We start from the raw sequence: 230686 nt of genomic DNA, 5'->3' as shown, positions 1-230686 counted from the left end.
TCGGTCTGAGCCTTTCGAGAGTCCCTGGCAGCGCAGAGGGCAAAGGCTTTGAGCAAAAATTTCAAGATTTTCAAGAAACGCTTGAAGTGCTAACCCAATATTTTTGATTGAAATTTGGTCTAAAATTAAAGAAATAGCCGATAGATGAATGCAAATGACTCAAACGCCTTTGGAATTGGAAATATTAAAAACTGAAAAACTAAGAACAACCATTTTATCCATGGTTTTTATTCTATTATCTCTTATGTGGATAGTTTTTTTTGTCTATGCTCCTAAAGAGTATCATCATTATATGGGTAAAGTATCTAGCTTTACTTTACCGGGATATTTAGCGGTTGTAGCGCTATATTTTGTCTTGATGCGTCAAATTATTTGCCAATATATTTTTCATAAGAAAAATATGCCGACGCTGTTGCGTTATGTGAATAGTTTTATTGAAATCAGTATCCCAACGGTTGCCATTATTATCATCTCGCTCGATAAAACACCGGTCTATGTTATGGTCATGCCCCTTGTTTTCATTTATTTCATTTTTATTATTCTGACTTCATTGACATTAAATGAATGGATAAGTCGATTTTCAGGATTGATAGCTGCCGTTGAATATTGGGGGTTATCTTATTATTTTTTGTATAATAGCGATACTTCAGGTATTGATTACACGATTATGGGATGGTTTGCCTTTGCTGCTCGTGGCGTATTATTGTTAATGGGGGGCGTAGCTACAGGGTTTGTTACTGCTCAAATTAAAAAACAACTTGATGCCGCGTTTGAGGCGCAAAAAGAACGAGACAGAATCGAAAGCCTTTTTGGCCGTCACGTTTCTCCGGAAGTGGTTTCCAAATTATTGTCAAAAGATGCTAATGCAAGTGAATATATCCCGGTGTGCATTATGTTTTTAGATGTAAGAAATTTTACTCATTTCACCGAACAAAACGAGCCAGCGGCTGTTGTTCATTATCTCAACGCTATTTTTAAATATATGGTAGAAATCATTCACGATAATAAGGGTATTATTAATAAGTTTCTAGGCGACGGTTTTATGGCGGTGTTCGGTGCCCCCATTTCTAGCGGTAATGATGTGGCGCATGCCGTGAAGGCCTCCTTAGCGATTATGAAACGCACGGACGAGGAAATAAAGAAAGGTCATATCCCTGATTTGCAACTGGGAATTGGATTGCATTTTGGTTATGCGGTAACGGGCACTATTGGTACCCAAAGACGTCTTGAATATACTGTTGTGGGAGATGTAGTAAATTCTGCGGCTCATATAGAGCAGCTTAATAAAACCTATAATTCACGAGTTCTTATCTCTGAAGATGCAATTAAGAAATTGCCTAAATTTGAAGGTCAATTTGTTGGTGATGCGATTCTAAAACATAGAAACCATCCTATTAAACTGTATCGATTAGTGTGAGCCAGGTAGATCTAAATAACTGGTATCGTTTTTCTCAACGCCTTGAGTTCACTTTGCCTGGATTTTTCATCCAAAACCTTTTGTTTGCTTCGTCTTGAGCGTCGTTGCTTCTGACGTTTTACTTTTTCAATTTTTTGTTGTTCTTTTGTTTTTTCATCGCTCACCAGAGAATGTAATTTTTCACAAAGACGCATTCTTGCAAAATATCGATTATCCTCACGACTTCTGGATTCCTGGCATTTTATTTCCAAACCAGAAGACAAATGCTTCAAATAAACAGTTGAGGATGTTTTTTGTAGTTTCTGACCACCTTTTCCGCTTCCTAAGATAAATTTTTCAATGAGCTCCGCTTCATTAATATGAAGTTTAGCCATTAAATCAGTTAATTTATCCCATTTTTCTTTACTAATCATATAATCTGGCGTAAAAATAAATCGATTGAAAATCAATCAAAATGTTGTCTGTTTGATTATTGTAATATGAATAATTTCTCGTGCAAGAACGAGTGAACAATCAGCGCATAAAAAACCTGATAATAACCCATCTGCTGAGAGCTGGATAGGAGAATGTATCCCTTTTATAGAACAACCAGAACAACAAGAGTTATCCATTTAATTTGATTGGTATTAACACAGATATTGTAATTATAATACATCTATTGTAACGAATTAGAAATGCTCATGAGAATCGAAAGCAAATTACTTAGTAAAAGAGCTGAAATATATAACTATATTTTGACCGAACAATCTAATCAAACGACTTCGCCTGTGACATTTGAAAATCGCCCTGAAAATGATGTGTCCGAGCGGGTAACTTTAGCTAAAGCTAAAGCGATGCTAAAAATATTAAAGCCATTTTTAGGTAATGCAATTTTTATAGCGGAAAGCACCCAGGAATATCGTTTGGTCATTCCTCATAGTTGTCTGAATAAAGAAAATTTATCTTCGTTAGCGTTGAGTAAAATGATAGTTACGGCTTCATTAAGCCCCGCGGCTAGTGTAGATCATATAGATAAAGAAGCTGAATGTCATAAAAGAGCGTTATCATTAACAGAGCTGCTCCCCAATTACGATGAGCCGCCTAGCCCTCAATTTAAGCCTTAGCAAGCATAGCCGCAATAGACAATCGTTTATGTAGGTTGGCTCTTTAGGCGTCAAGTTAATAGGCACATGAGATAGCCTTCCTCCTTATTGTTATCCTGCCAACAAGAATTATTGGCTAAACAATAATTCTTGTTGCTAAAGGTGGTCTATTCATTAACTCTATTAGTAATTGTAATGATTTTTTTAGTTCTAATTGAGTTGATGCCGATCCTAAAGCAATACGTACTGCGTTAGGCGAATGCCCTCCTACTGAAAATACATGGCTTGGAATCACACCGATACCCAAATTGCTTGCATAGCTAGAAAATTCCGCTGCATTCCAGGGATGGGGGAGGAAAAGCCATAGGTGGTGTCCTTGCGGATGGGCTGCAAAAGAAAAATCAGCCAAGAGCGTTTTGGCAAGGCTCTGGCGTGCACTGCTTTCTTTTTTAATTTCTGTAATAAGTTGCTCGGCTGAACCATCTCTAATCCAGCGAGAGGCAGTTGCTGCCATAAGAGGGGAGCTCATCAGCGAGGAGGCTCGTAGTACACTCGATAAATGCAGCGTTTGCTTTAATTCTGGGGCGACAATATAGGCTATTCTCAATGCGGGAGTTAGGCATTTTGATAAGGAAGCGATATGCCAAGTTCGTTCCGGGGCTCTAACTACAAAAGGATTAGGAGATTGATCATCTAATGGACTATAGGGATCATCTTCAATAATCGTTACATCATAGGTGCACGCAATGGAAACCAGTGCGTCTCGGCGCACATCCGGTATTGTAGCCGTAGTGGGGTTATCCATTGTAGGAATAACATATAGGGCTTGAGGTTTGTACATGCGGCAACAATCTTCAAATGCTTCTGGTACAATACCATACTCATCCATTTTTAAAGCAGTGAGTTTAAGTTCTTGGTGAAAGGCAATGGCTTTGAACCCAGGATAAGTCACTTCTCCAGTACAAATAAGAGCACCTGGCTTGAAAAGAAGATCACAAAGACTCGCTAAAGCGGTTTGAGCACCAGAGGTGACTAAAATTCTATCTCCTTCGATAGTTCCCAATCGCTGTTTTAACCATAGTGAGGCCGTATTTCGATCATACTCATTTCCTCTACTGTCCTGATAATTAAGGTTCAATGTGCTTTGTGGATTTTGCAGTAAATCATGCAGCGTAGATGACAAATAATCATTAAGGGAAGGGATATGAGGTGGAATGTTCATGCTCATGTCCACCATTTGAAAGGCAGCAGATTTTTGGTGAAAGCGATTAAAGTCTGATGCTATTTCAATCAAAGTGCCCTGGCCTTTTTTGGCATTAATCAATCCTCGTCGTTTTACCTCATTTAAAGCGCGCGTTACTGTAGTTAGGTCAACTGCTAAAGCTTTAGCTATGTCGCGTTGTGACGGTAATTTATCGCCATTATATAACAGCCCTGTTTTTATATCTTCTTCAATAGCTTCTGCAATTTGTAGGTATTTTGCTTTAACTTTACTACTGAAATGAGGGATCCACGTTGCCATATAGTTCTCTTTGTATGGATTTAATGTATTATATATATTTATATTATATGCATAATTGTATGCATTAAAAAATAAAAGTGTATGTTTTTCGTGTTATAATATATATATTATTGAGAGGACTACTGCAATGTCTATTTTTAAACGCTTTAAAAAATTTTATCGAGCATCTGCAGAAAATAGGATTCAGATCTATGTATTTCTGGGTTTTGTCGTTATTCCCATAGTTGGTATGTCTTTGTTGTATATTTGGGTTCGATTATTTTGGTTATGAGTATCTATACTTAAGGAGATTCCACCGCATAACAGGGAGTGATTATGTCTATGAAAATTAATGGAATTTATATACCAGATAGCCCATTGGCAAAAGAGGCAACGGAGCTGGTAAGAGATACTGAGAGTGAACTTTTATTTAATCATTCCAGTCGCGTTTATTATTGGGGTGCCTTAGCTGGTGGACAACGAGGATTAAAATATGATGCAGAGTTGCTTTATATTGGGTGCATGTTTCATGATATGGGCTTGACGCATAAGCATTCAAGTAAAGACAAGCGTTTTGAAGTAGATGGAGCAAATGCGGCCCGAGAGTTTTTGAAACGTCATCCTATTGGCGAGCACGAAATTAACCTGGTATGGACAGCAATTGCCTTGCATACAACACCAGGTATTCCTGAGTTTATGGATCCCATTATTGCTTTAGTCACCGCTGGTGTAGAAATGGATGTTTTAGGCATCAATTACCATGATTATGATAAGGCAACACGAGACAAAGTAGTGGCGGAGTATCCACGTAGTGAACATTTTAAAGAGGATATTATTCAGGCTTTCTATGATGGCATTAAAGGAAAACCGCTAACGACTTTTGGTAATGTTAAAGGTGATGTCATTGCTGATAAAGATCATTCATTTAAACCTTACAATTTTTGTAGCATTATCCGTCAGTCGTCATGGAAGGGATAATCCCTGATGTACTAGGCCTCTTTCCCCACTCGCTGAGATAGGAAAGAGGCCTATTGGATATTAATACTATATGGTTAGGGATTCTGATTGCTCATCAGCATCATAATCATAAATACCCGTTGCTTGTAACCCAGTAGAGATTCCTCTTGTTGCCATGGCTAAAGCAGAGACAGGTAATAATGTTAAGTCTATTAATGCTTGACAGAAATCCTGGATCAAATAAGCCCCTGTTTCAAAGGCAAATGAAAATAAAGTATCAGAGCCAATTGCCTCGCTAATACCCATTAATGCGAACAATGTTAAAGTGATACCTCCTACTACCAGTGGTAGACCCACGATTGTTCCCACGGGGTTTAGGATGATTAACCCGATAAGTACTGTAGGAATGAACGTGTGACGAGCACAAAAAACATATTCTGTAGTCGATTCATAAGGTTTGAAAAACATTTGCCCCCATGTAAAGGGTCGTCGGGGGATGATTTCATCTGAGTTCAGGTGATTTTTTAGCGCTTTATGTTCACCAGTTAAGTACCCTATAGTAATGTTATCGAGCATATTTTTACTCCATTTTGGTCAAATATTGCAATGTGCGAATTATGATCTATTTTTAACCATTTTGCAAGTATTAACAATATTGGGATAATTTTGATACTAAAAGATAAACGGAAATAGGAAGACAGAAGAGGAGGATAATAATGCAGATTAAAACGTCTATTTTGATTGGATGTATTTTTTTATACCAATAACATTATCAATATTTAATAAACGCCGTTGTTTTAGGTAATTCCAACATGCATGGTTTGCATTAATTTTTTGCATCACAGATAAACGGAGGTGATGTTTGGGGCGAGAAGGGTATCCCACATACATTAGTAGCACATTGCCAAAACGCGCATTTTGCCATTCATGATGATTCTTTGGAAAAAAATGACGAAATAATATAATAACTTCTCTAGAACGTTGATGTTCGTCTTCTATAAAAGTATGAAAAAAATAACTTGGCATATATGCAGAGAAATTAGCTTAAGGCGCTCATTTTACAGCAATTTAATAAGATGGTTCAATGCGTGTAGCCGTACTAATTTCATTATGTAATCCTTCCTTGCTTATTAGTGATTCTATTGATAGTTATCCCTTGTATTTTGCGACATCATCGATTGATTTTGCACTATTTATGGTCTGAGCATTAGAACTCTACTCCTCATGCCCAGCTTACTCTAACGTAAATCTTTTTGAGTCTTTCTCTTTTAATTCTGGTGGAACTATAATATTGGGCGTTTTCTTACTATGCTCATCTACTTTAGTAGTTAGCATAAGTAAGACATGTTTTCCTGATTGATCATTATGCTCTTCTGCAACAACGCCATAATAACGACAATTTCTTGAGGGGTCGTCCCACTTTATTGTATTGCCGTTAATAATCCCTCTAACACCCTGACCTTTTCCTAATGAGCCTTCTCTTAATTGATTATGCAATCTATTTAACTCGAGTATTTTATGTTCGCGGGTCATCTGGTGCACCAGACACGGATGAATACAAACCCAATACCTACAAGGGCTATCTGGTTTACGAAGCCTATGAAGGCGTGTTCCGTCAGGTAGATTGTTAAAATGAGGAGGGAAATCCGATTTGGTTTTTCTCGGGTTAAAAAAAGAACCTTTTGAGGAGCCCCTTCCTTTCTCTTTCTCTTTCTCTTTCTCTTTATAGTTTGCTATAGATTTTTTTCCGTGTTGAAGGGCTTTTGTAGTTTTTTTCTTTTCTTTTTTCTCATTTACCTGTTCAGGTTCTTCCTTACTTAATACATCAACTTTCTCTAATTCTTTTTGCTTTAACTCCTTTACTTCCGTTTGCAATTTCTCTTCTTTTTTCAGTTGTTCAGCGAAGAATGCTTTCTCTCTTTCTTCCCTTAGTAATCGATCGAGAAGTTTTCTTTCGGATTCGCTACAACGGCGCTCAGCCTTTAAAAACGCTTGTTTAAGTGATTTGGAATGAATATCAAAGAGAGAGGCCTCTATTGAAATAGTAAGGTTGTCATTAAGACGACAAGGAACATTAATTTTTTCTAATTGGTCTATAATAATGTGTGCGAATCGTTCATCTTTAACTACTAAATCTAATTCGGCATATACATCATGAGCATCGAATTGTTCTGAATTCGCGTGCACTCTAGCATTAATATCCTCAAAAAAGGGATCGAGTTTGGTCTCTTTTGTAAGCTGTTCTAATAAAGTTGCTTGTTCTTCAGCAATCGCTAATACAGTCTTTACATAACGAGAATAGTATTCTTGTCTTATCCGAGATAAATTGAACTCTTCTAGATCAAAATGTTCTCTACTCTGATAGATCCAATCCATGTAAGATTTTATATCTAGCCGTTTTTCTGCGTCCAAACTTTGATAATAGGTTAAATAATTATCAATTACTTTAAGTCCTAACGAGAGTAAAACAAGATGACGTTTCAAATCAGGTTCAGACTTTAATGAGTCATTTATCATTGCAAACATCAAGCTATCTGCTGAGACGATATTAAAGTCCTCTTTTGCATCCATCATTTTGGTTAGATAATGGAAATACCTATCTGGGTCTTTCTGATAAAAATTTACAAGTACATTATAATAATTAAATAAGCTAAAACGTTGACTTTTGAAATCGGGGTTAGGAACGAATTGTTCACCTGGTACTGCTTTTACATACTCTTTTTGCTTTCTTTTAAATTCTTTTGCATACTTTAGGAACTGCTCTTCGGAGGGGACAGCGCATCCTGATTCTTTTAATGTTAGATAAACATTTAAATAGGTGTGATAAAGAACGCACGCGGTGGTAAAAGAATAATCTGGTCTATATAGATAAGTCATTTCTCCTCTATTTTCGTCAAATTTTACGCTAAATGTAGTTTGCCCATAATGTTCATAAAAGCTAATTGCTTCTTCAATAATCGGCAAATAGGCTGGATTTACTTTACTCGTAGTAAGGCAGCCATCAAACAATCGAAACATTGCAATAATAACTAAGCTCATTGATGTTGTCAGGTAAACTCTATTACCAGGTTTATTGGCTTTATTTTTTAACTCTTCTAAGGCGGAGTTAATTTCAGCAAGAATTTTAGGTACCATTAGTATCAACTGATGTTTCTCTTCCTCTGATAGACTATCGCTACTTTTAGAATTGGAAGCCCTACGGTTGAGGGTGGTTAAGTGCTTATTATAAAGATCCAGGATATGACTTATAAAAATCAGCTTACGTTCTGAAGCAGACTTGCTTTTATCTAGTTGAGGCAATCCGGTTAACGGAACGTCAAAGTAGTTACCAATAATTGTTCGCAGTTTTTCATTGGTGTTAAGACACGCCTCAAGCATTTCCGAACTGCTCGGTGCAGATATCCTTGGTCTTGACGATGTTGATACAGTACGAGATTTTTTGGTTTTTTTGTCTCTATTAGCTTTCACGATGGTTTCCGTTTTTTAACTGGACTTAGTAATATTAATTATAGATTCAAGCATTAATTAGATCAAAAAGAGAGATTAGAGTAGCGTCGTTCGGGCTACAAATAGCCCGACGAAACCATCTCATCAAAACTCCCATCGGAACCTTTCCTGCATAGATCCAATCACACGCAGAATGTCCAATGAATACTTGAAATATGCTATTCACGCAGATACAACTATGTCAGACAATTTCCAAGGCTATTTTAATTCTACTATTTTTATAGTAGGATCTACTAAAAATATAGTAGATTATGTTTTAATTATTTTTCGGAGAAAAAATGTCTGCAAAAAAAGGGGTACAAGCTATGGCCCACGATCGCCTTCTTACAGAGGTTGAGCTTGAATTAATGAATATCATTTGGGGCCTTAATAAAGTAACAATCAAAGATGTTGTTTCTCATTTGTCTCAAGAAAGACCTTTGGCTTACACCACTGTCGCGACGGTAGTTAAAGTGCTTGAGCAAAAAGGATTTCTTGAGTGCCAAAAAAACTCTTATGCCCATGTTTTTGTGCCTATTGTTACAAAGGCTGAGTATGAAAGTACGTGTATTGAGCATATGGTGGCTAATGTTTTTGATGGTGAGCCCGCGGCACTAGTGCAAAGACTGTTGGTCGCTAAAAAATTACAACATGAGGACATTCAAGCAATTGAGGGAGCACTGAAACAATTAATCGCTGTCGAAAAACAAACAGAGGTTCTGTAATGTTATTCATAGAAATTTTATTGAGCATTCATTGCTTACTTTGGGGGAGCTCATGGTTTATTGGAGGGCGTTGGCTTACGCAGCAACCGTCTTTTAAGCTTAAATTGATGCGTCTTTTATTAGTTAGTTGTGTGTTTTCTCCATTAATCGTTCATTGTATAAATCCTACTTACAAACCTGAACGACTTAACTATGTATCCTTTGATACTTTGCAAGAGTATGTTAATCAACCGATTATAAAAGCTGAGCCTGATCAATTTATTCGCGAATCAAAAAGTACTTTGACAATGGACAATGTGAGTTATTACCAGCTTTTTTGTGTGCTGTTTTGTTTGTTCATCTTGTTTCAGGGGTATAAGCTGTTGTCGAGTTTAGGTGGCTTAAGAGCGATGTTAGCTGAGGCAGTACCTTATCGCAGTTCCGGCAAATTAATTATTAAAGTCTCTCACCGCTGCAATATTCCTTTCTCAGTTTATTTATTGGGTAAAGCTTATATCTTATTGCCAGTATCCTTATTGTCTTCCGCCAAGAATGTGCAGATTGCGATTGCTCATGAAGGGCAACACCATCGCAATGGCGATTGTTTATGGGCCTATTTTATTGAAGCCTTGCGTATCATCTTCTTTGGCAATCCAGGTGTCACTCGCTGGCGTCGTATTTTAAACGAATTACAAGAGTTTTCATGTGATGAAGTATTGGTTGGCCGTCCAAAAATTTCGGCGCATGACTATGGCCACTGCCTGTTTCAAGTAGTACAGGCAGTATCTCAATGCTCTCTGCCACCTAACCGAAAAATTGCGTGCACGGTGGGTATGGCTTTGGGCAAAGAAAATGAAGACCGTACTTTTATCATCAGGAGAATTTCAATGTTATCAACTTATCCGTCTAATGCATCTAAGCCCTTATTGTTAGGGGCTGCATTTGCGGGATTTTCTATTTTAGCACCCATCTGCGTCGCCTATTCAGCAACCGGAACCTTAAGCAGCCCTAAGGCAAAAGGAGTTGATACGGCTCATTTAGATCCTAAAATGCAGAACATTGCCGAGAAAGAAATTATTGCAGCTGTCAAACAATACCACGCAAAATCAGGAGTTATTGCAATAGCTGATCCAATCACCGGCAATATCATTGCCTTTGCCGAATCAGGTAAGAATAAGGAGCAGAACAGCTGGCAGTCACGTATTTTTTCACCTGGTTCTACGATAAAACCGTTTATTGCTGCAGCAGCAATCGACTCTGGGAATAGCTCTGCCACAAAGCGCTATGATTGCCATTCACCTTATTATATAGACGGCAAAATATTTACTAACTATAACCCCAATGGCAACTCTGCTTCTTTAACAGAAGCTATGGCAAAATCAATTAATGTGTGCCTTATCAAGGTTTCGCAAGAGACAGGGGCGCCAGTAATCCGTAAAAAACTCACTGAGTTTGGTTTTGACATGAATACTGGGTGGCAAGCAAAGCAAAGTGACAACTTGCAACTTGCAAAGGCTGCACTTGGTGAGAATATCCCCGTCACCATTGAATCGTTAACAAATGCCTATGTCATTCTTGCTAATAAGGGACGTCCGTTTGATAGAGGAGATAAGCCTGTTATTTCACAAGAAACGACAAACTCAATAACTCATATGCTTGAGAACGCTGTTAACAACGGCACCGGCAAGCTCGCAGTCATTCCTGGCGTTGCTGTGGCAGGAAAGACCGGAACTGTTGTCGAAAATAAGGATAAACATCTTGCCTTGTTTGCAGGGTATGTACCTGCTGATGCACCACGTTATGTCATGTTAGTTGTGATTGAAGAGGGGCATCTCAGCAAAAATGGTGCGACGTTGACTTCGGGCGGGGAATTGGCAGCTCCGGTATTCCGTAACGTCGCGCTGAATAGTCTGGATAGCGCAAATCGCTAAGTATCTTATGGGGGCGATACCGTTAATTGCCCCTTATCGCTACGAATAAAATGATAGTGAGGTTGTTATGAAGAAAATAATAGCATTGTTATGCATGGGATTATTGCCTTGTGCTACTACCTGGGCTGGAGACTCCTGCTTTTTGGTAAAAGAAAATCAAACTGTGTTAAAACAGGAGGGCGAGAATTGTAATCAGCGTTATACGCCACAATCTACCTTTAAAATTGCTTTGAGCCTTATGGGATTTGATTCAGGAATATTAAAAGATGCGCTTCATCCGGAATGGCCTTATAAGAAAGAATATGAACTTTATCTCAACGTATGGAAAGATCCCCACAATCCGCGCACTTGGATAAGGGATTCCTGTGTTTGGTATTCGCAAGTATTAACGCAACAATTAGGGATGAAGCGATTTAAAAATTATGTTGATGTATTTCACTACGGTAACCAGGATGTTTCGGGTGACAAGGGTAAGAATAATGGATTAACTCATGCTTGGCTTTCAAGCTCTCTTGCTATTTCGCCAATAGAGCAAATCGAATTTTTGCAGAAAATAATCGATAAAAAATTACCCGTAAGTCCTAAAGCGTTCGCTATGACTAAAGACATTTTATATATCCAAGAGTTAGCTGGTGGTTGGAAACTGTATGGAAAAACAGGTAGTGGTCGACAGCCAACAAAGGATAAAAGCAAACAATCACCGTTGCAACACGGCTGGTTCGTCGGCTGGATTGAAAAGGATGGCCGTGTGATTACCTTTGCAAGCCATCTTACCGATAGTAAAGAGGAAGCAACTGCCGCTAGTTTTAGAGTAAGAAATGATATGCTAATTAAATTGTTTTACCTCATCAATGATTTGGAAAAATAATTGCCTAGAAAATGCCTATTAGAAAAATCATTAGCATAGGCTCAATCATGCGATATTTTTCTTGAGTGGAGTTGTTATGAATATTTGAAATAAGCTCTTTACGCAGGGACAACAACGTCGGGCAATATGTTGCCCAATGGCGCTACCTTAAGTTTTTGTAGCCTGGATGAGCGCAGCGTAATCCGGGATTTCAGTGCACTGAGCTAGGGTATTCCCGTATTATGCTGCACTAATACGGGCTACGATTTTTTCTTCCTTTTATTAAGGTAGCACCATTGGGCAATTTGTTGCCCGGCCTACAATACGGTCATCCAGAGCATAGCGAAGGATCTCCTTCGTTGTCAGCGCCTCCTTGTTTTCCATACATAATTAACGTTGGCCAGGTATTTTAAATAATGCGCACTATGCTCAATGATTAATCGCTGACGTATAATTAATATTTGCCCACCATGTTAATTTATTGATTGGTCGGGGTTGTTTTTGTTCTTACTTGGGTAATTGAGATCTCGTTACTCATCTATAATTAAATTATAACAGTCCTCAGGAGGTTTTTATGGTTGCGCCAACAAAAGAAGAAACCAACGATTTTATTAATAAAAATAAGAGCTTTTTTACAACTCCTCTCACTGAAAAAGGACAAAAGGAGTTTCAACAGTTTTATACGAATGCAAATGCTATAGCTAAGATTGCGGATTATTCTCAGCAATTGATGGCGATATTATATAAACATGGACAACAACTCAATGAAGATAGCGTAACACCGGTCGTTTACGCGTGGCGTAAAGGTGACTTTGCTCCTGCATTAGAACATGAAGAAGTGCGCCAATTTATAATGGATAATAAAGATCATCCTGCACTTGTTATGTGGGCGAATAAAAAATCAGTAATAGAAGCGAATAAATCAGAAATACAAAAGCAAGAGACACCTTTACCAATCCCAAAAGAACCTAAAACATTGGCAGATTTGAGGGAAAAATTTTTGCAGATGAACAAGGAGGATTTTGATTATGTGTTCAGTAGCGCAGATACCATAGCACATTCTGAAGGTATAACGATGAATCGTCGGCTCGCAGGACAGGGAGTCACTGGAGATTTATTTAAGACGCAAGATGATTTCAACAGTTGGAAGCAAGATATCATTACAGCCAAAAATCAACAAACACAAACAAAAACAAAAACGCAAACAAAAATTGAAAGGCAAGAGACGTCTTTATCTGCCACAGAAAAATCTAAAATATTGGCAGGGTTTAGGGAAAAGTTTTTGCAGATGAGCAAAGAAGGTTTTGATCAGGTGTTCGATATCAGCGATACCGTAGTACGTGATGGAGGTATAACGATGAATCGTCGGCTCGCAGGACAGGGAGTTACTGGAGATTTATTTAAGACGCAAGACGATTTTAACGATTGGATGCAAGAGATCATTACAGCCAAAAATCAACAAACTCAAGCTCAAGAAGATGTTCATGGTGAACTACAACGCTTAAGACAAGGGCAGCAACCTAAGCCCCAACCTGTTGTTCTTAATAAACATCATCAAGAATTTAATAAAGCAATTGATGTTCTAAAACAAAAAATGGAAGAGTTCAAAAAAAATCCTGATTTCGAAGAAGATCCGAAATTACAAAAAGCCTTCAACGCTGCAAATAAACTTCATAATAAATTAGAACGAGCAGGAAATGACTATTTCAGGAAAGAGCCAAGTGAAGCTGCATACGATAAATTTGCGCGTAGCTGTAAATCTCACATCAATGAAGCGAGAGCGGTGTTGGATGAGCATAGGGGGTGGAAAAAAATATTGATCAATGTTGTCGCTATAATAGCAACAGCAGGAATAGGATATGCGATTGCCGCTGGCATTAACATGGCAATGAATAAAGGTAAATTTACCTTTTTCTCTACCGATAGCTCTTTAAAACTTGATAGCATTGAAGAGCATTTAGAAAATAAAGGAAATAAATCATCTCCTGCCGCCTAAACTGCATACTGTCCATCGGGCAACCAATTGCCCGACAAAACATACTCGCAAAAACTTATCTCTATTATTTAAAAAGAACGCCTTTTCCATTTTTTTCGATCGGTAATATCGACTGAAACGCTAAGGTAGAAGTTATTCAGATATTAATATCAAATAAATTATCAAGTAAGAATGTTGCAAATCAATGGATTACATGAGTTTATATCATCATCATTTTATATGAGGTAAACAGCTTAGAGGAACTAATAAATAGATCCTCTAAGCAACACATGCATTTAATTTAATTATGCAGCTGGGTTTACTGGATTAGAATCGAGAGTAACTGCTCCATTGAGTGCCCAAGCCCTGCCATTTAATCTTGCACCAGTATTTAAAGAGATACTTGCAGATGCATCAATGATACCAACAAGTGTACTGTTAGTACCTAACGTGGCTGAGCTGCCTATAGCCCAACTGATGTTATCATTGGATATCCCTCCAGCGGTCGTCATTACTGCTCCGTTAGACACAGTGAGTGTAGAGGCTATTTTAAATGTACACGAGTCACCTGCTACGCCATTAAGCACTACTGGGCCAGTCATTAAGGCAGATGAGGTGAAGCAAAGTACAGGAGTAACACCACAGTTGATAGGCGATAGAGTTGATATATCCGTCCCCGCGCCGAATGTAACACTACAAGGCAATGCGTTGAGCTGATTAAAATAAGTTGTAGCGGCTGTTCGAACATTTGTTGCGGTAGTATTATCTATATTCTGTACCCCATTAATAATTATGCCAGGAGGAAAGCCAGTGACTGCCGATCCTGGGGTGAGATCTAAATCGCCGTTCACTACCGTTGGTCCTGTATTAGTCACCGTTGAGTACGCGAGAATAGAGGAGCTGTAAAGAAAAGAGGGCGTTGCAGGGATAGTAGGTGTAAAACCTGGAGGAGGCGTTGGGCCTGGTCCTACGCAGCTGCCTACTACTGTTGTGATAGCAGGTGCATCTACCTCGACCTGGCGAGTATTAATTCCTACCTGAAGGATCCGGTTGAACGTCCCCGCAGCAAGCGGTAGGAGTTCCACGCTAATGTTACACGTAGCGCCTGATGCTAAAGAGCTACCGACGACGCAATTATTAGTTGGTCCTTGAACAATAGTCGTAGCTGCTTGGGGTAAGGCATCATTATCTTGAATTCGAATATAATTTATTTTAAAGGGCGCCGGGGTGTTATTTCTAACTGTAAATGTCCCAGTCGAGCTTCCGTCTATACAAACCGCTCCAAAAATGGGTGGATTAATAAATGAAGCATCACATTTGGCAAAGGGATTACCATTTGCATCAACACCACGACAGGGTTGAGCTTGTGTTGCTAAAGGCAGAAGTAATAAACCTAAAATTATGGCTCCATGTTGCGTTTTTTTAAACATCATGTGTCTCCTTGTAATTCCTGTATATTTATATTGCTACATGCAATCCAACTAATGCTGCTTGTGAGGTTAGTTTAAAATTGGCTGGAATCAAGACGGGTGTGCTGATAGTTCCAGTAAAACCGGTACCGGATGTTTGTACATTGCCTAAATCCGCATATAAATATTCTAAAGAAAGAGAAAAACGGTTATTAAAGGCATAAGACAATCCTGCGCCTACTTCCCAAGCAAAGCTCGAATGTGTAGCCGTATTAAGGTTTAAAGATTGATCAGCACAAGGGATACCATTTAGGCTCGCATCACTGTAACCCGCGCGATTCCAAGCATTTCCTATACCACCTATAGCGTAGAGCGAATATTGTCTCTTGGATACAACCGTTAAGGCTCCATCAACCATCAGGCGATAACTATTTATTGGCATGTCATAGGTCATATCATTAAAATCAGGACTACCAAAACGCCAAACATCTCCCTTAATGTTGCTTTGACCCAGGTAATATCCGTTTAGTTCAGGTTCTATAGCGGTAAACCATTGAATTTGGTCAGAGTAAGGATCGTAATTACGCAAATAATAAACATAGCCAACGCCTAACTGGGCAGCCAATGCATTCCAATTATTACCATTAGTTTGTACCAGCGTGTCTGTTTCACTGCTTGTTACCCCTAAGTAACCATTATCTGCAGCTAAATTAGCAACACCAATAGCTCCTATAAAATCTATATGGTTGGGAGCGGTGGGCTTTATACCATCCTTATCGCCAATAACAATCTTAGGATTAACGGTAGGTTCTTGTTTTAATACAGGTGACGTTTCATTATGCTCATATCTACTTGCTTTTATTAGCATTCTTTCGGAGCCACTCAATGCCCTGGCCTCTGCGACTGAATGCAGCGGACCGATGATTACAACATAGTATTTGCCGCGTTCTTTAACAGTTACTGGCTGATGAAATTTTTTTCTTAATTGTTGCTTATAGTTATTTGCATATTTTATATTTTTAAATGTAGCAGCTTGAACGTAAAATTGACTATTCGAACCCTCTTCAACATGCTGTGCATTAGAAATAATCTTTGCATTGGAACCAGAAGAGCCATTTGGAAGGTTACTCGAGGCAAATGAACTAAAAGCTACAAACATTGAAGTCGATAAAATACTAGTATATGAAAAGGCTGCTCTCATAGATAATATCCCTATAATATTTATAATATACGTCATCGTACAGAAATTCTAAACAATTAGATACCCAGTTCAGGAAGCGAAATAAAATATTCGTTTATTGCTCAAAATAAAAAGACCTGATCTGTTGGCATGATGTGCCAACTAATGGGCGTTACACGTCAAGGGTATTACAGTTATCAAAAATGGTATAAAAATAGACCATGTCAAACAACCTGTTATCGGTTGCACTCTTTATTTGTGGTATCAATGTCCAAATCAATTTGAACAACGGGTAGCGGTTTTAATTAAAGTTGCTTAACTGGCTTGTAAACTTTTGCTTGACCTTGTCAGTTCTTCGAGTAGCTATGTAAATTACTATAATATTCCAGGGATTGATGAAAATTCGACAACTCCGTGCCAAGGAAATTCAGATGGAAGGCGTACCAGTCCGACAACGACTTACCCCTTGTCTTATTATGCAGCAGGACGGTGTAGTCAAGAGATTGACGGTTATTCTGATTGGTATTTTCCGGCGGTTTGTGAGATGGGTTATGACACTTATAGCTATGGATCCGGCTACCACGCCTAAGCTGCAAAACATTCAATCCAGCTTGGTTTCTGCTAGAGTCTCTGGCGCGCCTTCTGGCATCTATTGGAGTTCTACCGAGGACTCAGTCAATCCCACGCAACTCGCGTATTTTCAATCCTTTGTTTTCGGGGCGGGCAACAGCCAGGGCTCCAACGGAAAGAACCTCCAGGGTGGTGTCCGTTGTGTCAGAGGATTTAATTAAAATCGAAAAAACACACAACTGGCCGCTGCAATTACAGCGACCAGTTTTTAAAATTGCTGTTGAGGTGGCGCTTTAATTTATCCTGATTATTCTGAAATCACCCAGGCAGGGCGATGTATGGAGTTTGCTGATTTATTTCAGGCTTACCTTGATTGCCGTAAAGACAATACTATGTGGTACACACATAAACCGCACCACCGTTCAACTGTACGCAGAATATTTGCTTTTAATCTATACTCATTAATAACTGAATACATAGTTAATTTTGTTACCTTAATTAAAATTAAGCAGCAATAACATTGACTATGATTAAAAAGTGAATCTGAATGGGGATAGACAATGACTGAAGGGAATACAAACGCACCACTAGATCTTTCATTAGTTGATGGATTATCAGAGTCTCCAGAAAAAAGTAATGCTTTATTAGTACAAACCCCAAGCAGTTCATCGCCTTTAGTAACCTCTGAGCCAGGTTTAAATGCTGAACCGTTACCAAAAAAGCTGGTAGAAATTGCTAATCTTAGTCCCGAAGATCTTACTGCGGCAGAAAAATCAGCAAATAAAATTGATTTTAGAAAGACTACTACTCTGCTTTCCCATGGTGATAACGTTCTAGCTGAAATTGCTCAAGCTTCTCGCCAATTACTGACCGGTGTTCGGCTAGGTGATACAGGACAAGTTGGGCAAATTGCCGCTGCAGTGATCGATGGGGTGAAAATTCTACGGATTGAGGATTTACAGGCGGAATCTTCGGGTGCTAAGCCCTCAACTTCTTCTAAAGGCTTAATAGGGAAATTGATGGGTGTCTTTAGTGATGCTCATACTGCATTTAAAGGATTTCAGGAGAATCGCAAACAGTTTTTGACTTTAATGGATGAAGAGCAGGCAAAAGCTCGAAAAACTAAAGCAGATCTTGCAGTTAGCATAGAACTATTAGATCAACAAGCTCTCGCTATCCGTAAAAGTCTTTATAATTTAAAAATTGAAATTGCTGCAGGTCAAATTGCTCTTGATAGAGGTCACGAAGAATTAGAAGCTTTGCGCCTTAATGCAATAAAAACTGGCGATCCTGCTGACGCAGCAGATGTTATGGAATTTCGTAGTACTGTGGCTAATTTTAGGGGAAAAATTGCTGAAATGAGGGAAAGTTTAGTGGGTTCCGCTTTATTAATTCCTATTATTGGCCAAAATAGAAAAGCGGCTGAAATACGACTAATGAAAATTTCAAACGGCATGTTAGTCGTTATTCCAAGGCTAATGGCTGTTGCCTCTCAAGCCGTTGTTCAGGTAGATATACGTCGTGCAGCCGATGAATCGGAAAAATTGGATGAGGCGGCAAGGCAAATAACGTTACTTGCGTCAAAAGGAGCACATGATGCCGCCACTAGCGCAGCGCGAAGCCTAGGGGGTGATGAACGTAACATTGACGTCTTGGCAAAAGTCGCCGATGAAGCCATTAAGACTATGAACGAAGTAATTGATATTGAACGAGAAGTCGCCGCCGGAGATCAAGAGCGTGAAGCAAAGCTGGCAATGATTCGTGACCGTCTGGCACAGGGTATGAGGGGTATTAATCAGCGTGCAGTGGAAGGATAATAAAAATGAATGATGCGAATCAAAATATGGATTTTGATATGCAAACTGCATGGCTCAGGCGTTTTAAATCAGATAGTGAAAGCAATATAAAAGCATTTTCCCTACGTCTAAAAGAAGCCTTGCCTGAACAAGTGACAATTTATGAAAAGAAACCTTTATTATTCGGTACTCCTAAGATCACCGGGGTAAGGGTATCCTTAGGTGATTATGATTATACGCTAGAGATTGTAAAAGGACAGCTGAAGGCTACTATTGCTATGGTAGTCCGTGGCATAACACTGAATACAAAAAGCATTGATCCAGCGGAATGGTTCACGAAGCTATTAGCAGAGACACAAAAGGCAACGGAGCATGCAAAAAATCTTAGTGAATCTCTTTCCATATTTATGTCTTCATAGGATTGATTTCTATGAGCCTATTAGATTTTATGAAAAGCCCCAATTCTGAAACAATGGCACTGCGAGCGCTCAATAGTGAACGACAAGCTGAAATCAGCGAGGCAATTAAGAAGGATAGAGTACCAAAAAATGTTTGTGAACGTTTGACTGCTAGTCGTGAGGGGGGGGCACCTTGGATTGCAACCCTGAGTTCAGCAGAATTATCGATAATACGCTCACACGGCATTCGTCCTATCGCCGCAGTATCAGCTACCTGTTGGATGCATTATGGTTGGTCGTGGTCTAAAGGTCATTCACAAGGATGGAATATCGCTCTGAAACGGTTATGCGATGAAGCAAAAGCTGCAGGCGCGAATGCAGTTATTGATGTAAAAATGCGTACTATTCCTCTTCAAATTGAAAATAGCATGGATTTTAGCCTCATTGGTACTGCGGTAAAGATAGATGGTTTGCCTCCTAGCAGTGAACCGGTTATTGCAACTGTATCAGCACTGGAATTTGTGAAGCTGCTGGAAGCGGATATTGTCCCTACAGGCATTGCCGTTGGCGCTGCATTTGAATGGATGGAGGATTGGCGCGGCAGTACAAATCTTTTTTGGATGGGGAATATAGAATGCTCAGCCCTTACCGCTTTATGGGAAAGAGTAAGACGCATGGCTTATGATAACTTACGCAAAAATGCTAAATTGCAAGGTAATGGAGCACTTGCACATATCAATTTCAGTCAGATGTCCGAACGTGAGGTTGAAAATAGGCCCAAACAATATCTTGCCAGGACTATTGCCATCGCCACGACCGTTGATACGTCACATGTAAAAAAAATAATACCCCATGATTTTCAGATGGTTGTTGACTTGCATGCTGGAAAGACTCCATTAGTTTGTGAACCCCTGGAGCATCAATCATATATATCTACATCAACATCAATTGATCAGGAAGGCCCTATCTTATACATGAGATGGGTAGGAAGGCTCCGTTTAATCATGCATGCTATTTGGGAGCTACTAATTAAGAAATAAGGAACTTTAATCATGACAAACGAATTACCAGAACATGCTCTCGAACGTTTGAAAGGATTACGAACTACAATGCATCCTTCCGGTGTATTCACTTCCGATTTTAGCGTTAATGAATTTTTGTTAGTTCGAAAAGCCGGTTTTGAACCGATTGGACTATGCGTAGGTAGTTGTGTCTATCATGTAGGTATTCAATATCGTTCCTGGACTAAAAATCAGGAATTAGATGTTTTATCAAAAGCGATGTACGATGCCCGTGAATTGGCAATGTCCAGAATGCGGGCCGAAGCTGATGCTATGGGAGCCGATGGTATCGTAGGGGTAAAGCTCACTATTAAACGGATGGAATGGGCCCAGGATATGTTGGAGTTTATAGCTATTGGGACTGGGGTCACTCATGGTGCAGGACATCCTGGATTTCGTGCACATGATGGCGGGCCGTTTACTTCTGATCTATCAGGTCAAGATTTTTGGTCATTAATTCATGCTGGTTATCGACCGGTAGAAATGGTGATGGGATCGTGTGTCTATAATGTGGCTCGTCGCGGTATGTTCGCTACATTAGGCTCTTTTGGAAGTAATGTTGAACTCGAAAACTATACAGCAGCAATGTATGATGCACGCGAAATTGCAATTGAGCGTATGCAGGCTGAAGCAGCAGCAGCAAACGCCGAAGGCGTAGTTGGAGTCGATATTCATGAAGGCAGTCATGGCTGGCAAACCCATGTCATAGAGTTTTTTGCAATTGGCACAGCAGTTTTACCATTAGAGCAGGAAATCATGCCAGAAAAAATTGCTGATCCAATTATGGTTCTTTCCATTAATGATTAAACAAAAACAGTAACAAATTGTTCATTTTTTAATGGGGGACTGTCCCCTCTCTGCTATTAAGTTAAGATATTTCGAATCCCCGCGGCATCGACCGCGGGGTCTATGATGTGGCTCCAGTTATGGATACCGCGTTAATTCGACATTTAACTTAATGGCAGGGGACCGTCCCCTCACAAAGGTTTTGAAGTGCGGAAGAACCTTCATCGTGGAACGAAGTAAAGTTTCCCTGATTTGTGACAACAAACATAAAAGCGTTTAATATGCACCATCAATTTTAAAAAGGATGTTACTATTATGCTGACTTTTATTACTGGACTATTAAAAAGCGCTGTTGCAGGATTTGATGAAACACTCCAAGACACGCCGGCGCATCAGATCGTTCTTGCAACGGCCGCAGTTTTATTACTATGGCAGCAATACCCTGCAATCGCTCAAGCTTATCGTGCGAGAAATAATACAACCTATAAACAACGTGTCATTGATGTGGCCTATAGTCTGGGTAAAAACTTACCTCAAGTACAAGCTTACCTGAAAAAGGAACTGAATAAAGATCTGCAAAGTACCCAAGATAAATTGCGAAAACAACGTTCGGAAATGGCACTACAAGACAAAATCCCCGATGAAGGCACTTCGCCCGAATTGATTTTAAAAGAGTTTGGCATTGATCCAGAAACATGTCTTTTTAATTTTGCAGCAGTAAAAAATGGGGATGAAGCAAGAGAATTTACCGTACAACAAGGAGATGGCCAGGATTCAGGGGCACTGTATGCAGTCCATCCTCAAGAACTCACTGAATTGCTCAAGGAAGTTTATGCCAAAACTTCTTTAACCAATCCTTTGCATGATAAATGGTCGCGTGTTATTGCCATGCAAGCAGAGGTGATTCGTTGGTGCCAAGAGTTATTTAATGGCTCTAAAGACGGTTATGGTTTAATCACCCATGGCGGCTCTACGAGTATTATTGAGGCAATGGCTGCCTATGTCATTCATGCCCGCGCCAAAGGCATTGCAAATCCCGAGATTGTAGTTCCAGAAACGGCACATGCAGCATTTAAAAAAGCAGCAGATCTAACAGGGGCAAAACTGATCACCGTTCCCGTCGATCCGAAAACTGGTGCTGTTACAGCAGCAGAAATGCGAAAATATATTTCGCGCAACACCGCTGTGATAGTGGGCTCTGCTCCATCCTATATGAATGGCATCAATGATCCCATTGATGATCTTGGGCAATTAGCACAAGAAAAAGGAGTTCCATTTCACGTCGATGCCTGTTTGGGGGGATTTCTAACTGCTTTCTTGGATACTTCTAAAAAACCTATGGACTTTCGTGTTAAAGGGGTTACTTCTATTTCGGCGGATTTACATAAATACGGCTGTTGTCCTAAAGGAACCTCTGCCTGTCTTTTTAGCAAAGATTCTCCGGCCTTATCAGTCTATGCTGCTTTAAACTGGTCTGGTGGACTTTATACTACCCCAGGCATTCTAGATGGTTCAACCAGTGGTGCGCGAGTAGCAGAGATCTATGCCACCCTCTCGTATTATGGACGTAACAAATACCAAGAAATTTCTGCAAATATTGTGACACTACGCCAACGCTTGCAAGACCGAGTTGATCAATTATGTAAATCGGATGATGCAGGTAAGCGTGAGATCTATGTTTATGGAAACCCACAGTGGTCCATATTAGGCTTTCGTAGCGATACATTAAATCCGCACTTCATTGCTGATGAATTAGACAAGCGAGGTTGGAAACTCAATTTGCTGCAAAAGCCCGATGGATTTCATTTGTGTATAACCCATGTCCACACTTTGGTAGAAGGTTTTGAGGATAAATTTATTAACGATCTTAAGGATTCTATCGCTGCTGTCAAACAATATCCTGCGGATAAAAAACCAACAGGCAATGTAAAGGTCTATGGTACCATAGGAATACTGCCCACCGCAGTGCAAGAAATAGTATGCACCCAATATCAAAAAGCTCGTCTGTTTTATGAAGCAACTTGCAGTAGATTAGGATTGTTTTCGCCTCCTAAGAGGGAAGAAGAAAAAACTAAAGAGGATCGATCCGATAACGAGCTGGTTATGTGATCTGTAAATCTCTTCTTCCGCAATCGGGCGAGGGTTGAGGTATTCCCCCAAATTATAACATCTCTCGAATTACCGTGGCTTGACCACGGTATCCACACGTTGCATTATTAAATCACCTCTATTTCTTGGGCTTAAACTAACCATTACCCCTCTTGTAGATACCGTGATCAAGCCACGGTAATTCGGTCTTTAATCAATATTTGGGGGGATAATACTTCAATGGAGAGGGGATATGAGGGAGCGGATTGGTCACACCGGGTACACTGTCGCATTGGGGTCGGTTCGGGATGGTCCCCAATTCAAATTCCAAGAGGTTACTAATTAGTGGTGCTTCCTTTATGTAATGCATACTCATTGACAAGAGACTCAATCAATTGCAAAGTGGCTGGTTTTGAAAATATTTGGTTCATTCCTGCGTTACTGCATTCGTCTTCAGCTTCATCTTGAGCGTGTCCTGTTAGTCCTATTATAGGTATCGGATTTTTTGAGAGTGATTTTTCCCATTCACGGATTTTACGCGTCAGTTCAATTCCTGATATTCCTGGAAGTCCAATATCTGTAATCATCAGATCAAATTGATTCGACTGGACTAACTCCAATGCATCTTCTCCTGACATGGCCGATTTAAAGCGACATCCTACTCTTGATGCAAGAAGCTCCAATATTTTTAATGCGACATTATTGTCTTCTACTAATAATATGCAGGGAGAATTTTGATTCGCATTTAGTGATACTACAGGAAGAGGTTGTTCTTTTATTACCGGGGCTTGGGGAATAGATGTATTGTGTACCGTCAATGTCTGAGTTTTCTTTGTCTTTTTAGCTCTGCTTCGTTTATAAGGGATATCAAAATAAATGGTAGTCCCTTTTCCTTCCTCACTTATCAGAGCAATGTGCCCACCTAATAAATTGACGTATGATTGTGCAATATGAAGTCCAAGGCCATGCCCTTTATAAAGTCCTTGATAAGAAGGAGTGGCGCGAAAAAAACGGTCAAATACTTTATCTTGCTCCTCTTTTGGAATTCCAATTCCTGTATCAGTTACTTTGAACCGTAAACGAAGCTCCTGTCCAGACGACTCAAGACGTGCTATATGAATGATGATGGAGCCTTTTTCAGTAAACTTAATGGCATTACCTAATAAATTTAAAAGAATTCTTTGAATTTTTTTACGATCACTTCGGATATATGGAGGTACTGATTTCTCGATATCTACCTTGAGTTCAAGATGCTTCATAACCGTCGTTGGACGCTCGAGTTTTACTAAATCGTCAATGCATTGATGCAAATCAAATGTTTTTATCTGAACGTCATCTTGATTCATGTAGCCTGCACGAACATCGTCAAGAATACCGTTTAACATGCTTAATAATTCTTTACCACTATCATGAAGCATATGTGCTTCTTCCTTTTGGATCGGATTTTCCACAGTTTCTTCCAGCTCTTTCGACATGCCGATAACACCGGTGAGTGGTGTTCGAATATCATGACTCATGTTGGCAATAAATTCTGTTTTAGCATGATTTGCCGCTTCTGCTGCTTCTTTGGCTTGGGTTAGCTCGGTTACATCAACAGTAATTCCTACGAGTCCAATGATGATGCCTGACAGATCGGTAATCGGTACTTTGCTGACTAATGTATTGGCAATATTGCCCTCGTGATCTTTAAGATCCGATCTAATGTTTAACATGGGATTGCCGGTTAAAAATACTTGAGTGTCTTGTTCCTGATATCTTTTTGCAAAATCTGGATCTTGGAATAGATCAAAGTCACTTTTTCCAATAATATCTGTAGTTGATTTAAATCCAAAGAATTGTGCTGCTAACTTATTGCACCCTAAATATTCTGACCGGAGATTTTTCCAATAGATATAACAAGGAATTTTATCAATCACCGAAGTATAATAGTTAGAAATTTCTTTTACATATTCATTGGCAGTAGACTTATTTTGAGGTTCATATCCTAACTCTGCATAGATGGCCTTTCCAATTTTTTTGAGAAAAGAAAGTGCTGTATTGGCATTCTTACCCATTAGGAAGATATGGTTCTTTTGATCGACTAATACGTTTTTCTTTTCCCAGTAAAGAGAGTGTGCTCCTACGTGCATCACGGTGTTAGGAATGATATTGCCTTGTTGATTTAAAATGGGAGCAAAATTTAATTGTTCCCATAATTGAAAAAAATTCTGTTTCTTGTCTGTTGTGCACAGTTGGATATTCAGTGTTTTTTGTGCCACTTCATTAATGAATTCTAACTCCATGTTCTGATTAAGAACAAGTAATGAGACATCCTCTAATGAGAGTGCTTGTCCAAACAAGGGAAAATCATTATGTGTCAAACAAAGTGTTAGTGTGTTCACCAATATCTCTATATTTAATTAATTTTTGAACTATAAAGGTACATCCTTCACGAATAATTGTATCGTGATTTGCTTTTATAGTATGACAGATAATTGTGCCTGAATTATATTGTTCCCATCCATTTAAAGAATCATTAATCTCCAAATAGTCTTTGTTTAACTCCGAAGCTTTAAATAAGACCATATCTTGTTGGATGTTGCTTGGTTTATGATGCATTAGTAAGTTCATTCTATCCCAGGCTAGATCAGCTAAATCTTTATTTGCTTTGAGTTCTTTGGATAGATAGGCCTCAATAAAATGATCCTTGGACTGCTGTTGGGCTGAAAAAGTGCACCAACTGTCGATCATGGCTAGTAATCCAATGGGTTCGTTGTGCTTTTTAAGTAAATGAGCTACCTCGTGCATCAAGGTTCCTCCTAAAGAATAGCCTACTAAGAAATAGGGGCCATGGGGCTGAATTTTTTTTATAGCATTCATGTATGCATAAGCCATCGATGAAATACTGTCAAAAAGCAATGCTCCTGAAGCGATACTTGGATCTTGAAGGCCATATACCGATATGGGGTAGTCCCACTGTGCGAGAAAATCATTAAAACAATAAATCATGCCACTAGCAGGATGACAAAAAAAGAAGGGATATTGTTTGGAATTTAGTTTTTTTAATGGCACAACGATGTCAATTTCACTTTGGGCACGGTCTGCACCAATTACTTCCGCTAGCTGTGCAATAGTTGGTGCTTGGTATAAATGTTGAATGGATAAATGAGTTCCAAGAGTCGTATTAATGTGCTCAATAAGAGTCAGTGCTTTTAGTGAATGGCCACCTAAAGCAAAAAAATCATCCTCTCTACCTATTGCAACAATATGAAGATTTTCTTGCCATAATGTTGCAAGTTGCTTTTCAATAGGTCCTTTAGGTGCTTTAAATTCCTGATTCATATGAAATGTATCGCGAGATACTTTATGTTCTTCATCAATAATGGGTTTATTGTCACGAATTAATTGATCATATTCTTCCACACTATAGTTAGATGTAACGAGGTTAGAACAACGGCTAGCGAGCGCTTTTAGAAACAGTTCTTGTCCTTGTGTCGGGCTTATGGTATTTCCCCGAGAAAATAAACTCATATCTTCTGGTCTATTGGTTTCAACACTCATTCCAACCTCACGCCAAGTATTCCAGTTTATATTCAGAAGACATGAGGTATGGAACAAGTGGCTTTGAGCAAAAGAATCCAGGCATGCATTCGCCGCACAATAATCCATTTGCCCTTGTTCACCGGTTATTGAAGCAATAGATGACATGAGTACAACAAAATCAAGATTAAATTCTTGAAGTGCTTTAGCCAAGTGATAGGTTCCATGAATTTTAGACACCAGAACTTGATGAACAGCTTCTTTGGTCTTAAGTTGGATTAAGCCACCACCAGCAATACCCGCAGCATGAATTACTCCGTTGATGCGTCCAAAGTTGTTTTTACAAAACGTCACTACATCGACCACTTCTTCATAGTTCCCGATGTCTGCTTGAAAGCACTCTATATTGGCTCCAAGCTCTTTTAATTGGTGTAATTGCTCTATTTTTGTGTGATAGGGATGAGCGGGATCTGCTGCTATGTCACTCCAATCAGATTGAGGGGGAATTGCCTTTCTTGAGCAGAGTATCAATGTTGGCGACACGGCATGGCGTGCGATGGCATTACTTAATGCAAGGCCGATACCCCCTAATCCTCCGGTGATGAGATAGATGCCATGATCGGAAAATCGATTAGATGGCGTTTTACTTTGAAAGGGAGCATAGGACAACTCCCAGCGATAACCGTTCCTATAAGCGGTTACTTTATGAGATTTCTCTTTCTGTTTTTGCCCAGAAGAATTAAGTAAATCGTTAAGAATAAGAGCAACATTGTCTTTTGTATTGATGTCAATGAATTCGCAGGAAATATTGTGATGTTCTAGTGGTATTACCCGAGAGGAACCTAATAGACTTGCATTAATTGGGCATATATTTTCCGTACCAACAATACGTTGTGTACCTGAGGTGATCAGTGCTACATGAATAGGTATCGTTGTTCCTAACTCGCTTAACAAGGATTGAGTCATATATAAAAGACTGTAGAAGCCAAGATGTAATCGATGTTCGATTTGAGCAGTATCAAGAAACTCTTCTTGGACATCATCATAACTAAAACAATGAAGGATAATGGGGTGATGAAGTGTGTCTTTTAATGAGGACATGAGTTGCGTGTAATGAGATGGCTCACTCACATTTATTGTGAAATGTGTCGGAGAAAGTTGCTTAAATTCTTGGCCTTGCTCAATAACAATGGGTTTAATCCCTTGTTTTATTAATATTTCAGCGATTTGTTCACCAATGCCAGTCTTATCTTTAAAAAGAATATAGTTAAACTCATTTAGGTGAGAAGGGGGATGATGCTCTATTGCTTCATAAGACCATACGGGCTTATAAAGAGCGCCTGCATCATTTGTAACAATAGAACGTTGATCGGGCTCCACCCAATACCGTTGTTTTTGGAAAGGATACGTCGGTAAGGGAATACATTGACGCTTCTTCGTTTCTCCAAGAGCGTTTAAATTAATGGGCACACCTTTTGTCCATAATTCGCCTAATGTTGAAAGTAACTGAAACCTATCTGTGGTCAGTTGCTGATGATTGGGAAGTGTGAACAAAGTGTTGGCTTTATTTGCGGAGAGTTCTTTAACGAATCCACATAAACTGTGTCCTGGCCCCACTTCGACAAATAATGGATGCTTATCTTGAAGGATACGATGGATGCTGTCGCTAAATTGAACCGTGTGACGAAGATGTTGATACCAATAATCAGGGCTGGTTGCCTCAGTAGCAGAGAGCCAATCGGAAGTCACATTGGAAATAATAGGTATCTTGGGGGCTTGACACTTGATGTTGGTGAACATCTCTTTGAATGGTTTTTCAATCGACTCCATAAAACGACTATGGAATGCATGACTGACCTTCAATCGTTGAGAGGGCTTTTTATCGTTTATCAGATATTCTTCTAATTTGGAAATCTCTGTATCACTGCCTGCTAAAACGAACTGATTCGTTGCATTATGTAAGGCAATATCGACATCAGCTATGTTAAGGTAGTTGTTTATCAGTGTTTCTTTAGTTGTTTCAAGAGACAGCATGGCACCTGTTGGGGCTTTTGACATTAACAGCCCGCGTTCACAGACCAACGCTATAGCATCTTCAAAAGAAAATACCTCGGCAATACAGGCGGCAACATATTCTCCAATACTATGACCAATAAGGACTTCAGGTATCACACCACATTCCATTAGTACTTTTGCTAAAGCATATTCCACGATAAACAATGCAGGTTGCGCATATTGCGTCTCTTTCAGCTTATTGGAATTTTTGTCACGAATCATTGACAGTAAATCGCAATGCAAATAGGCTTGTGCAAACTGTGCGCCAAGGGTTAGGTATTGAGCAAATAGAGGAATTGTTTCAAATAATTCCATAGCCATCTGCGCGTACTGCATGCCTTGGCCGCTAAACATGAAGACCACACTATGATGGATTTCTTCATCAAAAAACAGATGCTTTTTCCTTTTTAATTCGCTGCATGCTTCTTCAATTGTTTTACCAACGACAAATTGGCGCCACTGAAAATCTTCTCTGCCTGTATGCAGTGTAAACGCTATATCGCCAAGGCTCGAATTCATGCTACTTTTTAGGTAATGTTTGAGGTTAGACCTGCTTTGCTCTAACGCTTTTTCTGTTTTTGCTGAAAGTAGGATTAATTCTTCGTTTAATGGCGCAACAGAACATTCTTCCTCTTGGGGTTGATATTCACTTAAAATGATATGAGAGTTGGTGCCGCCTATTCCAAATGCACTGACACCCGCATAGCGTTTTGAAGAGCTATTCCAATCTAAAAGTTTCGTATTAACAAAAAAGGGGCTTTCGGAGAGTGATAAATCTGGATTTGGTTTTTTATAATGAATTAAGGGTGGAATTTTCTTATGATAAAGACTAAGCGCTGTTTTAATAATGCCTGCAATTCCTGCTGTAGCATCCGTATGTCCGATGTTGGCTTTAACGGAACCTAACGCACAAAATTGAGTTTGATCTGTCTGTTCGCGATACACTGAGGTCAACGCTTTTATTTCAATAACATCCCCTAATGCGGTTGCAGTCCCATGGGCCTCAAGAAAACCTATTTCTTCTGCCTTAATCTGCGCTTGAACCAGTGCTTCTCTAATGCACGATATTTGCCCACTGATACTCGGTGCCGTAAATCCTAATTTATCTATTCCATCATTATTAATGCCACGTCCTTTGATAACCGCATAAATGGTATTTTTATCCTTTATTGCATCTTCCAACCGTTTTAACACAACAACACCAACACCATTAGAAAACACTGTGCCATTGGCTTGCGATGAAAACGGTCTGCAATAACCATCAGGCGAAACAATACTTCCATTTTGATAAAAATATCCTTGTACCTCTGGAACGGCTATAGAGCTTGCACCAGCAAGGGCAATATCGCTTTGCCCAAGTATTAAATCCTGACACGCATGATCTACTGTCACAAGCCCTGTGGAACACGCCGTATTGACATTCACACTTCGTCCCTTGAAATTGAGGCGATAGGAAACTTGTGTACTGAGCATTCCCATACTGGTTGCGATTCGTTGATGAACGCTGTCGAACTCATTACAAAACCATTGGCTCTTTAATAAATTTTCCTTTAAATAAGTGCTATCGGTCATTCCCGAAAAAAGACTGATGACTTTGGATTTCATTTTACTTGGGGCAATGGCGGCATGCTCAAGCGCTTCCCAAGCGCATTCAAGAAAGATACGGTGTTGTGGATCTGTAATTTTGGCATCCACTGGATTAAAGCCAAAAAAGTGCGCGTCAAATTGAGCGCTATCTTCTAAGATTCCTTTAACGGGAACGAACTCTTTGTTTGCTAAAAGAGAATAGGGGAGCGCATCCTCATCAAAACGAGTAAGGCAATGTGTCCCTTGACATAAGTTATGCCAAAATTCATCAACATTTCGTGCTTTAGGGAATCGGCAGCTCATCCCGATGATTGCTATATCTTGAGAGGTATATTTTTTTACCTTTCGTATGAGTTGTGTATCTAAATCGCCCTCCAGAAAGCGACTTAGTTTATGAATGGTGGGGTGGGTTAAAATGTCCACTATTTGTAAGTCACACTGCAGTGCTTTATTAATTTGTGAGCACGCGTCTGTAATGAGTAATGAATTAGCTCCCAAATCAAATAGATTTTTATTGGGTTCAATACTTGAACGGTTTAATAAATGTTTCCAGATGTTTTTAATGGTTTCTTCAATGGGATTTGCTGATGAGGTATCCATATGAAATGATAAATCAGTATGGGCTATCTTATCTAATTTTGTTCTATCAATTTTACCAATAGCGGTTAATGGTAATTTGTCTACCATAACGTACTTAGCAGGAAGCATATAAGGTGGTAGTTTTTGAGCAAGAAAATGGCGAATTTCATCTGCATGTATGGGAGTATCTTTTGAATTAAAGACAATATAGGCTGTAAGAAATTTGTGGGCTCCTCCACCAATTTCTACGGTAACAGAAGCCAAGCTTACCGCATCATGGTTCATGAGTTCTTGTTCTACTTCACTTAAATGGATTCTAAAGCCACCGATTTTTACTTGATCATCCACACGACCCAAATACAATAATTCTCCAGTGGGTAACTGACGCACTCGGTCACCGGTTTTATACATTCTTGAAAAAAGGACATCACGAGAGAAAGGATTTTTGATAAATTTTTCTTCTGTTTGCTCCGGGCTATTATGGTAATTTATAGCCAAATGCACACCACTTACCCAAAGCTCCCCTTCGTTGGTGCGGTGATGGTGTTCATCTAAAATATAAGTCTTTGTATTGGCTGTTTTAAAACCGATGCTTGCGAGCTGTTCCTCTGTATAGTCCTTGTCACGATGGATAGTATTACAGCAAGAAAAGACCGTCGCTTCGGTGGGACCATAAACATTCACTAATGTTGTCGGGATGTCCGATTTTTTCCTGTACTCAATAAAGTTTTTTAGAAGGTGAGCATTAACCTGTTCTCCGCCGAATGAAATGGTATGCAAATAATCCAATGTCTCGGGATATGATTTTATTAATTGATGAAAATATCCTGTTGGAATCAGTAAGTAACGGATCTGAAATTCTTTAATTACTTTTTTGAGTTGATTATGATTTTTTCTGGCTTCATTAGGAATAATGTGAAGACTTGCTCCGTTTAAAAGAGCTACCCATGTTTCAAATACACTGCCATCAAAGGCTAAATTACAAAATTGCCCTGTTTTTTCACCTTCTTTTATTTGGATAATGTTATCAATTAGCGCCAGATTCACTAACGATCGATGGGCGATGGCGACCCCTTTGGGTTTTCCAGTAGAGCCGGAAGTATAAATCATGTACACAGGAGATGTTGGGCTCACCGTCGTTTTACTGTTTTTGCTGGATTGACTGAGTGATTCTAAATGAAGATGTCTTATAAGATAGCTATTTGCCTCGACTCCCAAAAGATTGCGTTGGTATTCTTCATGGGTAATCACCACTTTGGGTTTGGCATCTTGAATAATTTCGTGCAGCCTTTGTTGTGGTGCAAGTGTATCCAGTGGTACATAAACGGCACCTAATTTTATAATTGCCAGGATGCAAATAAAGAATTCAACGCTGGGCTCTAATAAAATAGCGACAAAATCACCTTCCTTGACTGACTTTAATTTTAAGATTCTGGCGAATTGATTTGCTTTTGCATTTAAAGCCGCATAGGTATATTCAATGTTTTTGTCTTTAAGAGCGATGCTCTCTGCATGTTTTTTTACTTGAGCCTCAAATAACTCGATTACTGTACAATTGAAATTCTGTTTCTCCGGTGTCATACCCCTGGTACCTTAGTTAATTACTTCATTGATAAAAGCATTCTTTACAAAAAACCTGGTTAAAAAGAAAGCAAAAATATGTGTTTCTATTGCTAAACAGCACTAAAACCTAGCTATTTTGCTTATTATTTCTCCATTTTTCAATGAGTATTATGCTTTCTTCAATAGTATCAAGCACTTGTTGATACAGCTTTTCTAATAAGTCGGTATGCCCCGCTTTCCAGTAGCGCTCGAAATACTGACAGGCCATTTTCATACGAATTGTTCCAACATAGACACATCCGCCTTTGATTTTATGAGCCATAGCTTGAGTTTTTTCCCAATCCCCTTGTGCATGAAATTGTTTCATTTTAGTGACCTCATCTGACAAAGAGTCAAGCATCAACGTGAGTGTTTCCGCTAGCATATCCTCTGTTAACGTGAATTTAATGGCTTCAGAGGTATCAAGAATAAGGAATGATGACAGTTTGAATAAATCTTCTTCATTAGCAGGTAAGTCCTCTTCAGGAACGAAAATTTGCGCATTTTTTGAGGGATTAGGAGTCGATGAGTTGGTCATGTGCGTTGTTGTCCCTATCCATAACGTGATATTTTTAAAGCAGGCTATTTTAAATGTAGTCTAAGTTAATCTAAATTTCCTTTTTAACGTCAGTTTCGGATAAGGAACTCAGATGTTATCTTGCCATCCTCAGGATGAGCGGATCGAGAAGAGACTGGATCTAATAACCTTCTTATCCCAAACTGACGTTTTTTAAGATTGCTATAAATTAAATAATGATGGCTGTGTCAATGCTTTTAGCCTCGATTAAAAAAAAAGGGTATTACCGGTGGTGTGAAAGCCGATTCTGAGAGACTGGATTCGGCTATCCGAGCACATAGGTTACCGATTACTATTTTTTAAATTACTATTTTCGTTTTCTGGCTCACATATAATCGTTATATCCTTAAAACCTGATTGATTAAATAATCCATATTTTTTGATGGTTTTTTCTAACGGTTTGTAGCTAAAAAGATTGTTTAGGATATTTTGCTCATTCTCCTCAAATAGACTGTTATTAACATCAATTGGGCAATAGCGTTGTTTTGAATCTAATTGTAATTCAAAACTTTTAATCAAATCATCTTTGATTTTTTCAAAATCATTTTTCGTTATTTTTTCTTCTGCATACATAAATGTAAGTAGTGATGCTATTATCAGCTGATAAGATGGATTACAAGTGAATATCATGTCAGGAAATGAAATATTCATTTTTTTAAGAAAATCTGAATATCCGTTAATATTAGAAGTCAGGCCTGATAGGGGAAAACTCACAAAACCATCTTCTGCTTTTGAAAGCTTAACCAATCTATCAAAAAATAATTTGATTACATCATCATTTGTTTTTCTAAATAAGTTGCTATTGTTAACAAAAACTGTAGTTAAGGTTATGAGATAATTTCTTATGGTGAATTCAGGAAGACCATTATTTGGATCGAAAAAGAGACGTAATGATTCTATTTTTATCTCATCAGGAATATGCTGAAGTGCGCATATTTGTATTTTTAACTGGAAGTACACATCATCTCCTAGTGACGGAGAAATATGGTTTGAAACATGAGTTATAAGCTTTTTCTTTACCGAAAACTCAACTTGTTCAGAGCACGCTTTATCAAGATTTAAAAGCAATTTTTCCTGCCACTTGTATTCTTTATTTATAATCTCTGGATATACATTACGAAGAGATAATAAATATAAAACATTATTAACTGCTTCACTATCAGAAGTAAGATTTATTGTTTTTCTTAAACTATTAAATTGTTCATCGCATTTATGAAGAGCATCTGGTGACAAATTCGTATAGAAAATTTCGTTTGATATTACATAATGATTGTCTCGAGTATTTTCTGATAAATTATCAGTTCGGTTTTCGTCTTTTGGGATAGTAGTTTTCTTATGGTCATTGCCCATGCTGTTCTCCTAAATTAAATGGTACTTCTTATCTGAGCTTTCATTGAGTGGTATATTTTTCCTTTATGATTGTTTTTGTGTCCATTATGAATAATGGTAGTACATATTGTTGAATTATTGTAATATAAGTTTCTCGAAAAATAACTGATGCGAAAAGTAGAATTTTCTCGTAACCTAAGCGGAGGAGATTCTTCATGAAAAAATCGAAATTTACAGACAGCCAAATACTGTCGATACTGAAACAAGCTGAAGGCGGCACCTCTGTTTCAGTGATATGCTGGGAACACGTGATTGGCGCAGCAACATTTTGTAAACGAGTTTATCGAATCTATCGGGAGTTAGAACTCAATATGTGGATAAAAACCCAAAAGCGGTTAATAAGGGAAAAACCAGAAGTATTAGCTGTGCCAACCACAATCAACGAATGCGGGTCAATGGACTTTATGCATGATCAATTAGACGATGGTCGTAGTTATCGCGCTTGATGATTTCAACCGCGAAGCTCTTGCTATCGAGGTAGACTTATCTTTGCGCTGTAGAGCGCGTCATCCGATCATTTTTTAGCTTGGGTTAAAAATAGGGGATTGCCATTCCTCATGATATTAGTTTTTTTATAAGATAAATTATATCGTTTCTGATTTTTTTAGTTAGAAATTTTTTCTGTCATGCGCAGTCTCGTAAAAATTTAGTTTGTATCTTAGGCCTCAATTGGATTATATTTATTTTGCGTATGAGCCGAATTTAAATTCGAATAAACTTCGACAAACTCACCTTGCTGCTCTTCGTCTAAAGATTTTAAATACGCACAAACCCCATCATATACGGTTGGAATTTTAACATCCCGTTCGTTTACAAGATCATAACGAGTACAGGCGGTTACAAATTGGAGCATGGGATTAAAATATCCTTCTATATTGACTAGTCCAAGGGGCTTTTTAAGTACTCCTATTTTGATGGAGCACCAAGTTTCAAATAACTCATCGAATGTGCCAATCCCGCCAGGCATTGCTAAAAAACGCGATGACTTCTCATGAATTAAGCGCTTTCGTTCATACATGGAATGTACTACATGCAATTCATCTAAAAAATCGTAAGGTTTTTCTATTTCAGCGAGGTGCTCGGTCGTTATTCCGATAACTGTTCCACCATGAGATTTAACTGTTTCCGCAAGAAGCCCCATTAAACCAGTTCCTCCTCCGCCATACACTACAGTATACCCGCGTTCGGCTGCTCCTTTTCCTAAAGCAATAATGGCATTTTTAAAAGACAGATTGTTTCCCATGTGCGAGCCTAAATAGATACCAATTGTTGGAGAAACCATTATTTCTGTATTATTCATAAATTAAATAACCTTTACACGAAGTATGCAGTAATATAATTTAAATGAGAGTATCAATTCAACCTAGAGATCCTTGTTCTCTTTTTTATTTGTTTGTTGGGATGTTTTAAGCAGATTATTACTTCTATATAATATCCGCACAATTTTTTGAAATGAAAAAGAAAATGATGGCTCAAGAAAGGCTTAATAAAATAGACAAGTATTGGCGCGCAGCTAATTATTTATCAGTAGGTCAAATTTATTTGCGTGACAATCCGCTACTTAAGCGAGAGTTAGTTTTTTCAGATATTAAGCCTAGACTACTAGGGCATTGGGGGACAACTCCTGGCCAAAATTTTATTTATGCTCACCTAAACCATGTTATCAACAAATATGATTTGAATATGATGTATATTTCGGGTCCTGGACATGGTGGACCAGCAGTTGTTGCCAATGCTTACCTTGAGGGAACTTATAGCGAAATATACCCTGAAATTAGCCAAGACGAAGATGGATTACGTAAATTATTTGCCCAGTTTTCCTTTCCAGGCGGAATTCCAAGCCATGCGTCACCGGAGTGCCCAGGTTCTATTCATGAAGGGGGGGAATTAGGATATTCACTTAGTCATGCTTTTGGAGCGGTATTTGATAACCCTGATTTAATCGCAGCTTGTGTTGTTGGTGATGGGGAAGCAGAAACAGGACCACTTGCAACGGCATGGCATTCAAATAAATTTTTATGTCCAATAAGTGATGGAGCTGTGCTGCCTATTCTTCATTTAAATGGGTACAAAATAGCGAATCCAACGATTTTAGCACGCATTACAAAAGAGGAGTTGGAACATTTACTTTATGGCTATGGTTGGACACCTTATTGGGTTGAGGGAGATGAACCCCTCCTGATGCATGAGAAGATGGTTTCTGTGTTAGAACGTGTTATAGAGCAGATTAAACTGATTCAGCACGATGCACGTTCCACGAAGAATAGCCAACGTCCACGTTGGCCCATGATTATTTTAAAAACTCCTAAGGGTTGGACCGCCCCTAAAGTGGTTGATGGAATACCGGTTGAGGGGACATTTCGTTCTCATCAAGTGCCTGTTTCTGACTGCTCTAGCAATATGGGGCATCTAAAAATTTTGGAGCATTGGCTTAGAAGTTATCAGCCTGAAACTCTGTTTGATGAACAAGGTAGGTTGCTCGATGACTTAAGAGTTATGGCACCGCAGAATGAAAAACGTATGAGTGCAAATCCCCATACAAATGGTGGGGTGTTATTAAAGACACTTAAATTACCTGAGCCAGATAATTATTCCGTTATGCTATCGAAACGTGGCATGCAAGGAATAGGAGATACCCATGTCTTGGGTGCCTATGTAAGAGATGTAATCCAATTAAACGCAAATAACTTTCGAGTATTTGGGCCAGACGAAACGATATCTAATGGCTTAGAGGCTGTATTTGAAGCAACGAATCGTCAATGGGATACTGAAATTCTTGCTAACGATAGTTTTTTATCTTCGCAAGGAAGGGTACTTGAGGTATTGAGCGAGCATCAATGTGAAGGTTGGTTAGAAGGGTACTTATTGACAGGGCGTCATGGTCTTTTTAATTGTTATGAAGCATTTATTCATATCGTTAGTTCCATGTTCAACCAACATGCCAAATGGCTAAAGGTAACATCAACTATTCCCTGGCGTGAAAAAATTGCCTCCTTAAATTATCTACTTACTTCTCATGTTTGGCGACAAGACCACAACGGATTTTCACACCAAGATCCTGGATTTATCGATCATGTGATAAACAAAAAGGCAGAAATAATACGTGTTTACCTTCCTCCTGATGCAAATTGTTTGTTGTCTATCATGCATCATAATTTACAGAGTAAACATTATGTCAATGTCGTCATTGCAGGCAAACATCCTGCACCACAGTGGCTTTCAATGGCGGAAGCAAAACAACACTGTGCCAATGGGATAGGGATTTGGGAGTGGGCGAGTCATAATAAAGGGAAATCTCCGGATGTTATTATGGCATGCGCAGGAGATGTTCCTACTCTTGAAACATTGGCTGCGGTTTCTATTTTACGTACTGAACTGCCATATATAAAAATTCGCGTTATTAATGTGGTTAATTTGATGAAATTGCAACCTGACTACGAACATCCCCATGGATTAAGTGATGAAGATTTTGATCTCCTTTTTTCTCAGGATAAACCAGTTATTTTTGCATACCATGGATACCCGTGGCTTATTCATCGTCTGACAAGTAACCGATCCAATCATAAAAATATACATGTTAGAGGATACAAAGAGGAAGGGACGATCACTACTCCTTTTGATATGACAGTATTAAATGAAATGGATCGTTTTCACCTGGTTCTTGATGTTCTTCATCATTTGCCGCATTTAGATATCAAAGAACAAGAGCTTATTGAGAACATCAAAATGAAATTGTTAGAGCATCAACGTTACATCAGACAACATGGGCAAGATTTACCAGAAATTAGAAACTGGAAATGGGATTCTGATACGCTACAAAATAAAGTAGCTCAAACCTCAAGCTTAGTAGAGTAAATTAAGTAAGGCCATCATCTTGATACCTTACATTAAAATTTGCTCTTAACTGAGCATCCTCCTGGATGCCTCGGACAAGCCGAGGCACGTAGGCGGTGGAGAGCGATTGTCAACACACCCTAATTAAGTGAGAATAAATGTTATTTTTTCAAGTCAGTAAGAGATATAAATTTTAATTTGTCATCCAAAAAAAGGCCGTAATCGTTTTGCTGCTGCCCGTTGTTCTAATTGTTCTGAAGCCATTTTATGATCAAACTGTTTGATAGGGTAATTAGGATGCAAGTTATCGGTACTTGGCATTAAATGAAGGAGGCGCTCTGTTTCTTTTAGTAAAGAATTAAGTTGATAATCTATCAAAGGTTCTTTATTCACTTGATGGTAGAGTTGCTCCGCCTGTTCAAGACCAAGCATGATGGCTTGGTAAAACTGAGAAATTGGTCCTCTTAGCGCCGCAATGTAATCAAAAATGGGGCCTATGGCTTGCAGTTTCAAAAGCTGTTTAATATCTAGATCTAGCTTATGTAGGATATTTAAAAATTGATTTTGTTTGGCAAGTAGTAAGGACAATTCTTTAGTCATAATGTGTTGCTTTTGAGGCTTTTTGTTTTTTAATGTAAATGAAGCATGACTGTTTTTATAACGCGCGATAATTTTAGATAGGGAACCTGCTAATATTGCTAATACATTTAAGATTTGCTTTAAATCTTCATTGCCTACGGCATAGGCTAAGCGATCCAAATTTATTTTAGCAGAATGCTGCGGTTGAATTCCAAGAAAATAAAGCAAGTTATGATCCATCTGTAACAAAAAACTCAAAGCATCTTCACCGCTTAAACGGTATTGCAAGACCAGTTGGATGGTGAGAATTTTATTTTCATCAGAAGAGTCTTCACCGTCAGTCGAAACTTGAATTAGTTTACTTAAGATAGACTTTGTCTCGTTAAGACATAAAGTAGCTTCATTAATTAAAAGGTCAATATTGTTAGGCATATTACTCATAGACTTTCAAATTTGATCGTGTAATTGTGACCCAAGAAATCGCGCCTGGTTGTTTTTCAAAATTACTTATATTTTCTAATGTCATTATAGCAATGCTCCGTGCCGCCTCGTGTGTGAAAAAGTCTTGATGCCTTGTCATGTACAAAAAAAGAAACTTTTATAATATCTTTTCGATAAGCAAAAGGTTTTTTATATTGAAAGACAGGTACAATTAACACGTAACGATATTAGTCATTATAGTGTAGGTTATCTAAAATCCAATAAGATTTTTCAATGGTAAACTGTTAAAATTGAAAAATAATTAAGATTTTTTATAAGTCAGTATTACTTTTACAGGAGTGTCCCATGAAAGCTATAGTATTTATTTTGTTCTTTGCAATTAATGGTCCCCTTCTCGCTAGTGATTTGGGTAAAGAGGCATATGAAATAACATGTAAAACGTGTCATTCCCCTCAGTTTGCTACCGGTATGCATGCCCCAGCTGCCTTTAATAAAAAGGCATGGGCTATACGATTTAAGAACGCGGAGATTGAAGCAGAAAAAAATCCAACTGAATTTAAAACAGCTATGGACTATTTATTATATAAAGCGAGTATTGGTAAAGGATTAATGCCTCATGGTGGCTTATGTAAAGAAGCAGATGTGCCTCGTAAAGACTGTTCTGATAAGGCTATAGCAGACGCCATTTATTATATGGCGGGTATTACAGCAGGCCATTAAATTGTCGAGTTAATGGGCTGTCATCCACAATATAACCGCCAAGTAAATTATTATTGACCACAAAACCCTTTTGCACTGCGTCCCCCGATCCCCGCTGGGATTTATACGGCTTCTCAACGCAGCGATAAGGCTGTTGTATGGTTTCAAAAACGATTTAACTGTCGATTAGGATAAATCGATTTCATAGACTTTTTGCTGTTGTATTATTTTTGAATTTATAATAACTAATCGAAACAAACGGGCAATAAATTTAGGATCTATAGAGTATTCTTTGGAGAATGATTCATAAAACTCAAAATTCTTTTTTTCTTGAACTATATCAATAATTTGTTTCCCGGCTTCCTTTTTTAGCAACGCAAGTCGTCTACATACGTCCTGACGAAGAGCTAAGTTCTTAATAATATTGCGATCTATGTCTCGAATTTGTTCTCTTAATTCTTCAATGGTTGACATAGGCTACTCCTAAGGTCGGGTATCGCGCCAATGGCGGATTAAATAGCCATGTTCCAACTGATTAATTTCTGGAAGATTAGCAGCAATACGAACAACATGGCCGCTACCTGGAGCATGGGTGATAGCAAATCCTTCGGTATGCTCAATAGCTTCAAGTGGAAAAATGTGATTACCCTGTGGGAGCATGATTTCAAGAGTATCGCCAATAGAGAATTGATTTTTTACATGTACTTCGAGCAGTTGTCTGTCGCTGTCATAATCTAGTAGCTCACCTACAACCTGCTGTCTTACACCGATTTCACTGCGATCTTTATAACTTTGATATTCCTCAGGAACATGACGACGATAAAAACCTTCTGTGTACCCTCTAAGCGATAATCCTTCAAGGGCATCCATAAGACTCCAGTCAAAGGGTTTGCCTGCGGCCGCGTCATCAATCGCTTTGCGATACAATTGGGTTACCCGAGCGACATAAAAATCTGATTTAGTACGACCTTCTATTTTTAAACAATCAATACCCATTTGGGCAAGTGCTTCAACATGTTGAATTGCTCTTAAATCTTTTGAGTTAAAAAGATAAGTCCCTTGTTCATCCTCTTCTATAAGATTCATTTCTCCCTCGCGTTGAGGTGACTGTTCAAATAGAAAAGTTTTAGTTTCTACATGTGCATTACCCCATTCATCTTCGGTGCCTTCTTTAACACTGTATTTCCACCGGCATGAATTGGTACATGCTCCTTGATTCGGATCGCGGTGATTAAAATAACCGGATAAAAGACAGCGTCCCGAGTGAGCCATGCATAATGCACCATGTACAAATACTTCTAACTCAATATCCGGGCAATTGTCGCGAATTGCTTGAATTTCTTTTAAAGACAACTCTCGCGATAAAATAACTCGCTCCAGACCCATTGTTTTCCAGAATTTTACAGCAGCGAAATTCATTACATTAGACTGGACTGATAAATGAATAGCCTGATCAGGCCATTTATCTCTGACCATCATAATGAGTCCGGGATCGGCCATAATTAATGCGTCTGGTTTGGCTTCAATTACCGGAGCAAGATCATCAATATAAGTATTTATCTTGTTATTTTGAGCAATAATATTACTTGCAACAAAAAATAATTTACCTTGGGCATGGGCTTCATTAATGCCCAAAACTAATTTTTCATGAGAAAACTCGTTATTTCTAGCTCGAAGACTATAACGAGGCTGGCCTGCATACACCGCATCTGCTCCATACGCAAATGCCCTTCTCATACGTTTTAAAGAGCCTGCTGGAGATAATAATTCTGGAGATTTCATGTTAATACTTTAACCCATATAAAATAAATTAATGATTCGATTGGTGTCGTAGTGGCCAAGAAAATGTATTAAGGCGACTATTCCCACTAAGTTAAAATTTCTGGCCAGAAAATAGTTGCTGAATTTTAGGGGATTGGAGCGATTTCATAAGATGCTACCTTTATAGAATTGTGGTCAATAATTTGGTCTTTTAACGTTTTAAACTGGTTAACTTACTTTGCTTATATTGTTAAGTATTTTTTACTCGATAACATTGATCTACATCATGGAAAGTTACATTTGTTTAACAATTAGATTAGGGGATAGCTCAGGGATTACTATGTTAATGCGCAATAGTCTGATTCATACGTCAAAAATTTTTGATTGGGAGGTCATTAATTCCAGCCATAAATTTTAATTTTTCGGGTTGGAGAAATTGAATTCTCTTATGATCGATGGCGATAATTTTATTTTTTTTAAATTGGGACAGGAGGCGACTAATAGTTTCAGCTGTCAGTCTTAAGTAGTTTCCTATATCTTGACGAGACATAGGCAGAAGAAATTCTAATTGTATTTCAAATGGATGTAATCGGTTAGATAAATCGATAAGAAAAGCAGCTAGACGTTGCTCTGCAGTGATTGAAAATAAGTAAGATCCTATATTGAGTTGCTGGCTTATTAAATACAAAATATGTTTTTGAAGGGCAGGATTAGAATTCAGTAACTCAAGAAAGTTATCGTAGGGAATTTCACAAACGACAGTTTCAGATAAAGCAACGGCTGAAAAAAGATAATTCCCCGCGTAAATTGCTTCAAAACCCAGGACTTCACCAGAAAAATAAAATCCACGGATTAATTCATTTCCTTCTGCATCTATCTGATATGTTTTTAAATTGCCGCACTGAATAACATAGAGGTTTCGAAACATATTCTGAGGAAGATATAAAACTTCCTGCTTTTGTAGATGGTGGTGTTGCTTTACGACAAGATTAATTTGATTCATCCAGCGCGAATTTTTTCCTTCTGTCATGCAAAAAGGAGAAAATGTGCAGTTGGGGCACGTTGAATTATCATTGCTGTCGTTTTTCATGTTTTAATCATTACGATAGAGTGCTAATCTTTAAATTGCTTATTATAAATCCTTTAAGATTATTGTTATATAAATTTTTTCTATGATGTAGATCAAGGTGATGTAATAAAACAGATTATAGAATAGGCTTAGATTAATACTAGGATACTAAGCCTATCATGAATAACATTACGCAAGTCAAAACATATTTACATGAATTACAAAAATCAATTTGTCATGAGCTTGCTGCAATAGACGGCAAGGCTGGTTTTATCTCAGACAATTGGGAGCGTCTCGGTTTCGGATATGGAACCAGTTGTGTGATATCAGATGGTGATGTCTTTGAAAAAGGGGGGGTTAATTTTTCTCACGTTAAAGGCACGAGTTTACCTGCTTCAGCCACAGAAAAACGGCCCGAACTGAGTGGCTATCAATTTGAAGTTGTGGGGGTTTCAATTGTTATCCACCCAAGTAACCCTTATGTTCCAACGTCACATGCAAATTTTCGATTTTTTATGGCTACTAAGGAAAATGCGGAGTCTATTTGGTGGTTTGGTGGAGGTTTTGACTTAACCCCTTATTATGGCTTTGTTGATGATTGTGTTTATTGGCACACTATGGCGAAAGAGGCTTGTGACAATTTTGGTGAAGAGGTCTATCCTCACTATAAAAAATGGTGTGACGACTATTTTTATCTCACGCACCGCCAAGAACCTCGGGGTATTGGAGGGTTATTTTTTGATGATCTAAACAAGTGGGAATTTGAAACGTGCTTTAATTTTTTAAAAGCGGTTGGAAATCAATATGCCAAAGCTTATTGCCCGATTGTTCTTCGTCGCAAAGACACACCTTATTCAGAAAGACAGAAGAGTTTTCAGTTATATCGAAGAGGTCGTTATGCGGAATTTAACTTAATTTACGATCGAGGAACGGCATTTGGCTTACAAACTGGGGGAAGAGTTGAATCAATTCTGATGTCATTACCACCGCAAGCAGCTTGGGTTTACGATTGGCATCCACAGCCAGGAGCGGAAGAAGAAAAGTTATATACTGATTTTTTAATCAATAAAAATTGGCTTGATTTCAATAGGTAAGAATAATATCGAAGTATTCTATGCTCTGATGTTTATTACCTTAAGATTAACAAACAAGGACACAATATAAATGAAAAAACTAACCGGGCTTTTTATAGCGAGCATTTGTCTCTCCAATTCATTTTCAGCATGTGCTGATTCGCCTTGGCTTACCAGGGTGCGGGCAATTGATGTAATTCCCGAAGCATCCAGTAACACTATTTCTTTAATTGGCGGTAAGGTTACTCATATCAGTAGCCAAGTGACTCCTGAACTTGATTTTAGCTATTTTTTTACTAGAAAAATCGCAGCAGAGCTCATTCTTGCTACAACGCAACATTCGGCTAGAGCAACAAATACGGCCTTAGGCACTGTAAATCTAGGGAAGGTTTATGTTCTTCCTCCAACATTGACGCTGCAATATCATTTTTTACCTGCGCGGTCATTTAATCCCTATGTTGGGGCTGGAATCAATTACACTCATTTTTATCATGTTACTAATGGCCCTGTCTCTTTGTCGACTAGTTATGGTGACAGCGTCGGTCCTGCGCTGCAAATAGGAGCGGATTTAGCTTTAAATAATAATTGGTCTCTAAACGTCGACGTTAAGCAAATCTTTATGTGGTCAAATGTTAAAGTAAACACCGCCTTAGGTCAGCTTAATACTCATGTTACCATTAATCCTGTTGTAGTAGGGGTGGGTTTGGGCTACAGGTTTAGTTAGGAGAGAGGAAGAGCCCGTTTGTGAGTCGATTTCGGAGAGTTTTACATTAATCTCCGAAATTGACCTGCTGGAATGAGGCTTCATTTTGGAATTGACTTTCGCAGAATCTTCTGTAGAAATTAGGATCACCTTCTGAAAGCAGTTTTAAATGACGTGATCTAAGTGTTTGTGTCAGATTCGGTGTTTGGGGCCAATTTTTTTGCTCTAAGTCGCAGTAGATATTTTCAATGAGGAGTGCGCCGCAGCTTGTGGCATCATGTTGTTCCAGACTGCGTTCAAATGGATGTATGCTTGTAGCGCTTGCCCATAAGTTTAGATTGCTAAGTGCTTGATTTACTTCGTTAAGTAGAGCATCCATTAAGTCTGCATCCGGATCATAACCTTTAATGCTGTTATAATAGGTGAGTTTGGGCGGTTGCCCTTGTATTAATTGAATACGTATACCAACCCAATGATGATGATAGTTTATGGGAATAATGATGTTCTGCATCACATTGGGGTGCGGCTGAGGTGCAAAAGGTCCAGTCAGGTATTGCTTTAATACATCGATGACTCTATTACCTGTATGATTATCTGACATATGAGCTGGGCTTAAAACAATTAATCCGGGAACTTGGCTATTTTGGAGTCTTAGTCTGAGAATAGTATAAATATCTTCATCGTTGTATTCATACGATGGGTTGATTCTTCCTGGGTTGGTGTTGCCGGGGTTGGCGAAGAGACTGTGGCTTGAAGAGCCTATGTTGTAAGTAGTAGAATGAGCCTCATCATGTTGTGATACAGTCTTGTTTTGTGGAGGTACGTTTTTTAATTTTTGCTTGTATCTAGCTAAAATATTCAAATAATGCGGCATATAACATTGCTCGCTTATTTTTTCCATCCAGTAATGACATGATTTTTTTTCAGTCTTGCTTATCCAAGATTGCAATTCTTGTGGTTTGAACTGAATTAACACTTCTAGAAAAGCCTCAAATTTCATAGCTGTGTAAAGCTCTTTATTGTCCGTATTTTGAGGATCATACAAAGATCCATACGCCGCATACGCAAAACAAGCAAGCAAATCGTTTTTAATCAAGTATTGGTCGTATTGAAAAAGGCCATTTAACCAATCCTGATTGGTGGCACGGAGCACTAATTCCAAATGTTTTTTTAATGAATGGTCTGCTAATCGATTGTTTTCAAATAGTGGTTGATATGATGCAAACTCTTCATTCTTTTGTATCGCATGTAATATATCAAGATAAATAATTTCACGATTGACTTTGAAATAATTCTTATTGGCCATAACGATAGCTTCTTTGTCTTTTAATGGGCCAAAGTCTCTCAAATTTAGATGCTGATCTGTCAAAATATAGGCAATTTTTTGTGGGTCTTCGGGATTACCTCTTAGCACACGTCCTATAATTTGGCGGACAGTAGTACTGTTTTCATTATTATTTCGGGCAATAATACACCACGATAAATTCTTATCGTCATAACCGGTTTGTAACATGCCAACGACGATTAAAATGCCTGGTTGATTGAGTTTTTTCTTTTGAAATTGGGCAATTAATTGGGCGTAATTACTAAGGCCACTATGGATGGAAATTGCTAATCGTTCGGGATGAGATTGATTAATGGCATCTGCTAATTGGTCTGCTTCGGCAATCGAGCTGACAAAGATAATGCCTTTGGTCTTATCTAAGAGCCTGCCATCGCGCGGATGACTATGACAGCGAATGAGCCTACTGATTTTGTCCTCTCTTTTTTCATTGGCATTACTTAAGCGATAGGGTAATCGGTCAATGATCATTGGTGCTGTAATCTTTGCCTGTAATGAATCGAGACGAGAAAATTGATATATTGGGGTATATCTTTTAGGGAGTGTTGCTGAAAAACCGAGTACCGTAGCTTGAGAACGCAAGAGTTTTTTAGCCATTTTGGCATATAAGTGGAACTCATCCAATAAAATCAAGGAGGGCTCAGAATCGACTGAGTCCGTAGTTTGATATAATTCTTTCTGAAGCAACTGATAACTGTGTTCACAAAAGATTACTATTTTAGCTTGTTGTTTTAGAGTGTTGTTTGCATGATAGTTTCTCCAAGGTACATACCCAGATCCACTCTTTACCGAGATCACTTCATCCATGGTTAAATGAGCTTGATTCTCTAATAATTCAAGTGTTTCTTGAAATGCTTGGTAAAATTGCTCCACCAATTGTTGCGTTGCGGTTACTATGTGAATGGGGCGGTCACTGACTTGATTTGCCACCAGATAATTGATTAGTAAAATTTGCAAGCGGGTCTTGCCTGAACCGGTTGCTATTTCTAATACTCCCTGGTGCTTCTGTGTTTGAGCAATAACATTTAATGCGTCTTGTTGGTAAGCGAAAGACAAGTGACTGATAGACGTCAGGTAGGTTTCGAGTGATAGAGTAGTACCTTCCATCAATTGGTTTAAATGTATCCCGGAAAAAAATGGAGTCCAGTCTTGTGTGCTCTGCTTCTTTGTTAATTTGTCTTTTTTCTTAGAGGTCGATTTTTTTTTGCGTTTTGGTTGAAGTTCACTGTCGCATTTATTCTCTGCTTTTCTTTTTTTGGTTTCTGCATTGTATTGCAGTACTTGCGGCAAATCGTTCCGTGTTTTTTCAAAATGTTGACGCATTTCAAGGTGCTCTCTGCTTTTTTGTGCTTGTTCTTTCAGTTGAGTGAGGGTAAGTGTTATCCAGTGTTGGTGTGTTTTATTGAGGACGCTTAATTTAAAGGCTTCGATATTTATTTGTTCAATATTTGCATAATCTTTGATGTAACTTTGAGCCAAGTTTTGTTGGTGCGCACTTCGTTTAATTGCTGCTTGTTGTTCCAAGGGACGGGCAATAAGATTCATGGAGCTCTGTTCATCAGAAAAATTAGCGAAATCAATTAAGACTTGGAAAAAATAGTCTTCGCCACACTGATTATCATAGACAGCAGGGTAGCCTAAAATAAAAACATCATCGTCATTTTGCAACTTCAATAGGGTACTTATTTGTTGAAAGTCCATCGAAAAAAGTTTACTGCAATAATAAAGTGCTATGTAGTCAGTATCAAAGGTTCGATTGGCCACTGTAGGAAGTCCAGCAATCAACGCATGGTTATCTTCTCTTTGTTGTCGCAAGTAATGAGTGACTTCTGACCAATTTAATTGATGTGAAGGCAAGGGCAGATTGATGCCAACCCATTCAATATTATCATCCAAGTAAATACACTCTTTAAGTTCCCAATGGAACGAGACAAAAAAAGCGGCTAGCCTTCTTGCCTGAATACTTCCCGTATTAGTATAAACATCATGTGATTCAGTGCCCAGCTGGTCAATTACTAAAAATCCCAGGGAATCTGGACATTTATTAATGTTGAGATCGTTAAATTCTTCTCTGGTAAGTACCAAAATGCATTGTTGCTCATTTCCCAGAAATTGCATATTGGGGATGTATGCATTTTTTTTTCTGCCAGCAAAAATAAAGGTTACGGCTTCTTCAGCTAAATTTTTAGTAGTGGGAGCATAGTAATCAAGTGAGGAGATATAGAGAAAATCGCTATTATGAAGTCTCTCCTGCAATGTGAGTGCTTTTGTTTCACTCATATCTAATGTATCAGCCAAACTTATCAGTTGGTGTTTGCAAGAAAAAGAGGGCGGTTCTTGATTTACTTCCTGATGGTAATGAACTTCTTGCAAACGATATTCTACTGTATGATGATATTTCCTACTAAAAAAGATACGCTTGTCACTAGGATTCTGGGGATGCGCTGTAGGGGCTGTATCCATCGGGTCATCGTTCAATAGCGGGGACCAAACGTCCACCTGAGGGGATGTTAGCCCTGATTCTTGCACTGCTAGCGGATTTACTTCATGGAGGGGAGCCATTCGTTGCTCCAGCTTTGTTAATAAAGCAAGGGCATTTACTTTTTGTAGCAGCTGTTTCAAGGTGGGCTGCTCATTGGTTGGTTTTGCATCTAGATCCACAATATCGGGATGGTGATGTTCTACCAAATACTCCAATGTGGCGATCTCACCCCTTTCAGCCAACATCCACGCGAGTGATGTTTGATTGGGGCAAGCCGATGGGGCATTTAAATCAATTATCGTTTGGCTACATTCTGATAGGAGTATTTTGAATAGTTCCATCTGATTGAAATAAACCAAGAGCCCTGCCAATGTACAGCCAAAAAATTGAGAATTAATTGCGCGTACTTGTGTATTTAGATCGACATTGGTTTTATTTTCATTGCGAATGAATTGTTCTAATAAGTGCCATTGATTCTTTAAGATAAAGTGCAAGATTGTATAAGTATTAACGCTTCGTTCATCTATAAATTGATAGTGGGCGTCATCCAACGGCAATCCTACTTCAATGATAATATTATAAAGCAGTTGCGGTAAGGGGGCTGTTTTATCGATTAAATCTAAGCTTTCATTTTCCATCAACGGATCTATCGAGCAATGCGGCCCAGATGATGCGGATAGAGAGGGGGAGGCGGCAGATTCTAACTCTGAAACTGCCGTGTGATTCGATTCATTAAAAGAGCTTATGCGTTGCTCTAATTTTGCTAATAGTGCATCGGCTTTTAGAATTTGTAGAATTTCTTTCAATGTAGGAGCGTGTGCCAAATACATTGGTTTATCATCTAAGTCTACAATGTCATCACAGTGATACTCTATCAGATAGTCCAACAGGTTTAGGTGGCCTCTTACTGCTAACAACCACGTTAGAGTGATCCCCTCATGTCGCTCATTTAAGTTAATTCTCGTTAAGGTATTTTGCATTAATAGTTTGATGAATAGTTGTATTTCATTCTGATATATAAGATTCCAAGCTACTGTATACCCGTTAAAAGGGTTTTGAAGGTGAGAGGGCCTGGCATTTAAATTAACTATTGCTGATTCACATGTTGCCAATATGGAGCGAAATAATTTTTGATTCTTATGATAGGTAAAGAGCCAAGCTAATGTACAGCCTGCCATGATGCTTTGATTATGAGGTTGTGCATTGAAGTCAAGAGAAAGTCTGCCTTCATTTTTCATTATAATTTCTAAGAGTAGCTCTGACTTTTTACGAAATTCTAACAGCCATGCTAAGGTGCAATCATGTAATGGAGAATCATCCATGGATAGTTTTTCATTCGGATTAATGCTGTTTCCATCTTCACTGCAAATCAACTCTTTTAATGAGTCCCAGTCACCTTTAACTGCAAGTTGTAACGCCCTATTGGTGTTGTGTCTCTTTTTTTTTAAATATTCCAGTTCTTTTATTAGACTATCACATTCTTCATCATTTAATTGTTGAATAAGGCTGGTGGCTAATTGATAAGGAGTGTTTACTAATATATTTGTTGTATCTGGACTATCTTGGGGCATCTGTGTCTCTAAATGGTCATTGTGTTTGCGTATTGTACTTTTTGAGATGCAATATGTAAACAAATAATGTACAAATTAGAGTGGTCTGACGTAAAGGCCAGCCATTTTGCTTTTGAATTATAAGCTCAAATGAAATTTATCTCCGGACTCGATGAATGTGGCCACAAAAAATGGTTAAAACAAATTCCTTTTAAGGAACAAATGTTCTCTTAGTTAATATAAAAAAAGTATGGGGTATTGGAATCTATTATCGTTCAGGTCAAATTGTATTTCTATTTATTGTCGATAATACAGAATACTGTCGGAAAGAATGGGCAATAATTTTTCAGGATTTATTAAGTTAGCTTAGCGGACAACAAATGGAAGTGCGTGGCAGGATCCATATATGGTCTAATGGATCTGACCACGTCACTATCGACTGGCGGTATAAACACGAACAGAATAAATCTGTTCGTGGCCTAAAAATACTTTTGCGACGGAGACGTAACAGAATCTTAGCTACGGTGGTGTGAAAGCCGATTCTGAGAGACTGGATTCGGCTATCCGAGCACATAGGTTACCGATTACTATTTTTTAAATTACTATTTTCGTTTTCTGGCTCACATATGATCGTTATATCCTTAAAACCTGGTTGATTAAATAATCCATATTTTTTGATGGTTTTTTCTAACGGTTTGTAGTTAAAAAGATTGTTTAGGATATTTTGCTCATTCTCCTCAAATAGACTGTTATTAACATCAATTGGGCAATAGCGTTGTTTTGAATCTAATTGTAATTCAAAACTTTTAATCAAATCATCTTTGATTTTTTCAAAATCATTTTTCGTTATTTTTCTCCTGCATACATAAATGTAGGTAGTGATGCTATTTGATAAAAAAGAAGTTCGTAGCATACTTCTGATGGGGTAGGGAGCTAGGTAACCCGTTATTAAATCTTTTCTTCACTTCCTATATTTAAATTGATATCATTGAGCATATTATTTTCAACTTAATAGGGATGTGTGAGTTGCCAAAAAAAATTGCTATTCTGCAATCTAATTATATCCCCTGGAAAGGTTATTTTGACATGATTGCTGCTGTCGATGAATTCATTCTTTTCGACGATATGCAATTTACTCGACGTGATTGGCGTAATCGCAATCAGATTAAAACACCACAAGGAGCTCAGTGGTTAACTGTTCCAGTGAAAGTTAAGGGTAAATATTTTCAAACCATCAGGGAAACTGAGATTGATAGTGAAAATTGGAAGCTAAATCACTGGAAATCATTAATGCAAAACTATCAGCGCGCCCCTTATTTTGATGAAATTGCTACCTGGCTAGAACCTCTTTACTTAAATAATTCATATACCCATCTTTCCATTTTAAACCGCAAATTTATTGAGGCTTTGTGTCATTATTTAAATATTAAAACGGTTATTAAAAACTCATGGGATTATATCCTCACTGAAGGAAAAACGGAGCGATTAGTTAATCTGTGTCTTCAGGCGGGGGCCACTGAGTATATCTCGGGACCAGCAGCTAAAGATTACATCGAAGAGCATGTTTTCATAGAAAAAAACATTAAACTTACTTGGTTTAACTATTCTGAATACACTGAATATCCTCAGTTGTGGGGCAAATTTACTCACCAAGTTACTCTTCTTGATTTGCTATTTAACTGTGGTAAAAGCGCTCATACCTACATGAAACATTTAACATGAAATTATCCATTGTTGCTACACTTTATAAATCGGATCCATTTATTGATGAGTTTTATCAAAGAGCGTCGCATGTTGCTCAGCAATTCGCAAATCATGATTATGAAATTATTTTTGTGAATGATGGATCACCTGATAAAAGCCTAGAACGGGCTGTGCAACTCTCAGAACACGATAACCATATAGTCGTAGTCGATCTTTCACGAAATTTTGGTCACCATAAGGCGATGAGGGCTGGACTTGAATGCTCCACGGGAGATTATGTTTTTCTAATCGATAGTGATTTAGAGGAAGAGCCTGAGTGGTTAATACCTTTTTCTGAACAAATGTCAGCTGAACAATCTGATGTAGTTTATGGCGTGCAAGAAAATCGTAAAGGAAATTGGTTTGAACGATGGAGCGGCTCAATTTATTATGTACTCCTTAATTGGCTAATAAGTATTGAACATCCAAAGAATATAACAACAGCTCGATTAATGTCACGACGATATGTGACCGCTTTACTAAGTCATAAAGAAATCGAATCAGTTATATCCTGTTTATGGGTTATTACTGGGTTTAATCAATGTGCCCACATTGTAAAAAAACATACAAAAAGCACAACAACTTATGGCTTTTTTAAAAAAATCAATCATATGATAAATGCAGTAACTTCTTTTAGTGCAGCACCTCTTCATATGATTTTTCTATGTGGTATTTTTATTTTTTTAGGAACTGTTGTTTATACATCAACGCTAATTATCGATCGTGTTTTTATGGCAACCCCCTTAAATGGCTGGACATCGATTATGGTTTCCATTTGGCTGTTGGGTGGCATAATCATCTCATTCATAGGAATAATAGGTATTTACTTGGCAAAGATATTTTCTGAGACGAAGCAACGTCCTTATGTAATTATTAGGAAGATTTATGGAAAAAGTGATAGAGGATATTAATACAAAATATGAACGTCATTATGCGAGCAGGACTAATTTAAAAGTTTATCCAACAGAGTTTGTTGTGAGAACGATGCTTGCAAATTATCCGAATCTAAACTTTTTAAAACCTGTCCCAGGTAATAAAATTCTTGACGTCGGTTTTGGTGATGGAAGAAATACCGTTCTTCTTTGTGATATTGGATTAGATGTAAGCGGCATTGAAATAACGAGTGGTATTGTCGAGCAAACCCAGGAAAGACTAGCAATAATGGGGCATAGCCCCGATTTGCGTGTTGGAAGAAATTCCAGCATTCCTTTTGAAAATGCAAAATTCGATTATATTTTAGCATGTCACTGCTGTTATTACTGTGATGAAAATCAAACGCTACTTGATAACCTTAATGAATATTCTCGGGTGCTGAAAAAAGATGGTTATTTAATTGCCTCTGTAGCCAATAAGTCTTCCTATATTTTTGATAATGCTCAAGAACTTGATGATGGAACTCTAATTGTTGCACAGGATCCATATAGCAATCGCAATGGGTATCGATTACAAGCATTTTCAAATAAAAAAGATATCGAAACATATTTCTCACCCTTATTTAAAAATTTCTCCTTTGGTTCCGCTGATAATGAGTATTATGGGATTACCGAGCGAGTATTTTGGGTGGTATGCCAAAAGAGGTAATATATGAAAAATTTCCGTTATTCTTGTCCAGAGTCACAATGTGACCATATTATTTTATCCAATCAGGACGATGGATTACTCTGTACTAATGGGCATTTTTTTCCATTTATTCAAGGCACACATGCTCCTGTTTTTGCTTGTGATGCGGATAATGCAAATGATTATGCCCAAGAAAAGGCTGTGACTATTCATGACAATTCTTTTCAATGGGTTTTTCAAACATTTGGCACAGATGAATCCACTTTAAGAAATAATTTGGTTTCTCGTTTAAATTTATCACCTAACCAGACAATTCTTGTTACTGGAGTAGGCTCAGGTAATGATCTACCTTTTCTCGCAAAAAAATTACAAGGAAAGGGGACTATTTATGCTCAAGATATATCCAAACAAATGCTTATAGCAGGCATTCAAAAATACGAATCCAATCTAAATGAATTCGGTGTGGATGTATTTTTTTCCGCGAGTGATGCAACAAATCTCCCTTTTGAAGATAATTTTTTTGATGCAGCCTATCATTTTGGCGGCCTTAATTTGTTCTCTGATATTCAGAAAGGGATTTTTGAAATGGACCGAGTCGTTAAGACAGGCGGACAAGTGCTTATTTGCGATGAAGGGATTGCCCCATGGCTAAAAGAAACTGAACTTGGGAAAATGCTTATTAAAAATAATCCCCTTTATGCTTATGAAACCCCTTTATCCTTTCTTCCTCAGAATGCTAGGTCAGTTAAATTATCCTGGGAACTCAGTCACTGCTTTTATGTCATCGAGTTTATTGTGTCCGATACTGTCCTCCCCATCAATATTGATGTTCCTCACATAGGCAAGAGAGGGGGTAGTATTCGTACACGCTACATGGGACAACTTGAAGGAGTGGATCCAGCATTGAGAGATAAAGTTTATGCGATGGCAGAAAAACTAGAGATTAGCCGAGTTGAATACTTAGAAAGGTTGCTTCGAACTGGTTGTGAGTTGTAAATTGATTCAGGAGGTAAAATGAGGGATCGTCTAAAACACGCGATACCATTTAATTGGAAAAAAAAGGGATTAGTTTTTCAACCTAATATGCCAGGTTATACCCATGGGTCACATCCTTGTGCGATACATTACAAAGATGATATTTTTATTGTTGCATTTACATGCCGTGATGCGAAAAGCCGCTCCCATGTATTTTTATCCTATGCCAAGGTATCAGATGGCCATATGTCGCTTGTCGGGGCTCCCAAACTGGCTCTCATTCCTGGTGCTCCTGGCTATTTCGACTGCGATGGTGTGATCAGTGTTTGTTTTGTGAAAAATAAAAATCAATATTATTTATATTACGTAGGTTGGCAAAACCTTCCAGAAGAATTATGGATTTGCGATACAGGAAGAGCAATTTTAGATACCCACAATCTCACCTTAGAGAAAGAATTTTTGGGACCCGTTTTGGGGCGAGATAAATACAATCCTCTCTTTGCCGCGGCTACAGCCTTTCACATAACAGATGATGTTTGGCATACATGGTATAACTCCGGAATTAAATGGGAAAAGTTAGAGCATGGATGGCACCATCATTACGGCATTCATCATGCGCAATCCCATAATGGTGTTGACTGGGTTTGTGATCCAGGAATGTGTATCCCGTTTGCAGATGAATATGAGTATGCTTTTGGTCGTCCTAGCGTTTATTATAATGAGGGTATTTATTATATGTGGTTTGCGCATCGTGCCACAAAAGATATTGCAACTTATCGTATAGGTTTTGCTTCCTCTTCTGACGGCTTGAAATGGGATCGTAACGATACTTTAGCGGGTATTGATGTATCGCCTGAAGGCTGGGATAGTGAAATGATTTGTTATCCTTATATTTTTGAGCACCAAGACCAACTTTATATGCTTTACAATGGCAATGATTACGGAAAAACCGGGTTTGGACTAGCCGCTCTGGAGAATCTCCAATGAAAAAAATTATTTTAGCTGGCAATGCAATTACAGCCAATATATTGCATGGCTATCTCTCCCAAGATAATCGCTATGAAATTGTTGGGCTCACGGTCGATGATGATTTTATAGATATAAATGGAGTTCCTGGTATCCAGTCTGTCCCATTATCAGATGTTTCTTCCATTTATAATCCTCAAGCTCATTCAGTAATTATGGCTATGGGATATAATGACATTAATCGCAGTCGTGAATCCATGTTCAACCGTCTTAAAGCCATAGGTTATCAAATAGAGTCTTATATTCATCCCGATGCTAAAGTTTATACCCACTTCCCCCTGGGTGAAGGTTGCGTTATCTTGCCCTCGGCAGTCATAGAACCTCATGTTCAAGTAGGAGCTAATAGCATGATCTGGGCAAATGTAACCTTGGCTCATCATTCCAGCATAGAGGAACACTGTTGGATAGCCTCCGGAGCTGTTATTTCTGGGCAAGCCAAAGTAAAGCGCAATTCATTTATAGGGGTTAATGCAACTATCGTTAACGAAATAGTGGTCGATGAGTACAGTATTATTGGTGCCGGAGCTTTAATAACCAAAAATACAAAACCATCAAGTGTCCATTTAGCACGTTCTGGTGAAGAACTCCGCTACTCGGCACAAGAATATGTGAATTTTTTTGGAGTTTAAAAAATGAATCAGCGTTTAGTTTCAGTTTTAGCGAATGTTTTTGGTTTAAGAACCGATGAAATTGTAGTTGGATTGACTAAAGATAGTTTAGGGAATTGGGATTCGCTAAAACAGATGGACTTGGTAGTGTCGCTTGAGCGAGAATTCAATATTGCTTTAGAAATACCTGATATTATTAAAATGGATTCCGTAGGACAAATCATTGATGTACTAGCTAACAAAGGGGTTGAGCTTGGATCTTGAAGGAGCAATTGCCCTGGTTACTGGAGGGGCAAAAGGATTAGGATTAGCAATTGCCAATAATTTGTATGAGTCTGGCGCAAAGATTCTAATCGCCGATCGAGACATTAAAGCACTGGTTGATCTTCCGGAGGGAATGGAAGGGTATGCCCTCGATGTAACCCAACCAATAGAAGTAAAAAAAGTAATCCAGGAAATTATTAAGCGCCATGGCCGTATCGATATTTTAGTAAATAATGCTGGGGTTATCTTTAGCAAGCCCATGGTAAATATCATGAATTCTCCTGAAATCATGCATGATTACGAGAGCTTTAGGAAATGCATTACTGCTAACTTGGATTCAGTATTCATTATGACATCCGCTGTTATAGAGCAAATGGTTCTGGGAAGAATTAAAGGTGTCATTGTTAATGTTAGTTCAATTAGTGCTTTCGGTAATGAAGGGCAAATTGCTTACTCGGCTGCAAAAGCCGGGGTCAATGCAATGACTGTTACTTTATCTAAAGAACTTGGTCGACTGGGTATACGTTGTAATGCAGTAGCACCGGGCTTTATTGAAACCGACTCAACTCGCCAAGCGCTTAACGAATCAATAATAAAGCACATTCAATCCAATACCCCACTGCGAAAGCTTGGTCAAGCAAAGGATGTAGCACAGGCGGTAGCTTCTGTTATAACGAATGATTTTATGAGTGGTGTTGTGTTAGATGTTAACGGTGGACTGACAATTTAATGATGATACGATTAGAAAAAAACAGTTATGAACAAATATATAGATTATATTTAAGAAGTAAATTTTTTTTTCCGTTGATTGCATCAGTACTACTCGATGAACAAGATGGTGTTGTCTATGTTAATAAACTAAACGCCCCATCCCAAGTTTACGTGGAGCATGCTTTTGGATTTGCACAAATCTTCGGTAATGTTGATATGCATTTTGAGCAAGAACTAGAGCAATATTTACTCTTCGATAAAAATTTTAGTGCCGATAAAGTTCGTCTGTATGCTCCTTATACTCCTGAATTTATAATAAAAGCTCAATATGAACCATTGAAATCTTATAGACAACGTTTTGTACTTGGCTCTGAATATCCTATTGATAAGTCAAAAATTTTGGACCAAGCAGATAAAAAAATAAGTTTCTCAGAAGTAAATCAAACCAATATTAGTATCATTGAGAGTCAATTTGGTTTGGTTTCTCGATTTTGGAGAAATGGCACTGACTTCATTCAGAAGTCCAATGCTGTTGTGATTCTTTATGAAGGAGAAGTTGCCTCAATATGCTATGCAGCAGCCCAAGCCAATAATTGCTCAGAAATAGATGTATTTACCTTACCCAATTACAGGAGTTTAGGACTTGCAAATAAAGTGGTACTTTATTTTATTACTCACTGTTTTGAGTTGGGATTAACTCCTTTGTGGGATTGTTTCACAAATAATTTGGGTTCTATGATGCTCTGTAAGTCAGTAGGATTTAATGCATTAAATACTCCTTATCCATTTTTTACCATCAATAAATAAGAGGATAAAAGTATACAGTGTTACTAAGAGCCCTATAATTTTGAAGATAAAATATGAATAAATATTACCATAATTTAGGTTTGTTATTTGATGATGTTGCATTAGAGAATGCAATTCAACCTGCCCTTTGTTATCCAGAACAATACATTAACTATAAGGATTTAAGTGAGTGGGCCCAACGGTTAGGTGTTTTTTTACTTTCCAAAGGAGTTCAACCTGGCGATGTTATTGCAATTGGAAGTAATAAGAAATTTTTGACCTATGCACTGATGCTTGCATCAATTCGACTTGGTGTGGCCTATGTGAACATTGACGTCACTGCGCCATTGGCTCGAAATTTACCTATTATTGAAGTAAGTCAGACTGAATTTTTATTTTATGATGAGCCTTCTTTCAGTCAGCGGATGTATGAATTAGCTCATGCAGGTAAGATTCAAGCAATTGAACTGATTTCTGATGAGCTTCCAGAGGTTACTCCGAGGGATAGGGAAAAACAAAAGGAGTTAATGCGAAAAATTGATGGTTCTACTATTGCCTATGTTATGTTCACTTCAGGGTCTACTGGAATTCCTAAAGGGGTTGCTGTAACACATCAAAATGTATTGCATTTTATATCTTGGGGACATCAGTATTTTCAAATAAAAAATCATGATAATTTTGCCAATTTAAGCCCCTTATATTTTGACAACTCTGTCTTTGATTTTTACGTGGGATTATTTTCTGGTGCATCATTAAGTCCTATCCCTCGTGAGTTATTGACAAAACCCTATGAGCTCGTCGCTCATGTAGGAAAGATGGAGTGTACCATTTGGTTTTCAGTACCTTCCTTATTAATTTACTTAGTGGCTATGAAAGCAATGGAAATCAGCACACTATCAAAATTACGTCATATTATTTTTGGTGGTGAAGGTTACCCCAAAGCAGAACTTAAAAAACTTTATGATTTATTTAACAAACAAGCAACATTAGTTAATGTTTATGGTCCCACCGAATGTACGTGTATTAGTAGTGCTTATAAATTAAGTGAGGATGATTTCAAACACTTGAATGGACTTCCTTCTTTAGGAAAACTCAATCCAAACTTTGATTATCTTATTCTTGATGAACATGATAAAGAAGCATGTGAAGGCGAACTCTGTCTTTTAGGTCCTAATGTCGCGGCTGGTTATTTTAACGAATTGGAACGCAGTGCCAAAACGTTTATTACCCTTACTGATCCACGACGGTTCATGAAGCGTATGTACCGTACTGGAGATCTCGTTCAAGAAACAGAAGGAATGCTTCATTTCATCGGACGAAAAGACAATCAAGTAAAGCATATGGGATATCGTATTGAGTTAGAAGAAATTGAACACGCTCTCGTGAGTTTTATGCAAATAAACCAAGCAGCAGTCGTTTATCATCGGACAAATGTTGCCTATGGGAAACTTATTGGTTTTGTAGCAAGTGCTGAGGATATTGATGAGCAGGTCCTTTTAGGTAATTTAACCGGGTTACTCCCAACATATATGATACCCAGTCGCATTATCGTGAGAAAAGAGCTACCTAAAAATCCAAATGGAAAAGTCGATCGACAGCAACTTCTTCTACAATGTGCGGATTAAGAATGAAGACATTAATGCAAAGCTCTTCGGGTCTATACCAGTTCATTCGATATGGTGTTGTCGGGGTAATTAACAACTTAATTGGCTATCTTATTTATTTGTTTGTCACTTTTTTTTGGCTTGAGCCTAAAATGGCTATTACTCTTCTTTATCCTGTAGGAGTATTAATAGGTTATTTTAGTCACTTTAAGTATTCATTCGCATACCAAGGGAAACATGGATTGGCCATAGTACGATATGGAGTGGCACATTTTATTGGTTACGGTATCAATTTTATGATGTTGCTAATTTTTGTAGATAAACTTAAGTATCTACATCAGACGGTTCAGGCATTAGCTATTTTTGTGGTTGCAAGTGCTTTGTTTCTTATGTTTCGGTATTTTGTTTTTCCAAAAAAAGTTATAGAGAAGCAAACCCCTGAGTTCGCCTCTTAAATAAAAAATAATCATGACCGTTCAAGCAATGGCGTCAAATTAAGCATGCATGGCCCGGATGACGCCCCGCTAATCTGGGACATGTTACAAAAAATTAAGTTGACACCATTGCTTGAACGGTTATCTCTACAGGGCACCGTTTAATTAATGACTTTTTCAAAAACATCAATAAAGTGTTCTTGCTGGTGTTTAGTAAGACCAATCCATAAGGGCAACCTAATAATACATTCTGCTTGACGATCGGTCACATTTAATTCATCAATGGTTTTACCATATCGTTTTCCACCAGGGGAGGTGTGTAACGGCACGTAATGAAATACTGAATTGATACCGTGACCATTTAATCCATCAAGAACTCTTTGTCTATTAATCTTTGGGTCTAAGAGGATGTAATACATATGGGCATTGTGCTGGCATTCCTTGGGGACAATAGGGCGTCTTAGGATACCTCTGGATTCAAATGGCTCTAACAGTTCATGATAATGTTGCCAAAGGGCAAGACGAGCGTGTGTTATGGCCTCAGCTTCTTTCAACTGCGCCCAAAGAAATGCGGCTATTAATTCACTGGGTAAATACGATGAGCCTACTTCATGCCAAGTGTATTTATCGACTTCTCCACGGAAGAATCGGCTACGATCTGTCCCTTTTTCACGAATAATTTCTGCCCTCAAGGAAAATTCAGGATCATTAACTAATAAAGCACCTCCTTCACCTGAGATGACATTTTTAGTTTCATGAAAACTATAAGCCCCCAAATGTCCTATGCTCCCTAACTGACGACCTTTATAGCTTGCCATCATACCTTGAGCTGCATCCTCCACCACGTTTAATCCGTATTGTTGTGCTACAGACAAGATACTGTCCATTTCACATGATACTCCAGCATAATGAACAGGAACAATCGCGCGAGTACGTGGTGTTATTGCTGACTCAATCAGTTGCTCATCCAAATTCAGTGTGTCTTCCCGAATATCGACAAAGACTGGGGTGCCACCTCGTAATACAAATGCATTTGCAGTGGAAACAAAGGTAAATGATGGCATGATGATTTCATCGCCAGGCTTTATTTCAAGTAATAGAGCTGCCATCTCTAGAGCTGCCGTGCATGAGTGGGTTAACAGAGCTTTGCGGCAATTTGTTTTATTTTCTAGCCATTGATGGCAGCGCTTAGTAAATGGACCGTCACCAGACAGACAACCATTAGCGTGAGCTTCAATAATATAGTCAAGCTCTTTTCCTGTCATATAAGGCCAATTAAAGGGTATTCGTGAATTTTCCATTTTTTTTCCATGTCTATTCAATGATGACAACAGTTTTTTACAATTTATCCTCGTGCGATTACGAAGGTTCCTGCCATAATTAATGCAACTCTCTCTACTTTTGGTAAAGTGATGGGTTCGTATAATAACCAGGCACTTAGAATCATCACAAGAACAAAATTTAAACTCATAAATGAATAGGCCTGACCTAAATCAAGTTTTGTCATGGTAATCGTCCATGCAAGGGAGGCCAAAATTGCAGCTATGAAGCTAGATAAAATAAAGGGGGCAAAAAAAAGGAAGGATAAAAATTTTATTTTTTCTACAGTGGTCTCTAATAGTGGACCATAATTTGCAATGCGCCATTTCAAAATTAATTGTCCATATACTGTAAATACAATAGTCGCAAAAATAGTAGTATATTTAATCAGGATTAACATTAAAGAGCCTCTTTACGGCAAGACCATAAGACGAATAGTTTACTTTTTAACTTCGTTTTGTGTTCACGGCTCTTAACGCATTTATACTCTGATTCTTTATGGTTTGCAAATGACTAATTTACTAGTAACTGCCTCTGAAGATTGATATAATTTTGATGAAAAAACACAATCATCAGTTTCTAAATCATTCATCTTAACTCGTTAGAGCGCGCGGCTCATAAAACTGAATTTATTAGTAGTTTGTGTGCTTCATAACCACTTCGTTAAGATAAGTAATTTGCGTGAAATATCGCGAGTCACAAAGATATTTGTGATCCTAGGAGAGACTTTTTTCTATGCCATATTTTTTTATGGAGAGTTTTAAATATGGAGCTAAAAACTATAGTAACATTTGATAATCAGCGAGTGAGAAAGTTAGCTTTTTGGGTAATGTTAGGTTCTTTCCTGGAGCTCATGTGCATCATAGGTGGTGCAAAACCAAGTGTTTTTTCTTTTTTGTTTTTGATTCTTTTCATGGGATGTATTTCTCATGCAGGGGAAACCTTGATGAGTCTTTGGGGAGGTGGGGCTTCTAGCAGTGACACAGCGATGACATTAGTAGTTGGTATAGCTGTTCTATCTATTCCCATGATGTTCCTTGTTTTAATGCTTCCTATAACTTCTTTCATCAGTTTTATTATTACATACTCCTGTTTTTTTATCCTTTTCTTCCGAAAAAGAATAGCTCAGCCTTTTTCGTATCGACTGCATGATTTACTGATTCTTTTTATTTTGATGATAATTATTGCAATCGCTTCCTACATTACTGCAGGTAGCGTTATCGCTATGATGAGTGGACATGAGTTTCATGCATGGTCTGATAATTATATCCATGGCATCACTATTAATTCATTTTCAAATCATTTATCTGTTGGGCGCGGGGATCCTAATTTAGTTGATACACCAAAACCATTTTACCATTATGCTGCGTTTGTTTTAGCCGGGGCGACAATGCCGATTACAGGCTTGTCTGGCATTGCTACAGCTACAGCAGTACTTTTGCCACTGGGACTACTCGTAGCTCTCTTAGGCCTTTATGCTTTAGCTTTTGAATTAGGAGGGCGATTTGTTGCGATTATTTCTATAGCACTAATCGTTTGCTTACCAGAACCTGCAGCCTATACGAAAGTTGGATTTTTTGATTTCTATTGGCTTTTATTTACCGCGCCTGGCTCTGGTTATGCCATTGGGGTTACTGCAGTCACTTTTGCTTTATTAAATCGCTATCTTAATAATGGGACTCGATCAACACTTTTTTTAAGCATTGGACTACTATTCTCACTGATTTTTATTAGAGCTCATTTTTTTTTAGCTAGTGCGCCTGCATTTTTCTATTTATTGGTTCTTCAACAATTTCCTAATCAGAGACGAAAGATTTTGTTTAGTTCTCTAATGTTGGCGATAGCCATCACAATACTACTTTCATTGAACAGTTGGGCTCATGATTTATGGCTCCATTACTCTAAACCAATGGAGTTTTTATCTATTATAGAAAGTCCTTACACGGCTAAAATTTTGGCAAGTATTACTCCTTTCTTTTTAAAATTAACAATACAGATACTCGTGGTTTTGATTGCTGTTTTAGGCGGGCTATTGATTATCTTTCCTGTACTTTCTCTAATAGTTTATCTAAGCAAAGAGAGGCAAAAAAGTAGTTTAATTGCTCTATTACCGTGGTTACTCATTATAAATTATATAGGTCTTGTTTTGTTCGCACCTATAGCAGCAAATGGGGATCTATCTGAATACAAACATAGGTGCTTTATTCTCCTTTATCCTATTCTTATGATTTTTTCTACATATTTGGGAAAGGAAATAGTAACCTCCAAAAAGCCTAATATTTCTCAATCTTCTTCTAGAGTAGAATATGGTGTATTACTATTCACCCTGGTTATAACTTTGGGATGGATGTCTATACGCAATCCAGCCGAGCCTATGTATGATACATTGCCGTGGGCAAAGGATTTCTTTGATCGCAAAATAACATATGGTGTTCCTGAAGTTGTTCAGTTTATTAAATCAAATTCTGAAAAAGGGGATGTGTTAGCATTTAATATAGAGGCATCAAAAAATTCCCTAAATACTCCAGCAATCGAAACAATGTCATTAGCAGGTATACCTGCTTATGCAGCAAGAATGGAGAATTCGGTAAACTCACATATAGGCAAAAGCATTATTGGTAAACGAATGCAAATATTAGGCGATATAGAGCGTCAAGAGAGTTGGGTTCAAGCACAGAAAATCATGGTTACGCATGGTATTCGCTGGTATGTTTATTTTAACAAGATGTACCCTAATTTTGACCCAAAAGGTGACTATGCTACCTTCCATATAGATGGTATTACCGTTTACGATAGCAAATTAATAATAAAGACGAATTTTTCAAAGAAGACCTTATTTACCAAGACTAATAAGAATCTATCTTAATAATGAAAATTAGGCTCTTTCCCTAAAACGGGGGGAATTTTCGTCACAGAAAACGTCATCTGTTTTGACCGGGATAGTCGCAACGTAAACAGACTCTAGAAACAACTCCCAGAGATTTAAGATCTAGGCGCATCATAACTAGAGAAGATGTAGCCTGGGTGCAGCGCTAGCGTAACCCAGGAACGGTGTGGCACCAAAAAGCAGGATAAACACCGCATTAGAAATTTTTTGTATCACTAATTTTGTATCACTAATAAGGTGCAATAAAGTGTATGCATTCGGCTAAATACACCTACCAGCACTTCATGCATCGGAACCACGAACAAGAAGCAAAGGGGTGGTTGCAATTCGAATGATATTCTCAGCTACGCTACCTAAAAAAAGGCGACTAAAACCACGTCGGCCATGAGTACCTATAACCAATAAATCAGCAGGCCACTTCTTTGCTTCTTCGGCGATTACCTCCGCAACTCTTCCCTGTAATGGTTTTAGTTCAAGGAGAGATGTTTCAACTTTAATGGATGATTGGGATGTTATTATTCTTGAAGCATTATCTAAAATGTTCTGTCCCTCTTCTCGCCAATGGGCAATTAGTGAGAGATAATCAAAAGATGGCCCACCATAATGGACAAAACTTTCATCAAGCACGTGGATGATACGTAAATTAACGTCCTGGTCTTTTGTTAATTTAATGACCTCTTCAACCAAAGAATCAGATACTTTGCTTCCATCAATTGCTAGCATAATATTCTTATACATTATAATGACTCCCTGTTCCTATAAATCGACGTAATGACTATTTACTCATTACATGAATATCCTAAAGACTCCAGTCCTTTCTCCAAATAATAAGCAATTGTAGGTTTGGAAAATAAATAGGCTGTTAAATCAGGGGGTAAATTATTCCTTGCCTCCTTATGCGCACTACTCCAATCTTCTTCAACAAAATCACCTCGGCCTATAAACATCAAAGAAAGGAGATCAACTTTCTCATCAATATTCAGGTCTTCTATTATTTGTTTTACGTTAGTATAAGTCAGATCGTCAGAGTGATCTGCTAAAATTTGTAACATATCATATTCATACTCTGAGTTTGGTGCCTCTTCCGGGAAAGTAACACCTTCTTTTGCCTGAAATTCCTTTGCTTTATCAATTATAAAACAAACAGTATCAGGTTTAATATTTAATACATTTGTGTTTAACATTTTTATCTCCTTTTCCTTAATAACAAAGCAAAGAGCTAACTTTTGCTTGGGTACATTTATTTTCCGACAACTAAGTATCACCATGAAATTTAATTACAGTGAAATGCCCTAGCTAGTTGCCGTGAATATAGGCTCTACTTTGGCTCCAGGTTTAAGTTTTGTTTTAACCGGATCAAAAATCCGATAGGTGACGAGCTTCACATGGTCAGTCAAAAGTGCCCAAACAAGCGCATATCCCCATACGAATCCTGCCCAACTCCAGCCTAACGGTGTCATCAGGAAGCCATAAACCGCAATAAATGTCGCCGAGATTTGTGCTCCCAGCACGGCCATCCATAATATACGTGCCGGGCGTATGGATCAGAATGAACCGTTTCAATAAAAGACATAGCAATGCTCCTGAATAGTCATCAACCCATAATGGAGTAACCAGCATCAACGTAATGTACTTGACCTGTTATATCCACAGCCGCATCGCTGACAAGAAACGCCGCTAAATTACCGACATTTTTAATATCAACTAAATGATGCAACGGAGAACGTTGTTCTTCAGCATCTATATACTCATTAAAATTAGGAATTCCAGAGGAAGCTCGTGTTTTGATAGGTCCGGGTGAAATGGCATTGACTCTAATTTTTTTCGCTCCTAATTCACTAGCCAGGTATCTAACCGACGCTTCTAATGCGGCCTTAACTACACCCATTAAATTATAATTAAGTATGACTTTTTGGCTGCCATAATAGGTCATAGTCAAGATACTGCCGCCATTTTTCATCAAGGGTACTGCGTATTTCGACAGTCGAATTAAAGAATGACAGGAGATATCCATCGCCTCGAGGAATCCTTCCTTGGAACATTCAACTAATGGGCCTTCCAAATCAGCTTTAGGGGCAAAAGCCATTGAATGTAACATGAAATCCAGCTTTCCCCATTTTTTTTCAATCGCGGCAAATAATGCAATAATTTCTTCTTCTTTTTGCACATTACAAGGAAGAATAAGGGGGGATTTTACTTGTAGTGCCAAGGGACGCATGAAAGGCTCTGCTTTGGCATTAAGAAAGGTTGTCGCCAATTCTGCATTCGATTCACGAAATTGTTCTGCACATCCATAGGCAATGCTGTGCTCATTGGAGATGCCGGTCACTAAACCTTTTTTATTTGTCAGATCAATTATCACGTAAAATCTCCCTTTTACTTACAGATTAATGCATCATTTCTACTACGTCGGCTGTTACTTCACCATGCTTCCAGACGCCTCTTGCGTCGGTTGTCTCTTCATCCCCAATGATCTCAATCGCCAAAAACGATTGTATATAAATATTGAAAGAGAATTGTTCCCATAATGTATTTTGAAATCGATGATCTGACTGTTTCACATCAATGCATGGTTCACATTTTTGACCGCTGCAAGAATGCATAAGATAAACTAAAAATTGTATATTTTTTTGCGTGGTGTTGTTGATTAGGTCTAATTTTTTATCAGGAGAATTATCAAAATGTGTTAACCAATCTGAATAGGCAGATAAGACAGACGGTAGTGATAACCAACCAGAAGAATGGCTTAACCACGCATGTAATGGCTTATCTATTCTTACTTTAAGAGAGTCTTTTGATTCACTACCAGATAAATTTGATTCAACTAATGATAATGAGTTTTTATTATGTCTCCGGACTATTCCCTGTTTATTCATAGTCGTCTCCATATTATGAAAGCCGAAGAAATGTGTATTTTATTGCGTTATTCGATGTTAAAGTACTCTCTATCACGAGATTTAGTGACTCGAATCTTTGAGTATTAGTTCTCATTTGAGAGAACTAATACTATTTCTTCTTTTCTTAATAGATATTGCGATAAGGTTGAAATAAACCCAAATTGGCCATTGATATTTAATTATAGTTATTTGAAATACAAAGAGCAAAAAAATAAGTACATTGATTAAGTAAACAAATGAACAACTCATCAGCTAATAAAAAGAACTATTTTATCGACTAGGGCCTGGCAGTTACGAGTCAAAAAGATCAAACTAATCTTTAAAGCGTGCAGGGCAATGTTCTGTTGAGTATGGAATCAATAGAGTAGCATAGTCGCCTTTAATTTCGCCGTCCAATATTTGCTTGTGCAGAGTGCGCGGGGCGCTTTCTGTGATTATTTTCAGCTGTTTTGTAAGTAAAGAACTGTTTAGGCTGATTCCTCTGGTCTTGGTGTCGATTTTGCATTAATTCGGGATCAGCGGAAAAAAATAGTTCAATTAGATAAATAAACTATAAATGATTAGAAATAAAACTTGCACTGCAGTCACGATAAGTCCATTTTGTATCATGGCTTTAACATTGTCACTTCCTGCAAAACCCATCGCAGCAAACATATTTGCACCAGGATATGCATAATTAGTAACGCGGGTGGCAAAAAGCATGCATAAAGCAAAAGTAACCATAGGAAGTTGCATCTGAATGACGGCAGGATTAAAAAGTTGATGCAGCATTTTAATAGTTGCTTCCGCTGCCCCAGGCATACCAAAAGCACCAGTCAAGCCGATTAACATCGATAATATCGGCTTGCCTCCTAGGGTAATTAATGGCGTTAATAATTGGGTTAAGGCAGTAAATCCTCCTGCTTGATGAATCAGAGCCATAAAGGGATCAAATAAAATAAATAAAAAGAAAAGATGTAAACTTTTTTGCATCCCTTCAAGTAATAAATTAAAGATTTGTTTCAAGCTTAATTTACTCGTCAATCCGACAACAAAGGCTAAAAATAACATGACAAAAATAACATAGGAGGTTTTCGCTTGCGTGAATAAGCCATAAAGTACGCAAGTCAAAAAGGCGAGCAAAAAGAACAGAGTACTGCGTTTTTGTTGTCTATTAGGAATAAATGGCTCGGAGCTGTCTTCATCATCACAAAGCTCGTCTCCATACTGTCGTTGTAGTCGTGAAGCCATAAACCATGTAGTAATTAGAGTAACTAAGGCCACAGGTAGAGAAGCATAAAGAAGCATAGTCCCATAATTTATTCCTGTAACACCGAGTAAGGTCACTACGGGAGGAGCAAAGGGTCCAATAATTAACGCTTCTTCAGCAGAAGCCTGCATTAATACAGCTAAACTAGGACGTGATAATCTTACTGAGCCAGCAACAGGGCGCAAACTGGGAGCCAAGATGGCTAATCCTCCAGCCAGCGTTCCAAGTAAGCCCACCATAATAAACGATGAGAGAATAATACCAATTTTAGCACGTCGTTGAGTATTAACCCCAATCCCATAAACGATTTGATGCACCAGAGTATGGCTGACCTGGGTGTGTGTCAAAATCTCACCTAATCCACGGCCTAGCATGATAATAAAACCAACTAGAGCCATGAAGGAGCCTAGAGCATCAGCTATAGAATTCCCTATGGCAATGGGACTGCTGTGATTATATAAAAAACCTAATCCAACACAGAGTGCAGTTGCTATTAGTGGATCAACATTGCGAAATAGCATCACGGCATAAAGAATAATAATAAATAAACTGGCTAACTGAATATAAAAAGACATTAGTGGATCTCTCCAATCCAGTTCAAACCCTGGCTAATCCCTTCAATTCCCAAACCAGGTTTGTCTGACAAAACAATTTTATTACCTGACCGTTGGGCCCCACCAAGAACGTAATTTTCGAGAATCAAAAAAATGGGGTCGAGATCAGCATAGAAAATATCGGGTTTGCTTGCAGCAAAGCTGGCTATAGCAGCTATTCCAATAGGTGACTCCAGCATACACCCAACCATTATAGCTATCTCTGCTGTTTTGGCGATGTTATAAATAGCTTGAGCATTCTCTATACCTCCTGATTTCATCAACTTAATATTGACCCCATCACAGGCATTCATTTTTGCAATATTCAGTGCATCTTTAGGTGAAAAGCAAGCCTCATCAGCAATAATAGAGCAATCAACTTGATCACATATCGCCTTTAAGTGTGGTAAATCTTGAGCACTAATTGGTTGCTCAACCATAGGAATATTCAATTGTTGTTGTTTAAAAGCAGCAATAACCTTTAATGCATCCTCATAAGACCATCCTTGATTAGCATCTACGAGTAAAGTGATGTCATTGCCTATGGCTTGACGAATAGCACGAACGCGTTCAATGTCTTCAATTGGATTTAAACCTAATTTTATTTTTATGGTTTTATACCCTTGATTGACTAAATCAATTGCATCAACCACCATCTCGTCACTCGCTTTAACGCTTATAGTAATACAAGAGCTAATGCTATTCGTATTACCTCCCAACATCTTGTAAAGAGGTAAACCGCAATACTGAGCAAATAAATCATGCAATGCTATATCAATAGCGGCCTTTGCAGAAGTATTACCCGCGATATTTTGGTTATTCATCTGCAACAACAAATTCAATTCAGAAATACTTCGCCCAATTAACTGGGGGCCCAAAATGTTTTTAATGGCCTTGATAATCGATTCCGTACTGTCTCCAGTGATGGCTGGAGTTGATGCTGCAGAACCATAACCCACCGCGCCGCGATCGGTTTTAATCATTATTACTACATCATCAACGCACTCAGTGCGTCTGACCGCAGTAATAAATGGACGAATTAATGGAATGGTTAATTGCGCAATATGAATTTCAGTAATCTTCATGCAAACACCTTTTTTAAAATTTATTGCGTCTAAAATAACTTCTCTTTATTTGGGTGTGTTGACAATTGCTCTCCACCGTCTACGTGCTTCGGCTTGTCCGAGGCATCCAGGCGGATGCTCAGTTAAGAGCAAATTTTTTTGTATAAATCATCCCAAACAGGATTTATTTTTTCAATCAAATTTAATTTCCATTGTCTAGGCCAATTTTTAAAGCGTTTCTCACGGCGGGCAGCCTCCGCATAGGTCTCATGCATTTCATAATAGACCAGCATATCTACATTATACTTAGACGTAAACCCTGACGTCACCTGGTTTTTATGTTCCCAGACCCACTCTAGATCAGGTTCTTCTACAAGATCTTTAATAATCTTCATCACCTTATACTTTGATGACCATCGATTGAACTGTTGATCAATTGAATTCCAGTATCCATAATCTGTTGGTAGGTCTCGTCAAGGACCGTCGATACGCATGCGGTGGGGAGCAATTGTCAACATCCCCTAATGAGAGGCTAACTTTTTAATTAAAAGGATAAAACAATAGACCTTATTTTTTTAAATTTAATCAAATAGGCAGGGATTGAGATAGGGGGGCTGGTCCTAAACCCATTGAGAAGGGACTCTAACCTCCGAAAACCTTGGTTCGAAGCCAATTTAATCGGGGGTTACTATTAATAAAATCAGTCACGTAGCTCGCTCTTAACTCTATAGGCGCTTTGATTGCCAAGTGATGCATAGCCAATTTGTATCGATGCACAAAAGTGCCAAATAAGCTATACTTCAAAATAAATTTACTTAGGTAAAAAGACATGCAAACACCTTATCCCCTAATTCTTTTTATCTTAAAGGTACTAAAATTTTTAGTTTGGTGCTTAATATTTGCGATACTTTTGGGAGCGGTTGCTCCTTATATTAGCAACCTATCTTCTTACTCTTATTTAACATCATTACTTGATATGGACGAAGCAATTAATGAGTTTATAAAATATTATCTTCCCACAAGGATAGGTGGCGTTGATGTTTCCAGATGGATTCCAATTGTTGGCTTATTAATTGTATCCTCTGTTATTTCTGAATACATTTTTGCTGTGGAAAAATCAAAAATAAAAGTTAAGTTAAAAGAATTTGAAAATAAACCAATAACAGTAGAACAACAAACTTTAGTAAAAAAGATGGAAGAAACTATTGATGACTCAAATAAGCTTAATGAAAAAAGCAGGCAACAGCTACTGAAAGAGTTTGCCCAACTGAAAAAAGAACTTGAAAAAACAGGAAGGGATCTATCATTTTTAGCAATCGACGTGGTTGATTCTACAAACATGAAGCTCGGGGAAGAACCTGTCATTATTGAGCATGATTTTAACCAATATCGCGATTTCATTACGTGTAAGTTTAAGGAAAATGGTTACATTAAAGCATCATGGACGCCTGATGGGGTTATGGCTTGTTTTAATACAACAGAACAGGCCATTGCCGCTGCAAAAGACATACTATTAAGTCTTCCTGATTTTAATAGATCAACTAAAATGATGAAACGGGACTTTCATATTCGTTGCGGCATAAATACTGGTTTTGTGTACTATGATTTATCAACGCCATTAGAAGAATTTACCGACAGGGTCATTGATATTGCGGGACACATGCAAAAACATGCCCCAGTTGATACGGTGCTTATGGCGAAACACATCGTTCAACCCATCGAGTCTCATGAAATATTTGAATCGACCAAACACATAGTCGATGGGTTTGAAGTATGTGAGTGGCGCTCAGAAAAGTAATAAAAGAGGTTCGGTCGAGATCCTGGCGAAAAGGATCGTTTCCTGTTTATTTTTAACTGCTGTCCTTTAAGAGGGGACCTCTGGGATAGCTAAAATTGAACGCTGGATTAGAATGGTTAATAAAAGCGCGCTCGGTTGCTTTGATGGTTTTATTGCAACACTTGAGAAGTGTAAACCTTATTTTCCTTATTATTTTAAACAACGTAAAAACAGCAACTTTGTTGAAGGACTAATTAATAAAGTCAAAGTTGCCACAAGAAGATGCTATGGGTTTGCTGCGATTGAAACCATTTTTCAGCGCTTTTTTCTTGATTTCCAAGGACTTGAAATTTATGCATGACCAATTTCTACAGATGCGCAAAAGAGCTATTTTTTGCTTGTTATTATCTGATAATGCATATAACAAATTTGAAAAAGCTTATCATTATTATCGCCAAAATGGGGCCTCTGTTTTCGCGACTTATTGTATTATTTTATGCAAAATAATCATCTCGATATTTTTTCGACTAGAATCCCCCTCTTGGCAGTGGGTACGCGCGAATCATCATTATTTTTTTCCTCATATTTCACGTGAGTGTCCTCGTTCAGGTGATATTGTTCGTTACATTTTACGAAGTATAGGGCTCATTTTTTTCTATCCAGAGCCAAAAACAAGAAATATTGAAAATATAAAGAATTTTTTTAACAAGGGTCTTAATTTTGCTTACTCTAAAATTGAAAGATTTTTAAAAAAATATGAACTCAATCCAGCGTCACAACAAATTGTATTGAATTTTGAAAAAACAAATTACATCACAAGCCGTATCCTTTTTATCATCTTAAGTTTTTTTGCGATAATCTTATTGTTAATTAGTATTACCCAACCTTTTAATCCACCCGCACAATTTATTTTTGTAATAGTTCTGTGGGGAATGGCTATGAGCATTCGCCACGTCCCAGGTCATGTGAGTACCATATTTTTAATTGTACTTTCTATAATTGCGTCTTGTCGTTATCTTTGGTGGCGTTATACATACACTTTAATATGGGATGATTCTCAAAGTGAACTATTTGGAAATTTGCTTATCATCGCCGAAACATATATTTGGTTGGTTATGGTGTTGGGATATTTTCAAACTATTTGGCCATTACATCGTGAGCCTGTGGCACTGCCTGAAGACAGTTCTACTTGGCCTACAGTGGATATTATGTTCACAACTTATAATGAAGATTTGAGCATAGTAAAACCAGGGATTTACTCAGCGCTAGGTTTAGATTGGCCGAAAGAGAAACTTAATATTTACATTCTCGATGATGGAAATCGACCTGAATTTAAAGAGTTTGCACATTTGGTTGGGGTGAATTACATAGCACGTCCTACACATGAACATGCAAAAGCGGGTAATATTAATTATGCACTGCAACATTCAAAGGGCGAGCTTATAGCAATTTTTGATTGTGATTATGTGATTACCAATCCTTATTTGAAACTGACTGTAGGTTGGTTTTTCAAAGATTCCAAACTTGCTATCCTGCAAACCCCACATCATTTTTTCTCCCCAGATCCTTTTGAACGTAATTTGAAATTTTTTAGAAAAGTACCCAATGAAAGTGCCTTATTTTATGGGGTGGTACAAGATGGTAATGATACCTGGAATGCAACTTTTTTTTGTGGATCAGCGGGTATTATGCGTCGTTCTGCACTGGAAGAAATTGGAGGTTTATCTGTAGAAAGTGTTACTGAAGATGCACATACCTCATTACGTTTACAGAGACACGGCTATAATTCTGCTTATATCCGTATTCCATTGGCAGCGGGGTTAGCCACTGAAAGTTTGGCCGGTCTCTTAATCCAACGTAGGCGTTGGGCACGTGGGATGGCGCAGATTTTTCGTATGGATAATCCCTTATTGGGTAAGGGTTTAAAATTAGGCCAACGTCTTTGCTATTTCAATTCTATGTTGCATTTTTTTTCCGGAGTTCCTCGCTTAATCTTTTATATTACACCCGCCGCATTTTTGATTTTAAATGCCTATGTCGTGTATGCGCCTGGAGTAATGATCTTGCTTTATGCTATACCTCATATAGTACATGCAGTTTTGACGAATGACCGCATTCAAGGGCAATATCGGCATTTTTTATGGAATGAAATCTATGAGACAGTGATAGCTTGGTACATCGCAGTACCCACAATGCAGGCATTAATTAATCCACATAAAAATAGTAGATTTAATGTGACGCCTAAGGGAGAGGAAATTGCAAAAGAACATGTTGATTGGAGAAGTGCTCGCCCATATATCCTTGTATTATGTATTAATATTGCTGCTCTATTTGCCGCATGTTATCGATTAGCTGTTGGCCCAACCCAAACAATTATAGCGGTTCTCATCACTACATTTTGGACTTTATATAATATTGTTATTTTAGGCGGTGCTCTGGGCGTAAGTATTGAAACGATACAAAAACGTAGATCACCTCGAGTGAATATTATGATGCCTGTAGAAATCAAGTGCTCTGATGGGAGGGTTTATTCCTGCACCTTGAAAGATTATTCTGACAGAGGGGTAGGAATACAAATAGAGGATACTGATTTGCTTAAAGCAGGGGAGAGTATTACACTTTTACTGAAGAAATGCCAAAACGAATTTGCTTTTCCTGGAAAGATCATGTACATATTTAATGATAATGTGGGTATTAGTTTAAACGAGCTTTCTCTCGAGCAAAATATTGAATTTATCCAATGTACATTTGCACGTGCAGAATTTTGGGCATTGTGGCAAGAAGAGATTCGTGTAGAGAAACCACTACAAAGCATAAGTAATGTATTCGTATTTGATCTTCGTAGTTATTTTAATATCATAAAATACACACCTCCAGTTATCCGTCATATATTATTAGGAATTGCCGAGGCAGTGATTTTTATAGGATCATTAATTCCTCGTAAACGTAGATTAAAATAGAAAGTGGGGTTCACTGTTTGAATTGGAGTTATGTTGAAAAAATTAATGGATGAATCATGAAAATAAAAAAAACAATAATAACTTTATTAATTTTAAAGTTAATAAGTTTTTGCCTGCAAGCAGCTCCTGTGATACCAACGCCTTCTGTTCAGACGACGAAGACAGAGTTACCCACTTTAACCTCCGCTCCAAGCCGAAAAGCTCAATTATTTTTTAATAACAAAGAGCAGCAAAAATCAAACTTCACCTTGACTAATTACTCTACAGGTAGATATATAGAATTTAATGTACGTAAAGATGAGTTAGTGACTCAGGCAGTATTGCATTTACAATTTACTCCTTCACCCGCATTGACTCCTTTATTGTCACAGTTAAAGATTTATATTAATGATTCAATTATCAATGTCTCAACAATTAATGAGCAACAATTAGGCAAATTAAATTCCATAGATATACCTATAGACCCAAGATTTATCAGTGATTTTAATCGTATCAGGTTAGAATTTATTGGTCATTACAAAGCGATTTGTGAAAATCCATCGAATAGCTCCGTGTGGTTGGAAGTAGATAAAAACAGCTCTCTTGATTTAACCTTTCAAGCCTTGCCCTTGGAAAATAATCTCACCTATTTTCCGGAACCTTTTTTTGATCGTCTCGATCAAAATCCATTATCTCTACCTATAATATTTGCTGATCATCCTGATATGCAGCAGCAACGCGCCGCAGCAATACTAGCATCATGGTTTGGAAGTAAAGCATTATGGCGCGGCGTATCATTTCCAGTATTGTTTAATAATTTACCTAAAAGCAATGCTGTTGTATTTGCTACCAATGCACAAAGACCTGATTTCTTGAAAAACTATAAAACAGTAAATGCCCCTACGATAGAAATGATCAGTCATCCTAATAACCCTTACATTAAGTTATTGTTGATTTTAGGCCGTGATGATCACGATTTGCTGATGGCTGTCCGGGGAATTGCGCAAGGTAATATTCTTTTTCGTGGGCCAAGTGTTATTGTAGATAACGTCCGGATGTTAAAACCGCGTACACCCTATGATGCGCCCAATTGGATTCCTACAGACAGACCAGTAACGTTTGCACAATTAGAAGAATTTGGTGGTCAATTGCAAACAAAAGGGTATGATCCTTATCCAATTATGCTTAATTTCAAATTACCTCCTGATTTATTCCTTAACCAAAACCGAGGTATCGATTTACGTTTGAAATATCGATACTCAGAACCACCTGAACACAGTATTTCGCAACTTTATATTAGCTTAAATAATTACTTTATAGAAAGTTATAAATTGGAATCTCGGAAAGCGGAGAAAAGTCTTCCAACAACTCAGCAACTCTTTATTAATGCCACAGAGTTAGGGTTGAATAACCAGCTCACATTTTTGTTTCAGTATGGAACGCAGATAGGAGGGGATCCCTGCACCACTTATAATTTAGTAGATAATTTTGCGGTGATTGATGGTTCATCAACTATAAATTTCTCTGATTACTCTCATCATATTACAATGCCTAATTTAAATGCTTTTGCGACTTCTGGTTTTCCTTTTAGCATCTTAGCTGACTTATCACAAACTGTTGTTTATGTGAATCAACCTCAACCTGAAGCTGTCTCTTCATTACTTAATGTGATTGGCAATATTGGAGCTGCAACAGGTTATCCAGCTATAGCAATGACGTTGACTAATGATTGGTCTCAGGTTAAAAATAAAGATGTGGATATTTTAATCATAGGAACGTTACCTGAAGAACTTCGTGATAATAGTGATATCAATATATTACTTAACAAAACACGAGATTGGATTAAATCGCCGCTTAATCAAAATAAAGCGGCTGATTCCCAATTAAATAATATCAATGTAGCGGAGAGTAAAACTACAGTTAGTGCCAGCGAATCCATGGCAGCAATTTTTGGTATCCAATCGCCCTATCATAAAAAGCGTAGTATTGTTGCTTTATTAGCAGAGAATCAACAGGCTTTTGTGCTGCTTAATAACGCATTAGCTGATAAGAAAAATTTAGATAAGATTTTTGGTTCAGTAACATTAATTCGTAATACTAAGGTGGATAGTTTACGAGTAGGTAATGCTTATTCACTTGGAAATTTACGAGGATGGCAGAATTTTTGGTTGGCATTAGAAAAACATCCGATTAAGTTGGCATTAATATCTCTTTTAGGAGCAATTATAATCACATTCTTGCTTTGGGTTAGATTGTCAATAATTTCTCAACGTCGTTTGAATGATAATCATTAATGCTTTGTTTCTTAGCTCATTAATATTTTTTTGTTTTCATAATTAAAATTATAGCCCCAATGAGAGGAGTTCTACCCCAGTAGGGCTAGGCTATATCAGAAAATCTTACAATTTGAGTACTGAAATAGAGGGAGGCGAGGTGACAATTACACGTAAAGCAATAAAGTTATTATGGTCAAATGCTGCTGATAGAAAGAGTCTAATGGCATTAAAAAATGATTTCATCGAAAGATGAAGTTAATATATATAATTAACACAATACGCGTATAAATCCGTCAAACCGGATATGCGGTAAAACCTGCTATTTTAAAATTTAAAGAGCTTTTATGATTACAGAAAAAGAAATTACTAAGGGAACACTACTAACCGCATAGATAATCATTGAAAAAATACTGATTGGAATGAGGACTGCAGTCTGTACAGCAAGGCCGATGAGAAAAAAGGGGGCCTGTAAGTACAATTCCTGCAATTATTTTTTGTCATAGCGGAATGGTTCCCCAAAAAGCGGCCGCACGGGAAAACAGACTGGTGCCGCATCAATCACTTTACCCAGGATTTCCTTAGTTTTTTATTTCCGACATCCATTAATCGAACGTTTTCCTTAGGCGATTAATTTCCGACGCATTGAAGCGAATAAAATGGGAGGAATCATTAAATTTTAACGACAGGGTGACGATACAAGGTAGAAATTAATGGTGTTTTCCAGGATAAAAAAAGAGCATAATGGGTTATATTTTGAATTAAAAATAGACAAATCAAATACAAGTAGATTAAAATATGACCTATATTTGTTCGGCATCGTGGTCAATTGGAACAAAAAGCAGTATGAATCAGTCTAAGGAGGTACAATAATGAGTTTAGTAGATAACCGGATTGTCAAAGCATCGTTTAGAGAAAATCCTCCGGAAGAAAGGAAGTTATTTCCTCAATCAACCTGTTTGATGCCTATTAGTGTGGGACAAACAATTCATGAAGGTGCCAAATTTGCAGCAGTTATTAAACTCATTAATTCCTCCTTTAAGAAGTGCACTATTCTTGTCGATGATAGTGTGCAACGTCATACCCTAGGGATTATAAATGGTGCATCGCCTGATGAACTGTATCAATTAGCTGTAGCCGAAGGGGAGGCCTGGTTAAAACGAAATGAAATCGCCTACAATCAATTGACCATACCCTTTGATCTCATGCGTTGGGACGATTGGTATAATAGTCCTAATTATATTAATAGTCATTTACGTGTACAAAAGGAATACGACTCCAATGACGATTTTCGTCATGCCCTACAGGCGAATATTGACGATTTTTTAACTCGCTATTTGAGTCGATTTAATCAAGGAGATATTGATCACGAACGCGCATTCAGCCTCTGTTTAGATTATCTCATTGAGGAATGTGCCGTAATGTGTTTATGGACGGAACAGGCTTATGATTTTGAGGTGTACCCCAGTGGCCGAAATAAGGCAATGGCTGCGACCTATCGTTATTTAATTGAGCCAATGTACCCTAATTATCTAAGGCCTGTGGCTCTCCGATTTAAAAAGTATCCGGGAAATGGTACCCCAGAGTTATTGTCTCAAGAATTAGTACAACCTGTTTATTTAGACATTCAATAAGATATCATGGCGCTGGCTCATCTCGTGCTGAGCCACTGCTCAATGTCTCGTATGCTTTCTTCTTTTACCTGGAGTAATTGCTGATAGAGTGGCTCCAATAAGGCGCGTTGTCCTGTTTTCCAATACCGCTCTAAATACTGGCAGGCCATTTTCATGCGCAAAGCACCCAGATAGACGACCCCTCCCTTAATTTTATGCGCCAATTGTTGCGTCGTTTCCCAGTCTAACACCGCATGGGCTTTTTCAATAAGATGAATATCGTCTGGTAACGAATCAAGCATGAGTTGTAACATCTCAGCCAGCATCTGCTCTGTACCCGTCGTTTTAATGCCTTCCTCCACATCAAGTATGGAAACGGATGATAATTCAAAAAGTTCGCTTTCAGTTTGGGGTAAATCTGAAGACCAGGCCTGTTGCGCTTTAATTGCTTTCTGTTTTTGCGAGGTAAATGCACTTAAAATCTCATGACAATGCGTTAACGACAAGGGTTTACTTAAGACGGCATTCATTCCTGATTCAATACACCGTTGTTTGTTTTCTTCACCCACGTGGGCTGTGAGGGCAATAATGGGGGTATGGCGATTTTTCGCTACTTCCTGCACTCGAATGTGTCGAGTCACTTGATAGCCGTCCATATCGGGAAGGCCAATATCCATAAAAATTAGTTCGTAGTCGTTTTGCCTCCAAAGGGTTAATGCTTCCTGCCCATTGCTGGCCACATCGACGGAACAGCCTGTTTGATTCAATATAGATTTAGCAACCAGTTGCGCAATGGTATTGTCTTCCACAACCAAGACATGGTGCATCTGTTCTTCCGGCGTGTTGGATGGCATTGGAGTCGCTTGTATGATTTGAGAGGGAGCTTTAGTCCAATCGTTTTCAAAATCGTCACGAACACCTGTTGCATCATCAAGCAATGATACTTTTAAGGGAAGAACGCACGTGAAGGCGCTCCCTTTATTTAATTCACTGTCGACATAAATTTCTCCATCCAAATCATCAATGAATTGTTTGATGACCGAAAGTCCTAATCCCGCCCCTTTATAAATTCCTTTATACGAGGGTGTGAGTCGTTTAAAGTGGAGAAAAATTTCTTGTTGCTTGTCTTTGGGAATTCCCATACCGCTGTCTGTAACCATCAACTTAATGATGACCTCTCTATTGTTTCTGCTTGCCAATTCGACTGTCATTTTGACAAAACCTGAGTCGGTGAAGTTGAGCGCATTAGCCAGTAATTCAAGAACAATTCGATGGATACGAACACTATCACCTATCAGATATTGAGGTATGTCGGTATCAAACTCCATGGAAAAATCCAGGCACTTGGATGCTGCTTTCGCTTTATTCAAATCCAATGCATGCTGGATGATATGCTGTAAAACAAATTTTTTCTTAACTTTTGGGATGTCACCCGAACTAACACGAATCGCCTCTAGTACCTCGTCCATTAAGTCCAGCAGGGCATGACTTGATGCGATGAGATTGTCGGCATATTCTTTAATCCGAGGATTCACTGCTTCTGATTTGATGATGTCAGAGAATCCCACAATGCCTGTGAGTGGGGTACGAATATCGTGACGCATGTTTTCTAAAAATTCAGTTTTAGCACGGCTTGCGGCTTCAGCCTGTTCTTTTGCGTAATGGAGTTCTGTTTCAATTTTTTTTCGCTCACTAATATCAATGGAAATTCCAAGAATACCGATTACCTCGTCTTGCTTGTTACGCATAGGGGATTTATGGCTCAAAACAATGGCATCCTTACCATCTACTTGTGCTTGTTCTTCAATAATTTGTGTTTCACCACTGTCCATGATGTGCTTGTCGTTTCGACGAAAGAGCTCGGCCTTATTGTCACCCCAAGGTAAATCAAAATCGGTCTTTCCAACCAGCTCATAACCGTATTGAAAGCCTAAGCTTCTCGCTTGACGATTATTACATCCGAGATAAACGCCATTTTTGTCTTTCCAATACACATGTCCTGGCATGTTGGCCACAATACTTTCTAACGTGGTTTGCATTTGTTCCTTTGTTGCACGAAGAATTGATTCTTGCTCTTTACGATGGGTAATATTTAATGAGGTTCCCATGATCCCAATAACCCGACCGTCCTCATCATGTAGCGGGACTTTACGTGTTAACACAATCACTTGCTCTCCATTGGCCAGTATTGCCTCTTCTTCTATTTCTATGGGACAATTCAGCTCCATGACCTTGAGATCGTTCGCACGCAACGTTGGCGCGGAATCCGCCCAAACCAAATCAAAATCAGTTTTTCCTATCACCGAATCCATACCTACCATTTCTAGCATCGTGTTATTGCATCCTAGGTATTTGCCTTCTTTGTCTTTCCAGTAAATGCTGCCGGGTAATGATTTAAGAATGTTTATTAAAATAGTGCTATTGGAATAAGTCGACTCTAAAGAATTAGGGTTTTTCGGCTGGCTTTTTTTGTGTTCTATTTTCTGTTTAGACATCAGAATCTCCCCACCATTATACTAATAGTTATAGACTTGATTGAGTAAGCCCTCAAGGAATGAGGGGATTGATAGCGATTGATAAAGAAGACGTGTGGGTATAAAAAAGCCTTGTGAATTAGTGGATTGAGTTCTCTTTGACCGTGTGGCTATTCTTCTATTGGATAGGTTTTTGGAGGAATTAAGTCATTCGGAGTAAATTGGTAGTTGCTGGATTAGCATGGCAAATGGTACGCGCAGAGGGATCCGAACCCCCTTGGGGGTTCGGATCCTTGTCTTATACTTTTAAATTCGTTAAAAATCAATTGGTTATGATTCGTCGAATTTCGGAAAACTGCCTGAAACCACCTAAAACGACATAGGGCGGTCACAGTTACGTCACGTTTTCGTCACCCTTCATTTAAACCATTAGGGAAAGAATTCGTAAGCGTTTAATTAACCCCATCTTTTTCAGGGATGATAACTTTGTGTAAGCTGCGCATATCATATAAAGAAGAAGTTTTTCAATAGACCTCTTGCATAACCTGCATCTTTTGCATTATTGCTGCGTTGTGAGTGTTTCTGCGATGCTTATTTACTTCATGTAAACTCCGCTTCTCGAAACACTCTCGCCTTGCCCTAAAGCAAAATATACAAGAGGTCTAATGGTTTGGGCTTGATGAATGTTAGCCAGCACGTATTTCAGCCAAGAAAAGACCTCTACTTGATGCTGCTTGCTGGTTTCAATTAGAGAAAAAAGAATAGCGTCAGCATGAGTGCCAATATCATTTCCATGGGGGCGGGTAGTCTAGTGATCGATTATGAATCCGAATGATTCAATTAGAAGTCAAATTCTTGAATGGAAAGGCTACCAGTAAATAGAGTAAGAAAGGCTTTGCTTTAAAAATAAGTGATATAAAAAAAGATTTAAAAGCAAGATATGGTTTTACGCAACAACAAGTTATATCAAATCCTCACTATCTTATTGATAAGGGATGGATAAACGAATCTGAAATAGAAAAAACCGTTCAGGTTGCCGGTGGAACTATTCCATCAAAGGTTTCTTGGTATGAAATATCTTCTGATGGCATTGATAAACTTGAAGCCCCTTATTACTTAAATGACTCCATTATGTGCATTTTCACCGTAGAACCAGGCATGCGAGATAAAATTTCATGTGAACCTACTGCATCGAGGGACATCATGTCTTTATAGAATAAAAACACGCTCCGCATTATTTTTTATCCCATTGTTTTATATTACAATTTACCTTGTATTGTTTATCCCCATATTGCTATTTGACAATATTATGAGGTAAAGAATACTGTGACAATAAAGCCAATTGAACATTTATTACTAAATGAACCCTCGTCAAACGCAAATGTTTTTTGTTATTTTTGTAGCGACAAAGTCTCACAGTGATATTATTTCCATGTAAAAATTCAGCTGGCTGGTGCTGTTTTGTTGCCCAATTATTAATAATAATTAGCCTTAGACTATCTTTTCACTCGGATGATAGACATACTCCAACTACTATTATTTTTCTAACCACCGCCACATTAATTTCTTTTTAATAATTTCTACTAATACTAGATAGAATAGTGTTGCGGCTGTAAGAAAAAGAAAATACATAGAAGGTAATGGTACAAATCCCCAATATTTAGCCAAAGGGCTAAATGGTAATAATATACCAATGCTAACCACGGTTAATACCATTAGTGTCAGTGATAAACTTGGTCTACTTTGCCAAGGATTTTTAGCAGTTCGTATTACAAAAATCACTAATGTTTGAGTGGCAAGAGATTCTACAAACCAACCCGTCTGAAATAAAGCTTCAGAGGCAGCAAATACTTTCAACATGACATAAAAGGTAAGGAAATCAAAAAGGGAACTAATCGGACCAATATAAAACATGAATTTTTTAATTATATCTATATTCCAATGCTTGGGTTTTTTGATAAAGCTATTATCTACATTGTCTGTAGGTATTGTGATTTGAGAAGTATCATAAAGCATATTATTTAGCAGTATTTGTGTTGGAAGCATCGGTAAAAAAGGTAAAAATATAACGGCACCGGCCATACTCAGCATATTACCGAAATTTGAGCTTGTTCCCATCATAAGATATTTCATAACATTACCAAAAGATTTACGTCCTTCAAGTATTCCATTAAGTAATACCTTTAAATCATGTTTTAATAAAATAATATCAGCTGACTCCCGGGCAATATCAACAGCACCGGCAACAGAAATTCCTACATCGGCACTATGCAATGAAGGGGCATCATTAATTCCATCTCCAAGGTAACCAACAACATGCCCCCTTGTTTTTAGTGCAATAATGATTCGTTGTTTTTGAACTGGAGAAATACGCGCAAAAACATCAGTTTCCTCTGCAATTTTACCTAATGCAGAATCACTGATATGGTCTAATTCTTCACCTAGTACAATGCGACTGACATCGAGTCCAACTTGCTTACATACATGAGCAGCTACTAAATCATTATCGCCAGTGATAATTTTAACTTTGACTCCTTGTTGATGTAGTTCTTTTATAACGGTGGAGATGCCACTGAGCGGTGGATCGTTGAAAGCAAGAAATCCTGCAAATACCATCTCTTTTTCATCATGAGCATGGTATGAAGGTTGTGTATTTTTTACTTTTCGGTAAGCAACTGCTAACACTCTGTAGCCTTGTTGGCTTAATGAAGAAAACATAGAGTCACATTGTTTGCGTATTTCATCATTTAATACTAAAAGTTTACCGTCATTGTCATAAGAACTGCATACCTTCATCACATACTCTGGCGCACCCTTGGTAATGAGCAGATGAATGTCATTTTTATCAACAACAACACTTGATCGACGTCGCTCAAAATCAAAAGGAATTTCATCAATTTTATTGTATTTTTGTACGTTTGGGTGATCGTGTTTTAAAATTGCCATATCGAGGGGATTAATGGATGCTTTTTTTAATACTGCCTTTTTGAACGGATTGGGAATTTCAGTACCAAATAGGCTAGTAAGATAAGCCATTAACATCACGTGTTCGCTCTTTTCTCCGAAAGGATCGATGCATTGATCCAGAGCCATTTCTCCACTGGTTAACGTTCCTGTTTTATCGCTACATAATATATCAATGCTACCGAAGTTTTGGATGGCGGATAAATTTTTGACTATCACTTTTTTTCTCGCCATATGAACAGCTCCTGCAGCTAAAGTTACAGTTGTGATCATGGGTAACAATTCAGGAGTAAGTCCTACCGCCAGTGCTATTGCAAATAATAACGACTCAATCAATGATCGTTTAAGGTAAATGTTTACAGCGAAGACAAAAATTACTAGGAAAAATACAGTTTTCATAATAAAGATGCCAAAACGCATAGTGCCTTTTTCGAATTCAGTGTGAGGTGGTGCTTTTTTTATACTTTCAGCTATCTGGCCAAAAAGAGTGTTGCTTCCAGTATTTACTACAACAGCTGTAGCTATACCGTTAACAATGGTCGAGCCTGAAAAAACTGCATTTCTTGCTTCTATTGGATTATGAGGTGCTTTCTTTTCCTGAACGGATTCTTTTTCAACTGGAAGTGATTCACCTGTTAATGCTGATTGATGTACATGGATATCTTTCGCTTTTAATAGTAGAGAGTCTGCAGGTACCAAATCTCCTGCTACTAAGCGAATAATATCTCCAGGGACTAGTTGTTCAAAGGATAGTTCTATCCATTGACCATCACGCAGAGCAGTTGCTGTGGCTGCAATTTGTTGTTGGAGCTTTTTTACAGCAACAAGAGCCCGGCGATTTTGGAAATAATCTAAGCCAACACTGAAAATTATTATCGTAATAATAATGCCAGCATTGATCATATTTCCAGTAAAAGCTGATAATAAAGCCGCGACAACCAAAATAATAACCAGTGGGTTAGTCGAATTGGAAATCGACTCAAGGATAACTGAGCGGTAAGGTTTGTGACCTAGATCATTTTTACCATATAAAATTTGTCTTTTCTGGGCATTTATATTGGTAAGACCTTGCTCTGTGCTATCTAACTTATCTAGAGCTTGTTCATTACCGAGAGTTACCAAAAGCAACATGTTCCTGTCCATAAACGCCCTTTAGTTATTCTTGCCAATCTGTTTTTGGTTTAGTATTACTAATTCTGTTTCATTTATCTAGTTTGTTTACTTGTAACGTTGGGTTTTCCGGAATATCCAGCCCAAACTGGCGATGGATTATTAATTCGGTGGCTTTTTTCAGTTTTATTATCGCATCAGAAGAATTTTAATAGTGGCTTGGAGAGGTACTTTCATTTTTATAGGCTGTTTTTCGTGCTATTTTCAATAGCACTGAAGAGTATATTTTGCGATTAGATTAGAATGTTATTATTTTTTCTCAAACGCTAATCGCACCACTATTGCTTAAACATGTTCCATTTTAATAAACTGTTCATAAGTGACCCCATGCTTATAAATTTTGAATATTGCTTATTAATAGCTTTTAAGTTTTGGTCTATCTTAACGATTTGTCAAGTTAACATAAGTCAAACCGAATGGGATGAAATCACTGGTTTTAAATGAAATGACATGTTTAGAAAGACATGAGCCAGAAAAATAGGACGGGGGCATTTTAACTAAGTTATCATAGATTAACTATTTGATTTTACTGATTAACTTATTCAATTAACGCCGTTGAGGTAGGTCATCTCAAAATGGGCACACGGCTAAAAAGTAATTATAAAGAGCCTCTTTATATTAAATTAAGTTATCGCTGCGCCATGTATGTTAATTAATCTTTTAGTCTATGCTTATTTTTTTCAAGGAGCCTGAGTGAAGAATTCACTATCAAGTCGTAGTTTGCTTGCGTTAAGTTTATTGATATTTTTCATTGCTGATATTCAAGGAGGTATAGGTCCTATTCTTTCTATTTATTTACGCTCCAATTTAGGATGGGATACAGGTCAGGTTGGTATGGCACTAGCTACAACGGGTATTGTTGGCGCATTATTTCAAATACCTAGTGGAATAATAATCGATGCTATTCGATTTAAGCGATCACTTATATTTTTTGCTTGTACCTGTATTATTTTAAGTTGTGCTATCCTGTTAAGCCAAACTTCTTTATATCCCATTATTGTTGCTCAATCCCTTGTTGGTCTAGCCTCTAGTCTGATTCCTCCTTCAATTGCTGCAATATCGCTTGGTTTGGTGGGAAAAGACTTATTTCCCAAAAGAGTCAGTATTAATGAATCTATTGTTCATGCAGGGACCGTAGTTGCCATTATAATCATAGGCTTAACAGCACAATTATATGGGCACTCATGGATAATATATGGCACCATCATGTTTGCAATCTTGGCATTAATTCCAATCCCGTTCATTAATGCAAGTGAAATAAATTATAGTGTAGCAAGAGAGTTACCCCTTATACAAAAGGGGATAGATGAAACTCAAGCTACACCTATCAGCTTTTTACAACTCGCAAAATCGAAATCAATTTTGATCTTTTTTAGTGCTGTAATTGTCTTTCATTTTGCTAATGCAGCGCAATTACCGCTGGTTGGCCAAGAGCTTGCAAAAATTAACCCTGAAAATGATTCTATTTTTATGGCAGGTTGCATTGTCTTGGCACAAATAATTATGGTTGTAATTGCTTTTTTATTGGGATTCATAATCAATAAAATTGGACGTAAGCCCATTTTTTTATTTGCATTTATCTTTTTAATTTTACGAGCTTTATTATTTTCAATAACAGAAAACTCCTTTTATTTACTGATTATCCAGTTACTAGATGGTATTAGTGCTGGCATTTTTGGAGTGGTGGCTGTGGTCATAGTGTCTGATTTAGCAAGTGGAACAGGGCGGTTTAATTTTTTATTGGGGGCTCTTGGATTATGTGTAGGTATTGGTTCATCACTGAGTAATATTATTGCAGGATTCATAACAAAGACTTATGGGTTTCATGTGGGATTTATTTCATTAGCTTTTATGGCCACAATAGGAGTATTCACTTATGCATTTGCATTACAAGAGACGAAGAAGATAAGTACTGAGAAAATTTTATGAGTTGTGAGCAACAGCAAGCACGTTGTTTTCGCGCTAGCAATCCAGGATTATTGCTTTTTGGAATACAAGTATTATTTTCTATGAGTGGTGCCTATAACTCATGTAGCGCAAAGGTTTAAATGCCATTGAAACTACGAAGTGACCGATTTTGACACGTATCATGGTTTCCTCCGTATATAGCCATTGTTGTGTTAAATAATAAACATTTAGATGTTTTTGTATATACTTAGAGTATTACAATACACGGAGAATAGAACGGCGCTGAGTAAAGCTACAGAAGAACAGCCCGTTACTTTAGATGAACATTTTTTGGATCTTAAATCTCTTAAGAATCTTGCGCAAACAGATAAAAAAACCAAAGAGAAAGTGTATAGTATATTAAGCACTTCTTCTAATGTTTTAGTAATTCTAGATTTGTTAGCGCGGAATAGCTTATTTAGAATCTAATAAAAAACAATTGGGGGTTTTGCTTAACGATAAAGATCCTATTTTGCTTCCCTTAGAGTTATCAGGTTCCGATCCATCTGAAATAAGTATTTACTTGGAAAAAGTACATTCCTTTTTTTAGGCGCTAATTTATCAGGATGTAATTTAAGTAAAATAGATTTAGTTGCCTCTGTAGCTGGAGCTAATCTCTCTAGGGCTCTTAATGAATCTCTTAATCAAATTAATAAAGCATATCCTATGGAGTCATCTGTAATTGAAGGAATAACCTTAACCGACGGAAGACAGTTTAAGGAGATCGATAGCGGTCGTGTCCCTCAAAAAGTACGAGAAGCAATTGCCTAACGAAATAAAGTCGGCAGTGTGCCTTTCCCCGCAAGGGGAGAAAATATGAGGTGAGCTTTAATGAGACATTCAGTCACTACTTTTAAAAGTTTGAAGCTATGCTTAAAGGAGCTTAAACCGTCTATATGTGATGGACAGCAACTTGAAACAGGAGAACCATTCAAGCGATTTAGTGGCCTTCGCTCGCGGGAGATATTGGCTAACTGGTTATTATGCGTGGTCGCAAGTTTTGAACAAAATTCTGACGAGTTTAAAATTTGCACTGATCCAGAAGGGGAGATGGAATTATTTATAATTAAACAAAAAAACAGGCTTGGTCCACGGAGCATATTTTGGTATCACAGAAAGACAATAAATTAGAGCAGGCACAATCCTTGATATTAAAACAAATAGAAAAGAAGCAAAATAAAGGTGGCGCTGCTTATGCTTCTGGAAAAACGTTAATAGTTTTTTTAAATAAGCAAAGCGGAGAATGGTATCCTAACAAGGTAGGAAGAAGCTTGCCTCATGTGGATTTTGAAAGTGTATGGGTAGTTGGATTACAGAATGTAATTGATGGACAATATAATTATAATGTAACACGACTTGATCCAAAGGGATGTCCTGTTTGGCGGCTCCATATTAATAAAAATTTTGAGTCATGGAAAATAGAAAAAATACAATAAAACAATCCTTATATTGCTTGTTTGCTGAACAGAAAATTCAGGTGTTTAAGGGGAAAGTCTATTGGAGATGTAACACCTATAAAAAAACGATTAAAATAATACACTTTTATGGCGCAAAGAGCGGAGATAAGATGCAATCAATACAGACACCAAATAATGAAACCAATGATAATGTGTTGACACCCACAGATGACGAGTTGCACGCGCTGGCTGTCCAATATATTTCTGAATCAAATCAACTTATATTTCAAGATCTACCTAAAGTAATTACACAAATTATTCAGCAGGAAGCATGGAAAACCCGAAATAATTCTTTTAAAAATTTTGGTGAGTATGTGCTTAATCAATCACCCGATGGTCTTGGCATCACAAACAATGAGATGCTGTGGTTATTGAAGTCTGCTCTGAATAAAAACACTCAGCACGCAGCTCATTGGGCAGAGGTTCTTGGGGAAGTAGATACTAGTGTCAGAATGTATGCTAAGGAAAAGAAAATCCCTATTAAAGACTTGAGTGGAAATTTAACCGACTATGACGATACAAATCCTGAACTTATTCAGGAAAACGTAATTACTTATTTACCGTCGCGATCAAGCTCGAATGATGGGCGACTTCTGAAGTTGAAAAAGAAAGATCCACAAGCCTATGATAATGTAATACAAAATAAAGTGAGACTGAAAGAAGCTTGGCCACAAACGCCTCGAAAAAAATTACAACCTATTGAATCGGTTAAAAATAAATTTTCTAGCCTGTCCAAATCAGATCGTGAAGCATTTTTAGCATGGATTGAACAAGAAAAAGAGAGCTTGGTATAACTTAACCTGGAAATCATCCTTTCGCAAAAAATATAATACAGTTGCTTGGTATCCAGTTTTGTAAGGTATAAGTATTGTAGATGGCTAGTCGTCAAACAAGTCTTAATCATTACAAGTCGCATCGAATTTGCTTTTGTAAGTTTATAGAGCTGAATAAATGCAGTCCTTAGTATAAAAATAGTACATTTCATCTTGTTTGACTTCACATATCAGAATGACTATTCTAGGTTTAATATATAACAATTATTATGATTTAATTGAATTTTGATGAATAAATAAGAGCAAATTATAATATTCGTTCAAGCATGTTCAATTTAAGCATTGAGGTTTTGCATTATGCAAGCAGATATCGTGAATATTGGGCTAGGCTTCCTTGAAGGATTTGCACTTATTATCTCTCCTTGTGTTTTACCTATTTTACCTTTAATCCTAGCCGGCTCTCTGACAGGAAGCAAAAAAAGACCTCTTGGAATCATGATCGGATTTATATTAATTTTTTCCTTATTTACCTTTTTATCACGAAAGTTTGTGCAATATTCTGGAATTGATTTGAATATAGTTCGACATATTTCTTATGGGATGCTTATTTTGCTCGGTGTAACAATGATTTCAACCTATTTAACAGAAAAATTTGAACGGTTAACAACTCGATTAGCAAATATAGGTTCATCCTTTCCTAAAGTTAATAATCCTCAAGGAGGCTTAATTAGCGGAATATTTTTTGGTGGACTGATAGCAATAGTATGGACACCTTGTGCTGGACCCATTTTAGCAGCTGTGATTGTGCAAACAGTTATTCAAAAAACCAATTTAATGAGCTTTTTAACTTTAATTGCTTTTGGTATTGGAGTAGCAGTACCTATGCTGGCCATAATATTATTTGGGAGACAACTGATGGCAAGAGTTGGTTTTGTTAAAGGGCACACAGTTTTTTTTAGAAAAATGCTTGGCGCTGTTATTATAATAAGTGTTTTTTTTATGATTTATCAAGAAAATGGGATAAGTTTCGTACATGCTGGACAAGGAAATAATGTGCCAGCAATAGAATTACAAAATGGATTAGAAAAGCCGTATCCAGCCCCATCTATTAGTGGTATTGATGGTTGGATTAACTCAGAGCCACTAAAAATAAGCAATTTAAAGGGGAAAGTTGTTTTAGTCGATTTCTGGACTTATTCTTGTATTAATTGTATACGCACACTACCCTATCTGAAAGAGTGGTATGATAAATATCATAATGACGGCTTAGTCATTGTAGGTGTTCATACCCCCGAATTTGATTTCGAAAAAAACTTTGCAAATGTGAAAAGCGCTGTAGTTTATGATGGAATAAAATATCCAGTTGCATTAGACAGTCATTATATAACTTGGCAAAATTTTAATAATCAATATTGGCCGGCGCATTATTTAATAGATAAAAAAGGGAATGTGGTTTATATCCATTTTGGCGAAGGTGATTATGATGTTACTGAAAATAACATACAATATTTGCTCAATATGCACGCGCCTACAATAACGAAAGGCAACAATATAGAGCAACTTAATGAAGATCAAACACCTGAAACATACCTCGGATATGAACGCGCCGAAAATTTTTCAGGTCAGGAAGCTATATCAAAAGATAAAACAGCACAATACACTTTTCCTCCGTCCTTAGAGCAAAATGAGTGGGCATTGCAAGGAAGTTGGAACATTATGCCAGACAAAATTATTTCAAGTGAAAATAATGCAGCCATCAAAATTAATTTTAATGCACGTAAAGTTTATATAGTCATGGGTAATGCGACAAACAAAACTATTAGGGTAAACCTCCTTTTAAATGGCAAGAAAATTGAGATTGAAAAAGGCAAGGATGTTGAAAACAGTAGTATTGACGTTAACAAAAATACTATTTATGAGGCGCTAGTATTTACTCAGCCTAGAAGCGGAATTTTACAATTAACAGCATCATCACCAGGGCTCGAAATTTATACATTTACATTTGGATAATCAATTTGGTAAGGTGGAAGTGTGAAGAAAGTAATCGCTATTATTATATGCATGACAACAAGTTTAATTTTTAATTTTGCAATAGCAGATACCGTACAGCAAAATTATCAAAAACCGAGTGACATAATACTTAAAAAGAAGCTTACGCCGTTTCAATACCAGGTAACTCAAGAAAAAGGGACAGAGCCACCATATAATAACGCTTATTGGAATAATGAAGAAGCAGGGATTTATGTGGATGTTGTATCAGGAGAGCCTTTATTTATCTCTTTAGATAAATATGACTCAAAAACAGGTTGGCCAAGTTTTACTAAACCACTTGAACCAAACAATATAGTTTTACTGCCCGATACAAGCATATTCCCCGAGCGAACAGAAGTCGTCTCAAAACATGGACAATCACATTTAGGTCACGTATTTGACGATGGCCCTCCACCGACTCATAAAAGATTTTGTATGAACTCAGCGGCACTAGAATTCATACCCGTTAAAGACTTAGAAAAACGTGGGTATGGCAAATATTTATACCTATTTAAACAAACCAAGAATAATGGAAATTAGAAATCATTTCATATTTTTCAATTTAATTACAATAGGAGCACAATTAATGTATAGAGATAAACTAGATGCTAAGCTAATATATATGAATTTATTAGTCTCAGGGTAACCAATGCAACAAAGACCACTAACAGAAGAAGTGCTTGACAAAGTTATGAATCTTTTTTGGGGAAAAGGATATTTTAATACGTCCATTGAGGACATTATTGCAGCTACTGGTCTAAATCGAGCGACCTTGTATAAATACGGCGGTGGCAAGGATAAATTATTTATTATGATGTTAAAGCGTTTTCGCCAAAATATAACCAATCACGTGACTGCTCCTCTTCAAATTAAAGCAGGCGGAATTGAAGGGATTAAAGTTTTTTTTTCACAGTTTTTAGAGCTTTATGACTCAATAAATCTACGTTCTAGAGGTTGCTTTCTCGTAGCAACGGCAACAGAGATACATTCTCACAATAAAGAAGTAGCGGAGTTTATTGATGACTTTTATCAATATTTAAAAGGATCATTCCGAGGGCTACTACTGCATGCTAAAAATCAAGGAGAGGTAAAAATCGACATTGATGTTGATAAAACTGCCGATTTTTTGGTTGGCAATTTATTTGGTATTATGAGCTTATGCCGTTCTTCAGCCCCTAGGCAAATGTTTGAAAATCATGTTTTTGGGATTAATAATTTTCTTTCGTCCCTTTCCTAAACAGATTAGTTAGATGTTGAGGAAGCCAAGCGGAATATTCTCTACGACTAGCATTAAAAAAGTAACACAATATGGTCGCTGGATAATGATTCCCTCTTCTTCTTTTCCACGCGAGCCCCCACTTTCTTTATCAGACCTTAGCATTGCTATTTTTATTGGTTATATTTGATTATTTAGAACAATCATTCTAGAATTACTGTTGTCAGATTTTAGTTTTTTTACCTTTACACACTTGAATGATAGATAGTACTCAATAATTCAAATATTAAGGAAAATGAAAATGAATAATAAGGAAAAACTTATTAAATCAGCCGTAGCGGCTTTTTTATCTCTATCAGCGGCTCATACAGCAATTGGAGCATCTGATGAATCCTCAGCTACTTCTACAGAAAAATGCTATGGGATTGCTCGTGCAGGAATGAATGATTGCGCCACTGCTACTGCCTCATGCGCCGGTTCCTCCAAAAAAGACAATCAAGCAGATGCCTTTCTACTCTTACCAAAAGGACTATGTGAAAAAATTGTTGGTGGTCAATTGAAATCTGATGGTAAATCTTCCAGTTAAGTAATTTACCATTGTTTTTACTCATAGAGTAAAAAGGATCCAAGGAGTTATAAATGCTAAGGAAATTGGCTAATTTTATACTTACGAGCACAGTATTATTTGCTTTGTCTCTTCCAGGTTATGCAGCAGATAAATTCATTCTTGATGATCAACATACTTATGTTCTTTGGCATATCAATCATTTGGGTTTTTCAACACAAGCAGGTAAATGGTATGCGAAAGGATTTGTAATTTTAGATAAAGAGCAACCTAAAAACAGTAAGGTAGAAGCTACTATCGATGTGTCTAGTGTTAGTACAGGATTACCAGAACTTGATAAACATTTAAAAAGCCCCTTGTTTTTTGATACGGATAAGTATCCAACAGCTACCTATGTAAGCAATAAAGTAGATGTATTAAGTAAGACCTCTGCTAAAGTGCAGGGAGTACTTACCCTTCACGGAGTATCAAAACTAGTGACACTTATGGTCACGCTAAATAAAGTTGGGAAAAATCCAATCACTGATAAAATTTCAGTCGGATTTTCAGCCAAAACTGATATTAAGCGATCTGATTTTGGAATTAATACCTTGTTACCTGATGTAGGGGATAATGTTTCATTGGAAATAGGGGCCGAAGGCTATCAATCAAATTCAGGGAACTAAAATGCGAATAAAAAATAGCGCTACTCATTTTGGTCTAATCGCCATCCTTCTGCACTGGATCATGGCACTTTTAATAATAGGTTTACTTGCCGAAGGGTTATACATGGTCTCTTTGCCTATTAGTCTGGAAAAGCTAAAATTTTACGGTTGGCATAAGGAATATGGTATTTTAGTTCTTGGACTTGTTATTGTACGGTTTACTTGGCGTTTGATTAATAAGGTTCCTGAGTTATCCTTACCTTGGCTGGAAATAATCGCGGCACGACTCGTACATTACGCTTTTTATGGCTTTATGTTTGCAATGCCTATTACGGGTTGGCTTCTTACTAGTGCAGCGGGACTACCCCCATCTTTTTTTGGCTTATTTACTTTACCTAATCTAATTGCACCAAATGAAGAATACAGACTGTTACTTCAAACAGTGCATCAATGGCTTGGCTATGGTTTAATTGCAACTATTTGTCTTCATGCTGCTGCTGCACTAAAGCATCATTTTATTAATAAAGATGATATTCTAAGGAGGATGATTTCGTGATAGATCTAAATCGTATAAAACGAACTGTTGCTTCAGGATTTTTAGTGCTCACACCTTTACTAAGCGAAGCAGCAGTTCCTCAGTGGCAAATCGTTCCTAATGAAAGTCAATTAACTTTTACTGCGACTCAAAATGGTGCTCCTGTAACCGGCCAATTTAAAACCTTTACTGGTGATATACGTGTTGATCCCAACGATTTAAAAAACAGCAGCATTGATATTATTGTTGATATTAACTCTATAAGTGCTTCCTATTCTGAATTGAAAGATACATTAATTAATCCAGAATGGTTTAATGTCAAAATGTTTCCCAAAGCTGAATTTAAATCAAACCAAATTGAAAAAACAGGTGATAAATCCTATCAAGCCAAGGGGACACTTACTATACGCGATAAGTCTGAGCCTGTTACTTTAATATTTACTTCAGAGCAACCGGATGCAAATAAAGGAATTGTTGTAGGAACTACTACAGTTAAAAGGACCCAATTTGGTGTGGGGCAAGGGCAATGGTCAAGCACTAAAGAAATTAAAGATGATGTAACAATAAATTTCAAAGTAGTTGGAGTAAAAAAATAAACTAATTTTTCGACTGTTTTTCCTTCAATCAAGGAGTGCAAAATGAAATATTATACTAAATTATTTAACAGGTTTTTGGGGGTATTTATAGCATCCTGTTTTATGTTTTGCTCAACAGCTTTTTCATCTGACAGCCCAACTTTTGCAGTAGCACTGCAAGGCTATGATGTGGTTGCCTATTTTACTGAAAATAAGCCAGTTAAGGGTAATGGTGACCATGTAGTCATCAGAGATGGCATTTATTATCTATTTGCCAATGAAAATGATAAAAAATTGTTTGAAGCAAATCCAGATAAATATTTACCTCAGTATGGTGGCTGGTGCGCCTTTGGAACTGCGGTAGGTAAGAAAATTGCTAGCGATCCTTTAGCATGGAAAATGGTTGATGGCAAACTCTATCTAAACCTTAATGAAAGAGTCCAAAAGGTATGGTCTAAAGACATACCTGGATACATCAAAAAAGCAGATGCTAATTGGTTGCAAATTAAAGATAAAAATCCGGCTGATCTTCAATAGTTTTACAAGGAATACAAAATGTTTGGATGTAACTGTGTAGAAACTAATTTGCTATGCCCGTTTTGGGCGTAGCTCCCAAAGGAACTGGAGGTAATGGAATGATAAAAGTTGGTTTATTGGTTCGATTAGATGCAAAACCTGGAAAAGAGCAAGAAGTTGAAAATTTTCTGCGTTCTGGATTACCTATAGTACAAAATGAAACAGAAACAATCACATGGTATGCCGTTCGCATCGGTGAATCTTCTTTTGGTATTTTTGATACCTTTCCTAATGACGCAGCTCGAAATACGCACTTGTCTGGACAACTTGCCGCAGCATTGATGGCAAAAGCAGGGGAGCTCCTAGCGAAGCCTCCATTAATTGAAAAAGTAGACGTGATTGCAGATAAGCCTTATGAAAATAAAAAATAACTTTGTGATAATTTTTAATTTCATAATGAAATTGAAACGTATATTGGATTCAATTTTTAAAAAGTATTTAATTCGTCCGCTTTAAAGGTATTAAACCCGCCTTTTAAGCGGGAAGGCTTCAGCTAGTAGTTGTATTAATCGAGTAAGATGCAAGTTTCACTATCAAACAATCAAAGCTTACAAATAAGTCCCTAATGTTTCTTTACCTTGACTGAGGTAATAAGTAAATTATTCGCTCTAAAAGTAAAAAAGGACCATACCCAATTAGACAGAACAGAAAACTTATTGCGAGCTCCAACAAGAAAAGATACATGAACAACACCCCAAAACCACCAAGCGAGCTCTCCGTAAAAACTAAAGCGATTTAGCTCAACTATTGATGCTTTCCTACTAATAGTTGCTAGACTACCTAAATGGGTATAGTGAAACTCTTCTGGAGCAGACTTATTATAAACAAGGGCGGTAATTTTTTTGGCAATAAATTTCCCGCCTTGCTTTGCAGCAGGTGCCAATCCAGGAATAGGCTTTCCCTGCCAAAGATTAGCAGCTGCAGTATCACCTATAGCATAAATATTGGGGCAATTTGGCACAGAAAAATCCTTGTTTACTAATACACGGCCATTGCCGTCTGCGGGTACATCCAACCAACTTGCTGCAGGTGAGGCTTGAACACCAGCAGCCCAAAATACTGATTTGGAGCAAATCCGCTGGCCTTTAACAATGACGCCCATCTCATCAATACCCTCAACAGTACTGTTGGTATATACTACGACACCAAGTTGCTCCAGGCATTGTTGTACTTTGGCTGAGCTTTTTTCCGAAAAAGCTGGAAGCAATCGTGGCGCAGCTTGAACTAAAATGACCTTAGAGTTAGAAGGATCAAAATGCCTGAAATCTTTTTCCATTCCATAGCGAGCCAGTTCAATAATAGCACCCGCAAGCTCAACTCCTGTAGGACCTCCACCTACAATCACAAAATTCAATAAATTTTCTCGCTCAACATCAGTTTCAGCGATCTCAGCACGTTCAAAGGTTTGCATGATGCGACTGCGAACATCTATTGCGTCTTCAATGGTTTTTAAGCCAGGAGCATAGGGAGCCCAACCATCTTTGCCAAAATAACTATGTGTTGCTCCTGTAGCAATAACCAAATAATCATATGACAATTCAAATTGATCCGTGATTACTTTTCGATTCACTTTATCGATAGAACTTACTGTGCCTAATAAAACTTGAGCATTGAATTGATTAAGAAAGATTGAGCGAATAGAGATTGCTATATCTCCTGATGAAAGATTTCCAGTGGCAACTTGATATAAAAGAGGTTGAAAAAGGTGATAATTATTTTTATCAACAATGGTCACTCTAACAGGTGTATGAGATAAAGCTTTAGCACAAGTAATGCCCCCAAAACCTCCGCCAAGAATAACAACATGGGGTAAATTGTCCAGACTAAACGCTGGTTTTCCTGAAAGTTGTGGGTAACGACGCTTAAGCGTGCTAAACATCATTTGGTCAAATGAAAAAAATCCCGAGCCAGACATAAATAAAATCGCCATGATCATCATCCAATAAGGTGCATAAGCAAGTTCACTGACCTGCGATTGTGTGACGAAAAAAAGAACGAGTAACAGCAAAGCAAACAATCGAGTTGCTATGCCAATACCGAATACAAAAGGGAGAATAAGAAAACCAGAGCCTATCAATAGGTGAAGTGACTTTAACGGTAGCCAAACAAAAGCTAATTGCATGCCAGAAGTTGACATTTTAACATCATAAGCCCCGAGTAAAATAAGGGATAACATTAACCAAATACGTAATCCTAAAAGAAAAAGGTTCTCTGACCCTTTTTTTGTGGCATTAAAAAAATTATGAATATTCATTGCAAAAGGTAAAGGGCTGCGACTTAATCCCTGCTCGAATAAATGATCCAATGAAAAAGAACTTGCTCCTCTTAAAATATAACCGGCCATCAAGGTAATTAACAGTAAATTAACATCAAGCTTGACGTAATAGATTTGTGTCATTACTGAAAGAATAAGAATTGCTAAAGCACCAACTCGTGTGAATAAACCTAATATAAGACAGCCACCACCAATACATTGTGCGAAAATGCCTAGTAATGCTTCCCATTTAGGAGACAACCATGGCACTGGATATTCACTAGTAGCAAGCAACACACTAATAGTCCAATTGTGTGCTTGCAGTAGTCCAGCAATTAACACTTTATTCCCTATCCAAAAACGAAATAAAAAATCAAGAAAAGGCCAGGCTGTTCGCCCTAAAAATAAGCTAATACTGGACATGGCGGTAAAAAAAGTAGCCGATTGATGGAAAAAATATTTGGAGCGTGTATTTGTCTTTTTTATGTTCAATTGAATTACTCTTTTGTATTTAATTTTATTTAAATATGAAAAATTATAATTGATAACAATAACCTTAGAACGATTATTCTAAATAATCAACTCCGAGCCTTGAATTTATAAAATTGCTCAACTAATATTGTCATGGGACTCTAAATCTAAATATAAGGACATTGAAATGAACAAGAAAAGCTTAATTATAGCAGCAACAGCAGCAGCACTTTTTACCTCAGGCGTTTACGCTACTACCAACCAAAACAGTAGTTCAGTTAATACGGACTCCTTGATCAATTTAGCAAAAAACGGTTGTAAAGGTACCAACAGTTGCAAGCATACAAATAAGTGCAAAGGCACTAACGTCTGTAAAGGTACTAACAGCTGCAAACATACAAACAGCTGTAAGTCAGGAAGCAATAGCTGCAAACATACAAACAAATGTAAGGGGACTAATAGCTGCAAAGGTACTAATAGTTGCAAGCATACAAACAGTTGTAAAGGTAAAAGCAGCTGCAAAGGAAAACACCACTGTAAATCATAATTTCGACATGCAACAAGGAATTGATGCCTCAACCGAGGCATCAATTCATCTCTAACAGTACGCTTATATCCAGGAAACCAAGTGGATGGAAAATAACAAACAAACACATACTAATAAACCCCCATCTTTAGGCATGGGATTGGGCTTAAGAACAGATCATTATCAATATATTTTAGAGCATTCTCCAGCAGTAGATTGGTTTGAAATTCTTACCGAAAATTACTTATTTGATGGAGGGAGGCCTCTTTATTATCTGGACAAGGTACGTGAAAATTATCCTTTAGTAATGCATGGAGTTTCATTATCCATAGGCAGTTCTGAACCGATTAACTACGACTACTTAAAGAAAGTCAGACAACTTGCAGAAAGAATCCAACCCAAATGGATTTCTGATCATTTATGTTGGACCGGAGTGAATCAACGCAACATACACGACTTGTTGCCGTTACCTTATACAGCAAAAACGATTGACCATATCGTAGAGCGAATTAAATGTGTACAAGATTTTTATAAGCAACAAATACTCTTAGAAAATGTATCCAGTTATATAACATACAAAGAGTCTGAAATGACAGAATGGGAATTTCTCACTGAAATTGCTCATCGCGCAGATTGCTTGATTTTGCTGGATATCAATAATATTTACGTCAGCTCCTACAATCATGGGTTTGATCCTGAAACTTATATACACGCCATTCCGGTAGAGCGCGTTCAGCAATTTCATCTAGCGGGCCATCAGAATTGTGACGATTATATTATCGATACCCATGATCATCCAGTGATTAACGAAGTTTGGGAGCTCTACGCTAAAGCAATTAAACGCTTTGGTGATGTCTCTACTATGATTGAACGCGATGACCATATCCCACCATTTGAAGAGTTATGGAGCGAGTTGGACTATGCAAAAAAAATTAAACTCGAGTGTTTATCAGTTACTAAAGAGAGCTTAATGTATGAAACTCAATGAATTGCAAACTTTATTGCAAAACTCGATTCTGACCTCAGAACCACTTATCCATCCCCATCTGCAAGCTCCACCTAAAGGGTCTGTTTCTGATCGAGTCGCTATTTATGCCAATGGATTTTATGGCCGCCTTGAAGAAGTATTAGCTAATGACTACAACCTACTGACTTCAGTAATGGGTAAGGATAAATTTAGCGAAATGTGTAGGGCATACATACATAAATATCCATCGTGCAGTGATTCACTCAATTTTTTTGGTCAAAATATTAGTCAATTTTTAACTGAAACTTCACCATATAATAAAAAACCCTATATAGCCGAAATTGCTCAATTTGAATGGGCGGAATATCAGTCGGTGGTTGCTTGTGACAAAGATTTGCTGTCTGAATCTGATTTACACGCTTTACCTGTAGAACAGTGGCCAGAACTCAAGTTTGAGCTGCATCCATCATGCCAGATACTTACCTTCTACTGGAACAGTCTATCTCTTATTGAAGCTTTGCGTAAGAACAAATCAACTCCTAAACCTAAACTCCTTAAACTACCCCAATCAGTGCTTGTTTGGCGCCATCAACTTGAAATACGTTATACTAAACTCAACTCTTTAGAACTGACAATGTTAAATGCAATAAAACGTCAAGAATCGTTCATTGAGATTTGTGAAGCGCTAAGAAAAAAGATTGCGGACGAGGAGGTTGCTAGCTACATTGTAAAAGAATTACATTCTTGGTTACGGGCAAAATTGTTTGTAATTCCTAGCTCAAATCTTTAAGCTCATTATGATTAATTTAATAACCTTATTTAAAATTTTCCTCAAGGCTCAAATACAATATTAAAAAATAAATCATCATGAATAAACGCCGGATCCAAAATACTGCTGTTGTTTCCGCCGCCATAGGGGCTGCAATCTTTTCTGTATATACTAATACTAATTGGCTTTCTAAAAATAGAAGTTCAATTGAGCTTGAAAGATGCTATCACATAGTACGTGCAGGTAAAAATGATTGTGCCACTTCGAAACACTCTTGCGCATCACAGTCCACAAGGAATAGTGATCCAGAAGAATTTATTATGCTTCCTAAAGGATTATGTAATCGCATAGTAGGAGGAGAGAGTGCTTAAATATGCTCAATTTCCACTTCGTGTTCGACAGGAGATGGAAGCGCAACAGTATCAAAGTGAATTGCTTGTGGGAGGAGTACAATTAGCTGTTGTGTTTATGTTATTTATTATTAATTATGTAACTCCTGAGGGTTATAGCCCCAGTGCTCCCGTACATACCGCCTCTTTAGGATTATCATTATTTAGTATTCTGATCTTGACACGATTATGGTTTGCTTACACCAATCAACTCCGCTCATTTGTGCTTGGATTGTTTGTGGTTCTAGAAATGGTGTTATTATTATTCATTATTTGGACCTATTACTTACAATACGAAACCTCAGCAACAATTAATTTAAAAAATACTCATATTAATTATGCTTATATTTTAATTGCTTTACGTGCGCTGCGATTTGAACCCGAATGGGTATTGCTTTCTGGGCTTACTGCGGTGATTGGCTGGTCTATTATTGTATGGAAAACTTTAGCTAATACAGGGATGAATGTTATAACCTGGGACTATGTAACTTATGCATCCATGCAAGCTGTCTATGTAGGTGCTGTATTTGATGTACTTTTGTCTATTTTATTAGTAACAATTATTCTGGCATTGGTACTTGAGCGAGCAAAGAAAACACTATACCAAGCCGTCGTGCAGACCTCTGCAGCAAAAGATTTAGCGCGTTTTTTTGATTTAACTGTTGCTGAAAAAATTACCCATTCCGATTCATTATTACAGGCTGGTTATGGTGAAACCCGACAGGCAGCTATTATGTTTACCGACATGAGGGGCTTTACTAAGGCTTCCAAAACTCTTTCGCCTACTGATTTAATTGCATTACTAGGAGAATATCAGCGTTTAATCGTACCTATAATTCAAAAACATCATGGAAATATCGATAAGTTTATGGGGGATGGGATTATGGCAAGTTTTGGTGCTGTATCCTCTTCGAATACTTATGCAGCAGATGCTCTAAAGTCGGTAGACGAGATACTCTTCGGCTTGTCTCTATGGAATGATGCACGACGAAAAAGTGGTGATCTGGTTATTGATGTAGGTATTGGTCTTGCCATTGGTGAAGTGGTTTTTGGTGTCATTGGTAATGCTGATAGACTTGAGTATACCGTCATTGGGGAGACAGCGAACCTGGCTGCAAAATTAGAAAAACAGAACAAAGTGGAACATTCAAGAGCTTTAACCACAGACGCTACTTGGACAGAAGCATTAAAACAAGGTTACATCAATGTAATTTCAAAAAATGAGCGTAAATCAAGAAATGTGGCAGGAGTTGATGGAACTTTAGATTTAGTCGTTCTTGCTGAGTAAGCTTATCTTCTCAACTCAAACCTTTTTTATTGCGGTTTTTCTATAATTCGAAAATAAATCATTTTTTAACAGCATTTGTAAGGAAGCAACTAAATCAAAATCAGGATTAGTTTTCAAAATAAGTTCATAGGATTGCATCAAAGTAAAACCATTTTTTATAGAATTAAAAAAATAAAATTGGCTTTCAGATAACCAGTGAGTCACTACATGATTTGTTTGGCGGTTAATGATTGCATAACAAGGTTCTCGCTGCAAAATCACATTGATTGTTTCATTTGGGTTTTCAATCAAGTCTATTATGTCTTTTAAAACATAAGGGGATGAAAATAAATAAACTGATGGATTAAATACCAAACATAATTCCTCCAGGCAGTTATTCAATTGATTTTGTAATTTCAATGGATTAAGCACTTTAAAATCATCAGCACGAAAACTTTTATGTTTTAACCATTCCAGCTCAGCTATATCTTGCAAATAAACAAGATCTTTAATCGCTTCGATTTCTTGTAAAAATTGTGGGAATTTACCACCCCAATCATCAAGACAATGACTCACAGGAAAATTCTCTAACTTTTGACAAAATCGATAAGCCAAGTTATCTGCACATTCCTTTCCGACTAACTCCCAAATATAAGGAAATGTATTTTCCAATGCATATCGCAGATTTTGCATGATATTATTTCGATAAATACTCAATCTAGATTCAGGGGCTATGTGATTATGATGAATGTATTGCACCATAGAATGGCTTTTTTGACTCAAAACTCCTTTAACAAATTCATTTTGTATGTGTTCGAGCGTCGATATAATTGACGGATTTTCTTGCTTCATTCAATAAAACCTCCAAATCAGGTATATCCGTATCCCATTCTATCAATGTGGGAACATGACCAATATGGCGAATCGCATATTGATATAATTCCCATACTTCCTGACATACATAGTTATTATGTGTATCTAAAAGCAATTGGTTATGTTCATCTTGTACATGAACAGAGTGTCCAGCCAAATGAATTTCTTGTACAGAACCATAAGGAATAGTTTGAATATAGTCAAAAGGATCCCAACCGTGATTGAAGCAAGAGACATAAATATTATTAATATCCAATAAAATTTTGGCATCTGTACGTTTAATTAACTCTACTAAAAACTCAGCTTCTGAATAAGTCGAAGTACTATATTCTAAATAAGACGATGGATTTTCTATCAACATCGTTCTTTGTAAGTAATTTTGCGTCTCATCAATATGATTAGAGATAAGCACTAAACTTTCGTCGTTATAAGGTATGGGCAACAGATCTGGCAAATAGATATTTCCCACATTGCTCCAAGATAAATGGTCCGAGACCAAAATTGGCTCAAAACGATTAATGAGCTTTTTAATTCTTTTTAAATGATTCTTGTTTACCCTTTGAGTAGAGCCTAAAGATAAACCAACAGCATGAAAACTTAAAGGGTAATTATTACGAATAGAAAACAAAATATCTAATAACGGCCCACCTTTTGCCATAAAATTTTCGGGGTGAACTTCTAACCAATCAATCTTTGGCTGTTCTTCCATTACTTGATAATAATGAGGGGATCTTAAACCAATACCTATCTTATAGCCATTTAATAACATTGTTTCTAAAATTGTGTAACGATTGTTTAGAGTAAACTGTAAATATTATTTTATGCAAATCTTTATTTTTTATAGCACGATCCATTTCCACTGAGCATTCCCTGGATTTGATTTATTCAACAATGGCATTTACATTTATATTAGGTCTGAGACATGTAAACTGACTTTAAGTCGATAATTAAATGGATGCAAAAAATGGTCTTATTTGGTTGCCTGAGGAGGCGTTTGCAAATGCCTTTGCTCAACATGCGACCCCGGAGGAGCTTTAGGTGCTCGCTGCTGTACAACGTTCTATACCTCCAGCATGCATTACTGTAAAAGTTGCAAAACCTCTTTGGAAAACTCTCCCAACGCATTACTTCATCGCTCTAGAGGAGCGGATGATCACTGAAGTAACACAGGTGTTCATGGCTGAGCGCATGAAAGCCAAGATTGTAAGATCCGAGACGGATCACACACCAAGCGTGACGGCTCCTGCTGTAGTCGTAGAAGTGATCTTAAACGCGATCACAGAATTATAAAAGGTGTTATTTGGGAACGAGATTCGTAATATGAAACAATTTGGACAATGATGCTTTACTTTTGTCAATTTTGAAAGCAGACGATTAATTAAGGGAGAAATAGAATGAGTAACACTCGCTTCAAGAATGTAAAGATTGATGGTTTGAATTTATTTTACCGAGAAGCAGGAAAAGTGGGACAACCAAAATTGCTTTTGCTGCACGGATTTCCGACTTCAAGCCATATGTTCAGGGATTTGATCCCTATTCTCTCCGATCAATTCCATATTGTGGCGCCCGATCTACCGGGTTTTGGCAGGACAGATATGCCTCCTCGTTCGGAATTCAAGTACACATTCGATAACATTGCGAAAGTGGTAGATGAATTCACAGAGGTCATTGGTTTCGATAAATTTGCGGTTTACATTTTTGACTATGGTGCACCCACTGGTTTACGTATTGCACTCAAGCACCCAGAGCGTATTACGGCTATTATTTCTCAAAACGGGAATGCCTACGAAGAAGGATTAAGCGATGGCTGGAAGCCAATCCAGGCATACTGGAAAGACGCATCAAGTGCTAATCGGGAAGCGTTGCGTGCTTTCTTAACTCCAGAGACAACACTTTGGCAATACACACACGGGACCAGGGATGCTGCGGAAGTTTCTCCAGATGGGTATTCGCTCGACAATTATTATATGGAACGCAAAGATGCCAAAGAAGTTCAGTTGGATTTGTTCGGCGATTATAAATCGAATGTTGCCCTCTATCCAGAGTTTCAGAACTATTTCCGCACACATAAACCTAGACTATTGGCTGTTTGGGGGAAAAACGATCCATTCTTTCTTCCTCCAGGTGCTGAAGCATTCAAGCGCGATAATCCTAATGCAGAAGTGGAGTTCTTTGAAACAGGGCACTTCGCACTCGAAACCCATGTGCAAGAAATCGCTGACAGCATCCGACAATTTTTAAAGTCAGGAACTGTTCAATAGCGCAGATGAGCTGCATTTACTATGTTGACTTATGCATGAACAACAGAGAATTAATGTGAAGAAGGATATCATGAGAAAAATCTTGGTTTTCGATTGTAATGAAACGCTGATCGATCTTGAATCATTAAATCCTGTTTTTGAGCGAATCCTGGACTCAAAAGAGTCAATGCGCGTGTGGTTTGCGAATATGATTTTGTATCCCTGCGCGAGAAGCTTATGACAATGTTGTCAAGACATTAGGAGTCAAGCCCTCAGAAGTGACGCTGATTGCGTGCCATATATGGGATACTATAGGGGCAGTTGCAGCGTTTATTGCTCGCAAAGAAAATGAGGTCCTTAGTGTTGGGCCTCAACCAACCTATATAGGTCGCGACTTAAATGAAATCGCTGACCAACTTATTGAGAAATATAGCTAAAAGATTTTACAAAATTTCATCAATTATTTGTTGCTCAACTACTAGTTCACGCCATTCTCAACTTTTTATAGATTACCCGCTCAAATTGAAATAGCATGTTAGGACTTTTATAATGAACAGATTCCAATATGTAGACAATGATAACATAGAGACTTTTGGCAAGGAATGATATATTTTGATCACACTAATTAAATAAAAATCAATTAACATGAAGCTTCCCCTAAAAGAGCCTCTATTTGCCAGATACCTGTATGTTAGCCCGGAAAACATAGTCCATGTCTTCATGCCGATAGTCAGTGGCACGAACATTGGGTTAGACAACACCTGCAAAGCGGTTTACGCCCTGCAAGAATTTTTTGGCAAAGGCAGCAATTCAAACAAAAAAGCCAGCCTCAAGACCGAATTATTAGCCTACAAAGAGGCTCTGGAAAGTGACATTAACCTACTTGGAGCAGAGTCGTCACTCACCCAACAAAAACAAGAAAGGCTGGTCCAAATTGATGCGTATTTAAAAGTACTTGTTTCTGTGGAAAATCACCCAGAATTAAGCTGCCTCAATGCAGGCTTTCCAAGTTATCCAAGACCATTAGAAGAGCTTATGCAAGACAGGGACACCTCCAATCTCTACAGCATGATCTTACGCCCTACAGCAGAAGATGGCTTTTTGCGTTCGGAAGCGACCAACCCCATATTTAGTGTGGCACACAAGAGTGTATCAAAGCAGATCCACACATCAAAATCAGCATTACAACACGCCCTCATCCAAGCCTATACCCCACTCACCTTTGAAGCCAAAAATTTGAAGTCTCGAGTGATTAAGCAGGTAGCACAATTGATGCCTCCTAATAAACCTATTGATTTTGAGCACTTAAGGGCAGTTCTAAAAAAGACGACACAAACCTTACTGAATGTAGACGTTGATTTTACCAAAACTCAGCAAGGCACGCTGATTCATCAACAAGAGATTAATAAGGCCATGGGCTTTAACCCTCAAACAACAAGCGCAGAAGAGTATATGGAGGCCTTATTCGGATACTGTGCTGGCGGCTTATTTGACTCCCTTATTGAATCCCCTTTCAAGTGTTTAACTCAGGCAGAAGACTGGTCCATAGCAACCCAATTTTTGCTAGGCATCACCAACATCTACTGTCTCGCTCAAGGAATTATCAGCCCAAGCACGAACTTTGGGCAAATTCTAGATGCTCACTCTAGTTTAAGCGTTCACCTTGCCCAAACTCTAGCTCAAGCCCACCAAAGTAATCGCAGCATCGAAGAAGCCTGCCTCTTGTGGATAAATGAGCATGTCAACGAATTAGCCTTAACCCGCCTGCTCACTCAAGCAGACATCAATAACATCCAAGAAACTTTTGTAACGCGTTATTCAGAAATCAAAGACTCCCCCCATTTTGATGAGTTTTTCGTGTTAGACACTCAAAAGAAAGGCGATTTTGTGAGACACCAAGGGTTCATCTGTACGAGTTTTGCCGAATTTGTGCACTCTCCTTTATTGGATGTACCCCAAGAAGTAACCCAAGCTTTGGAGAAAGCGCGAAGTGGTGCGCAAAGTTTAGGTGTAAATATTCCCCATAAAAACCCTCTGGTTCAAGACGATGTGGTGATTGATACCGCCACGATGAATCATGCAGCATTACAAGCCTTATACGAACGAATCAACACCTACAAAGACCCAAAGCTCAAAGAAACACTCTTGGTGCAACTCAAACACGAACGACCCGATTTCAAGCCCATAATCGATGCCAAACAGTTTTTACGCCATGTAGCGTACGGTCAACAAATTGAGGCGGAATGCTTACTTAAAAAAGACGCTGATAGTGCTCAAGAGCTCCTCATCGCAAGAAAAATACCTTTTACGGACTATTCAGGAAGAACCTTTAACTGTACTGCCTATGAATATGCCTATTGGGCCAAGGACACGCATATGTGTCGGATGTTGGAACGGTATATGGATGACCAAACCAAGCACCTTATCCTGAAACGTGTTCAAAAAATCGAAGAACTCATAGGAGACAACCTATTCAAACACCCAAGAGGCCTTGTCTATACCCAAAAGGGCATAAAATACCGGAGCGCACATTTTGATTTAACGCCCTTAAAGAATGCATTAAGAACTTATATTGAGGCGTACAATCAAAGTCCCAAGGTAACTGATGCGGATTGGGAAGCACTAGACACACTCTGGATAAAGGTTGGTCTTCCCCAAAGAGAGGTACCTGCTCATATTGCTCAGGAATATTGTCATCCCAAGCGTTCATTTTATGATGTAGTCAATGACCGGGCCTTATTGGATGCATCTAATCCAGCCAATCTAGAGCGACAGCTTAAGTTTTATAACTGTGTGACTGATGCTTATGATACCTGGTTTACTCCTACGGCTTCCGATGAGGATTCTGGGTTGGGTTTTTCATGGGCAATATTACGGTTTGTGAGCGGACTGGCTCGGTGCCGCGGGGTTGAGGAGGGGGTAGTCATGTCGGAGTTGGATTTATCGGCTATAGAAGCCATTGATGAGGTGAGAACAAAAGACCTTATGCAGTCTTTTCAAAATCTTGCTGAGCCATCAAGTCCACAGGTACCCACGATTTAGCGTAGTTAGCCAACAGCAGCTCAATAGCAATACCCGCTATTTTGGCATCATAACAACTATGAATGAATTGGGATAATAAGGATTGATGGTTCCAGCTTTGACTCGTTCTCACCCACCACCGCAACCACGCGCTCAAGTAGCTTCTGATTCGGGAGGTAGAAAACCCATCAATAACCATAAGCCGAACTTGTTCGCGTGCATTTCTAATTTTGCAGCGTTCTAATTGGCGTTTGGTGAAGCATAAGATAATGATGTCGTCTTGATAACGCAGATAGGCTACGTCCATCATATCAAATGCATCATCCCGTGGTTTTAAATACAGTGCACTAAAAAATTGGGACAAAGGACCACGAAGCGCTATGCCATGATCAGGGTTCTTATATCCTCTAGGTGTTTCAATGGGATTTCTGACAATATTTTCCAACATTGATTGGACTTTAGTATCGGTGTAATAACGCTTGATGTCATCAATCAATACATGATGCTGTATGGATTTATAGTACGATTTGATATCTGCCCGGATAATGTACTTGGGTTTTTGCGTCGCAAGTATTTCGCGAATCTTTTGTGTTGCTAATTGAACACCAGTAGGTCCATACAAGTAGTAACAGTTTAGATTCATTACATGGGGAAATGTTAGTTTCAATTGCTGGAGTAATAAGTGCTGTAATACTTTGTCAGCCAAATACAGTTGGTCCAGCACTTCTTCTTTGAAATAGTATCGTTTGAGAAATCTTGGGGTGTACGTACCCTCAATCATGAATCGGATGCCTTGGGGTAGCCATTCATGAATGGTTCTGGCCAAAAGATGCACATCATGATTGGGTGAGGCCATGCACTTTTTTCTGTGGATACTTCTAAAAAGAGAGTTTTCTTCCAAAATAATATTGATTATTGGGACATCAACGCTACTCTATCAATCAAATAGTCTATAATGAATAGATTTTCCAGGTTAATATCTACAAAAATCACCAGAAATTAAGGAAAATAATGATGACTCAATTCACTCAATATACGATGGATAATGCCCCTCAAGAATCTAAGGCTAGTTTACAAGAAACTAAAAAAGCCTTTGGTTTTGTGCCCAATTTACAAAGCTTTATGGCAGAGTCTCCAGCATTACTTGATAGTTATAGCACTGTATGGAATATTTTTTCCAAAAAGACCAGTCTTAATCCCATTGAACAACAGGTAGTATTAATGACAGTGAACTATGAAAACAATTGTCATTATTGTATGGCAGGTCACTCTACTCTTGCCAAAATGGTAAAAATGGATGAGGCCACTATTCAAGCGCTACGCGATGGTAAACCAATTGCTGATCCTAAGTTACAAGCACTACGTGAATTTACCCGTAAAATAGTTATCGAACGTGGCTTTGTTAGTGATGAAGTGATTGAATCTTTTTTGAGTGCTGGTTATAGCAAAGCTAATGTCTTTGATGTCATTACTGGGGTTGGTCTTAAAGTAATGAGCAACTATACCAATCACATTGCCCATACCCCATTAGATGATTTCATGAAGGCTAATGCTTGGATACATCCGAAGAACCGCTAATTCTAATGGTTTTATGAACTCCATGAGATGCAGTGTATCTTCAGTATTTATGGATACACTGCAAGACTAGTTCATAGAGATTTCTTCTCCCATAACCTATGTAACAATAACTTGCTCCCTTGCCTGTCTGGTTGGTAAATCTCTGTAAACTATGATTAAAAATGAGCGACAAAGTTGAGTTGGTGGAGTGGGTTCAGCAAGTGCGGAAAGTAGTGCTTGTCAACACTTACGAATAACATGTTTAGGAATCTAATTTATGAAAAAACTAGAAGGTAAAGTGTCAGTGATTACTGGTGGAACAAGCGGAATTGGCTTAGCGACGGCGAAACTATTTTTTGAGGAAGGAGCTTCTGTTGTGATAGTAGGCCGAGACAGTAAAACATTGCAAGCAGCAAAGGATGAGTTGGGTGATAAGGTGCTCGCGCTTCAGGCTGATGTGGCAAAGCTTTTGGATTTAGATCGTGTTTTCGCGGAAATAAAAAGCACGTTTGGACGAATTGATGTCTTGTTCGCGAACGCTGGCATCGCCAACTTTGTACCTCTTAGTGAAGTGAACGAAGACTTTTTCGACAAAATGATGGATGTGAACGTGAAAGGGTTGTTTTTCACTGTTCAGAAATCGATACCGTTGATGCGCAAAGGGAGTTCCATTATTTTGACCAGCTCCTCTTTACAACAAAGGGCATTGCCTGGTGGTTCTGTTTACAGCGCAAGCAAAGCAGCAGTTCGCTCCTTTGGGCGTGGATTTGCTGCTGACCTTGTGGACAAAGGAATCCGCGTGAATGTTATCTCACCGGGACCTGTTGAGACTCCCATTTATAAGAAAATGGGACTTAGTGAAGAAAAACTTAACATGATGAGTCAGAAAATGACCGAACGAGTTCCCCTCAAGAGAATGGGACACCCTGACGAACTAGCGAAGGCAGCTCTTTTTCTAGCTTCTGATGATTCAGATTTTATTTTCGGAGCGGAGCTCTGTGTAGACGGAGGTGTTGCGCAGCTTTAAACTGTAAAGCGATCTAAGTGATGAGGAATGTAGTATCACCAAGAACTGGCTAGAAGAAAAAAGATGAAACTAATACAACGTAGAGCTTATGGCTTTAGGAATTTTGAAAATTATAGAGTGCGTGTTAAGGTGCTCTGCGGTTGATTGAAGCTGCCCCCTTAAATGGGAAAGAGCCCCGAGTTCATGACGATGTGATCAAGAGACAGGGAAATGGGGAATAGCCATTAAATGGTGCGCTCGGAGGGACTCGAACCCCCGACACCTTGGTTCGAAGCCTGATACTCAATAATAGAAAACATTATAAATCAACAACTTACGATGCATCAAATCATCGAATTACTGCCTAATACTGCCATAAATACACTACAAACGGATATAGTTACGGCACGTTTTCGTCACTGTTGTGTCAGGCAGTTCTAGGCAGTACATAATCAACTAATAGAATATTAGTGAATGTTGTTATATAATTATAATGTCAATTAATGACATCATGGAGATATAATGACTTTTTCAAGTTACCTAAAATCAGTGCGTGCAAATGGACATTATACATTTACCACAGAGGATGCATTATCCTCTTTAAAAGTTTCTAAGAACGCCCTGAACTGTGCAATATATCGGTTAAAAAAAAGAGGTGAAATAGTTAGTCCGGCTACCAATCTTTATGTCATTATACCACCAGAATATCAAGCTATCGGTTGCATTCCTGCAGCTGAACTTATACCTATTTTAATGAAACATTGGAATTTATCTTATTATGTGTGCTTACTTTCCGCGGCACAATATTATGGTGCTTCCCATCAAAAACCTCAGGTTTTTCAAGTAATGACCAATAAACAATTCAAAACTCTGCATTGTGGTCAACTGCGCATTGAATTTATTTATAAAAAATCATTAGAAAATTTACCTACAAAAAAAATAACCGTTAAAACAGGTTATCTGATAACATCAACGCCTGAGTTAACTGCTATGGATCTGCTTCAATACCCCCATCATGTAGGGGGATTAAATCATATTGCTACTGTTCTGAGCGAACTGATTGAAAGCATCGATGAGCAAGCGTTGATAAAACTCCTGGACTTTTCCCAGGAAAAAGCATGGATACAACGATTAGGATACATTTTAGAACATATTGAAACGATGGATCCAGAAAAGCAACAATGTATTATTGCATTATTGCAAGATAAACTCATCAAACCTGATACTCCGCTACCTTTAGCAAGTGAATTACCCATTAAAGGTTATCCCAGGAATTCACGCTGGATGCTTATTGAAAATACAATGATAGAGAGTGATTTATGATTCCAGATATTTATATTGAGCAGTGGAGAGCATTTGCTCCTTGGAAGTTTTTGCCGATGGTCGAACAGGATTTGATTATTAGTCGCGCCTTAGTTGATTTATTTAACCATCCCATCGTACAACAATCTTTGGTATTTCGCGGGGGTACGGCTTTAAATAAATTGTATATTGACCCTCCTGCACGTTATTCTGAGGATATTGATTTGGTGCAAATTAAACCGGAACCAATTGGAAAAACATTGGATGCCATCCGAGAAGTATTAGATCACTGGCTTGGTGAACCTCAACGTAAATTGACTGAAAGAAGTGCGAAACTAGTATATCGATATATCGCTTGTGACGATACACCCTCTAAACTTAAAATAGAAATTAATACCACAGAGCATTTTAATGTAAAACCTATTATTGCGAAGTGCCATCAAGTTGATTCAGAGTGGTTTCAGGGTAAAGCATTACTACAAACATACCATCTTGATGAATTGATGGGCACTAAATTGCGAGCATTATATCAAAGGCGCAAAGGGCGAGATCTGTTTGACCTTTGGTATGTTTTGGAGAAAGACCTTATTCATGTCAATGAAGTTATTAAAATTTTTAATCAGTACTCTCGTCATAATGATGAACTGATTTCACAAGCAATGTTTGAACAAAACCTGCTGCTCAAAAAACAACACAGCGATTTTAGATCAGATATGCTTCCATTGCTGACTGAGGAAGTGCAATGGGACTTTGAAAAAGCGATTGCACTTGTTGAGCAAAAAATAATCTCCAAAATTTCATCCAATAAAATTTAATTTTTCTGTCCCAGATGTGCAACGACAAAAGCCAGTGTGCTGTAACAAACTAAAGAAGGAACGAACAAATTATAGAGTGAAGATAATTGATCAAAATGACATGTAAAGCTAGAGCCGCCACTTTTTGGTTAAAGTATGATGTAGAATAAATCCATTCGTGGATTTTTAATCTGGCGCATTGGTTTGCATCATGGCCGATATGCTAGTTGCTGCCATAAGGCTTAAGGAACAACCTAAACTGAACAACGCGAGTATTTTTTTCATACACTAGCCTCGTAAGAACGTTAAAATCAGATCATTAATCTGCTGCTGAGTTACCTCCGAACCACGATCACATAAATCGATATGTTTGGCCTCAAGTAGTGGGATAATTGTTATGGCTAGTTGTTTTAACGACTCTTTAGGAGGGAGTACGCTTTCATCTGACCATGTTATCCAAAAGAACTAGAAAGCGAGATACTCCATTTTATAGAGCAGTTAGAGATAAAGAGTTCTGAAAATTAATCTCGAAAAAAGGTGGTGCATCAATTTTGTTGATCAGACTTCCGTACTCATGCATTTTTGCTATTATCTTTTTCCTCAAAACTAGCTATCAAGTCAGGAATAATATTGATTAGTTGTATCATCGTTTGCAGTACTTGATTTACTTGCTCTATACCTAAAGTTTTTTGCTCTGATTCCTCCCTGGTACAGGCTCGCTCGATATTATAAACCATCCAATTAATCCAATTACCTAAAACGGCATTAAAAGCCGCTTCAAGAACAGTTTTATCTAAATGTCCACCTGAATTGCTATAAGTCTGCATCATTTTGATAAAAATAGCTTGATTGAAATTGGTGGTAATTCCACTCCAATCTAAGCTTGCATTGACAATCTCATAGGTTGGATTTAGTTTGCGAGCACATTCCCAGTCTATTAGTATAGGATTATCATTTTTATCCCATAGGACATTTTTTTGATCCAGATCCCCGTGACTAACTACACTGCTTTGTTTGAGAAGAGGGAGCATATTTTGGTAGTTTGTATTGATTGTGGTAATAGTCTTTTGATGTTCTGTTAATGCGGCTGCAAATGGACAGTGGTAACTCTGAGCTTTACTGAATAGTTCTTCCAGACTGTCATTGGTGTGAATATCAAATTCTGGTTCCTTAATTTCTGGTACTGCAAGATTAATCAGATGCATCTGTGCGATAATTTCAGCTATTTTTAGGGCGTGGGATTTTGAAACGGTGTCTTTATGAAGTGGTTTCGCATCGACCCAGGGGTAAATCAAAAATCCAGTTCCATGAATCAATACAAGATACTTTCCTGATGGTTTCAGTGCGCATACAGCTGGAATTCCATGTTCAGCAAAACGAGTAGCTATTTCTTCAGTTAAGTTATAATTCTCTATGATGCTTTTATTTTTAAGTTTAATATCGGGGGAAAGTTGTTTGATGGCATAAGAGGCTTCCTCTGTATTAACGCGCCACATTGTATGCAATAAACCTCCGTGTACCCTTTTAGGTGGGCTTAATGGTGTACCTAATTCAAGTTCGTTGCAGAGATTAATAAGATTACTGTGGTTCATTGGATAGGATGCCTTAATTGCTAAAATCGTTAAATAAGCTTATTTTTATTTCACAAGATTATATCTATTTCAATTTCTTTGTGAACCACAACACCAAATCGTCATCAAGACAAACTTGACTCCCTGGTTCAATACTTTTGTAATCATAAGTAATCCCCAGTCCATCGGGTTTATAGCCTCTTGCTATATAGAGCTTTTGAGCACTACCATATCCGTCATAAAGACCGACACCAAGCCCTACAATATCATAAAACTTACCAGCCTCTTGTTCAGCAATATCCAGCATAGCAGTCCCAAGGCCCTTATTACGGTATGGAGGGAGAACATTTAGGTCCATAATCTCAGGAATGTTTTGTTGTTTAAATGAAGGATATAAAGAGCGCCACTTCAAGGTAATATAACCAGCAAATTCACCTTCATAAAAAGCTAACCAAACCATTCGCTCTTTATTTTCGTGCTCATGCCAATAAGTTTCAAAAGTAGACTGTGGTTTTGGCCAATTGTGTTTAGCAAAATTGCTTACGAGAAGGGGGATATCCTTTGCAACAAATGACCTTATGCTAATTGCTTGATTATTGCGGTTTTTAAATTGATTCAGGCTCATGGCCATATAAACCATATTCCATTCATAGCCGGTGGGCTTTAAATTCAGTAGAGGATTAAACCCTTTATTTTTATAAAAACCATAGGTTTTTAGATAGTTTGCATCAGACTCTGCTGGTGCAAGGGTTTCAACAGACATGGTTATAGCACCTTGCTGTTTTGCATAATTTACAGCTTCTTGAATTAATAAATACCCTATGCTTTGGCCTTGAAATGCACGTAGAACACCCATCCAATAAATATTGCTGTTTGCAGGATATGGAAAATCAAGGCTTAAAAGCCCGACATATTGTTCTCCTGCAATTGCTGCAAAATTAATGCGCGAACAAACGCCTAATGCATAATGTTCATTACAATCCGGTAAACCAAAATATTCTGGTAAATCTGCCGTGATTTGGCGACATAAGGTTTGCGCGATTTCAGATGAGATTTGTTCTATTTTGTAATTCATTAGTATTCTCGTGTTATACCATAATATGATTGGGGCATTGTTCAGAGTGTTATCGTTCTAAATAATTCAATCAAGACAAGAGGTAAGTTATGGAGACAACAACCTTGTAATCCAGCTATTGTCGACAAGATGATACTCAACCACATCTGATAATTCATCAGTCCGATAAGTATAAAATACCATACGCGCAGGTTTAACTCTAAACCCACAATAAAATTCGCTCATTGGTAGAGGTTTGTCCTGATAATTAACCGCAATGTTCTTCTTTTTCTTTTCCAGTTGATGCTTGCTTATAATGGGTTGGGATGAAGTAGCTGCATAGCTATAAAATCTAATCTGCGCCTCGCGGGGATATGTTTGCCAATATCTTTCATTTTCTTCAGGCAATAAGGACTCAACTACTCCTTCAATAATCACTTCTCGCTGCAACAACTCGAACCAAAAAGTTAGGGTGGCAATCGGATTAGTGATTAACTCTGCTACCTTTCGGGTGCCTTTTTGAGTGAAAAATAATAAGCTTAGTTCACTAATCTCACGAATGGCGACCACCCGTGCGTGGGGAATGGACTCTTTTGTTGCAGTAGACAGGACTGCTTGTTGAGGATTGGGCGCACCTTTATGGCGCTCTTCATTTATCCATATATTGAGTTGTTTTATGGGGGCAATCATATTAGTTTATACCGCTCTAGTGGTCCGTTAGTGAATGACTATAACTAATACAGTATTTCTAGGGCAATCCTTTTTCATTGATTATATAGGTTCATTAATTGCAAAATAAAATCAATCCTGTTTTCTATAGTATCTTTTGGTACTTCGATTAAGTCATAGCCATAGATTGTATGTGCTTCCTTAATCGCTTGCCAGGTTTCTATTGCTTCCTGAAAATCCTGTTGGCGTTCCATATCATGTCTATAAATCTCAGGCCATGGTGGGAAGATAAAAACCGAAGTGTTATATCGATATTGCTGAATAGCTCGCACTATTTCGGTATTCATTTTGCCACAAAATCGTTGGGAATAACCATATAAATCTGGAATGCCGCGGTCAAAAAAAACGGGCTGACTCACCAGTTCCATTTTTTTAAAATCTGCTATGGACTGTTCAAGCATTAAATCACAGAAATTATCTCTATTGCCGGAATGTGTCGCATTGCTACCAATGGCATTTTGAGCTTGGATAATTTTACGAGCTACTTCAGGCACAACAAGGTGACCTTGTTTATTTAACTCATTTAATACAGAGGTTTTCCCAGCGCCTGGGCCTCCTGTTATTAAGAAAAAATTGGGTTTGTTTACGGGTTGATAAGCAGAGCTTTTGGGCATGATGCAATTTCCAGTTATTTCATAATTTAAAAGGTGGACTCATAGGCTTTTTCTTAGTGCACTAAGATTAGTCTCATATCTATACTTAGTCTAAATATTGATTTATTCCTGTTGAAGTTTCCCCATCTTGGTGCAATTCCAAGTGAGAGATTTGACCTTGTTTATTCTTGAAAAAATTAATTTGGATATCTGGTATTTTCCCAAAAAAATTAGTTTCTGATTCGGGAAAAAGTTGCGTTTTTGGTTGATTTGTTTCTTGCGCCACTAGGTAGCCATTTTCTAGAGAAATAATTAGTTGCTTTAAGGGTGTTAAGCCGTAGGCACCAACATAGGGATCAATCTTATAAGTACCAACATATTGAGCAAGTGTTTCAGAGGATACATTTATTTCTTTTCTTTCTGAGGGTAATGTAACTGTCTTGCCATGAGCTAGGGCCACCATTTTCAAAGCAAGATCCTGCGCAACATATCCTAATGCGTTTAGGTTGGCCAATACGATTACTGTCAGCTTGTCGTCTGGCGAATAGATTAGTTTGGTATTGAATCCACTGGTGCCACCGGCATGCGTTATTGATTTATGCCCATCTAAAGAATGTATTCTCACTCCGAAGCCATAATCATTTTTAAAAGGTTCAATCATTTTCTCTAATGATGCCGATGATAGTATTTTTCCTCCAAACAATCCTTGTTCCCATAGCAGCAAATCGTGAGTGGTAGAGTAAAGAGAACCCGCTGAATAGGGGATGCTCATATCTAAGTAATCTGCATTACAAAGTCCCTTGGGACCTACCATATAGCCAGAAGCGCGATTTAATATTATCTCAGAATGGGAGTCATATCCTGAGTCGTTCATATCAAGAGGTTTGAATATATTATGAACAACAAAATCCGCATAGCTTTGACCACTTATTTTTTCAATTAGATATCCTAGGAGCACATAGGCCGAATTGTTGTACTCAAAGTTTGATCCAGGTTGGAAATTTAATGGTTTGTTGCGAAAAAATTCGATTTGTTGTTCTGGTGTTTTGGTACTTGTTGTAAATGCAGCAAAATCAGGAAAACTAGTGTAACTAGGAATCCCAGAGGTGTGGTTTAACAAATGGAAGAGTGTTACCTTGTCCCAAGCAGAAGGTGCATCTGGCATGTATTTATTAGTGAAATCGCTTATTTTAAGCTTACCTTGTTCTTCAAGCAATAAAATCGCTACGGCTGTAAACTGCTTTGTGAGCGAGGCGATGCGAAATTTTGTAGTTGTTGTATTAGGTATTTGCCACTCAAGATTGGCGTAGCCATACCCTTTATCCAGAATAATATGCCCATGTTGTGCTACAAGAATTGATCCCATGAATTGTTTATCTGCTACATACGTCTGTACAACCTGTTCCATGCGCAATACTTGTTTATTCATGGCACAACCTCCTAAAGGACATAAAAGCGATCATCTATTTTTTGCTAAGATTTCAAAAAAATCCATCTAGAAACTGTCGGTGAATCTGATAAAGACGGGCGTGGCGTTTCGCCCATGTTCCATGTTTAACTGTAAAGCCAATTGTAGCAAAAGCTCTGCTCAGGCGTAAGAGTGGCATTATGGCACTATAATCAGGAATTGGGCGAATGCTTTCATAACCTCTTAAAAAGGACTTTATTCTAGTAGGCCTCTCTCCCCATTCCTTAAGCTCCAAAGGACAAAAATCTTCTTCGGCAAAACTGGCACGCCCTGAAGCCCAATCTATAATTCCTTGAAGTTTGCCATTATTAACGATCATATTACCTGGCCGAAAATCACGGTGTATCATGCAAGGACCATCTACTGAGGACAAGAGATTGATATGATCATCATAATATCGGTGGCATTGATCAAGCAGAGTTTTAGGCAAATGATCGCTGCATTCCGCAAAGCCTTCTTCAAATTTACAAGTAAAGTAAATACGTGGGTCAGAGCTTAAATTATGAGGTTGTGTAAGGTCGCCATAACCATCTACGCGGTTGAGATGGATACCGGCGAGCTGCGAACCAATGTCATAAGCCAATGTATCGGTAAGGTCTATTATTTTAAGCAGGGTGCCGGGTAGGCACTCCATTAAAATTGCACCATGAATACCTGTGTCTGGTGGCACTTCTTGTATAATACGCGGTACTGGTAATATCCCTGCAAAGTGTTTTAGAAAAAAAAGTTCGCGTAAATAATCTTGAGTTCGGGTACTTATTTTTAAAATAAGAGGTAAACCAGTAGGCCCTGTAATTTTATAAACGATGGCCACCATTGCATCATCATGGTCAATGCGTGTAAAGGTAGCACATTGAAGATTAAGGCGTTGTTTATATAGAGTAATGAGATTATTCATCCTCATTCTTAACCCAATAATCGGCGGGGCCACCACCAGGTGTTGGCCTAGTTGATAATGGGCTTAGCTTATATGTTGATCCTTTCTCATTGCCACTGGATCCACTAGATTCTTTTTTTCGATTTGCAGTGATGGTTTTGTTTACAGTATCAATTAAAATTTTATCCTTAAATATTAAGAACAAATCGTTATCATGTACCGTATTATCGTCCTCAAATTTACAAACGACAAATAGATTGGCATCATTTTTATCATTAAATTGAGCAATTGTTTTTCTTTCTAAAGAATCCATGGTTTTTATCATGACTTGGAAAATAAATGGGACTGCATTATTAAAATCACCATTACCCTCTGCGTATTTGGCATGGGTAATGGAAATGTTCTCTTTATTTAATTCATGCAATAGTTCATGGTCATCATATAGTCTATAAATAACTTTTTTTCTTTCCACATCATCTATAGAGGATTTTTTTGTCATAAAAAATCTTGCGTCATTTAATTCATTGAACTCAGCAATGAATTTTTCTTCGCCTCTGGCATAATGTTCGGTAATTTTATAGTTCATATGACATCCCAAGTAACTGGTCATTTTTAATGATAGCATATTGATGTATCAGGAGAGCCAAGAGGCGTCCCAGAACTCTGGGAGAAAAAAGGCGTTTTTATTTTCCAATAGCTTTTATAATACTTGATACATGTTCTTCGATAGCTCCGTCATCAGAGCTGAGCGAAAAACTGGCTACTTGCTCATATAAATCATCGCGTTCCTGGCGAAGTTTATTTAGAAATGCTTTGTAGTCGGTCGTAGGTAGTAGTGGACGATTATGAGCAATTCTATCCAATTGCACATCGAGACTCACTTTCAAATAGACCACAAATTCAGAAGATAATAATTCCTGGTTTTTTTGATGACAGAGGATACTATCATCGGTCGTTACCACTATATTTTCTTTGGTTTTTTGATAAGACAAAATATCTGATAAGCATTGATGGAAGGCGTCTTCACCTTGTTTTCCAATGATTTCCATTACGGGTCGACCTATTGAAGGAGCCAAGGCAAAATCAGCATCAATGAATTGCCAGCTCATTTTTTTTGCAAGTGCTTGGGCTAGAACGCCTTTGCCTGCTCCTGAATGACCAACGATAAAAATGCGATTGTATTTACTCATTTTAATATTCTCCAGATGTTGTGTTGCTATCTATTATGATACATAAAATTCTTTGCTCTATAAGCCATTGTAACTTTTCGTTTAGACCTTAGTTTCTCTATCAGGGTTGATCATGATATAAAGCTATTAACTCTTTGCTTGAGGTACATCCCAGTAACTCCATTGTTTTAGCAAGATAATCTTCTACTGTTCTATACGAAATATTCATTGTACGTGCAATTTCTTTTGCGGCTTTTCCTTGAGCCAGTAATTTAAGACAGGCAGCTTGTTGATCGGTTAGCTGTACTGGAACATGCTCGGTTTTATGAAAAATGGTTAAGTCTTTTTTATTTAATTTTAATGGGTTAATAACAGATTTCCTGTCTTTAATTTCTAATACTGTGTTGAGAATGCGGAGCACATGCTTTTCAAGGGCATTGTCGTCACTGCTAATAGTTAAACTTGCCACTTGGTCATACAAACCGTCGCGTTCCTGATGAAGTCGGTCTAGAAATGACTGGAGTTCAGTATTCAGTAACAGAGGGGAAGGTTGACGAGCATTGCGCTCGATCTGGACTGGTGTGCTCACTTTCAAATTCACAACACATTCTGTTGATAGTAATTGGCGATTCTGTTCGCTGCACACAATGCTGGCATCAGTAGTTACAACAATGTGTTCTTGATTCATTAGAGTAGCTAATAGTTCAGATTGACAAGCATAGAAGCTAATTTCACCTTGTTTTCCTAAAATTTCAGTTAAGGTGCGTCCCATTCGAAACTCTAGTCCCAGATCAGCATCGATAAACTGCCAACCTAGTTTTTCTGCCACAGTTTTTGCGACTAAAGCTTTGCCAGCACCTGGATGACCAATAATGAAAATACGTTTATATTGACTCATGTTGTTAGCTCCTGAACTCGTTTAGCAATTTAGTATTATTTAGAAAATGATACCACCACGAAGGTCATAAATAATACAGTATTTCTACGGTAAGCCTTTACCCTGGCCCTTTCATGAAATAGTGAACCCTCATATTGAACCCATTAAAGAATTGATCCCTAAGTCAGAAATTTGTTCAATAAATGATATTTTAAACTGTTGCATGATATTATTCCCGAGGAAACCATGGTTTTGGGCTATTTTTAGTCAACATTGGTGTATATTCAACAACTACAAATTTTAAGAAAATTTTTAAATTTACTATTGACCCTGACATTATGTTATCCCCTATCCTTGATAATGACAGGAGAATTAAATGAAAGTATGGCATATAAAAGAAATCAGCGAGTTAACCAAAACATCAATTCGTATGTTAAGACATTACGATAAAATTGGATTATTAGAGCCGTCTTATCGTGAGTCTAATGGTTATCGTTGTTATACAGCACCAGATTTGGCTAAGTTGCAGCAGATTGTTGCCTTAAAGTACTTTGGTTTTAATTTAAGTATTATAAAAAATATTCTGCAAAAACATAACAATATCTATGCGCATCTTCAAGCACAGCAACAAGTGATTAAAAAACAATCTGATCATTTGCAGCAAGTACATAATGTGCTGGATGGAATTCTTAAACGTCTTGCTCCATCTAAGTCTCCTGATTGGAATGATTTATTACTATTAATTGAGGGGTTCAATATGACAGACAATCTGAGAGAAAAATTAAAAGATTCATGGGCTGGTAAAACATTATCAGAATCTCAATTTGAAGAATATTTATTTCTTTATGAGCAATTCCCTGAAGAATTTGCTCAAAGGGATGCCATGATTGATGAAATTAATCAAAAACTTGTAGGTGATCCTGAGGGGCCAGATGGGGAAAGAGTGGTTCTTTTTAGTCATGATTTGGCCAAAAAAATGAAACAATTTTTTACGCAAAACGTGAAACTCAGTTCAAGTTTTCTTGAAAGTATTAAATCAGGAAAGGTGACGCAACTTGAGATTACCCCAGAAGGGGCCAACTGGATAGGAAGAGCGACATTAGCGTATTGGCTGAAACGATGGAATGGACTTTATGATAAAATTGTAAACAGTCTTGCTGCGGATCCCAATGGAAAGATTGGAAAAGAATTGGCTAAAGAATGGCGGACTATACTTGATGATTATTTTTCCGTTGGTTCTAAGGATTTCCTTAATGGAATACTCTTATGGCAAGAAACTGCAAGGCAGGACGAAGAAATTAAGTCACTAAAAACGATACCAACACCTCAGGAAATGATGAACCGGGTTCATATTAAGTTGTTGTTTAATCCACAAGCTGCAAGCTGGATTAGCCAGGCACTTGAAATGAATTCTCGATAAATTTTGCTTACTAGCATTAAAAAGATGAGGTGTATTATGTTTGCTAAGACTTCGAAAGATTTTATTACTCTTCCATAAAAGTGTCACTTTAATAAGGCATGGATGCCATTAAGTTGTTAGTAATTTTTAAAACATAAGGTGGTCTAGTGAAAATTATATATTATTTTGCTTTGCTTATAATTGGTATTTGGCTTTTTGATAAAACCTGTTTGTGGTTAGAACGTAAGGGCTGGTTGTATTATCGATTTGAGAAGCCACAGAAAGGAATTATAGGTGATGTGTTGCAAGAATTAAACGCACATCTATCACCAAGTAATCGCCATGTCGTCGAGATGAAACAAAATACGGCGAGATTTAAGAAAAGTGAAGCAGATGCACCTAGCGATCCAAACGATCATTTTTCAAATTAAATATTAACCCAGCCACAACAGAGGTAATAATGCGAGATAACCTACGAAACAAATTTGGAGTTTTTTTGATATGTTTAACAGCTGTTTTAGGCGTTGATGTTTCTTATGCCGGATGTGGACAGAATATTAATGAAGGCATTCAAAAAATTATTGATGAAGAACGAGTAAAATATCATATACCAGGCATTGAAGTGAGTATTAGCTGCCCTGGTGAAGATTCACCACGCGATTTTGTTAGTGGCACAACAACGTTAAATGGTGACGTTCCGATTAGGCCCGAACATTTATTTCAAATTGGCAGTGAAACAAAATCGTTTATCTCCGCAGTTATTTTACAACTTGAAGCAGAGGGGCGGTTATCCATATACGACCCGATTGGCAATTATTTAAAAAATATTCCCGAGGCCTGGCAAGACGTTACAATTCAACAATTACTGAATCACACCAGTGGTATTTTTAATTATACTGAAGTGGTTGAGTTATGGACCGCACTGATGACTAGTGATTTCAAAATGCAATTTTCCTCAGATGAGTTAATCAGCTTTGTAAAAAATAAAGAATTTAACTTCTTTCCTGGGTTGGGTTGGAGCTATTCAAACACAAACTATATTTTAGCTGGAATGGTAGTACAGGCTGTGACTGGCAAATCCATTGAAGAGGAGATTAATACTCGTTTATTGCAACCATTACATCTTTCCAATACTTATTATTATGCAGGCGCCTATAATGACGACATGCTGCAACGCATGGCACATGGTTATTCATCAATAGGATTGTTTCCTGATGAACCAAAAGATATTACAAGTCAAAATATGTCATGGGCAAATGCGGCTGGAGCTATTGTTTCAACATCACATGATATAGCCATTTGGCTAAGGCATTTATTGACTGACGATAACCTATTATCCGCGAATCAGCGGCAAGAATTACTCAGCCTTGTTGATGTAGAAAATGGACAACCCTTGCCGTTCGAAAGCGACAAAGTGGGTTATGGTTTAGGTGTGATTAGATTTAATTTACCATCGGGTGAAATTTGGGGACATGATGGTGGCACATTTGGATTTATTTCTCATATGTCTTGGCTTAAATGCAATGATGTGGTGATTACTGCGATCGTGAACCATGTGGATAAAAGTGAAGCAGATGGGCTTGGTAGTACGGCAATAACAATGGATTTAATTAATTTCATCCAACAGGCGGATACAACAAAGCAATGCCAGATGGGATTGATGCCAAGCAAGCGGTCTTTATCCAAGCAGCTGCAAAGTATTCGTAGTTTAGATCGACTTGTTCCGAAGCGATCACAATGATCGCTTTAACAAGATTTTAAAAAATTGATTTTACCTATTGACCTTAACGTTACGTAATCCCTTATCGTGTATTTGGTCAGTTAGAGGAACTTAAAATGTCTTACACGGTAAATAAATTAGCGAAATTGTCAGGTGTAAGCTCACGCACTCTTCGTTTTTATGACGAGATTGGTTTATTAAAGCCTGCCTTCTATGGCGAGAACCAATATCGTTATTATGAAGAAGAGCAACTTTTGATGCTTCAGCAAATTTTGTTTTTTCCGTGAATTGGGTTTTCCTCTCAGTGACATACAGCGGATTATCAGTAGCGATGACTTCAATAAAATTGAAGCCTTGAATACTCATAAATCCATTCTTCAATCCAGTCTTGAGCGAACCGAAACACTCATCAAGACGATTGATAAAACCATTTCACATCTAAGAGGTAAATTAATCATGCGTGACGCAGAAATGTATGATGGCTTTGATCCAAACAAACAACAAGAACATGAAAAATACATGGTTAATACCGGTATAATTACTCAACAGCAAATTGATGACAGTTGGAACAATGTACGGCATTGGAAGAAAGATAATTGGGAACAATTTAAGCAAGAAGGCGAACAGTTAAATCAAGAGCTTGCTAAGGCGATGAGCAATCATCTTAAACCAGCTGATATAGAAGTTCAGGCTTTAATTCAAAGGCATTATTCCTGGGTAAAAAATTTTTGGACTCCAACAAAAGAGAGTTACATGGGACTGGCTCAAATGTACCTAGATCATCCTGATTATCGAGAGTTTTATAATAAATATCATCCAAACTTGGTTGAATATTTAATTGAAGCAATGGGGGTATTTGCTGAACGTAAACTCTCTTAATAGTGAGAACCTGCCATGTGTTATCATGGCGGGATTATTTTCCCAAGATTTACTGGTGTACAATCATGAGCAATAAGATAGCCAATGATAATTTGTCCATTAAATTAAACGATGGTAGACAGCTAGGCTTCGCGGAATATGGTGATACTAATGGTCAACCCATTTTCTATTTCCATGGTTTTCCTGGGAGCAGACTTGAAGCAGGTCATCTTCATGATATAGCCGCTTCTAATCGATATCGACTGATTGGTATTGATAGGCCAGGCATGGGATTATCTTCCATTGATATAAAACGAAGCATTACTTCATGGGTGGCGGATGTTGAGGCTTTTGCAGATTCTTTAGGTATTGAGAAATTTTCAATCCTAGGGCACTCGGGTGGAGCACCCTTTGTTGCTGCATGTGCCTATATGATACCTCACAGACTAAACGGTGCTGCCATTGTTTCAGGAATGGCGCCTTTTGAGAATCCTGAGTCACAAGTCTGTTTGGCGTGGGGACAACGGATAGCTAATCATATGATCAAAGCCATGCCATGGCTTGCGTTAGTAATGATGAAGTTAACCGCCATGATGCTTAAGAATTCCAGTAGTATGATGAAGCAGATGCTCAAACAACTGCCGGAAATCGACCAAAACGTTTTTCATGACCCTGCTAATAGCAAAGCAATTATTGGCGCAACCCTTGAAGCCTTTAGAAATGGAGTCGGTGGAGCTTCTCAAGAAATGAAGTTACTTTTAAAGCCATGGGGATTTGATTTGGAAAACATCAAGTATCCGATATCCATTTGGCAGGGGGCTTTAGATAAACAAGTACCGGCGTCTCATGGAACTATTTTTGCAAATTTAATACCTAATGCTCAGTTGAAATTATTTGAACATGAGGGGCACCATTCTTTGATACGAAATCATGGTGAGAAAATTTTGCAAACTATTTGTTCGGGAATAGATTGACTCTAATGCGTAATATACGAATTGCTTTATTTTTAAATTTTAGGAGTTATTGAAATATGTACATGCTTTATTTTCTCGTCCCGGAAACACATCTTGATTTTAAAGCGACTATTGCTGAAGCTCTTTATAAAAATGGAACCATCCCTGTTAAAAAAATTGCTGAACAGTTGGATATTTCCAAAACCACGCTGTATTTGTACTTACGATCTCGAAATGTTCCTGTAGGAGAAAAAAGTTGACACTTCAATTTCTAGGAAATAAATATCACATCTTGATTTGGTTATTCGAGAAAATCCACCTAATGATAATATCCCCGAAGAGGTACTAATGTACGATAGATTATATCGTTGGTTTTCTGCTATATCACAATTTAGTAAAGCCCTTTACGCTTCGTTCTATTCTTCTGTTTTATATGCTGATGTAGTGAAGCGTTGGCACGGTTTGGGGATTGGGTACCTTTTATTCCTCATTATTTTGGGAGCCATTCCTTTATCTGGGCGGGTGATCGTAGCATTCAATCATTTTTTTCAGGAGGAGATTCTATTCCCCATACAGTCACTCCCTCTACTGACCATGCAAAATGGCGAAATTACTTACGATCAACCTATGCCCTATTTAATAAAAAACAACAAGGGAGAAGTAGTTTCAATAATCGACACGACAGGAACAGTGTCTGAAATGAATCAGGCATACCCTCAACTTACGATTTTAATTACCAAAAATAAAATTGACTTCAGACCACCTAGTTATAAGCAGTTTTTAGGTTTGGTTAAAAATGCCATTGGCAACCCTATTTATACCCGCACTTTTGACAAAGGGCTTAATGGGTTATTCTCTGGCACTGAGTGGCTTCATTCCTCTGGGATTTCCAGATTAAATACGCTGATGCAAATCCTTGTCTTTCCCGGCGTGACTTTATTTTATTTTGGTGTTTTTGGGGTTATTTTACTCCTAATGTCCGCATTGGTGCAGCTGTACTCTGATATTTTTTTCGGCTTTAAACTCCCATTTAAAGCCTCATGCCGTCTGTTGGTTGTAGCTGCAACTCCTACCTTGGTGCTATTCTTTTTTATGCGAGGTGGTAATTTCGCTGTACCAGGAATGGCTTTGGTTTATGGAGTACTCATTCTCAGTTATACTTCCTATGGGCTGTATTCAGCCAAACGGTTTAGTGTTTGATTTTATATATTCTAACTGGACATAGTCCCCAACTCATTAACTCTACACCCTGATAAATGGATTCAAATTGTTCGTGATGTATCATTCGAGTGGTGACAATAATTCGGCTACCTGGTTTTAGACCAGCCATCTTTGAAATTAATTCATTCCAGGTGGGATCACTTAGGCAAGTGGCTGCTACGTAGATGATATCGGCATCCCCAAAATCATAATGCGAAAAACTGTCGTTGAAAAATTGAACGTGCTCCATTTGAGGTAGGTATTCTTTCTCATCATCATGTTTTTGAAATTGTTGAATTGCCTTTTCAAGCTGTGTATTCGATTGTTCATACAGAGGAGGTAACAACTCAATACCAATAGATTTGTTAACATTAAAAAATAATATGGCACTCAATACTGCTTTTCCTGACCCCGAACCTAAGTCATAAAAGACATCTTTCGTAGAAGGAAAGGTTCGTTCAAGAATGGTATAAAACGACAAAAAATCGATTTCTCCATAAATAAACTCTTTATTTTGAATCAAATGCAATAATCGATACCTTATCGATGAGGATTTCGCATGAACTTTTTTGTAAAGTTCCTCCAAAATACGTGTCTTTTTCTCTATATTTGACCAATCAGCCCTCTGACTTAACTGTTTTTTTTGCTCTTTTTTTTTGAAATGGGGAACAAGTATATTGGTTAATAGGAGTTTTGAGATAACTAATAAAAAAGGTATGGTGATAATAAAGTAGAACATAACGTGTCACAGTGTTTTAGAGAGCTTTATTATAGTATTACAGGTTATTTCGTAAAATAAAGTAAAAATTCCATCAAAAAAATTTCACATATAATTTCTCTATTATTACAGATTTGAAATTGGTTCTCTTCATGAAAAAAGACAAAGAAAAACATCGGCACGTCCCTGAATCAACCACAGCAGATGAACCAAAAGTCTCTTCAGTTACACTAACGTTACAACTATTAACCAAAGAAAAAGAAAAAAATAAAGAAGCAGAAAAAAAGAATCTGCTGATGAAACAGCAAAAGTACGCTGTAAGGTTTGTTTTAAAGAAATCGCACCTAAACGTCTTTGTTCTGGACATGGTGGCGGCGGTGGTGGAGACAAAAGAAGCCCTGAAGTAACATTACTTGATGGATTTGGATAGTGTACGCAATTTGCTTGCTGTTTATCCTTTGGGGTAGCTATGAATTTCACTTTATCACGCATTCCATGCTCATGTGACCTTTAGTACAATATGATATATTTAGCAATTAAACCACGGGAAAACCTTTATGTTTGAAGCGATTATTTTTGACTTTGACGGTGTTATTTTAGATAGCGAGCCGCTGCATTATGAAGCAGTTACTAATGTATTAAAAAAAATCGGGATAATACTAAGCTACAAAGAATATGCAAAAAAATACATTGGACTATCTGACAAAGAAATGTTTCCCTTATTATTGAAAGATAAGGGATGTGTATTTTCAGCAGGCGCTATTGCTTTGCTTATCAATGAAAAAATCGACGTGTATACCCGTATCATAGATGCTTGTAATAAATTACCCATTATCACAAGTGTAGATCAATATATTTACAACGCCCTTCAAAATGACCAAAAAATTGCCATATGTACAGGCTCAACCAAAATAGAAATTTCGACAGCTCTCGATAAACTAAACCTCCGTCAGCATTTCGATACCATTGTTACTGCTGAAGACGTTCAATCTGGAAAACCCTCCCCAGAGGGATATCTATTAACCGCCAAGCGACTTGGGGTTCCAACTAATAAATGTTTGGTTATTGAGGATTCACCACATGGCATAACTGCCGCTAAAAATGCGGGAATGCACGTAGTAGCGCTAGCCACTACACATGAAAATCAATGGCTTCAAAATGCAGATCAAATTGTAACTGGTTTTGAAGCATTATTAGATGTGACAGGCCATGTATAACGAAATAAACCAAACAAATACTATTCGTAACGATGGAATTGATTTAATAAGAGGTTTGTCTGTTTTTTCAGTTATCCTGTTGCACTGCTACATTCACTTACCGTTTGGGCAGAGTATTCTTCCTCAGAGATTAGTGAATATCCTATTCAGGAGTGGGTATTATGGTGTGATGGCTTTTTTTGTTGTTTCTGGATTTTTGATTACGACATCAACCATTAAAAAATGGGGCGATCTTCAGAATATCCAATGCAAGCAATTTTATTTGATGCGTTTCGCCCGAATTATGCCCTGCCTAGTGGCGCTTTTAATTGTTTTGAGCCTGCTTGATCTAATAAAAATAAATGGATTTATCCTACACACCACCACGCTGGGAAAAGCATTATTTTCTGCGTTTACATTTAATATTAATTGGCTAGAGGCCAAAACTGGCTATTTACCAGGTAATTGGGACGTGCTTTGGTCTTTATCCATTGAAGAAATTTTTTATATGTTTTTCCCCTTATTATGTATCTTTTTAAAAAATAAATATCAATTGATAGTGTTCATGCTCATTTTAATTATATTAGGGCCATTTGCTCGAACAGTGTTTAGCCACAATGAAATCTGGAGCGATCACTCGTATCTGTCCTGTATGGATGGCATTGCAATTGGCTGCCTAGCAGCCATGTTAGCTAAACAAATCAAACTGAATCGACCATTAATTTTATTCTTTTTCACAACAGGCTTATTGTTATTTATGTTTGTGTTTTTCTTCAGAAAGCAAGTTTTTGACATAGGATTGACTCCAGCAGGTTTAAATGTGACATTTTTAGAGATAGGTATTGCTTTAATTATCATCGCTACTACTCAAGAGCTGCTTACAAGGGATAGTCGTTATGGAGGTCAATTAACATCCTTAATCAGATGGTTTGGTAGAAATAGTTATGAAGTGTATCTTACCCATATGTTTGTTGTGATGTTTATAGGCAATACATTTTATTACTCCAAGCAATCAGCCATTTATATTGGACTCGAGTACTTCACTATATTGGCGCTTTCTGGCTTGTTAGGACATTCTATTGCCAAGTATTATTCAAACCCAATTAATAAAAAGTTAAGAACAAGTAAGTCCATAAAATCTGCGTCTTTTTCATTGGAGATGGGTTAGACATACAGACCATCCCCAATGGGTTACAAAGCATTTTTTGTCTTGTTCTGATTGCTCTTGGGTTGAATTCTTCCCTAGCAAGACTTGTTCAAGATAATAGCGGCTGTCTTCAAAAAAACGCTGAAGTTTATAAAACTCACATAAGTTATGATTGATTTTATAATGAGGATTTAGTTTGCAATATTCATCAACAAGAGGCACCTCTTGATAGTGCCAAAGATCGCGCTCAATAGGCGCGATTTTTAATCCATCCCAATCAACTAACCATACTTCATATGGAGTTTGCAAAACATTATAGTGGTGAGCATCACCATGAGTAATGACAAAAGGCATTTTTCCCTTTGAAAATTTTGTCTGCCATTGTTGAATAGTGTTCAAGTGCCCTGGTTAATTTTTCTTTATTCTTATCTAAAAGAGAAAGAATCGATTTTGCATGGTTTGTATATGTTTATGTTCTTTTATTTTTACTTAAATTTAACTTACTTTTAAGATATTTTTTGGCAACACTTGAGCCGATGATCTTTTGTATAACACCTTCACTGTTCCCATTTTTGCTGGAGAGGTTACATTTTTAAAATATAATTTTTAATAGATGCGAATAAAAGTAAGACATTATTTTTATTCGCACTTATTTTACCGAGGTTTCATATTAAAGGGAGATGGGTTAAAGATTTCTTGCTCCTCTTCCTCCGCCTTTTTAGGTTCTATATCCTTATTAGGCTCAATTTCTTCTCGTTTAGTGGGTTTATCTTTATTAGAATGCTTGGGTTCCATCGAAAGTGGATTTGGAGCATGACTTTGATCTTTCGTGACTTCATCCTTTTCTTGTGCTTTCGGACTGGATATGGGCACTAAATTATTTGCTAGCCGTTGGTTAAATGCATCGTATAAGGCTAATGTGGGCATGGTAATACGAAGAGAAAGTATGTTTCCTTTCTCATCTTGAATCATTTTCATACAATCATCGGGAAGATGATTTTCTTCTTTAAACTCATTAAATTCTTTTATAATCGCTTCCATGAATTTTTTTAATTCTTCTCTTTGTTCTTCAGTTAATGCATTAGGCTCACAAAGCAATTTAATGGTAAGGGTCATTGAATCGCGATCACTATCAACCAGCAATAGTCCTTTGGCGATCAAATCCGCAATTATTTCTGGGTCAAAACTAGACTCTAAATCAAGTGCTTCACTATCTCCCATTGAAGCAAACTCCCCCAATTCATGCGTAGTCTCTAATACCTTGCCTGATTTAGTTAGAGATTTATCTTCCCCAGGACTTGCTGTTTCCTCGGATGTCTTACCAGAACCACCATCACCTCCACCGCCTCCACCACCACCATGTCCGAAACAACGACGGGTAGGGGCTATTTCTTTAAAACAAGTCCGACAGCGTGATTTTGCTCCTTCAGCAGCAGACTCTTTTTTTTCTATCTCTTTAATTTTTTCTTTTTCTTTGTTCAATAGTTGTAACGTTATTGAAGCTGAAGAGGTTTGTTCTTTTGCTCCACCTGCTGTGGTTGGTTCAGGGATGGGCTGATGTTTTTCTTTCTCTTTGTCTTTTTTCATGAAGGATACCAAATTAAAGTTTATAAATAAGTAAGATAATTATACACAAATATTAAGTTATCTGCAAAATTCCTGTCAAATAATGTTATATTTTAATTATTTTGATTTAATTTAAATCAAAAATTGATGTTGAGTAGTACTCATTGGTTGTACAAAACAAATGGGCATAATTGTTCTAAACTTAACTGTAAGAGAAGAAACAGAAATTGCAAGGTATGGGGTGAAATTAATTAACTCGGTGGAAGGGTGATGGGTATTAACGCGCTCACGAATAATTAGGTTTAGCTAAGAAAATAGTTGAGGTTCTATATGGCTGGTACATGTACAGGCGGGACAGTGGCATGCTGGATATCGAGTCAGGTCGATGTATTAAATAATATTGCAAATAACTTGCTTCCTGTAGAGCGCTTGATTACCGGAGGAGCCTATCTTATCGGTTGCGCCTTTTTATTTAAGGGTATCTATTGTTTAAAGCAATATGGTGAACAACGAACAATGCAATCGAGTAGTACCAATGCTAAAGAACCAATAACCTATCTGTTAGTGGGTACAATGCTGATTTATTTTCCAACGACTTTTGCAACATTCATGCAATCTACTTTTGGTTATCAAAATATTCTTCAATATGCACCGGTAAACAGCGGTAATTCGACTCTTGATACATTATTTGGTAGTGGAAGTGTCGTTGGAAGGCCGTTGACTATTATTATTCAAGTCATCGGTCTGATTGCTTTTGTAAGAGGGTGGGTATTGATTGCACGCGCTGCATCTTCGGGTGGGCAACCAGGAGCAACTGGAAAGGGTTTAATGCATGTGTTTGGTGGAATTCTAGCGGTCAATATTGTAGGTACTCTTGAGATGATTAATAACACCCTGTATGGGTCATGATGCACACAGTTCTGCAATTTTTTCCAAGTGACGCATTATTTTGGGTTCAAATTGGATCTATCTAGCGCTATTGATGCAGCAATAATGAGTTAACTTGTTGGTGGGAGCAAGTCAAACTCGTTGATAGGTAAGGTATCAATTTGACGACCCTCTTAGGTGATGAGCAAGAAAGTCATAGGAACAAATCATAAGAAAACAATTTGAGCTGTAAAAAAACCGTAAAAAAATCATCACCCAATGTGATCGCAAATTTTTTAGGTTAAAATGTGCGCAACACTTCTATTTTGGTTTTCCTTTTATGTCCACATCCAATACAGAAATCGCTCAAATTCTATCAGTTAAAAAAATTTCAGGTGAATGGGCACAACACGATCTTTTTCACTCAGTACCAAAGACTGAATCTGGTGCAATTGATTTAACTAAAGCTGAGCATATCGCTGAAGGCGGGACTCATGTACTTTATCGATTTCCAGATGCGCCTTTTGTTATTAAATTAATGAAACAAAATCCCAATCCTATGGAACTTGAAGAGTTAGAGAAAAAATATGCTGTTTTATACGATTGCTTTGACAAAGATGGAAAACAACGATGCATCAGGGAACACCACATTACATGTCATGTACAACTTTCTGGAAAAGAGCCTCAAAGTGCTGCGTTATCAATCGTACCCTATGAGAAATGCTTCAAATCTAAAGTAAAATTCGATTTTAAAATAGAACCCGCGGAACTTGACATTTACTTAATGGAGCATAACCAGGACTTGTTCGATAAGGCACATAAAGCGCTTATTCAAAAAGACGAGGCTGGAGTAGATTTTGAGCTTAATGATTATGCGATCATTGATGAACGAATCGGTGCCATTTTGCAACGTTTGGATAGCGATCCCAAGCTCCGTGAAGTCATGATTGAATTTTTAGATCATTATCGTGATTTTTATCAAAAGACCAATATTATCCTGGATGCCATGGGATTTGAAAACATTCTGTTTTTTAAAGACGAACAGGGTGATTGGCAGTTTAAAGTAGGCAGTGCGATTAAGCACGATACTGGAAAATACACGCAGGAGTTATTTGATACATTACATTCTGGAAAAGAAGTAGATTTGACTGGGTTTGTTAATTTTACTCATGCTTATTTTTCACCGGCCAACATTAGGGCAGTCAATGTATGTGCCATGAAACTTGGTTTAGAGCCTGTTATTCATGATGTCACGATCGATTCAAACGATTTATTGAGAATCTCTCAAGAATTATCAGTAGGAGAACGAATGCTTGCCTATGCGCGGCATGGAGATTTTGAAAAAATGGATAAAATTCTCCAAGAACATAGGGGTGAGCTTAGTTTTAATCTCAGAGATTTTTGGACATACTCGCTAATCGCTGAGGAATACATCAAGCATGGACAGCCACCAACAGCACTTAAAAATTATCTGGATACTGTGAGTCAATTACCCATTATCTTGCCTGAAAACGAGGATGATGCCAAACGGGTAGCAGACTCAAAAAAAGCAATCATGGACCAAAAAAGCATGCATGATAAAAAAATAATGCTTCACCAGGAACTCACAACTTTTGTACTTAATAAGGGGCAACTACAAAAAATAATCGATTCTGCTCATACTCCAGCCGTAAGTTATGCTTATGTCGAATCCAAAGAACAACACAAATACGAATTGGTAAGAACTTCTTTTGCTCTTGGCAAAAAAAATGGTCAATCCACAGGTACTGAAAATACCGTAGATGGTAATACGAGATTTCCAGCCTCTTCACTGAGTAAAATTGTATTTACTTATTTGGTATTACAGCTGGTTAAAGATAAGCAAATCGATTTGGATGAGCCATTACTTTCTATTCTGCAACAAGAAGGTCAGGAATATGAACGATTCAAGGTACATGGTGAATATCCTGAAAAAGCCACACAATTAACAGCGCGACATGTATTATCACATACCACAGGCTTGCCTAATTGGAGCCCAGATTTATCTTCTATACTAACGTTTGATCCTAAATCAGATCTAGGTACGGGATATTCGTATTCAGGCGAAGCGTTTCTTTACTTACAAAAAGTCATTGAGACAAAAACGGGTAAAAATTTAGAGACCCTGGCTCAAGAATATGTTTTTGAACCTCTAAGAATGGGTCGCTCTACGTTCCGGCCACAACCAGAAGACGATAAAAATATTGTAGGGGTTCATACTCAGCTGGAAAAATCGACTCCCATATTAGAAATAGAGCCACCACTTCATTCTGCCGCATCACTGCTTACAACGGCTAATGATTTTTCAAAATTTATGAGTGCTTGGTTGGATAGTATGGATGATCCAATAATAAAACAAGCATTTGAGTCAAGAGGTGCTTACAGCATTGCGAATACGTGTGGGTTAGGTTGGCATATTTATAAAAATAAAGATGCCGTTATCGCCTATCAATGGGGTGCAAATCCTAATACACGATCGTTTATTGCACTCAATGTTACAGAAAAAAAGGGTGCGGTATTTTTTACGAATTCAGAAAATGGGATGAGTATTGCCACTCAAATTTTAAACTCTCCTGATTTACATCCTATTGGTGACATGCAAGAGCTCTTTAACTATATGAGTTTTAGTCAAAGTGATGAGGCCGGATGGCAAGAAACCATTGCAGGTAAGATTTGTGAAGATGAGGGCAGACTTGAAGAGGCGAGAGATTATTTTGAAAAGGCCATTGAGTTAAGGCGTTTGGAATGGTCGAATGCAGTTCATCAAAATTCCTCTCCAGAAAAAACGGTATTTACCTCTCCAATGGATCCTTTTGTAGGAAATTATAACAATGAAGTAGAGATCGACCTAAGAGAAGGAAGTTTAATCTGTAGGCGTTCTAATAGTGAAACAAAGCTTGTGCGAATATCAGAAACCGAATTTCTGCCTGAAGAGGATCCCTCGTTCAAAATAAGTTTCAAAAGAGATCTGCTAGAAATTCGTTCTATCCATGGTGAGCAAACCTTATTGTTTAAACAGTCTTTACCGAACCCTCAATTAGAAACTGCTCATGAAAAAACAGGTGGAACAAAGGAGCAACCCTCTTTAACAACCGTTGATTCAGGAAAAAAAGTGATGTTGCACGACTTGATGAAAAAAGCCTACATTCCTGGAGTATCCATTGCCACTATTTCTGATGGAACACTTTCTTGGAACGGTGCGTTTGGTATTTCTGATATGGACTCAGGAGATTGTGTTGATGAGTCTACTGTATTTGAGGCGTGTTCCTTGAGTAAACCCTTGTTTGCTTATTTAGTATTAAAGCTGATAGAAAAAGACCAACTGCCACCAGACTTCCTGACTCAATCCTTGCCTGAAATAGAATATGGACGATTTAAGAGTGAGGACAGAGAAAAAGTAGTGTTTTTAACACCTCAAATGATTTTGTCGCATCAAACTGGATTGCCTAACTGGGAGCCTGGTAATAATCAACTTGAGTTTCAATTCAAACCGGGTGATCAATACCATTATTCTGGTGAAGGATACCACTATTTACAGAAAGTAATTGAAGCAAAAATGGGTAAAAGTCTTGAAACGCTTGCACAAGAATATGTATTCACACCGCTTGGAATGAAAAACAGTCACTTTGAGCGTGCTCGTTTTGAGCCAGGAACACAATTTGCCTCCCGTCATAATGAACTGATGCAGCCCCAACCGTATAGAGACGAAGTAACTGCTGCTGGGTCGTTACAAACTACAGCATATGATTATGCACAATTTGTCATGGCACTACTCAAAGAGCAAACGCTGAGAAAGACAGCAATGAAAGAACTGGTCTCAACAGAAAAAGATGAAACAGCAAGAAAGAAAGAGATTCCTCAAGAAGTGTTACAATCCGTATTTTGGGGATTAGGATGGGGTTTAGAAAAAACAGAAGAAGGAACATTGGCATTCCATTGGGGAGACACATCAGGGGCGAAGGCATTTGTTGCAATAAACCCTGAAACTGGTTCAGCGATTTGTTATTTTGCGAACAGCCAAAATGGGTTATCTCTTGTCAAAGAACTAGTAACTCCTCATGTTGGTTTAACAAAAGGCCTCGATTACCTTTGTGGAAAATATGATTATACACACTATGATAAACCGGGTTACAAAGAACGACATGAAGGTTTACTGGCTGAGTCACGAGGTGATTATGTCACTGCAAAAATCCAACTGCTCAAGGCCATTGAATTGGAACCTAAATACACTACTGAACTGACGAAACATATTGAATGTTATGATAGGCCTGGTTGGAAAGAGCAACAGGAAGGAATAAGAGCTGAATTAAAGGGTGATTATAAAACCGCCATAATCAAACTCAATCAAGCGCTGCTTCAAGATTTAGATTCTGAGCAGCAGATCAAAAAACACCTTGCGTGGTTAAATGATTTGGATCACCCAATTGAGGTAGGTAAAGAAAAATTACAAGAATATACGGGCAAGTATGGACCTCATGAATTAACCCTTGAAGGAGAGTCACTCAAGCTCAAGTCATTTGGACAAAGTTATAAGCTTGTTCCTGTTGGTGAACATATTTTTTCACCAGAAAACAATCTCAATTTTCGCCTTGAATTCGACAAAGAACGAGGTCACGTTGCTTACCACTTTCTCGATCTAGCATTTCAGCCCATTATAGAGAAGAAACAAAAAGCAACTGCTCCCACATCAAAAATGACATTGGAAGAGGTGATGAAAAAAGCCGATATTCCAGGTATATCGGTTATCGCGGTCAATCATGAAGGAATTATTTCTCCGCCATTTGTTAAAGGCACTGTCAGCTCAACCCAATGTGGGTTATTGAAGATGCCCGTGGCTAAAATTAAGGAGGAGCAAAGCAAATTCTATAAATCCTATTACATCCTTACCGAAGAAGGTGTACTTTATTATAACAAATCAAAAGATAAACTTCATAAGCTTGAATTGGATGAATATCAGTTAGAAGAATTTCGTAAAAGTTTCGCCAAAGATGAACAAATAGATATCTTGTCCGATGATCAATTAAGTGAGATTACCTCGATTACAGACCATCTTCACTCCAGTCCCTCCATGGAAGTAACTCCTGAAACAGTTTTTGGAGCTGCATCGCTTAGTAAACCCGTATTTGCCTATTTAGTATTAAAATTAATAGCAGCAAATAACGCGAATAAAGCCCAACCTGGGCTAGGACAATTTAACGCCAAATTTGATTTAAAAACTCCTCTCTATGAAGTTTTTCCAGATATACTAAAAAAATTCCGCAAAGAAGATGAAGATAAGGCCAAGCTTTTGACCGCAGAGATGGTACTATCCCATACTACAGGGTTACCTATTACGCATGATGAGGGCAAAGGGCTCATTGAATTTCAGTTTGATCCAGGAACAAAGTATGCCTATTCAGGTCCAGGAATTGCTTACTTGCAAGAAGTCATCGAGGCACTAACTGACTCAAATCTTGAAACACTTGCCCAAGAACACATCTTTGGGGAAAAAGCTTTAAAGATGAAGCACAGCAGTTTTCATACGGATAAAAGTAAATCTCCGCAGGCAGCAAATAGCCTCTATACAACGCCGAGTGATTATGCCAAATTTATAGTAGCCTGGATGAATGATGAAGAGCTACAGTATGCATTTCAACCCAATGTCTTCATGAACAATGATTATTTGCCTGGGAACTGGCCAATAGAGGCAAACAGATTAGAACAGGATCGAAATCATGTGGCATGGGGTTTAGGTTTTGGATTACAAACCAATGAGCAAAGTGGGTGCGGTCTTATTAAAATGACAACCGATCCGAGCCAGACCTCATTTGATTGCATAGAACGCTTATTGGAGGATAGAAACGCGGTTATTTTATTTAATGATACGCTTTTTTATGCAGATCAAAACAGTCGAACGGTTAATAAAATTGAATTGACTGAAAGCAATCAGGATGATTTTAATAGGCTTAAAGCAAAATGTACCGAATCTTATAAATTAGCTGAAGGGAATGAATTAAAATTGATTACCTCTGTAACAGGACGTATCCACCGTGCAAGCAGAGCCTATCATTCCGGTGATATGAATGAATACAGAGCGTGGGTGGCAATGAATTTAGAAGACAAGTCGGCTATAGTTTATTTTGCCAATTCGCATAATGGCCATATTCTAGCAGATTCAATCATATCTCCAGAAGTAGAGATAGATAATGTGCTTAATTACTTTTTTCAAACCTATGGATTTGCACGGAATTTTGATGAGCTAGGAGAGATAACTAATTTCCATGGGGTAAACTCCAATTGCTTAAAGAAAACTTCGCCTAATATTGAAGAAAAACCAGATACACCAAAAGAATTAGAAAAAGGAACTACTCTTAGTGAAGAATCAGCACCACTAACCACCTCTTTACCAAAAGCAAAAACATTAACTTTAGGATTTTTGACATCTGAAAAAAGAAGAGAAAAAAATCAACAGGATAATTATTGTGGATTTAAATCAGGGTTTCTCATAGGTAAGTCTTTTTAAACTAATTACCTAGAGTTTATCTGAATTTTAATTTCACAATCCATGAGCAACAAGCTAGTCTAAGCTCATGGAAAGGTTTTTACACACATTTTTACCTCAAATATCCCTTTTCTTACATTGGGGTAGCTGGGAAGTTACGAAGAAACCACTATTACGAATAAAAGGGTCGGGAAGACGGATTTAAATAAAAGTGTTATTACATTTTGAGATGACACCATACCTATAAGGGAGTATACGGTGATGGATGATAAAAATTGTGAGCATTGCTATCCTGAAAAACGCTGTCATGTTAGAAGGAAATTTTTTAGTATATTCGATTATTGTATATTCAATCCATTGATCTATGTTTTATCTAAAACTTTTCTCCTCTCAGAGAATGATTTTTTACGATTCGATAATCTATTAAATAGGGCATCCATTAATATTTTTCAAAAATTAAACTTATTTACCAAAACCAATAGTATTGATAGGAACCAATTTAATAATAGTGTACTTGCACTATGGGATGAAGCGCAAAGAAGGGGTTTAGAACTCTATAACTTTAAGGAGTCGAACTTACATACGTTGTATTTTATGTTGGTATTCAATAAAAAAGAATATTATTTTACGCAGACCCCTATCTCTCTTATTTATCAAAAAAATCAGTGTTTTGATAATGATATCAAATACGATAACAAATGGATTTTCAAAAAAAAGTTATTAAACAATAAAATACCCTGTCCTGTAGGGATGGCTTTTATTTCCAGTAAAAATGCTTATAAGTACGGCATTAAATTAGGATTTCCTCTTGCTGTCAAACCAGTATCCGCTTCCTTAAGTATTCATGCCTTCTGTAATATTCAAACGCCAAAGGAATTAGAAGAAGCCATTAAAATAGTAAAACAAGTTGATTTTCGTGTACTGGTTGAGCAACACATTCCTGGTAATGTCTATCGGTCATTGATTATTAATGAATCATTAATCGCTTGTGTTATGCGCCAACCTGGCAGCGTTATTGGTAATGGTGTCTGTACTCTCCAAGAATTAATTGCTAAAAGAAATAAAGCTGCTGGAAAAGAAAAGGGTGGAAAACTCTTGTTTAAAACCAACCCAGATAGTTACTTGACGAAAAACTTAGAAGTCCAGGGAGTTACTCTTAACACGGTACTAAACAATGGACAACAAATCTTTATTTCAAAAAAAGTGACTATGGGTAGTGGTGCAAAAATTAGTAACGTTACCGATTTAATGCACCCAGAGAACAAACTGTTATTGGAAAGAGTACATAAAATGCTAAATATACCACTTACAGGCCTTGATTGTATTTGTCAGGATATTTCTCTTCCATGGCATAAGCAACCATTTGGAATTATTGAAAACAATAGCTTTCCCTATATCGATTTGCATCTTAACCCTTCTGATGGAGAGCGAATTAATGTGTCAAGTAAAATTTGGGACTATGTATTAACTGTTTTAGGTCAAAGAGGTGGTGATGACTCGGGTTAAAATGGATTAAAAATCAGCTATCTATCTCTTATCCACTCCTTCCTTTTTTAAAATCATCCAGTGTTGCAAAGGGGACAAGACAATTAGATGATTATTAATAAAGCAACACAAAATATCCAAATTATTGTACTTGTTATATAAGGATATTGATAACCTTTATATTTTTTCTTTCGAGTAAAAAAATCAATAATCAGCACAGGAACAATAGAAAAGAAAGTTAATAAGATGACTAATGCTACGGATTCTGCACCTTGCTGAAAAGGCATAATCGTTATCAAAAAGGTCAGTGTATCGTGCAAAAATTGATGCAAATAAAAGATTACCCACAAAACCCAAAAATCAAAAGTATAGACAAACCAAGAAGCAGCAAAAAGGGGTAGAAGTAATTTAGCTCCTTTTATTGCCCATAGCTTTTTAAAGGATTTGATAAACTCCTCTGAAAAGAGGACGATAATAGCACCCAAAAGAACAACCAAAGCCAATAACATTTATTTGTTCCTTTTCTCAACATCGCTCAATGCTTCCTAGTGTGTATCAAGTTGCATTGATAAAGCCTCATCTTCTTATGAATGTATTCTTGACACGTTCAATTGCACGACGAATTTTTTGTTCAGGTCGAGCTCTAAATGAATTTCCATTAAAAAAATACTCTTCGCCTTCAGGAGATTGCTCAGAAAAAAAGTAATTAAACACACAACATCGAGGCGCGTCACATAGAACAGGATTAACAGCATGCCAAGATGTTCGATTTGTTTCCATCACAAGCAGTCGATTAAACAGACTAGGGACAATAATGCGATTTTTAATTTCTTTATCCCATAGTTCAAAATTTCCACCATTCTCGAGTCGCCAATTAGGAGATACATAATACAGTACATTTACCGTCCGATAGTATTTTCTGTCCACATCATGCGAATTATCTATATGAGGATTCAGACGATATCCTTTAAGTAATGTACTAATTCCACCAGCATACGGTGATGGGTCAGGAACTTGGCTTTTAATCTCTGTTATCTCTTCAATCAAAGCAACAACTTGAGGGTCTTGAATCGCAAAATTAATATCTTGCAATAAACTGGATACATCTTTTAAGTGGCTGTATTTTAACTTTAATTTTCCAGGAATATTTAATAAATGCATTTGGCTTGGTTTAGGAAAGTTAGTGTATATTCCCTCAGCAATTTCAGTTGGAAGAAGATTATCCAGTGTAAAGTGACGGGCAACTTTTATATGATGCTCAAGGAAAAATTCTTGTTTCAAGTGCTCTTTAGTTTCATTTAATCTTTTTACGATTAGATCCTTTAATTGACTTCTTATATTAATTGTCATTTTAATTTGTCTATATTTGTATACTTATTAATATAATAGTCTATTTTTTTTTAAAACTCCTTGAAACAATGTTCAAAAATAGCCTGCCTCATTTTTTATATGGTTTAAGGTTATAGAGGCCAGGCTTGGTTCAAATGACGAATCGGACTGTTTAATGTCCATTTTTGGTTCGATTTAATTCCATCAAGAAAGACATTTCCTTTTCTTTTTTATATTCAAGTAGCGGTATTAAAATATTGCAATAATACGCACAGCTTTATAGTGTTGAAACACGTTCAGATGATATTTTACTTTTTTCCCATTTCTCTAAAAATTCGTTAGCCAGCGTAGTAGGATTTCCTTTTGCAGTATTAATAACAGCATCAAAGTCTATTCCTTCTGGAATATTGAGCGAAGCACGTTCTTGATTTTCAAAAAAACCAAACCGATTAGCCAGCTTACTATACTCCTCAATGGTTTTTTTAGAGCCTATGCGTGGTAAATCATCAGCGGTTAATTTCAGCCTATCATCGTTAAGTTGCAGTTTGACCACACTGTCTGAGTTAGTTACTATCTGAATTTCTTCGTCGTAACTTTGTTGTAGTACGTCAGGGTCAATAGGGTTTTCTAAAAATAATGGATCACCATTTTTATCCGTATTGGCATGTTTATTGACCATATAAAACAGTTCATTTCTTGAGAGAATATGCTCAGAAGAATCATCAAATAATTTATCTGCCGTGACTAACGTTGCTAACTGATGAAAGGGAAATAATCCTATCCGTTTATCCATAGGATTATCGATGTCCGCTTTACGATTTCGTTCTTGAATACGTTCACTTAATTTCTGCATAGGACAGTAAGCAAATACTACAGATGTGGTTAACGCTTCATTTGGATTTTCTTCACAATATTGTTGAGCACGCTTTTGAAAATACTCTAAACATTCTTTGGCACTACCATCTGGGTTTGGTACAAGATCAATAACAATGGATTCCCCGGAATTACCTTTATCGAACACCTCATCATAAAGCCTCACCATAGCATCACCAATTTCGGTAACAAGACGTAAGTTTTTAGCCAGTTTGGTTGCTTCGGCCTTAAATCCCGCTTTTATTAGGACGTCTTCGAGGTTAGGAAGCGAGGGATTAGGGAATTGATGAGCCGTAATTAGATGACTTCCTTTTGATATGGTAAGAACCCCTCTACCACATAATGTTAAAATTTCCTCTTCAGTCATTAGTGTTTGAAGGTTTTGTATAACATCCGATTTATCAAGTTTCTCAAACATTAATAACTTTAGATCACTCGGACTCAGATTAACAATCTTACCCACTACTTCATCAATGCTGGAAGATTTCCACCCGTGTGTTAAAACCAACTCTCTGCACAGTGATGATTTTCCTGCGGTTGATGACCCTAATAATAAAACAACATGCATGGTAAACCTCTTCAATAGGGGATAATGTGATACAGGGTAAGATATCTTGGCGTAGTTAAACTCATATTACTCTGTTCGTAGATTATACAAAAAACAGATGCTCCATTTTTCCAATTCAAACTATTTTGCAGAAAATTTACATTGAATGATCTTTTCTAAATGGCTTTTGATATGGTTATCTTCTAGGGTTTTACGTTTAATTTCGTCGATATTCTCTTCAGTCGTTGCCTGAATTGTCATTAGCATTGCAGAAGGATGTCCATCAGAGCTCGCTATCCAATAAACATATTTTCCGTCACAATAGTCTGAAGGTTCTTTTCGGTCATTCACGAAATTTAAAATATCATCTTTATGGCCCTGTGTGTTGTCCCAGAATTCTTGAACAAATTGCTCTGTAAGCCAACCGAAAATAATATCGAGATGATTTAAGTTGGCTTTTTCAAATTGTATATTCATTATGTTAATCTCTGTATATGTTTCAAAATGTTTTCTGCTACTTGTGCGGCAGACAATTGACTCACATCTAATTCTAATAAATGCGGATGCTCTATAGTGATGAGTTGCTCTGTTTGGTATACATCCTGAGGATCAATTGATTTCCATCTCACTCTTCTGGACGGTTCAGTGATACGCCTTAAATGTTCTTCTTCTGAGATGAGCCATACTAAGGCCTCATGATATAATAGTTAGCTGTAGTAAAAAACAAGATAGGCCAATTTTTGACCTATCTTGTAGTTTGAATACGAGTTGAAGAGATAAAATAGCTTATGAAGATTACGTTCACGCAACTAACTGAATCACATTTTCCCCTACTTTTGAAGTGGCTTGAAGCAGAGCATGTGAAAACATGGTGGGACCAGGATGTCCATTGGACGAATGAATTGATTTCTAAAAAATATGCCAATTATGTCAAAGGGTATAAGCTAGTTCATGGTACTCCTAAATCCATTAACCCTTATATTATCTGTGTTGATGAGAAACCTGTGGGCTATATTCAACTCTATAATGCGTATGATTTTCCTCGCTCAAAATCACTTCAAGGCTTGCCTCAATGTCTTGCAGCCTTCGATGTGTTGATAGGCGAGACAGATTATTTGAACCGTGGCATTGGTGCATCTGCAATTACAGCATTCTTAAACCAATATGCGGCTTCATATACCCATATTTTTGCTGATCCTGAAAGTACCAATCTTGCGGCAATTCGATCCTATGAAAAAGCAGGTTTTAAGAAAATAGGATTACAACCAGATACAAATGAACTATGGATGATAAAACAAAAAAGTACTTACATTATCTACTTGTTTGGCCATCCTGGCACTGGGAAATATACAATTAGCCAAGAATTGCTAAAAAATGGATTTATTGTTTGCGATAATCAACTCATCAACAATCCAATTTTTGCATTGCTAAATTACGACGGCTTTAGCAAAATCCCTGAGTTTGGATGGGATGCCATAGGACGCATTCGCACTGCTGTTTTTGAATTCATCGCTATGGAACAAAATCACAATTACGTTTTAACCAATTGCCTATATGAAAATGAAGGCGATCGGGATTGCTACATACAAGTAGAAACAATGGCATTAAAACGCAACTCGATCTTTATTCCTGTAAAATTACTTATCTCAGAAGAAGAAAATCTAAGACGTATTACAGATCCCTCTAGAAGAGCGCGATGGAAATCAGTTGATCCTCAAGACGTACATCAAAGAGAGCAACTCATTCACGTAGACCATCCACATTTGTTGGAATTAGATGTCAGCGCTTTGTCCGCAGTTCAGGCAGCAGTAAACATTTTAGAATATGCATTCAAGTTAAAAAATAACAACGGTGGAACACATGAGCAATAAATCTGATCCACTAAACATCAGATACCGCAAAGCCAATATAAATGATCTGCCTTTGATCGTGACTTTTCTCCTTGAAGATGAGCTTGGAAAAACACGAGAAAACAAGCAGTCAGTGTTAGATCAGCGCTACGTTGATGCGTTCTACAAGATAGACATTGACCCTAATCAATACTTGATGATTGTAGAAAACGACGATGAAATTATCGGGACGTGTCATTTAACGATCATGCCATCACTTACTTTTACAGGCCAAACTCGAATGCAGATTGAAGCTGTAAGGGTTTCTGAACAATTTAGAGGTCAAAAAATTGGTGAATGGATGATGAGTGCTGCAATCAATTATGGGAAATCCAAAGGCGCCTCAATTATTCAATTAACAACCAATAAAAAACGCTTAAGAGCAAAAAAATTCTATGAGAAATTGGGTTTTGAAGCTAGCCATGAAGGGATGAAATTGTATCTGGAGAAAAAACAATGAACCTACAGTTTAAAAAAGTCAATGCAAATGATATCGATACAATTTTTGCCTGGCTTGCAGAACCTAACGTTCAAGAGTTCTGGGATAACACACAGGGGCATAAGGATGATATCTTAAATTTTATTGATGGACGAATTACGCCTTCATCTTATGCAGACGGTAAGTATGTTTATTGGATAGCGATTGCTCATGGACATCCATTCGCCATGCTTATGACAATCCAAGAAACACCAGAAGATCATATTGATGACATTAAATTAATGCATCTATCAAAAACAGGCCACACATACGGTATTGATTATATGATTGGGGAACAAAATTATTTTGGTAAAGGTTGGGGAGCTAAAACGTTATCAGAGTTTATTGATTTTTTTAGAAGAGAAGTTGATGCATCAGCAGATACATTTTTAATCGACCCTGCAAGCGATAACCCGAGGGCCAAACATGTTTACATGAAGGCGGGTTTTGATCATATTGCTGATTTTGTCATGTCGGGTGATGTTTCTGGCGCAGGGAAAGAGCATCATTTATTGATTAAACGATTTTTATCCCAGGTTACTAATGATTAAAATTGACTCTTTAAAAAACCATCCACACGCTATACCAGCACTTGCAAATATTTGGCATGAAGGTTTAGGTAAAATCTGGATGCCAAAGATTGGAATTGAAGAAATTGAATCTTTATATTATGAAGAGCTGAACCGAGGTATGCCTATTACTTACCTTGCACTATACGGTGAAATTCCTGTAGGTTCTTGCACATTGCAATTAAAAGATGATGTTCGGCCAGATTTAGGGCCTTGGATTGGTGATTTGGTGGTTGATGCCAAATACCAAAAACAGGGTATTGGTAAAATGCTGCTCGATGCCGCAGCACAAAAAGCTCTGGCTCTAGGATTTGATAAGTTTTATCTTTTTACCTTTGATCCTACTATTACTGATTATTATGTGCGTCAAGGCTTCCGCATAATTGGTATGGATGAATTTAAGAAGCACCCGGTAACCGTGATGGAGCTGGTTTTATGAAAATAAGAGTATTAACTCCAGAAGATTGGAATATTTGGAAGCAATTTAGATTAGATGCGCTAAAAAATTCACCTGATAGTTTTGGCTCCTCTTATGAAGAGGAATTAAATTGGTCAGATTCAGATTTTCGAGATGGATTAAACAAAAACACTATTTTGGGTTCCTTCATTGATGGCACACTTGTAGCAAGTGTTGCCTTTTATCGCTTGAATGGGAGCAAGACAAAACATCGCGGCGTTATTTGGGGAATGTACACCGAGCCTAAATACAGAGGGCAAGGGGTAGCAAGTGCTTTAATTCAAACGGTTATTACTCATGCAAAATCACAAGTTATCCAGCTGCATTTGACCTGTGTGACAAATAATTTGAGTGCAATTAAGTTCTATCACAAGCATGGATTCAAAATTTATGGCACTGAACCTCGTGCACTGAAGAGTGATGATACCTTTTTTGACGAACATTTAATGGTACTGTATTTAACGGAAGAACCTATGAAGAAATTGAATACCTACCTTAGTCTTTGCACAGAGGTCTATGATTTAAGTAAGCCCAAGCCAGAGGCAGACGCGTATGCTTTTTATCGAGCATATGCCTTGAATGCAACTGGACCAATATTAGAGCCAATGTGTGGCACGGGCCGTTTTCTTTTGCCTTTGTTTGAAGAAGGATTTAATGTCCATGGCTTTGATGCAAGCGACAACATGCTTGAGGCATTGCATGCTAAAGCTCGTGATAGAAATCTCAAACCAACTGTATGGAAAGGTTTTGTTGAGGATTTAAAAAAGACGGAAAAATACAGTTTGATTTTTATTCCTTGCGGATCCTTCTGCTTGATTATAGATACAGAAGCAATTAAATCAGCTATAAAAACGTTTTATGATCATCTAAGTGATGATGGTGTTTTATTATTTGAAGGCGAAACGCATAAAGCGGTACCACCGCTTAACATTTGGCGTGGATCAAAATGGAGCCGACCTGATGGAAAAATGATTATGCTCTCATCCTGTGCAACACTTGAAGCCAATGTCTGTTCCTCTATGGGTAAATATGAGCTTATTCATCACAACAGCATTATTCGTACTGAAATTGAAGAATTAAAGGTACGAATTTATGAGCCAAGTGAGTTGATTGAAATCCTTAACGGTTGCGGCTTTAAACATATTCGAACGATTAAAGCCTTTGAACACGATGCTGCCCCAGATAACGATGATGAGTCAATTGTTTATGAATGCAGAAAGTAACACTATTTCAAGACTACTCAATGAATTATCTAATGAGGTGAAGAGACTCTATGGGTTCGTCAAAATAGCTGGTGATAATTTTGGTGAACCTGCGATTAACTCTGGTCCATGTGGACCATTTGCTTATGCTTTTTTTAAACTATGGAATCAAAAATTCATTGAAAAAGTAACTATTGTATTCATTATGGTGAAAAATTCTGATGAATGCTGGCATACGTTAATAAGGTTACCCGATGGTTCACTTTTTGATGGAGGATATGGCGTACATAGCGAAGAAAAGTATCGTAATCAGTTTGATATAGAAGATATGCTGACATTTGATATAGACCTGCTAGATAAACGCTCTTATGGGTTAAATAGGGAATACCCACGGTATTGCCCGAATTTCTCAATAAAAGTTATTGAAGACTTGATAGTAAGGTATCTAAATTTAATCGATAAAAACATCATCTTTCAAAAAATAAATCCAACATGCCCCTTGCTTGATACAGTCATAAAGAGCAGTATCGGTTCACCAACTTTAGAAAGGATTAAACAAGTTCTCCAAGATTATGAACTGCCAAATCGATTTTTAATTGGCGCCATTTCTTCGCAGACATTAATTGCTGTTATCGGCTATGAGTTGAAGGGCACACAAGCCATCATTAAACACATCAGTGTAATCGATGCATTTAAAAAGGAAGGAATTGGCAAGACCTTAATTCAACAATTAATAAATAATTGTACCCCAAGTTCAGTAACACTAGAAACCGATGATGAATCGGTCGGATTTTATGAAAATATTGGGTTCATATGTACACCTTTTAAAGGCAGCTATGGAGTTAGATATAGTTGCATCCAGGATTTATCTTCTTATTTGCATTCGCGCCGATGATCGGCAAGTACCTCATCAACGACACGCCAATCCACACGTTTTTCACCTGGGAATGCCCAACATAATGCTTTCCATAGCGTCCAACCACGACCACGAGCCCAGGTTGCGCTATCGAGCTTTAGTGTTGCACGAAACGTGTCTCGGCTTTCTCCTGTAAATAATGTCCAGGCGATTGCTAAATCACATGCTGGATCGCCGATGCATAGTTGTCCGAAGTCAATAACGGCGCTTAACTGCCCTTTATTTACAAGTAGATTACCAATGGCGATGTCACCATGCACCCATACTGGGGGACTTTGCCAAGTAGACGAAAGAGCTAAATTCCAAATTTCAGTGGTAACTTCAGCATAGGTCTTATCGTCAAGAGAGGCAATCGCTTCCCTTGTTTCTGTATCATAGGTTGCAAGCGCGCCGCCTCGATAAAAGTTATGTTCTCCAGCTAAAGGCCCTCCAGTAGGGTCGCACTGTTGTAGAGCGTTTAAGAATTCTGCAAGAGCTACAGCGAATTGAGGTAGGTTTTTGATGCGTTCAATAGAGGCGGTGTTGCCTTCAATCCATTTATAAATCGACCAATGCAAGGGATATTCAAGGCCTGGTTTACCCATGGCAATGGGCATAGCAATAGCTAAAGGTAATTGCGGCGCTAATTTAGGAAGCCAATACTGCTCTGTTTCCACTTGACCTGAATAATCAGCGTGACTTGGTAACCGAATCGTCATGTGTTTTCCAAGATGAAAAGTCTTGTTATCCCAGCCACTGAGCTCCACAGGCTTTATCTCAAGAGAAGCCCACTCTGGGAATTGTGTGGCAATCAGGCGTTGGACGAGACATGCATCTATATGAATTTTATCATGATTGGACATAAGTAAACTTCCCAAAAAATTCTGTTAATTGTTTGAAATAAGATTCATCACAACTATCCTCTATAGCCCACACCCAGGCAAGTACCGCTTGTACGAAACACCAATCAAGGATTCGTTGCTCCGGTAATTCAAGGATCGCAGCAAAACGAGCGATGCGTTGGCTAATGATATTTGCTGCATTTTTTTGTGCAAGTAATTCGGGTATGGGATTACGGATAAAAGCAGCTACCTCATAGGCTGGTTCGCCAATTACACCTTTGGGGTCAATTACAATCCAACCATCCCCGTTTTGCAGCATATTATCATGATGTAAATCTCCATGCAGCAAAACAGATTCTGAAGGGGTTGCAAGTAAATCATCACGCAGTTGTCTTGCTTGATGCAAGTAATGAGCTGGTATATTGAGGTCTTTACCAAGCGCAATGAGCCATTCTTTAATTTGAGGAAATACATGTGCATGAGGTATTGGTGCCTGATGCAGTCGTTTTAAACAGTCACAAGTAATTTGAATTGCATCATTATCTTGTTTAGGAAAATAAGATTTTAAAGATGCCCCTGAAATAGCGCGTTCAATGAGCAGCATTCCTTCACTTTCTTTCAGAACTTTAACAACACCAAATCCTGCAAAAGCCTTAAGTGCTGAGGCTTCGCGTTTGAATCCAGCACTATCTGGACCCAATTTTAAAATAATAGGCTGTGACTCTTGGAACCCAGACAGTACGTAATTGTAGCTTAGGTTTATAATTGGCTTCAATTTTGATAATCCATATGTTATTTCCATCTGCTCGATCAGATCAGGCAGAGAAGCCAACCATTGTTTTCCTTTATCGCCATATAAATTGATGATATTTTTTTCTAATACTCTCATGGGACATCTTTCCTCATAAACATTCTATCGTGCCCTAATAAGTATTCTGGTATTGTTCCTATGCAATAAAAACCGTGCTTTTGATAAAACGCTTGCGCTTGAAATGCATAGGTATCGACAAATATTTTGTGTAACCCTTTATTTATAGCTACATCATCAATCATGCTAATGATTTTTGTTCCTACTCCTTTTTTGCGATAGTGTTCATCGCACCAAAGTACATCAATATACAGCGCATCGCTGTGCTCCCAAATTAAAGCACCGCCTATAATCTGGCTCCCATCTTTTGCAAATATGCTGAAATGAGTTGCTTTCTCATTTATAGTCTGACTATTAAAATTAACGATCCCATCACGTATGATTTTATCATCAGATGCGCTGGGATTATTATCAATGACATATTCAAATGTGCTCATTTTATTTTCCTAAAACTCAGTGATATTAACTGTACCTGAAGATACAGGATCTGTATTGCCAATCCCTAAAACCAAGTGTTTATGGTATTCTGTGGGAATAAAATTGAACATTATACGAGAAGAACGTTAGCATGAGTCAACCTTATGAATTTTCTATTGCTACAAATGCAGAAGCAGAAACCTTGAATGATAAAATAGACGCGTTTAATGGCAAGCAGGTTTCGTTTTATGGTGATGTTGAAACTTTAATAGATTATGTTATTAAAGATAATGGCAATATTATAGCGGGCATAAGAAGTTGTTTTTATCTTGGAAAATGCTTGGCTATTAATGTGCTTTTTGTTGATGAAAATCATCGGCACAAAGGTTTAGGCAGTTTATTGCTGAATAAAGTTGAGACTAAGGCCGCAGCATTGGGAGCCAGACTTTTCCATTTGGATACCTTTGATTTCCAAGCAAAAGATTTCTATTTGAAATATGGGTATGAAATTTTTGGCATTCTTGAGGATTGCCCGCCAGGTTATAAACGCTATTACATGAGAAAATATTTATGATCAAATCTAATGGGAAAATTATCACCGGCTCAACTATTGGCCTAATTACCCCATCAAGTCCTCTTTCTCCAGGACTACTTGAAGCCTCAATTGCTTACTTTGAAAAAGCAGGATTTAAAATAAAAATTGGCAAAAATATTCAAAAATCAGAGCTGTTTTCTGCAGGAACTGATGAGCAGCGCGCTGCCGATATTATGACTTGTTTTAAAGAATCGGACGTGTCCGCTATAATCACGACTAATGGCGGGACTTGTTCTATAAGAACATTGCCCTTGCTGGATTATGAGGTTATTCGTAAAAATCCTAAACCAATAATCGGCTATAGTGACACTACAGCTTTGCAGCTGGGGATATATTCTAAAACTGGGTGCATATCCTTTACCGGTTTCAATTGCAGTGATATCCAAAACGGTGCAATAGATCATAGGATATTAAGCACTTTAACACACTGTTTAAATGAAGAAAGCTACTCCATTCATAGCGGATCAACTGTCAATCATGGTAGCGTTACAGCACCTCTAATCGGTGGAAATTTGATGTGTTTGCTAAATCTCATGGGCACACCTTATCAACCCGATTTTTCTAATAAGATTTTATTGATTGAGGATGTAGGAATTGAACCTTATATTGTAGAAGGAATGTTTTCGCAATTGTATGTTGCTGGAATATTAAACAATTTATCAGGTGTTGTTATTGGAGCTTTTTCTGCATGTACAGCTCAGCATTTTTTAGACCAAGGTGGAACTACAGAAGATATTATTGATTTTTGGTGTAAGCGAATTAATGTGCCATGTATAAGGAGTTTTTCGTATGGCCATATAGAAAGCAGGTATGTTGTACCGATTGGGCAGATGGCAACATTAGATGCAACAAATTGCAAATTGGATATCCATTTTGACAAATAAACAACACTCACATGATCAAATAATCCTTTGGGCCAAAAATATTCTTGGCTCAAATATGCTTGATACAGAAATTGTTGTACAAACACCTTGGTCAAGTGTTTTAAGAATTAGCACACCCGAAGGTCCATTTTATCTTAAGCAAACACCACCCACTCTATTTATCGAAGTTGATATCCTTCAAAAATACCGCAACTTATGCAAAATAACTGATATCCCAGAAGTCATTGCAGAGAACAAAAATTTACACTGCTTTTTAATGAAGGAGTGCGGAGATGTAACACTGCGCACTTTGTTTGATGGGCATCTTAAGATTGATCTGTTAGTTCAGGGTTTGCAAGTTTATAAAGTTCTGCAACTGGCTACAGTGCCATATGTTACTGCATTTATTCAATCAGGTGTGCCAGACTGGCGCCTTGAGAAATTCCCAACATTGTATCAAGATCTTGTTGGTGATGATGTATTTTTAAAGGCTAATGGATTAGATACGGCGCAGATTAAGACATTACAAAATGCAATGATGGATCTAGAGATACTATGCCAAGAGCTTTCAAGTTATGGGATACCAGAATGTCTTAATCATTCTGATTTCCACGAGAATAATATGTTATTCAGTAGCATCACAAAAAAAATTAGCATCATAGATCTTGGTGAAACAGCTATCAATCATCCATTCTTTTCTCTTGCCGCTTTCCTTAAAATTCCATGCAGCCGCTACAAAATATCACTTGATTCCACAGATTATCAAATACTTCATGATACCTGTTTTCAAGGCTGGCTCTCATTGGATGAGGATTTACAAAAAGCATTAGAACTTACCGAAAAGTTGCTCCCCATCTATTTGCTTTTTGCACATATGCGGTTAGTTAATGCAACGTGCCCTATTGCACTTGGTACTATTCCGCGGATGAATAATCGTGTTAAAGAAGCTTTTCTGTGGTTTATAAAAAATCTCAGAACTATCCGTTAACATTTCACTGGTAAATCAAATTAATTAGGCTAAATGTATTAATATCTCCCCGTATACCTCACAACACACACAATAACGCCGATAATTATAGCGTCAGTTACTTTATCAATTTTTATATTTCCCCAATTATCATTTTCGGCCCGCAATTCAAATGGATTAAATTCTTTTGATAAGGTCAGTTGTTTATATCTACGCACAATAACCTCATTTTCTTCGTTAAGCTGTGCTGCAACTAAACTTCCTGGATGCAGTTCAGAATTGGGATCAATAATCAAAATATCATTAACTCTTAATTCAGGGTGCATGCTCTCATCTTTCATTTTTAGAGCAAATGTGTTTTCTCCAAGACGAGTACTAAGCTCAGCAGAAATAGGTATAAAGCTTATTTCACCTGAATTATGTTCGTTCCTAACTCTTTGAATGAATCCTTTTGGATCGCAGGCTTGTTGATGATCAAGCAGTGGAACCAACGACCCTAATCCTGGAATTTTCTTCGGACGTTTCTCATCGGTTAGGCACATCAAATAAGCAGGTGAAATATCTAGTGCTTTAGCCAGTTGTTTTATTTCTTCAGGCCCAGGGGTTCTATCCCCCCGCTCCCAATTGCTAATTCTTGATTGTTTAAGATCATCAGTTAACTCCTCAAGAGCTTTTCTAGTTAACCCCTTTGCTATCCGTTCTGCTTGAATTCTTTGACCAATTTTTTCTTTTATATTCATATTAGCTACCCGGAATGTCCCATATTGTGAAAATAAGCATTGACAATTTCACGTTAAGTGGTAAATTAAAATTATTATTTACACGATACGTACAGTATCGGTGGTTATTAATAGCAAATATACCATAGAAATAAAATAATAACGAATTTATACACGTATTGAGAGTAAACAATGGATTTTTTAATTAATGACAAAGAACTTGCTGCTCTATGTGGACTACCTCACCTTCAGCAGCTGGCTTACCTAAGAGGAATACGGCCATATATGGACGTCAAAACAGGCTTAGTTGGCATAAAACGCGGAATTAGCTATCAATCAATAGCAGAGCAACTTTATATTGAGCCGCACCAAGGCATTAAAAGCGAGAGCTATTCGCGCATGCAAATACGCAGAGCCTTATCCGCTTTGGGACGCATGGGGCTTATTACACCACAATCTGAAGGCCTAAAATTAATTTTAAAATGCGAATTAGCCACAAAGGATTATTCCGTCCAAAATAAAGTAGACCTAAACCCGACACAGCAACTAGGCCCAGCTAAAAATCAGCATCGTCTTATAAATACTGGCTTATCAGATACAGACTCACTAAAAGCCGGCATAGATAAATCTTCAAAAGCCGACACACCTCTAAAAGAAGATAATTATTATATTTTTTTATTATCACAATTCGAAAAATTTTGGGATTTGTATCCGTTAAAAAAATCAAAGCAAAAAGCATGGGAAGCATTTCAAGCGCTTAATCTCACACCTGAGTTGCCAATACAAATTTATTCGGCTTTACAACAACAAATCCAGTTTTATCAACAACAGCATAGCCAAGGCCAATGGGTTGCTGCTTGGAAATATCCTGCCAATTGGTTAGCACAACATTGTTGGGAAGATGAAATTCAAAGTGATACGTGTCAGGAGACAAATAATGCAGTCCATGAAACAAATTATAAGAAACAACCCATTAGAGACAGCTTCTGGGAGTCATGTAAATCAGGCATTGAAGAAGAAACCGATGACAACATCATCGACCTTAGCGCCTACCGAGGAAGGTCGCAAGCGCATTGATCGATTATTTTTGAGGTTTGCAGCTATGTACGGACAGGTTTGGCGTAGTCAATTTAAAAGCGATGAGTTTTTAGTTTTTGTTAAAGGTGAATGGCAACAAGGACTACTTACCTATGCGGATAACATTCTTGATCTGGCAATTGATTTATGTCGAAAAAATAAGGAACTACCGCCAACCTTACCCCAATTTATTGATTTTTGTAAAAATTGTTCCAAGAGAAGTTCATTTTTTGTACCTGATGAAGCTCCCAAAAACAATAACCCTGAAGTGGCTAAAACCCAATTACTGAAAATGAAACACATTTTAAATATGAAGGTTAACTAAAAAGGAGAAGAAGATGTTGAGTTTAACTAGAAGAGTCGGTGAAAGCATTGTTATTGGAGAAGATATATTTATCACAGTTCTATGTTGTAAAGGGAATCAGGTACGCATTGGGTTTAATGCACCCAATTCAGTAGCCATCCACCGTTATGAAATTTATCAAAAAATTCAATCTGAAAAGCACGATGGTTTGGCTGATCCAACAAAGAAATTTTGCCCATCAATGCAGCAATCAATCCTCAATCACCATTAAAAAGGAGGGATAACATGTCTTTATTAAATCAGTTCAGAAGTAACGTGTTAAGCAGTATTAATGCTCACATTGGAAAGATTTTCATACTTATTTGCTTGCTAATAATGGCTCAAGGAACCTTTGCAGCGGATGCTTTATCCGCTGCAGAAGAAGTAGTTAAGGATACCTACAATGGTTCGATAAAAACCTATCTTTATGTCGGAGAAGCTGTAGCGGCTGTTGTTACCTTGATGTTTACTCGAAATATTAAAACGCTTGGCGGCGTTGGGGCGATGGCTATTTTTCTAAACGTCGTTGCAATGCTTGCAGGGGTTTAAGATGGAAGATCCAAAAAAATACAAAACACCCCAATATCTTAATGAACCTTATCGATTAATCATTTTCACAATTGATGAGGTCATGGTAGCGTCACTAACGCTTTACATATTTGGGGCTGTTTGCGGCTTTGTAGTTACCTCATTGATTTTAACCTGTGCGTTTCTATTTCTGATGAAACGCATGAAGGGGAATGAAGGTCCCTATTTTTATATCCACCTTTTTTATTGGTTTTTTTCTCTATCACCTAAGTTGCGGGCAACACCACCGTCATGGATTAGAGCGTTTTTGGGGTAACAGATGAAAATAGAACAAAAAAAATCAGAGTTAATGAAGGAAAAAAAGACCAGGGTTTTGCTCATAGGTGTTAGTAGTGTATTGCTTGCTATGACATTCATGCAATCGATTACCATTGTGGCTTTATTGCATTATGCTCATAGTAAACACGAAACCCATTTCATCCCACCTAAAATATCTCAAGAATTTACGCTCTCTGGAACAGGTGTTTCAGAAGGCTATTTAAGAGACATGACTAATTTCCTAACCCAACTTCGTTTTAATATTACTTCAAGTTCAGCCACTTACCAGTTTAATGCGCTCTTAGGCTATGTGGCTCCATCACTGTATGGGGACATCAGAGCGCAATTGGTAAAGGAGGTCGAACAAATCAATCATGAACATTTATCCAGCGTGTTTTATCCATCGACCTTTGAAATTGATATCAAACACTTAAGCGTAAAAGTAATGGGACAAATGAAGCGTTTTGTTGGCGCGGACTTGATGTCTGATGTACGGGAGACCTTTTTAATTAGGTATTCCTATGAGTATGGCCTATTGAAATTAACGAATCTTGAGAAGGTGTAATCATGAAACAAATAGCAATGATATTCAGCTTAGGCTTATTCATAGCAACAGCAGAAGGAGCCCAAATAAAAACAGTCAGAAATTATGAAGATATTTTCATTAATGCCTCAATTAAAGAACCCAATAATCTCATGTTAGAAGACGATCGCATTCAGCAAATTAAAGCACCTGGAAATACCTTGGTTGATGCATGCAATGGGAAAGCCAATTGCAAATTAATTGATGATACGACAGGAATTCTTACTTTTTTGCCATCACCTCTTTACCACACCCGAGCTTTTACTATTAATTTGTTGACTGAAAAAGGCTTTTTTTACAACGTGCGTGTAGATCCAAAACCCATTGCCTCACAAACAATCGTTTTTAAATCTTATAAGAATCCTGTAATTCGTGCCCGTGACCCACGTACTTCAAGTTACGAAAAGGTAATGGTTGGTTTTTTAAGAGCACTGGTTAATGGGTATTTGCCAGAAGGTTTTACCCAAACAATACCTAAAAAGCCTTCGGTCTATAAAGCGCAAAAAACACAGCTAAAACGCTTGTTGACAGTTAAAGGCAATCGTATGAGAGGTGAAATTTTTGAGTTAAAGAACGTGACCAATCAGCCTATTGATGCCAAGGAATCCTGGTTTAATTGGCCTGGAACTAAAGGGGTGGCGCTTGCTAAAAACCATTTAGCGCCTTTTGAAACTACTCGATTGTATAGGATTAGCTAATATGTCTATTCAACTTAAAAAGCAACAACAAATCCTTTTAGGGGTTGTTATCGGCGTTATAGTGTTGGTGATTGCGTGCTTTGCCTTATTGGGAAACAAGAGTGTTAAATCCAAAGAGGTTGATAAACCCGCTTATAAAAAACACAGCTTAGCCAGCCCGATATCTACTGCTACTAATGAATCCCATTGGATTGAGAAAACACAAAATGCCTGGCGAGCTGAGCTTGCAAAATCAGAACTCTTTGATAAAAACCTCAAGGCATTAGGTGATGAAAAAGACAAGCAAAGCAAGCTCATTACCTCGCAAAAAGATGAACTATCTGAAATGAAATCCACACTTTCTGAGTTAAAGCATCAAATAGTTAAACTACAAATGGAGCGTACTACCCCAGTAGACGGGGCATTAAAAAACAATGAGCCACAAAATGGGTTGTTACCCCGAGCAGATGAAGCGGCAGCGAGCAACTCCATGGAGATGGATTCGGGATTTATTCAATACACAGCCAAGTTAAATAAAAAATCCAAGCCACGAATCAAAACACCCAATAATTATGTCTTTTCGAATACCTTTGCTAAAGCAGTGGTTCTTCAAGGGGCAGATGTATCGGCAGGAGTTCTAAGCCAGGCAAATCCTGACATTATGATGTTTCAAATTCTTGATGATGGAATTATGCCCAATAAATACAGGGCACCACTTAAAGGCTGTATGGTAAGTGCTTCTGTAATTGGCGATATTTCCAGTGAGCGAGGAAAGTTTCGTACCGAACGATTAAGTTGCATTCATTCCAATGGCACCAATATCGACATCCAGGTTACGGGCATCATTTCGGATTCTAAAAACGGAATTCGTGGCCGTGCAGTATGGCGTGATGAGCCGATGGTGAAAAAAGCTTTTTGGGGGAACTTCTGGGAAAGCATGGGCAATATTGGCCAGCAATATTCCACTGATTACAGCACCTCGCCACTTGGAAGTGTATCAACCATTCAAGCAGGAAAAATTCCTCTCGCGGCTGTTTCTAGTGGCGGATCGGGCGCTGCAAAAATGTATGCGCAATACAACATCAAGCGTGCTGAAATGTACCACCCGATTATTCAATTGCCTCCAATGGTTACAGTAGATGTAACTTTTCTTAAGGGTTTTTGGCTTGATGGGGGAACGGACACTAATGCCCCTGAACAACCAGAAGAAAGCCAAAATTCCAAAGTAGCTTTTGAAGCCCCTGCCGAGTCTGAGACTGCTGAAGAAAAAGCTGCCAACCAATTTTTCTATAAAAACCACTCTTTCTAAGGATATATAGATCATGAAAATTCTAATTACTTTATTACTGTTGCCCTGTGTTGTTTTGACCGGTTGCGCCAAATTGAATGAGGACTTTGATTGCCCAGCTCCCAATGGAGGAACGTGCAAACGTATGGATCAGGTTTATGACATGGTGAATGGTAAGGGCAAATCCCTGGCTGTAACCCCCAGCCGAAATCCTTTGGTGATGGATGGGCGACCTGGTCAGCCTGTGCGTTATGGAGAAGGGGTGATGCCTCTTTGGATAGCACCTTATGAAGACACTGATGGCAATTATCATCAAGCCAATCGAGTGTACAGCGTTGTTAAGGAAGGACAGTGGATGCAGCAGTCACAATTGGCTTTAAAATAAGGGGAGCCATTATGTTGTCAACTATAAAAAAAGCGCGTCTTGCAGTTAAAAAAACAAGCACTACTTTAAGTCATGCAACAGGCTCGCTATTGGAAACATTGCGAGAAGAGCTTGGCATGACTGATGCGCATCATAAAAAGCAAATCGAAGCGCTGTTGGATACTTATTGCTTAGCACCTTATTTACCTGACGAGGTTTACGATTCAGAAGCTGATATTTATCCTTACAAACAGGCATCTCATATGATGTTTGAATGCTCGACACTGATTGGTGCCAGTGAAGAAACAGTGACTATTCTCACCAGTATATTAACGGATATTTTGCCACCGGAAAGTTGTTTTCATGCTTTGTTTTGGGCATCACCTAAAATTGGCCACATGATTGATGAAATGGAACATCAACGCAATCAAGGCAGTGAGGTTTTAAAAGCCCTGGCACACCGACGAGCTGAATTTTACCGCAAAGGGGTGTACAGCTCATTAACTAAAGAAAGCAATTTTGTCTTGCGTGATTTTCGTTTATTTTTATGTATTTCAATTCCGCGCAAATCCATAGAAGACGATCGCTTGTTGCTTGGTAGTTTGCGCGAAGACATCAGCAACAATCTAAAGTCAGTCAATATTATTTGTAAAGAACTGTCTGTTGAAGAAGTGATTAGCTTAAAGCGGGAGTGGCTCTTTCCAACCGACAGCTTGTATGAAGAAAAAACCAATTACGATACCAATACTGAAATTCGTTTTCAACTGACTGACATTGAAGCGAGTATGCGGGTTAAATCCAATCAAATAGAGATTGAGCGAGAAGAAGATACGAGGGTGATTAAATGCTTGTCCGTTAGGCAATATCCTAAATCCCCTGTGCAATGGCAAATGGGTGATTTATTTGGAAAAATGTTTAATACCTCATTGCAAATTGGTTGTCCCTTTCTTTTTAGTTTTGCAATACGAATTAAAGATAAAGACAAGGTGATGGCGGCATTAGATGCCAAGTATGCTGATGAAGGTCAAAATGCCAAACAACCTTTTATTGCCAAATGGGTCAAAAATTTTAACAAAAAATACGCAGAAATTGAGGAGTTAAGAGAGCGCTTGAGTTGCGATGATTCTTTGGTTGATTCCTATTATAACGTTTTATTGTTTACAACACCTGCCAATGTCCGTCGCGATGTACGACGCGCCAAGGATGTATTTCGAGGAAACCAATTTGATTTACGCACTCCAACTGGCTTGCAGTTGCAAACACTTCTGGCATCCATGCCCTTTGCACCTGCTGAAGGTATGTTTGATGATTACAAATCATTTGGACGGGTAAGACCTTTAACCAGTTTTAATACGGTTAACTTATTACCTATCCAGGGGGAATGGAAAGGGGCAGGACGATTTGCTCAGGTCTATCCACAAAGACGGGGGCAATTTACCGCTATTTATTTTTTTGACAACGTAGTCAGAAACTATAATGTCGCTATTGTAGCTCCTCCTGGAAAAGGAAAATCCTTTTTAATGAATGACTACATTCAAAGTCTGTTATCCCAGGGGGGCTTTGTTTATATTATTGATGTGGGCGGTTCCTACGCAAAATCTTGTGAGATGTTAAACGGACAGCTTATTGATTTTAATCATGACACCGAAATTAGCCTAAACCTCTTTTCCACAATTGATGCGCAAGCCAAAAATGATACTGCATTTAAAGATGTTCACAATCAGCTAATACAACTTGTAGGTATGATGGCAAGACCATCAGGTAACGTCAGTGATGAAGAACGAAGTCATATTGAGAAAGCCATTGAGGCGATGTGGCGACAACATCATAATGCTACAACTATTACTCTTATTGCTCATCACTTAGAAAGTAGTAACGATCCTATTTCTCAAAATATTGGGCGTCTGTTGTATAGCTATACTAAAAACGGTCGTTATGGCAGTTATTTTGAGCCGCCTTGTTCGCTGGATTTTAAAAGAAATTTAGTTATTTTAGAGTTGGGTGGTCTTGATGGAAATAAGGACTTGCAACGCATTGTATTGAAAATCTTAATGTATCAAATCACCAATGCAATGTATTACACGCCAAAGCACATTCCCAAAAGTTGCTTGATTGATGAATCCTACGAATTACTTTCAGACAATGGCACGGGAGGCAGTGCTAACTTTGTTAACGAGGGCTATCGGCGTGCGCCTAAATACGGTGGTAATTTTATTACAGTGACTCATGGCTTAGATGATTATGAAAACAATCCAACTGCCAAAATGTGTTACGACAACGCCTATTATAAAATCTTTTTAGGTGCCTCCAAAAGTACGATTGACACTTTAAAAACGAGTAATCAGTTGGATGCTTATGGCGAGCGTTTAATCCGAAGCCTTAAAATAACTAATGAATACTCTGAGTTTTTAATGATGTGTGAAGAGAATTCAACAGTGCATCGTTTGATTGTCGATCCATTTTCACGCGTCCTAAACACAACAAGAGGCCCAGAAGTAGAAGCCTTGAAACGATTAATGGCAACAGGTTTGCCATTAGCTGATGCCATTTCCAAAGTTGCCCTGGAGGTGTATGGCTATGTTTAAGACAACTCAAGTATCTCTTTTGACCGCACTCATCACCAGCATCTTAGTTAATGGGATTTTTTATAGTGCTTTGAGACGGCCGGATATTGCAACCGTTGATATCGTATCAATCACCTCCCAATTTATCAAAGAGGAAGCGCAAAAAAATCATTCCAACCTTGAGAAAGAAGCAGCGATTAAAGCATTTTCGCATCATTTGGAAGCAGCGTTACAAGATTTGTCCCAATCCAAATCGTTGGTGTTATTGCCGAAGGAAGCAGTAATTAAAGGCAGCACTGATTATACAGCCACCCTCATGAAGATGATCAAATTGGAGCACAAATCGTGAAAAAACTTCTGTTGATTATTTGCATGCTCTATCTCCCTTTTGCAGACGCTAAAGACTATGGTGTTTTGGGTAAAGCCTTTGAAATTGCTGAAATGGATTTTTTAGAGTACATCCAGCAAAAAATGAAGGGGATGCAAGCCAATGGGGAATGGAAGACCGTACAATCTGATTTTAAAAAACGGGTAAAGGAGCATTTGGCCCGACCAACACCCTCTCGCTTGCCGAGAGCAGAAGACAATAGAACGTGGTTTTTTAATCCATCACTTACCGTGCCTTACGATGTGAAGGACAGCCACGGCCAAGTGATTGTTAAACAAGGCACTGTAATTAACCCCCTGGATAGAGTGGGCTTGAGTAGCACTCTCCTGTTTTTTGACGGGGATGATGAGGCACAGGTTGCATGGGTTACCCAGGAATTAACGCAGCACCAAAAAGTAAAATTAATCCTCACCTCAGGCTCTGTAAAGGAAGTTGCGAATCAATTAAAGCAAGCTATTTATTTTGATTTAAATGGATTTTTGGTTGCCAAATTTCAAATAAAGTATTTGCCGGTGCGGGTTTTTCAAGCAGGGAAGCGGTTGCAAATTAATGAGGTGACTGTATGAAAGACTTGTTTATTCTTATTGCTTTTTTAGCTTCTGGGTTGACCCAAGCAGGATCTTGTCATGGTCGTTTTGTAAATCCCATTACTGATGTCTGTTGGTCGTGTTTGTTCCCGTTCAGTTTAGGGCAAGCTAATCTCGTTTCCTCCAATCATTTGCCAGACACTAAAAATCCCAAACTGCCTGTTTGTGAATGCCCAGGAAATCCTATACCGAGATTGGGATTAACAATGGGTTATTGGGAACCTGTCAACTTGGTTGATGTCACCCGAACACCTTTTTGTTTAGTGAACTTAGGTGGTATTTCCTTAAATTTTGGTAAATATTACCGCAAAGGCACTGTTGAAACAGACAGTAATTTATCCAATCAGTCGTTTTATCATGTGCATTGGTACAAATTTCCATTGATGTATTGGTTGAATGTTTTAACCGATGGCATTTGTGTGGAACAAGGTGATTTTGACATTGCCTATCCTAGCGAATTAGATGCCATGTGGAATGATGATGAGCTAGGTTTCATCATTAATCCCGAGGCGGTATTGTTTGGTAGTTTACCCGCACAAGCGGCTTGCGCTGCTGATTCAAGTACCGCTTTATTGGGCAGTGCCATTGACAAACTATTTTGGTGCGCAGGAGCTCAGGGAAGCATGTACCCTTTAACGGGGCATGTGCAAGAACATGTTGGAGGGGTTCAGGCATCAGTCTTACTGTCTGAGCGTATGAATTTTAAACTGCATCGCCAGGGATTATTGGAAGACACAGTAGGACTTGATGATTCGACAAGCAGCGCAAAATCCATTTGTCATACTCATTATTCCCCTATTTTGCCCAAATCACGATACCGCTATCAAATGGTTAATCCTTTACCTACTACTAATGCCTGTTATCCTCTTGGGCGTGCTACGACCCTATGGGAGGCAGGGCACGAATATCCGTTTAAGGGCGAGGATTTTGGGTATCTGATCTGGCGCAAACGCAATTGTTGCGCCTTTTAACGATTAGGAGATGTGATGAAAACAATACGAATGAACACTTCTTTCTTGGTTGCATTATTTTTGTTGTCATTTCCTGCACTTGCAGAAGATGAAGCCTATATTGCGTCTATTGAGGCGAATACAAAAAATCGCGCCAATGCTTTTACAAATGAAATAAAGCAAATCAGTAAGTCTCTTGAGACTTCAGAAAAATCGGGTCAAATTGCAGAATTTACCGGCGAGATGCATCAAGTCATAAAAACACAGGAGCCCATTGTAACCCACTTAAAAAAAGTCAGTCAGGTACTCGTGTTCTTATCGTTTTCAATGCCAGAAAAAAGTGTAAAAGCCTGGCTTTTACAATGTAAAAAAAGTGGAGCAACACCTGTGATTCGGGGACTAATTCATAATTCGTTTAAAGAAACGATGACGGCTATTCAAACGCTCAGTAAAAAAACAGGAATTGGGATGCAGCTTGATCCTATTCTTTTTAAAACCTTTGATATCGCTATGGTTCCTGCAGTGGTTTATGTGAAAGACACCCCTGCTTGTCCTGCCAATATGGATTGCAAACCGGTGAATTACGACAGTCTTTATGGTGATGTGTCGCTGGATTACGCCTTAGAAAAAATGAGGAGCGATGAGCAGTCAGAAGACCCCGTGTTGGATCAAATGATTCTTCGGTTAAGAGGGGGGTTAATCTGATGAAAGGCTTCGTTTTAGTTTTTTTAATCCTTTGTTCACAGGTTTTTGCACTTGATTTGAATCAGGCGTATCAAGAAGGCGTTCAGACCGGAACAAGCCATACCAATCAATCCATTGATTTATTAAAAGCACTGGATCTGAGCCAGTTTCCTGGCTATCAAGCCAATCTGCCGCAAGAACATTATTATAGTGGCGTCACGCAGGCAAGCACAGGTCTTGAAGCCGATTCGCAAACTGCCGTGGCTCAGAATGATGCAGGAAAGGCAGTAGGCGAAAGTTTTAATCATCGCCCCTTGTATCAAGTAAATCCTGCCTCGGAATCAATGCAAAAGTTAAATCAAATCGCGGAAAATGGAGATGCGATTATGCATGGTCAAAATACCGATAAAACCACCTGCTCTTTAAAACCCAAAGAATGCCATTACTCATGGCAGGAAAAAACATGCCTGTCTAGCAAGGTATTAGGTGTATTGCATTGTGCAAGACACTTAAGGTTAGATGTTTCCCCCTACAAAACAGAAAGTTACAGTCTATACCTGCGAAAAGGAGGTATGAGGAATACCCCTTTTAAAGTCTCAGTTAATCTGGCACAAGCGGATACCTGCCAACAAGGCAAAACTCCTTGCTATACGATTTATAAGGATTTAGCACCAGCACCAGCGATTCTATTGCCTGCCAATTGCGCCATGGTGAAGGTCAGTTTCCTTGATGAAAAGAAATTAGTGGTTGTTGAGCAAACAGCTACATGCGCCAATCCCACCCTATCATTGTCTGTTGGCAATTGTCGATTCGGTCGCTGCACAGTGCCCTATGTTCACTCCGTTTCGATGACGGTAGAAATTTATGAAAGCAAAGAGTATTGGGACGACCAATGCCAACATTTGCAAAACAAAGAAAAAGAGGGGTTGTGTCATATTACTGAGCCTCTAACATGCACTGAGCCCAATCAAACACGGATTATTGGCGATGTTCCATTGACCCGCCCTTGCTGGAAAGAGAGAGCATCCTACACCTGTGGTGGTAGTCAGGAGCAAAATACGTGCGATAACCTAGTTAATCAAGGATGTGAGCAGACTGCTTCAACTTGTGTGAAAGAAGAAGGAGGACTTTGCACAACCCATCAGCAAACGTATCAATGCCCGATAAACCAATGTACTGACAACCAACTGTTGTGTGGCGAGGATGCTTTTTGTTTGGATGGTAATTGCGCGAAACATGAACTAACCCCAGCCAATGAAGACGATTTTAAAAAAGCAATGTCCACCTTATCCGCCGCCTCGGATGCCTCAAAAGATTTTGATGGCAATGCCAATTTTATTTTCAAAGGTCAATTGCTTGAATGTTCAACAACAATGCTCCATTTTAAAAATTGTTGCAGTGATAAGGGGTGGGGTCTGGATCTTGAGCTGGCACAGTGTAGTGATGCTGAGAAAAAACTGGGAAAAGCTCGAGAAAACAAACTGGTAGTACCTACGGGTGAATATTGTTTTAAACGCAAAAAACTCCCTATTGGCTCGGTCTGTGTCGATCATCACCAGACTTACTGTGTCTTCCAATCTAAATTAGCCCGTATGGTTCAAGTACAAGGAAGACGTGATCAGTTACATATTGGTTTTGGCCAAAATAAATATTCAAATTGCTCGGGTATTACGCCTGAGCAAATGCAATTAATTCACTTCGAAGCCATTGATTTTTCAGAATTTTATGAGGAGGTAAAAAATAAACAAAAACAACCGGATTACCAACAGACTGCCAATGGAATAAGCCAGCGCCTTAATCAATTTTACAATCAAGGAGACATCAATGGCTAGATGGTTTTTTGTTTTGTTGGTTAGCGTGAGTCCTTTTTTGTACGCCGAGCAGCCTTATCTTAATGAGCATGAGGAAGGTTGGTATTGGCATAAGGATCCCAAAGAGGAAGTCAAGAATAAACCACAAACCGAGTCAGTGGCACCTTCACATGTAAGTAAACCTGCCGATCCTGATAAAACATGGAAATTGATTGGTAATAGAGTGCAACAGGCTCGCGCACAAGCTATTTTAAATCCAACTCCTGAAAATATTGCTCGTGCAAGACGATTACAACGATTGATTGTGGCGCAGGCCAATCTGTTTTCTGAGAAATGGATGCTCGATCTGCTAATAAACCCCGATCAGGATGAAAGTCTTATTAATCCGAGCAGTAGTGCAGCACGTGATATCTACAACCAGCAAAACAGCATGCAAAAGGAAAAGGCGATTACTCAAATTAGTCAAACATCTGGTTTGTTGTATTTCTATGAAGGTGGTGAACCATTTAGCGAGCGCATGGCCCAAGTAGTGAGTGATTTTGCGAACAGTTATCACATGACTGTTATTCCAATTGCCATGACCAATCGCATCTCCCCGATGTTACCTAACTCACGAGTTGATTCCGGTCAGGCAACTCAGATGGGTGTTAAACACATTCCTGCGGTTTTTGCTCTTAATCCAGTATCTAAAAAAACCATGCCAGTTGCTTATGGCTTAGTCAGCCAGTCGGAATTGAAGGAAAACATTTTAATGGCAAGCAACGCTTTTCAATCGGGAGATTACAATGCGCAATAAATTAGCTATTTTTCTAATATTAGGAACGTTATTTTCATCAAGCCTATACGCCGATATTGATAATGCACCGCTTCATGCCCTTGCCAAACATCAAGGATTTTTCTTTTTTTTCAGTTCGAGTTGTCCTCATTGTCAACGCTTTGCACCCACGCTCAAACGCTTGAGTCAACACTATGGCTTTAGCGTAGTTGCTATTTCTGTTGATGGAGGCTTTTTACCATCCTTTCCTGATGCGGTGATGAATGAAGGACAAACGAAGGTATTTCAAGTCAGTGTTTATCCTTCTCTTTTTTTGATTAACCCAAAGAGCCAAGTGGCGAGTCTTGTTACTGAAGGCACTATTGATGAAGGCGAACTAACCAATCGGTTACTAAAAATTAGCCAGATACATGACAAAGAGGTGCCTTTATGAAAAAAATTCTTCTGTCTTGTGGGTTAATCGGTGCACTTGGCATCGGACAAGTGTACAGCAAATCAATAGGTGAGGATTTAACTGGCTATTTTAAAGCTCTTAATATGGGCGCGAATGTAACAGAGCCGCATGCTTACCAAGCGCAGCGTGCTGGTTTTTATACTGGCGGTAATTTATACGCTAGAAGCAGCGTACGTAATCTGCAAATCATGCGTTTGAGCTGGCCTAAAGTGTCCGCAGGCTGTGGCGGCATAGATGCCACGTTAGGTGGGTTTTCTCACATCAAAGGTAAAGAATTTGTCGATTTTACCAAGAATATATTGAACAACTCACAAGGTCTTGCCTTCCAATTGGCCCTAGAGCAAGCAACTCCTCTTTTAGGTAATGTGGCAACCAAATTACAAAACGTGGCTACCTGGGTGAACCAAACCAATATCAGCTCGTGCGCAACCGCGGAAAGTGCCGTACTGGGTTTAGCCCCACGCACCCGTATTGCACAACAACATGCCTGCCAATCCATCGGTCAATCCAAAAATCTCTTTTCAGACTGGGCCGAGGCACGACAAGGCTGTGGTAAAGGCTCCAGTAATTACGACTACGACAGAGTTATTAATGAAAACAGCAGTAATGAGCAGGTAGTTGATAATACCAATGTGGCGTGGAATGCGTTAAAGAAAAATGGCTTATTTGCAGATGATATCGAATTGGCTCAACTCTTGATGACCTTATCAGGCACCTTAATTTTGACTCGCGATGCAGAAGGGGTGCATGTCCAACGCCTGGCTTCCTTAGTAAGTAATAACAATTTAATCAGCGCTCTTTTACGCGGTGGCGAGGTAAAAATCTATCAATGTGATGAAAAGGTCAAATGCTTACAACCCACCTTAACCAGTAAAACAATTGATATCAGTCATGGTCTTGAGTCAAAAGTGCGTGATCTGATTTTGGATATGGCAAGCAAGATTAAAGACAATATGGAGCAAAGTGAGGCCGCTAAAGGATTAATTGAGTCCACCCAATATCCGGTGATGAAAATGGTCAGCGTGCAAATGGCCTTTATGAAGGACAGCGCAGTGATTGACACTACCCGTTACTCAGAAGCCATTGCTATCGATATTTTATTTCAGTATTTGAATGAAAACTTGCAACTCGTTAAACAAGCAGCAGGAGCTCTGCAATATCCAGAAGCAATAATGAAAGAGTTTCAAACTGATCTCACCCAGGCTCGTCGCGACCTAGTTCAAATGGAAAGTACGGCACATCAACGAATGAGCATGGCGATGCAAATGATTCAAGAAACTCAAACCATTGAGCAAATGCTTGTAGGCGAATTTTCCTCAGAGCTTACACAGTCTTTAAGTTGGGCTAATCAAATAAGGTGATTGAAATGGCAGTTACGATGCAAATTTATACGATTACCGGTGGTGAGTTACTTAAGGCGTTTTATAACGCCACCGCAGCTATGTTTCACTATGACGGCATTCTTGGGATTTTTAGAACAGCTATTATTATTGGTGGGGTGTGTACTGTAGGTCAATTCATAGTAAAGCGAGATGTGCGCAGTATGTTCTTCTATATTTTAAAATATGCTTTTGTTATTTCCTTTATTTTAACACCTACCTGCAATTTGCAAATCCACGACAGAACCGATCCTCTACGTCCAGATTTAACGGTTGATAATGTGCCATTAATTTTGGGTGTGGTTGGGGGATTAAGCAGTCAGCTAAGTGATAAAGTAACCCGGCTTTTTGAATTCTTCTTTCATTCACCTAACGATATGGATTACAGCCAAACAGGCATGATCATGGGTGCGAAGCTCTTTTTATCAGCAAGTAATATAAAAATAACCGATCCGTTGTTTAATGCAAACATGCAAAAGTTCATGCAGCAATGCGTGTTCTATGATGTGATGTATGGACGATATGGCTTAAAAGACATTAATCAAGCAAGAGATATTTGGGAACTGGTTAAATCCAATGCCTCTGTTGCTCGTGGGTTTATTTACGATGGTTCATTTAAATCGTGTATGGAAGCCGCTAGTTTATTAGACAGTGCCTGGAGTGGCGTGATTGAAGATGCCAAATCTAAGTATGCAGGTTTTGCTTTTGGCAATCATTCAGATGCCCTAGCTAATTTCGAAAAATACTTACCTCAAGCTTATAATCATTTAACCGCCATGTCAGGTGATGCCGCAGCACTTATTCGGCAAAATATGATGGCTAATGCGATTCGAGATGGCGTTTTCTCTATGGGTGCTCGGGTGAATTCTAAAGCGGCAATTGAGAGTTTTTCAGCCAGTAGAGCACAGGATAAAATACCCGCGGCACTCAGCAACATTGGACTAATGTCCGCTTATTGGTTGCCCATGTTGCAAAGTCTTTTATTTTGCATTGTCATAGGGTGTTTTATTTTTGTCTTGTTTTTTTTCCCCTTTCCCTCAGGCATTTCTTTTTTTCAATTTTACGCAACACTGTATGTCTGGCTTGCCCTATGGGCACCGATGTTTACTGTTATTAACTACATCATGACTATTTTGGCGCAGTTTTCATTGTCCTTTGTGTCAACAGGGGCGACTACTTTGGCCTACCAAACAGGCATGAATCAAGTCTATGAAAATATGGCTGCCTTGGGAGGCTACTTAGTCTTGGCGACAACCACATTGAGTTATATGTTAATCAGTCGACACGTGGGTAGTTTTGTATCACTCACGCAACAACCTACAGGTATTGTTCAAAATGCCGCCTCCTCTGCCGCAGAAGAAGCACAAATGGGAAATTACAGCTACGGAAATACCAGTTTTGCTAATCATAATGGGTTTAATAGCAGTTCTTTTCATAACGATCAAAACGCCAGAATATCATTGGGTGGTATTGAAACAAGCCTTGATAGTGGTTCAATTGCCCGAATATCGCGTGATGGCAGTGAAACACTGACGATGGCAACTGCGACCTCGCATACCCCGCTTAATATTCAATTAGGAGAAAGCACGCGATCTGCATTTTCTGAATTATCCGACAGTGCTAAAAGTGCTGGGTTCAATAAATCAATTGCTTCATCAGAGCACTATGCGGCATCACTCAGAAGCCTGGCAGAGCTTGGTGAAACGCAATCACATGGGGAACAAAGTGGGCAGGGACACCAAATATCCACTTCAGCAGGCTTTAATGCGGCGGCATCAAAAATATCCAATCTCATTGATACCTTTGCTCACGATCATAATATTTCTCGGGATGACGCGACTAAAGTTTTAAGTGCTGCCAGTATTAATTTAGGAGGATCGTTTGGTTTTGGAACCGGTTCTGCAGTACCTGGGGCAAAGGGTAATATTGAGATTGGGGGAAATGTGCGTCATGAACGGGACAAATCAGAATCCCATCAAGACGCACGCTTGATGAATGAAGCGCGGCGCTTTAGTGAGGAACACCATTTTACAGATGTGGTGAATGAGGCAAGACAAGCCACCAAGGACGATCATTTCCGCACTTCTGATGATTTTAGTGGACGCTTGGCTAATAACTTTTCAGCAGGCTTTGATAAATCTATGCAGTATCGAGATGAAGCTGTGGCGAGTTTTTCCGAATCAGAGAGTTATCACCGACAAGCAACTACTTCCAGCGAACAAACAGCATCTATTAATCTTGATGCGCAAACAGGGTTTATTGATTGGTTATCACATCATCGTGCACCTAATAGTCAGGGCACTATTGGGTTGCAACAGGCAGAATGGCTAATTCGTCACGATCCTGAATTAGCTCAGTCTTATGCAAGACAATTTGTTGGTGAAAAAACCGCGCAATCAATCAGCCAATTTCAAAAAAATCATCCTATTAACGAAAGTCAAGTGCACCAAAAAAATGAAGGATTTAAAAGTCGTATTGCAGGTAGTGCGGGGGTTGATCATGCCCTTGGGGATTATACCAATACGTTCAATGACCGAGCAAAGAACATCAATGCAGGAAGCGTCAATAAAGATTCGGTTAGTGCAGTTGATAAGGATTTTGCACGCGCCAAGTCAGAGATGTCCAAGAATGTTGAGGGCATAGTGCAAGACGGGTCGCAAGTCATGCAGGATGTCATCGTTGCCCAGGCAAACAAGGACGTAAAATGATGCTTACCAGGAGCGGGTTCCATAAGGGTTTCCAGAGGTATCCATACCACTGCTTCCTGACATCGGCCGACCTGAGCTTGGGTTTATGCTCACAGAAGAGCCGTAGTGGTTTGAACGATGGTAATTGGGCGACTCATGTGAGGAAAACGGCTGGTTTAGTGATGAACCACCGTAGGATCCAAAAGAAAATGCAAAGCCTAAATCTGAGAGCATCAAATCAAAGCCAAAAGAGGCACCAAGCCCAAAAGCCGCTAATGGTGACACAACGAATAAGAGCCAATCGGTGCAGTAAAAAAATAAGGAGCCTTTGTTACTTGGGAAATCACCAAAACAAAGAAATAGTAACACCACAATTAAAAGAACAAGAGAACCGATTCCCATTGATGCCAAACGCAGTTTTTTTCTTTGTTCAGGGGACAATTCATCAAGTGAGCGTATCATCACTTGCCCTTTATAGTTCTTCTCCATTGGATTTTCTCCTTTTTATTCATTGTAGCCTGATTTTCACTTTTTTTATATCGATTCGGAGTTAATGATGGCGGTAAATCCTACAAAATTATTTATTCGCGGCGGTCAAATCTTTTTGCACAATGTCCGCATGTTTACACAGGTAGGTAAGAAAGTAAGCCTTGCTATGCTGATAGTTTTTTTTATTTTCTCAGTCATGGCTTTTTATTTTAATACCAGTGCGTATCAACGTTATATTGGCCAGCAATGGGTTAAAGCCCAGGCAATGACTTTAATACAGAGCAAAGCCAAGCAAGTGGTTCGCATGCCAACGGGTGAATCTTATCCTGTGTATTCAGAGCAAATTGTAAAAGCTCCCATGGTCATCGGCATTGTTAATCAATTAAAACAAGCTCTACTTAAGAGCATGATAGAGGCACTATTTGCCTCTGTCATGATGTTAATTGTCATGGTTAAGTGGTTGCAAAAAAGAGGGGAAAATCAAAGTAAAGCTAAGATCATTCGCGGCAGTGAGTTAGTTGAAGAAAACACGTTACAAAAGTGCATCAAAAAGACAAGCAGGATTTCTCCTTATCGGATTGGTGGTGTATCTCTGCCCTTTGGTTCTGAAACCCAGCATATACAAATAGTCGGAACCACGGGATCTGGTAAAACTGTTGCTATTCGTGATCTATTGACGACGATACAAGCCAGAGGCGAGCGCGCGATTATTTATGATAAAGGAGGAACTTATTTATCTCGTTTTTATCGTGAACATCAAGATGTAATTTTAAATCCCTTAGATACGAGAGGCCATTCCTGGAATGTCTGGGCAGAATGCGAAGACAAAGCAGATCTTGAAGCACTTGCTGAGGCTATTATGCCGATGCCTATTAATAACACGATGGATCCCTTTTGGATTAAAGCCGCGCGTATGATTTTCGTCTCCACTGCCAATGAGCTAAAAAATGATCCTAAACGCTCCAATCTGATGTTATTGCAATATTTGCTCACAGCAGACTTAGGTCGAATTCATCATTTACTGCGTCATACTGAATCAGAATCTCTGGTATCCGATAAAGTACAAAAGACTGCTTTAAATGTGAAAACCGTAATGGCTACTTATTTAAAATCCTTGTTGTATTTAAAGGATGACGGGGATATCTTTTCGATTCGGGACTGGATTTTGAATGATCAGAGCAACTCTTGTTTGTTTGTCAGTTCTGATGGGCGCAAACACCCAACCATTAGACCGCTGATTTCAGCTTGGATTAATACGGCTACCAAAGAGCTCTTAAGTTTAGCGCCAGATGATAACCGCCGTGTTTGGTTTATTTTAGATGAATTGGCAACTCTACATGCTTTACCCTTTTTAGCCGCAGTCAAGTCAGAAAGTCGCAAATTTGGTGGTTGCTTCTTATTGGGCCATCATGGTGCATCCCAGTTGCGCACTATCTATGGTAACGATGGTGCCGCGTCCCTTTCAAATTTGTGTTCGACTCGCTTGTTCCTCCGTTTACCCGAACATACTGATGCAGAACATGCTTCCCGCAATATTGGTACCTATGAAATTGAAGAGGTCAATGAATCTATTAGTTATGGTGCTAACACCATGCGTGATGGGATTTCAGTATCTCGGCAAACTAAGGAAAAGCAATTGGTTTTACCAACTCAAATTCAGGTAATCAATGATCTACAAGGGTATTTGCGAGTAAAAGGTGAATTTCCTGCAGCAAAAATAAAGCTTAATTACGTTGATTATCCTCTCATTCACGAAGAGTTTATTGCACGAGCTATTGATCCTGATCCGCTACGTCAAAAAGTGGAACAATTGGTGGATACCTATAGCGATCCTATCCTTGCCGCATCCCATGATGATGCTTTAGAGACTGCAACTTCAACAAAAAAAGACCTTACGAAACCAATTGCCAGAGAAAAAAAGATTGAAGAAGAAAAAGAGCTTGTTGAGTTTTTATAAGAACAAATAAGGGGTAAGCATGTTAAGTCTTCAGCCATTAGACAGTGCTGATGGAGCAGCATCGTATTATCTGGATGTCGTCAATTATTATGAAAATGATTCTAAAAGTGTGCGCTGGTTAGGGGATGGAGCGAAAATTCTTGGGATCCACGGGCAAACAGTAGAAAAAGAACAGATGTTAGCCCTTCTTAAAGGTACATTGCCGGATGGTACTCAACTTGGTCGAATCGATAAGGACGGTGTTCATCATCGCCCCGGTTTTGATATGACCTTGACTGCCCCAAAATCTTTTTCCATTTTACTTGAAAGTGGTGCTGACCCACGACTTGGAGAGGTGTTTGATAAGGCTGTTGAATGGTTCGTTGAAGAAATGGAGAAGGAATTTGCACAAGCCAGGCAACTCGTTGACGGCAAAATTGAATACATCGACACCAAAAATTTAGTAATTGCTGCTTTTCGTCAACCAAGCTCTCGCGCCAATGATCCTAATTCGCATACACACCTGGTAGTTCAAAATATGACCCACTGTCCAGATGGTAAGTGGCGTTCACTTGCCAGTGACATGGATAGTCAAAAAGGAGTGGTTGAACAAATCATGAAACACCATATTTATGGTGGGCTTAAATTTCGCAACAAATTAGCAAATTTAACCAAAGAACTTGGATATCAGCTAGTTTCTGATGGTGATGGTTTGTGGGAAATTCAGGGTGCACCCGAGCAAGTACTAACACATTTTTCAAAACGAAGGGAATCCATCGAAGCATTACTCGATGAAAAAGGCTGGAGTGGTGCCAAAGCGTCCTCGATTGCGGCTCAAAAAACAAAATTGGATAAAGAAATCATTGATTATGATCAATGGAAAGAAGACATCATTAAAGAGTGCCAGGAGATGGGCTTTGATCCACATCAATTAGTGGCCTCATCGTATAAGCCTCAACAAAATCTGTTTCAAACCTTAAAAGAAAATATTATTGAACGCTTTTATGGTAAGGACAACATCGAAATGAATCATGCCAGAGAATCTGTTTATGTGGCTATTGAGTCAATCAGTCAACAGCAAGCAGTTTTTGAGGAAAGGGAACTCAAAAAAGAAGCGCTAAAATATGTAATTGCCAGCAACAAGATAATCGATGAAACCTTAATTAATAAAGCTATTGCAGAAAACATTGCTGATCAAAATCTGTATACAGCCAAACATCCTTTTACACAAAAGCCTTTACTGACAACACCTTGGCAATTGACGTTAGAGAGCGAGGCCATCCAGCGTATTGAAAATGGTAAAGGTGCCGTTTCGGCTATTTGCTCAAAACAAAAAGTCAATGATTTTATAAAAGCAAAAGAACAGGAGATGGCGTTTGCTTTGTCTCCTTCACAAAAAAAAGCAATGACAACCTTTCTAACTTCAACAGACAGATTTATTGCCATTCAAGGGTATGCTGGGACTGGTAAAACCACGATGTTACGTTTAACCCGCGAATTAGCATCTCTTCAAGGATATGAGCTTCGCGGTATTACGGCAGGCTCGGCAGCCGCCAATGAACTGCGCCATAAAGGAGGTTTAAATGCTTCTACTTTTGCAAGAGAGTTAGGCCGTTTACAAAATCAGAAACAGGACTTGAGCAAAACGATATTTGTGGTAGATGAAGCTTCCATGTTGTCTAATCCACAGGGACATAAAATCATCAAACTGGCCGAGCAGTTTAATACCCAATTAAAAATCATTGGCGATAAAGCCCAGCTTCCAGCCCCATCCAGCGGGAAACTATTCTCTGTCATTCAGGATTATGGGATTAAAACCGTTGCCATGACAGATAATCTTCGCCAGAAAGACATGGAATTAAAAGAATCGGCTATTCATGCGGGGCGGGGTGAGATCTATGATGCCGTTGAAAAATTAACCTTTGTCAAAACAGCTGATACATATTTGAAACGAGTCGACTATCTTGCGAGTAAATGGTTGTCATTTACACCCGAGAAACGTCAAAACACGCTTTGTTTTGCGCCAACGCACAAGAATCGTCAGGATATCACCCTGATTTTACGAAATACATTAATTAAAGAAGGAGCATTAACCGGACAAGAGCACCTGCAACCCATTTTAAAAGAGCGCAATTTAACTAGCATTAAGCTTAGAAACGCGGCCTATTATAGCCAGAACGATATCATTCGTTTTAACAATACAAACCCGCGATACAACATTAAAGCAGGTGATTATTTAACTGTTGGACTAGTGACTAACGCACACAAGAAAAATAATACGCTTTCTCTTAATCGTGAAAATGGTCAAACCATCACATTCAAGTTATCTTCGCTACCTGAATTTAAAACTGAAAATAAAGACTTGGAACGGCCAGTTGAAATATATCGCCAAGAAATGCTGAGTATTATGGCAGGTGATCAAATCCAATGGAAACGCAATAGTGAAGACAAGGGGATTCGCAATTCTGAATTAGCAACCATCAAAGAAATCACTAAAGAGGCAATCATCATCACCACTGAAGACAATCAAACTCTTCACTTACAACATCAAGCAAAAGAATTACGCCATATTGACCATGGCTATGTACTCACAACCTATGCCACGCAGGGAAAAGATAAAAAAAGAGGTCTTGGACTTATTGAAAGCTTCAATCGTTTTGCATCCACAATACAAAATTATTACGTGGAAACAACACGGGGTATTTGTGAAATGATAGTGGTCACCGATGACAAAGAGCATTTGGTCAAAGCTATTACTACCAATGATAGTGATAAGTATTCCTCAATGGATATGGTTGGCTCAGCTACCCTGAAAGCCCATGAGACGCGCTTTAAAGATCACAAAAATAGTTTTGCCTTACAAAATGCCATTGAAAAAAAATTATCTAAAGAACAAGGCTGGAAAGATCTGGAACATACAGTAGAGTCCTATCTTCAATGCAAACAACAAGGGCAAGAACGAAAAGCCGCCAAATTAGCTTATACCATTGTAAATGACCAAAAACTCTATCGCCTTGCCAAAGAGCGTCTGGGCTTTAGTGTCAGTACATATCGACGTGAAGCCTTGCGCTTTCAAACTTCAAAGTTGTTTCACTCACTGCCAGTATCAGAACGTCAGCACTTTTCAACGGTCAGACACTACGTAGCTTTGAACCAACAAATTCTCAAACGAAGCCAGCATATCAAAGCCCATGAGCTTGAACAGGGCATTGAGAATGATATTTCAAACCAGAATAAAAGAGATCTACAACAACTTACGGCCAAACGAAATTCACTAGCTTTTTTAATAAGTAAGGATCTTGAACATTACAAACCCTATTTGCAGCATTTTTCCATTGGTGAGCTGAATCGGATCGGATTGCCGCAGCATGAATATGGCAAGGAAATAAAAAAAGCTCAAAGTCGACTGGAATCACTTGGCAAGCACGCAACAAGGGATTTGATTCGAACCAATGTTTCTCTGTATTTAAATGCCCACGGTGAAGAGAAAGAAAAACTCGCAGCTCAAATTAAAAGAGAAGCCAAATCATCTCACGCTTTTGTCTTAACCCATGCCAAAGAACTGAAACAAAAACCTGAAACATTATGGATGTCCATTAATAACGATGCGCGATTTCATGCTGACCGCTTGTTTCGTAATGGATTAAATGCTGAGGGAAGATTAGCATTTGATAACTTTAAAGCTTATAAAACACTACAGTTAGAACTTAGAGAAAGTTGGTCAGCAAGTCTTAAAGAAGCAGAAAAAGGTACTGCAAATAGTGTTAATCTCAAATCCATCGAATTATTAACTTCTCGTAATGCGCTTGCTCATGAGTTAATGCAAAACAAGGGCACTCCTGAAATAGCGGCCTATTTCAAATTGGATTTGGCAAAGCTAACTGCGCAAAAAGAAAAGCACCAGTATAGTGAAAACATAAAACAATTTATGGCAAGCAAAGGAAATTTCAAAACCCGTCTCGCAGCCATTAATGAGATTAAAAACGACATCAAGGGACATTATCCCTTTATTAAAGAATCACATCTTGATACGAAAATTATTAGTAAATATCTGCGAGTTACGGACCGGCTGGAACGATTAAGCAACCTATCTTCTGCTGAGAAAAAAGACTATCGATACTTTCTGAGTTACAAAATGGCTAGCACTCAGGCTTACAGGCACTGGCAGCAGGTGCATTGTAATAAGGCAAATGGGAACTTGCAAAATAACAAGCTGATTTCAGAAGCAATCACTCATTCCTCCAAACGCGATTACCTAGCTCACCAACTGAAAGACTCACCGTTTCTTGATTTAATTTTGTCTTATGAAAAAGGCAACAAAGAAAAACTATTAACGCAAGCGGGCAACCATCAAATAAAACTGCGGGAAATAAAGGATCTCAATGAGGTCATGCACACACTGTCCACCCAATACGTCAGTATTACAAACGCTGATTCTGTAAAAGCAGTATCAGCCTGGAAAAAGAACTGGTCATCTCTTTGCTCTCATATCAATCAGATTGAACAAGGGAATGGATATCAGCTGGCCTTACAAGAATACCCGTTAAATGTGGTATCGGTAAAAGCAATTAATAAAGACCTAGAAACTCTCTATGATTTTAAACCGGAAATAATCGCCCAAAAATCAGACCAATCAGTCAACCCAGTCTTACAGAAATTACAAAAATCATCCCAATTTTTGGATGCCAGAATCATTAATGAATCCCTAATGGTAAATCCTGAAAACACCTATACAGCAATTTGGGGTGAGCCAAAAACAAAGAATTCTAGGGAATTACGCTACGATGGCGGCCTGATTGTAAGCTTGAAAGGTAAAGACAAAGGGTTGTGGCATGACTTTAGTGACGGGGTGGGAGGCGCCCCAATTCAAGCGATTATGAAAAGAGATAATTTGTCCTTTAAAGAAGCACTCTCTCAAACAGCCACTTTGGCAGGGATACATCAATTGGATGAGCCTTTTAATAAAATAATGCCATCCAAAGTTAATCAACTAGAATTACAAAAATCTATCGACACGGAAAGGCGAAACAAAATTATTTCAGCAAAAAGCATCTGGGATAGCTCTGTTCAGGCAAAAGGGACATTAGCTGAAAAATATTTAAAACAACATCGTGGAATCGATGCTATTGATAAATTAGATGTACGTTTTTGGCCAGCAGGCTCCCAATGGAGGAGTTGCAATGAGGATGGAGTTCTGGCAGATAAAATCAACAAAATTCCAGCCTTAATCATTCCTGCACGGAATGAAAAAAATGAAATAACAGGAGTTCAAAGAATTTACTTGGATAGCAGGACGGCCAGTAAAAATAAATTCATGGAAAAGCCAAAGTTATCAAAAGGAATCATGGAGGGCAGTTGCGGAATTATTCAAAAAGGAATGCAAGGATCCCTCCTTTATGTCGCCGAAGGATTTGAAACAGGCGCATCAATCGCCCTTGCGGACAGTAAAGCCACCGTACTCTGTTCCTTTGGCGTTTCAAATATGAAAAATTTAATTCCAATCATCAAAAAATTCACTGCAAAAGAAATTATTATTGCGGGTGATAACGATGGAAATTTCGCTAAATCACTACAAGCCGTTGAAAAAACAATCGACGCCTATAAAGAAAATAATCTAAACGCTAGGGCAGTATTCCCTAATAAGTTACAAGAAAAAGTAAAAACGGACTGGAACGATATTCATTTGAGTAAAGGGATTTCAGAAGTCCAAAAACAACTGATAAGCAAGGATATTGGAATTACGTCATCAACGATTGTTAAACCAATGACAATCCCTGAAAAAATTGTCAATATCGCACAAATGAAGTCAATGAAACTAAATGATTCCCAAATCACTTCTATTAGAGAAAACACCGAAATCGTTGACAATAGCAGGAACATAAATCAACTAGTTGCTGCATATAATAGAAGTAATCAGGCATTAGAAAAAACTGGCTCATTTACTCCAAGTAAATCCCCATCTATAAAAATAAATCACGAAGTAGACATGGAGTTTTAAGACTCCGTTTGAAGAACCCTCAAGTATAACGCTACCTCATCTTAACTTGTATAGGAAGGGTTTATATGATTATTTTGGGCAATCGCGTGCAGCCCGATTGCTCAATTAGAAATAATATGTTGAATTTATTTCAAAATATCAACCCTAAAATATACGGTAGTTATTTATTGTGTTTAATACTTGAATTCAAATAATTATTTTTGATCCTCAAACTTAGCTATTTCCTTTATAGAAGTTTGCAGCTCATTAAGATCATTTGCTTTTTTTAAATTTAAAGGGAAGGCTTCACATGGAATTCCTTTGGTCATAGGATAAAATAAGGATTCACATGATCGTCTCGGCCAATTCCATAAGCGGGAGTTTTCAAAGTTAGAAGTTGCTGAAAAATGATGAGTCGGTGTAAATGGTCTCCAGCGCATAGCGAGCTGTTCATTGCAAATAATGTCAATAATTTCAATATGCTCAAATTCACGGTTGGATTTTTGGAACCCCGCTTTTTTCAACAGTTCCACTGCTTCCTGATCAGATGTCGGTGCACTGTTAACTGAGGGTTGGATTGTCTATAAGTATTGTTTGAATATGTGCTCCATCATTTGCATCACCTCGAATAAATTCGGAATCACATAGTGATGAAAAAACGAGGAGAAAAGTTGTATTGATGAAGCCATTGTATTAGTCTGAACCAAGATCGGTTCCCTATAGGAACCTATCTGGAATATTGTTTTATTTATTAAGGATGTGGTTGTGAAAAAATTGATTTTTATTTTATTGTGTTTTCCGATGGTGATTTTTGCAGGTCAAGCTCAAGAAAGTAAGAGCATAGAAACGTTTAAACGGCTGTGCCAAAATGCTAGCGATGCTTCTACGCGAGAACATTACTGCAAACTTCTTGAACAGCAAAAAAGAGCAGAAGCAATATTTAAAGATTCTGAGAAAAACAAGTCATCCACTTGATATCACAGGTGTTTGAATAATTTAAGTTGTAATTGCATCGCTGTATCTGCTTGGACATAAGTGAGGTTTTTATGAAAGGATTCTATGTTATTTTTTCTTGGATCCATAATTTTTAATGAGTGCGAATGAAAAATTGTCTTACTTTTATTCACACTCATTTTACCAAGGTTTCATATTGAAGGGAGATGGGTTAAAGATTTTTTGTTCCTCTTCCTTTGCCTTTTTAGGTTCTATATCCTTATTAGGCTCAATTTCTTCTCGTTTAGAGGGTTTATCTTTATTAGAAGGCTTGGGTTCCATCGAAAGTGGATTTGGAGCAAGACTTTGATCTTTCCTGACTTCATCCTTTTCTTGTGCTTTCGGACTGGGTATGGGCACTAAATTATTTGCTAGCCGTTGGATAAATGCATCGTATAAGGCTAATGTGGGCATGGTAATACGAAGAGAAAGTATGTTTCCTTTCTCATCTTGAATCATTTTCATACAATCATCGGGAAGATGATTTTCTTCTTTAAACTCATTAAATTCTTTTATAATCGCTTCCATGAATTTTTTTAATTCTTCTCTTTGTTCTTGAGTTAATACATTAGGCTCACAAAGCAATTTAATGGTAAGGGTCATTGATTCGCGATCACTATCAACCAGTAATAGTCCTTTGGCTATCAACTCCGCAATTATTTCTGGGTCAAAACTAGACTTTGAATCAAGTTCTTCTGAACCAAACTCGCCTATCATTTCATCTGTGGTCTCAACTACTTTGCGTGGTTTAGTTAGAGACTTATCTTCACCAGGACTCGCTTTTTCCTCAGATGTCTTACCAGAGGTGGCACTATCACCTCCGCCACCACCACCTCCATGTCCGGAACAAAGGCGCTTAGGTGCGATTTCTTTAAAGCAAGTCTTACAGCGTACTTTTGCTGCTTCAGCAGCAGACTCTTTTTTTTCTGCCTCTTTGTTTTTCTCTTTTTCTTTGTTCAATAGTTGTAATGTTAGTGCAGCTGAAGAGATTTTTGGTTCACCTGTTGTAGTTGGTTCGGGGACGGGCTGATGTTTTTCTTTGACTTTTTTCATGAAGAAAACCAATTTCAAATTTGTAATAATAACTCATGTTACGCACGAACCATTTTAAGCAGCTATATTTCTAAGCTCCTGCCAAGCCATCTGGTTTGCTCTAACAATAAGTTTGTACTTAATGGCGAAGTGATTTAAATGAGTTTTTATCTTTAACAGTTCCAGCTTGCAGTAAGCAATTATTGAAGCATAAATATGATTACACTGAGTTTTGACGGTTCGAGTTGGAGATTTGGTTAAGCTTGCATTTTGCTTAATTGATTTGTGATACTCTTCAATCCGCCACCGTTTCTGGTACACTTCATAAAGACGTTCGGCACTACTTAGCATGTCATTAGAAACAAGATAGAGATTTCCTGTTGAACCATTTTCGTTTTTGAACACTTTTTTCAGGAGCCTCACCGGGAAGTCTAGGCCTCTAAGCCAGACTGTGTGGGCTATATCCTCTTCAAGTTCTAATGCTCTTACTTGTTGGTACCGTTCGTTTTTGGCATCGTTTTCAGTTAAGGCTAATGTTCGGTTAGACTTGATCCCAATGATAAACAATTTTTGAAGGTCTTTATGGATGCGAACCATATTGGCCTTCGAGCCAAACCAGTTGTCAGCTAGCACATAATCAAACATCACCTTATTGCTAATCGCCTGGGCAATCAGGTTTTGAAATAATTGATTTTTAGTCACTGATGACTTTCTTCTCATTTGTCTGGTTTTAATATCACAATAGGCGACATCTTTTTTAATCACCTCATATCCTACCGGTACACTGAAGTCCTCATAACGGACCATGCACGACAGGATGTTTATCCCTTTGAGAACCGTCCCTTTGGCATGAGAGTAATGCCAGCAATTAATTGCATTCTCATCAGTGTATGGTTTCTCTTCGATGGAATCATCCAGTATCAATACACCACCAACCGTTTCTTGCGACCTAACTGCCTTTTTTATATAACCCCAAAGTGATTTTGAACCAAAATCCTCAAAACGAAGAAACCTCGTCACCTTGTCATGAGTAAATGCGCCATCAACCAAATCAGACAACCCGGTAGCTGTTGCGTATTTGTTTTGAAAAATCAGATAATCACTATATAGATCAAGCATATTCATTTAATTCCCTCCCTAAAATTAAGGGCGGAATTCTAATGCCTTTTATTCAAACTGCAAGTTCATGTGCGTAACATGAGTTATCCAGAAAATCCACAGATGAAGAGCCTGCATCCATATTGGCTAAGAAATCAAGACTTACAGAACCAGTATCCAAATTGTTGAGTTGTAGAGGGTTTTATGCAACAAAAAATATTCCCGATGTTCCTAGTAGTGTGAGGATAACTATGGCTATTCAAGCATAGACCTTATTCAGGATGGTCAGAGGTGTTGTTGTTCGTAAGAAGTCTAGTGGAATTAACCCCCGGGTTTCACTTCGTGTCCCCGGGGGGTATTGTTACTCTGCAGATAATGACAAAACTACTTTTCTGTCGGTTCTCTAGCTAATGAAGCTTCTTTTTTTCTATTGCCTTCATTCTTAGCTGCAGCGGATCGATTTCCTTGCTGTCCACCTTGGGCTTGTTGATTGGAAGCAGGTTTTCTTCGTTGTTGATTGGGATTAGACGTAGTGCCACCACTAGTACGCTGTTGATTTCCGCCAGATCGACGTCTGCGATTTGGATTACTTTGACCTCGTCTGTCGTTAGAACTTCGAGATGTTGTTTTTGATGCTCCAGGCGCTCGGTGTTGTTGTTTTTTAGACTGTTCCTGAGTAGAGGATGCAGCATGCCCACCAAATAAGCTAGTCCATAAACGTTTGATAAAACTGGTTGATGGATGTTTTACAGTAGTGTGTTCAACAAATTGTTTTACTGCTGGCTCATCATGCGGTACGTCTTGCGGGTTGCTACTGACTACGTGAGGTTCTGGTTGCTGAATTAAGGTATAACTTGGTTTCTTCGATTTTCCTACATTATCCTCTTTCAAACGAGTAATAGTGTATTGAGGCGATTGCAGATAAGGATTAGCAATGATAATAACGCTAACATCATGTCTTTTTTCAATGTCTCTTATGAAATTGCGTTTTTCATTCATGATGAAAGTAGCCATTTCTGCTGGAAGTTGTACTTGTATTTCAGCGGTCTTCTCTTTAAGGGCTTCTTCTTCAATAAGGCGCGTAATTGATAAGCCATGAGACTGAATGTTACGCACTGTTCCTCGTCCTTCACAACGAGGACAAATTTCCTGAGCTGTTTCACCAAGGGACAATCTTAAACGTTGGCGAGACATTTCTAAGAGGCCAAAACGCGAAATACGGCCTACTTGTATTCTTGCTCTATCTGCTTGTAAGGCTTCTTTCAAGCGATTTTCAACATCACGTTGGTTTTTGCTAGAACTCATATCGATAAAATCGATAACGACTAATCCGCCCAAATCACGTAAACGTAATTGACGTGCAATTTCATCCGCCGCTTCCAGGTTAGTATTTAAGGCCGTGGCTTCAATATCTGAACCACCTGTTGCTTTTGCAGAGTTGATGTCAATTGATACTAGAGCTTCGGTTCTGTCTATAACTAGTGCTCCGCCAGAGGGCAACATCACTTGTCGTTGATATGCTGTTTCTATTTGACTTTCAATTTGATAAAAATTAAATAGAGGGATGCTACTATTATAGAGCTTCAAATTAGGTAAAAACTCAGGCTTTACTCGTTCGATATATTGCTTGGCTTTAATATAGGAAATTTGATCATCAATAATAATTTCACTAATGGACTTACGTAAATTATCACGTATGGAGCGAATAATGACATCGCCTTCTTGATGAATCAAACAAGGGGCTAGTTCTGATGTGTAAGCTTGTTTGATTGCTTGCCACTGGTTGCACAACATGTCCAAATCATCTTGTAGCTCTTCTTGGCTTTTTCCAACGCCTGCAGTGCGAATAATAAGTCCCATATCTTCAGGTAACGTGAGTGCATTTAAGGTTTCCCGTAACTCATCACGCTCGTCCCCTTCAATGCGTCTAGAGATGCCGCCAGAGCGAGGATTATTAGGCATTAATACTAAATAACAACCGGCAAGAGTAATAAAAGTGGTCAACGCAGCACCTTTATTGCCTCGTTCTTCTTTATCTACCTGGACTAATAATTCTTGTCCCTCACGGATTAATGCAGTGATCGGAGGTTTGTCATCGCCAAAGTCATCAGGATTTTTACTTAAATATTCAGGAGCAATTTCTTTTAATGGTAAAAAACCTTGACGTTTAGAGCCGTATTCAACAAAAACAGCATCAAGGCTAGGTTCACGTCGAGTGACTATGGCTTTATATATATTTCCTTTCTTTTTTATCTCTCCTGGACATTCTATGTCCAGATCAAATAAATGATTGTTTTTAATGAGTGCAACGCGAACTTCTTCTGTTTGCATTGCGTTGATTAACATTTTTTCCATCTGTAACCCCATAATTAGGGCGCAGACATTTAAGCTGAGATAGTGTAAGGCTCCTACAGGGATTGTTACCATTTTTGCCTGACTGACACCAATTTTCTGATTTTCCATACTCTATAGTTACCCTAGGCACAATAATACGCAGGGTTAGAGTGTATGAAAATTTACAGTTTGGTATTCATTTTTGCAAAAAGGCAACAATCCTCTCTCTAATGACTTAATTGGGCGTTTTAGAAACTCCTTTTTTGTCCAAGAAGAGAGATGATCTTTAAGCTGACCCATGACCTTGTGAACAGACCTTACGCATGTTCCTTGAATAGACCTTACTCGAAACTCTAAAACAGGTTTCGAATGAGACCTAATGATCAAAGGGGCACACTGGGAAATGTACCAGCTACGGATTAAGTGGGTTGGGAAATATAGCCTTTGTATGAGGCGTGAGAAAACCCTAAAATAATTCGCAATTGGTATAAAGCATGTCTCACATGCGTAGGTATCTGTTGAAATAGTTATCAATTTAGCCCTGGCATTGGGTCGCTTCCTTGTATCTTCAATTTAAATGGAAGCGCATCTAGTTTTTCTTTAAACATCTACCCACTCATCTTGATTAAGTGAACAGATTTGATTTCAGGACTTACGCAAAATGCGCTATATTTCGTTAAAAACTCGCTCAAAACCCTCATTCACTTTGTGTAAATTTGGTTTTTTCACTCCTTTTTGCCTAGCATCCTTTTTCATAAGTCTTGGATTTTTCAGCCTCTGATTCAAATCACACTATAAATTCAAGCAGTTTGTCTTTCATTGGATAGTTGTTGCTTTAGTTCGATTTATTATCAAATTAGCCAAAATAACGTTTTCCTGTTAATTTTTATTCTATAATTGATAGAAAATCAATGGAAATTACGTATTTTAACAAATCAACAACAAATCTTTGTCGATAATTAATCGACTATTAAACTTTTTCTTTGTTTATGCGTTATAATTCGGTCGCTAGGGGTTTTCCCCTTGCAATTAACGATCATATCAAAAAATTCACGCTCAGCAAACAGGTTTATTGACAATGAGTGAAGTAAGTTATAAAGAAATTAGCAGTGAAGAGGAAGGACAGCGTCTAGATAATTACTTAATTCGTATTTTGAAAGGTGTTCCTAAAAGCCACATTTATAGAATTATACGAGGCGGTGAAGTCCGAATTAATAAAAAAAGATCTCAAGTTAGCACTCGCCTGCATGCAGGGGATATTGTACGTATTCCACCCATTCGTATTTCACAGTCGCAAGAAATTTTTGTCGGTGATGCTTTGGCAAAACGTCTTAAAGAATGTATTATTTTTGAAGATCCTCGTCTTTTAGTTATTAATAAGCCTTCAGGTATAGCAGTGCATGGTGGTAGTGGTTTAAGCCTTGGTGTCATAGAAGCCTTAAGAAAAACCAGACAAGATTTGCCCTATTTAGAATTGGTTCATCGATTAGATAAAGAAACATCAGGCTGTCTCTTATTGGCCAAGAAAAGAAGTACTTTAAGATCGATCCAGGCTTTGCTAGAAGCCCGACAAATTCAGAAGACTTATTGGGCATTATTAACGCACTCTTGGGAAGGTAAAAAGAAAGTGACAGTTAATGCAGCCCTTGAAAAAAATATATTAAAATCAGGCGAGCGAGTGGTTTTAGTTAAAGACGAAGGTAAGGCTTCGGAGACCGATTTTAAATTGTTAGAAAATTACAACCAGGCGTGTTGGGTTGAAGCAAGCCCTAAAACGGGACGTACCCATCAAATTCGTGTTCATAGTGCGCATCTAGGCCATGTTATTGTGGGCGACAAAAAATATGGATCTCTTGCGGGAGAAGTCGAAGGAATAGATAATGACCGAAATCGTCTTTATTTGCATGCAAGGGCAATTCAATTTGAATTGAATGGTACAAAATTGTCATTTCAAGCGAATCTAGACGAACAATTCGCTAATACACTAAAACAGTTGCGCGCGAGGAGTATAGTGAGCAATGAGTAATCCATATCAATTAATCGTTTTTGATTGGGAAGGAACCATTTCTGACACTTTGGGGTTAATTTTACACACGGTGTCTTCTGAAGCAAATAAGCTGGGTTTTGGCGAGTTAGATCCTTATGTGGCAAGAAAATATGTTGACCTCGGGTTAGTGCAGGCCTTACGTAAAACATTTCCTGACTTATCTAATAAACAACAGGACCAGCTGTTACAAGCAGTTCACCAAGCAATGATCACTCGGCCCTCTGAGATTTGTTTGATTCCTGGCGCACGAGAATTTATTCAACGTGTGCAGGATGCAAAAATGGACATCGCTATAGCAACTAATAAGGGACAACAATCATTGCAACGAGCTCTTCAGGTTGCAGGCTTGAGTGAATTGTTTAAAGTAACCCGTTCTGCAGGACAAACACCACCCAAACCTTGTCCGCAGATGTTAGAAGAAATTATGGAAGAATTTGGTAGAGATCCTGCATCAACTTTAATGATAGGTGATTCAAGTTCAGATATGGAAATGGCAAAAAGTATCAATGTAACTGCAATAGGCGTAGATTTTTATCATCAGCAAGAGGCAGCCCTAAAAGCTACTGGAGCTTTGGCTGTATTTGACGATTATCAGCTATTGGCGAACTTTTTAGGATTGCCGAAAGTGTAAATGGAGGTATTAATTAAGTGAGTACATTAACCAGTTTGCCTAATCTGCTAACGTTAATGCGTATAGTCCTTATTCCCATCTTTATTATAGTTTTTTATTTACCGTTTAAATGGGCACATGCTACCGCAGCGGTTATTTTTGCTGCCGCTGGTTTTACTGACTGGTTAGATGGTTATTTAGCACGAAAGCTGAAAATGATGTCTCCTTTCGGCGCTTTTCTCGATCCGGTTGCTGATAAATTGCTCGTCTCCACTAGTTTATTACTTTTAGTTGGTGCAAAGGACATTAATTACATCACTATTCCTGCCATAGTAATCGTAGGACGCGAAATAGTGATCTCTGCCTTAAGAGAATGGATGGCTGAAATTGGACGCCGTGCTAGCGTTACTGTTGGTTATGTAGGAAAAGTGAAAACCATGTTGCAAATGGTCGCTTTACTTTTATTACTTGCTTTCAATCCCATTGAATCTTGGTGGGGAAGCCTTGGTTTCATATTGCTTTATGTGTCTGCAATTTTAACTATTTGGTCTATGATTATTTATTTGGCAATCGCGTGGCCAGAATTAATGAAAAAAAGTTAATTTTATTGTTGACAGGGTGTGAAATTTCGGTAGAATCACACCCCGTAGAGACGCGGGAATAGCTCAGTTGGTAGAGCACAACCTTGCCAAGGTTGGGGTCGCGAGTTCGAGTCTCGTTTCCCGCTCCAAATTAAAGCGACAAAGAAAGTCGCTTTTTTTTTAGAGCACTAAGATAGATATATGAGGCTGTGTGGCAGAGTGGTCATGCAGCGGCCTGCAAAGCCGTGTACGCCGGTTCGATTCCGGCCTCAGCCTCCATACAGACCACCGCCCAGGTGGCGAAACAGGTAGACGCAAGGGACTTAAAATCCCTCGGGACTTAAACTCCCGTGCCGGTTCGATTCCGGCCCTGGGCACCAATTACAGATTATGTAATTGGTCATTAAAAATCATCCCCTAAAAATTTTTGGCTCTTTCCCATTTAAGGGGGCAGCTTCAATCAACCGCAGAGCACCTTAACACGCACTCTATAATTTTCAAAATTCCTAAAGCCATAAGCTCTACGTTGTATTAGTTTCATCTTTCGATGAAAGCCTTCTGTTATTCCATTCGATTTAGTAAATCGCCACATTCGAGCGACTTCATCTTTCCAAGTAATCAACGTTTTACCTAGAGCAGACAAGGCTTTGAAAGGACTTTGCTTTAACTCGTTGAGCATCTCCAGAAAAACAGGTATTACCTCGCGACACTTCTTTTGATTTAAAGACTTGTTCATTAACAGTTGATGAAGTTGTTGTTGAAATTGATAAATAGCCTCTATGGCTGGATTTTGGGCCAAGAAGGCATCTCGTTTCTTTTGTTTCTCAGGAGTGAGGCGGTCTGCTCTTGTTCTTAATAGTGCGAGGATGCCTCGATTATTTTTGACCTGATGAGACAGCTCTCGATAAGTCATCATGCACTGGTGTTGCATGAGCCGTATGACATGAAACCTATCAGCTACTATAAGCGCATTAGGAAAGTACTTTTTTACCAGTGACCGATAAGTACTGCTTAAATCCATACAAATCACCTTCACTTTTTCTTTGCCGGGCAATTGATTTAAGTAGGTTGATAAGTCCTGCTCACTACGCCCAAGAACCACATCAAAGATTTTATGTTTCCTTAGGTCACATAAAGTAGTAGCAAACCCCTCTTTTTTACTAAAGAAATGCTCATCAATACCTAAGACTTGTGGACAAGGTCTATTGAGTAATTCTTGATGTTCGAGACGATAACGACGTTGGTACCAACGCTCTATGGTCGCTTTCCCTTTTTTATAATAGCTCGCCAAGTCTTTTTGAGACACGCCCTTAGTATGGCTATGGAATACCTCTCCTTGTAACCGTTCAGTGGACCTTTGGTGTTTGGCTATTCCGGGAAATTGCTGATTCCCGTAGCGTTTACAGACTTTGCAATACAACTTATAGGCTTTAAATCGCACTAACGTTCTTCTATGACCGATTAACTCGTGGTGAACTTCTCTTATTTTGCTCGATTTCTTCCTTACTTCTTTGCTTTTACAATGGGAACAACGGGCTTTTCGTTGATACACCACATCTAATATTAATGGGTGATAACCACTCACTTTTACTATAGAAAATCCAGGTAAATTTAGGATAAGATTATATCCGGGCACTTTAATCTCCTTTTGATCGCTAAATCAAGGACTTAGTTTAGACTAATTCGATTAAAGTGCCCCCTTAATTGGGGTAGAGCCAAATTTTTTATCATTTTCAAACTTCCTAAAGGAATTAGCCTAACTTACGTCGTCGTCCTGAGTGTAGCGCAGGAGATCCTGCAAGACGCATTGCGCCCTCAATTAGGAGGGGGCGAACAATTTGTATCTTTTCGCAATCATTCAAATCGATTATCCTATTTGAAAAGTATAGCTAGCAATATAGTATTGTAAGCTAGGGTAGTGGCTACTACTAACATCTAACTCCGTAAGGTATGCAATTATATGTCTTTTGATAAAATAGTTTGTGTAGGAAAAAATTATCTTGACCATGCCAAAGAACTTGGAGATGTAGTACCAGAGAGGCCTGTATTATTTCTAAAACCAGCCAGTGTTCTTAAACAAGCCTTCGGCTGGGGTGAACAGATGCATCTTGATTTTCCCTTTGAAGACTCTGCGGTGCAACCTGAATGCGAAATTGTGCTGCGTATGGCCTATGATGGGTATAGAATGACACATGCCGAAGCTAAAAGCGCTATCTCAGACATTACTCTTGGTTTAGATATGACCTTAAGAACACGGCAATCTGAGTTAAAAAAGCAAGGCCATCCCTGGACTACAGCAAAAGTATTTAAAGATGCGGCTATTCTTGGTCCATGGATTCCATACCATCAATTTAATGATTATATGCAAGCTGAATTTCAATTGCTCATTAACGGAACTCTTCGGCAGTGCGCCAAAGGAGCAGATATGATGATGCAACCAGAGGATTTATTAGTTTATATTAGCCAATTTTTCCCCTTAAAATCAGGAGATGTTATTTATACAGGAACTCCAGCGGGAGTGACTTCCATATCGAGAAGCACCACAGCTGAAGTACGCTGGCGCAATTATTCCTACAGTGTAAAATGGGAGTAGTGCTACGCAGCAGGAGCGGCTTTGTTGTCAACGTGTTTCTCGATGTCATCAAGTTTTGTAGAGCTGTCTGTGGAGAAGAAGGTGAATTTACCTTGATTCATTAAGACGTTAACACCTGCAGCGACGGCATAGCCAATTCCTAAAGTGACTATCATCGCAAAAACATTTAATAATATTTTTTCCCATCCACGGTGTTTATCTAGTTTTTCTCTAGCGGTATTGATATGGGTCTTACAGTTCGCTCTGAAATTATTATAAGCCTCTTTGCTTGGTTGCTGATTGAAATAGCATTGTCCTTCGTCATCAAGGGCTTTATAAAGTGTTTCGGTAGCATGATACGCTTCACGTAATTTAGGATCTTTTTCAAAATCAGGATTGTTTTTGAAGTCCTTCATTTTTTGTTTTAATACTTCAATTGCAGCTATAAAGTCCTGATGGAATTTATTGGAGGCGATAGGTCTCTCCTCAACCGCCTTTTCTTGAACAAGCTGGTGTTCATGAGGTTCTTCTAAACGTTGTTGTTCTTTATGAAGCTCTTCTAAACGCTGTTGTTCTTTATGAAGTTCTTCTAAACGTTGTTGTTCTTTATGAAGCTCTTCTAAACGTTGTTGTTCTTTATGAAGCTCTTCTAAACGCTGTTGTTCTTTATGAAGTTCTTCTAAACGTTGTTGTTCTTTATGAAGCTCTTCTAAACGCTGTTGTTCTTTATGAAGCTTTTCTAAACGCTGTTGTTCTTTATGGATCTCTTCTAAACGTTGTTGTGCTAAGCGTTGCTGTTCTTCTTGCGATTTATGCGTTTGTGCAAAATCACTTACACTATCTATTTTTTCTAGTAATAAAGTAAAGGGCTCTTTGCCCAGATGCCCCTTGGGACAGATAGCACCAACTAATAAAGATGATTTAGAATCAGCGGATTGCAATTTGTTACCTACGACTTCTAACACCTCTTCTCTTTCCTTAGTATATTGCTTTAAGCTGCGTTCATATTCGCCTAAGAGGTGCTCTGTCTTATCGGTTCTTAGGAGATAATAATGGCCTTCTAAAACATGGAGCTTAGTATCCATTTTGGGAATACTGCCATTTCCAGGTATATCTGTTATTGTTGAGCGATTTCCGGCATCGTAGATAGCCAGGGGTTGCCCAAGCATTTCGATTACAGGCTTTACCTCGATATAAGATAGTTTGATGTTGGGTTCTGCGATAAGTTTACAATAATTTTGATATCCTTCGCGTTGCCAAAAATTTTTTAAAGCCAAATCTACATTTTCATTAGCATCGGCAAAGTATTGTTTAAATCGTTGTTCGTCGGGATTTAAACCTCCTTGTTTGGGATGCTGGCAAAGGTATTCTAAAAACTGTTCATTGGCTTTGTATAAAACGCCCTCTGGGCCGCTTAATAGCTCCCCTTTTTCCATAAAGGCGCGAAAGTCTTTATACGATTTAAATTTAGTTAAAACACTTTCCTCAAGGGAGTTAGCGATTTCAGGTGTCTGAGCCATTTTTGTGGCAAACCATTCACGCATTAAGAAGCCGAGCACTAAAATTTTTTCAAAAATAAAACTGGAGGCAACTGGAGGTCGTTCAGGATGATGTCGTTGTGCGTATTCAGCAAATATTGACAAAGAGTCGCTATTAGGAAAGCGTTTTTGCAACTCAGATGCCTGGCTTGATCCACCAGCTATAGATTTGAAAGTAAATAAGTTATCTGGCAAATCTAAATCATTTGCAATAAGGTGAAGCAAATAGGTATGAAAGAAGCAGTTATCAAATGCACCAGATACATTTAAAGCCTCTTTAAATCGGACCTGAAACTCTTTTGGCATGTGATGTCCCTCAATTAAAATTAGATCGGGTTAATGTTATTATTAGTCACTATAACTTAATTAAATTAAGGCTATATTACGTGATGGCAATAGAGGAACCTATTTCTTTGCATAGAATAAGAACTGATAGTGCCGTCGTTGACGGTAGGAAAAATTTTGTTCTGTGCAATGATCAATTCCTTCACATAAGGTAGATGGGAGTAATGCCATCAAGATAATTCATATTAATAATTTTGCTAGTGCTATTTTAATGATTGTCTTAAGTCTATAAACTCATCAAAACAATTTTGAACTAAGTGCAAGTGATTTATCCACGGACAATGGCCTGCATGTTCTATCAGCTTATTGAGTACATTCACTGATTGGAACCGTTCACTCTCAATAAATATATGCGGAGGGCAGATAAAATCATTTTCACTAGCAATAGTCATCACGGGAATTTTGCTAGGATACCATTTGCAGGAAAAATCAGAATAAAAATGCTCAATTGCTTCATAATAAGCGGCATTATTGAAGGCAAAAAGGTTGATCATTTGTTCGCCTTTAGACATTTCTTCTGGGGTAAAGCAGTAATGTTTATAGGTTTGCCAAAATTGCCTATAGGATTCATTAGTAGGATTTAAGTGATATTCGCCAGCAGCAGGAACTAAATCAGGTAAGTTATGTTTTTGATACATAGCACTGACATGTTCAAAAAAACTGTTGATTGTTGTGGTGTTCATTAAAATGAGGCCGGCCAAAAGATTTTCGATCTCTGGCGTATTTAAGCTAAACATCCCCGAGAAACTATGAGTAACGAGGATAGGGTTAGTGTACGTTTTCAACAAATCGATGAGGCCTTCTCGCCAATATTTGATTCCTAATTGACCCTCGGGGTTGCTGCCATCTTTGGGAAAATCAATAAGATAAATGTTACCAGGTACCTTTATTTGTTCACAAAATTTAATTAAATATTCAGAACCCAAGCCCGGTCCTCCGGGAAGAAAGAGCCAGTTGTAGCCAGAGCCTTCGGTAATTTGGTTTATCCTGTAACCATAATTTGTGTACTTCATTTAGACCTTGCTGAGTAAAATAAATTCATGCCAATGAATAAATAAACATTAATTTTGCTTTCATTATATTAATAATGCATCGCTGAAAGCAATGCTATGTTCCCCCATCGAGTGACTTCTTAAAATAGCTTTTGTTTCCGCTTGGCGGGAGAGCCTTCATTGCACTCTGAATGACAAGGTGGGGCAACAAATCGCTCGACATGATAAGTACGATAAAAGTAATGGAGTTTACTTCTTAAGTTGAGGCCACTAAACGTCTAGAAACCCCAATGGTAATATGTAAATCTATCCAATAACCTTTAAAATTTAATTGCTCGGATAAACCATGTTTGTTTCTTAATTTTAAGAGATCGGGACAATCAACCAAGAGCGCATAGTATTTTTTTAAGTTGATTTCAGCAATAACTAACTCTCTAATTTTAAATTGATATTTTTTACCTAAATCTTTTTCATCAAAAATAAAAGTTTCCTCTGGATAAATCACACTGATATGAGCACCAATGAGGCTTGGCCCAAAATAGTTGGGTTTTGTTGCTTGTTGTTGATTTAATAAAGGATATAAGTGATGGATATAGGCATCATCTATATCAAGATAAATTAGATTATTTGTTGATCTGGCCAAAATGCCAGAAAGTTCTAACGCTCGTGCGGCTTGTAGAAGCTTATCATTATTTAATTTGGTAATGGGCGCTATCATTATTATAGTACGAAGAAGAGTTATGCTAAAAATGCACATTGGTCGGGCCAGAAGCCCGACCAATCTTGTGAGGCGAAAAAGCTCTTAAGCATAAGGCAGTACTAATACGGTCGTTCCCACATCAATAAAATTCTGATTTAGCCATTTTGCGGCACCTGGGAGTACACGAATACAACCATGGCTGGAGTTATATTTAGGAACTTCGTAAGCAGCATGAATAGCATAGCCATCATGGAAATGCATGCAATAAGGCATTTTTGCTCCACCACTGACATTACCATCTTTAGCGATAGGGTATTCATTCGATTTACAGTCTGGCCCTTTTTTATTAAATACGTGGTAGGTTCCTGTCACTGTTCGGCAAACTTCTTTTATGTCATCGCAGTAATCCATGCCACCAGAGGCACTACCTGTCATGACTCGATTGCCTTGGGCATCATAAGCCGCCCATGCATCAGCTTTAGGGTCAAATACAAATAGTTTTTTTCCTTTAACATCCCAGGTTATAGGAAAGGCTTTTTCACCGCGTTTATCATCTTGGTAGGGCGTTGTGTAGTGTAAATTCCCGGCATCGTCTGCAATGACATCAAGCTTTGATGTTGGTGTGCATGATGTTGCTAAAAGACTAATGAGTGGCATCAAAATCATTAACTTCTTCATTACTTAAAATCCTTATGTTTACTTGGTGATATTTACATCATATGTTCTTTTTTGAAAATTCCCTTTATTAATTCAATGGTGTAATGAAATTCATCAAAAGGGTTATTCAGGGATATCAATAAATAAAAATTTAAAAAAAATAACATAACAAAAACAGGAGATAAGATAAAGTTTTATTAATTGCCTTCTTTAAAGTCGGGTGGTTAAAGCATTACTTAATAGTTTCATTGCAGCAGCTAATATCCACAGATTCTGTGGATAAGTATGTGGGTTATTTGATGATGAAATAATAATAAGTTTAGGATCTGCACGGAGGCTATATCCCATAGCTCGGTTTTTCTCTACAATAGGGTTTTAACTAAAATTAAAGCAATCTATGTATAAACCATTGGCTCTTTTCATCGGTTTGCGTTACACGCGTTCCAGAAAGAAAAATCATTTCGTCTCTTTTATTTCTCTTAGCTCCATGCTTGGTATTGGTTTAGGAGTAATGGTTTTAGTGACTGTACTCTCGGTAATGAATGGTTTTGACAAGGAAATCCATAAGCGTTTTTTTGGCATGGCACCAGAAATTACTATTACTGGACCGAATGAAAAATTAAGTGATTGGCCTAGTTTAGTTAAAAAAATCCAATCCATTCCGGAAATTAAAGCAATTGCTCCTTATGTAGGCGGGCAGGGGCTGCTAACACATGATGGTCAAGTCTTACCCATAGTTTTAACTGGTATAGACCCCGATAAAGAGCAGGGTGTAACTCATCTAGAGGATAAGTTACTGGGCGGCAGTATGAAGAATCTAAATCACTTTGGCATGATTTTGGGTAAAGGATTAGCGGATAATATGGGGTTGATGATTGGTGATAAAGTTACGGTAATGATTCCTCAAGCGACAGTTACTCCAGCAGGAATGATTCCTCGTTTTAAACGATTTACCATAGTAGGTGTTTTTTCGGCGGGAACGGGATTTAATTTTGATACCAAACTAGCGTTCATTAACATGGACGATGCACAGAAATTACTGCAGATGGGCAATGATGTAAGCGGTATTAAGATGAAAATTAATAATGTTTATCAGGCTCCTGAATTATCCGAACGTTTGTCTCATCTTTTAGGTGAAGAATATCAAGTAGGTAATTGGACACAGCAATTTGGTGCGTTTTTTCAAGCAGTTAAAATGGAAAAAACGATGATGTTTATGATTTTATTATTAATTATTGCTGTAGCGGCGTTTAATCTAGTGTCCTCTTTGGTCATGGTTGTGAATGATAAGCAGGCAGAAATTGCCATTTTAAGAACAATAGGTGCAACGCCATCAACCATATTATGGGTATTTATAGTGCAAGGTATGATGGTAGGTGTAGTGGGCACCATCTTAGGTTTAATTGGCGGTGTCGTTTTGGCTCAAAATGCAACTGCAATTGTGAATGGTTTACAATCCTTCTTTCATATTAAAGTTTTATCTTCCAGCATTTATTTTGTTGATTATTTGCCTTCAGAAATTTTATTTAGTGACCTTTGGCATGTATGCTTAGTGGCTTTATTAATGAGTTTTGTTGCGACCATTTATCCAGCTTGGCGTGCCTCAAAGACAGTTATTGCGGAGGCTTTGCATTATGAGTAATATTATTTTAAGCAGTCAGCAGCTCTCAAAATTCTATAATGATGGTGCTTCAGAAGTCCAAGTGCTAAAAGGTATCGATATATCCATCGCTAGGGGAGATAGGGTTGCTATTATTGGACCCTCTGGTTCCGGTAAAAGCACTTTATTACACCTCCTTGGCGGTTTGGATAAACCAACAAAGGGTGATGTTTTTATTAATGAAACAAATTGGCAAAAGATTAATGAAAAGCAACGTTGCCGATTACGTAATCAGCATTTGGGGTTTATCTATCAATTCCATCATTTGTTACCGGAATTTACTGCTCTTGAAAATGTAACTATTCCTTTATTATTATCGAATATGGATGTCAAAAAAGCAGAACAACAAGCCAGGGATATATTGGAGCAAGTTGGTTTGAAACACCGATTAGAGCATAAACCAGCACAGCTTTCTGGAGGAGAGCGGCAAAGAGTAGCTATAGCTCGTGCTTTGGTTCGTCAGCCTCATTGTGTCTTAGCAGACGAACCTACTGGGAATCTTGATCAAACTACAGCAGGGAAAGTGTTTGATCTCATGCTGGACCTGAACAAGAAAATGAATACCGCTTTGGTAATAGTGACCCATGATTTACAAATTGCCAAACGTATGGATAAGGTATTGGTGTTACACGAGGGGACTATATTTAGCCAAGGATAGAAACTCATAAGGAGAAACAAGGATGTTCATAAAAAATATCACCAGAAGCCAATTAGATAATTCAACTAATGGGGGGCAATTAAAGACCGCTTCTAATGCTGCTTGCTCTAGATTTTTTATACCGAATGCGGCCTTTAATAAAGCGCAATATGACTTAAAAGATATGGGCGTAGTGAGGAATTTTCCAGCGGAATATTCACCTGCGCTATTTACGCAAACTAAATCCAAAGAGCGGTTACAAGCATCTATAAAGTTAGCTCAATTGAATGTTAATGATAATACTCCTTCGAGTGAATATTCAATGTAACATTCTCATCGTTCCTGGTTGCCTGCAACCAGGCTACATGTCCTGTGCTCTGCGCCTTTTCGCACCACCACCAATTTGGCAAAAGATCTATTTTTAGACGAATTACCGGCGAAAGCCGGTATCCATATGGGGTGAAACGTTTTATGGATGCCGACTTTCGTCGGCAATTTGAATATAGGCAAAGTTGCTCATCAGTCGGTGAGCATTTCTCAGCTGGTTTATCATTCAAAAAGGCCAAATACGGCTTTCCAGTGATATATACTCTCAGACAACCACGACAGCTTATAAGCCAAGGAATTCAACTGACGTGGTCAAGGCATTTCTGATTAATAATCAGCATGGCCAGGTGTGCGTGGGAATGGAATTACATCACGCACGTTAGCAATGCCAGTGACATAGCTGATTAAACGCTCAAAACCTAAACCAAATCCAGAGTGAGGCACGCTGCCATAACGTCGTAGATCTCTATACCACTGATAGTGCTCTTTATTGAGATTACACTCATCCATTCGTTTATCTAGAATATGTAAACGCTCTTCTCTTTGGCTGCCGCCAATAATTTCACCTATTCCAGGAGCTAAGACGTCCATAGCGGCGACGGTTTTTTCGTCGTCATTTAGACGCATGTAAAATCCTTTAATTTCCTGAGGATAGTTAGTAATGATTACTGGTTTCTTGCAATGTACTTCAGCAAGATAGCGCTCATGTTCTGATTGTAAATCCAATCCCCAGCTCACTGGAAATTCAAATTTATGGTCACAAGATTCAAGAATTGTTATGGCATCAGTATAGGTCATGACTTCAAAATGAGCTTCTGACATTTGTTCCATGCGTTCGGTGACCCCTGGCGCAACAAACTGATTGAAAAAGTCCATATCATCGCCACGCTCATTCAGTACTGTTTTACATAAATAGCGCAGCATTTCTTGGCTGAGCTGACAAATGTCATCCAACGTTGCGAAAGCAATTTCAGGCTCTACCATCCAGAACTCTGCTAGATGACGACTAGTATTAGAATTTTCTGCGCGGAACGTTGGGCCAAAAGTGTAAACTTTTGACATTGCCAGACAATAAGCTTCAACATTTAATTGACCAGATACTGTAAGAAACGTTTCTCTGCCAAAAAAGTCCTTGCTGAAATCAGTCTGTCCCTGTTCATTCTTAGGAATATTCAGCAAATCTAATGTGGATATGCGAAACATCTCTCCTGCTCCTTCACAATCACTGGCAGTGATAATGGGAGTATGTATCCAGAAATAACCTCGTTCGTCGAAGAAACGGTGAATCGCTTGCGCTAGGCAATGGCGAATTCGGGTTACAGCACTAATAGTATTAGTACGCGGGCGTAAATGTGCTACATCACGTAAGAACTCTAAGGTATGACGTTTGGCTTGAATAGGATACGTATCTGGATTTTCTACCCAGCCAACTACTTCAATCCGATCAGCTTGAATTTCAAAAGATTGGCCTTTACCTTGTGAAGCAACTAATTTACCTGTAGCTATTAAGGAGCAACCTGCAGTGAGTTTTACGACTTCCTCGTTATAATTACTTAAGCCATCGGTTGCTACAATTTGAATTGGAGAAAAGCAAGAACCGTCATGTAAACTAATAAATGATAATCCAGCTTTAGAATCACGTCGTGTTTTCACCCAGCCACGAACTGTAACCACTCCATCTATTTTAATTTCGCCATCTAAACATTGTTTTATGGTAAAGACTTCTGTCATTATGTACTCCAAAATCGCATCCAAATCGGTAAAGATATTACTTTGTTTTTAAACAGCGATGATACACTAAATAGGCCTGTTCCGGAACTCGCAGTTGTAGGGTAAACATTCACGTAATGGCATTAACCCAAGCGTTTATAACATAGCTCGTATTAGCACAGTGTAATATGGGAATGTAGCATCAATCCCGGATTACGACTTCATCTAATTCGGACTACAATAATGCTACACAAGATTGATTCCTTAGGTTGACACCATTAAGTGCCCCTACAGTAGAGTATAAAAGAGATGTAAATAAGGTCAGTGGAGAGATATTATGATTGAAAGAGTTCTATCAATATTACTATTTTTTTGTTCTTTTGTGGTTTTTGCTGATGATACTGTGTTAAAACTGTACAGGCCCTTTGGCGAGGTGGTCGATCAAGTTCCTCCTTCAGTGAAAAATGTACTGCAAGGGTACTGCGATACTCAATCACAATTAATTATACGTGAAGACGCTTGGCACTGTCAGGCCGAGGGAAAAATTTTTGATCCTTGTTTTGTGAAATTAGCAGGTAACAAAATGGAGGCCGTATGCCCACAATCCCCATGGGTGGGAGACAGTGTACAAATTAATGTTGCTACACCGTTAAATAATGATAACCATGTGACTTTGGATATGTCTCGGGTCTTTCCTTGGGCTGTTGAGTTAGTTAATGGAGAACATTGCCAAGCTGTAGCGCCCAATGAAGTCTATGATTCTATGCCTATCCGTTATCGTTGTTCTAATCAAAACGTGTTAATTGGGTATTTGCAACGATGTAAGTCTATATGGAGTATGTTAGAGAAAACTCCAGAAGGGGTAATTACTGTCGAGTTTAGAAGGGCATGGTTTTAAGGCCCAACTTGATTATTCTGACTAAAACATCTTTACTTAGGTATGGAAACTGTCTTTATGGAGAAAGTCATGGTTCATCCATCTTTTCATACCTTTGTGTTATCACAAGCATTTGGTATCTATTTGGTAATTATGGCAATTATCTTTGCTTGCCGTGCTAAATATTATAAACAAATGATTCAGAGTATCAATCCTAATGGCCCAGGCATATTAATAAGTGGCTCCTTGGGGTTGCTGATAGGCTTATTTTTAATAACTATCCATAATTCTTGGGGACTGGTTGTAGTGGATATATTGAGCTTATTCTTCTGGTTTATAGTTATTAGCTCCCTATTGTTATTGTCTTTTCCTGAGCGGGTTGTTGCTTGTGCGAAAAAGGTATGTGGTGGTCGGGGGTATTTTATCCTGATCGTTGCGTGTGCCTTATTGGGTATTATACTGATGACTGGTGGCTATTATTTGTATATGTGATCTATGATAAAGTATTGGGTTCTAGGTGTAAACTAGCAGGAACTAGTCGTGCTATCTGTCATCTTGAATGCATGCTTATTTTCCCAAGCGAGCTTTCTGCAAGTAATCTGTGTGGTCTTGATGCAGCGCCGCGCTTCATCAAGACCACATTGAGTTCAGTAAGAGTCGATAGTGATTATTAAAGCGCTGGGGCTGCATTTTTAAATGCTAGCAATGTCAAACAATACTCATTAATTTCGTTAATGAGTGGATAATCATTCATAGAAAACTTAAAGCGATGGGCGTTATATACCTGAGGGATAAGACAGACATCTGCTAAGCTGACTTCATTGCCAAAGCAAAGAGGTTTACTTCGCTCTAATTGTTTTAAGCGTTCTTCAAAAGCATCAAATCCTGCTTTTAGCCAATGGTGATACCATTGCATTACCTGTGTTTCGTCTGCTTGAAACTGCTTCTTTAAACGGTTTAAAACCCGTAGGTTATTTAGTGGATGCATGTCACAGGCGACGATTAACGCTAATGCTCTCAATGCTGCTCTGTGCAAAGGATTTTTAGGGAGCAATGATACTTCAGGGTAACATTCCTCCAAATATTCAATGATTGCCATGGATTGATGTAGCACTTGCCCTTCTCCTAGATCTAAACTGGGGACAAGTTCTTGAGGATTAATTTGGTGATACTGCAACGTATGATGTTCTCCGCCATGGTTCACCAAATGAATTTCTTTCTTTTCATAGGAAATATTTTTGATGTTTAGAGCAATACGAACTCGATAACAGGCTGTAGAGCGAAAATAATCATAAAGTATCATTTATAAAATCCTAATAACGGGTTACCACCTGTTCTATAGCACCAAAAAGACTATTGCCTTGTTTGTCAAGCATTTCAATACGGACTTTATCGCCAAAATGCATAAAAGGAGTATGAGCTTTACCCGAACTTAGGATTTCTAGCATTCTTTTTTCAGCAATGCAAGACGAACCGTTACTGCGATCTTTATTGGATACTGTTCCAGAGCCTATGATGCTACCAGCGCTTAACATTCTGGTTTTAGCCGCATGTTCTATTAGCTCAGGAAAAGAAAAAGTCATATCAATACCGGCATTAGGTTGGCCAAATAATTGTCCGTTTAAATGAGTGAGTAAAGGTAAATGAACTCGTTGCCCATCCCAGTTAGAGCCTAATTCATCAGGAGTAATGGCAACAGGAGAAAAGCTACTGGCGGGCTTTGATTGGAAGAAGCCAAATCCTTTAGCTAATTCAGTTGGGATTAGATTGCGTAAGGATACGTCATTAACCAGCATGATTAATTTGATGTGTTGTCCCGCTTCGTTCTTATTGATGCCCATAGGAACATCATCAGTAATAATTGCAACCTCGGATTCAAAGTCTATGCCATGAGCTTCGTCAATTGCTAAAATGTCATCTCTTGGCCCAAGAAAAGCATCAGAGCCGCCCTGGTACATTAAGGGATTAGTCCAGAAATCCGGTGGTAATTCGGCTCCTCGGGCTTTTCTTACTAGTTCAACATGGTTTACATAAGCACTACCATCTGCCCATTGGTAAGCTCGGGGCAGGGGAGCTGTGCATTGTTCTGGATGAAAGGAGAAGCTTCCTTCTAATGCTCCTTCATTTAATTTTTGATAAATTTGCTGTAGTTTTTTTTCCACAGTTTGCCAATGGTCTATAGCATTTTGCAGAGTTGGTGCTATATCCGGGACGCGTACGGCCATCGTTAAGGCCTGATTGACCACACATAATTCTCCATCGCGTGATTGTGTTGATTTTAAACTAGCAAGTTTCATATGTTGACCTCTTAACTCACATGAGTACGACATAAACAACAGAGAATACTGTTTATGTCGCTAAACGAACATTGTCCCGTAGAATATGTTTCTTGCAATGGCAAGATACGGGGGAACCTGGATGAACCGCACTAACTGAACTCTTTTAGAGTACCTCGTTTGACTTGATCTCTTTCTATCGCTTCAAATAAGGCTTGGAAGTTTCCTTCGCCAAATCCTTCATTCCCTTTACGTTGGATGATTTCGAAAAAGACTGGGCCAAAAATATTTTCTGTGAAAATTTGCAGCAGCAACCCGTGTTTAGGATCTTTTTCCCCATCCATTAAAATTTTCTCATCGTTTAGTTGGGCAACAGGTTCGTGATGCCAAGGAAGACGAGAGTCTAACATTTCATAATAAGTGTCGGGTACATCAAGAAACTTCACACCTTGTTTTCTTAAGGTATGTACTGTGTTATAGATATCTTGAGTAGTCAGGGCTATATGTTGTATGCCTTCACCATGATATTCGTGCAGAAATTCTTCAATTTGCGATAAATCATCTTTTGATTCGTTTAATGGGATTTTAATTTTTCCACAGGGACTTGCCAGAGCACGGCTAATTAACCCTGTCATTTTCCCTACTATATTAAAATAACGAATTTCTTGGAAGTTAAAAATGGACTCATAAAATTTGGCCCATTTATCCATATTTCCGCGATATACGTTGTGTGTTAGATGATCAATCGCGATTAAGCCATTACCTTTTACGGCTGCTGTAGTATTTATTTTCCATTGCTGATTAAATGGCTTATGAGTGCCATCAACAAAATAAATAACGCTACCGCCAATGGCCTGAATTGCCGGTAATCCATGGTGTGCATGAGAACAATCTTCAAAGGCTGTGGCGCCGTGTTTGATGGCGTATTGGAACGCGGCATTGGCATCTTTCACTCTAAAGCCCATAGCACAAGCACCGGCTCCATGTACACGGCTATGCTCAGAGGCCTGACAGTTTTGAACGGCATTCACAATAAACTGGATTTCACCTTGCTGATATAAGGTAATATCTTGATCCTGATGAGTAGCTACTGCTTGAAAGCCCATTTCAATAAATTGCTTATCCAGATGCTTTTTATCTGGGCCAGAAAATTCTAAAAAAGCAAATCCATCTAATCCGCAGGGGTTATTATTTGTTTGCATCAGCAGATACTCCTTGTATTAATATTTAAACCTATGGGTAAATTATTAACTATCTTATCCTTTTATCATTTTGCTAATAGCTTCAACTTAAGTTTTTATAACGTAGCCCGTATTAGCATAGCGTAATACGGGCTGCAAGACGCAATTACTTAATCGGTTGTACTAAAAAAAGTCCATCGGCAATGGGTAATAAGCTTACAAATACTCTCTGATCATTCTTGAGTAAATCATTTAGTTTTTTGATTTCTCTTGTCTGACCCCCAGTTTCTTGAGAATCAATAACTTTGCCATCCCATAATACATTGTCTATGGCTATTAGTCCTTGCGGTCTAATCAGCTTTAATGCCAATTCATAGTAGTTCAGATAATTAGTTTTGTCAGCATCAATGAAAATGAAATCAAACTGATGTTCCCAGCCTTCATTGAGTAGTGTATATAAAGATTCAAGGGCTGGCCCCAAACGCAGCTTAATTTTATTGTCTTGCTTTGCATCACGCCAAAACTGATGGGCTTTTTTAGTCCATTGTGCGCTGATGTCGCAAGTAATCAGTTGACCATCATCAGGTAAAGCAAGAGACATAGCTAAAGCGCTATAACCAGTAAACGTACCCAACTCCAAGACTTTTTTTGCGTTAATTAAACGTAAAAGAAACTGCATGAATTGGGCTTGCTCTGGCGCCACCTGCATATTAGCCAACTCCATGGTGGAAGTGTCTTCACGCAAGCTTTTTAAAACTGGGTGCTCGCGTAAAGATTTATCCAACACATACTCATATAACTCAGGTGTAAGCTGTAACTGTTTCATTAAAGAGACACCTTTTAAGCTAATTTTTCTTTTGCTATGGTATCAGCAATTTCACTGGCTGGTAGATTGTCTTTAGCGGAACGAGCAAATATTTCTGTTAAAGAAGTATAAATACCGTCGATTTGTTCATTTACTTTTTCTTCAGGGGTGCTCAAGTATTTAGAGGCTGCAAAAATCAATCCTCCAGCATTAATCACATAGTCAGCTGCAAATAAAATACCTTTTTCATGTAATTTTTTACCATGGACTGTATGAGCAAGCTGGTTATTAGCTGCACCTGCAATGATTGTCGTTTGTAACTGAGAGATAGAAATATCATTAATAATTGCGCCTAAAGCACATGGGGCAAATACATCACAAGGAACTTTGTGGATTGCATCAGTACTAACAGTTTTAGCACCAAATTCTTTAACTGCCTGCTCTACAGCTGCTGGAGAAATATCTGCAACAGTAAGAGTAGCACCTAATTCATGTAAATGTCTGGCGAGCAAATAACCTACATGTCCGAGGCCTTGAATGGCGACATGAATACCTTGCAGGTTGTCTTTTCCTAATTTAAACGCGACTGCGGCCTGAATCCCACGCAAAACTCCTTTAGCAGTAGAAGGGGAAGGATCGCCATTATACATCGATAAACTAGCAACATAGGGTGTATGTTCAAAAATAATATCCATGTCATTCAATACAGTACCGCTATCCAAAGCAGTAATATATCTTCCGTTTAATTCATTAACGAATTTGCCAAAACGGTGCATGTATTCAATACGATTAAATGAGCCTTTAGGTTTAATAATTACGGACTTGCCTCCACCTAAAGGTAAATTAACTGAGGCGGCTTTAAAACTCATGCCACGAGCAAGGCGCATGGCATCGTAAAGAGCGGCATTAGTATTGGAATATTCAATAAAGCGACAACCACCTAAGGCAGGTCCTAGTTTAGTACTATGAATAGCTATTATTGCTTTCATCCCAGTTTCAGGATCTACTTTAAAGTGTAAATCACCAAAACCATGTGATAGAGCATATTCGAGGAAATCATCTTCATCCATGGTATGGTTACTATTAATAATATTGTCAACAGACATCATCGGTTTGGCTCCTCTTGCAATAATTTGCAAGAAGTTATAGACCTATTCTTTAATTAAATCAATAGACGCTCTTGCATAAGCATATCTTTTGTTTGCTTATAATTTCATGGATAGTTTTTATTTGTTCCTTGTTGAAAAAAAATCTGGCGAAAAAGGCGGATTTTAAAAATAGCTAATGGAATCATTTGGAGTCTTAAGGGGGGCTGGTATAAACTAATTTGAATTTAAAATTTGAAATGGAGTGTGTAATGAAAAAGTATGCTGGAATGCTCGCGTTGATGACTGTTTCCCCTTTGGTATTAGCTGATGTATTTCCTCCCCAAATGGTGCTTGATAAGGTCGTGTTCCAAGTTTCAGCAAAGCAATGGGTTACAACTCAAACAGCATTATTGAATGTAAATATTAATGTGACTTTAAACAATGCGGATTTAGTAAAAGCGCGTTCTGAGATTATGGACAGCTTAAACAAGATTGCCGCGGGTGATTGGCATCTATTAGAGTTTGATCGTTCTCAAGACAGTTCTGGATTAGAAAAGCTTTATGTACAAGCACAAGCACGGGTTGATCAGGCTACTTTAACTGATATTTATCAAAATGCTAAAAATGTGACTACTCCAGGAACTAAATATGAAGTAAGTGGGGTGGAGTTCAAACCTAGCTTAGAAGAAACTCAGGCGGTACGTGCTAAAATACGCGAGCAGTTATATAAACAGATTAATGATGAAATTGCCCAGATGAATAAAGCCTATCCTACACAAAATTATACGGTGAATAATTTAGTATTCGTAGAAGGTGGTGACGGTATTGTTCAACCTCAACCTAGAGCATATCAAGCTAAGGAAATGAATGTCATGGCTGTAGGCTCAGTTCCCGCCCCATCATTAACTGTAAGCAATGAATTGACTTTAACTGCATTGGTAGAAGCGGCTTCAATTCGTACTGAAACAAAAGGAAAATCTGTTCCTGCGACTCCAAAGCCCACAGCAGAAAATTTAAATTCGGCTAAAGTAACCTCCAAACCGGTTGAGAAAATGATTAAACCCGCTCAGGTTGCTGTAAATTCGTTACATGCTGCTGCAAAATTGGATACTCATACAGTCATTTTAAGCCCTGTAAAAGCGGCTTCAAATCTTATTGGAGCTACTTCCAATCGAATACCGGAGCATTAATTTGTTAGTTGTAGAAAAAGTTATTGGTCATAGAGGAGCATCAGCATATGCTCCTGAAAATACTATAGCGGCATTTGATAAAGCTTTATCGTTAGGCTGTCATTTCATCGAGTTTGATGTGATGTGCAGTTCTGATGGGGAGCCTTTTGTTATTCATGATGACAATCTAAAACGAACCACTAGTGGTAAAGGGGAGGTTGGACTCGTTGATGCGGCTTATTTGCAGGATTTAGATGCTGGGGCTTGGTTTTCCAAGCGCTATAAGGGGGAGCGTATCCCTCATTTTAAAGACGTGTTGAAGTGGCTTTCTTTCTCTGGTATTCAGGCTAATATAGAAATTAAACCTTATAAAGGTATGGTAGAGCAAACAACGGTCGCAGTGTTAAGTCACATTCATCGTTATTGGCCTCAAGGTAAAGAGTTACCTTTAGTTTCTAGTTTTGAATGGGATGTCTTGCTGTTGTGTCGTAGTATCGCTCCGGAGATGCCTTTAGGTTTACTATTGCACGAATGGGATAATGATTGGTTGCAGAAGGCAAAGCAATTAGAATGTTATTCCATTCATTTTAATAGGAAAATACTAACTGCTGAGAGAGTAAAAGCGGTAAAAGAGCAAGGATATTTCGTTTGTGCTTACACAGTAAATCGTAAACGTTTAGCCAATAAATTATATGGTTGGGGGGTTGATGCTATTTTTAGTGATTACCCAGATTTATTAAAATGAAAACCTTCATTAGATTTCTTTCCAAACTCAACTGTGTTGGGAAATTGCTTCGTCGCTATGGTGTTCGAATCCCCATCCGTTTGCGTGTACACCCTGGTTTTACTTCCCACCTCTCCTTGCTCGTTCCTCACCACAGTGAGTTTGGAACGAAGTTAACTCTATTATGCAGTTTATTTTTTAGCTCCTTAGCTCTTGCTGAGCGAACGGAACTAATTTTTTGGCATGCTATGGCCGGACACTTAGGGGATGAGGTGCGATTACTAGCTAATGACTTTAACCGTAGCCAGAATGAATATACCATTAAAGCTGTTTATAAAGGGGACTATGTCGAGACCCTAACCAGTTTCGCAGCCGCGTTCCGTGCTCATAAAGCTCCGGCAATAGTACAAATTTTTGAAGTAGGTACCGCCATCATGCTCTCTCCTCAAGGGGTGATCAAACCAGTCCAAGCATTAATGCAAGAACAAAATTTGAGTCTAGCACAGGATGATTTTATTCAATCCGTACGAGAGTTTTATAGCCGAGATGGTCAGTTGATGGCTATGCCATTTAACCTTTCAGCACCTGTGCTTTATTACAATCTGGATATCCTGGCTAAGATTGGCTACAACCAAAATAATTTTCCCCGCACTTGGGATGAGATGGAAGTATTGGCAGAAAAAATAAAAAAGGCTGGTTACGATTGCACCTATACTACCGCCTATCCTGGGTGGGTATTGTTCGAATCTTACATAGCCATTCACGGGTTGCCATTAACTCAAGCCCAGCCTATGCGTGCTGTTTTTAATACTCCCGGACTCGGGCGTCATTATCAACGGTTGAAGCGCTGGCATGATTTACATTATTTTCGCTATGGCGGTCGAGTAGATGATGCCACTATTTTCTTTACTAGCGGTGTATGCCCTTTATTCAGTCAATCTTCTGGTGCTTATAATAGCTTATCGGCATTGGTTCCTTTTCGTTTGGGCGTTGCCACCATGCCTTGGGATACTCAGGTTAGTCCAGTACGACATGTCAATGTTGCTGGAGGGGCGGCGTTATGGGCCGTAGCTGGGCAAAATGAGAAGCAATATAAAGGAGTTGCTTTGTTCTTTGCTTTTATAGCAAAACCAGAGGTGCAAAAACGTTGGCATGAACATACCGGTTATCTCCCATTGGGACTGAAAGGAATTTATGCTGACATAGTTCAGTCGAGCACACATCCTGTTTTATTATTAGCTAAAAATGATTTGGAAGATCAGGCTCATTCAACACCATTAAAGCATTTGGGACCACAAAACCAAATTCGTGGCATTAATGATGAGGTTTTAGAGGCAATGTTTGCTGGTTTAATGAGCGCTAATGAGGCGCTGGAGGAAGCTGTTCTCCGCTCTAATCACGTGCTGTCCCGTTTTTCCCGAAATACTCAGGAAAAAACCTCTTAGTGCTGATTAGAGGAAAAGAGCTTTTAAGCAGGGCACTGCGTTTTCTTTAGGGGAGTCTTCGCTGCGCTGGTTGTTAGAAAAGGGCGGGATTGTACAAAGAGCATCATTATTCTGTTAAAGTAAGTTTTATCAGAATGATTTCAATTCATTTAAAGGAATAAATATGTCCATACGATTTTCCAAGATAGTTCTTATTGCTGCTATTTTCTTTTATTGTGCTCTCACTGCATTTGGTAATATTTTTGATTACTATACTAATTTTCCTCTGGTCGAACGCGCTTTAATGATGAAGGATGTATTTCCTAATTCAACGATTGTTTATAGAGCAGTAACGAACCCTGTTCTCCATCATATTGCCTACATCATCATTATCAGTATGGAATGTTTAACCGCTTTTTTATGCGCCGTGGGTGCTTGGAAATTATTCAAAGTTCGCAAAGAAGGCGCTGTGGTATTTAATCAAAGTAAACGTTGGGCCGTTGCAGGATTAACTGTAGGATTTTTGACTTGGCAAGTACTCTTTATGTCCATTGGTGGTGAGTGGTTTGATATATGGATGTCGCAAATACTGCGCGGCGCCCTTGGTGCGGCGTTTCAAATTTTTATCACTATTTTGGCCGTTTTAATTTATGTAGTCATTAAGGATGAGTAAGAATAAATGGGGCTGTAACTGGGAACCTCGGAAATTTCCGGCTAGAATCCCTATAACAGGGCGAGTCAGGATACCTGTAAATTTGACCAGTTTGATTTTCAAAATGATGCTTTAGCCCTTGTCACGCCTAGATTTTTCGGCATTTTATTCAAATCTAAAATGGATCCTGGGGGGGCGATTTTCTGCCTCAACAATGAGTCAGTGAGTAAAAGATGGCCGTTCCTAAAGTCAATTTTAATGATCATCTCCTTCTGATAGTTTTGAAAAATTACGGGACCTTTAAGTCCCGTAATCGTGTACTAATTTCAATGTCTTATTTATTAGTCCCAGTTCCAGAGCTACTGCCCATTCCAGCAGCACTGTTACCCCCATTGCCGCCATTGCCGCCATTGCCGCCATTGCCACCATTGCCACCACTACCACTACCATTCGCACTACCCCCATTACTCCCATTACCATAGTTAGCGCCGTTATCATCAGCTGCATTTAATGTTGAAAAAACGAACATGGTTAATAAAATCAATAGCATTTTTTTCATGTTTATCTCCTTATTAACATAAAAAGAACAGAATTATCTGATTAAAACACAACGAGAAATAACTAATTGAATTTAATCGAAGTATCTCGATTACTAGATAAATTAAACCTTATAGACTTACCTCCTACTGTTGCCTCATAATTCATGTTATTAAACTGAGACGTTATTGATAAAATATCTGCCACTTTCGGTTTTATATCCTCACGGTGATCGCCGTCCCCGGCTGTCCCGTATATTAGGTATAGCACAATATTTAAGCATGCATATTTATAATTAATCTAAGCTTGCGAGCAACCGAAGCGGAGGAAGGAAAAATCAATATCGAAAACGACTATAACTGCTGGAGTTGGGAAAACAACATTGCTTAAAGAAATGGAAAAATTGTATTAAAGGAAAATACCGTGGAATTAGAGGGATAAAAATGCGTCGTGATGAATTATATTTTTCTGATGGGCAGCTGTTAGATTTTTTGCATGAACGCTATCTGATTATGGCTTCGTTGTTGAAGTGATCTTGCCTCGAAAAAAAGGACACATTGCTAAGCGACCTTTTTAGCCTCAAATAACTCTGGCGATTTATAACCTATCATCGAATGAAGCCGTGTTCTATTATAATAGATTTCGATGTATTCAAATACATGATCTTTGACAATTAAACGCGTTGCAAATTGTTCCCATGAATAGCCTCTATTTTAAAACTATGATTTCAGCTTTCCATTGCAGCGTTATCATAGCGGTCTCTACCTTTTTTCTGCTGTGCTTTCCAGGAGTATAAGCCGTGCTTTCCAGGAGTATAATAGGGGCTCAAGATAGACCAAGATCTTTAGCTACCTGACATACACCATCTTTTGCTATTTGCTCAAGTGTCTGATCTTTAAATTGAGGGCTGTATTTTTTCTTACCAACTGTTTTTTTGATTTATTAGTGCTCATTATTCATCTCTGCTTTAGATTTTACTTTCTTAGCAAGGTGTCCGACAAATCAGGGTAGGATCATGTAGCCTGGGTGCAGCGTTCGCGTAACCCAGGAGCAGGATTGACTTTATTGCACCTTAGTAGGGATACAAAGAATTTCTAATAAGGTGTTTATCTTGCTTTTTGCTGCCATACCGTTCCTCGTTACGCGAACGCTGTACCCAGGCAACGCTCTTATCCGTGAGCTACGCTGTAGCTCACCATAATGCTATAAAGGCGCTAAAAAATGACTCAGGTTAGGTCTTTGATTTAAACGGTATTGATAGACTACATAGAACGCCATAATATTTTTTAAGTAATTTCGTGTTTCTTGCCAGGGCAGGGTTTCAATCCACAAGTCAATTTCTTTAGGGGGATGAGTTCTTAACCAATAAACAACTTGTTTAGGACCTGCATTATAGGCAGCAGCAACGAGTACAGGGTGATTACTGAATCGTTTAGTCAATTGTTGCAAATAGGCAACTCCTATATTGATATTCTTTTGCGATAGGAAAAGCTGTTGTTGATCGTTATAAGGAATTTTGTCTGCCTTAGAAACCACTCTAGCAGTATAAGGCATCACTTGCATTAAACCTCTTGCCCCAGCAGTAGAGACGACATCCTCTCTAAAACCACTTTCTTGACGAATGATGGCATAAACAAATTCTGGAGCTATAGAATATTTTTTAGCATACATTTTTACCGTGTCTTTATATGCTAAAGGAAAACGCAGTGCGAGTTGATTATTGAGCGTTTCATTATTGCTTAGATAGACTGATTTCCCATGCCATTGCAGATCAGAATCAACCCAATAAACTAAAGCACTGGCTTCATCTTTGGGTAGCTCGCTAATAAAATCATTCAGCAAGCGTGAAGCTTGGACGCTTTGTTTGGTGTTATATAGAGTTTTTACTTGATTGATAAAGGGCTGATACGGCCTTAAGGATTCAAAATTGGTAACGGGCTTCTCATTTTCAAAACTTGGAGTTTTCTTTAAACGGATGCTGGCCAGAAAACCATAATATTGTCTGCTTTTTGCTAAAGACTCATAAATAGCAATAGCTTGCCCCTTTTTCCCTTGTTCTTCTAGGGAGCGGGCAAGCCAATATTGCCAGCAAGGGGTCTCTTTATTTTTTGAATCATTAATTAATTCAGCAACGTGTGGCCAATCATGATTTTTTAATGCAAAACGGATTTGCCAGTCGAGCAATACATCATTGTAGAATTGCGGTTTAACTTTAGCAAACCATTCAAGGGAATCATCGTGATTACGCATGGCTTTATAAAGAGCCAGATGCGCTAAAAAATCTTGTTGTTGTGCGTCGCTAAGTAATTTTTTTGTTTTTGCCTCCTGCCAGATAAGCAAGGCTTTATCCATATTGATAGAAACCATGCGCTTTAGGCCGTAGAGATAAAAATAGCTATTTAACTCGGCTGCATCAAGCTTGTTAATATTAGTCGGATTTTGTTGGATAGAGATTAATGTTTGTATCTGCTGTTGATGAGGGGTTTTATATTGTTTTAGCAAGTACAGCGCTAATGGCACATTACGCTTATCTAGAGCGAGTGAGATGCGCTGGGTAATAAGATTTTGATCAAAATCATCGCTTTTGAGCAATAGTTCAAATAAAGTGTTACACGGTTTTGGTTGTGAGCTACCATTTAACCATAGCGGTATAGCATTTTTTAGAGCTTCCTTTTGTTGCCCCAGATTAAACTCGGCAAGATATTTATAGCAGACAAGATTAATATCTTTAGATGGTTGATAATAAGTATTATAAGAGTTCCAATCTTTGATTCTTGCCAGTTCATAAAGCCATTTTTCACGTAATTTATTAGATAGCGGGGCATTTTCTTTGACGAAATCTAGAAATGCTGGGGATGGGGTGATAGGAATATTTTGATACCATGCATAATAAGTGTTGAATCGATCCATATAAGCCTGACCTGATAAGGCAAAAGAACTTAGTGACCAACTCAGTCCGTATAAAGCTATTATTAACTTCTTCATCATTTTTCTTGTTCTATTTTGTGGAAAGTCATATGCCATTTTTAAATGCTCGCTAATTGCTTGCGCATGGTATTAATTGTTTTACTATAATCAGTGCTATTGAATATAGCAGATCCAGCAACAAATTGGTTCGCTCCTGCACGTGCTAGGTCAGCAATATTATCAGGTGTTACCCCGCCATCGACACAGAGATCCAATTGAGGATAAAGCTGATTGATCAGCGTTATTTTCCTCATCATTTCAGGAATAAGTTTCTGTCCACCAAAACCAGGATTTACTGTCATTATTAGGGCAAAAGAAAGATGTTGAACACACCAAGTTAAGGTATCAATCGATGTGGCGGGATTTAACACCAAACCTGCTTCGCAACCCAGGTGTTTAATAAGTTGTAAACTTCTGTCCAAATGTATCGTGGCATCGGGATGGATACTAATGCGCTTGGCTCCCGCTTTTGCAAAGGATTCAATCAGGGCATCTACGGGGGTAACCATCAAATGGACGTCAATCGGTAAACCAGGGAAACGTTTGATTAATGCGTCACAAAACGCTGGTCCGAAAGTCAGATTAGGTACGTAATGATTATCCATGACATCAAAATGAATAAAATCAGCCCCAGCTTGCATTACTAAATCGACTTCATCGCCTAAACGCGTCATATCTGCAGAAAGCAGGGAGGGTAGAATGTGATAAGTCATGTTGTCATTAATTCAATTGTGAATGGGTATATCATATGCTGTCCATAATAAACATTCCATCAGGACAGATGAAAATTGTTAATAGATTTCTATTATCAGAAAATTATTGTAGCCAACCGCAACTTACTTGAAAAAAATGGATGAATCCATATTCCTTATCGGGCAACATGCCCGATAAGGAATATGGCATCGATGTCCTTAGGCCTGTACGAGTGATTTTGAGGATGGGAGTTACAGCAAGGATATTTCGTCGGGCTATTTGTAGCCTGATCTACATGAAGTATGTTAAAGTACACGCACAGCAGTAGTTCAAAAAATGAACTTAATATTGATTAATTGATCATTGTAAGGCATAATAAGTAATTATTTTTGCCCTTGTGATTTATAAAATTATCCCCATATGGTAGAAATAACAGCGCCCTAATTGTGCTTTTTAGGAGGTTAAATGAATCAAAGTTGGCCTACAAGAGACAAAGATTTACAAACAGCTCGAACCATTATGGAAGAGTATGCAAATGAACGTGAAAGTGATTCATTGGGTCTTTTCGAAATTGAAGTGGATCAAGCTGAAAAACGAATGAATTTCTGTTTATCCGGATGGGTAATATTGTTAGCCAAGCATTTTGCTTCAGTATACGGTGCTAGCCAAGGGGATTTCGTGACCAGGCAGGTTATTAGCTGCTGCATAACTCAAGGTCAAACCCTACATTAAACATTACAGTCCTGCCATTGCCTACCAATAGCGCATTGGAGACCAAAAAGCAGCCTTGATGCAGTGCAGCGTAATCAAGGTTCTTATTTATCTTAATCTAGTACTATAACGCGAACAATCGTTATTAAAGTTCTAGGTACTTATTATAATTCATTTTATATTCTTCAGAATTTTGATATTGCAACAAAGCTCGATTTATGTCCAATAGTAATTGCCTATCTTCTTTATTAATTGCAATACCAAAACCATAACCATATAAGAGAGGTGGGCCAATGACGCTAAACTCTCCTCCTGAGTTAGCAGCCCAATAGGTTGCAGTAGGGCTATCAAACAAGATATAGTCAACGTCTTTCTTGCCTAAGGCTTCAACTAATAGTTCCATGGTATCATATTGTTTAATTGTGGGATTGATTATCCCCAATACTTTAATCTGATCGGCAAAAATTGTTCCTGCTTCTACCCCAATTTTTTTATTGCTTAACAAAGCTAAAGAGAATGGCTGTGTTTTATTAGCAGACGGACCAAGAAATCGGGAATAGCTTAATAAGTAAGGCAAACTAAAATTAACTAATGCCGAACGTCCCGCAGTAATAGTAATAGAACTGACGGCAACATCTATTTTTTTGCTTTCCACTGCATCTAATAATAAATCGAACTTAATCACGTGAAAAACGCAGGTACGATCCATAATCTTACATAAACCATTCATCATATCTACGTCGAAACCATAGATTTCATTATCTGCCCCTTGTATTTCAAATGGAGGGTTAAATCCTTGTATGCCAACATTTAAAGGAGGTCCTGCCGCATATAGGGTCGATATGAACAAGGTAAAAACAGTTAGTGCGTGCCGAATAAAATTCATTTTTATTTTTATTACACAGGGTAAACGTTATTATTTAGATTATAGTAAAAATTTACTATTTTATAGTTAAAAATAACAGAGTTGTGTTAAATCAATAAGATATGAGTCAGTTGTAATTTCTCTCTAGCCTATGTAGTCTTTAGATTTTTCTATTCTCAAATAATGCAATTTATGCCTCAAACCATAGTGTTTCCTGAACTGCTGTCGTCAAAATCTTGGTTTATTGAAAAACATTTAGCATCAGTTCAGCACTCATTAAAGAATAGTGCTGAAAAATTATTACTGATCAGCGACTATGCATGTCGTCAGGTTAGTTTGTTGATTTCTTTATTGGCCAACGATCCTTGTGATGCTTTATTACCTAGGAACGATTATTTTAGTGCGCTAAACAATGTGAAAACAGACTTGCCGCAAGCAGTTTATATGCGTGAATTACGTCATTTTCGCCATTCTCATTTTTTACGATTGTTATTATTGGAAATAGCCGGTAGAGCTAATACTGAAGAGGTCATGTATTCGTGGTCAGATTGTGCTGATGCGTTGATATTACATGCTTTAGACTATTGTTGCCGTTCTGTTTCTGTTCGATATGGATCAGCTAAAGATGAAAAAGGACAAAAGGTCCAATTATATACTCTCGCCATGGGGAAATTAGGAGGAAGGGAGTTAAATTATTCTTCAGATATTGATCTTATTTTCGCTTATGATGCCGCGGGCCATACGGATGGTGCTGAGCAGATTAGTAATCAACAGTATTTTAGCAAAGTAGTGCAGTTATTAGCACAGGTATTACAAAATATAACAGCAGATGGATTTGTGTTTCGCGTCGATTTAAGATTGCGCCCTAATGGGGAGAGTGGGCCTCTTGTTTCTAGCTTAGCTGCTATGGAAACCTATTATCAGGAGCAGGGGCGTGACTGGGAACGCTATGCTATGGTTAAGGCGCGAATTATTTCTGAATCTAGAGATAAGAGTCATTCTTGGTTTGATCGTTTGATTACTCCCTTTGTTTATAGGCGTTACGTTGATTTTAGTGTGATAGAATCTTTGCGCAGTATGAAAGCAATGATAGAACGCGAAGTGCAATTAAATCCACGTCTTAATGACATTAAACGTGGGCAAGGTGGTATTAGAGAAGTAGAATTTATTATTCAGAATTTTCAATTAATTCGTGGTGGACGATTGCCGCAATTACAACAGCAAAATGCACTATCAGCTCTTGCTGTTTTAAAGCAAGAGCAATTGTTACCACGCAGCGATGCTTTAAAGCAGGCTTATCTTTTTTTGCGTAAGCTGGAAAACGTATTACAAAGCTTAAACGATCAGCAAACCCATTCATTACCAGAAGATGAATTAAAACAGGCACAAGTTATCTTGGCGCTCGGTTATACTCAATGGGACGGTTTTTTAGTCAAATTACACCAATATCAGCGTATTATCAGTCATTCTTTTCATTTAGTGCTAGGCAAAGTAGAGGCTTATGAAGATGAAAAACGATTATTAGCGAATCAATTATCCAGCTTATGGCAAGGACATGTTGAAGACAGTATGGCAATTAATTTGTTGGCTAGTTTAGGGTATAAAAATTCCAGTCATTGTTACCAAATGTTGCATGCTTTTAGACACAGTCCTCGTTGCAGACGGTTGTCACAAGGAGCTCGAATGCGACTGGATCGTTTTATGGTATTACTGCTTACAGAGTTAACTCACTTTGCTGAAACAGATGGTGTTTTATTACATGTCATGCACTTACTCGAGAATATTGTGGGGCGTAGCGCTTACCTGGCGTTATTAACTGAAAATCCTCATGCCTTAAAAGAGTTGCTATTCTGGTTTGCTAATAGTTCTTTTATTACTAGCTTATTAGTGGCTCAACCCTTTTTATTGGAGGTGCTATTAGATCAAGAAAAAAATTGGAAGCCTCTTTCACGACAGCAATTAGAGCAAATATTAGCAGAAAAATTATCTCATGCGTCTGACTTGGAGTTGCAAGAAGAAATTCTTAGGCAGTTTAAATTAACTAATTGGTTGATGGCCGCGCGTGCGGAGCTTTATGGCTTGTGTCATTCAGTTCGTATTGGTCAGTTTTTGTCTGACGTAGCTCAGATCATAGTCTCTCAGGTATTAGATATGGCCAGTAAACAATTATCTGCGCGTCATCCTGAAATGATTGAAATCATATCTCGTTTTGCCATTATTGCTTATGGAACTTTTGGTAGTCGAGAGATGAATTACGCATCTGATTTAGATTTAGTATTTTTGTATAATGCTGAGCCCTCACAAGAAGCCTTAGTTACTCGTTTAACGCAGAAAATACTGCATATGTTAACTACACGTTCCCAAGCTGGTGTCTTATATTCAGTCGATACACGTTTACGGCCTTCTGGTGCTGCAGGGTTATTAGTCAGCCATGTTGATGCCTTTGTTGAATACCAAAAGAACCACGCATGGACATGGGAGCATCAAGCATTGCTAAAAGCACGTATTATTATCGGGGATCCTCGCATAAAGCAAAAATTTTTACATCTGAAAAAATCAGTATTGGCTCTATCAAGAGAGAGGATGGTATTACAGCAAGAAGTACTGATGATGCGAGCGAAAATAGATTTACATCAAGAGGCTGAACCAATAAAGCATGCTCGTGGTGGGTTATTAGATCTAGAGTTTTTAATTCAATTTCTGGTGCTTAATTTGCAAAATCCCAATTTAGCTCGCTACACCCATACGCTAAGTCAGTTGCAACAATTATTTTTAGCTCATGTTATCGAGAAAGAGCAATTCACTATTTTGAAGAGGGCTTATAGTTATTATCATTATTTATTACATCAGAAAATATTACAGCCTAATCCGGGTACTGATATAGCTGCAACTCAAGAGAAAGTAGCAAGCGTCTGTGATGCTTTGTATGAGGTAGAGAATTAGGCAGCAAATTGCTCGACTTTATAAATAAGGCGAAAGAGCAATAGAGCGGATCCTATGCGAGTGATTTTTCGGATAGGAGCTACGGCGAAGATATTTTGTCGTGCTATTGGTAGCTCGACATTTACCCCTCAGTTAGCCTGTGTGGCCTTAATGCACTCACATCAAGGCCACACAGGCTAAAAATTCGTCTTACGTCTATTTTTTTAAGGTACTACACTCCAAGAAGCTTTTTTCTATATCTTCTTCCATTTCAATACTTGTTAAATTGGCATATTGCTTGTGTTTTATCTCTAATTTCATCCATTCCTGCATTGCTCCCTTATCCAATGTTCCGTATATTTCTTGTAATTTTTTTAGCTCTAACAAACGTGCAACTTCTTTTTTATTTGAACTCATTGCATATACTCCAAACAAATTGGATGGTTAATATAATACACAATAATTTCAACCAAGTGAAAATAACTTTTTTTTTTCAATTTTTTTACAACAAGCGTTGCTCGCGTCAAGGATAAGTTTTCTATGAGCATTGCATTATTAGACTGCCGCTCGCCACAGCGATCTTGGAAAGAAATCTATTGTATTCATGCATAACGGAGTTGTAAGAGGGAAAGGGCTTTTGAGTAAAATTCGCTCATTGCATCGTATTACCGATAAACGATTCGAATCCACAGCTGTATTTTCCACTGCAGTTGCCAGTGAAGTCGTGGCCATCACTTACCTGTTTAGTTCGGTATTCACTGGCACACAACGGATCACAGATGAAAAATTTTATGATGATTACTCGTTAATTGCTAGCATCGGGGCGAGAAGCCGTGAAGGAAATGTATTAACAGTAACCGATCAGCTTGCTCCCTAATCACGCCGGTGCATGAGGATTCGACCACCATACCGGAGAAGCAATTCACCGAGGCAGTCGAGTTTCGCAAGGAGATGCCATAAATGCAGTTAACATGTATGGCCTTGAGCGGAGGATTTATCTTTAGTGCAAGACCTTTCGTGATGTCTTCTAATTTCCACATCTTTTCATATAATTATTCCTTGATTAGTTTTTAGCCTGGGCATCGCTAGCGGAACCCAGGATCAGGATTGCACTTATTAGGCATATAAAGAATTTCTAATGACGTGTTTATCCGGATTTTTGGTGCCACATCTTTCCTGGGTTACGCTAGCGCTGTACCCAGGTTACAATTCATATCTGAAATTGACGTTAAAATAAGAAGTAAACCTGTCGACAAACATACCCAACAAGAGGTATAATCCGTACATTTTTTTTACAGATAGAAGTTTATGAATCATCGAGTCGGATTTGTTAGTCTAGGTTGCCCTAAAGCTTTAGTAGATTCTGAAAGAATCATTACTCAACTGCGTGCCCAAGGTTATGAGTTAGTTTCCAGTTACCAAGATGCTGGGGTAGTAGTAATTAATACCTGCGGTTTTATAGATAGTGCGGTTAAAGAATCTTTAGACACCATTAAAGAAGCTATGGCAGAAAACGGTCGAGTTATAGTAACGGGTTGTTTGGGCGCCAAAGCAGACATTATTAAAGAGGCATGCCCTGATGTATTGCATATCAGTGGCGCGCATGCCTATGAAGAGGTGGTAAATGCCGTTCATCAGCATCTACCGCCACCAACAGATCCCTTTGCTCAACTTATTCCTCCTCAAGGAATAAAATTAACTCCACGCCATTATGCTTATTTAAAAATCTCTGAAGGGTGTAATCAAAAATGTACCTTCTGCATCATTCCTACGATGCGTGGTAAATTACAAAGCTATCCTATGGCTCAAGTTCTTACCGAAGCTAAAAAATTGAAAGAGGCGGGCGTTAATGAATTATTGGTTATTTCTCAAGATACTAGCGCCTATGGAGTAGATACTCGTTATCAGGAAATCAATTGGCAAGGAAAAAAGGTTAATACGCGTTTTTACGATTTATGTGAACAACTAGGCGAGTTAGGTATTTGGGTTCGTCTCCATTATGTTTATCCTTATCCTCATGTTGACGAGATCATACCTCTAATGCGCGATGGTTTAATTCTCCCCTATTTGGATATTCCTTTACAGCATGCTAATTCACGCGTTTTAAAAGCAATGAAAAGACCTGCTAGCAGCGAAAACACTTTGCTACGCATTGCTTCTTGGAGAGAGGTTTGCCCTGACATTACTCTGCGCTCTACGTTTATCGTTGGCTTCCCAGGAGAAACTGAAGAAGAATTCGAAGAGTTATTAGACTTTATAGAAGAGGCCCAATTAGATAGAGTAGGTTGTTTCAAGTATTCTCCTGTTGAAGGTGCAAAAGCCAATGATTTGGCCTCTCCTGTGCCAGAAGAGATTAAAGAGGAACGCTATCACCGTTTTATGCAGCTACAAGCTGAAATTAGTCGCAACAAGTTAGAAAGCAAAATTGGTAGCAAACAAACAGTACTGATTGATGAAATAACGCAAGATAATGTTATCGCGCGCAGTAAAGGCGATGCTCCTGAAATCGATGGGCTAGTCTATTTGCCACCTACTCCTGGAATCAGTGTCGGTTCTTTGGTTGACGTGACTATTACTGATAGTGATGATTACGATTTATATGCTGAAGTGTAACCTCGCCAACTTAAGAGCTTGTGTAGCCCGGTTGCTTGTAATTGTATCTTGCACTCAAATCTGACTCTTCTCCAAGATTCTTTATTTGTGACTAAGATACAGTTGCTTGCAACAGGGATCTTCAGATGGCGACATCATACGCTGTGCAAGAGGTCTATTATTCCACCTGCTTTAAGACACTTAAAAATTTCTTAGCATCAACTTCACCAACCAATTTTAAACGATTCAGTTCTTTGCCATGTGAGTCAAAAAATAGAAAGGTTGGTGGAGCAATGATTTTGAAATGATTCATTATGGCTTTATTATTCGCGTTATTGTCAGTCACATCAATTTTGATGACGTTAAAATGGCTGAGCGCTTTTTTCACTGAGGTGTTTTTAAGCGTTGTAGCCTCCATTATTTTACACGAAGCGCACCAGTCAGCATAAAAATCGAGCATAACCGGAGTATCCTTTGCTTCAGCTATAGCCTGCTCAATGCTCTCAATGGTTTGCTTTTGGGTAATTCTAACAGGAATGCTAGTATTACTTTCCGCATGAACAGACGTTAGTGGTTGTAGCGGATTAGTAGAACCCATACTGACGCCTATGAGAATTAATAATCCATAACCCAATAAAATAATGCCAATACCTTGCATGAATTTATCTTGATTGGTTATCGAATGAGTTAATGCGCCAGCATAAATGCCTGAAAAGATAAGCAAACATGCCCATAAGGCCATAGTAATTTCTGCGGGTAGAATGCGCGCCATCAGATAAATAGCTATCGCAAGCAGTAATATGCCAAAGAATGCTTTGACTGCATTCATCCAACTCCCTGTTTCAGGCAGCCACTTACCAGCTGAAGTACCGATGAGTAACAGCGGTGTTCCCATTCCTAAACTTAAGACAAATAAAGTAATACTTCCTAAAAGAATATTTTGGGTTTGTGCAATATAGGTCAATACGCCGATGAGCGGGGCTGTGACGCAAGGAGATAGTATGAGTGTAGACAAACAACCCATAATAGCGGCACCAATATAGTGCCCTCCTCGTTGTGTTCGACTGGAACCTGCTATCTTTGATTGCCAAGAATTAGGTAACTTAAACTCATAAAAACCAAACATCGATAAGGCCAGTAGGATAAAAATCAAACTGAAAATGCTAATGACCCACGGGGATTGCATACTGATTTGTAAGTTAGCACCAAGCAAAGCAGCTACCGCACCAAATATGGCATAAGTAATTGACATGCTTAACACATAACTTAACGAGAGAAAAAAAGCTTTGCGTGTAGTCACCGTTTTACCGTGACCGACAATGATGCCTGATAAAACAGGAACCATAGGTAAGATACAAGGGGTAAATGCGAGCAACAAGCCAAATCCAAAAAAGATAAGGAGAATCATAGCCCAGCCATGAGTAGTAAAGATTTGCGAAATTTCATCGCCTTGTTCTTTAGGTGCGGGTTCTTCTTTTGCTATGTTCTTTTCTAAAGTAACTTCTGATAGAGCTAAGTCATTGTCTATGGATAATTTGATTTGTTTGACTTCTGGCGGATAACAAAATCCATCATCAGAGCATCCTTGAAAATAAAGATTAAGCAGCGCTTCACCAGGTTTAACTCCTAAAACACCTACTGGAACAGAAAGTTGGTTACGGTATACTTCATAAGCGTGACCTTGTTTATCTGTCTTTTTTAGGCTTTGAGGAAAACGCAAAGTCCCTAAATGAATAGTGCTATCCGACTGAGGAACTAATTTAATACGATCACTATACAAAAAATAATCTGGTTTTACATGCCAATCAATGACAAATGTATTAGGGTCTACTTTTTTGACCTCGACTTGAAATACTTCGGCGGCAGGAAGTGGGTTTGCATGAGTAATTGCAGTAGTAAAATAAATTAGAGAGAATAACAACCATTTCTTCATTCTTGGCCTTGATACAGTAAATATTTAGTTTAATTGTAGTGCTAGTAGAGGCTGTTGACAATTAGACCTCTTTTCTTACCCTATTATGACGGGTAGTAGCTTGGTCTATTCGTGTGTACATTTCAAGATCACAAATAACAGCAAACTAAAATATTTTTTGTTTGCACCCTTGAAAGTTACCTTCTCGTCCCCATATGTAGCTCATTGGTATTGTTTACCTCCTTGTAGGCAATACACATATGATTCAGAGTTTAATTAATCAGGAGATAAAAGTATGAAAATTCGTCCTTTACACGATCGCGTTGTTGTTCGTCGTATGGAAGAAGAGCGTACCACTGCTGGTGGTATTGTTATTCCAGATAGCGCCACTGAAAAGCCTATGCGTGGTGAAATTATTGCCGTTGGTGTTGGTAAAGCGCTAGATAATGGTGATGTTCGTGCTTTAGCAGTTAAAGTGGGTGATATCGTATTATTCGGTAAATACTCAGGTACTGAAGTTAAAATTGATGGTAAAGAATTAGTGATAATGCGTGAAGACGACATTATGGGTGTTATTGAGAAGTAATCTAAGTTTAAAGGAGATTAAAGATAATGGCTAAAGAATTACGTTTTGGTGACGATGCTCGCCTACAAATGCTTGCTGGTGTTAATGCATTAGCTGATGCAGTTCAAGTAACTATGGGACCACGTGGTCGTAATGTGGTATTAGAAAAGTCTTATGGTGCTCCTACAGTAACTAAAGACGGTGTGTCTGTTGCTAAAGAAATTGAATTCGAACAACGTTTCATGAACATGGGCGCTCAAATGGTTAAAGAAGTTGCTTCTAAAACTTCTGATACTGCTGGAGACGGTACAACTACTGCTACTGTATTAGCTCGTTCTATTCTTGTTGAAGGTAACAAAGCTGTTGCTGCTGGTATGAATCCAATGGATCTAAAACGCGGCATAGATAAAGCAGTTTTAGCTGTTACTAAAAAATTACAAGCAATGTCTAAGCCTTGTAAAGATACTAAAGCGATTGCGCAAGTAGGTACTATTTCTGCTAACTCTGACGAAGCAATTGGCTCTATTATTGCTGAAGCAATGGAAAAAGTAGGTAAAGAAGGCGTTATTACTGTTGAAGACGGCAATGGTTTAGAAAATGAACTATCTGTTGTTGAAGGTATGCAATTTGATCGCGGCTACATTTCTCCTTACTTCATCAACAACCAACAAAACATGAGCTGTGAACTAGAACATCCATTCGTTCTATTGGTTGACAAGAAAATTTCTAGCATTCGTGACATGTTGTCTGTTCTGGAAGGTGTTGCAAAATCAGGCCGTCCATTATTGATTATTGCAGAAGACGTTGAAGGCGAAGCTTTAGCAACTCTAGTTGTTAATAACATGCGTGGTATTGTCAAAGTATGTGCTGTTAAAGCGCCTGGCTTTGGTGATCGTCGTAAAGCAATGTTACAAGATATTGCTATTTTAACTGCTGGCCAAGTAATTTCTGAAGAAATTGGTAAGAGTTTAGAAGCGGCTACTTTAGAAGATTTAGGTACTGCTAAGCGTGTTGTTGTTACTAAAGAAAACACTACTATTATTGATGGTGAAGGTAAAGCTGCTGAGATCAATGCTCGTATTTCTCAAATTCGTGCTCAAATGGAAGAAACTACTTCTGATTACGATCGTGAAAAATTACAAGAGCGTGTTGCTAAATTAGCTGGCGGTGTTGCCGTAATTAAAGTGGGTGCTGCTACTGAAGTAGAAATGAAAGAGAAGAAAGCTCGTGTAGAAGACGCTCTTCATGCTACTCGTGCTGCAGTAGAAGAAGGTATCGTTGCTGGTGGTGGTGTTGCTCTGATTCGTGCTCAAAAAGCATTAGATTCAGTAAAAGGCGATAACGACGATCAAAACATGGGTATCAACATCCTACGTCGTGCTATCGAATCACCAATGCGTCAGATCGTAACTAACGCTGGTTATGAAGCTTCTGTTGTAGTCAACAAAGTATCTGAAAATAAAGATAACTATGGCTTCAATGCTGCAACTGGTGAGTACGGTGATATGGTTGATATGGGTATTTTAGATCCAACTAAAGTAACTCGTATGGCATTACAAAATGCTGCTTCTGTAGCTAGCTTAATGCTAACTACTGAGTGCATGGTTGCTGATTTGCCTAAGAAAGATGAAGGTGCTGGTGCTGGCGATATGGGCGGCATGGGCGGTATGGGTGGCATGGGCGGTATGATGTAATTTACGGCCTATTGTTATCCAATAAAAACCCGCCTTATGGCGGGTTTTTTTACAGTAAAAAATCAATCAAGATAAGTATTGTATAATGTTGCAAAGATTTTCTCTTGCTCCATTCTTAGTAATATTCTATTAATGCGGTTAATTAATCTTATATTTTTAGGTAGGGCCATAATAGCCAAGCCATTGCCAACTAGTATCATTTTATTGTTCAAAGGTTTAAATTGACCATTAGCATTTTGAGACCAGTATCTTACAGTTCCATGATAAAGGAATGCCGCTGATATCGTCTTATTACTTAAGTCATTGATTAAATCTTCAATATCATCGTATTTTTTTATTGTAAACTGACCTGGGTAATTATCTATTAAGTAATTATATAAAATACCTCCATTAAGACTGTCGTGAATAACGCCTATGGTGGTCCCACGTAAATCTTTTATTGAATGAAAAGGACTAGAGCTTGAAATGAGAAATTGTCCTCTTGTAATCATATAGGGGGTACTAAATATGTAATATAGACTATTTGTAAGCGATATAGGAATTCCGCCGATGGCAAGATCTATCTTATTGTCCGATAAGGCATCATACAGTTGGTTGATTCCCATAGGAATAATGGTGCATGACTCCTTAAGCTGCTTACATAAAAAACGTGATAAATCAATATCATAACCCGCTGATTGAGAGATAACAAACGGAGGTAAATAAATAAGAGTACCGATCTTTAGATGGGAATGGCTTGAAACAGAAAAGCAAAAACAAAACGCTATTAAGAAGAGCCTTATTTTCATTATGTTCAAATCCCTTTGAGAAGTACCATTTAATTAACACATTGACTTTACCTAAGTTTAGTTCGAAAATTTAAGGAAAACAAAATAGTCTTGTTTATTCTATTGCTAAGGATGGCCTGTGCTGAGTTTGCTGTTTCCTATCACTTTATTCTTGAGTGCCGTTCTTTTATTTAGTATCCAACCTATGGTCGCCAAAGCACTGTTACCGGTTTATGGGGGCACCCCGGCAGTGTGGATCGTATGCATGTTGTTTTTTCAACTTATTTTACTGCTTTCTTATGGATATGCTTGGCTCCTTAGTTTTTTTAAAAAAACCTATCTATGGCGCTCAATACACATAATCCTCGCCATTTCTAGTATCACCGCACTACCTCTTTTATTCCATTCAGTTAATGGTGACTTGCAACCGGAGTGGGGTATTTTATACAGCTTATTAGCACAAATAGGTTTACCTATATTGGTAATTGGAGCATCAGCTCCTTTATTGCAATTTGCCTACAGCCAAACTAAAGCAAAAAATGCGACGGATCCCTATTTTTTATATATAGCCAGCAATCTTGGTAGTTTATTGGCCCTGTTACTCTATCCTTGGGCGGTCGAACGATTTATTGGATTAAATTCTCAATTTTATTTCTGGAGTATAGGTTATTATATTTATTTAGGCCTATTGGCTGTAGTGTTATGCTTAGTTCATTATCAACCATTAATAATAACTAAGCATTCTGCAAGGCAATGGCCTTGGCGTGACATGATGTACTGGATTTATCTTGGTTTTGTTCCTTGTAGCTTGATGTTAGGTGTCACTTTATATATTACTACAGATGTTGCTGCTACTCCTTTGTTTTGGGTTTTGCCACTTGCGCTCTATTTATTTTCTTTCGTAATCACTTTTACTACCAAGCCAATAATTTCCCAAGCCTGGGTTATGCGCAATTACATGTTTTTTTTGATGTTCACTCTTCTTGGATTTATTTTGGGAACGAATCTGGTAAAGGCATGGCAATTGATTTTGCTTCATCTATCAAGTTTTTTTATTTTAATTCTTCTTTGTCATGGTCAATTATTTCAGAGTAGACCTAAACCACAACTGTTAACTTTATTCTATTTTTGTATGGCTCTAGGCGGGGTTCTGGCTGGTATTTTTAATGGAATTATTGCACCACATTGGTTCAATCAAGTTTATGAATATCCTGTAGCAATATTATTATGTTTACTCGTTGTGCCAACCACGCAGAGCAAGAAAGGGTGGTGGTTGCCTTTAGTGATATTAATTTTGGTCTTATTTTATTATTATATTCCTACCATTAAAGAGTTTTCTACTTTACCGTTTATAGGTGTCATTGCTTTAATATTAATCGTAACAGCACAACAAAGTAAACTCAGCTTATTCCTGTCCGTGTTTATTCTATTTGGATTAATCTTTCTGCCCATCTTTAATCAAAATCATATTTTGTTACAGGAACGCAATTTTTATGGTGTAAAGCAAGTGTTTGAAAAAAAGCCTGCCCATGTTTTGATAAGTCAATCTACATTGCATGGATTACAGTTCATGAGTGAAGCAAAGCCTATTAGTGGGTATAGAGCTTATTATGGTGCGACAATGGATGTAATTGAGGAGATGAAACGTGAGTTTAATACTTTACCTGTGACGCTTGTTGGGTTAGGTATAGGAACTATGTTATGCCAATTTCGTGAAACAGATCGAGTGACTGTGATTGAAATAGATCAGCAAATGATTGATATTGCAAAAAATCCGCAATTATTTACTTATTTACGCGATTGTCTTCCCCAGGTAAAAATCATTAAAAACGATGGTCGTTTGGCCCTAGAAAAAATAGCCGATTCCTCACAAAAAATATTAATTCTTGATGCATTTAATTCTGACGCGATTCCGGTACATTTAATCACTAAGGAAGCATTTAATTTATATAAGAAAAAAATTACTCCTGATGGAGTGATATTAGTTAATTTAAGTAACAGACATCTAAATATACTTCCTATAATGAATTCTGCCGGTCGTTTATTGAATATGCGCGTCTTTCATTTGATATCTCCAGACAATTTCGCGGTAGGGCAACTCCAGGCGGAGTGGGCTTTGTTGACAGCCAATAACACCCTAATCGATAAGCTAAAACAAACGAAATGGTGTCTTGTAGACGATAAGAAGCAGTTTTTATGGACAGATGACTATTCTAATATAATACCGTTGTTGAAGTGGTAATGAGGCAAGTTCTTTGGCTATTTCATAGGGGATTGAGGTAAGTGTCCATACGTAACGGCGCCAACTGAAGTTGTTGTAGTGTAGGTCGAGCCCTTGGCTCGACAAATAATTTACACTTCTGCCAAATTACCTTTAGTTTCTAACCAGACTTTTCTATCTCCAGCACGCTTTTTGTTAAGCATCATATCCATCACCGCTTCGGTACTTTCTTCATCATCTAAGGTTAATTGAACCAAACGACGCGTATTGGGATCCATAGTCGTTTCTCGCAACTGTATAGGGTTCATTTCTCCCAAACCTTTAAAGCGCTGTACGTTTACTTTAGCTTTGGATGTTTCCGTCAGATGCTTGATTATGCGATTTTTTTCATCATCATCAAGAGCATAATGCACTATTTTACCTGCATCAATTCTGTAGAGAGGGGGCATGGCGACAAATACATGTCCTGCCTTAACTAAGGGTTTAAAATGTTTTAAGAATAAGGCGCAAATTAGGGTGGCAATATGTGCTCCATCAGAGTCAGCATCAGCAAGGATACATAGTTTTCCATAGCGCAAGCCACCAAAGTCTTCGGAGCCTGGATCAACACCTATAGCTACAGAAATATCATGGATTTCTTGCGAGGCTAGTACTTGGGTGGAATCGACTTCCCAAGAATTAAGAATTTTTCCTCGTAGCGGTAAAATAGCTTGAAAATCTTTATTACGTGCTTGTTTGGCTGAGCCTCCAGCTGAATCACCTTCGACTAAAAATAATTCTGCTTGACCGAGATCGGTTTGCAAACAGTCAGCTAATTTTCCCGGAAGTGCGGGGCCTTGATTGACTCGTTTACGCGCGACTTGTTTGGCTTGTTTTAGCCTTTTTTGTGCCCGCTCAATTGCAATTGTCGCTATGGCCTCACCTTGATTGCGATGTTGATTTAGCCACAAAGCAAAGGCATCTTTGACGACATTACTAACAAAAGCAGCGGTTTGGCGTGAGCTTAATCGTTCTTTAGTTTGTCCGGCAAATTGAGGCTCTTTCATTTTGATGGACAAAACATACTGACAAGGCTCCCAAAGATCATCGGCAGTTAACTTAACTCCACGTGGTAATAAATTTCTAAACTCACAGAATTCAGCCATGGCATCGAATAAGCCAGCTCTTAATCCGTTAACGTGAGTTCCACCCTGGACCGTGGGAATTAAGTTGACATAACTTTCATTCAAGCTGCTATTCGGGGTTTCTGACCATGCCAACGCCCAATCAACAGCACCCTCATCATTGTTAAACTCTCCAGTAAAGGGCTCTTCTGGCATGTAGTTATCAGGTAGTGTTTGCGTTAAGTAATCGGTTAATCCATGTTCATAGCACCAATTAATTTCCTCGTTTGTTGCTTTATTAATAAAAGTCATGGACAGGCCAGTGCATAATACCGCCTTGGCTCGGAGTACATGAGTAAGGTGTTTCAAAGAGATTTTAGTGGTGTCAAAATATTTAGCATTAGGCCAGAAGCGAATGGTTGTTCCCGTTTCTTTCTTTTTAGTAACGCCGGTTTCATTGAGTTCACATAATTTATCGCCATTAGCAAAAGACATTTGATATACAATACCATTACGTTTGATAGTCACATCAAGTCGTTCTGATAAAGCATTAACTACAGAGACTCCCACACCATGTAGCCCTCCGGAAAAACTGTAGTTTTTATCAGAAAATTTACCGCCAGCATGCAAGCGAGTCATAATGACTTCAACTCCACTTAAACCTAATTGTGGATGTAAATCAACAGGCATACCACGACCATCATCCTCAACCTCAACAGAACCATCTTCATGGAGAGTTACCTTAATATGATTTGCAAAACCTGCAAGTACTTCATCGACACTATTATCTATAACTTCTTGAGCCAAATGATTAGGGCGTACGGTGTCGGTATACATACCAGGGCGTCGTTGAACTGGTTCAAGACCGTTTAAGACTTCAATCGCTTCTGCATTGTACATTTCTGACATGGCTATTCACTCAATGATAAATTAAATCTATTTTGTAACGGTTCACTTAATGTCGTCAACTTAAGGGATGTAATCCGAGATCGGAACCTGATTCGAGCCTTGATCTCGGATTATGCTTCGCTCCATCCAGGCTACAATGACAATACACAGGGCTAGCTCTTAAGCCAAC

General features: G+C 38.2%; 200 protein-coding genes, 3 tRNA genes and 6 pseudogenes. 128 read left to right on the top strand and 81 right to left on the bottom strand.

Features of this window, described 5'->3' with window-relative positions; genetic code table 11:
• Nucleotides 1-154: 154 nt before the first annotated feature.
• Complete coding sequence (locus LFA_RS13975; RefSeq protein WP_045097632.1) at nt 155-1417, top strand: adenylate/guanylate cyclase domain-containing protein; 1263 nt, start codon at nt 155-157, stop codon at nt 1415-1417.
• Nucleotides 1418-1428: 11 nt separating this feature from the next.
• Here LFA_RS13975 and LFA_RS13970 read toward each other — a convergent pair whose 3' ends face one another.
• Nucleotides 1429-1830 (bottom strand): peptide chain release factor family protein, encoded by a 402-nt coding sequence (locus LFA_RS13970; protein ID WP_045096723.1) that lies wholly within the window; start codon nt 1828-1830, stop codon nt 1429-1431.
• Nucleotides 1831-2091: 261 nt separating this feature from the next.
• Between LFA_RS13970 and LFA_RS13965 the strand changes: the two genes are divergently transcribed.
• On the top strand, nt 2092-2520 hold the full coding sequence (locus LFA_RS13965) for a hypothetical protein (protein WP_045096722.1): 429 nt from the start codon (nt 2092-2094) through the stop codon (nt 2518-2520).
• A gap of 115 nt (nt 2521-2635) precedes the next feature.
• Here LFA_RS13965 and LFA_RS13960 read toward each other — a convergent pair whose 3' ends face one another.
• Entirely contained in the window at nt 2636-4021 is a 1386-nt protein-coding gene (locus LFA_RS13960) for an aminotransferase-like domain-containing protein (RefSeq protein WP_045096721.1), read from the bottom strand.
• 127 nt (nt 4022-4148) lie between these two features.
• Between LFA_RS13960 and LFA_RS20075 the strand changes: the two genes are divergently transcribed.
• Together LFA_RS20075 and LFA_RS13955 are read left to right on the top strand one after the other, a co-directional pair.
• Nucleotides 4149-4292 (top strand): hypothetical protein, encoded by a 144-nt coding sequence (locus tag LFA_RS20075; protein WP_172653477.1) that lies wholly within the window; start codon nt 4149-4151, stop codon nt 4290-4292.
• A 44-nt stretch (nt 4293-4336) separates the two neighbouring features.
• Nucleotides 4337-4978 (top strand): HD domain-containing protein, encoded by a 642-nt coding sequence (locus LFA_RS13955; RefSeq protein ID WP_045096720.1) that lies wholly within the window; start codon nt 4337-4339, stop codon nt 4976-4978.
• Between the two features lie 66 nt (nt 4979-5044).
• Here LFA_RS13955 and LFA_RS13950 read toward each other — a convergent pair whose 3' ends face one another.
• From LFA_RS13950 to LFA_RS13940, 3 genes are all read right to left on the bottom strand, one after another.
• Complete coding sequence (locus LFA_RS13950) at nt 5045-5533, bottom strand: hypothetical protein (RefSeq protein WP_045096719.1); 489 nt, start codon at nt 5531-5533, stop codon at nt 5045-5047.
• Nucleotides 5534-5689: 156 nt separating this feature from the next.
• Complete coding sequence (locus LFA_RS13945; RefSeq protein WP_045096718.1) at nt 5690-5983, bottom strand: hypothetical protein; 294 nt, start codon at nt 5981-5983, stop codon at nt 5690-5692.
• Nucleotides 5984-6190: 207 nt separating this feature from the next.
• Entirely contained in the window at nt 6191-8425 is a 2235-nt protein-coding gene (locus tag LFA_RS13940; RefSeq protein ID WP_157010372.1) for a hypothetical protein, read from the bottom strand.
• Between the two features lie 317 nt (nt 8426-8742).
• Here LFA_RS13940 and LFA_RS13935 point away from each other — a divergent pair, with 317 nt between their 5' ends.
• The 4 genes from LFA_RS13935 to LFA_RS13920 all read left to right on the top strand — a co-directional run bounded on the left by LFA_RS13935 (nt 8743) and on the right by LFA_RS13920 (nt 13921).
• Nucleotides 8743-9168 (top strand): BlaI/MecI/CopY family transcriptional regulator, encoded by a 426-nt coding sequence (locus LFA_RS13935; RefSeq protein ID WP_045096716.1) that lies wholly within the window; start codon nt 8743-8745, stop codon nt 9166-9168.
• Nucleotides 9168-11078 (top strand): M56 family metallopeptidase, encoded by a 1911-nt coding sequence (locus LFA_RS13930; protein ID WP_045096715.1) that lies wholly within the window; start codon nt 9168-9170, stop codon nt 11076-11078. The genes LFA_RS13935 and LFA_RS13930 overlap by 1 nt, the downstream gene beginning before the upstream one ends.
• A 67-nt stretch (nt 11079-11145) precedes the next feature.
• Nucleotides 11146-11946: a class D beta-lactamase gene (gene blaOXA, locus LFA_RS13925; RefSeq protein WP_045096714.1), complete on the top strand. Its 801-nt coding sequence runs from the start codon at nt 11146-11148 to the stop codon at nt 11944-11946.
• A 553-nt stretch (nt 11947-12499) separates the two neighbouring features.
• On the top strand, nt 12500-13921 hold the full coding sequence (locus LFA_RS13920) for a hypothetical protein (RefSeq protein WP_045096713.1): 1422 nt from the start codon (nt 12500-12502) through the stop codon (nt 13919-13921).
• Nucleotides 13922-14205: 284 nt separating this feature from the next.
• On the opposite strand, the gene LFA_RS18975 is transcribed toward LFA_RS13920, so the two are convergent.
• Together LFA_RS18975 and LFA_RS13910 are read right to left on the bottom strand one after the other, a co-directional pair.
• Entirely contained in the window at nt 14206-15333 is a 1128-nt protein-coding gene (locus LFA_RS18975; protein WP_084602194.1) for an ice-binding family protein, read from the bottom strand.
• 25 nt (nt 15334-15358) lie between these two features.
• Entirely contained in the window at nt 15359-16510 is a 1152-nt protein-coding gene (locus LFA_RS13910; protein ID WP_045096712.1) for an SPOR domain-containing protein, read from the bottom strand.
• Between the two features lie 1109 nt (nt 16511-17619).
• Here LFA_RS13910 and LFA_RS13900 point away from each other — a divergent pair.
• The 5 genes from LFA_RS13900 (at nt 17620) to LFA_RS13880 (ending at nt 23209) form a co-directional block, all read left to right on the top strand.
• Entirely contained in the window at nt 17620-18876 is a 1257-nt protein-coding gene (locus LFA_RS13900) for a toxic anion resistance protein (RefSeq protein WP_045096710.1), read from the top strand.
• A 5-nt stretch (nt 18877-18881) separates the two neighbouring features.
• The gene (locus LFA_RS13895; RefSeq protein ID WP_045096709.1) at nt 18882-19274 is read left to right on the top strand and encodes a hypothetical protein; all 393 of its coding nucleotides are present in this window, start codon (nt 18882-18884) and stop codon (nt 19272-19274) included.
• A gap of 11 nt (nt 19275-19285) precedes the next feature.
• Complete coding sequence (locus LFA_RS13890) at nt 19286-20293, top strand: heavy metal-binding domain-containing protein (RefSeq protein ID WP_052673978.1); 1008 nt, start codon at nt 19286-19288, stop codon at nt 20291-20293.
• A gap of 12 nt (nt 20294-20305) precedes the next feature.
• Complete coding sequence (locus tag LFA_RS13885) at nt 20306-21121, top strand: heavy metal-binding domain-containing protein (protein WP_045096708.1); 816 nt, start codon at nt 20306-20308, stop codon at nt 21119-21121.
• A 294-nt stretch (nt 21122-21415) separates the two neighbouring features.
• On the top strand, nt 21416-23209 hold the full coding sequence (locus LFA_RS13880; protein ID WP_045096707.1) for a pyridoxal phosphate-dependent decarboxylase family protein: 1794 nt from the start codon (nt 21416-21418) through the stop codon (nt 23207-23209).
• Between the two features lie 317 nt (nt 23210-23526).
• On the opposite strand, the gene LFA_RS13875 is transcribed toward LFA_RS13880, so the two are convergent.
• The 4 genes from LFA_RS13875 to LFA_RS13860 form a co-directional block, all read right to left on the bottom strand.
• Entirely contained in the window at nt 23527-25569 is a 2043-nt protein-coding gene (locus LFA_RS13875; RefSeq protein WP_052673977.1) for an ATP-binding protein, read from the bottom strand.
• The gene (locus LFA_RS13870; RefSeq protein ID WP_045096706.1) at nt 25538-32509 is read right to left on the bottom strand and encodes a type I polyketide synthase; all 6972 of its coding nucleotides are present in this window, start codon (nt 32507-32509) and stop codon (nt 25538-25540) included. Before LFA_RS13870 ends, LFA_RS13875 begins: the two co-directional genes overlap by 32 nt.
• A gap of 109 nt (nt 32510-32618) precedes the next feature.
• Complete coding sequence (locus LFA_RS13865; RefSeq protein WP_052673976.1) at nt 32619-33068, bottom strand: Hpt domain-containing protein; 450 nt, start codon at nt 33066-33068, stop codon at nt 32619-32621.
• A gap of 321 nt (nt 33069-33389) precedes the next feature.
• Complete coding sequence (locus LFA_RS13860; protein ID WP_045096705.1) at nt 33390-34457, bottom strand: hypothetical protein; 1068 nt, start codon at nt 34455-34457, stop codon at nt 33390-33392.
• Between the two features lie 194 nt (nt 34458-34651).
• Here LFA_RS13860 and LFA_RS13855 point away from each other — a divergent pair.
• Nucleotides 34652-34988, top strand: a pseudogene (locus LFA_RS13855) (transposase); the annotation flags it as partial.
• 166 nt (nt 34989-35154) lie between these two features.
• Here the strand turns inward: LFA_RS13855 and LFA_RS13850 are convergent.
• A complete protein-coding gene (locus LFA_RS13850) occupies nt 35155-35796 on the bottom strand; it encodes an LOG family protein (RefSeq protein WP_045096703.1) in 642 nt (213 codons plus the stop codon).
• A 152-nt stretch (nt 35797-35948) separates the two neighbouring features.
• Between LFA_RS13850 and LFA_RS13845 the strand changes: the two genes are divergently transcribed.
• Nucleotides 35949-38351, top strand: a complete 2403-nt coding sequence (locus LFA_RS13845) for a phosphoketolase family protein (RefSeq protein ID WP_045096702.1) — start codon at nt 35949-35951, stop codon at nt 38349-38351.
• Between the two features lie 180 nt (nt 38352-38531).
• On the opposite strand, the gene LFA_RS13840 is transcribed toward LFA_RS13845, so the two are convergent.
• Complete coding sequence (locus LFA_RS13840; RefSeq protein ID WP_231865851.1) at nt 38532-39341, bottom strand: hypothetical protein; 810 nt, start codon at nt 39339-39341, stop codon at nt 38532-38534.
• Nucleotides 39342-39695: 354 nt separating this feature from the next.
• On the opposite strand from LFA_RS13840, the gene LFA_RS13835 reads away from it, so the two are divergent.
• Nucleotides 39696-40070 carry a c-type cytochrome gene (locus LFA_RS13835; protein ID WP_045096700.1) on the top strand — a complete coding sequence of 125 codons (375 nt, stop codon included), beginning with the start codon at nt 39696-39698 and terminating at the stop codon, nt 40068-40070.
• 165 nt (nt 40071-40235) lie between these two features.
• Here LFA_RS13835 and LFA_RS13830 read toward each other — a convergent pair whose 3' ends face one another.
• From LFA_RS13830 to LFA_RS13820, 3 genes are all read right to left on the bottom strand, one after another.
• Nucleotides 40236-40523, bottom strand: coding sequence for a chorismate mutase (locus LFA_RS13830; RefSeq protein WP_045096699.1), 288 nt, complete (start codon nt 40521-40523; stop codon nt 40236-40238).
• Nucleotides 40524-40532: 9 nt separating this feature from the next.
• A complete protein-coding gene (trhP, locus tag LFA_RS13825) occupies nt 40533-41831 on the bottom strand; it encodes a prephenate-dependent tRNA uridine(34) hydroxylase TrhP (RefSeq protein WP_045096698.1) in 1299 nt (432 codons plus the stop codon).
• 349 nt (nt 41832-42180) lie between these two features.
• Complete coding sequence (locus LFA_RS13820) at nt 42181-42900, bottom strand: helix-turn-helix domain-containing protein (RefSeq protein WP_045096697.1); 720 nt, start codon at nt 42898-42900, stop codon at nt 42181-42183.
• Nucleotides 42901-43058: 158 nt separating this feature from the next.
• Here LFA_RS13820 and hemF point away from each other — a divergent pair, with 158 nt between their 5' ends.
• Both hemF and LFA_RS13810 read left to right on the top strand, forming a co-directional pair.
• Entirely contained in the window at nt 43059-43973 is a 915-nt protein-coding gene (hemF, locus tag LFA_RS13815; protein WP_065814375.1) for an oxygen-dependent coproporphyrinogen oxidase, read from the top strand.
• 70 nt (nt 43974-44043) lie between these two features.
• Nucleotides 44044-44676 (top strand): OmpW/AlkL family protein, encoded by a 633-nt coding sequence (locus LFA_RS13810; protein ID WP_045096695.1) that lies wholly within the window; start codon nt 44044-44046, stop codon nt 44674-44676.
• A 46-nt stretch (nt 44677-44722) separates the two neighbouring features.
• Here LFA_RS13810 and LFA_RS13805 read toward each other — a convergent pair whose 3' ends face one another.
• Nucleotides 44723-50050, bottom strand: a complete 5328-nt coding sequence (locus tag LFA_RS13805; protein WP_045096694.1) for a DEAD/DEAH box helicase — start codon at nt 50048-50050, stop codon at nt 44723-44725.
• 556 nt (nt 50051-50606) lie between these two features.
• Nucleotides 50607-50942 carry a hypothetical protein gene (locus LFA_RS13800; protein ID WP_045096693.1) on the bottom strand — a complete coding sequence of 112 codons (336 nt, stop codon included), beginning with the start codon at nt 50940-50942 and terminating at the stop codon, nt 50607-50609.
• Between the two features lie 113 nt (nt 50943-51055).
• Between LFA_RS13800 and LFA_RS13795 the strand changes: the two genes are divergently transcribed.
• From LFA_RS13795 to LFA_RS13745, 11 genes are read left to right on the top strand one after another with little or no spacing between them, the layout of a single operon-like run.
• A complete protein-coding gene (locus tag LFA_RS13795; RefSeq protein WP_197541189.1) occupies nt 51056-51751 on the top strand; it encodes a WbqC family protein in 696 nt (231 codons plus the stop codon).
• Complete coding sequence (locus LFA_RS13790) at nt 51748-52683, top strand: glycosyltransferase family 2 protein (protein WP_045096691.1); 936 nt, start codon at nt 51748-51750, stop codon at nt 52681-52683. The genes LFA_RS13795 and LFA_RS13790 overlap by 4 nt, the downstream gene beginning before the upstream one ends.
• Nucleotides 52658-53353: a class I SAM-dependent methyltransferase gene (locus LFA_RS13785; protein ID WP_045096690.1), complete on the top strand. Its 696-nt coding sequence runs from the start codon at nt 52658-52660 to the stop codon at nt 53351-53353. Before LFA_RS13790 ends, LFA_RS13785 begins: the two co-directional genes overlap by 26 nt.
• 3 nt (nt 53354-53356) lie before the next feature.
• Complete coding sequence (locus LFA_RS13780) at nt 53357-54328, top strand: class I SAM-dependent methyltransferase (RefSeq protein ID WP_052673975.1); 972 nt, start codon at nt 53357-53359, stop codon at nt 54326-54328.
• 18 nt (nt 54329-54346) lie between these two features.
• Nucleotides 54347-55294, top strand: a complete 948-nt coding sequence (locus LFA_RS13775; RefSeq protein WP_052673974.1) for a glycoside hydrolase family protein — start codon at nt 54347-54349, stop codon at nt 55292-55294.
• The gene (locus tag LFA_RS13770; protein ID WP_045096689.1) at nt 55291-55962 is read left to right on the top strand and encodes an acetyltransferase; all 672 of its coding nucleotides are present in this window, start codon (nt 55291-55293) and stop codon (nt 55960-55962) included. Before LFA_RS13775 ends, LFA_RS13770 begins: the two co-directional genes overlap by 4 nt.
• A 3-nt stretch (nt 55963-55965) precedes the next feature.
• Nucleotides 55966-56205 (top strand): acyl carrier protein, encoded by a 240-nt coding sequence (locus LFA_RS13765; protein ID WP_045096688.1) that lies wholly within the window; start codon nt 55966-55968, stop codon nt 56203-56205.
• Nucleotides 56195-56935: an SDR family NAD(P)-dependent oxidoreductase gene (locus tag LFA_RS13760; RefSeq protein ID WP_045096687.1), complete on the top strand. Its 741-nt coding sequence runs from the start codon at nt 56195-56197 to the stop codon at nt 56933-56935. Before LFA_RS13765 ends, LFA_RS13760 begins: the two co-directional genes overlap by 11 nt.
• Nucleotides 56935-57723, top strand: a complete 789-nt coding sequence (locus tag LFA_RS13755; RefSeq protein ID WP_045096686.1) for a GNAT family N-acetyltransferase — start codon at nt 56935-56937, stop codon at nt 57721-57723. The genes LFA_RS13760 and LFA_RS13755 overlap by 1 nt, the downstream gene beginning before the upstream one ends.
• 53 nt (nt 57724-57776) lie before the next feature.
• The gene (locus tag LFA_RS13750) at nt 57777-59327 is read left to right on the top strand and encodes an amino acid adenylation domain-containing protein (RefSeq protein ID WP_045096685.1); all 1551 of its coding nucleotides are present in this window, start codon (nt 57777-57779) and stop codon (nt 59325-59327) included.
• Nucleotides 59328-59329: 2 nt separating this feature from the next.
• A complete protein-coding gene (locus LFA_RS13745) occupies nt 59330-59761 on the top strand; it encodes a GtrA family protein (RefSeq protein WP_197541188.1) in 432 nt (143 codons plus the stop codon).
• A gap of 140 nt (nt 59762-59901) precedes the next feature.
• Here LFA_RS13745 and rffA read toward each other — a convergent pair whose 3' ends face one another.
• Nucleotides 59902-61041, bottom strand: a complete 1140-nt coding sequence (rffA, locus tag LFA_RS13740; protein WP_045096684.1) for a dTDP-4-amino-4,6-dideoxygalactose transaminase — start codon at nt 61039-61041, stop codon at nt 59902-59904.
• 44 nt (nt 61042-61085) lie between these two features.
• Nucleotides 61086-61460 carry a DMT family transporter gene (locus tag LFA_RS13735; RefSeq protein WP_084602191.1) on the bottom strand — a complete coding sequence of 125 codons (375 nt, stop codon included), beginning with the start codon at nt 61458-61460 and terminating at the stop codon, nt 61086-61088.
• Between the two features lie 366 nt (nt 61461-61826).
• Between LFA_RS13735 and LFA_RS13730 the strand changes: the two genes are divergently transcribed.
• Nucleotides 61827-63926, top strand: a complete 2100-nt coding sequence (locus LFA_RS13730) for a hypothetical protein (RefSeq protein ID WP_045096683.1) — start codon at nt 61827-61829, stop codon at nt 63924-63926.
• Between the two features lie 303 nt (nt 63927-64229).
• On the opposite strand, the gene LFA_RS13725 is transcribed toward LFA_RS13730, so the two are convergent.
• From LFA_RS13725 to LFA_RS13690, 8 genes are all read right to left on the bottom strand, one after another.
• Nucleotides 64230-64685, bottom strand: a complete 456-nt coding sequence (locus LFA_RS13725; protein WP_045096682.1) for a universal stress protein — start codon at nt 64683-64685, stop codon at nt 64230-64232.
• Between the two features lie 41 nt (nt 64686-64726).
• Nucleotides 64727-65131 (bottom strand): DUF3775 domain-containing protein, encoded by a 405-nt coding sequence (locus LFA_RS13720; protein ID WP_045096681.1) that lies wholly within the window; start codon nt 65129-65131, stop codon nt 64727-64729.
• Between the two features lie 108 nt (nt 65132-65239).
• Nucleotides 65240-65458 carry a hypothetical protein gene (locus LFA_RS13715; RefSeq protein WP_045096680.1) on the bottom strand — a complete coding sequence of 73 codons (219 nt, stop codon included), beginning with the start codon at nt 65456-65458 and terminating at the stop codon, nt 65240-65242.
• A gap of 83 nt (nt 65459-65541) precedes the next feature.
• Complete coding sequence (fabI, locus tag LFA_RS13710) at nt 65542-66309, bottom strand: enoyl-ACP reductase FabI (RefSeq protein WP_172653476.1); 768 nt, start codon at nt 66307-66309, stop codon at nt 65542-65544.
• Nucleotides 66310-66334: 25 nt separating this feature from the next.
• The gene (locus tag LFA_RS13705) at nt 66335-66823 is read right to left on the bottom strand and encodes a poly-beta-hydroxybutyrate polymerase N-terminal domain-containing protein (protein WP_045096679.1); all 489 of its coding nucleotides are present in this window, start codon (nt 66821-66823) and stop codon (nt 66335-66337) included.
• 558 nt (nt 66824-67381) lie between these two features.
• Complete coding sequence (locus LFA_RS13700) at nt 67382-68668, bottom strand: Na+/H+ antiporter NhaC family protein (RefSeq protein ID WP_045096678.1); 1287 nt, start codon at nt 68666-68668, stop codon at nt 67382-67384.
• The gene (locus tag LFA_RS13695) at nt 68668-69771 is read right to left on the bottom strand and encodes a dipeptide epimerase (protein ID WP_045096677.1); all 1104 of its coding nucleotides are present in this window, start codon (nt 69769-69771) and stop codon (nt 68668-68670) included. Before LFA_RS13695 ends, LFA_RS13700 begins: the two co-directional genes overlap by 1 nt.
• Nucleotides 69772-69893: 122 nt before the next feature.
• On the bottom strand, nt 69894-70145 hold the full coding sequence (locus tag LFA_RS13690; RefSeq protein WP_045096676.1) for a GIY-YIG nuclease family protein: 252 nt from the start codon (nt 70143-70145) through the stop codon (nt 69894-69896).
• 434 nt (nt 70146-70579) lie between these two features.
• On the opposite strand from LFA_RS13690, the gene LFA_RS13680 reads away from it, so the two are divergent.
• The 5 genes from LFA_RS13680 to LFA_RS13660 all read left to right on the top strand — a co-directional run bounded on the left by LFA_RS13680 (nt 70580) and on the right by LFA_RS13660 (nt 78373).
• A complete protein-coding gene (locus LFA_RS13680; protein WP_045096674.1) occupies nt 70580-71548 on the top strand; it encodes a hypothetical protein in 969 nt (322 codons plus the stop codon).
• An 85-nt stretch (nt 71549-71633) separates the two neighbouring features.
• Nucleotides 71634-71888, top strand: a complete 255-nt coding sequence (locus LFA_RS13675; protein ID WP_331709345.1) for a transposase — start codon at nt 71634-71636, stop codon at nt 71886-71888.
• Entirely contained in the window at nt 71881-74487 is a 2607-nt protein-coding gene (gene bcsA, locus LFA_RS13670; protein WP_231865850.1) for a UDP-forming cellulose synthase catalytic subunit, read from the top strand. The genes LFA_RS13675 and bcsA overlap by 8 nt, the downstream gene beginning before the upstream one ends.
• Nucleotides 74488-74543: 56 nt before the next feature.
• Nucleotides 74544-76760 (top strand): cellulose biosynthesis cyclic di-GMP-binding regulatory protein BcsB, encoded by a 2217-nt coding sequence (bcsB, locus tag LFA_RS13665; RefSeq protein WP_084602190.1) that lies wholly within the window; start codon nt 74544-74546, stop codon nt 76758-76760.
• 851 nt (nt 76761-77611) lie between these two features.
• Nucleotides 77612-78373, top strand: coding sequence for a hypothetical protein (locus tag LFA_RS13660; protein WP_045096672.1), 762 nt, complete (start codon nt 77612-77614; stop codon nt 78371-78373).
• Between the two features lie 17 nt (nt 78374-78390).
• Here LFA_RS13660 and LFA_RS13655 read toward each other — a convergent pair whose 3' ends face one another.
• The 3 genes from LFA_RS13655 to mgtA all read right to left on the bottom strand — a co-directional run bounded on the left by LFA_RS13655 (nt 78391) and on the right by mgtA (nt 84921).
• A complete protein-coding gene (locus tag LFA_RS13655) occupies nt 78391-80847 on the bottom strand; it encodes a PAS domain-containing protein (protein ID WP_084602189.1) in 2457 nt (818 codons plus the stop codon).
• A 574-nt stretch (nt 80848-81421) separates the two neighbouring features.
• A complete protein-coding gene (locus LFA_RS20070; protein ID WP_231865938.1) occupies nt 81422-81574 on the bottom strand; it encodes a transposase domain-containing protein in 153 nt (50 codons plus the stop codon).
• A 788-nt stretch (nt 81575-82362) separates the two neighbouring features.
• A complete protein-coding gene (gene mgtA, locus LFA_RS13650; RefSeq protein WP_231865849.1) occupies nt 82363-84921 on the bottom strand; it encodes a magnesium-translocating P-type ATPase in 2559 nt (852 codons plus the stop codon).
• A 732-nt stretch (nt 84922-85653) separates the two neighbouring features.
• Between mgtA and LFA_RS13645 the strand changes: the two genes are divergently transcribed.
• The 12 genes from LFA_RS13645 to LFA_RS13580 all read left to right on the top strand — a co-directional run bounded on the left by LFA_RS13645 (nt 85654) and on the right by LFA_RS13580 (nt 95650).
• Nucleotides 85654-86889 carry an MFS transporter gene (locus tag LFA_RS13645; RefSeq protein WP_045096670.1) on the top strand — a complete coding sequence of 412 codons (1236 nt, stop codon included), beginning with the start codon at nt 85654-85656 and terminating at the stop codon, nt 86887-86889.
• A gap of 1121 nt (nt 86890-88010) precedes the next feature.
• On the top strand, nt 88011-88343 hold the full coding sequence (locus tag LFA_RS13630) for a hypothetical protein (protein ID WP_045096667.1): 333 nt from the start codon (nt 88011-88013) through the stop codon (nt 88341-88343).
• On the top strand, nt 88319-89158 hold the full coding sequence (locus LFA_RS13625; RefSeq protein ID WP_231865848.1) for a hypothetical protein: 840 nt from the start codon (nt 88319-88321) through the stop codon (nt 89156-89158). The genes LFA_RS13630 and LFA_RS13625 overlap by 25 nt, the downstream gene beginning before the upstream one ends.
• Nucleotides 89159-89494: 336 nt before the next feature.
• The gene (locus tag LFA_RS13620) at nt 89495-91147 is read left to right on the top strand and encodes a cytochrome c biogenesis protein DipZ (protein WP_045096666.1); all 1653 of its coding nucleotides are present in this window, start codon (nt 89495-89497) and stop codon (nt 91145-91147) included.
• A 51-nt stretch (nt 91148-91198) separates the two neighbouring features.
• Complete coding sequence (gene msrB, locus LFA_RS13615; RefSeq protein WP_157010438.1) at nt 91199-91708, top strand: peptide-methionine (R)-S-oxide reductase MsrB; 510 nt, start codon at nt 91199-91201, stop codon at nt 91706-91708.
• Between the two features lie 109 nt (nt 91709-91817).
• The gene (locus tag LFA_RS13610; RefSeq protein ID WP_052673973.1) at nt 91818-92405 is read left to right on the top strand and encodes a TetR/AcrR family transcriptional regulator; all 588 of its coding nucleotides are present in this window, start codon (nt 91818-91820) and stop codon (nt 92403-92405) included.
• Between the two features lie 280 nt (nt 92406-92685).
• On the top strand, nt 92686-92970 hold the full coding sequence (locus LFA_RS13605) for a BufA1 family periplasmic bufferin-type metallophore (protein ID WP_045096664.1): 285 nt from the start codon (nt 92686-92688) through the stop codon (nt 92968-92970).
• 53 nt (nt 92971-93023) lie between these two features.
• Complete coding sequence (locus LFA_RS13600; protein ID WP_045096663.1) at nt 93024-93614, top strand: YceI family protein; 591 nt, start codon at nt 93024-93026, stop codon at nt 93612-93614.
• Between the two features lies 1 nt (nt 93615).
• Nucleotides 93616-94149, top strand: a complete 534-nt coding sequence (locus tag LFA_RS13595; RefSeq protein WP_045096662.1) for a cytochrome b — start codon at nt 93616-93618, stop codon at nt 94147-94149.
• Complete coding sequence (locus LFA_RS13590) at nt 94146-94724, top strand: YceI family protein (RefSeq protein WP_084602188.1); 579 nt, start codon at nt 94146-94148, stop codon at nt 94722-94724. The genes LFA_RS13595 and LFA_RS13590 overlap by 4 nt, the downstream gene beginning before the upstream one ends.
• Nucleotides 94725-94766: 42 nt before the next feature.
• Nucleotides 94767-95240 (top strand): YHS domain-containing (seleno)protein, encoded by a 474-nt coding sequence (locus LFA_RS13585; RefSeq protein WP_052673972.1) that lies wholly within the window; start codon nt 94767-94769, stop codon nt 95238-95240.
• 98 nt (nt 95241-95338) lie between these two features.
• Nucleotides 95339-95650 carry a putative quinol monooxygenase gene (locus LFA_RS13580; protein ID WP_045097615.1) on the top strand — a complete coding sequence of 104 codons (312 nt, stop codon included), beginning with the start codon at nt 95339-95341 and terminating at the stop codon, nt 95648-95650.
• A gap of 191 nt (nt 95651-95841) precedes the next feature.
• Here the strand turns inward: LFA_RS13580 and LFA_RS13575 are convergent, their stop codons facing one another.
• Complete coding sequence (locus LFA_RS13575) at nt 95842-98025, bottom strand: NAD(P)/FAD-dependent oxidoreductase (RefSeq protein WP_084602187.1); 2184 nt, start codon at nt 98023-98025, stop codon at nt 95842-95844.
• A 166-nt stretch (nt 98026-98191) separates the two neighbouring features.
• Between LFA_RS13575 and LFA_RS19570 the strand changes: the two genes are divergently transcribed.
• From LFA_RS19570 to LFA_RS13550, 5 genes are all read left to right on the top strand, one after another.
• A complete protein-coding gene (locus LFA_RS19570; RefSeq protein WP_084602186.1) occupies nt 98192-98551 on the top strand; it encodes a hypothetical protein in 360 nt (119 codons plus the stop codon).
• A gap of 85 nt (nt 98552-98636) precedes the next feature.
• Complete coding sequence (gene bufB, locus LFA_RS13565) at nt 98637-99518, top strand: MNIO family bufferin maturase (protein ID WP_045096660.1); 882 nt, start codon at nt 98637-98639, stop codon at nt 99516-99518.
• Nucleotides 99505-100287 (top strand): HvfC/BufC family peptide modification chaperone, encoded by a 783-nt coding sequence (locus tag LFA_RS13560; RefSeq protein WP_045096659.1) that lies wholly within the window; start codon nt 99505-99507, stop codon nt 100285-100287. The genes bufB (LFA_RS13565) and LFA_RS13560 overlap by 14 nt, the downstream gene beginning before the upstream one ends.
• Before the next feature lie 77 nt (nt 100288-100364).
• Complete coding sequence (locus tag LFA_RS13555; protein ID WP_045096658.1) at nt 100365-100637, top strand: BufA1 family periplasmic bufferin-type metallophore; 273 nt, start codon at nt 100365-100367, stop codon at nt 100635-100637.
• Nucleotides 100630-101943 carry an adenylate/guanylate cyclase domain-containing protein gene (locus LFA_RS13550; RefSeq protein WP_045096657.1) on the top strand — a complete coding sequence of 438 codons (1314 nt, stop codon included), beginning with the start codon at nt 100630-100632 and terminating at the stop codon, nt 101941-101943. Before LFA_RS13555 ends, LFA_RS13550 begins: the two co-directional genes overlap by 8 nt.
• A 15-nt stretch (nt 101944-101958) precedes the next feature.
• Here the strand turns inward: LFA_RS13550 and LFA_RS13545 are convergent, their stop codons facing one another.
• Together LFA_RS13545 and bufB (LFA_RS13540) are read right to left on the bottom strand one after the other, a co-directional pair.
• On the bottom strand, nt 101959-102705 hold the full coding sequence (locus tag LFA_RS13545) for an HvfC/BufC N-terminal domain-containing protein (protein ID WP_231865847.1): 747 nt from the start codon (nt 102703-102705) through the stop codon (nt 101959-101961).
• A gap of 16 nt (nt 102706-102721) precedes the next feature.
• On the bottom strand, nt 102722-103564 hold the full coding sequence (bufB, locus tag LFA_RS13540) for an MNIO family bufferin maturase (protein ID WP_045096655.1): 843 nt from the start codon (nt 103562-103564) through the stop codon (nt 102722-102724).
• Nucleotides 103565-103833: 269 nt separating this feature from the next.
• Here bufB (LFA_RS13540) and LFA_RS13535 point away from each other — a divergent pair, with 269 nt between their 5' ends.
• The 3 genes from LFA_RS13535 (at nt 103834) to LFA_RS13525 (ending at nt 108077) form a co-directional block, all read left to right on the top strand.
• A complete protein-coding gene (locus LFA_RS13535; RefSeq protein WP_052673971.1) occupies nt 103834-104085 on the top strand; it encodes a hypothetical protein in 252 nt (83 codons plus the stop codon).
• A 104-nt stretch (nt 104086-104189) separates the two neighbouring features.
• Nucleotides 104190-105056, top strand: a complete 867-nt coding sequence (locus LFA_RS13530; protein WP_045096654.1) for an alpha/beta fold hydrolase — start codon at nt 104190-104192, stop codon at nt 105054-105056.
• Between the two features lie 624 nt (nt 105057-105680).
• Nucleotides 105681-108077 carry a hypothetical protein gene (locus LFA_RS13525; protein WP_045096653.1) on the top strand — a complete coding sequence of 799 codons (2397 nt, stop codon included), beginning with the start codon at nt 105681-105683 and terminating at the stop codon, nt 108075-108077.
• Here LFA_RS13525 and LFA_RS13520 read toward each other — a convergent pair.
• Nucleotides 108019-108912, bottom strand: a complete 894-nt coding sequence (locus LFA_RS13520) for a reverse transcriptase domain-containing protein (RefSeq protein ID WP_084602185.1) — start codon at nt 108910-108912, stop codon at nt 108019-108021. The two genes, LFA_RS13525 and LFA_RS13520, sit on opposite strands and share 59 nt — an antisense overlap.
• A gap of 155 nt (nt 108913-109067) precedes the next feature.
• Here LFA_RS13520 and LFA_RS13515 point away from each other — a divergent pair, with 155 nt between their 5' ends.
• The 5 genes and pseudogenes from LFA_RS13515 to LFA_RS13500 all read left to right on the top strand — a co-directional run bounded on the left by LFA_RS13515 (nt 109068) and on the right by LFA_RS13500 (nt 112736).
• Nucleotides 109068-109634 (top strand): carboxymuconolactone decarboxylase family protein, encoded by a 567-nt coding sequence (locus LFA_RS13515; protein WP_197541187.1) that lies wholly within the window; start codon nt 109068-109070, stop codon nt 109632-109634.
• Between the two features lie 256 nt (nt 109635-109890).
• Complete coding sequence (locus LFA_RS13510) at nt 109891-110640, top strand: SDR family oxidoreductase (protein ID WP_045096651.1); 750 nt, start codon at nt 109891-109893, stop codon at nt 110638-110640.
• A gap of 57 nt (nt 110641-110697) precedes the next feature.
• Nucleotides 110698-110784, top strand: a pseudogene (locus tag LFA_RS20645) (transposase); the annotation flags it as partial.
• Nucleotides 110785-111141: 357 nt separating this feature from the next.
• On the top strand, nt 111142-111942 hold the full coding sequence (locus LFA_RS13505) for a type IV toxin-antitoxin system AbiEi family antitoxin domain-containing protein (protein WP_045096650.1): 801 nt from the start codon (nt 111142-111144) through the stop codon (nt 111940-111942).
• Complete coding sequence (locus tag LFA_RS13500) at nt 111939-112736, top strand: nucleotidyl transferase AbiEii/AbiGii toxin family protein (RefSeq protein ID WP_045096649.1); 798 nt, start codon at nt 111939-111941, stop codon at nt 112734-112736. Before LFA_RS13505 ends, LFA_RS13500 begins: the two co-directional genes overlap by 4 nt.
• Before the next feature lie 551 nt (nt 112737-113287).
• Here the strand turns inward: LFA_RS13500 and LFA_RS13495 are convergent.
• The 9 genes from LFA_RS13495 to LFA_RS13455 form a co-directional block, all read right to left on the bottom strand.
• On the bottom strand, nt 113288-114307 hold the full coding sequence (locus tag LFA_RS13495) for an aminoglycoside phosphotransferase family protein (protein WP_045096648.1): 1020 nt from the start codon (nt 114305-114307) through the stop codon (nt 113288-113290).
• A 64-nt stretch (nt 114308-114371) separates the two neighbouring features.
• A complete protein-coding gene (locus tag LFA_RS19560) occupies nt 114372-115361 on the bottom strand; it encodes a GNAT family N-acetyltransferase (protein WP_084602184.1) in 990 nt (329 codons plus the stop codon).
• A gap of 87 nt (nt 115362-115448) precedes the next feature.
• Entirely contained in the window at nt 115449-116030 is a 582-nt protein-coding gene (locus LFA_RS13485) for a pyridoxine/pyridoxamine 5'-phosphate oxidase (RefSeq protein ID WP_045096647.1), read from the bottom strand.
• 74 nt (nt 116031-116104) lie between these two features.
• Nucleotides 116105-116683: an AAA family ATPase gene (locus LFA_RS13480; RefSeq protein WP_045096646.1), complete on the bottom strand. Its 579-nt coding sequence runs from the start codon at nt 116681-116683 to the stop codon at nt 116105-116107.
• A gap of 85 nt (nt 116684-116768) precedes the next feature.
• On the bottom strand, nt 116769-118091 hold the full coding sequence (locus LFA_RS13475; RefSeq protein ID WP_045096645.1) for a serine hydrolase: 1323 nt from the start codon (nt 118089-118091) through the stop codon (nt 116769-116771).
• A gap of 52 nt (nt 118092-118143) precedes the next feature.
• Nucleotides 118144-119028 carry an aminoglycoside phosphotransferase family protein gene (locus LFA_RS13470; protein WP_045096644.1) on the bottom strand — a complete coding sequence of 295 codons (885 nt, stop codon included), beginning with the start codon at nt 119026-119028 and terminating at the stop codon, nt 118144-118146.
• Complete coding sequence (locus LFA_RS13465; protein WP_045096643.1) at nt 119021-119593, bottom strand: hypothetical protein; 573 nt, start codon at nt 119591-119593, stop codon at nt 119021-119023. Before LFA_RS13465 ends, LFA_RS13470 begins: the two co-directional genes overlap by 8 nt.
• Nucleotides 119594-119690: 97 nt before the next feature.
• Nucleotides 119691-120197: a shikimate kinase gene (locus LFA_RS13460; RefSeq protein ID WP_045096642.1), complete on the bottom strand. Its 507-nt coding sequence runs from the start codon at nt 120195-120197 to the stop codon at nt 119691-119693.
• A 100-nt stretch (nt 120198-120297) separates the two neighbouring features.
• Nucleotides 120298-121074 carry a shikimate kinase gene (locus LFA_RS13455; protein WP_045096641.1) on the bottom strand — a complete coding sequence of 259 codons (777 nt, stop codon included), beginning with the start codon at nt 121072-121074 and terminating at the stop codon, nt 120298-120300.
• A 355-nt stretch (nt 121075-121429) separates the two neighbouring features.
• Between LFA_RS13455 and LFA_RS13450 the strand changes: the two genes are divergently transcribed.
• The 7 genes and pseudogenes from LFA_RS13450 (at nt 121430) to LFA_RS13420 (ending at nt 127183) form a co-directional block, all read left to right on the top strand.
• Entirely contained in the window at nt 121430-122473 is a 1044-nt protein-coding gene (locus LFA_RS13450; protein WP_045096640.1) for a MerR family transcriptional regulator, read from the top strand.
• 146 nt (nt 122474-122619) lie between these two features.
• The gene (locus tag LFA_RS13445) at nt 122620-122883 is read left to right on the top strand and encodes a hypothetical protein (RefSeq protein WP_045096639.1); all 264 of its coding nucleotides are present in this window, start codon (nt 122620-122622) and stop codon (nt 122881-122883) included.
• 65 nt (nt 122884-122948) lie between these two features.
• Nucleotides 122949-124193 (top strand): serine hydrolase domain-containing protein, encoded by a 1245-nt coding sequence (locus LFA_RS18970; protein WP_172653475.1) that lies wholly within the window; start codon nt 122949-122951, stop codon nt 124191-124193.
• Nucleotides 124194-124288: 95 nt separating this feature from the next.
• Nucleotides 124289-125051 (top strand): annotated as a pseudogene (locus LFA_RS13435) (MerR family transcriptional regulator).
• A 65-nt stretch (nt 125052-125116) separates the two neighbouring features.
• The gene (locus tag LFA_RS13430; protein WP_045096638.1) at nt 125117-126004 is read left to right on the top strand and encodes an alpha/beta fold hydrolase; all 888 of its coding nucleotides are present in this window, start codon (nt 125117-125119) and stop codon (nt 126002-126004) included.
• A gap of 56 nt (nt 126005-126060) precedes the next feature.
• Nucleotides 126061-126243, top strand: coding sequence for a helix-turn-helix domain-containing protein (locus LFA_RS13425; RefSeq protein ID WP_045096637.1), 183 nt, complete (start codon nt 126061-126063; stop codon nt 126241-126243).
• An 88-nt stretch (nt 126244-126331) separates the two neighbouring features.
• The gene (locus LFA_RS13420; protein WP_045096636.1) at nt 126332-127183 is read left to right on the top strand and encodes a DUF1189 family protein; all 852 of its coding nucleotides are present in this window, start codon (nt 126332-126334) and stop codon (nt 127181-127183) included.
• On the opposite strand, the gene LFA_RS13415 is transcribed toward LFA_RS13420, so the two are convergent.
• Nucleotides 127173-127922, bottom strand: coding sequence for a class I SAM-dependent methyltransferase (locus LFA_RS13415; protein WP_045096635.1), 750 nt, complete (start codon nt 127920-127922; stop codon nt 127173-127175). The genes LFA_RS13420 and LFA_RS13415 overlap by 11 nt on opposite strands.
• Before the next feature lie 131 nt (nt 127923-128053).
• Between LFA_RS13415 and LFA_RS13410 the strand changes: the two genes are divergently transcribed.
• From LFA_RS13410 to LFA_RS13400, 3 genes are all read left to right on the top strand, one after another.
• On the top strand, nt 128054-128308 hold the full coding sequence (locus LFA_RS13410) for a hypothetical protein (RefSeq protein WP_045096634.1): 255 nt from the start codon (nt 128054-128056) through the stop codon (nt 128306-128308).
• Nucleotides 128309-128458: 150 nt separating this feature from the next.
• A complete protein-coding gene (locus tag LFA_RS13405; RefSeq protein ID WP_045096633.1) occupies nt 128459-129118 on the top strand; it encodes an HAD family hydrolase in 660 nt (219 codons plus the stop codon).
• Nucleotides 129111-130265: an acyltransferase family protein gene (locus LFA_RS13400; protein WP_045096632.1), complete on the top strand. Its 1155-nt coding sequence runs from the start codon at nt 129111-129113 to the stop codon at nt 130263-130265. Before LFA_RS13405 ends, LFA_RS13400 begins: the two co-directional genes overlap by 8 nt.
• Here the strand turns inward: LFA_RS13400 and LFA_RS13395 are convergent.
• Nucleotides 130248-130598: a phosphotransferase gene (locus LFA_RS13395; protein WP_052673968.1), complete on the bottom strand. Its 351-nt coding sequence runs from the start codon at nt 130596-130598 to the stop codon at nt 130248-130250. The genes LFA_RS13400 and LFA_RS13395 overlap by 18 nt on opposite strands.
• 300 nt (nt 130599-130898) lie before the next feature.
• Nucleotides 130899-131831, bottom strand: a complete 933-nt coding sequence (locus tag LFA_RS13390; protein ID WP_045096631.1) for a hypothetical protein — start codon at nt 131829-131831, stop codon at nt 130899-130901.
• Nucleotides 131832-132140: 309 nt separating this feature from the next.
• Here LFA_RS13390 and LFA_RS13385 point away from each other — a divergent pair, with 309 nt between their 5' ends.
• The 3 genes from LFA_RS13385 to LFA_RS13375 all read left to right on the top strand — a co-directional run bounded on the left by LFA_RS13385 (nt 132141) and on the right by LFA_RS13375 (nt 140682).
• On the top strand, nt 132141-132719 hold the full coding sequence (locus tag LFA_RS13385) for a hypothetical protein (protein WP_045096630.1): 579 nt from the start codon (nt 132141-132143) through the stop codon (nt 132717-132719).
• Between the two features lie 298 nt (nt 132720-133017).
• Nucleotides 133018-139197 carry a serine hydrolase domain-containing protein gene (locus LFA_RS13380; RefSeq protein ID WP_231865846.1) on the top strand — a complete coding sequence of 2060 codons (6180 nt, stop codon included), beginning with the start codon at nt 133018-133020 and terminating at the stop codon, nt 139195-139197.
• Between the two features lie 240 nt (nt 139198-139437).
• Entirely contained in the window at nt 139438-140682 is a 1245-nt protein-coding gene (locus LFA_RS13375) for a hypothetical protein (protein ID WP_045096628.1), read from the top strand.
• A gap of 83 nt (nt 140683-140765) precedes the next feature.
• Here the strand turns inward: LFA_RS13375 and LFA_RS13370 are convergent, their stop codons facing one another.
• The 5 genes from LFA_RS13370 to LFA_RS19910 all read right to left on the bottom strand — a co-directional run bounded on the left by LFA_RS13370 (nt 140766) and on the right by LFA_RS19910 (nt 144039).
• Nucleotides 140766-141170 carry a hypothetical protein gene (locus LFA_RS13370; RefSeq protein WP_045096627.1) on the bottom strand — a complete coding sequence of 135 codons (405 nt, stop codon included), beginning with the start codon at nt 141168-141170 and terminating at the stop codon, nt 140766-140768.
• A 67-nt stretch (nt 141171-141237) separates the two neighbouring features.
• Nucleotides 141238-142011, bottom strand: coding sequence for a 2OG-Fe(II) oxygenase (locus tag LFA_RS13365; RefSeq protein ID WP_045096626.1), 774 nt, complete (start codon nt 142009-142011; stop codon nt 141238-141240).
• Between the two features lie 256 nt (nt 142012-142267).
• Nucleotides 142268-143431: a hypothetical protein gene (locus LFA_RS13360; protein ID WP_045096625.1), complete on the bottom strand. Its 1164-nt coding sequence runs from the start codon at nt 143429-143431 to the stop codon at nt 142268-142270.
• A gap of 120 nt (nt 143432-143551) precedes the next feature.
• Nucleotides 143552-143887 carry a hypothetical protein gene (locus tag LFA_RS13355; RefSeq protein ID WP_231865845.1) on the bottom strand — a complete coding sequence of 112 codons (336 nt, stop codon included), beginning with the start codon at nt 143885-143887 and terminating at the stop codon, nt 143552-143554.
• Nucleotides 143887-144039, bottom strand: a complete 153-nt coding sequence (locus LFA_RS19910; protein WP_157010370.1) for a hypothetical protein — start codon at nt 144037-144039, stop codon at nt 143887-143889. Before LFA_RS19910 ends, LFA_RS13355 begins: the two co-directional genes overlap by 1 nt.
• A gap of 159 nt (nt 144040-144198) precedes the next feature.
• On the opposite strand from LFA_RS19910, the gene LFA_RS20375 reads away from it, so the two are divergent.
• From LFA_RS20375 to LFA_RS19240, 7 genes and pseudogenes are all read left to right on the top strand, one after another.
• On the top strand, nt 144199-145281 hold the full coding sequence (locus tag LFA_RS20375; protein WP_084602183.1) for a GNAT family N-acetyltransferase: 1083 nt from the start codon (nt 144199-144201) through the stop codon (nt 145279-145281).
• Nucleotides 145271-145759, top strand: coding sequence for a GNAT family N-acetyltransferase (locus tag LFA_RS13335; RefSeq protein ID WP_045096624.1), 489 nt, complete (start codon nt 145271-145273; stop codon nt 145757-145759). Before LFA_RS20375 ends, LFA_RS13335 begins: the two co-directional genes overlap by 11 nt.
• A complete protein-coding gene (locus LFA_RS13330; protein WP_045096623.1) occupies nt 145756-146328 on the top strand; it encodes a GNAT family N-acetyltransferase in 573 nt (190 codons plus the stop codon). Before LFA_RS13335 ends, LFA_RS13330 begins: the two co-directional genes overlap by 4 nt.
• Nucleotides 146321-146785: a GNAT family N-acetyltransferase gene (locus tag LFA_RS13325; RefSeq protein WP_045096622.1), complete on the top strand. Its 465-nt coding sequence runs from the start codon at nt 146321-146323 to the stop codon at nt 146783-146785. Before LFA_RS13330 ends, LFA_RS13325 begins: the two co-directional genes overlap by 8 nt.
• Nucleotides 146782-147237 (top strand): annotated as a pseudogene (locus tag LFA_RS20370) (GNAT family N-acetyltransferase); the annotation flags it as partial. The gene LFA_RS13325 and the pseudogene LFA_RS20370, both read left to right, overlap by 4 nt.
• A gap of 39 nt (nt 147238-147276) precedes the next feature.
• Complete coding sequence (locus LFA_RS20365; RefSeq protein WP_045097606.1) at nt 147277-148026, top strand: class I SAM-dependent DNA methyltransferase; 750 nt, start codon at nt 147277-147279, stop codon at nt 148024-148026.
• A complete protein-coding gene (locus tag LFA_RS19240) occupies nt 148010-148900 on the top strand; it encodes a GNAT family N-acetyltransferase (protein WP_065814372.1) in 891 nt (296 codons plus the stop codon). Before LFA_RS20365 ends, LFA_RS19240 begins: the two co-directional genes overlap by 17 nt.
• Here LFA_RS19240 and LFA_RS13310 read toward each other — a convergent pair.
• From LFA_RS13310 to LFA_RS13300, 3 genes are read right to left on the bottom strand one after another with little or no spacing between them, the layout of a single operon-like run.
• Nucleotides 148879-149763 carry an aminoglycoside phosphotransferase family protein gene (locus LFA_RS13310; protein WP_045096621.1) on the bottom strand — a complete coding sequence of 295 codons (885 nt, stop codon included), beginning with the start codon at nt 149761-149763 and terminating at the stop codon, nt 148879-148881. The two genes, LFA_RS19240 and LFA_RS13310, sit on opposite strands and share 22 nt — an antisense overlap.
• Nucleotides 149750-150631, bottom strand: coding sequence for an aminoglycoside phosphotransferase family protein (locus LFA_RS13305; protein ID WP_045096620.1), 882 nt, complete (start codon nt 150629-150631; stop codon nt 149750-149752). Before LFA_RS13305 ends, LFA_RS13310 begins: the two co-directional genes overlap by 14 nt.
• The gene (locus LFA_RS13300; protein WP_045096619.1) at nt 150628-151047 is read right to left on the bottom strand and encodes a GNAT family N-acetyltransferase; all 420 of its coding nucleotides are present in this window, start codon (nt 151045-151047) and stop codon (nt 150628-150630) included. Before LFA_RS13300 ends, LFA_RS13305 begins: the two co-directional genes overlap by 4 nt.
• Before the next feature lie 131 nt (nt 151048-151178).
• On the opposite strand from LFA_RS13300, the gene LFA_RS13295 reads away from it, so the two are divergent.
• Genes LFA_RS13295 through LFA_RS13285 form a run of 3 tightly spaced genes read left to right on the top strand, consistent with a single transcriptional unit; the run spans nt 151179 to nt 153473 of the window.
• Complete coding sequence (locus tag LFA_RS13295) at nt 151179-151601, top strand: GNAT family N-acetyltransferase (protein WP_045096618.1); 423 nt, start codon at nt 151179-151181, stop codon at nt 151599-151601.
• Nucleotides 151598-152506, top strand: coding sequence for a S66 peptidase family protein (locus LFA_RS13290; protein ID WP_045096617.1), 909 nt, complete (start codon nt 151598-151600; stop codon nt 152504-152506). Before LFA_RS13295 ends, LFA_RS13290 begins: the two co-directional genes overlap by 4 nt.
• Complete coding sequence (locus tag LFA_RS13285; protein ID WP_172653474.1) at nt 152496-153473, top strand: phosphotransferase; 978 nt, start codon at nt 152496-152498, stop codon at nt 153471-153473. The genes LFA_RS13290 and LFA_RS13285 overlap by 11 nt, the downstream gene beginning before the upstream one ends.
• Before the next feature lie 38 nt (nt 153474-153511).
• On the opposite strand, the gene LFA_RS13280 is transcribed toward LFA_RS13285, so the two are convergent.
• A complete protein-coding gene (locus LFA_RS13280) occupies nt 153512-154192 on the bottom strand; it encodes a helix-turn-helix domain-containing protein (protein WP_045096616.1) in 681 nt (226 codons plus the stop codon).
• A 171-nt stretch (nt 154193-154363) separates the two neighbouring features.
• Between LFA_RS13280 and LFA_RS13275 the strand changes: the two genes are divergently transcribed.
• From LFA_RS13275 to LFA_RS13185, 19 genes are read left to right on the top strand one after another with little or no spacing between them, the layout of a single operon-like run.
• Nucleotides 154364-155248: a hypothetical protein gene (locus LFA_RS13275; protein WP_045096615.1), complete on the top strand. Its 885-nt coding sequence runs from the start codon at nt 154364-154366 to the stop codon at nt 155246-155248.
• Nucleotides 155196-155573, top strand: a complete 378-nt coding sequence (locus LFA_RS13270) for a hypothetical protein (protein ID WP_045096614.1) — start codon at nt 155196-155198, stop codon at nt 155571-155573. The genes LFA_RS13275 and LFA_RS13270 overlap by 53 nt, the downstream gene beginning before the upstream one ends.
• A gap of 13 nt (nt 155574-155586) precedes the next feature.
• Nucleotides 155587-155823: a carbon storage regulator CsrA gene (gene csrA / locus LFA_RS13265; RefSeq protein ID WP_010947807.1), complete on the top strand. Its 237-nt coding sequence runs from the start codon at nt 155587-155589 to the stop codon at nt 155821-155823.
• A 14-nt stretch (nt 155824-155837) separates the two neighbouring features.
• Nucleotides 155838-156140 (top strand): fimbrial protein, encoded by a 303-nt coding sequence (locus LFA_RS13260; RefSeq protein ID WP_010947806.1) that lies wholly within the window; start codon nt 155838-155840, stop codon nt 156138-156140.
• Between the two features lies 1 nt (nt 156141).
• The gene (traL, locus tag LFA_RS13255; protein ID WP_045096613.1) at nt 156142-156435 is read left to right on the top strand and encodes a type IV conjugative transfer system protein TraL; all 294 of its coding nucleotides are present in this window, start codon (nt 156142-156144) and stop codon (nt 156433-156435) included.
• 3 nt (nt 156436-156438) lie between these two features.
• Complete coding sequence (gene traE / locus LFA_RS13250) at nt 156439-157002, top strand: type IV conjugative transfer system protein TraE (protein WP_045096612.1); 564 nt, start codon at nt 156439-156441, stop codon at nt 157000-157002.
• 2 nt (nt 157003-157004) lie between these two features.
• On the top strand, nt 157005-157718 hold the full coding sequence (gene traK / locus LFA_RS13245) for a type-F conjugative transfer system secretin TraK (protein ID WP_045096611.1): 714 nt from the start codon (nt 157005-157007) through the stop codon (nt 157716-157718).
• Nucleotide 157719: 1 nt separating this feature from the next.
• Nucleotides 157720-159006 (top strand): TraB/VirB10 family protein, encoded by a 1287-nt coding sequence (locus tag LFA_RS13240; RefSeq protein WP_045096610.1) that lies wholly within the window; start codon nt 157720-157722, stop codon nt 159004-159006.
• A 13-nt stretch (nt 159007-159019) separates the two neighbouring features.
• Nucleotides 159020-159370, top strand: coding sequence for a type IV conjugative transfer system lipoprotein TraV (traV, locus tag LFA_RS13235; RefSeq protein ID WP_045096609.1), 351 nt, complete (start codon nt 159020-159022; stop codon nt 159368-159370).
• Nucleotides 159371-159381: 11 nt separating this feature from the next.
• Nucleotides 159382-161934: a type IV secretion system protein TraC gene (gene traC / locus LFA_RS13230; RefSeq protein ID WP_045097603.1), complete on the top strand. Its 2553-nt coding sequence runs from the start codon at nt 159382-159384 to the stop codon at nt 161932-161934.
• Nucleotides 161921-162262: a TrbI F-type domain-containing protein gene (locus tag LFA_RS13225; protein WP_045096608.1), complete on the top strand. Its 342-nt coding sequence runs from the start codon at nt 161921-161923 to the stop codon at nt 162260-162262. Before traC ends, LFA_RS13225 begins: the two co-directional genes overlap by 14 nt.
• Nucleotides 162259-162867 carry a type-F conjugative transfer system protein TraW gene (traW, locus tag LFA_RS13220; protein WP_045096607.1) on the top strand — a complete coding sequence of 203 codons (609 nt, stop codon included), beginning with the start codon at nt 162259-162261 and terminating at the stop codon, nt 162865-162867. The genes LFA_RS13225 and traW overlap by 4 nt, the downstream gene beginning before the upstream one ends.
• A complete protein-coding gene (gene traU, locus LFA_RS13215; RefSeq protein ID WP_045096606.1) occupies nt 162864-163859 on the top strand; it encodes a conjugal transfer pilus assembly protein TraU in 996 nt (331 codons plus the stop codon). Before traW ends, traU begins: the two co-directional genes overlap by 4 nt.
• A 15-nt stretch (nt 163860-163874) precedes the next feature.
• Entirely contained in the window at nt 163875-164543 is a 669-nt protein-coding gene (gene trbC, locus LFA_RS13210) for a type-F conjugative transfer system pilin assembly protein TrbC (RefSeq protein ID WP_045096605.1), read from the top strand.
• Nucleotides 164543-166354: a type-F conjugative transfer system mating-pair stabilization protein TraN gene (traN, locus tag LFA_RS13205; protein ID WP_045096604.1), complete on the top strand. Its 1812-nt coding sequence runs from the start codon at nt 164543-164545 to the stop codon at nt 166352-166354. Before trbC ends, traN begins: the two co-directional genes overlap by 1 nt.
• Complete coding sequence (gene traF / locus LFA_RS13200) at nt 166347-167129, top strand: type-F conjugative transfer system pilin assembly protein TraF (protein ID WP_010947795.1); 783 nt, start codon at nt 166347-166349, stop codon at nt 167127-167129. Before traN ends, traF begins: the two co-directional genes overlap by 8 nt.
• Entirely contained in the window at nt 167119-167541 is a 423-nt protein-coding gene (gene trbB / locus LFA_RS13195) for a type-F conjugative transfer system pilin assembly thiol-disulfide isomerase TrbB (RefSeq protein WP_010947794.1), read from the top strand. Before traF ends, trbB begins: the two co-directional genes overlap by 11 nt.
• Entirely contained in the window at nt 167538-168923 is a 1386-nt protein-coding gene (locus LFA_RS13190) for a conjugal transfer protein TraH (protein WP_045096603.1), read from the top strand. Before trbB ends, LFA_RS13190 begins: the two co-directional genes overlap by 4 nt.
• A 5-nt stretch (nt 168924-168928) precedes the next feature.
• Nucleotides 168929-171649 carry a conjugal transfer protein TraG N-terminal domain-containing protein gene (locus tag LFA_RS13185; protein WP_045096602.1) on the top strand — a complete coding sequence of 907 codons (2721 nt, stop codon included), beginning with the start codon at nt 168929-168931 and terminating at the stop codon, nt 171647-171649.
• Between the two features lie 3 nt (nt 171650-171652).
• On the opposite strand, the gene LFA_RS19895 is transcribed toward LFA_RS13185, so the two are convergent.
• A complete protein-coding gene (locus LFA_RS19895) occupies nt 171653-172117 on the bottom strand; it encodes a hypothetical protein (RefSeq protein WP_045096601.1) in 465 nt (154 codons plus the stop codon).
• A 64-nt stretch (nt 172118-172181) separates the two neighbouring features.
• Here LFA_RS19895 and traD point away from each other — a divergent pair, with 64 nt between their 5' ends.
• A complete protein-coding gene (traD, locus tag LFA_RS13175; RefSeq protein WP_045096600.1) occupies nt 172182-174074 on the top strand; it encodes a type IV conjugative transfer system coupling protein TraD in 1893 nt (630 codons plus the stop codon).
• 19 nt (nt 174075-174093) lie between these two features.
• Nucleotides 174094-180051, top strand: coding sequence for a conjugative transfer relaxase/helicase TraI (gene traI, locus LFA_RS13170; RefSeq protein WP_045096599.1), 5958 nt, complete (start codon nt 174094-174096; stop codon nt 180049-180051).
• A 194-nt stretch (nt 180052-180245) separates the two neighbouring features.
• Here traI and LFA_RS13165 read toward each other — a convergent pair whose 3' ends face one another.
• Nucleotides 180246-180563, bottom strand: coding sequence for a hypothetical protein (locus LFA_RS13165; RefSeq protein WP_045096598.1), 318 nt, complete (start codon nt 180561-180563; stop codon nt 180246-180248).
• A 232-nt stretch (nt 180564-180795) separates the two neighbouring features.
• Here LFA_RS13165 and LFA_RS13160 point away from each other — a divergent pair, with 232 nt between their 5' ends.
• The gene (locus tag LFA_RS13160; RefSeq protein ID WP_045096597.1) at nt 180796-181005 is read left to right on the top strand and encodes a hypothetical protein; all 210 of its coding nucleotides are present in this window, start codon (nt 180796-180798) and stop codon (nt 181003-181005) included.
• A gap of 159 nt (nt 181006-181164) precedes the next feature.
• Here LFA_RS13160 and LFA_RS13155 read toward each other — a convergent pair whose 3' ends face one another.
• From LFA_RS13155 to LFA_RS13145, 3 genes are all read right to left on the bottom strand, one after another.
• Nucleotides 181165-182076, bottom strand: coding sequence for a hypothetical protein (locus tag LFA_RS13155; protein WP_045096596.1), 912 nt, complete (start codon nt 182074-182076; stop codon nt 181165-181167).
• Between the two features lie 54 nt (nt 182077-182130).
• Nucleotides 182131-183180, bottom strand: coding sequence for an IS701 family transposase (locus LFA_RS19235; protein ID WP_045096120.1), 1050 nt, complete (start codon nt 183178-183180; stop codon nt 182131-182133).
• 357 nt (nt 183181-183537) lie between these two features.
• Nucleotides 183538-185508 (bottom strand): Rne/Rng family ribonuclease, encoded by a 1971-nt coding sequence (locus LFA_RS13145; RefSeq protein WP_084602240.1) that lies wholly within the window; start codon nt 185506-185508, stop codon nt 183538-183540.
• Between the two features lie 1057 nt (nt 185509-186565).
• Between LFA_RS13145 and LFA_RS13140 the strand changes: the two genes are divergently transcribed.
• The 6 genes from LFA_RS13140 (at nt 186566) to LFA_RS13115 (ending at nt 189105) form a co-directional block, all read left to right on the top strand.
• Nucleotides 186566-187513 (top strand): RluA family pseudouridine synthase, encoded by a 948-nt coding sequence (locus LFA_RS13140; RefSeq protein ID WP_045096595.1) that lies wholly within the window; start codon nt 186566-186568, stop codon nt 187511-187513.
• Nucleotides 187506-188165 (top strand): HAD family hydrolase, encoded by a 660-nt coding sequence (locus LFA_RS13135; protein WP_045096594.1) that lies wholly within the window; start codon nt 187506-187508, stop codon nt 188163-188165. The genes LFA_RS13140 and LFA_RS13135 overlap by 8 nt, the downstream gene beginning before the upstream one ends.
• A 17-nt stretch (nt 188166-188182) precedes the next feature.
• Nucleotides 188183-188746, top strand: coding sequence for a CDP-diacylglycerol--glycerol-3-phosphate 3-phosphatidyltransferase (gene pgsA / locus LFA_RS13130; protein ID WP_045096593.1), 564 nt, complete (start codon nt 188183-188185; stop codon nt 188744-188746).
• Between the two features lie 52 nt (nt 188747-188798).
• A tRNA-Gly gene (locus LFA_RS13125) sits at nt 188799-188874 on the top strand.
• A gap of 56 nt (nt 188875-188930) precedes the next feature.
• Nucleotides 188931-189004, top strand: a tRNA-Cys gene (locus tag LFA_RS13120).
• A gap of 11 nt (nt 189005-189015) precedes the next feature.
• A tRNA-Leu gene (locus LFA_RS13115) sits at nt 189016-189105 on the top strand.
• Between the two features lie 80 nt (nt 189106-189185).
• Here LFA_RS13115 and LFA_RS13110 read toward each other — a convergent pair.
• Complete coding sequence (locus tag LFA_RS13110; protein WP_045095627.1) at nt 189186-190361, bottom strand: ISL3 family transposase; 1176 nt, start codon at nt 190359-190361, stop codon at nt 189186-189188.
• Nucleotides 190362-190685: 324 nt separating this feature from the next.
• Between LFA_RS13110 and LFA_RS13105 the strand changes: the two genes are divergently transcribed.
• Entirely contained in the window at nt 190686-191318 is a 633-nt protein-coding gene (locus LFA_RS13105; RefSeq protein WP_045096592.1) for a fumarylacetoacetate hydrolase family protein, read from the top strand.
• Between the two features lie 2 nt (nt 191319-191320).
• Here LFA_RS13105 and ceg23 read toward each other — a convergent pair whose 3' ends face one another.
• The 4 genes from ceg23 to LFA_RS13075 form a co-directional block, all read right to left on the bottom strand.
• Entirely contained in the window at nt 191321-193141 is a 1821-nt protein-coding gene (gene ceg23 / locus LFA_RS18960; protein WP_052673965.1) for a Dot/Icm T4SS effector Ceg23, read from the bottom strand.
• Nucleotides 193142-193383: 242 nt separating this feature from the next.
• Nucleotides 193384-194193 carry an alpha/beta hydrolase gene (locus LFA_RS13085; RefSeq protein WP_045096591.1) on the bottom strand — a complete coding sequence of 270 codons (810 nt, stop codon included), beginning with the start codon at nt 194191-194193 and terminating at the stop codon, nt 193384-193386.
• 235 nt (nt 194194-194428) lie between these two features.
• Nucleotides 194429-194890 (bottom strand): hypothetical protein, encoded by a 462-nt coding sequence (locus tag LFA_RS13080; protein ID WP_045096590.1) that lies wholly within the window; start codon nt 194888-194890, stop codon nt 194429-194431.
• 84 nt (nt 194891-194974) lie between these two features.
• Complete coding sequence (locus LFA_RS13075) at nt 194975-195550, bottom strand: L,D-transpeptidase (protein ID WP_045096589.1); 576 nt, start codon at nt 195548-195550, stop codon at nt 194975-194977.
• A 376-nt stretch (nt 195551-195926) separates the two neighbouring features.
• Between LFA_RS13075 and LFA_RS13070 the strand changes: the two genes are divergently transcribed.
• Genes LFA_RS13070 through LFA_RS13060 form a run of 3 tightly spaced genes read left to right on the top strand, consistent with a single transcriptional unit; the run spans nt 195927 to nt 198154 of the window.
• The gene (locus LFA_RS13070) at nt 195927-197171 is read left to right on the top strand and encodes a lipoprotein-releasing ABC transporter permease subunit (RefSeq protein ID WP_045096588.1); all 1245 of its coding nucleotides are present in this window, start codon (nt 195927-195929) and stop codon (nt 197169-197171) included.
• The gene (gene lolD / locus LFA_RS13065; protein ID WP_045096587.1) at nt 197164-197847 is read left to right on the top strand and encodes a lipoprotein-releasing ABC transporter ATP-binding protein LolD; all 684 of its coding nucleotides are present in this window, start codon (nt 197164-197166) and stop codon (nt 197845-197847) included. Before LFA_RS13070 ends, lolD begins: the two co-directional genes overlap by 8 nt.
• Nucleotides 197848-197869: 22 nt before the next feature.
• Complete coding sequence (locus LFA_RS13060; RefSeq protein WP_045096586.1) at nt 197870-198154, top strand: hypothetical protein; 285 nt, start codon at nt 197870-197872, stop codon at nt 198152-198154.
• Nucleotides 198155-198480: 326 nt separating this feature from the next.
• On the opposite strand, the gene asnS is transcribed toward LFA_RS13060, so the two are convergent.
• Nucleotides 198481-199884 (bottom strand): asparagine--tRNA ligase, encoded by a 1404-nt coding sequence (gene asnS / locus LFA_RS13055; protein ID WP_045096585.1) that lies wholly within the window; start codon nt 199882-199884, stop codon nt 198481-198483.
• 316 nt (nt 199885-200200) lie between these two features.
• Here asnS and LFA_RS13050 point away from each other — a divergent pair, with 316 nt between their 5' ends.
• Together LFA_RS13050 and LFA_RS13045 are read left to right on the top strand one after the other, a co-directional pair.
• Nucleotides 200201-200761: a hypothetical protein gene (locus tag LFA_RS13050; RefSeq protein WP_045096584.1), complete on the top strand. Its 561-nt coding sequence runs from the start codon at nt 200201-200203 to the stop codon at nt 200759-200761.
• Between the two features lie 69 nt (nt 200762-200830).
• Nucleotides 200831-201232, top strand: coding sequence for a hypothetical protein (locus tag LFA_RS13045; RefSeq protein ID WP_045096583.1), 402 nt, complete (start codon nt 200831-200833; stop codon nt 201230-201232).
• A 178-nt stretch (nt 201233-201410) separates the two neighbouring features.
• On the opposite strand, the gene maiA is transcribed toward LFA_RS13045, so the two are convergent.
• The 5 genes from maiA to LFA_RS13020 all read right to left on the bottom strand — a co-directional run bounded on the left by maiA (nt 201411) and on the right by LFA_RS13020 (nt 206111).
• A complete protein-coding gene (gene maiA, locus LFA_RS13040) occupies nt 201411-202043 on the bottom strand; it encodes a maleylacetoacetate isomerase (protein ID WP_045096582.1) in 633 nt (210 codons plus the stop codon).
• 10 nt (nt 202044-202053) lie between these two features.
• Complete coding sequence (locus LFA_RS13035; RefSeq protein ID WP_045096581.1) at nt 202054-203037, bottom strand: fumarylacetoacetate hydrolase family protein; 984 nt, start codon at nt 203035-203037, stop codon at nt 202054-202056.
• 131 nt (nt 203038-203168) lie between these two features.
• Nucleotides 203169-204218, bottom strand: a complete 1050-nt coding sequence (gene hppD, locus LFA_RS13030; RefSeq protein ID WP_045096580.1) for a 4-hydroxyphenylpyruvate dioxygenase — start codon at nt 204216-204218, stop codon at nt 203169-203171.
• Between the two features lie 145 nt (nt 204219-204363).
• Complete coding sequence (locus LFA_RS13025) at nt 204364-205023, bottom strand: O-methyltransferase (RefSeq protein ID WP_045096579.1); 660 nt, start codon at nt 205021-205023, stop codon at nt 204364-204366.
• Nucleotides 205024-205037: 14 nt separating this feature from the next.
• Nucleotides 205038-206111 carry a Leu/Phe/Val dehydrogenase gene (locus LFA_RS13020; RefSeq protein WP_045096578.1) on the bottom strand — a complete coding sequence of 358 codons (1074 nt, stop codon included), beginning with the start codon at nt 206109-206111 and terminating at the stop codon, nt 205038-205040.
• Between the two features lie 248 nt (nt 206112-206359).
• Here LFA_RS13020 and LFA_RS13015 point away from each other — a divergent pair.
• The 4 genes and pseudogenes from LFA_RS13015 to LFA_RS13000 all read left to right on the top strand — a co-directional run.
• Nucleotides 206360-207055: pseudogene (locus LFA_RS13015) on the top strand (hypothetical protein); the annotation flags it as partial.
• 226 nt (nt 207056-207281) lie between these two features.
• Nucleotides 207282-208004, top strand: coding sequence for a glycerophosphodiester phosphodiesterase (ugpQ, locus tag LFA_RS13010; RefSeq protein WP_045096577.1), 723 nt, complete (start codon nt 207282-207284; stop codon nt 208002-208004).
• Nucleotides 208001-209428, top strand: coding sequence for an extracellular solute-binding protein (locus LFA_RS13005; protein ID WP_084602179.1), 1428 nt, complete (start codon nt 208001-208003; stop codon nt 209426-209428). Before ugpQ ends, LFA_RS13005 begins: the two co-directional genes overlap by 4 nt.
• Before the next feature lie 163 nt (nt 209429-209591).
• On the top strand, nt 209592-210080 hold the full coding sequence (locus LFA_RS13000; protein ID WP_045096576.1) for a DUF2165 family protein: 489 nt from the start codon (nt 209592-209594) through the stop codon (nt 210078-210080).
• A gap of 313 nt (nt 210081-210393) precedes the next feature.
• On the opposite strand, the gene LFA_RS12995 is transcribed toward LFA_RS13000, so the two are convergent.
• The 4 genes and pseudogenes from LFA_RS12995 to rpe form a co-directional block, all read right to left on the bottom strand.
• Nucleotides 210394-210618, bottom strand: a complete 225-nt coding sequence (locus tag LFA_RS12995; RefSeq protein WP_052673964.1) for a hypothetical protein — start codon at nt 210616-210618, stop codon at nt 210394-210396.
• Between the two features lie 538 nt (nt 210619-211156).
• A pseudogene (locus LFA_RS20640) lies at nt 211157-211279 on the bottom strand (IS3 family transposase); the annotation flags it as partial.
• A 520-nt stretch (nt 211280-211799) separates the two neighbouring features.
• Nucleotides 211800-213581: a transglycosylase SLT domain-containing protein gene (locus LFA_RS12990; RefSeq protein WP_045097595.1), complete on the bottom strand. Its 1782-nt coding sequence runs from the start codon at nt 213579-213581 to the stop codon at nt 211800-211802.
• A 41-nt stretch (nt 213582-213622) separates the two neighbouring features.
• The gene (gene rpe / locus LFA_RS12985) at nt 213623-214276 is read right to left on the bottom strand and encodes a ribulose-phosphate 3-epimerase (protein ID WP_045096575.1); all 654 of its coding nucleotides are present in this window, start codon (nt 214274-214276) and stop codon (nt 213623-213625) included.
• Between the two features lie 445 nt (nt 214277-214721).
• On the opposite strand from rpe, the gene LFA_RS12980 reads away from it, so the two are divergent.
• Nucleotides 214722-214988, top strand: coding sequence for a hypothetical protein (locus LFA_RS12980; RefSeq protein ID WP_045096574.1), 267 nt, complete (start codon nt 214722-214724; stop codon nt 214986-214988).
• A gap of 124 nt (nt 214989-215112) precedes the next feature.
• Here LFA_RS12980 and LFA_RS12975 read toward each other — a convergent pair whose 3' ends face one another.
• The gene (locus LFA_RS12975) at nt 215113-215853 is read right to left on the bottom strand and encodes a transporter substrate-binding domain-containing protein (RefSeq protein ID WP_045096573.1); all 741 of its coding nucleotides are present in this window, start codon (nt 215851-215853) and stop codon (nt 215113-215115) included.
• Nucleotides 215854-216024: 171 nt separating this feature from the next.
• On the opposite strand from LFA_RS12975, the gene glnE reads away from it, so the two are divergent.
• On the top strand, nt 216025-218775 hold the full coding sequence (gene glnE, locus LFA_RS12970; protein WP_084602178.1) for a bifunctional [glutamate--ammonia ligase]-adenylyl-L-tyrosine phosphorylase/[glutamate--ammonia-ligase] adenylyltransferase: 2751 nt from the start codon (nt 216025-216027) through the stop codon (nt 218773-218775).
• A 195-nt stretch (nt 218776-218970) separates the two neighbouring features.
• On the opposite strand, the gene LFA_RS12965 is transcribed toward glnE, so the two are convergent.
• Nucleotides 218971-219171 (bottom strand): hypothetical protein, encoded by a 201-nt coding sequence (locus LFA_RS12965; RefSeq protein WP_045096571.1) that lies wholly within the window; start codon nt 219169-219171, stop codon nt 218971-218973.
• Between the two features lie 187 nt (nt 219172-219358).
• Here LFA_RS12965 and LFA_RS12960 point away from each other — a divergent pair, with 187 nt between their 5' ends.
• A complete protein-coding gene (locus LFA_RS12960; protein WP_045096570.1) occupies nt 219359-219631 on the top strand; it encodes a hypothetical protein in 273 nt (90 codons plus the stop codon).
• A gap of 431 nt (nt 219632-220062) precedes the next feature.
• Entirely contained in the window at nt 220063-221367 is a 1305-nt protein-coding gene (rimO, locus tag LFA_RS12955; protein ID WP_045096569.1) for a 30S ribosomal protein S12 methylthiotransferase RimO, read from the top strand.
• Between the two features lie 157 nt (nt 221368-221524).
• Here the strand turns inward: rimO and dsbD are convergent, their stop codons facing one another.
• Complete coding sequence (gene dsbD, locus LFA_RS12950; RefSeq protein ID WP_045096568.1) at nt 221525-223279, bottom strand: protein-disulfide reductase DsbD; 1755 nt, start codon at nt 223277-223279, stop codon at nt 221525-221527.
• 274 nt (nt 223280-223553) lie between these two features.
• On the opposite strand from dsbD, the gene groES reads away from it, so the two are divergent.
• Nucleotides 223554-223844, top strand: coding sequence for a co-chaperone GroES (gene groES / locus LFA_RS12945; protein WP_045096567.1), 291 nt, complete (start codon nt 223554-223556; stop codon nt 223842-223844).
• Nucleotides 223845-223867: 23 nt separating this feature from the next.
• Nucleotides 223868-225517, top strand: coding sequence for a chaperonin GroEL (groL, locus tag LFA_RS12940; protein WP_197541219.1), 1650 nt, complete (start codon nt 223868-223870; stop codon nt 225515-225517).
• Between the two features lie 62 nt (nt 225518-225579).
• On the opposite strand, the gene LFA_RS12935 is transcribed toward groL, so the two are convergent.
• The gene (locus LFA_RS12935; protein ID WP_045096565.1) at nt 225580-226305 is read right to left on the bottom strand and encodes a transporter substrate-binding domain-containing protein; all 726 of its coding nucleotides are present in this window, start codon (nt 226303-226305) and stop codon (nt 225580-225582) included.
• Nucleotides 226306-226423: 118 nt separating this feature from the next.
• On the opposite strand from LFA_RS12935, the gene LFA_RS12930 reads away from it, so the two are divergent.
• Nucleotides 226424-228526 carry a spermidine synthase gene (locus tag LFA_RS12930; RefSeq protein ID WP_045096564.1) on the top strand — a complete coding sequence of 701 codons (2103 nt, stop codon included), beginning with the start codon at nt 226424-226426 and terminating at the stop codon, nt 228524-228526.
• A gap of 110 nt (nt 228527-228636) precedes the next feature.
• Here LFA_RS12930 and parE read toward each other — a convergent pair whose 3' ends face one another.
• Nucleotides 228637-230517 (bottom strand): DNA topoisomerase IV subunit B, encoded by a 1881-nt coding sequence (gene parE / locus LFA_RS12925; protein ID WP_045096563.1) that lies wholly within the window; start codon nt 230515-230517, stop codon nt 228637-228639.
• Between the last annotated feature and the right edge of the window lie 169 nt (nt 230518-230686).

It is taken from the genome of Legionella fallonii LLAP-10 (assembly GCF_000953135.1).
Taxonomy (GTDB): domain Bacteria; phylum Pseudomonadota; class Gammaproteobacteria; order Legionellales; family Legionellaceae; genus Legionella; species Legionella fallonii.
This window is presented reverse-complemented; position numbering and strand designations above follow the sequence as displayed.

Coding starts and splice junctions, on each gene's coding strand:
- csrA (WP_010947807.1), top strand. CDS start 155,587: ATGTTGAGTTTAACTAGAAGAGTCGGTGAAAGCATTGTTATTGGAGAA.
- LFA_RS13185 (WP_045096602.1), top strand. CDS start 168,929: ATGGCAGTTACGATGCAAATTTATACGATTACCGGTGGTGAGTTACTT.
- LFA_RS13770 (WP_045096689.1), top strand. CDS start 55,291: ATGAAAAAAATTATTTTAGCTGGCAATGCAATTACAGCCAATATATTG.
- LFA_RS13075 (WP_045096589.1), bottom strand. CDS start 195,550: ATGAAGAAGTTAATGATTTTGATGCCACTCATTAGTCTTTTAGCAACA.
- LFA_RS13700 (WP_045096678.1), bottom strand. CDS start 68,668: ATGTCTTTTTATATTCAGTTAGCCAGTTTATTTATTATTATTCTTTAT.
- LFA_RS13005 (WP_084602179.1), top strand. CDS start 208,001: ATGAAAACCTTCATTAGATTTCTTTCCAAACTCAACTGTGTTGGGAAA.
- rffA (WP_045096684.1), bottom strand. CDS start 61,041: ATGGAAAATTCACGAATACCCTTTAATTGGCCTTATATGACAGGAAAA.
- LFA_RS13295 (WP_045096618.1), top strand. CDS start 151,179: ATGAGTCAACCTTATGAATTTTCTATTGCTACAAATGCAGAAGCAGAA.
- traN (WP_045096604.1), top strand. CDS start 164,543: ATGAAAGGCTTCGTTTTAGTTTTTTTAATCCTTTGTTCACAGGTTTTT.
- LFA_RS13145 (WP_084602240.1), bottom strand. CDS start 185,508: ATGGAAAAAATGTTAATCAACGCAATGCAAACAGAAGAAGTTCGCGTT.
- LFA_RS13910 (WP_045096712.1), bottom strand. CDS start 16,510: ATGAGAGCAGCCTTTTCATATACTAGTATTTTATCGACTTCAATGTTT.
- LFA_RS13730 (WP_045096683.1), top strand. CDS start 61,827: ATGGAGCTAAAAACTATAGTAACATTTGATAATCAGCGAGTGAGAAAG.
- LFA_RS13555 (WP_045096658.1), top strand. CDS start 100,365: ATGAATAAACGCCGGATCCAAAATACTGCTGTTGTTTCCGCCGCCATA.
- LFA_RS13620 (WP_045096666.1), top strand. CDS start 89,495: ATGCAAGCAGATATCGTGAATATTGGGCTAGGCTTCCTTGAAGGATTT.
- LFA_RS13450 (WP_045096640.1), top strand. CDS start 121,430: ATGAAAGTATGGCATATAAAAGAAATCAGCGAGTTAACCAAAACATCA.
- hemF (WP_065814375.1), top strand. CDS start 43,059: ATGAATAACATTACGCAAGTCAAAACATATTTACATGAATTACAAAAA.
- bufB (WP_045096660.1), top strand. CDS start 98,637: ATGGAAAATAACAAACAAACACATACTAATAAACCCCCATCTTTAGGC.
- LFA_RS13515 (WP_197541187.1), top strand. CDS start 109,068: ATGATGACTCAATTCACTCAATATACGATGGATAATGCCCCTCAAGAA.
- LFA_RS13325 (WP_045096622.1), top strand. CDS start 146,321: ATGATTAAAATTGACTCTTTAAAAAACCATCCACACGCTATACCAGCA.
- LFA_RS12960 (WP_045096570.1), top strand. CDS start 219,359: ATGCATAACGGAGTTGTAAGAGGGAAAGGGCTTTTGAGTAAAATTCGC.
- LFA_RS13310 (WP_045096621.1), bottom strand. CDS start 149,763: ATGTCCAATCATGATAAAATTCATATAGATGCATGTCTCGTCCAACGC.
- LFA_RS13945 (WP_045096718.1), bottom strand. CDS start 5,983: ATGCCAAGTTATTTTTTTCATACTTTTATAGAAGACGAACATCAACGT.
- LFA_RS13355 (WP_231865845.1), bottom strand. CDS start 143,887: ATGAATATACAATTTGAAAAAGCCAACTTAAATCATCTCGATATTATT.
- LFA_RS20075 (WP_172653477.1), top strand. CDS start 4,149: ATGTCTATTTTTAAACGCTTTAAAAAATTTTATCGAGCATCTGCAGAA.
- LFA_RS13885 (WP_045096708.1), top strand. CDS start 20,306: ATGACAAACGAATTACCAGAACATGCTCTCGAACGTTTGAAAGGATTA.
- LFA_RS13140 (WP_045096595.1), top strand. CDS start 186,566: ATGAGTGAAGTAAGTTATAAAGAAATTAGCAGTGAAGAGGAAGGACAG.
- hppD (WP_045096580.1), bottom strand. CDS start 204,218: ATGCAAACAAATAATAACCCCTGCGGATTAGATGGATTTGCTTTTTTA.
- LFA_RS13500 (WP_045096649.1), top strand. CDS start 111,939: ATGATTCCAGATATTTATATTGAGCAGTGGAGAGCATTTGCTCCTTGG.
- LFA_RS13930 (WP_045096715.1), top strand. CDS start 9,168: ATGTTATTCATAGAAATTTTATTGAGCATTCATTGCTTACTTTGGGGG.
- LFA_RS13455 (WP_045096641.1), bottom strand. CDS start 121,074: ATGAGTCAATATAAACGTATTTTCATTATTGGTCATCCAGGTGCTGGC.
- LFA_RS13970 (WP_045096723.1), bottom strand. CDS start 1,830: ATGATTAGTAAAGAAAAATGGGATAAATTAACTGATTTAATGGCTAAA.
- LFA_RS13260 (WP_010947806.1), top strand. CDS start 155,838: ATGTCTTTATTAAATCAGTTCAGAAGTAACGTGTTAAGCAGTATTAAT.
- LFA_RS13525 (WP_045096653.1), top strand. CDS start 105,681: ATGAAGCTTCCCCTAAAAGAGCCTCTATTTGCCAGATACCTGTATGTT.
- LFA_RS13960 (WP_045096721.1), bottom strand. CDS start 4,021: ATGGCAACGTGGATCCCTCATTTCAGTAGTAAAGTTAAAGCAAAATAC.
- trhP (WP_045096698.1), bottom strand. CDS start 41,831: ATGAAATCTCCAGAATTATTATCTCCAGCAGGCTCTTTAAAACGTATG.
- ceg23 (WP_052673965.1), bottom strand. CDS start 193,141: ATGCCAAAAGAGTTTCAGGTCCGATTTAAAGAGGCTTTAAATGTATCT.
- LFA_RS13135 (WP_045096594.1), top strand. CDS start 187,506: ATGAGTAATCCATATCAATTAATCGTTTTTGATTGGGAAGGAACCATT.
- LFA_RS13580 (WP_045097615.1), top strand. CDS start 95,339: ATGATAAAAGTTGGTTTATTGGTTCGATTAGATGCAAAACCTGGAAAA.
- LFA_RS13465 (WP_045096643.1), bottom strand. CDS start 119,593: ATGAACTATAAAATTACCGAACATTATGCCAGAGGCGAAGAAAAATTC.
- LFA_RS13560 (WP_045096659.1), top strand. CDS start 99,505: ATGAAACTCAATGAATTGCAAACTTTATTGCAAAACTCGATTCTGACC.
- LFA_RS13900 (WP_045096710.1), top strand. CDS start 17,620: ATGACTGAAGGGAATACAAACGCACCACTAGATCTTTCATTAGTTGAT.
- LFA_RS13380 (WP_231865846.1), top strand. CDS start 133,018: ATGTCCACATCCAATACAGAAATCGCTCAAATTCTATCAGTTAAAAAA.
- LFA_RS13880 (WP_045096707.1), top strand. CDS start 21,416: ATGCTGACTTTTATTACTGGACTATTAAAAAGCGCTGTTGCAGGATTT.
- traL (WP_045096613.1), top strand. CDS start 156,142: ATGGAAGATCCAAAAAAATACAAAACACCCCAATATCTTAATGAACCT.
- LFA_RS13395 (WP_052673968.1), bottom strand. CDS start 130,598: ATGCCTTTTGTCATTACTCATGGTGATGCTCACCACTATAATGTTTTG.
- LFA_RS13470 (WP_045096644.1), bottom strand. CDS start 119,028: ATGAATAATCTCATTACTCTATATAAACAACGCCTTAATCTTCAATGT.
- LFA_RS13935 (WP_045096716.1), top strand. CDS start 8,743: ATGTCTGCAAAAAAAGGGGTACAAGCTATGGCCCACGATCGCCTTCTT.
- LFA_RS13890 (WP_052673978.1), top strand. CDS start 19,286: ATGAGCCTATTAGATTTTATGAAAAGCCCCAATTCTGAAACAATGGCA.
- dsbD (WP_045096568.1), bottom strand. CDS start 223,279: ATGAAGAAATGGTTGTTATTCTCTCTAATTTATTTTACTACTGCAATT.
- LFA_RS13335 (WP_045096624.1), top strand. CDS start 145,271: ATGAGCAATAAATCTGATCCACTAAACATCAGATACCGCAAAGCCAAT.
- LFA_RS13745 (WP_197541188.1), top strand. CDS start 59,330: ATGAAGACATTAATGCAAAGCTCTTCGGGTCTATACCAGTTCATTCGA.
- LFA_RS13425 (WP_045096637.1), top strand. CDS start 126,061: ATGTACATGCTTTATTTTCTCGTCCCGGAAACACATCTTGATTTTAAA.
- LFA_RS13190 (WP_045096603.1), top strand. CDS start 167,538: ATGAAAAAAATTCTTCTGTCTTGTGGGTTAATCGGTGCACTTGGCATC.
- LFA_RS13410 (WP_045096634.1), top strand. CDS start 128,054: ATGAAAAAAGACAAAGAAAAACATCGGCACGTCCCTGAATCAACCACA.
- LFA_RS13605 (WP_045096664.1), top strand. CDS start 92,686: ATGAATAATAAGGAAAAACTTATTAAATCAGCCGTAGCGGCTTTTTTA.
- lolD (WP_045096587.1), top strand. CDS start 197,164: ATGAGTAATATTATTTTAAGCAGTCAGCAGCTCTCAAAATTCTATAAT.
- LFA_RS19240 (WP_065814372.1), top strand. CDS start 148,010: ATGAATGCAGAAAGTAACACTATTTCAAGACTACTCAATGAATTATCT.
- LFA_RS13690 (WP_045096676.1), bottom strand. CDS start 70,145: ATGAAGATTATTAAAGATCTTGTAGAAGAACCTGATCTAGAGTGGGTC.
- LFA_RS13085 (WP_045096591.1), bottom strand. CDS start 194,193: ATGAAGTACACAAATTATGGTTACAGGATAAACCAAATTACCGAAGGC.
- LFA_RS13330 (WP_045096623.1), top strand. CDS start 145,756: ATGAACCTACAGTTTAAAAAAGTCAATGCAAATGATATCGATACAATT.
- bufB (WP_045096655.1), bottom strand. CDS start 103,564: ATGTTATTAAATGGCTATAAGATAGGTATTGGTTTAAGATCCCCTCAT.
- LFA_RS13775 (WP_052673974.1), top strand. CDS start 54,347: ATGAGGGATCGTCTAAAACACGCGATACCATTTAATTGGAAAAAAAAG.
- LFA_RS19235 (WP_045096120.1), bottom strand. CDS start 183,180: ATGAATATGCTTGATCTATATAGTGATTATCTGATTTTTCAAAACAAA.
- LFA_RS13695 (WP_045096677.1), bottom strand. CDS start 69,771: ATGAAGATTACTGAAATTCATATTGCGCAATTAACCATTCCATTAATT.
- LFA_RS13830 (WP_045096699.1), bottom strand. CDS start 40,523: ATGTCAACCATTGAAGAATTAAGAGAACAAATTCGAGACATAGATCGC.
- LFA_RS13280 (WP_045096616.1), bottom strand. CDS start 154,192: ATGAATATAAAAGAAAAAATTGGTCAAAGAATTCAAGCAGAACGGATA.
- LFA_RS13480 (WP_045096646.1), bottom strand. CDS start 116,683: ATGCCCAAAAGCTCTGCTTATCAACCCGTAAACAAACCCAATTTTTTC.
- LFA_RS19570 (WP_084602186.1), top strand. CDS start 98,192: ATGAACAAGAAAAGCTTAATTATAGCAGCAACAGCAGCAGCACTTTTT.
- LFA_RS13155 (WP_045096596.1), bottom strand. CDS start 182,076: ATGAAAAAAGTCAAAGAAAAACATCAGCCCGTCCCCGAACCAACTACA.
- LFA_RS13415 (WP_045096635.1), bottom strand. CDS start 127,922: ATGTTCTACTTTATTATCACCATACCTTTTTTATTAGTTATCTCAAAA.
- LFA_RS12995 (WP_052673964.1), bottom strand. CDS start 210,618: ATGAAAAAAATGCTATTGATTTTATTAACCATGTTCGTTTTTTCAACA.
- rimO (WP_045096569.1), top strand. CDS start 220,063: ATGAATCATCGAGTCGGATTTGTTAGTCTAGGTTGCCCTAAAGCTTTA.
- LFA_RS13680 (WP_045096674.1), top strand. CDS start 70,580: ATGCAAACACCTTATCCCCTAATTCTTTTTATCTTAAAGGTACTAAAA.
- LFA_RS13975 (WP_045097632.1), top strand. CDS start 155: ATGACTCAAACGCCTTTGGAATTGGAAATATTAAAAACTGAAAAACTA.
- blaOXA (WP_045096714.1), top strand. CDS start 11,146: ATGAAGAAAATAATAGCATTGTTATGCATGGGATTATTGCCTTGTGCT.
- LFA_RS13835 (WP_045096700.1), top strand. CDS start 39,696: ATGAAAGCTATAGTATTTATTTTGTTCTTTGCAATTAATGGTCCCCTT.
- LFA_RS13845 (WP_045096702.1), top strand. CDS start 35,949: ATGAAAAAGAAAATGATGGCTCAAGAAAGGCTTAATAAAATAGACAAG.
- LFA_RS19895 (WP_045096601.1), bottom strand. CDS start 172,117: ATGGAGAAGAACTATAAAGGGCAAGTGATGATACGCTCACTTGATGAA.
- parE (WP_045096563.1), bottom strand. CDS start 230,517: ATGTCAGAAATGTACAATGCAGAAGCGATTGAAGTCTTAAACGGTCTT.
- LFA_RS12935 (WP_045096565.1), bottom strand. CDS start 226,305: ATGAAAATAAGGCTCTTCTTAATAGCGTTTTGTTTTTGCTTTTCTGTT.
- LFA_RS13485 (WP_045096647.1), bottom strand. CDS start 116,030: ATGATTGCCCCCATAAAACAACTCAATATATGGATAAATGAAGAGCGC.
- trbC (WP_045096605.1), top strand. CDS start 163,875: ATGAAAACAATACGAATGAACACTTCTTTCTTGGTTGCATTATTTTTG.
- LFA_RS20365 (WP_045097606.1), top strand. CDS start 147,277: ATGAAGAAATTGAATACCTACCTTAGTCTTTGCACAGAGGTCTATGAT.
- LFA_RS13595 (WP_045096662.1), top strand. CDS start 93,616: ATGCGAATAAAAAATAGCGCTACTCATTTTGGTCTAATCGCCATCCTT.
- LFA_RS13400 (WP_045096632.1), top strand. CDS start 129,111: ATGTATAACGAAATAAACCAAACAAATACTATTCGTAACGATGGAATT.
- LFA_RS13870 (WP_045096706.1), bottom strand. CDS start 32,509: ATGACACCGGAGAAACAGAATTTCAATTGTACAGTAATCGAGTTATTT.
- traI (WP_045096599.1), top strand. CDS start 174,094: ATGTTAAGTCTTCAGCCATTAGACAGTGCTGATGGAGCAGCATCGTAT.
- LFA_RS13520 (WP_084602185.1), bottom strand. CDS start 108,912: ATGGCCTCACCCAATCATGATGTGCATCTTTTGGCCAGAACCATTCAT.
- LFA_RS13705 (WP_045096679.1), bottom strand. CDS start 66,823: ATGAATAAACAGGGAATAGTCCGGAGACATAATAAAAACTCATTATCA.
- LFA_RS13655 (WP_084602189.1), bottom strand. CDS start 80,847: ATGTCTAAACAGAAAATAGAACACAAAAAAAGCCAGCCGAAAAACCCT.
- LFA_RS13225 (WP_045096608.1), top strand. CDS start 161,921: ATGGCTATGTTTAAGACAACTCAAGTATCTCTTTTGACCGCACTCATC.
- asnS (WP_045096585.1), bottom strand. CDS start 199,884: ATGACAGAAGTCTTTACCATAAAACAATGTTTAGATGGCGAAATTAAA.
- LFA_RS13920 (WP_045096713.1), top strand. CDS start 12,500: ATGGTTGCGCCAACAAAAGAAGAAACCAACGATTTTATTAATAAAAAT.
- LFA_RS20375 (WP_084602183.1), top strand. CDS start 144,199: ATGAAGATTACGTTCACGCAACTAACTGAATCACATTTTCCCCTACTT.
- LFA_RS13275 (WP_045096615.1), top strand. CDS start 154,364: ATGGATTTTTTAATTAATGACAAAGAACTTGCTGCTCTATGTGGACTA.
- bcsA (WP_231865850.1), top strand. CDS start 71,881: ATGCATGACCAATTTCTACAGATGCGCAAAAGAGCTATTTTTTGCTTG.
- LFA_RS13840 (WP_231865851.1), bottom strand. CDS start 39,341: ATGCCTAACAATATTGACCTTTTAATTAATGAAGCTACTTTATGTCTT.
- msrB (WP_157010438.1), top strand. CDS start 91,199: ATGACAACAAGTTTAATTTTTAATTTTGCAATAGCAGATACCGTACAG.
- LFA_RS13600 (WP_045096663.1), top strand. CDS start 93,024: ATGCTAAGGAAATTGGCTAATTTTATACTTACGAGCACAGTATTATTT.
- LFA_RS13755 (WP_045096686.1), top strand. CDS start 56,935: ATGATGATACGATTAGAAAAAAACAGTTATGAACAAATATATAGATTA.
- traE (WP_045096612.1), top strand. CDS start 156,439: ATGAAAATAGAACAAAAAAAATCAGAGTTAATGAAGGAAAAAAAGACC.
- LFA_RS12990 (WP_045097595.1), bottom strand. CDS start 213,581: ATGAAGAAGTTAATAATAGCTTTATACGGACTGAGTTGGTCACTAAGT.
- LFA_RS13290 (WP_045096617.1), top strand. CDS start 151,598: ATGATCAAATCTAATGGGAAAATTATCACCGGCTCAACTATTGGCCTA.
- LFA_RS13530 (WP_045096654.1), top strand. CDS start 104,190: ATGAGTAACACTCGCTTCAAGAATGTAAAGATTGATGGTTTGAATTTA.
- LFA_RS13360 (WP_045096625.1), bottom strand. CDS start 143,431: ATGCATGTTGTTTTATTATTAGGGTCATCAACCGCAGGAAAATCATCA.
- LFA_RS13025 (WP_045096579.1), bottom strand. CDS start 205,023: ATGAAACAGTTACAGCTTACACCTGAGTTATATGAGTATGTGTTGGAT.
- LFA_RS13020 (WP_045096578.1), bottom strand. CDS start 206,111: ATGATGTCTGTTGACAATATTATTAATAGTAACCATACCATGGATGAA.
- LFA_RS13475 (WP_045096645.1), bottom strand. CDS start 118,091: ATGAATAAACAAGTATTGCGCATGGAACAGGTTGTACAGACGTATGTA.
- LFA_RS13950 (WP_045096719.1), bottom strand. CDS start 5,533: ATGCTCGATAACATTACTATAGGGTACTTAACTGGTGAACATAAAGCG.
- LFA_RS13800 (WP_045096693.1), bottom strand. CDS start 50,942: ATGCTACGAACTTCTTTTTTATCAAATAGCATCACTACCTACATTTAT.
- LFA_RS13045 (WP_045096583.1), top strand. CDS start 200,831: ATGGTTCATCCATCTTTTCATACCTTTGTGTTATCACAAGCATTTGGT.
- traU (WP_045096606.1), top strand. CDS start 162,864: ATGAAAGACTTGTTTATTCTTATTGCTTTTTTAGCTTCTGGGTTGACC.
- LFA_RS13370 (WP_045096627.1), bottom strand. CDS start 141,170: ATGTTATTGGCTTTGGTTGTTCTTTTGGGTGCTATTATCGTCCTCTTT.
- LFA_RS13505 (WP_045096650.1), top strand. CDS start 111,142: ATGACTTTTTCAAGTTACCTAAAATCAGTGCGTGCAAATGGACATTAT.
- LFA_RS13270 (WP_045096614.1), top strand. CDS start 155,196: ATGACAACATCATCGACCTTAGCGCCTACCGAGGAAGGTCGCAAGCGC.
- LFA_RS13625 (WP_231865848.1), top strand. CDS start 88,319: ATGGAAAATAGAAAAAATACAATAAAACAATCCTTATATTGCTTGTTT.
- maiA (WP_045096582.1), bottom strand. CDS start 202,043: ATGATACTTTATGATTATTTTCGCTCTACAGCCTGTTATCGAGTTCGT.
- LFA_RS13850 (WP_045096703.1), bottom strand. CDS start 35,796: ATGAATAATACAGAAATAATGGTTTCTCCAACAATTGGTATCTATTTA.
- LFA_RS13060 (WP_045096586.1), top strand. CDS start 197,870: ATGTTCATAAAAAATATCACCAGAAGCCAATTAGATAATTCAACTAAT.
- LFA_RS13390 (WP_045096631.1), bottom strand. CDS start 131,831: ATGAAAAAAGACAAAGAGAAAGAAAAACATCAGCCCATCCCTGAACCA.
- LFA_RS13070 (WP_045096588.1), top strand. CDS start 195,927: ATGTATAAACCATTGGCTCTTTTCATCGGTTTGCGTTACACGCGTTCC.
- LFA_RS13385 (WP_045096630.1), top strand. CDS start 132,141: ATGGCTGGTACATGTACAGGCGGGACAGTGGCATGCTGGATATCGAGT.
- LFA_RS13790 (WP_045096691.1), top strand. CDS start 51,748: ATGAAATTATCCATTGTTGCTACACTTTATAAATCGGATCCATTTATT.
- LFA_RS13305 (WP_045096620.1), bottom strand. CDS start 150,631: ATGAGAGTATTAGAAAAAAATATCATCAATTTATATGGCGATAAAGGA.
- LFA_RS13050 (WP_045096584.1), top strand. CDS start 200,201: ATGATTGAAAGAGTTCTATCAATATTACTATTTTTTTGTTCTTTTGTG.
- LFA_RS13240 (WP_045096610.1), top strand. CDS start 157,720: ATGTCTATTCAACTTAAAAAGCAACAACAAATCCTTTTAGGGGTTGTT.
- LFA_RS13035 (WP_045096581.1), bottom strand. CDS start 203,037: ATGAAACTTGCTAGTTTAAAATCAACACAATCACGCGATGGAGAATTA.
- LFA_RS12975 (WP_045096573.1), bottom strand. CDS start 215,853: ATGAATTTTATTCGGCACGCACTAACTGTTTTTACCTTGTTCATATCG.
- rpe (WP_045096575.1), bottom strand. CDS start 214,276: ATGACTTATCACATTCTACCCTCCCTGCTTTCTGCAGATATGACGCGT.
- LFA_RS13860 (WP_045096705.1), bottom strand. CDS start 34,457: ATGGGCAATGACCATAAGAAAACTACTATCCCAAAAGACGAAAACCGA.
- LFA_RS13300 (WP_045096619.1), bottom strand. CDS start 151,047: ATGAGCACATTTGAATATGTCATTGATAATAATCCCAGCGCATCTGAT.
- mgtA (WP_231865849.1), bottom strand. CDS start 84,921: ATGTTGCTTTTGGTAACTCTCGGTAATGAACAAGCTCTAGATAAGTTA.
- LFA_RS12980 (WP_045096574.1), top strand. CDS start 214,722: ATGAATCAAAGTTGGCCTACAAGAGACAAAGATTTACAAACAGCTCGA.
- LFA_RS13805 (WP_045096694.1), bottom strand. CDS start 50,050: ATGCCCCAAGATAGTCCAGATACAACAAATATATTAGTAAACACTCCT.
- LFA_RS19560 (WP_084602184.1), bottom strand. CDS start 115,361: ATGAATTACAAAATAGAACAAATCTCATCTGAAATCGCGCAAACCTTA.
- traK (WP_045096611.1), top strand. CDS start 157,005: ATGAAACAAATAGCAATGATATTCAGCTTAGGCTTATTCATAGCAACA.
- LFA_RS13780 (WP_052673975.1), top strand. CDS start 53,357: ATGAAAAATTTCCGTTATTCTTGTCCAGAGTCACAATGTGACCATATT.
- LFA_RS13725 (WP_045096682.1), bottom strand. CDS start 64,685: ATGTATAAGAATATTATGCTAGCAATTGATGGAAGCAAAGTATCTGAT.
- LFA_RS13965 (WP_045096722.1), top strand. CDS start 2,092: ATGCTCATGAGAATCGAAAGCAAATTACTTAGTAAAAGAGCTGAAATA.
- LFA_RS13820 (WP_045096697.1), bottom strand. CDS start 42,900: ATGAAAAACGACAGCAATGATAATTCAACGTGCCCCAACTGCACATTT.
- trbB (WP_010947794.1), top strand. CDS start 167,119: ATGCGCAATAAATTAGCTATTTTTCTAATATTAGGAACGTTATTTTCA.
- LFA_RS13810 (WP_045096695.1), top strand. CDS start 44,044: ATGAAAAAACTAACCGGGCTTTTTATAGCGAGCATTTGTCTCTCCAAT.
- traV (WP_045096609.1), top strand. CDS start 159,020: ATGAAAATTCTAATTACTTTATTACTGTTGCCCTGTGTTGTTTTGACC.
- glnE (WP_084602178.1), top strand. CDS start 216,025: ATGCCTCAAACCATAGTGTTTCCTGAACTGCTGTCGTCAAAATCTTGG.
- LFA_RS13895 (WP_045096709.1), top strand. CDS start 18,882: ATGAATGATGCGAATCAAAATATGGATTTTGATATGCAAACTGCATGG.
- LFA_RS13510 (WP_045096651.1), top strand. CDS start 109,891: ATGAAAAAACTAGAAGGTAAAGTGTCAGTGATTACTGGTGGAACAAGC.
- LFA_RS13430 (WP_045096638.1), top strand. CDS start 125,117: ATGAGCAATAAGATAGCCAATGATAATTTGTCCATTAAATTAAACGAT.
- LFA_RS13865 (WP_052673976.1), bottom strand. CDS start 33,068: ATGACCAACTCATCGACTCCTAATCCCTCAAAAAATGCGCAAATTTTC.
- traD (WP_045096600.1), top strand. CDS start 172,182: ATGATGGCGGTAAATCCTACAAAATTATTTATTCGCGGCGGTCAAATC.
- LFA_RS13365 (WP_045096626.1), bottom strand. CDS start 142,011: ATGACAATTAATATAAGAAGTCAATTAAAGGATCTAATCGTAAAAAGA.
- LFA_RS13720 (WP_045096681.1), bottom strand. CDS start 65,131: ATGTTAAACACAAATGTATTAAATATTAAACCTGATACTGTTTGTTTT.
- LFA_RS12965 (WP_045096571.1), bottom strand. CDS start 219,171: ATGAGTTCAAATAAAAAAGAAGTTGCACGTTTGTTAGAGCTAAAAAAA.
- LFA_RS13375 (WP_045096628.1), top strand. CDS start 139,438: ATGGATGATAAAAATTGTGAGCATTGCTATCCTGAAAAACGCTGTCAT.
- LFA_RS13080 (WP_045096590.1), bottom strand. CDS start 194,890: ATGATAGCGCCCATTACCAAATTAAATAATGATAAGCTTCTACAAGCC.
- bcsB (WP_084602190.1), top strand. CDS start 74,544: ATGAAAATAAAAAAAACAATAATAACTTTATTAATTTTAAAGTTAATA.
- LFA_RS13105 (WP_045096592.1), top strand. CDS start 190,686: ATGTCTTTTGATAAAATAGTTTGTGTAGGAAAAAATTATCTTGACCAT.
- LFA_RS13735 (WP_084602191.1), bottom strand. CDS start 61,460: ATGTTAATCCTGATTAAATATACTACTATTTTTGCGACTATTGTATTT.
- traC (WP_045097603.1), top strand. CDS start 159,382: ATGTTGTCAACTATAAAAAAAGCGCGTCTTGCAGTTAAAAAAACAAGC.
- LFA_RS13765 (WP_045096688.1), top strand. CDS start 55,966: ATGAATCAGCGTTTAGTTTCAGTTTTAGCGAATGTTTTTGGTTTAAGA.
- LFA_RS13955 (WP_045096720.1), top strand. CDS start 4,337: ATGTCTATGAAAATTAATGGAATTTATATACCAGATAGCCCATTGGCA.
- LFA_RS13460 (WP_045096642.1), bottom strand. CDS start 120,197: ATGAGTAAATACAATCGCATTTTTATCGTTGGTCATTCAGGAGCAGGC.
- LFA_RS13660 (WP_045096672.1), top strand. CDS start 77,612: ATGAGTTTAGTAGATAACCGGATTGTCAAAGCATCGTTTAGAGAAAAT.
- LFA_RS13585 (WP_052673972.1), top strand. CDS start 94,767: ATGAAATATTATACTAAATTATTTAACAGGTTTTTGGGGGTATTTATA.
- LFA_RS13785 (WP_045096690.1), top strand. CDS start 52,658: ATGGAAAAAGTGATAGAGGATATTAATACAAAATATGAACGTCATTAT.
- LFA_RS13495 (WP_045096648.1), bottom strand. CDS start 114,307: ATGAACCACAGTAATCTTATTAATCTCTGCAACGAACTTGAATTAGGT.
- LFA_RS13405 (WP_045096633.1), top strand. CDS start 128,459: ATGTTTGAAGCGATTATTTTTGACTTTGACGGTGTTATTTTAGATAGC.
- LFA_RS18975 (WP_084602194.1), bottom strand. CDS start 15,333: ATGATGTTTAAAAAAACGCAACATGGAGCCATAATTTTAGGTTTATTA.
- groES (WP_045096567.1), top strand. CDS start 223,554: ATGAAAATTCGTCCTTTACACGATCGCGTTGTTGTTCGTCGTATGGAA.
- LFA_RS13420 (WP_045096636.1), top strand. CDS start 126,332: ATGTACGATAGATTATATCGTTGGTTTTCTGCTATATCACAATTTAGT.
- traF (WP_010947795.1), top strand. CDS start 166,347: ATGGCTAGATGGTTTTTTGTTTTGTTGGTTAGCGTGAGTCCTTTTTTG.
- LFA_RS13610 (WP_052673973.1), top strand. CDS start 91,818: ATGCAACAAAGACCACTAACAGAAGAAGTGCTTGACAAAGTTATGAAT.
- LFA_RS13750 (WP_045096685.1), top strand. CDS start 57,777: ATGAATAAATATTACCATAATTTAGGTTTGTTATTTGATGATGTTGCA.
- LFA_RS13000 (WP_045096576.1), top strand. CDS start 209,592: ATGTCCATACGATTTTCCAAGATAGTTCTTATTGCTGCTATTTTCTTT.